Origin of the sequence: Schwartzia succinivorans DSM 10502, from assembly GCF_900129225.1 — a bacterium.
Taxonomy (GTDB): domain Bacteria; phylum Bacillota; class Negativicutes; order Selenomonadales; family Selenomonadaceae; genus Schwartzia; species Schwartzia succinivorans.
Genome location: NZ_FQUG01000003.1, coordinates 115,343 through 343,781 on the forward strand (window position 1 = coordinate 115,343; position 228,439 = coordinate 343,781).

Consider the following 228,439-nt stretch of genomic DNA (forward strand, 5'->3'; position numbering starts at 1 on the left):
CTTTGATTTTTTCAGCTTCGGGCCGGGAAGCTTGTGGAGAAGCTCCTGCAGAAATCCGAAGGGACATGCCCAGCCGCAAATAACGCGTCCAAGCAGGAGTCCGAACAGCAGCATTGTCCCCAGCACATACGCAGGGAATTTCGGTACCGCGCCTGAAAAAAAGCTCTGAAGCGAACCGAGGGGACACGCAGCTGCTGCCGCAGGGCATGAATAGCAGTTGAGCCCCGGAACACATATATTTTTAGTCCATTCTCTTGATATACGTCCGCCGGTAAGATTTGAAAGATACGGATTATACAGCAGAGTAGAAAAAAACTGTGCTATGGTTCTTTTAGCCAATTCCGATACACTCCAAACATATTCGTGCCGCTTTGCCGAATACCAGACGCGGTTCGTTGAAATAAATGCCTGCGGAAAGCAGTGCAGCAGCCGCAAGCCAGAGATACTTTTTCATATCAATCACCTGATTAGCATATTTACTGCCGGCGCGTACTTCACTGAATTCGAAATCTTCGCCTTTTTTGAAAAATTCTTTTCTACATAATAGCATAATGTCTTTTACAGAGCAATTGTTTAACGGTTGTGTATTTTGAAGAATAGGAGCGGTAAGGTATGACTGAATGGTAGTTATTGACTCTCTTGAGAAGCGTGTGATGCCTTATACATAGTGGGGTATAGACTGTTTACGATATGATTTAATTCTTGACGTTGTGACTAGGATAAGCTATGATAATGATAGTATTTTGCATCACGCAGGGTATTAAAAGAAATTTAACAGGAGGAGTTAAAATGTTTTCTAAGAGCGATTTTTGGATTGGTTTGGCAGTAGGCGCAGTTGTCGGAGTTTTCGGTTATCGTTTCATGCAGGAGCGTGAGCAGCAGATGATGGCTCTTTCGGAGGGTGCATCTGCAGGACAGATTCCTTTGGCAGAGCTCGAGCGTCAGAAGGAAGAGCTTGAGGACCTGATTGCAGCACAGAAAGCTCAGGAGAAATAATAGTCAGCAGAAAGGAGACTGCCTTTGTAGAAAAGACAGTTTCCTTTATTTGTTTTTGGAGAGATTTTTATGAAACAGATTTCGCTGGGAATCCCCATGCTTGGTGCTGTTGCGGGAACGCTTCTGTCACTTGCGCTTCCTTCAAAGCGTGGGCATATTATCTGCGGAGCAGTTTGGACAGGGCTTTCTGTGCTTCATGCATGGCAGTACCGTAAAAAACTGGAGCAGGATATTAAGAGAAACGGTGGTTTTTTTGACATGACGCTTTTTCCGCAATCAAAATTGGATTTTTTTGTCCGTGCGGTAGATGTTGCTTCGTATATTCCGGGCCGTACACGTCTTTATACACGTGCGCTCGTCGGGAATGAAGCACTTGCAAAGCAGGTGAAGGATGAGCTTTCAGGTGCTGCGGGTATGAAGAGTGTTTTGGTTAATACGACTACGGGCTCTATTCTTCTGGAATATGATCCTGAGGTTTTGAGGACGAACCCGGATTTGGCACGAATGGAAAATTATATCAAGACACATGTAAAGAAAAGATAGTTTAAAAGGATTTTACGGAAAGGAAGATAAAGTATGTCCTACATGTCCGGAATGATGCTGGGATTGGCTTTCGGCAAGAAGGTCAGAAGCCTTTTGAAGGGCTGTCCTGCAAAGACTGAAGCGGCAGCATTTACACTGGCGCGTGCTATCCCGGGAAGACGCCGCTATTATGCAAAGCGGCTTATCGGGAATGAGGAGCTGGCAAAGCTTTTGGAGACTTCGCTTGTAAAGCTCGATTATGTTGATGAGGTTAAGGCAAGCCATATAACAGGAAGCCTTTTGATTGTATATCATGGTAATGAGTCGAAATTGGATGCAGTTGTATCGTATCTTGCGACACGTGTTTTTGGAATGTCTGCAAAGGAGCCGCAGATTGGTGCGGCCGACAACGCTCTCTCTCATGAGGGTTCAGCGGAAACGCTTGCTTCCTTCGGACAGAGTGTAAGGGGAACCTTTAACGCGTTCAACCGCCATATCAAAATGCTGACGGGAGGATGGTTTGATTTGCCGTCACTTCTCTCGCTGCTGTTTACTATAAGAGGTTTGCAGAAAATACTTGTTTTGAAGCAGCTCCCACCCGGACCACAGCTTATCTGGTGGGCATTCTCACTTCTGAGAGGATGGCGGATTGCATGAATTACCGTCTTGTGAGTGTTCCACTGGCATCAGAGCTTTCGCATGAGGCAAGGCTTCTCGCGGGAGCACGCCTGAGGGCTGCCAGAGGCGTTGTATCGGCAGCTGCGGACGGAAAAACACTCCGTGTATGGTACAGGGGCACGAGACTTTCTGACGCGGCTATGCGTCAGATTCAGCGCATCAGAGAAAAAACCGAGGAGCGCGTTTCTGAGCCCAAGATGGAGGATTACCGCAGAGATGCTCTGATTTCCCTGGGCGTTTTTGCTGCGATGAAGCTTTTGGAAAAAAATGCGCCCGGAGCTTATGTGGGACTTCGCTTTTTAAGAAGTATTCTCGTCCTCGGTATGGCGAGAGGATTGTTCAAGAGCGGATACGGCGGACTTATCAGAGACCGCCGTCCAAACGCTGATACACTGACCGCAACGGCTGTCGCGGCATCGGTGCTTTCGGGACGTCCTGAATCAAGTCTTTCCCTTCTTACACTGTCAAATGTCGCAGAGATGCTTACGAGCTATGCCGCAGAGCGTGCACGCCGTCAGATTTCGGGCCTTCTGAATCTCAATCAGCGCTTTGTGTGGCTGGTGGACGGCGGCGTAGAAAGAAAGGTTCCTGTGGAGTCACTGAAGGCAGGGGATATGATTGCCGCTCATGCAGGTGAGATGATATGTATTGACGGACGAGTATTGGAAGGCTCGGCTGCTGTCAACCAGTCTTCAATTACTGGCGAATCCAATCCTGCCATGAAGCAGGAAAAATCACGGGTATACGCAGGAAGCGTCGTGGAAGCGGGAGAGCTTACGATTCTTGTCGAAAAGGTCGGAAAGGATACGTCTCTTGCGCATATTGTTCACCTCGTAGAAGAAGCGCAGGCACAGCGCGCGCCTGTACAGAACTTTGCTGACCAGATGGCTAACCTTTTGGTGCCTGTATCTTTGCTGGGGGCTGTTGTTGTATACGGGGCAACCCGTGACTGGCAGCGTGTATTGAATCTTCTCTTTATTGATTTCTCCTGCGGCCTGAAGCTTTCTACGGCTACGGCGATTTCTGCCGCTATTGCAGCCGCAGCGAAAAAGGGAATCCTGGTAAAGGGCGGAAACTATATAGAGGCTTTGGCGGAGGCAGACACGCTTGTTCTTGATAAGACAGGCACTCTGACTGTTGGTGTACCGCAGATTTCCTTCATCAGAACTGTTGAAGGTGTAAGCGAAAAAGAAACTGTACTTCTTGCGGCATCTGCCGAGATGCATTCTGTACATCCGCTTGCGGTTGCAATTCAGAAATACGTCCGCGAAAAGGCGTGGGAGGTTCCTCAGCATAAAAGCTCCGAAACCATTGTCGCACGCGGCATGAAGGCCTCCGTTCCTGATTTTGACGGCTTCAAGGGTGGCTCTGTGCTTGTTGGCAGCCGGAAATTCATGGAGGAATCAAAGGTCAAAAAGCTTGATGACATAACGATAGAAGACAAATCACCGAATCGCATTTATGTGGCACGGGACAAAAAGCTTCTGGGTGTCATCGGAATAAATGACCCGATTCGTCCCAAGATGAAAAAGACGCTTAATCAGATGCGCCGTCACGGTATTGATGAAATCGTGATGCTCACAGGTGACTCCAAGGAGGTCGCCGCACAGGTAGCACAGGAGATGGACATAGACTCCTTCTATGCAGAGGTTCTTCCCGAGGATAAGGCAAACTACGTTCAGAAGCTGAAGGAACGCGGATGTATCATGATGGTCGGTGACGGCATAAATGACGCGCCTGCGCTTGCCTTTGCCAATGTCGGAGTGAGCCTTGGCGGACAGCAGACGGATATTGCGGCCGAGTCAGGCGCAGTAACAATCCGCTCCGAGGACCCGGAGGGCCTTATGACAGCCCTTTCCATCGGACGCCGCACCATGAGCCTGATTCGTCAGAACTTCACGGCGACAATCACGGTAAACTCTGCCGCGATGCTTTTGGGAGCTCTTGGAAAAATCAATCCGCTTTGGGCGGCGATTATTCATAACACGGCTACCCTGGCTGTTGTCCTGAACAGCGCGCGTATTTTAGGAAGCGGAAAAAAGAAATTACTTCCTCACATAGGATTGTTTTAAATGCTTTTATAAGCCCTCTGCCTGATTAGAGAAGCGGGGGCTTATTTTTATTGTCAAATATGATATTGACCATTTGACTTTTTTGCAAAGTGTAACTATAATAGATACATACCAACAGAGATGAGGCGCCGCGGGTGCCTCTTTCTTTGTGAATCGAAATTACTTTGAAAGGGAGCAAGAACCAAATGGCAAAGGAACAACACGAATTTCAGGCGGAGACGAAACAGCTGCTGGACCTTATGGTTCATTCCATTTATACGAATCATGAGATTTTCCTGCGCGAGCTCATTTCGAATGCTTCTGATGCAATCGACAAGGTGCATTTTGAAGCTCTGACGAACCGTGACCTTCTGGAGGGGGACGAGTCGTATGAAATTTTCCTCGTGCCTGATAAAGAAAGCCATACACTGACGATTTCCGATAACGGTATCGGAATGAATCTTGAAGAAGTTATTGAAAATATCGGTACGATTGCAAAGTCCGGTACTAAGGCATTTCTCGAGAAGCTGAAGGAAGCAAAGGAATCCGATGCATCCGTCAGCGACAAGGATATGATTGGTCAGTTCGGTGTAGGCTTCTATTCTGCATTCATGGTAGCTGACAGAGTAGTAATCACAACACGCAAGGCTGGAGAGAAGCAGGCTGTACGCTGGGAATCCGACGGCAGCGGTTCCTTCACGACAGAGGAATGTGAGAAGGAGAAGCGCGGTACGTCTATCACGCTCTTCCTCGGAAAGGATTTCTACGGCGACTCCACTGAGGAAAACTACGAAGACCAGTACACGCTTGAACGCCTTGTGAAGAAATATTCGGATTATGTACGCTACCCGATTAAGATGAACTGGGAGTCGGAGGAAATGCCGCGCGACAAGGACGGCAAAATCATTCCTGATTCCAAGCCTGAGAAAAAGGTTGAAATCCGTACCCTTAATTCAATGCAGCCGCTTTGGACAAAGGGCAAGAGTGACATCACACAGGACGAATACAACGAATTTTACAAGAATCAGTTCCATGACTGGGAGAATCCTATGGAGATTTTCCATGTGAATGCAGAGGGTGCTGTTGAGTTTACGGCGCTCATGTTCATTCCTGAGAATGCTCCGTTCAACCTTTATCATGCTGATTTTGAGCCGGGACTGCAGCTTTATTCCCGCCACGTATTTATCATGGATAAATGCAAGGACCTCCTGCCGGACTACCTGCGCTTTGTAAAAGGTCTTGTAGATTCTCCGGACCTTTCTCTTAATATCTCCCGTGAGCTTCTGCAGCAGAGCCGCGAACTCAAGGTCATCGGCAAAAATCTTGAGAAGACAATTCTCAAGACACTGGCAAAGCAGCTTGAGAAGGAACGCGAGAAATACGAGAAATTCTGGGCACAGTTCGGTAAATCCCTGAAGATTGGTGTCTATGGCAGCATTTACAGCGGCGGAGATACAAAGGATAAGCTGAAGGATCTCCTTCTTTTCGAGACATCAAAGGAAGGTAAGCTGACCTCTCTCAAAGAATACAAGGAGCGCATGCCTGAGAGCCAGAAAAAGATTTTCTACGCAACAGGCAAGGACAAGGCAATCATCGACGAGCTTCCGCAGATGGAGCTTTTGCGTGAAAAAGGTCTTGAGGTGCTGTATCTTACTGACCCTGTGGATGAGTTCTGCATTGAAGCGCTGCACGAGTATGATGGAAAAGAATTCCAGTCCATCAGCCGCGGTGAGCTTGACCTCGGTGATGCCGAGTCCGAGCAGGAGAAGAAGGAAACAGAGAACATTGCCAAGGAAAACGGCGACCTCATGAAGGATATAAAGGAAGCGCTCGGAGATAAGGTCGGTGAGGTAAAGGTTTCAAGCCGTCTGAAATCCAGTGCTGTCTGCCTCGTAGCATCAGCAGAAGGCCCGTCCCTTTCCATGGAGCAGACCTTCTCTGACATGGACAATCCTATGTTCAAGGCAAAACGTATTCTTGAAATCAATCCGAAGCATGACCTTTTCGGACGTCTGCAGCAGCTTCATGACGCAGGAAAGGACAGTCAGGAATTCAAGGATTACTGCGATATGCTTTATACGCAGGCACTTCTTATCGAAGGCATTATGCCTGATGACCCTGTTGCCTTTGCAAATAAGGTTGCAAAGCTCATGGCCAAGTAAATACCATACGTTGAAGAAAACTCTGCTCAGGTGGCAGAGTTTTCTTGCAATTATAAAGGATTTATGCTATTCTAAGCCACGGGTATTGATAACATCCGTTGACGGAGTTATACAAAAACGCCTGCTCACAATAAAACGACTGCTTGGATCATGTGACCGAGACAGGGTATAGTATTAAGCATATTACTGCGCCTTTCGGTCCGATACGGGAGGCGCTTTTCTTGTGGGAAAAATCTGGAGGGATTCCTGTGAAAAAATTTTGCAAGCTCATGGTAGACAACATGGCGGTTCTGGTGCTTTTGATTGCTGTTCTTGCTATCGCTTATCCGCCTTCACTTACGTGGGTAGGACCGTGGGTATCAATCATGCTGGGCATTGTTATGTTCGGCATGGGTATGACGCTTAAATTTGATGATTTCCGTATGCTGGCAAAGCGGCCGTGGGAGATATTTCTTGGCGCGCTGGCGCAGTTTACGATTATGCCGGCAGCAGCATACCTGCTGGTCAAGGTGTTTAATCTTCCGCCTGAGCTCGCTATCGGAGTTGTTCTGGTCGGAACATGTCCCGGCGGTACGGCATCGAACGTTATTGCTTACCTCGCAAAGGGTGACGTTGCTCTTTCAGTCGCTATGACGATGACGACTACATTGCTGGCGCCTATTGTCACACCGACGATTACATGGCTTTTGGCCGGAGCGTGGGTAGACATTTCCCTTACTAAAATGATGATTTCCATCGCGCAGATGGTTTTGGCTCCGGTTATTCTCGGACTTTTGATGAATGAATTCTGCGGCGGCTTCGTAAAGAAGGTCACGCCTGTACTTCCTCTTGTTTCAGTTGTAACTATCGTGCTTCTCGTCGGAGGCGTTGTTGCTCTTTCAGCCTCCAAGCTTTTGACACATGGGCTCCTCATTGCAGGCGTTGTTGTGTGCCATAATGCTCTCGGACTTATATGCGGATACGCATTCGGAAAGCTGTTCCGCCTCACAGAGCCTAAGGTGCGCTCCCTTTCCATTGAGGTAGGCATGCAGAACTCAGGCCTTGCGGCATCTCTTGCGCTGATGTATTTCAGTCCTGCAGCAGCTATACCGGGAGCGATTTTCAGTGTATGGCATAATATATCGGGTTCCATAGTGGCAAATTATTATAACCGCAAGGATGCAGCCAACGAAGAGGTTGTGCCGGCCAAGACGGTATGATTGAAAAATACAGGTAAAAATACAAAAGGAGTCATTTCAATGAAGGTATTGCGTACAGTCAAAGAAATTCAGGAATATACGAAGGAAGTTAAGGCACAGGGAAAGACAATCGGTCTTGTTCCGACAATGGGATGCCTGCATGAAGGACATCTTACACTCATGCGTGCGGCGAGAGAGGCATGTGATATTGTTATTGCTTCGGTATTTGTAAATCCGACGCAGTTCGGACCGAACGAGGATTTTGATGCGTATCCGCGCCAGTTCGATGAGGACTGCAAAAAGCTCGAGACAGTTCCTGTCGATGCAGTATTTCATCCTGAGCCTGAGGAAATGTATCCTGAGGGCTTCTGCACCTACGTCAATGTTGAGGGTGAATTCACGCACAGACTCTGTGGCGCGCAGCGTCCGATTCATTTCCGCGGCGTAGCTACTGTTGTAACAAAGCTCATGAATCTCGCCCGTGCTGACAAGGCATTCTTCGGTCAGAAGGACGCGCAGCAGGTAGTGGTTGTCAAACGCTTTGTTGAAGACCTCAATATACCTGTTGAAATCACGATGGTTCCGATTGTTCGCGAACCCAGTGGTCTTGCAAGAAGCTCAAGAAACCGTTACCTCTCGGATAAAGAAAAGGAAGCAGCTCTTATATTGAGCAAGAGCCTCAAGGAAGGGCAGAAGGCCTTTGAGAGCGGAGAGAAGAACGCAAGAAAGATTGAAGAAATCGTCACAGCTAAGATTAAGACAGAGCCGATGGCATCCATTGACTATGTGAAGGTTTATTCCTTCCCTGCACTTGAGCCTATTGATACAGTGGATGACGAAGCACTGCTTGCTATTGCGGTCCGCATCGGAAAAACCCGCCTCATTGATAACGTCATTCTTAAATAATTTTTATTCTATACAGTTTGGAGGAACCAACGGATGTTTTTGAATCTGTTCAAATCGAAAATTCACCGCGCAACAGTCACGGAAGCAAATCTTGAGTACATGGGAAGCATCACGATTGATGAGGCACTCATGGAAAAGGCACATATCCTGCCGAATGAGCGCGTGCAGGTAGTGGACAACAACAACGGTTCACGCCTTGAGACTTATGTTATCCCGGGACCGAAGGATTCCGGTGTTATCTGCCTGAACGGTGCTGCAGCCCGTCTTGTGCAGCCGGGAGATACCGTCATCATCATGGCATACGCATGGATGGATGAAAAGGAAGCCGAGAGCTACAAACCGACGGTCGTTATGGTTGACAGCAAAAACAAGGCTGTCGAGGTACGCCGTGTTGAGCATGCGGGCGAAGTCGGCTGAGTAAGGCCTTATGAAAATTTTAAGCGGTACGCAGAAAAATGCGCGCCGCTTTTTTTATTACAGTAGATAAAAACTTGTCTAAAAATTATTCGTGGCTATACTCTTTCAACTATAAAAAGAGTATCATATATATGTATTGAAAATTTGTACAGCAGAGGCGCTGTACATTTTTGGGGGAATGCTTAGTGCAAAAACTGCGGATACTTTTCGCTGCGGCATGCTTTATGTTCATTGCGGCAACCGCATCGGCTGCAATGGTTACGACAACAGGGCAGGGCGGCTCGGAGCGTGACGCGCTGCATGATGCCATGCGAAACGCGATAGAGCAGCAGGTAGGCGTGCTTGTTGACAGTAAAACCTACGTGCAGAATTATAAGGTCATACACGATCAGATTTTTACCCACTCTGAGGGTTACATAAAAAGCTACAGCATTGTAAACAAGCAGTATGTAAACGCAATATATTCGGTCACGATACAGGCGGATGTAGCAAGCGACATACTGAATACGGACCTCATGAATAAGCTGCAGAAGCAGCAGGTGGTCAGGGCGAATATGCAGGACCCGCGTGTGGGTGTTATTGTCATGGAAAATGACGGTACGGAGAATTCAGCTCTTGAGAGCAAATTGATGAAAGGTCTTGCCAATAACGGATTTTCGCGGATAGTAGACATGCGGCAGATTGATGCCTCGGTCAAAAATCGTATATCCGATGCTGTATTCGAGGATGATATGGACCTTGCACAGATGCTGAAATCCCAGTTCAACGCGGATTATCTGGTGATGGGATATATAGACAAGACCTCTGACGCGGTCTCTGTTCCAGGGGATATTCCCTTTGTGAATTCACTTCAAAATGTCGTTGTAACGATTTCAATTCGTATGCTGAACACGAATACTGGAGAAGTTGTTTATGCCGATTCCTTTGAAGGACAGGCCTTTGATTTCGGAGCGAAGGCAGAACAGGAGGCCATGAAGAAGGCTTCGAAAAATATCGTCAAGGAGCTCTCACGCTCCGCGCTTAAAAAAGCGGCAAATCCTGAGCAGCATATTACTTTGATTGTTACAAACGGAGCTCTTGGAACGATGTCTGAGGCATATAACCGAATAAGCAGCATTTCAGGAGTGAATGGAGTATACGTCAGAAGCACGCAGTCCGGAAATATACAGATGGACGTGGATTATTACGGGACGGCCTATGATTTGGCGCAGGCTCTTGAAAGAAGCGGAATAGGAATAAGCGAAATGAATTCGGAGTACATCCGGATTTGAGTCCAAATAAGGGAGGAATATTTCATGAAAAAAATAGCGGCATTACTCATTATGTGCTGTATGCTGGTGTTCGGCAGTGTGGCGTCTGCGGCATCGGGAGCGAATTTTGATGCGAACCGTGTAGAGGCCGACGGCTACGGTGTAGAACCTGATAATGCAGGAAGCGCGGTGCAGGCACGGCTTATGGCCCGCAGAGCGGCAATCGCGGATGCCCAGAGAAATCTCGCGGAGCAGATTGCGGGGGTGCAGGTAAATGCGGAGACAACAGTCCGTGACATGCAGCTGGCAAGCGATGTAGTGACAACCAGAGTCTCGGCAGTTTTGAAGGGAGCTAAGGTTATCGAGGAATCCTACGAGGACGGTGCCTATCATGTTGTACTGGCACTGCCTGTATTTGGAGCAAGGAACTCCCTGGCCTCTGTAGTTCTTCCGTCGAACCCTGTAAAAACAGAATTTCCCAAGGCACTTACGCCTGAGCCTGAGGAGAATCCATACGCGCCCGAATATACACCGGAGACAACCATTGAGCCGACAACTCACCGCGTCAGCGGAACATATACAGGTATTATCGTCGACTGCACAGGGCTGGGGCTTCGCACCGCAATGTCTCCTGTAATAAAAACCACATCGGGGGAAGCAATCTACGGCTACAAAAATCTCGATTCGAAAAAGGTAATCAAAAACGGAATGGCAGGCTATGCGAAGAATATCAACGGAAATGTTTCCCGTGCAGGCTCAAATCCTCTGATTGTCCGTGCAGTAGGAGTTGACCGTTACTTCAACCCTGTTCTCTCCGTTGCCGATGCTAAGATGGTGCTTGAGGAGAATGAACTTACACACTTCCTTGACAACACGGCAGTCGTGTTTATTCACTAAAAGAAAACAAAAAATATACAAGATGTAGACGGTTTCATAGAAAAAAAGTTTGCTTTTTCAAAAGGTGCGTGCTACAATATTACGGTAACAAACTGGTTAGGCGACAGACGTCTGCCGGTTCGGACCGGCGGATTTGATTCGCTAGATTCGTGAGTAAATGTTAAGGGGGGTGAATTATTTGCCAAATATCAAAGCATCCATTCTGAGTGTTAAAACCGATGCGAAACGCCATGCGAAGAACGTCGCTGAGAAGACGCGCGTAAAGAAGGCTTCCCGTCAGGTGGTTGACGCAGTCGCTGCTGGTAATGCGGACGAGGCGAAATCCCTCCTTCAGACGGCTTGCAAGACAATCGACCAGGCAGCTGCTAACCATGTATTCCATAAGAATACTGCAGCCCGCAAGAAGTCGGCGCTTGCTCAGAAAGTCAACGCTATTGCGAAGTAATCGCATAGGACGAGATATCAGGTCCGTACAGAAATGTACGGACTTTTTTCTTTGTGTACTGCGTTGACAATGAAGAAGCAATTTGCTAGACTAGGAAAAGCGATGAAAAAGAGGAGTACGCGCACCTTAGCGAGACTGTGGCGGTGAAAGTCAGTCAAAAGCGCGGAAAGGCACTTTGGAGCTTAGGTTTATAAAGATGAAGGCGGGCCTTTTGGCCAAGCAGGGTGGAACCGCGAGATTATATCCCGTCCCTGTAACAATTTTTGTTACAGGGACGGGATTTTTGTTATCCTGTGCCTGTACTGTGAGGAGGAAATATTTCATGAAATTTCAGGAGATTATCCTGACCCTGCAGCAGTTCTGGTCAGAACAGGGCTGTATTCTGGGTGAGCCCTACGACGTCGAAAAGGGCGCCGGCACAATGAATCCGATGACTTTCCTGCGCGTTCTCGGTCCTGAGCCGTGGCACATCGCGTATGTTGAGCCGAGCCGCCGTCCGGCAGACGGACGCTACGGTGAGAATCCGAACCGTCTGTATCAGCATCATCAGTTCCAGGTCATTATGAAGCCGTCCCCGGACAATATTCAGGAGCTTTACCTTGCAAGCCTTGAACGCCTCGGTATTGATCCGAAAAAGCATGACATCCGTTTCGTTGAGGATAACTGGGAGTCACCGACACTTGGCGCATGGGGCCTTGGCTGGGAGGTCTGGCTCGATGGTATGGAAATCACGCAGTTCACGTATTTCCAGCAGGTAGGAAGTCAGGATGTAAAGCCGGTTGCTTCGGAGATTACGTACGGTCTTGAGCGTCTTGCCATGTATATTCAGGGCGTAGAGAATGTTTATGATATTCAGTGGACCGACGACTACACCTACGGTGATGTTTTCCACCAGAATGAATACGAGCAGTCCAGCTATTCCTTTGATCTCTCCGATGAGGCACTTCTTTTTGACCTCTTTGAGAAATATGAGAAAGAAGCGGTTCGTGTAATTGAGCTTGGCTATGTTCATCCGGCATACGATTATGTACTGAAATGCTCCCATACATTCAATCTTTTGGATGCACGCGGCGCAATCAGTGTTTCGGAGCGTACGGCATTCATCGGACGCGTCCGCCGTCTTGCCCGTCTTTGCGCTCAGTGCTACTTAAAGCAGCGTGAGGACCTCGGATATCCAATGCTTAATAAAGGAGGCCGTAAGAATGCCTAAGGATTTATTGCTCGAAATCGGAACGGAAGAAGTCCCGGCACATGCTATGCCAGGCATTCTTCAGGAAATTAAAGTTAATACAGAAAAGGCGCTGAAGGAGCTCCGCCTTGAATATAAGGAAATACGCACACTTGGTACACCGCGCCGTATGACTCTCTATGTCGAAGGACTTTCCGAGCGTCAGCCGGACATTTCCAGTGAGCGCCGCGGTCCGTCTGTTCAGGTCGCTTTTGATGCGGACGGCAACCCGACGAAGGCATGTGAGGGTTTTGCACGCGGACAGAAGCTTGAAGCGAAGGACCTTGTTACAAAGGACGGCTATGTTTACGCAATGGTTCATGAGAAGGGACAGGAAACAGCAAAGCTTATGGAGAAAATGCTTCCTGAGCTTATCTGCGGACTTGGCTTCCCAAACAACATGCGCTGGCGTGACCTCGAATTCAAATTCATCCGTCCGCTCCGCTGGATTGTTGCTCTTTATGATGACGCAGTGATTTCTTTTGAGGTTGCTGAGGTAAAGTCAGGAAGAAGCTCCCGCGGCCATCGTTTCCTCGGAGACGAAAGCTTCGAGATTGCGCGTGCTTCCGAATATGAGGCAGCCTGCGAGAAGCAGTTTATTATCGTAGACCCGGAGCGCCGTCAGGCAATGATAAAGGAACAGATTGAAAAGGTTGCGATAGAGAACGGCGGTAAGGTTGAGATTTCCGCTGACCTTCTCGAAGAGGTCAACTATCTTGTAGAATATCCGACAGCTCTCTGCGGCCATTTCGAAGAAAAATATCTTGAGCTTCCGCCGGAGGCAGTTATTACACCGATGCGTGACCATCAGCGCTATTTCCCTGTCAAGGACAAGGATGGGAAGCTCATGCCGCTCTTTATCACAGTCCGCAACGGTGGCAGCGAGTATCTGGAAATCGTGCAGCACGGAAATGAGCGAGTTCTTCGCGCGCGTCTTGCTGATGCACAGTTCTTCTTTGATGAAGACCGCAAGAAATCTCTGGAGCAGCACCTCGAGAAAACAAAGACGGTTGTGTTCCAGGAAGGTCTTGGAACAATTTTTGATAAATCAGGCCGCCTTGTTGAGCTTGCTGAGCTTATCTCTGATAAGATTGGTGCTTCCGCAGATGACAAGAAAAAAGCTATGCGTGCAGCAAAGCTCGCAAAGGCAGACCTTGTCACAGGTATGGTTACCGAGTTCACGGAGCTTCAGGGTACGATGGGACGTTCCTATGCGCTTCTCGACGGAGAGGACGAAGAGGTCGCACAGGCAATCGACGAGCACTATATGCCGCGCTTTGCAGGTGACGCGGAGCCGAAGACAGTCGCAGGCCGTATTGTAAGCCTTGCAGATAAGATTGATAATATTGTCGCCACCTTCAGCCGCGGACTGATTCCGACAGGTTCACAGGATCCGTTTGCGCTCCGCCGTCAGGCTCTCGGACTTGTCCGCATGCTGATTGATGAGAAAATCAGCGTCAAGCTTTCTGACATAGTTGAGAAATCAATGGATCAGTTCAAGCTTGAGGGTGACGCACGTCAGAAAATGCAGCAGGATGTTGCGGATTTCATTCGCCTCCGTCTTAAAAATGTGTTTGAAGAAGAAAATATTCCTTATGATGTTGCCGATGCGGTTCTTTCGGATACAGATGATGTATATGCTGTATTCTGCCGTGCGCAGGCCGTATCAAAGGAGCTTTCGTCGCAGGATCTCACAACAGTTATTCAGGCATTTGTTCGCGCCGGGAACATTGCGAAAAAGGCTGACAGCACAAAGATTGATGAAGCATTCTTTGAAAATGATGCTGAGACGGCACTTTATCAGGCGTTTACCTCTGCTGAGGGTTCCGTCGAGAGTCTTATCGAAGGACAGGATTATGTCGGAGCAATTGATGCCCTTAAGGATCTGGCTCAGCCCATTGACAGCTTCTTTGATGCTGTAATGGTCATGGCGGAGGATGAAAAGGTCCGGAACAACCGTCTCGGACTTTTGAAATCAATCAATGACCTTATCTGTAAGGTTGCAGATTTCAGTAAGATTGTTTTGAAGAAGTAAAAATCTTTAAGCATGAAGAAAGGCGGCGCCCACAGGCACCGCCTTTTGTATGTTTTGGTTTATTCTTCAACCGTAAATTCTCCGGTCATTACATTATATGTAAGGTGATTGAATTTTTCTGTTTCACCGTCCATTGTCCGCTTTACATTTCCGCTGAAATCCGCAAGCTTTGTATCCCAGTTGAAGGAAGCATTGTCGGATTTTATGACGAGGTTCGAACGCTCGTAGGTCGTGCCGCCGGTGATATCGGCGTTATGCGCGTTGCCGTTGACGTAGAGCTTCTCGCCCTTGAATACTATGTCGTCCTGCATCAGGGTTATCCGTCCGTCGGCCCATACCTCCATAGTGGTCATCGTACCCTTTGCGTGGTCTGCGGTTATGACGCGGTCGCTGGTTGCAACGCGGACGTTACCGGTAAGCTCGTAAGTCATTGTGAGGGGATCGAACTTTGTCTTGTCTGCGGATATATCCGGCATAGCTGCACTGGCTGCAGCTGTCAGCGAAAAGAGCATGCAGGCAAGCAGCAAAAAAATACGAATGGGTTTCATGAAATTTCCTTCTTTCAAATGTATTATGTTTTTTGTATTCTTTCCACCCGTAAGGGAAGGAAATTGTTTGTAAATGTAGAATACTAATCAAATAGGAAAATAAGCTGAAAACGGAAGGAGCGGTTTTGATGAGCGGCATAAGGGAACGTACAGAAGAACTGGAATATGAAATCCTTGCGCCTGAGGCGGCGAAAAGCCGTGAGGCTGAAAGAAAAAGGCCTGATGACCTTTGCCCGTTCAGGACGTCGTATCAAAGAGACCGTGACCGTATTCTGCATTCGAAATCCTTCAGACGCCTCAAGCATAAGACACAGGTCTACATAATGTCGGGCGACCATTATCGGACACGCATGACTCACAGTCTTGAGGTAGCTCAGATTTCGCGGACGATTGCAAGGGGACTTCGTTTGAACGAAGACCTTGTTGAAGCAATAGGTCTTGGTCATGATGTGGGGCACACTCCCTTCGGCCATTCAGGTGAAGCTGTTATGGATGAGCTTACGGGGCATTTCGCTCATAACGAGCAGAGCCTTCGTGTTGTGGAATATCTGGAACGCGGCGGTGAGGGATTGAATCTTACCTTCGCCGTTAAGGACGGTATTGTCAATCATACAGGAAAAACACGGCCCAGCACACTTGAAGGACGCATCGTTCATATAGCAGACCGTATCGCATATCTGTGCCACGATTACGACGACAGTCTGCGGGCAGGGCTGCTGCATCCCGGTGATTTGCCCCAAAAGGTTACAGATGTGCTTGGAGAATCACATTCAAGGATGATTACAGGCTTCGTTTCGGATCTCATCATCAACTCGGCTGATTTGAAAGATATTGCCCTTTCAGATAAGATGCAGGATGTAATGACAACCTTCCGGCAGTTTATGTTTGAGAATATATACCATTCAGAGGCGTTGAAGAATGAGCGTGAGCAGGCAGGCTTCGTGCTGTGTCAGCTTTATAAGTATTTTTTTGAGCATTTTGAAAAGCTTCCCAAGGAATTTGTAGAGCGCGAGGAGCGCTGGGGAAAGACGCAGGTAGTTGTTGACTACGTAGCAGGCTTGACGGACAGCTACGCGGTACAGCTTTTCCAGGAAATTTTTGTTCCGCCTGTTGGATTTGTATCAAGATGAAACGCTGAAAACGAATTTTTTTCAAAAAATCTTTCGAACAAAAGAGGAATTTTCAATTTTATCTTGAATATATGATAAAGTGAACCGCTGAAAAGAATTAAAAATTTTTAAGCGTTCATCTTATTGAAGAAGTTCTTTTTGGGGAGTCCAGGGGTGAATCGACGATAATGAAAAATGCAGCGATGGATGAGTTTGTGGAACGGGTAAGAGCCGAGTCCGACATCCTAAGCGTAGTGGCGTCCTATGTACCTCTGAAGCGTAAAGGAAATCGATATTGGGGATGCTGTCCTTTCCATCAGGAAAAGACCCCGTCATTTTCGGTTGTTCCGAGCGAAGGATTCTTTTATTGCTTTGGCTGTCATGCAGGAGGGAACGTCTTCAAATTTATTTCGCTCATAGAGAATGTGAGCTATTTTGACGCCATAAAAATGCAGGCGGAGAAATTGAATATCCCGCTTCCACAGCGGGAGCGTTCTGAGAAAGAAGAGGCCCGCGACCGTAAGATTGCAGATTTGCATAAAGTGCTGACGATGGCCCGTGATTTTTTTCACAGCTGTCTGACACGTACTCCGTACGGAGAACCGGGAATGTCTTATTTTGCAGGGCGCGGCATTGGTCAGGAGACTATCGAAGCATTTCAGCTTGGCTTTGCGCCGAATTCCTACGAAAAGCTTCGGGATGCTTTTATGAAGCGCGGAGTCAGCGAGGAGCTCTTGAAGGAAAGCGGACTCGTAACGGCGCGGCAGGAAGGAACAGGTGTCTACGACAGATTCCGTAACCGCGTGATGATTCCGATTGCTGACGAGCGCGGCCGTGTAGTGGGCTTCGGCGGTCGTGTGATGGATGATTCCACCCCCAAATATCTTAATTCTCCTGAAACAATGATTTTTAACAAACGCAGGCTTTTGTTTGGTCTTGACCGTGCAAAGCAGGAGATTCGCCGTATGAAATACGCGATTCTCGTTGAAGGCTATATGGATGCCATATCTCTTTACAACGCAGGGATTCAGAATGTTGCTGCATCCCTTGGCACGGCGTTTACCATAGAGCAGTGCAGATTGCTTCTGCGCTTTGCACCAGAGATTTATTTCTGTTACGACAGTGATGAGGCCGGACAAAAGGCAACGATGCGTGCCCTTGGCATTGTGCGTGAAACAGGGGCTCATGTTAAGGTACTCGTTGTACCGGATGGCAAGGATCCGGATGAATTTGTACGAAAACACGGAAAGGATGCGTTTCTGAAGCTTACTGAGACGGCACTGCCGCTCACTGAGTATCAGACGAGGTACATTCTTTCCCATCATGATGTTCGTACGATGGACGGAAAAGCGGCTGCGCTGCAGGCGATGCTGCCGGTGCTTTATGAAGCGGCGAATGTCGTGGAGCAGAACGAGTATATTGGAAGACTGACGAGAACTCTCGGCATTGACGAGGGGATTATACGGCAGGAGCTTGCGAATTACCGCGGGCGCCCGGATGAGTCCCTGCAGCCGAGACGTGCACCGGTCAGACAGGCCGTGCGTCAGGTTGACAACGCAGTGCGGCGTGCAGGCCGCATAGTAATCCGGCAGATTTGGAATGACCCGGATTCTATTCTTTATCTTAAATCCGCTGTACCGCTGGAAAAAATTCCTTTCACTGTTCATGGGGAGATTCTTCGGTATTTCGACGATAAAATTACACGCGGGGAAGCGTTTTCGGATACGGCAGCAATGAGTGAGCTTTCCGGCGATGCAGCGGACGAACTTTCACGGGCACTCGTGGAAAATCTTGATGGGCAGGACCTCATGCAGTTGTTTGAGGACTGTGTCAGGGTATTGAGAAAAACAGTACTACAGCTGCGTTTTGAGGAGCTCCGTTTAAAGGCGGATGCCCTTGAGCGTGCGAATGATTCGTCATTTCTTGAAGTTCTTCGGGAAAGCGAGTCAATAAGAAAAGAAATGGATGGTTTGTGAATTGAGTAAGAAATCTGTAACTGATACTAATGAAGAGGGGGGGCGTGAGAGCGTGACGGCAAAGAAAGAAAAAGCTGCGGAAGCACCGGAAAAAGAGACTAAAGTAAAAAAGGCCACAAAAAAGACGACGGCAAAGAAAGCTCAGGCAGAACCGGAAGCAACAAAACCAGCGAAAGCGGATAATGAAATAAAGGCAGAAAAAACGGCTGCAAAGGCCGCAAAGACAGATAGTGCGGCAAAAACGAAAAAGACCGGGAAGGCTGCTGAGAAGAAAACAGCAAAAAAAGCTGCGGTAAAGAAAGATGATAAGCCGGAAATACAGGAAACGGCAGAAGATATAAAAGCAGAGCAGCCACCTCAGAAGAAAGCTGCCGGAAAGAAAAAAGCAGCGAAGAAGCCTGCCAAAGAGGAAGAAGCGGCAGCACCTTCTGTTGAAGATATCGTTAAGGAGCTCTGCGAGCTTGGAAAGAAAAACGGTAATATGCTCACCTATGGTGAGATTGCTGATGCATTCCAAAAGCAGAATTTTTCTGTTGATGATATTGAGGATTTGTATGAAACCTTCGGCAAGAACGGCATAGATGTCGTAGAGGAAACATCGGATTCCGATGATGATGATGATAAGTCTGAGGAAGAGATTGACCTCAGTATTCCCGAGGGTATCAGCATCGATGACCCGGTGCGCATGTACCTCAAGGAAATCGGCCGTGTTCCTCTTTTGACAGCTGATGAAGAGGTTGAGCTTGCAAAGCGTATGGAGGCCGGCGATGAAGAAGCCCAGAAGCGTCTTGCCGAAGCGAACCTGCGTCTTGTTGTAAGTATCGCCAAAAGATATGTCGGACGCGGAATGCTCTTCCTTGACCTGATTCAGGAGGGCAATCTCGGTCTTATAAAGGCTGTTGAAAAGTTCGATTATAATAAGGGCTATAAATTCAGTACCTATGCAACATGGTGGATTCGTCAGGCAATCACCCGTGCAATCGCGGATCAGGCCCGCACAATCCGTATCCCTGTGCATATGGTCGAGACAATCAACAAGCTGATTCGTATCTCCCGTCAGCTGCTGCAGCAGCTGGGACGCGATCCGTCTCCTGATGAAATCGCAAAGGAAATGGAAATCAGCGTTGACCGTGTACGCGAGATAATGAAAATTGCACAGGAGCCAGTTTCTCTCGAAACACCAATCGGTGAGGAGGAGGATTCGCACCTCGGCGACTTCATAGAAGACCAGGATGCGCCTGCGCCGGCTGATGCCGCGTCCTTCACGCTTTTGAAGGAACAGCTTGAGGATGTTCTTGACACACTGACGCCGCGTGAAGAGCGCGTGCTGCGTCTCAGGTTCGGTATTGATGACGGCCGCTCCCGTACGCTGGAAGAGGTTGGACAGAACTTTGGCGTTACGCGTGAGCGTATCCGTCAGATTGAGGCGAAGGCACTCAGAAAGCTTCGTCACCCGACCCGCAGTCACAAGCTGCGCGATTTCCTCGATTGATAATAAAATTGCCGCTATCCTTTTTGGGACAGCGGCTTTTTTGTTGTATACTAAATTTATTATCGTCTTATGTTCAGCCTGTATCATGAGCATCTATGTTTATCTTTTTATGGTGTACATTTCGTTGACTAAATCATAGGGAAACGGTATAATTATCCGTAATCTTTGCAAAAAAACTAAAGGTGTGTGAAACTCATGTCCATTGCAAAAGAAAATGAAATTCAGAATATCGTATCCGAAATTCTTGAGGATTACAAAAAGGACCGACCTATTGATAAGGCAGAGGCATCGACACAGCTGGATGAAAAGGCCATCGTAGATGTAATACAAAAGCTTCTTCGAATTTTATATCCAGGCTACTATCGACGTAAATCCTACAGTCCTCATGATGATTACCGCAATCTTTCGTATTTCATTGAGGTTATCGTGTTTAATCTCAGTCAGCAGGTGTCCAGTGTTCTTTCACGTATGCCTGAGTTTGCGGAAGTAGACGAGCCTGTTATACAGAGGGAAGCACAGAGGCTTGTATTTGAGTTCCTTCATCGTATTCCAAAGCTTCGCGATTATGTAAATTCAGACCTTGAGGCGGCATTTGACGGAGACCCGGCAGCAAAGAGCATGGAAGAAATCGTTCTGGCTTATCCGGGACTTCTTGCGATTACAATTTATCGGATAGCACATGAGCTGTATACACTCCGTATCCCACTGATTCCGCGCATGATGACTGAATACGCTCACAGCCGTACAGGAGTTGACATTCATCCCGGCGCGGACATTGGAAGATACTTCTTTATCGACCATGCGACGGGTGTTGTCGTTGGCGAGACTTCGGTTATCGGTGACCATGTGAAGCTCTATCAGGGTGTAACTATAGGCGCGCTTTCCACACGCGGAGGACAGAAGCTGAAGGGGAAGAAACGTCATCCGACCATTGAGGACAACGTAACAATCTATTCAGGAGCTTCAATTCTCGGAGGAGAGACCGTCATAGGGCATGACTCGGTAATCGGAGGCAACTCCTTTATTACTCAGTCCATTAAGCCGGGAACACGTGTAAGCGTAAAAAATCTCGAGCTGCAGCTGGATGAGAGCCTCCACGAGACCGTGCAGAGTAAAGACCTTTCACCGGAAGGCTGGATTTATACAATCTGATATGATACAAATGAAGTCTGCGGACGTGAGCCGCAGACTTTTTTCATGTTTTGAAATATGTTAAAATACATATTAAATCGTACGGATATCATCCGCAACAGGAAAGTACGAAGGGAGTATTATTATGAGTGAAGAAAACTGCAGCCATGACTGCTCAAGCTGCGGCGTAGAGTGCGGTTCACGCACGTCGCCGCAGAGTCTTTTGGTAAAGCCCAACGAACTGTCAAAGGTTAAGCATGTCGTTGCCGTAATGAGCGGCAAGGGCGGTGTCGGTAAATCCTCCGTTACATCGCTTGCGGCTTGCCTTATGAGCCGTGCAGGCTATCATGTGGGCATCCTTGATGCTGATGTAACGGGACCGTCTATACCTAAAATGTTCGGTGTAAAGGGCGAGCTGCGCGGAACGGAAAGCGGAGCATATCCCCTGCCGAGCGATGGAGGAATCGACCTTGTATCCATTAACCTTATGCTGCCAAACGAGGATGACCCCGTTGTATGGCGCGGACCTGTGATTTCAGGTGTTATCAAACAATTCTGGTCAGAGATTATCTGGCAGGACATTGACTATCTGTTTGTAGATATGCCGCCGGGAACAGGCGATGTTCCTTTGACAGTGTTTCAGTCGCTTCCTGTAGATGGAATCCTAGTCGTCACATCTCCGCAGGATCTCGTATCCATGATTGTGAAGAAGGCCGTCAATATGGCAGCCATGATGAATGTTCCTATCCTCGGACTCATTGAAAACATGTCCTTCTTCCGCTGCCCTGACTGCGGCAAGGAGCATCATCTTTTTGGAGAAAGTCATCTGCCGTCGATTGCAGCGCAGTATGACCTGCCTGTCATCGGACATGTGCCACTCGATCCAGTCCTTGCTGATGCCTGCGACCACGGAAAGATTGAGACATACGATGCTCACTATCTCGACAGCCTGCAGGAAATTCTCGAAAAGCTGCCGGAAAAGTAACTTAATATCAAAGCCCGCCTTATGGCGGGTTTTTCTATATAGAGGTGATTAAACGTGAAAATACTTGTGGATGCGGATGCGTGCCCTGTCGTTCGGCAGATAGAGGCAGTTGCCGAACGTCACAGTGTACCTGTGATTCTCCTTTGCGATACCAATCACATCATGACCTCGGATTACAGTGAGGTGCGTACGATTGAAGCAGGAGCGGATTCCGTGGATATTGCGTTGATAAATATTCTTGCCGCAGGGGATATTGTCGTAACTCAGGATTACGGTGTAGCAGCAATGGCACTTGGAAAGAAAGCCTATGCGGTGCACCAGAATGGGTGGGAATATACAGATGAAAATATCGACAGGCTTCTTATGGAGCGGCATATTGCGAAAAAAGCACGCAGGGCATCGAAAAAGAATCATCTAAGCGGCCCGAGGAAAAGAACTGGTGAGGACAATGAGAATTTTGTCACCCGCTTTGAAGCTTTGGTTTTAAGGCTGATTGGAAAAGATTGATTTTAAATTTTGTATTAAGAAACAACTATAAAATAAATTTCGTTTTATGCTATAATTTAACATAGTATAAACAATTTTCTTGGTCTGCACGAAATAAACGGTTTCCTAATAAATCGTGAAGGAGTGAACCTGTATGAAGCAGCGTACAGGAGGAATAGCAGCACTTTTCCTGATAGTTTTTTTCGGCGTTTTGTTTTACTGCGGGGCAAATGCATATATGCAGGGGGATAATTCGTCAGATAATAAAGCATCGGCAGCACGGGTTGTTCATGTGGGTATTCTGCAGCAGCGTGGGTATTCAATCCTTCAGGAGTATGGGGGAGCAGTCGGTTTTGATGCTGAATACATGTATAAAATCGCCCAGTACGCAGGCTTTCAGATTGAATTTCACCCGTACAAGGATTTTCGCGCGCTTCTATCCGCTCTGGAGCAGGGAGAAGTACAGGTGGCGCTTGGTATTTCCCAGACTGATGAAAGAAGGGAAAAGTTCCTTTTTACCGATAACTGGATGAACAGAGGCATGATGAGCATCCGTGTACGCGTTGACGATAAGCGCTATGACTACGGAAACGTGCAGAAGATTGACGGGATGCGTATCGGTGCAATCCGTGGCTCAGTCATGCTTACCAAAGCAGAGAGATGGGCGGAAAACAATGAAATATCTCCGCAGTTTGTTCTGTATGAAAATGTCGGAGATTTGGAAGAAGCACTCATACACGAAGATGTAGACGGAGTTGTGGTAGGCGGCATGATGCTTTCCGACCACTACAGGGCTATTCTTCGTGTTTCAACCGACCTATATTACCCCATACTGAATAAAAATGAGAAGAAGCTGCGGCTTGAGATTGATAATGCCATGAACCGTATCCTGAGAGAGGAGCCGCTTTATCCTGAAAAGCTTAAGCTTAAGTATCTCAGTGATGATCAGAACAGGGTTTTCTTTACAGCGGAGGAAGAAAACTATCTGCAGGAGCATCCTGTTCTGCGCGTTGCAATCGCAGATCTTTATCCACCGTTTTACGAAGAAAAGAATGGAGTAAGCAAAGGCATTGTGCCTGATTTTTACCGTATCGTGGCTTCACGCATAGGTGTGCAGGTTGAATTTATAAAATATAAAAACCGTTATGCCGCATTGGATGCCATGCACAGAGGTGAAGCGGATGTTCTCGGACTTTCAACTGAAGATATCATAGCAGCCTCACAGGTTGGACTCGTTCAGACAAAACCATATTTTTCATTCCCGGTATTTCAGATCCGCCGTCCGCGGACGGCGGAAATCAACAGAGTTGCTGTTATGAATTTCATGCCGATGCACATTCGAAGCGCAATAAATGGACGTTTTCCGAATATCCATTTCATTGAATATCCTGATATCAGGGCGTGCTTTGAGGCGCTGGAAAGCGGCGAGGTGGACTCGCTTTTCTGCAACATGGTGCAGATGAATTCCTTCATGAGCAGGTTCAGACCTGTCGAATATTTAGTTGAAGGAGTTGAGCATATCTCCGTCGACTGCTCGGGAGAAGTAATTCAGGAAAATGCAGTCCTCGGCTCAATACTGAGCAAGGCATCAATGACTGCGGCAAATGAGATTGAGGGTATCATCGACAGCAATGTATATATGAAACCTACGCTGAGAGGTCTTCTGCAGTCTCTGCCGATTCAGTGGGTGGTTGCGTTCTTTGCATTGCTGCTTGTCATTATCGGTCTGAGCGTATGGGAGCATTATTCAGCTGAAAAACAAAGGGTACTTGCAAACCTTGCGAAAAAGCAGGCAGCCCTTGATGCCGCAGAGCAGGCGCGCAGAGCTGAAAGCAGCTTCCTCTCATCCATGAGCCATGATATAAGAACTCCCTTGAATGGAATCCTGGGCTACACGCATCTTGCAAAAAAATCCGAAAGCATAGGCGAGATACGTCATTTCCTTGACCGTATAGACGGCTCGGGACACCTGATGCTGGATATTGTCAATGATATCCTTGACCTTTCGAAAATCGAAAGCGGCAAGATGGTGCTCAGCTCAGAGTGGTTTGACATAAGGGAGCTTTTTGAGGCAATAGAATCGTCTATATCAATGAATGCAGAGGGAAAGGATATAGATTTTTCAGCAGTATGCGATGTTCCGGAAAGACTGTATATTCAGTCAGACCGGCTGCGTATCCAGCAGATTGCTATGAATCTCTTGAGCAACGCAATAAAATACACTCCTGCAAGCGGACATGTAAGATGGGAGATGTCGGTTAAAAAAGAAGGAGAGCAGTGGATGCTCACTGAGATATTCAAGGACGACGGTATCGGTATGAGCGAAGAGTTCCAGAAAAAAATGTTTGATGTCTTCACTCAGGAAAACCGTACGGAAATGAAGGGCGTACAGGGGACGGGCCTCGGCCTTTCCATCGTCAGCAGATTCGTTGAGCTTTTGGGCGGTACGATTGACGTAAAGAGCCGCCTGCACGCAGGAACTACATTTACAGTGCGGATTCCTGTTCAGGCAGAATATCATGAGGTCGAGGAAGTACAGGAAGGCAGTGAAGGTACTGTTTCAAAGGATTTCCTGAAAGGAATGCCTATTCTTCTCTGCGAGGATAACGAGGTGAACGCGGAGCTTGCACGATTCCTTCTGTCTGATTACGGCGCTGACACCATAGACTGGGCAAAGAACGGCGCGGAAGGCGTCGAGATGTTTAAGAACAGTGAGGAGAACAAATACAAGCTTGTCCTAATGGATTTAAGAATGCCGGAGATGAACGGTTTTGACGCGGCAGAAAACATTCGGGCACTTAACCGCGAAGACGCGTCGAAGGCGGTAATCATTGCAATGTCTGCTGATGCTTATGAATCTGACGTAAAGCACTGCATTGAGGTAGGGATGAACGCGCACATAAGCAAGCCAATCAATCCAAGCGAGCTTATAAAAGTTATTGCGAAATTTTTGTGATGCAAAAAGATGAGGAACACCGAAAGGCATTCCTCATCTTTTATTTTGCTGACGGAAGCTTTTTGACGACAGCATCCATGAATGGCTTTGTGAATTTGAAAACAAAAGCATCCTTGCCGGGTGATTCTTTTATATCCTCAAAGACAATACATTGTGACAAGAATCCGAATTCGTTGTTGCGCGCATACGCCATATCACGGAGGTCTTCAAAATCCGTGCCCATAGACGGCGTATATCCGAGCAGGGAAAGCTCATCATAGGAAAGTACAATTTCGCCGTTTTCAGGTACAGTTTTTCTCAGACGTTCAAGAGCCGTACTAAATATTTTTTTCATGATATCATCGTAAGACAAGGTATTATTTTCCTGCATGAAGTACCTCCGGAGCTGTTTGAATTTTGTTTTAATAGTATCATGCAGGGCTGTTATGGGCAATGCAGAAAAATTTCAAATCATTTTCATTTGATGAATATACCTGCGACGGGTGGAAACAGAGCGTTTGTTGTGGTATAATATCACAGGTTATTTACTTTTAATGAAAGTTATTGTTAAAGGAGCGGTTCTTGCATGTCAGGACATTCTAAATGGGCAAATATCAAACGTAAAAAGGGCGCAAACGACGCAATCCGTGGAAAGATTACGACGAAAATCGGCCGTGAGATTACGATTGCAGTTCGTATGGGCGGTCCGGATCCGGTCGGCAACATGCGTCTGAAGCTGGCTTTGTCCAAAGCAAAGGCAAACAATATTCCTAAGGACAACATTCAGCGTGCCATCAAAAAAGGTCAGGGCGCTGCTGACGGAGCAAATTACGAAGAGTTCACATACGAGGGCTATGGTCCGGGCGGTGTCGCAATGCTTTTGGATATCATGACGGATAACCGCAACCGTGCGGCTGCTGATGTGCGCCATCTTTTCTCCAAGCATGGCGGAAACCTCGGTGAGACAGGCTGCGTTTCGTGGATGTTCAAGCAGAAGGCTGTTTTCGTAGTCGAGAAGGAAAAATTCGAGGACGAGGATGCTCTGATGGATATCGTTCTTGAGGCAGGCGCGGAAGATATGAAGGCAGAGGATGATGTATTTGAAATCACTGCCGAGCCGGGAGATTTCAATGCTGTCGAGGCTGCACTTGCTGAAAAGGGTATTGAGACTGCATCCGCTGAAATCACGATGGTACCTGATACGACAGTTCATCTCGAGGGTAAGGACGCGCAGAAGATGCTCGACCTCATTGACGCATTTGAGGAGTCCGATGATGTTCAGAACGTCTATGCAAACTATGAGATTGATGAGGATTCCCTCGAAGGCTGAGTAAAGCAAAACGCACCCGGAGAAATCCGGGTGTTTTCTTTTATAATGCAGACATAGGAAGTTTTGCCTTTGGCAAAACTTGAATTAATGCGTTATAACTCGGCGTGCGCCTCGTTGAAATGCCACAGAGGAAAGTTTGTCATGGACAAACTTTGATTAAAGGCATTATAACTCGGCGTGCGCCTCGTTGAAATGCCACAGAGGAAAGTTTGTCATGGACAAACTTTGATTAAAGGCATTATAACTCGGCATGCGCCTCGTTGAAACGCAGACATAGGAAGTTTTGCCTTTGGCAAAACTTGAATTAATGCGTTATAATAAACAGAGTATTTGTTCTAAAAGGAGCGGTTGAAAGAAATATGCTGGTACTTGGAATCGACCCCGGTACGGCTATCTGCGGCTACGGATTTGTTGAAGCAGCCCAGGGAAGCCGTCTGATTCCGCATGAATATGGAGCTATATTGACGAGCCCTAAAGCACGCATGCAGGACAGACTCATGAAGCTTTATGATGAGCTTGATGAGCTTATCAAAAAATATAAGCCTGATGCAATGGGTGTTGAACAGCTGTTTTTCAACCGAAATGTTACGACGGCGATACCTGTCGGGCAGGCGCGTGGAATTGTGCTTTTGGCTGCGGCGAAAAATAACATTGAGCTTGTTGAGCGCACGCCGCTGCAGATTAAGCAGTCAGTTACAGGCTACGGAAAGGCGACGAAGGAGCAGGTTATTTACATGGTGACGAAGCTTTTGCATCTTCCCGAGCCGCCGAAGCCTGATGATACGGCAGATGCGCTGGCGGCGGCTATATGCACGCTGCATTGCTTGGACAGTATTCGATGGAGGAACGGTTGATATATGATAGGATTTCTTCGTGGCAGAGTCGCGCATCTTTTGGCGGACTGCTGTCTTTTGGATGTAGGTGGCGTAGGCTACCGCGTGTATATCGCGTCGGCAACGCGGAGCCGTCTTCACATGGGGGAGGAAGCGACGCTTTTCACGCATCTTTCCGTGCGTGAGGATGCTTTGACTCTTTATGGTTTTTACAGCCAGGAAGAGTATGATATTTTTCAGCAGCTTATTTCCGTTTCGGGTATAGGCCCTAAGGTAGCTCTTGGTATTTTGTCTGCAATATCCGTGGATAAGCTTTGCGCGGCAATCCACGGGCAGCAGCTTACAGTTTTGACAAAGCTTCCGGGTATAGGGAAAAAATCTGCCCAGCGTCTGATTCTGGAGCTGAAGGATAAAATAGCCGCAGGCTCAGGAGACATCGCTGCAGATGATGTTTCGGATATGCCTGTTGTCGGGGATGATACAATATCCGAAGCAACTGCGGCATTGATTTCACTCGGATACTCACAGGCCGAGATTGACCCTGTTATGCGGCGCGCGGGAGAAGGAATGGATGCGGCGGCACTCATCCGTTTTGCTCTGAGTGAGTTTGGAAAGAGAAAATAATACGAAGGGAGGGAACTGAGTGGAGCTGACAAAGGAAGAGGAAGGACGCATTGTCTCCATGGAGGCACAGTCTGCGGATGACTGGCAGTACAGCCTGCGCCCAAGAAAGCTCAATGAATATATCGGGCAGGACAAGGTCAAGGAAAATCTGTCTGTATTTATACAGGCTGCGCTTAAACGCGGTGAGGCGCTGGATCATGTGCTTTTGTACGGGCCTCCGGGCCTTGGAAAGACGACTCTTGCTGCAATTATCGCGAACGAGCTTGGTGTGAATTTCCGTGTTACCAGCGGACCTGCTATCGAGCGTTCGGGGGATTTGGCGGCGCTTTTGACGAATCTCGGTGAGCGTGACGTGCTTTTTATTGACGAGATACACCGTCTTTCCCACAGCGTAGAAGAGGTGCTTTACTCCGCTATGGAGGATTTCGCTCTGGATATCGTTATCGGAAAAGGTCCGAGTGCCCGTTCTATCCGTTTGGATATAGCCCCATTTACTCTTGTCGGGGCAACGACGAGGGCAGGGGCCTTGGCGGCTCCTCTCAGGGACCGTTTCGGAGTAATAGAGCGGCTTGAATACTATAAGCCCGATGCACTGGTCGAAATCATAAAGCGTGCGTCGGAGATTCTGCAGATACCAATAGACGACCACGGAGCGGAGGAGATTGCAAGGCGCTCCCGTGGAACGCCGCGTATAGCAAACCGCCTATTGAAGCGCGTGCGCGATTTTGCGCAGGTAGACGGACGGGGAACGATTACTGCTGATACCGCAGACAAGGCCTTAAGCCGTCTTGAGGTTGACAAAGCAGGGCTTGACCGTACTGACCGTCGTATGCTGGATACTATGATTCAGAAATTCGGAGGCGGCCCTGTCGGACTTGATACTATTGCAGCAGCTATCAGCGAAGAGCCTGATACAATCACGGACGTATATGAGCCATTTCTGCTGCAGATGGGTTTTCTGATGAAGACTCCGAGAGGACGCGTCGTGACACGGGCAGGCTATGAGCACATGCATGTGCCGTATCCGGAATGAGGTAGAAGCGGAATGAAATTACTTATGCACATGTGCTGCGGCCCATGCTCATGCTACCCTGTAAAACGGCTGCGTGAGGAAGGCATTGAGCCTGTCGGGTTCTTTTTTAATCCTAATATCCATCCATATATGGAATGGAAAATGAGGCTTGATACGGCGAAGGAATTTGCGGAAAAGGTAAAAATGGAAATACATACGGACGAGGAATACCGAATCCGTGATTTTCTGCGCAGAGCTCTGCCCCTTGAACCGGAAACTACGGAGGAGGCTGTCCGTATCGCAGCAGAGGGCGGAGAAAAGGCCCGCTGCCGTATGTGTTACAGCTGGCGTCTTGGAGAGGCTGCGCGCTATGCGGCAGAAAATGGATATGAGGCTTTTACATCAACACTTTTTTACAGCATTTACCAGATGCACGACCTTATGAAGGAGACCGCGGAGCATTTTGCAAAGCAGTATGGTGTGGAATTTTTCTATGAGGATTTCCGTCCGGGTTGGCAGGAAGGTATAGATATATGCAATTCGCTGGGACTATACCGTCAGCCCTACTGCGGTTGTATATTCAGTGAGGAAGAGCGCTACAGCAAGGCAATCAGGAAGGCGCACAAAAAGCTGATGAAGGCACGGAAGGCAGCGCGGCTGCAAATGGAAAAGGAGGAAAGGCATGAAACAGAAAACTTTTAAGATACTTGCGGTGTGTCTTGCACTTGCATTGTGGATGCTGCCGACCATGGTGATGGCGGCGCCGCAGAAATCGGATAAAATGTCCAAAGCACCTGCAAAGGAAACTGTATCAAGGACCACACCTTCAAAGGCCAACACTGATAAAACAAATACAGCCAAAACGAATACTGCCAAGGCAGATACTTCGAAGAAAGCCGTCCCTGCAGCAAAAAAAGAAGAGCCGATGCTTCGTGTCGGTCTGGCAGAGGAGCAGAATTCGGCTGTATTCTCCGCAGACAATGATTACGTAGTCCGCGACGGAGCAACCGGCAAGGGCCTTGAGAAAAAAACACATAAGGATAAGCTTACGATTACGGTAAAAAATCATCAGTTTGTGTTGAACGGCAAGGCTGTGTCAGCAAAGAAAATCAAACTGAAGCCTGTAGACAGCAAGGAAAAAATTGTTTTTTCATACAACGATACTAAGTACCGGGGAGAATTTGAGCTTGTCCTGAAAAACGGAAGCTTTACGGTAATAAATATAGTAAAGCTTGATGATTATATCGGCGGAGTACTTAATGAGGAAATGGGTGAGGGCTGGCCGTCTGAGGCTATGAAGGCGCAGGCAGTTGCGGCACGCACATTTGCCCTTTATACAGTGGGCGAGGAAAAGCACGAAGAGGACGGATATGATGTATGCGCCACGACACACTGTCAGGTATACGGCGGCGTTGAGTCAGAGTCAAGAGATGCGCTTGCGGCGGTATCCGCGACGCGAGGCGAAGTGATGACCTACGGCGGAAAGCCAATCTATGCGGCTTTTCACGCATCATCAGGCGGACGTACGGCAGGAAGTGACGAGACAAATGAAGTGCTGCCGTATCTGAAATCACGTCTTGACCGGGAGGACTCAGTAAACCCGAACCAGGAATGGCAGATCGCTGTACCTGTTACAACACTTGTACAGAAGCTCCGCAGTGAGGGCTATAACATCGGGACACTTAAAAGAATCGAGATTTCACCCCTTGATATACAAAGCCCGAAGCCATCAAAGGACAGATATACCTCATGCCGCGTGAAAACAGTACGCTTTGTAGGAAGCGTAAAGACAGTTGAGGTTCCGGGAACAAAGCTCCGCTGGATATTCGGACTTCACAGCACGCTTTTTGATATACGCTACGGCAGCGGAAAATCCATCAAACCAAACAAGGACGGAAAAATCGAGATAAAAAACCGTTCAGGTGAGACAATTACCTTTGACGGCGCCGGCTGGGGGCACGGACTCGGACTTTCCCAGTGGGGTGCGAGGGGAATGGCTGCAAAGCACGGCTACCGTGATATTCTCGCACGGTACTATACAGATGTTAAGATTGAAAAATTATTTTGATTGAAGGAATAAAGAAACATGTTATTATCTGATTTTGATTATGACCTTCCGGAGGAACGTATCGCGCAGACTCCGGTAGAACCAAGAAATTCTTCGCGTCTTATGGTTCTTGACCCGGTGGAAAAGACCATAGAGCATCAGCATTTCTACGACCTGAAAAAATACCTTGAACCCGGTGATACGCTCATATTCAACGATACACGAGTAATGCCTGCAAGGCTTATCGGGCACCGTGAGCCTACAGGCGGACGTGTGGAGGTATTCCTGCTTCGCCGTATCAGCGGAGACACGTGGGAGACACTTGTTCAGCCGGGTAAAAAAGCAAGACCGGGGACAACGGTAAAGTTCAGTGATGAGCTTTCATGCGAGGTTATGGACAATACGGACTTTGGCGGACGTATTGTAAAATTCTCATATGAGGGGATTTTCGAAGAAGTGCTTGACCGTCTCGGAGAGACACCGCTTCCGCCGTATATCCATGAGAAGCTGCAGGACAAGGAACGCTATCAGACCGTATACAACCGTGAGGAAGGCTCTGCAGCTGCGCCTACGGCAGGACTTCACTTCACAAAGGAGCAGATGGAGGATCTGAAGGAATACGGAGTCAACCTTGGATTCCTTACGCTGCATGTGGGACTCGGTACATTCCGTCCCGTAAAAACGGATACCATCGAGGAGCATCAGATGCACCGTGAGTATTACTCCATATCCGACGAAACGGCAGACCTTGTGATGCGCACGAAGGCAGCAGGACACAGAGTCATAGCGGTAGGGACGACATCCATCCGCACATTGGAATCCGCGGCAACAGCTAAGGGACAGATTGCGGGGAAATCAGATTCCACGGATATATTCATCTATCCCGGCTATGATTTCAAAATCGTTGATGCGATTATCACGAATTTCCATTTGCCGAAATCTACGCTCATCATGCTCATAAGCGCATTCGCAGGCCGTGAGTTTGTTCTGGACGCGTACAAAACAGCCGTTGATGAAAAATATCGATTCTTTTCCTTTGGCGACGCTATGTTCATAAAGCGTCCGCCGAAGAAATGATTTTTTGCTCAAAGGGGAGGGGCTTTTGTGAGACACAGCACAGGATTATGTGTACTATTCGTAGTTGTCGGCGCGATACTCGGAGGACTTCTGGGAAACCTTTTATCCAACGTGGACGCGCTCTCGGGTTTTATGCCCTATCTGACGGAAAGCTATCCGGTCTTTGATATGGCACCTGTCACGGTGAATCTTTACGTAATCAAGCTGACAGTAGGACTTGCCTTTATGCCAAACTTCATGAGTATTCTTGGCATTGTTTTGGCACTGTTCCTGTTCAGACGCTACTGAGGAGGATATAAATGATATATCTGGCTTCGGGTTCACCTCGCAGAAAAGAGCTTTTGACACAAATCGGATGCCGGTTTGAGATTGTAAAAAGCAACGCGGAGGAGCTGAAGGATTCGATTCTTTCACCTGATGTGCTTGTCATGGAAAATGCCTGCCGCAAAGCTGAGGAAGCCGCATCACGACTGGAAAAGGATGCTGCAGTGCTTGGCGCGGACACCGTAGTTGCGCTTGACGGAAAAATCTTTGGGAAGCCAAAGGACGAAAAAGACGCAGCGCGTATGCTGAGTGAGCTTTCGGGCCGCTCCCACGAGGTATATACCGGCATTGCAATCGTTGCAAACGGAAAAACATTTCGCGCGGTAGAAAAGACACTCGTTGAATTCCGCACAATCTCTGATGAAGAAATAAAAAAATATATCAAAACAGGAGAGCCGATGGACAAAGCCGGAGCTTACGCGGTGCAGGGGATTGCAGCGAAGTTCATACCACGCATCGAAGGCTCGTTCTCGAATGTAGTCGGGCTTCCAATAGCTGCCGTTGACTCACTTGCACGAAAGGCAGGAGTCGAGCTTTATGGAAATATTGATGCGTGACCTTCCTGAGGATGAACGTCCACGGGAAAAGCTTTTGAGCTGCGGAGCAAAAAACGTCAGTGACGCAGAGCTCTTGGCAATACTTCTCCGTACAGGGACAAAGCAGCGCTCAGTTATCCGCGTAGCAGAAGAAGTGCTTTCAAAATACAAGGATAAAGGACTTCATGCGATTTCGCACATGACACCAAGAGACATCTCCACGGTTCCGGGAGTCGGACCTGCGAAAGCAGCCACAGTAATCGCGGCGGTGGAGCTGGGGAAAAGAATCGCATCAAGAGCCGCGCTGCAGGTAGAATCAATACGCGGCCCCGAGGACGCTGCGAACTACGCCATGCCTCTCCTTAGAGATGAAGTGCAGGAGCATTTTGCAGTAATCCTTCTTGATACGAAAAACCATATCCTTATGATGCCGATTGTTACCAAAGGAACACTTTCCTCATCTGTGGCGCATCCAAGGGAAGTATTTCATCAGGCAATCGAGCATTCGGCAGCCAGCATAATCCTTGTGCACAACCATCCAAGCGGAGACCCGACACCCAGCCGTGAAGACATTCAGGTAACGAAGCGCATGACTGAGGTAGGGAAAATCATGGACATACCTGTGCTGGACCACATCATCATCGGTGATGACAGATTTACCTCAATGAAAGAAAAAGGACTCATGAACTGATACAATTTAGACGACAGCGTAACATTCGTTACATCCTGTCGTCTTTTTATGTGTTAAGATGAAAAAGGAAAAAGAAAAGGGGGATTATTCTATGAATAAATGGAAAATAGTCGTATCGTCAGTCACCGGCAACACGAAAAAAATAGCAGATGCAATGGCTGAGGCAGTAGGAACCAAGGCAATAGACTTAAAGGACGCATCACCGGAGACTGATGGAGCAGATATAGTTGCGGTAGGCTTTTGGCTTTGGCGCGGCGGCCCGGACCCGAAGACAGCAGAGTTTCTTTCAAGGCTGCACGATACAAATGTAGTACTTTTTGCAACGCATGCGGCGGACGCGAAAAGCGAGCATGCAGTAACTGCACTTGCAAGAGCAGCATACAACGTGGGACCGAACTGCAATATCATAGCAACCTTCAGCTGTCAGGGACAGGTATCTGAAGCAGTGCTGGCACGCAGAGCAAAGCTCCCCAAGGACGACCCTCATACGAAATCCACAGGCTGGATTACATCAAAGGGACATCCGAACAAAGAAGATATAGCAAACGCCGCAGAATTTGCAAAAAAGGCAGACCATAAGCTTGAGCTTTTGAAGAAATTTATGGAGAAAAATAAATCCTGATTTTATATCTGAATACATATTCCGTGTGATTATCCGAACGGCTGGGTGTTAACTAAGTTTTAATACCCAGCCGTTCGACTATTTTCCTATAGATTTTTGAAAAGGATAAAATTCTGGCAGGATAAAAGTTACAAAGAAATAGGGACTGACGAAATATTTTTTCTCAAATAGACCGTAGTAGAATATTGAATGTAATTTTGTAAACTGCGTGAGGCAATTCATGGTCTGTAAATAAGTACAGAGTCGATATACATGTAACCAGGAAGAAGTGATTGTTTAATGAAATGGCAATTGTATTCAATGACGAAACAATAGATGTCTTTAGTAGTGAAAATATTGGACTTGGTGCCAGCGTTTTGCCGGCAGATGGAATGATTGGTGTCGGACATTTAGAAGATAGTGAAGGAAATATAGTAAAAGATTCTAAAACAATAAATAAGGAAATGACAGGAATAAGTATTGGAGGGGCGGCATCAGTACTTCGAGGCGTTTCAGAGGCAGTTACACCATCTGGTTACAAATTTGTTATTAAATTTATGCAATCTAATGCATCGGTTGGTATATCATGGGGGATTACTAGAAGAGTAGGTAAGTTGAAGGAGTTATAAAATGGCGAAAATAATACAGTTATGTAAAATGATGATTTCAAGTGCAAAAGAATATTTCTTGAATAGGAAATTTCAGCTAAGTGTTTTATTTATGGTATTGCCAGTTTGGATTTTATATACCACATATTATACATACTATGATGAGACTACTAAAAATGCTGTTATTAAAGAAACAGAGCATATTGTTAATTATGTTGGGAATGGTATAACTTTTGAGTATAAAAATAGTGATAAAATAATTGTCTTTAGGTCCGAAATATATATTAATATGACGGATGTTGATAGCGTTGATAGGTATCGTAAATTTCTGGCGGAAAACGGGTATAAAAAAGTAAGTGATGTCGTTTGGGTAAAAAATAAATATACAATTGTTGAGGAATATACTAAGGAATTCATAATAGTTAATGTAGAATATGTAAAAGATAAAATTCAGTGAATTCCATGAACTTTCAAAGAATGTGAAGGCAGTAGGAAACGGAACCCTGAACGCAAAAGAAAACATAAACATAACAGCGGCAGAGCAGGGCAACGTAACCAGCACAGAAAACAACACATCAAGCAGCTTCGCAGGAATGAGCATAGGACTCGGCACGGGAACAATAGGAGTAAACGTATCCGGAAGCGCAGGAGTGGAGACAATTGATAATGAAAGAAAAAAATGGGTTGAAAAGTTGGCATTTTTATTTGTTGGGTTTTTTTATGGGGTGGGCGATGTTTGCAAAGAGAATTGTTGCAGCACATCCCGATTTTATTGAAGAATATGGGTGGATTGCATATCAACCGTTTACGGTTTATGTTATTATTTGTGCCTATGCGATAGGGAATTTATCTGACTTAACAAAGAAGGCGGTAGAACAAAAATACGATAAGTTAGATGGATTCTTATTGTGCGTTTTTTTGTGGTAAAAGTGATAGGTATTTCTGTTAGTGTGGCAATATTTTATATGTATGTGCTAGGAGGTAAGCCTAATTTGTTGATTTGTCTATAAGATGCAGAAATTTATATTTTGGTGACAACACAAATAACAATTTATGGGGTGGATGAATATGTAAAAATATTGGGTAGTATATGGTTCAAAGCAAACTCTGATTATAACGCCTTCGTTCCAGTTTTGCCGTAGGCAAAACTTCCTCTATCAGCGTTTCAACGAGGCGTGAGATATGCTCACCGCCAGTTATTTGTCCCAACCCCCACTTACAGAAGTGGGGGACATCCTTTGCCGAGTTATAAGCGCGCTTTTAGCTGTTGGGATGATTTTGTGTGTGATTGCGATTGCTTGTCTGGCAGTAGGAATACCGGTTGTTGATTTTGTAATTCCAATGGGAGAACTGTTTTTTATTCCGGCAGTATATTTTATAGCGTTATCGGAAGCATATTTTATGACCAAACTGCTCCAATACGAGGAAGCAGAAAACCAAATTTATTGATTTGCTTCCAGGCAGTTAAACTGTGAAAATAAGAAAAAAGTTGCATGTTTATCAAACTTATGGGATATTTACACTGGTTTCGTTTATATTACAATGGTAAAGTGATGTAAATTTGTAAATGTTCATTATGTTTGAACACGAAAAATGAATGCTTCGTGCACGAGGGGGAGAAAAATGGGGAATTTGAAAAAGAAGATTGTGAGCTGCATGCTGGCGGTTATGTGTTTCGTGCCGTGGTTAAATGTAAGCACTTGTGAAAGCGCGGAGGTTTTGAACTGGAAAGTTGGAGATGAGAGTGTAAAAGTACCGGCAGAGGTACTGGTGTTGTTGTTAAATGCGGCGCAGGCTCAAGCTGATAATGACCATTTGACGGAACTTGACTATGTGGAAGAAGGTGTCGAACGATTTCCAAATGAGGCAATTTTTTATTATATGCGTGCGGGGTTGTATCCGTTGCCCGGAATAGATAAAAAAGAAAAAGTAATGGAAAATCTTGATAAAGCAATAGAACTTAACCCGGATTTTATAAGAGCCTATTATTATCGTGGAGAGAGGTATATCTATACAAAAGAATATGATAAGGCGTTGGCTGATTTCAACAAAGCTATAGAATTAAAGCCTGATTCTGTTTATTCATATTATATGCGAGCCTGTGTGTACCATAAAATGAAAGAGTATGATAGTGCCATAACTGATTATAGTAAAGTGATTGAACTTGCCCCTGATAGGTCTGATTTTGAACGTTTTGAACGTGCGAGATTATATTTTACACAGGGAAAATATGATGATGCTATTCGGGATTGCAATGTACTGATTCAAAATAACAAAGAAACGCGTGGTTCAAGAGAAGAAAATAATTCTGATGTGAAAGGGGTCAGGATGCTTATCGGACCCTATGGATTATATTATTCAACGGATGATTACGATGAGGAGCATAAAGATTATAACAGAAGGTTCTTGGACTCGCGTTCATCATTATCAAAGGTATATATACTGCGCGGCAAGAATTACTATGCACAAGGAAAATATCGGGAAGCTTTGGCGGATGGAAAGGAAGTCATAGCGCAGAAACCCAAATCAAAGGCTGCTAAAGAGCTGATAGAGAAAGCTGAAGCAGCTTTGAAAAGTAAATAATCGTACATTTAACACCGGAGGGGCAGAAGATTGTTTCCTCCGGTTTTTTCATTTTATGATACTATTATAGGTAAAGGAAATGAGATGGGAGGTGTTCTTGTGGGAAGTGCGGAGCTTTTTGAAAGGGACGGTCAAAGCCGATGGAGAAAGGCTTTTTTCCTTTCGGCTTTGCTTCACGCAGGAGCATTTGCCGTATTTTACTATTTTGCTCCTGTTATGCAGCCTCAAGAGAGTCAGCCCCTGATGGTGGAGCTGGAAGGGCTGCCGCAGGAGGGATTTCCTGAAAGCGGAGGAAATGGTATAGGTTCAGGCGGTACAGGGATTGCTTATGGTGATGGTGCCTTATATGGCGGAGACGGGCAGGTTTATTCTGCGGAGACTGCAGAGGCTGGTGAAGGTGATGACATTTTGACTGAAGCAGCTGCTGCGGTGCCTGTGGAAAATAGCAGCGGTGCAGTTTCGGGTACTGCGGGAAGCAAAGAAGCGGCTGAGAAGGAGATAGCAAGGAAGGAGGAAGCTGGCGGCGGAAGCTTTGATCCTTATTCGATATTGATAAACTCCGGAAGCGGCGGGCCATCTCTTGGCAGGAGTGCAAAGCTTCTTCATGCGGAGTATCCTGCGGCAGGAACGGCGACCTATAAAGGCCGTGTGAATATCTCCGCCTGTATAGGGACGGACGGGAAAATACGTTATGCGGAAGTCGTCCATTCGTCGGGAAGTAAACTCGTGGATGCGATTGCAATGAGCTGCGCGAAAAAATGGATTTACAGTCCCGCAACGGACAAAAACGGAACGCCTATAGAGTGCAATGCGCTCATAAGCATTCCGTTCCGTGAAAAGAAGGAAAAATAAAAGCAGTGCATATCGCGAATGTGCGGTATACACTGCTTTTATTATGTCGTTATTTAACTTTGCTTGCTTCGTAATCCTTAAGCGCGTCAAGTGCCTCGCCTGCAAGAGGGTACAGCATGAAGATGTTGAATATGGTCATGAGGCCGACGCCGACGTCTCCAAGGTCCCACACGAAGGTGTAGGCTGCAAGGCCGCCGATGAAGAGCATGGCGAGGGCAATGATTTTATATACTGTCTGCCATGTCCAGGAATCTCCGAAGATGTACGCGACGTTTGAACGCGCATAAAACAGGATTCCGATGAATGTGGAGAAGCAGAACAGAAAGAGAATCATGGCAATGAATATAGTGCCAAATTCGCCGAGATGGTAGTTTACTGCAGACTGTAAAAGCTCCATACCGACTTTGCCGTCTGTGACGCTGCGCGGTGCGAGGAGAAGTATGAAGGCGGTGCAGCTGCAGATTACGATGGTGTCGATGAAAACACCAAGGGACTGAACAAGCCCCATCTGCGCGGGATGCTGTACACGTACTGTTGCGGCTGCGCATGGAGCTGAGCCGCTTCCTGCTTCGTTGGAGAAAAGTCCGCGTTTTACACCTGTCATGAGAACGGCGCCGAAGCCGCCTGCTGCTGCCTGCTGAAAACCGAATGCTTCAGAGAAGATACGTGACAGTACATCAGGAATTGCGGTGATGTTTATGAGTATAAGTGCAACGGTGATTCCAAAATAACATGTAGCCATGAAGGGGACGATGATATCAAGAACAGGCACAGTCAGATTTTTCCGAAGAACAATGATGGCCGAAAAAAGCACCAGTACGATTGTGGTATAGAGAGGCGGAATACCGAAAGCGTTCTGAAAGGAAGATGTTACTGAGTTGCTTATGACCTGACTGATGCCGCACCAGCAGATAAGACCTGACAGGGCGAACAGAAACGCAACAACTGAGTAGCGTATCGGGTGTCCTTTTTTCTTTTCAAAGTAATCGTGGATATAGTAGGCCGGGCCTCCGCGATAACCTCCGTACAGAGGATCCTTTGTCTGGTGGAGCTGGGCGAGGGTTGCTTCTACGAAGGCGGTGGAGGAACCCAGGAGTGCGGATATCCACATCCAGAACACTGCTCCTGCGCCGCCTGCAGAAACTGCGGCTACAACACCTACAAGATTTCCCATTCCGACACGCGTGGCGGTGGAAATCATAAGGGACTGAAAGGATGATAATCCGTCACGGTGATGTGTCTGTTTGAGAACGGTATCTACTTCGTCACGGAAAAGGCGTATTGGAAGGACACGCGTCCTTATGGTGAAGTAGATTCCTGTCGGTATCAGAAGCATTACGAGAAGTGAAATACCGAGTGTTCCGCCTCCGGGAAGCGGAAGCGTAATCAGGTCGCCCCACAGAAACGCGCAGGCGGCTTCAATAAGATTTATGATGCCTTGTATCATTTAACATGTCTCCTTGAGGAAAAATAAGGAGTGTCCGTCTTAGACAGACACTCCTTATATTTTACGGGGAAAGATTTATTTTGTAAACATTCGGCAGTATTATTTATTGCTTTCGCGGCGGAATGCATCAACCTGCTTGAGTGCAGAGCCGTCAGCAACGAGCTTTTCTGCAAGCTCTACGCCTGCTTTTACGGAGTCAGCCTTGCCACCGACGTAGAGAGCCATTCCTGCGTTCATCATGACGATATCGTATTTCGGGCTTTTTTTGCCGTTCAGGATATCGAGGGTATCCTTTGCGTTTTCCTCAGGTGTTCCGCCGACGATATCATCCTTTGTTGCTCGGGTGAAGCCGAAATCCTCCGGCTGGATTACATAGTTTTTGTATTCTGCGGAGTCATCGCCGTTTGGAGCGTGGAACTCGCAGACTGTTGTCGGAGCGCTGACGGAGATTTCGTCCAGCTTATCCTGCCCGTAGATGACTACGCCGTGTTTGACGCCGAGTCCGACGAGAACCTTTGCAAGCGGCTGAACAAGGTATTCGTCGTAAACACCGAGTACCATGCGTGTCGGGTGCGCCGGGTTCGTGATAGGACCGAGGATGTTGAAAACTGTGCGGATACCAAGCTCTTTGCGGATAGGTCCGACGTATTTCATGGAAGCATGGTATTTCTGTGCAAACATGAAGCAGAGACCGATGTCATTAAGCTCGCGGACGCAGGTTTCGGGCGGCTGGTCAAGATTTACTCCGAGAGCTTCAAGGCAGTCAGCTGCGCCGCTCTTTGATGATGCGGCACGGTTGCCATGCTTTGCGACCTTTACTCCGCCTGCAGAAATTATGAAAGCAGCAGTAGTGGAGATGTTGATACTGCCTGCATGGTCACCGCCTGTACCGACTATCTCAAGTACGTCCATGTCATGAACAACCTGCTTTGCATGGTCGCGCATTGCGGCAGCGGAGCCTGCAATTTCAGGGATTGTTTCTGCTTTTGTGCTTTTCGTGGAAAGTGCCGCGAGGTATGCGGCGTTCTGTACTGCGGTTGTCTGACCGTCCATAATCTCTGTCATAACGGTGTAGGCTTCATCGTATGTCAAATCCTCTTTACATACGATTTTCTTGATTGCCTCGGCTATCATTGATACCACTCCTTGAAAAATTGGATTATTTGACTGAACTGTAACATTAAAAGCTTACCACAGAAACATTTGTGTTTTATTAAATGACAAAAAATTGACAAAATTTTTTTTTGATGGTAACTTTGTAGATGTTGCAGGGGAGCCGCGAAGGCGGCTGAGAAGGAATACCTGACTCTTTGAACCTGATCAAGTTTAAGCTTGCGTAGGGAGCAACAGAGGATGGGAGTATGCCGGCTGCAGAGCCGGTTTTTTTGTTTGGAGGAATCATTATGGGGAAAGAAGAACTGCAAAAAGCTGTACGTGAGGCTGTACAGAGAGTGAGGGAGAAAAATCCGATGGCGCCGTCCATCACGAACACAGTAACCATCAACCTTGTGGCTAATGCGCAGCTTGCTGTGGGAGGTTCGGCGGCTATGGTGTACATGCCTGACGAGGGCGAGGCGATGGCACAGCTGGGCGGTGCCATGTATATAAACATGGGAACTCAGATGCCTATCTATGCAGAGACTCTCATACGTACGGCGCGGGCGCTTCGGGAGGAAGGAAAGACATGGGTGGTTGACCCCGTGGGAATAGGGGTTGGCGGACTTCGGATGAGCGTTTTGAAATCCTTTAAGGAGTTCAAGCCAGGTGTTGTACGCGGAAACGCATCTGAGATAATTGCGCTTGCAAATCTCTGGGGACTTGAGAGCGGTGTCAAAAATGACGGTGTGCGCGGCGTGGATGCTACGGACAGTGTGGATGAGGCCGGGGCTGCTGCTGTTTCTGTTGCACGCTTTACCGGTGGCGCTGTGGCAGTATCAGGAGTACGCGACCTTGTGACGGACGGTAAGGTTGTTGTGCGCTGTGATGGCGGTTCGAAATTTCTTCCTATGATTACAGGTGCAGGCTGCTCACTTGGTGGTGTTGTGGCGGTTTATGCCTGCTGTGCTTCACCCTTTATTGCGGCATTGACGGGCACGCTCGTATATAATCTTGCAGGAGAACGGGCTGAGAAAAAATCCGAAGGACCGGGGAGCTTTCAGGTGCATTTCCTTGATGAGCTTTACAAGGCATCTGCTGAGGAAATTTCGGTACAGTCATTTTCCATTGAGGAGGAATAAATCATGAATACTTTGGTTGCGGTGGCTATTGCTCCGTGCGGAACAGGAGAAGAGCTTTCGGCGGAGGTTGCGGAGGTCATACGTGTTATACGTGCATCGGGGCTGCCTAACAGAACAAATTCCATGTTCACTGAAATAGAAGGTGAGTGGGATGAGGTCATGCGTGTCGTAAAGGATGCGACGATGGTGCTGGCAGAAAAAGGAATACGCACGGAGGTTGTGCTGAAGGCAGATATACGGCCGGGCTACACGGATATGATGCACGGGAAAACGAAAAAGGTAGAGGATATTCTGGCAAAGGGGACGGAAAAATGAGCATAAGGGAAAATCTGGATATATCCTCATATCTTGTAGTAGGGCCTGAGAATACGCTTGGACGTCCTGTGAAGTCTATAGTTAGTGCAGCGGTTGATGCGGGCTTTACCTGTGTGCAGATACGCTCAAAAACAGCATCGGCGCGTGAGATGATAGAGCTTACAGGGGAAGCTGCAGATGTGATTGCAAAAGCAGGGAAATCTGAAACTGTTGCTCTTCTTGTGGACGACAGACTTGATGTGGTGCTTGCAGCGCGAAAGCTTGGGATAAAGGTGGACGGCGTGCATGTTGGACAGTCGGATATACCTCCTGAAATATGCCGCGAGTATCTGGGAGAGGATGCAATAGTCGGACTATCCGCACGGTCAAATGAGCTTTTGGAATACGTTGCCAATGCGGATGTTTCTCCAATTGATTATTTCGGTGCCGGGCCGCTTCATGATACCGAAACAAAAAAGGACCTCACTCGAGGTGAGGATGGAAATATTATTCTCCGCACCTTTGACGAGCTTAAAAAGCTTGCAAAAATTTCTCCTGTGCCCGTGGTTGTGGGCGGCGGAGTCAAAGCCAATGACCTGCCGGCATTGAAGGATACCGGAGTTGGCGGATTTTTTGTTGTGTCTGCGGTTGCAGGGGCAGAGAATCCAAGGGCTGCGGCTGAGGAGCTTAGAAGCCTTTGGGTGAAATAAATAGGACAGGGAAAAGCCCATGCCGTTGACGGCATGGGCTTTTTTGCATAGTCTGAGGCTTATTGTTTTACAGCTTTTGCGATTTTCTGTGCTGCGGCTGTCAGCTCGGCTTCCGTGTGAGTCGCCATAATGGCGGCGCGAAGGCGGGCTGTGCCCTTGGCGACTGTCGGGTAGCGTATGGCGGTGAGAAAAATGCCGTCATCGTATAGTGCCTGAGCAGCCTTCAGTGCGGCTCCCTCATCCCCAATGATGATAGGGACAATCGCGGAGCTGCTTTCGGTTGTGATACCGTTTTCTGCCAGAGCTTTTATAAAGACCTTGGTGTTTCTTTGGAGTTGAGCGACACGCTCGGGCTCATCCTCAATGATATGAAGCGCTTCATCTGCGGCAACAAGGGCGGCAGGGCCAAGGCTTGTAGAAAAAATGAAGCTTCTTGCGGTGTTTCTTAGATACTCAATCAGCAGATTATCTCCGCACACGAAGCCGCCTTCACTGGCAAGGGATTTGCTCATCGTTCCCATAAGAATGTCAGGGTGCGCGTTGCTGCCGTAATACTCCACAATACCATGTCCCGTTTTGCCTATGACACCTGTGGCGTGGGCTTCATCGACCATGGAAAGCAAATTGTATTTTTTTGAAAGACTGATAATCTCCGGAAGGTTTGCAACATCACCGTCCATGCTGAACACGGCATCGCTTACAATCACTCCAAAGGGGGCAGAGACTGCTTTCAGCTTTTCCTCCAAATCCTTCATGTCGTTGTGCTTATACACTACAGTACGTGCATGACCAAGACGGCATCCGTCGATTATGCTGGCATGATTCAGTTCGTCGCTGAATATAACAGCTCCTGATTTTCCCAGTGCCGAAAGAATTCCCACATTTGCCATATATCCCGTATTGAAAAGAATAGCTGCCTCAGTACCTTTAAAAGCCGCCAGGTCGCGCTCAAGCTTTTCATGGAGAGGGAGAGTTCCTGTAGTAAGCCTGGAACCTCCGCTTCCAACTCCGTATTCTCTTACGGCTTCAATGGCAGCCTCTTTGACACGCGGTTCATCAGAGAGACCGAGATAGCTGTTTGATGCCAAAAGCAGCAGCTGTTTTCCTTCGGAACGGACGTGAGCTGTTTGGGCGGTGTCAATCACGCGGGTGGTACGGTACAGATTGGCGGCTTTTCGCTGTGAGATATCCTTTCGTATTGCTTCCCACGGGTCGGAGACTTTTGGGGAGCAGGGAGATAAAGGCGCATTCTTTACTAGAACCTTCTGCTTTTCAAGGTATTTTATTGTTTCCTTTGCATCTTCACTGCTTCCACGGAAAAGAAAGATTCTTCCTCCATCCGGGCAGCCCTTTTCCTTGAGCTTTGTAATCCGGACATATCCTATAGCTTCAGCGGCAACATAGCCTGTCACGTAATCAGGATCGTCGGACATGCATATCTCTGCTATGATGTGCGGCGCGGAAATAACCTTGCTGGCAAGTACGATGGCCTCCTGAAAATGATTTTTATCATTGCAGACAGAACGTTCGGGGCTGTGCTCCGCGTCCATATACGTCGCACGTATTCCGCGCTCAGTGTCAGGCTCCATGCGTTCAAGGGTATCTGCATTCAGGAGCATGGCACCGCGCATGTCGTATGTCTCTGAGAATCTTGAAAGAATTTCACGTCCGTTTTTGATACCGAGCTTATCCAGAAGCTCCAGTATTACTGCGCGTCCTTCTTCGGCAGTTTTGACATCACGGGTTGTAAAAGGGAGTGCCTCTACATACGAAAGCTCACCTGGGCGGATTTCTTCGATTTTCAAATTGATAAAATCAGCAGAGCCCTTTGAATGGCAAAGAGCGCGTTCTATAAGAGCCGAGGCATTATCGTGGATTTCCTTTTGGGCCAAAATTTTTTCTGCACCGGAAACATGGACAGGTTTTCCGTTCTCATTACGGCTGGCACGCATTTTCATACTGTATAAGGTCAATTAACTCATCTCCAATTTTTCTTAATTTTAGCATTGGACAGCAATTTGTCAACCTGTGTTTTAAATATGGTTAACAAACGCGACATTGTTTCATCATGCTGTAAACAAAATTTGATTGCTCTCTTATTGTAGTGAATGTCCTGCTTTGATATTATTTAGTCAGATGAATAAAGAGGAGGATTATACTATGTCATTTAAGTTTGCACATAATAATTTCAATGTAGTGGATTTGGAAAAGAGCATGAAGTTTTATGAGGAGGCGCTGGGCTTTAAAGAAGCACACCGTCTGGAGGGGCCGGGGTTTACACTGGTCTATCTTTCTGACGGAGGAAAGACACCGCATGAGCTGGAGCTTACATGGCTTCATGACCGTAAAGAGCCGTATAACCTCGGAGAAAACGAATTTCATCTCGCGGTTTACGCAGATGATTTCGAAGCAGCTCATAAAAAGCATAAAGAGATGGGCTGTATCTGTTATGAAAATGAGGCAATGGGCATATATTTTATAAGCGACCCGGATAATTACTGGATTGAAATTCTTCCAGAAAAGAAATAAATCAACATCATAAATGCAAGGGAAATTCAAAAGGCAGCTCAGGCTGCCTTTTTTGTGTATTATTTGGCAAAAAATGATAAAATTATGTTGAAGATTAAAATGGCAGGAGGCGGAAAAATGGACAGAAGAACTGCAATAAAGGTTATAGGAGGCAGCGTCCTGGGTATTGCAGGATTGGGAGCACTTGCCACAAGAGAGGATATAATCCGTTGGCTGGATGCAGATAAGGCAGCTATGGAGTCGGGTGAGACGAAGGCAGGCAAGGTTTCTACGCGTTTTTATAAGCCTCTTGAACGCGAGCTGTCTGTTCTTGGATTTGGCTGTATGCGCTTTCCTATGAAAAACGGTGAAATAGACTACGAGCTTACGGATAAGATGGTGGACTATGCGTATCGGCATGGCGTTAACTATTATGATACGGCGTATTTCTATCATGGAGGGAAATCTGAGGAAACAATCGGGCGGATTCTGAAAAAATATCCCCGTGAGAGTTTTTGTCTCACAGACAAGATGCCGACATCAATGATTGATGATCCGGATGATATTCCTGAAATTTTTGAAGAACAGCTTAGACGCTGCGGTGTGGAGTATTTTGACAATTATCTTCTGCACTCGCTTTCAAGCATGGAAAAATTTGAGCGGATTTATCTCGCGGGAGGCGGTCTTGATTTTCTTCGGGAGCAGAAGGAAAACGGGCGTATCCGTTCTCTTGGCTTTTCCTTCCATGGCGACGTGCCGTTTTTCAATTATCTGATGGATAATTTTACATGGGACTGCACCATGATACAGCTTAATTATCTTGACTGGAACGAAGCGAATGAGAGCCCGAACGGCAGCCGTCAGGCGGGAAGCCTCTATCGTAAGGCGGAGGAAAAGAATGTACCGTGCTTTATCATGGAGCCTGTAAAGGGCGGAAATCTCGCGGAGCTTCCCAAGAATGCTATGGATATACTAAAAAGGCGTGAGCCGAAAAAGAGTGCCGCGTCATGGGCGCTTCGTTACGTTGGAACAAAGCCTCTCGTCGTAACAATGCTTTCGGGCATGTCGACAATTGAGCAGGTGGTGGATAACGTAAGCACAACTACGGAGTTCAAACCACTGGATGACGCTGATATGCGCGTGCTGAATCTTTCCATGGGGAAAAATGATAATACCGGAATGATACCATGCACATATTGCAGATACTGCGACCCGTGTCCGTACGGAGTTGATATAGCAGGCGTAATAAAGACGTATAATCTGTGGGCAGAACGGCTTGGGCTCACTGAGGGCGGACACGGCGGAATAAAGGAAAAGAAGGAATTCCTCATAAGATATAAAAATGCGGTAGAAAAATCGGCAAGGGCGGACCACTGCACCAGGTGTTTGAAATGTATGCCGCGCTGCCCGCAAAGCATTAACATTCCTACTGAGATTAGAAAAGTTGATGAATTTGTGCAAAAGCTGGAAAAGGATATACATAAAAAAGCAGAGGGGGCATCCGTATGAAACGTCTCGTGTGGTTCCGCATTTTGCTTGCATGGGCGGCTGTCACATGGGTGACGTTTGCGTTCTTGGGACTGTCGCGGACTTTCCCTGCAAAGCAGCAGCTGATTCCTGCACTTTTGATGGGCAATCTTCTGGCGGTTGGAATCATTTTGATAGGCACGATTCTTTTTGGAAGATTTTACTGCTCTGTTATCTGTCCTTTGGGAATATTTCAGGACGGTGTGAGTTTTATATCGGAAAAAATCCGAAGGAAGAAGAACAGCTTCCGATATAGAAAGGAATTACGCGTATTGCGTTATGCAGTGCTCGTGCTATTTGCCGGAGGACTGTTCAGCGGTATAGGTGTCATCCCGATACTCCTTGACCCGTATGGAAACTACGGGCGCATGGTGTCGAATCTCCTTGCGCCTGTGTGGAGGCAGTCGGTAAACTTTACGGCTGATATAGTATCCGATTCCTGGCTGATTGAAAAATATGACATTCTTCCACAGACGGAAGCGGCGATGATTTTTGCATCGGTGTACCTTTTGTGCATCCTTGCGGCAGCATGGTTTGGCGGACGTATATACTGCAATACCATTTGTCCTGTCGGTACTATTCTTGGCACACTCAGCCGCTTTTCACTCCTTCATCCATATATTCGTGAGGATGCCTGTGTTAAATGCGGAAAATGCGAAAAAAACTGCCGTTCATCATGTATTGATATAAAGACAGGCAGCATAGACACAAGCCGATGCGTTGACTGTATGAACTGTATTGCGGTTTGCCCGACAGGGGCAATGACCTTTGGACGTCAGCAAAAAGAAAAGGTATCTGCGGAAGCAGCGGAGACAAGAAAAACGGCACAGCCGTTGAGCAGACGTGAGTTTCTGGGAACGGGAGCAGCAGCCATAGGGGCGGCGGCTGCAGTAATTACTGCGAAAACACGCACGGTGGAATCTGCAGCAGCCGGAGCAAAAAAGATTGTAATGCCGCCAGGGGCCGATACCAGAGAAAAACTCATGAATTTATGCACTGCATGTGGACTTTGTATAGACCGCTGCAAGGGAGGAGTTCTTCGTCCTGCAAATCTTGAATACGGAATCGGGGGGATTTTCCTGCCGAAGATGGATTTCAAAAGCGGCTTCTGCGACTATAACTGCAGTCAGTGCGGAAAGGTATGTCCTACAGGCGCCATTACAAAGCTGCCATTTAAGAAAAAACGCTCGACTGTCATAGGAAAAGCAGTTTATCATCATTTTAACTGCCTCATCATGAAAGAGAATATTATCTGCGGCAACTGCGCGCTTCATTGTCCGACAAAGGCAGTCACCATGACGGAGGATTTTCATGGGAAGAAGCTTCCTAAGGTAAATAAAGACCTATGCATAGGCTGCGGTGCCTGCGAGTATCATTGTCCCGCGGAACCGAAGGCAATAGAAGTCAACGGATTAAGCAAACAGGATAAACTGAAGGAAAAAGAAAAACCGAAAAAATAATCTTCCTTGAAAATGAAAACGGACGGGGTGATATAGAATGATTTTGTTTGTAAGTGCCTGTGTGCGCAGTGAGTCCAGAACAAAAACGCTTGCTGATGCGCTGATTAAGAAGCTCGCGGATGAATGCGAGGAGCTTAAACTGGAAGATGTCAGCTTTCCGAAGACAGACGAAGCTTTTCTGAGCAAAAGAGACAGCCTGATAGAAGCACGGAATTTTGATGATGAAGCATTTGCACCGGCAAGGCAGTTTGCGGAGGCAAAAACAATAGTCATAGCAGCACCGTATTGGGATTTGTCTTTCCCTGCAATGCTCAAGCAGTATATCGAGCATATAAATGTTTTAGGAGTTACCTTTGAGTACACACCCGAGGGAATACCGAAGGGGCTGTGCAAAGCGGATAAGCTTTATTACGTCACCACAGCCGGAGGAAACTACGTCCCCGATGATTTCGGCTTTGGATATATAAAAGCTCTGGCACAGAATTTCTACGGCATCAAAGATGTCAAGCTCATTAAAGCATCAGGGCTTGATATATATGGAGCCAATACCAAAGCAATAATGAAAGAGGCTGTTGAAGGCATTACTTTGTAAAAATCACACTTTTTTATATAATTACGTGCCAAAATCACATAATTGTATAAAAATGATTTTTTTGAGCGTACTGTAAAAATAAAATAGTTGACGTCATAACATGTGTATGGTAATATACTTGAGTGAGTTTATTGAAGTTAGAAGCCACCCGGTCTTCTACACCTGCCGATGAGCGCATCGTTCGGGTTCGATATTGGGATTTATTAGGGTGGCTTCGTGCCACTCTTTTTTGTTTTGTGTTGTTGATTAATGTATTCGGAGGTGTGTTCCAATTAGTAAAGAAAGTTTGAGAATCAATGAGGAAATCCACGTTAGAGAAGTTCGCGTGACGGGAGCAGATAATGAACAGCTCGGCATCATGCCTACTAAAGATGCTTTGCACATGGCGATGGAGCAGCATTTGGATCTCGTGGAGGTTGCTCCGAAGGCTAAGCCTCCGGTATGCCGCATCATGGATTTCGGCAAGTACAGATATGAACAACAGAAACGGGAAAAAGAAGCCAAGAAGAAGCAGAAGGTCATCACGATCAAGGAAGTTAAGCTTCGTCCCAATATCGAGCAGCATGATTTTGAAGTCAAGTTAAAGAATGCTCTGCGCTTTGTTCAGGAGGGCAATAAGGTCAAGGTAACGATTATGTTCCGCGGCCGTGAGATGTCCCATCAGGAACTTGGCCGTGAGCTCCTGCACCGTGTTGCTGAGCAGCTGAAGGATTTGGTTGCAATCGAGCGCGATGCAAAACTTGAAGGTAAAAATATGATTATGATTTTAGCGCCGAAGGCTCCTGCAAAGGCCCCGAAGGCAAAGGCTAAAGAACCAAGAGGAGGAGAACAGTAATGCCAAAGATGAAGACACGCAGAGCTGCTGCAAAACGTTTTACTGTCACCGGTTCCGGTGAGTTCAAACGCAACAAGGCGTTCAAGCGCCATATCCTGGAGAAGAAGTCTCCGAAGCGTAAACGCAATATGCGCAAGGCAGCTCTTATCACAGCAGCTGATCATGAGCGCGTAAAACGTATGCTTCCGTATGCATAATCTGAATTTGTAGTTTTAGGAGGAAATAGACATGCCAAGAGTTAAAACAGGCGTGACGGCACATAGACGCCATAAAAAGATTCTTAAATTAGCAAAAGGCTACAGAGGCGCTCGCAGCAAGCAGTTCAAAAAAGCTAACGAGCTCGTCATGAAGGCTCTGTACTACGCTCGTCGTGACCGTCGTGCGAAGAAGGGTAACTTCCGTCGTCTATGGATTGCTCGTATCAATGCTGCTGCACGTCTTAACGATATCACGTACAGCCGCCTTATCTGCGGTCTTACAAAGGCCGGCGTTGAGGTCAACCGTAAGATGCTTGCAGACCTCGCTGTCAGCGATGCAGCTGCTTTCGCAAAGCTCGCTGCTGTTGCAAAAGAAAATCTGTAATATTGATTTTGGAAAGCTCCCTTGATGAGGGAGCTTTTTTGTGTGCAAATTAAAATTTTGGCAGTAAACGGTATGCGTGAATATATGCTTTTTGAGCATATATTCCGATGAAAAATAGGTATTAGACAATCTTGCATAATTTATTTTATACTTTGGACAAGGTCAAAAGATGGCTTTGTCCATTTTTGTTGTGAGGTGATTGAAATAGTAATGGATGGATTGTCTGCGCTTCTGGAGAAAGCAGGTTTTTCTGAAGCCGATGTCAGGCACTATTTGGAGTTGTCAAGGAACTCCGGGACTGAGGCGGCGCGGATGAGGATGCTTCACGGGCAGCGTGGACGGATTATTGACGAGCTGCACAGACGGCAGCAGGTATTGGATCAGGTTGATTATTTGATATGGCAGACTGAAAAGGAAAACGGTAATGTAAAGAAAGGAAGGAAAAGAATATGAAAAACTGGACAAAGAAAATGAAGATGGCAATGATGGCAGGTGCTTTTGCGGTAGGGCTTACGACCTTCGGAGCTTCTGCTGATGCGGCAGCAGCTGCGGAGGGATATCCTGCGGTAGAGGAAGTACGTGCTGAGCTTGGAAAAGAAGCAGGAACGATTTTTGAAATCGGTAATCCGAATGTCAACTATGATAAGTATTTCACCGGAAAGACTTTCCTGGCGCCCCTTGCAAACGACAAGATTGGTGTTGCAAATGTGACGTTCACGAAGGGAACAATCAATCATTGGCACATCCATCATGGTACATGCCAGATTCTCGTTGGTGAGTCCGGCCGCGGCTATTACCAGATTTGGGGCGAGGAGCCGAAAGAAATTCTTCCGGGAACGGTTGTGACGATTCCGGAGGGAACGAAGCATTGGCATGGTGCAGGCCCGAACAATATGATGCAGCATCTTTCCATCATGATGAACGGCGAGGGTGTTTCTACGGAGTGGCTGGAGCCTGTAAGTGACACAGAGCTGGCGAAACTGAAATAAGGTGATTTGATGAATCGGCGGGAGTTTTTGAAGATAAGCGGTATGGGTGCGCTGACGCTCTTTTTGAGCGGCTGCGGCCTGGCTGCTGCAACTGTGGAAAAGAAAGCTGTGGTGCCTGAAAAGGGCAGTATATCAGGAGGAAAGCAAATGAAGATTGTGGTAGTTACATCAAGTCCGCATCCGAAAAACGAGTCCACATCTATTTATCTCGCAGAACGGTTCATGGATGGCGCCAAGAGTGCGGGCCATGATGTGTTTGTCTTTGATGCAGCAAATGAGGAAACGCATCCTTGCCGGGGCTGTGATAAATGTGGTATGGATGGCCCGTGCGTTTTCAAGGATGCAATTGAGACGAAGCTGATGCCGAAGATGCTGGAAGCGGATATGCTGGTGCTTACTACTCCGCTTTATTATTACGGTATGTCGGCACAGCTCAAAACTGTGGTAGATCGTTTTTATTCGCGTACAGGAAAGCTGACAGGGAAGAAGTCAATGCTTATTGCTACGGCATATAACAGCGCGGACTGGACTTTTGAAGCACTGGCGGCTCATTATAATACGTTGTTGCGTTATATGAACTGGACAGATGCAGGACAGGTACTGGGAGTCGGCTGCGGTTCGCGTTCTTTGGTTGAGAGCTCTGAGTTTGGTGCAATGGCACAAAAGATTGGCGCAAATTTGTAAGGGAGTGCATGGTCGTGGATTTAAAGGAGCTTAAGGAAAAAAGTGTGTTTCCAATAGGTGGAGAAAATACGCAGTATGCACAGTTTTTTGACGGTACAAGCTATTTGAATATGCTTTCCCTGGAGCAGGTCGTTGTCGGCAATGTGTCCTTTGAGCCGGGATGCCGTAATCATTGGCATATTCACCATGCCAAAAAAGGTGGAGGGCAGATGCTTCTTGTTACAGCAGGACGCGGCTGGTATCAGGAATGGGGAAAGCCTGCACAGGCGCTGAAGGCCGGAGATATTGTACATATTCCGGCAGAGGTTAAGCATTGGCATGGCGCGGCAAAGGACTCCGCTTTCCAGCATCTGGCAATAGAGGTACCCGGAGAAGGTACATCGAATGAATGGTGTGAACCGGTTGACGCAGCCGCGTATGAGGCATTGATATGAAACGACGTGATTTTTTAAGGTTAACAGGAGCTGCGGCAGCAGCGGCATTATTTGGCCGGGTTTCGTCTGTGTCGGCAGCAAATACAGATTTTGTTAAGGGAAGACGGGTGGATTTTCACTCTCATGCTATTCTGCCTCCTTATTCTGAGGGGCTTAAGCGTCTTGGAATAGACGCAGCAGCGGAAGAGGGCTTTTTTGTGACTGCAGAGCATGATGCACCAAATATAATCCATACAATGGAAATTTATAGAGATGCAGATGCATATAAGAAATACGTTGAGTCCTCTGAGTATAAGGCTTTTCTGCCTAAGCTCTCGTCGATTTTTATTTCTGCACATGAAGTAGAAAATCGTCCGGCACATATTGTTTTGAGTACAAAAGGTTTTCAATGAGATATAGTAGGGAACGGTATATGAACGCGAAAAAATGGATTGCCGGGGCACTGGCAGCGGGTATGCTTTTGACAACAAATTTGATGATTACGGAGGCAGCGGAAATGACGGAAAAGAAGGAAGCAGTCAAGGTAGTGCAGACGGCGGGCCGCGATAAGCTTGGAGATTTTGCACCTGATTTTGCAAGGTACAACGACGATATTCTTTTTGGCGAGGTTTGGTCAAAAAATGATGTGCTTTCACTGCATGACAGGAGCATTGTGACTGTATCCGCTCTTGTGGCTTCAGGTGTTATTGACAGTTCGCTTAAATATCATATTGAATCAGCAAAGAAAAACGGTGTAACGAAGGATGAGATGGCTGAGATAATAACGCAGCTTGGTTTTTATGCCGGATGGCCGAAAGCATGGGCTGCCTTCAATATGGCAAAGGAAGTATATGCGGCTCCTTGATGAAGGTACTGCTGAATCGGTAAGGTTGGCTTTTCTGTCTGTATTTTATAAAATAAGTTATATGAACCGGGGGGAAGGTTTCCTTTTTGGATTGGTTGTGAAATTTTTCCAATCCTTTTCTTTGAAAAACTGCTCGATTTCATCGGCCTTTTGGTCTGCTGATTTCTGGAACAAACGCAGTGCCTCAAGATAATCAGCAGCGGAGCCGCAGTATTTGAGACCTGTTTTTGTATCAAGTACATGTCCTGACTCGCTGGAAGAAAGCAGCCATTCAGGCAGTGAGTCCCCGCTTTCAAAGTTAAATGTGCATGCGCCTGTAAGACTTACTTTTTCGTGTGGCAGGTATTTAACAAGCATTTCCTCAAGGTCATGACCTGTTACGGGCTTTGTGAGATAGTCGTTAAAGCCTCTGTCGAGATACCACTCTCTCGCGCCTGAAACTGCGTTGGCGGTAAGACATATCACAGGGGTTTGCCTGTTTTTACCGTCTTACTGTGCACGTATGGCTGCCAGCGTTTCAACACCGTCCATGCCGGGCATTCTGTGGTCGAGGAAAATTACGTCGTAGACGTTCTTATTGGTCAGAGCCAGTGCTTCCTGACCGCTTTCGGCTTCATCCAGGTTTACCTGTGTCGCTTTCAAAAGTCCTTTTATTACTGTGAGGTTCCTGTTTAATGCGTATTTCGTCACCGTACAGCAATGTGGGAAGCTCCGACGATGCTTCGACTGAAAGAGTGAGCCCTTTTTTCTCAGCTCTGAGTCGTATCATATTGGTAAGGTCGTTTAATACAGAGCTCAATGCGTATTCAACGGGGATTATTTCCAGTTTTCCTGCCTCGATTTTTGAGAAATCAAGTATGTCATTGACGAGACTTAAAAGACTTGTGCCGGCTGTGCGTATGTTTTCTGCGTATTCCCTGATAGCAGGATTGTCGGTTTCGCGCAGAATCATTTCGTCCATGCCCATGATGGCATTTATCGGAGTGCGGATTTCATGGGACATGTTTGACAGGAAGTTGGATTTTGCGGCGTTTGCCGTCTGAGCTTTGATGGTTTCTTCTTCAAGCTCCATGGTTGCAGTGTCGACGAATGCGGCAAGGCGGTCTGCCAAAGGCACGAAATGAGCCTGCCCGACTGAGGCCTTCAAAGGACAGTCGGTGGGTTCTGCTATTTTTGCTGTGCCTTCACGCATGCCGACAGCAATAAGTGTGCTGTTCATTACGCCGCCATAGCCGTTAAAATGATAAAGCTCTCCGTTACCGCCGAAGACTGCTGTATGGCTAAAACGTTCATACATAGCTATTTCGTAGCGTGCATGCTCCTTTAGGAAAAGTGTACGGTTGGCACAGGGAATCAGATGGACAAACTCAGGCCCGAACAGTCGCATGTCTTCACTGGCAAGCCATGTATTATAAAGGATATTGGAGGAATTGCCGTAGGTCAGTTTGAAGCTGTCTCCCTTCTTGATATGACCAGTAAAGTAAAGACGGTTATTGCTGTCGTGCATTGGCGAAATCTTCGGAATCAGACGGTCACCGCGCTTTAGAACCAGTGGGAATTCGCAGATATTAAAAAGAAAATATTCGTCAGGAAGTACCTGCAGGTACTTGTGGTAGATTTCAGTTGCAGGCATATCATTGATTGTTGAGACGATAAACTCGTCCTCGGTATCGTTTACTGTCAGCTCCCGGCCGAGAGTTTTCCAGCCGAAAACCGCATCCGCTCTGACGTGCAGGTCGTCTCCGGAATAGAGGACAAGAACCAGCCCGATTTCCTGTACAGTTTGATTCATTATGAAAAGGTTGCCGATTCCTACAGCCATTTCCTTAAAGAAATTACGGCAGGATTTGTCATCGTACCTTTCGAAATCAGTAGTCTGCATCTCTGAACCGAAAAATGGAATATTCTCATTGCCCTTGGAGGCTTCTTCAAGAAAATCCTCTATTTCAACTGAGCTGCCGCCATGATAGACTTCAATTCCTTTTATGTCACTGCGGGAGGAAAGCTCAGCAGAAAGCTGTTTTCCAAGTGCCCTTAAATCTTCATTTGCACCGTATTCACGCACTTCGACTTGTGCGTTTTCAAAAAAGCATGTGTCAATCTGTATGGATTTTTCTTTTCCTTTTTTTGCCGCGCAGCTCCACTGCAGAAAGGCCGACTATATTTGCGTCCGGAAGGGCAGCATGCATTTTTTCGAGAATATCTTCTGCTTCACTGCGTGTCAGCATATTTGTTTTTACATGCAGAAGAACGCTTGATGCTGTGGAATATTCATCAGAGGTTTTAATTTTTGCAAGAATATCTTTGAATTCGTTTTCATTTTTTGTTGAGTATGCAGCCTGTTTCACGATACCGCCTCACGTTAATATAAGCTGATTTTTACTATAATTATAACGCTATTTGGGATTAAGGCGTTATAATATAATATAAAAAATTAAATGGCAGGATAGAAACTTATGGAAAAAATCGAAAGTATGTCAAATGCCAAAATAAAACATGCGGCATCACTTCATTTGAAAAAGAACAGGGAAAAAACAGGGGAATTTGTTGCTGAGGGAATCCGTCTTGCGGAGATGGCGGCTCAGTCTGCTTGGAGCTGTGTGTTTGCTTTTGTTACGGAAGAGGCAGCTTCGAAGGATAGAGTGAAGAAGATTTTGGAAACTCTCGAAGGAAAGGGCAGCCCTGTGTACGTGGTGTCTGATAAGCTCTACAGGAAGGCGGCAGCGACAGAGGAACCGCAGGGGCTGCTTTTGGTTATGCGTAGGGAAAAGGCAGAACTTGATAGCGTCAATTGCGGAAAATCATTTTTGGTTGTTCTTGACGGAGTACAGGACCCGGGGAACGCAGGAACGATTCTACGGACGGCGGATGCAGTTGGAGCTGATGCTGTCGTTGCGCTGCAGGGAAGCGTTGATCTTTTCTCGGATAAAACCGTCCGTTCTGCAATGGGCTCGCATTTTCATCTTCCTGTTATCGACGGAATCAAGCGGGAGGATTTTCTGAAGTATGCGGAAGAAAATAAGATACGCTGTTTTGTAACAGCTCTTGATGAAAAAGCTCAGCCGCATTTTAATGCAGACTATAAGGGAGCCTGTGCGATTGTTTTCGGAAATGAGGGAAACGGTGCATCAAAGGAGCTTCTGGATTCTGCGGAGCACGTTTATATACCCATGCGTGGGCAGGCTGAGTCGTTAAATGTCGCATCAGCGGCGGCTGTTGTGCTTTATGAAGCATTTCGCCAGAGGTATCAGAGTGAGGCCTCGTCCCATACAAAATAAAGGCCAAGACTTCCTTCGGAAAAACTCAGACGGCAGCCGTCTGAATCATCGGCAAGCCGATTGCTGACTGTGAGAGTGCGGTCTTGTGATATGGAAGTGTTATCAAGAGGCCAGCGGACTCCTGAAAATGAAACGCCGCGTACCATAGGTGAGAGAGGGAGCAGCGAAACTGCCTTCGGTCTTTTTAGGCAGTGTGCTTCTACGGAGGAAGAGCCGTTAAGAAGGATAAGACATTCTTTTTCATCGGCTAGACAGCCTGACAGACCTGAGCTTAAAAGAGAATACATGGTGGTGAAGGCATGGTCGAAGCGGCCGCCGAAGCCGCCTGTCAGAATGATAAAAGCTGATGGATTGTCCGCTTTTATTTTTTTCAGGGCAAGGTCTGTGTCAGTGTAATCCTTTTCAGAAGGGAAGCGTTCGACAGGAATACAGATGGAAAGGGCTTTTTTCCATGCTTCGGGGGAAGCACTGTCTCCGTCGCCAATCAGCTGCTCAGGTACGAGTCCGGCCGCAAAAAAGCTTTCGAGCCCACGGTCTATTGCCCAGAGAGTACGATGCTCAGCGGCACGGCGAAGCCATGTTTTTTCAGGTGGGCGGCCTCCTGCGGCAAGAAGAAATTCTTTTCCTTCAGGCGCGGATAATGAAAATTGTATCTGCGGCAGCGATACTGAATTTTTATTTGCTTCGTTTTCCATGTTATCTGCTTCCTTCATAGTGTTTTCTTCATTGTACAATCATAGGTCATGAAACGCAAAGAGGAATGTTTTGCCTATAGCAAAACTTGAACAATTGCATTATAATAAACACAATATATGAAAATGCAGGTAAATTCATAAATTTAAAGGGGGCAGTTTTTATGCTGACGTACACGTATTACGGTCATTCCTGTGTTTTGCTTGATGACGGAAAATATAAAGTACTTACGGATCCGTTTCTCACGGGTAATCCGAAGGCGGCAATAAAGGCTGAGGACGTCGAATGTGACTATATTCTTGTGTCTCATGCGCATGCTGATCATCTTGGGGATGCACCGGAAATTGCGGCACGTACCGGAGCAACTATAGTCGCGATTCCTGAGGTAATCGGAGTATGTCAGGAGAAGGCCGGGAATATAAAGGCTCATGGAATGAATCTTGGCGGCTCCGTTAAGCTCCCTTTTGGCAAGGTTCGCATGACTCTTGCTTTGCACAGCTCCGGGGTTGCAGGCGGTACAGCTTGCGGCTTTGTTATTCAGATTGGCGGTCAGACTGTTTATTTCGCCGGGGATACTGCTCTGTTCGGTGATATGAAGCTCATCGGACGTAAGGATTCAATAGATTACGCGCTTCTTCCGATTGGCGATAATTATACGATGGGAATGGAGGATTCTGCCAAGGCCGCGCAGTGGCTTAATGCAGTTAATGTCATTCCTATTCATTACAATACATGGCCGGTCATAGAACAGGATGCCGTACAGTATAAGCTCATGACTGAGGAGACGACGCGCGCGACTGTTCATATCGTTGAGCCGGGGCAGTCAATAGAGCTTAAATGACTGAATTCAAAAGGGAAAGGCTGATTGCTGTTCTCGGTCCTACGGCGTCGGGTAAGACGGCTCTTTCAGTTGCGCTCGCCAAAAGACTTGGGACGGAGATTATTTCAGGTGATTCCATGCTGGTCTATCGGGGCTTTGATATCGGCAGTGCAAAGCCGGATGAGGCAGAACGATGCGGCATAAGGCATTGGCTTTTGGATATTCTGCCGCCTGATGCAGAGTTCAATGTGACAGATTTTCAGACGGAAGCATCAAAAATAATTACCGGGCTTAATGAGAAGGGGCTTATCCCTGTGCTCGCGGGAGGAACCGGGCTGTATGCCAAGGCGCTTCTTGAGGGCTATGATTTCAATTCATTTTCAGGTGATGATGAGTACAGGGTGTCGTTGGAAAGACTGGCTGAGGAGCATGGAAAGGAATACGTTCATGCAATGCTTGAAAAGGTAGATCCTGAAACTGCGGCACGTCTTCATGTAAATGATTTCCGCCGTGTGGTACGTGCTCTTGAGGTCTGGCATTTGGGCAGGGAAAAGATTTCTCAAAAGAAAGAGGAAGGACGTCTTCTTTATGATGCTTTTGTGATTGGGCTTCGTTGGGAGCGTGCTGTTCTTTATGAGAGGATAAACCGCCGTGTTGACCTTATGATGGAGCAGGGCCTTGTAAATGAGGTCAGGCAGCTCATGGCTGCGGGAGTTTCGAGAACGTCACAGGCAATGAAGGGAATCGGTTATAAGGAGACTGCGGCGTATCTTGACGGAGAATGCAGTCTTGATGAAGCGGTATATGAAATAAAAAAGGCGACTCGTCATTTTGCAAAGCGTCAGCTGACGTGGTATCGTAAAATGCCGTATATTCATTGGTTTGAAGCGGACAGAAAGACTACTGAGGAGCTTTTGCAGGAAATTTTACCGAAAATAGAGGAATTTTTCGCGGAAAAGCGAATAATATTAAATATGAATTCTTTATGAGGGGCGATTAAATATGGCGGCGAAGATATTGAATCTTCAGGACAGCTTCCTGAATCAGGTACGTAAAGAGGATGTAGGAGTCAGCATTCATCTGGTGAATGGATTCCAGCTCAAGGGAACTGTACGCGGTTTTGATAATTTTACGGTAATTCTTGAGTCCATGGGTAAGCAGCAGCTGGTATATAAGCATGCGATTTCTACGATTACACCGGCAAGAGCGCTCGAAAGCGGATTTGAGTTCGCGAAGAAGGACGGAGCAAAGGAAAATTAATTTGAGATGTTCGGGAGCTGCGGAGCCCTTTCCGGCTTGCAGCTCCTTTTGTATGGAGGGAAACAGATGAAAAGAGGATTTGAGGTAGTAAGCTCTTACGCGGATAAGGGAATACATATCCCGGCGCGAAAGACTGCTTCAAGTGCCGGCTACGATATAGAAGCAGCAGAGGATACAGTGCTTGCACCGCATGAGGTAACTCTCGTTCCGACGGGTATTAAGGCGTACATGCAGCCTGATGAATATCTTGGAATCCATGTTCGTTCAGGCTTTTCAATAAAGAAGAAAATTTCCTGCATTAATGATGAGGGCATTATTGATGCGGATTATTATAATAATGACGATAACGAAGGGCATATCATGATTGCGCTTTACAATCACGGCGATGAGCCTGTGCCTGTTGAAAAAGGTATGCGCGTGGCACAGGGAATTTTTTATTCCTATCTGACTGTTGATGGCGATGAGGCAGGCCGTGGAGCTAAGCGGCGCGGCGGTATGGGTTCGACGGGGGCGCTCTGATGGCTGTTTATTTGGACTATGCGGCTACAACGCCTACTGATTCAAAGGTTTTGACGGCGATGCAGCCTTTTTTTACGGAATGCTTTGGGAATCCTTCCAGTGTATATTCCTTCGGACGGCAGACAAAGCAGGCAGTATTAAAGGCTCGTGGCGAAATTGCCGAGCTTTTGGGGGCATCGTCTGAGGAAATATTTTTCACCAGCGGAGGAAGTGAGAGCGACAACTGGGCGCTCTTGGGAATAGCTGCTGCAAACGCGGAAAAGGGACATCATGTTATTACTAGTGAGATAGAACATCATGCGGTTCTTCATACAGTGGATTATATGAGGTCGCAGGGGTTTGATGTGACTGTTCTGCCGGTTGACAGGTACGGTTTTGTTTCAGCAGATTCGCTAAGAAATGCTCTTCGTGATGATACGGTTCTTGTTAGTATCATGATGGCAAATAATGAAGTCGGAACGATACAGCCTGTCGCGGAGCTTTCTGAAATTGCACACGCGCGGGGAGTGCTTTTTCATACAGATGCGGTGCAGGCTGCGGGACATATTCCTATAGATGTGCATGCTCTTGGTGTCGACGCATTGTCTTTGTCAGGACATAAGCTGTATGGTCCGAAGGGAATCGGTGCGCTTTATGTACGAAAGGGAGTAGACATTAAACCGCTTGTTTACGGCGGAGGACAGGAGCGCGGGCTTCGGGGAGGAACAGAAAATGTTCCGGGTATCGTGGGGCTTGGCGCGGCATCAGTGATGGCACTTCATGAAATGGATGACGAGAACAGACGGCTTGCTTCTTTGCGTGATGAGTTTATTTCCTGCGCGGCAGAAGCCATCGAAGGCTGTCATTTGAACGGCGCATCAGGAGAAGGACGTCTTCCGGGAAATATCAATCTGCGGTTTGACGGAATATCCTCGGAGTCTCTTTTGATTCGTCTCGATATCGCAGGCTTTGCTGTGTCGGCAGGAAGCGCCTGCAGCGCAGGAGCAGTTGAACCCAGCCATGTACTCACAGCTATGGGATTATCCGAGGCCGAGGCAAAAAGCTCGGTGCGTATTACAATCGGACGGTATACAACGAAAAAAGAGCTTCATGATTTTTTTGAGGAATTGAAGAAATCTGTCAGGGAAATCCGATTGGCATCGAAGCCCGAAAATACATGAAAAATACATGTGAATATTTGTTTTTATATGATTCATCATGTATAATTAAAAAGGTGTATTGTGCTGAAAGGTAAGTAATCAGTTCTGTTTCGTTTCAGAGGGTTATTTCTGCGGCATGAATGCATATTCTTGATGAATTCTTTATGGTTGATATATATGCAGTGAAAAAAAGACAGGAGGACGCTTAAGAAATGGTTGGAAGTACTCTGCGGGCCGCACGCGAAAAACGCGGGCTTACAGTTAAAGATATTGAAAATGAAACAAGCATTCGTGCGACATATATAGATGCGATTGAAAAAGGCGATTATGATTCTCTCCCGGGAGAGGTATATGTAAAGGGCTTTATCCGCAACTATGCGGATTTTCTTGGGCTTAACGCGGACAATCTTGTTCAGGAATTTCGTGAAGAGCTTCACGGGATTGAGGCTGCAGCTCCTGTAAAAGAGGTTAAGAATGAACAGCCTCATTCTATGTTCGATACGGGTTCAGATTTCAAGGAGCGAGTTGAAAAGTCACATCGTGGACAGAATATATTGATTACCGTAGCTGTCATTATTTTGGCATTCGTTGGAAGTATATATTACTTCTTCGGTGAAGACCCTGCTGCGAAGCCGACGCAGAAGCCTGCTGCAACACAGCAGGCAAAACAGGATAAAAAGACAACTCAGACTCAGAAGCCTGCATCGTCTAACACGCAGTCTAATCCTGCACAGTCTAATGGTACAAAGAATGATAACAAGCAGGCGGTTCCTGCGCCTTCGGGAGTTGCGGCTCCCGGTACTACTGTCCCGAATGCGAACGGGACAGTTCAGGTTTCTATGAGATTTACTGACCGCTGCTGGACGTTGGTGGAAGCTGACGGAAAAGTGCTCTTTGAAGGAACGGCAGAGCCGAACAAGACACTTAACTGGAGCGGAAAAGACAAGGTGAATGTTACTCTTGGAAATGCCGGAGTGGCTGAGGTTACCTTCAACGGCAGGCCAATAGGAAAGCTTGGCAATGTCGGTGAGGTTGTTGAGCGCAGCTTCACTAAGGATAAAATGACAGAGATTAAATAAGCCGTACGGGATTTGTGCGGAGAATGAGGAAGAGATATGAATCCTTTTTTGCCGATGACAAGGCAGGATATGGAGAACCGCGGATGGGATGAGCTTGATTTTATTTTTGTATCAGGCGATGCATACGTTGACCATCCAAGCTTTGGCCCGGCGATTATCTGCCGGCTTTTGGAAAAACACGGATACAAGGTTGGAATTATTGCACAGCCGGACTGGCGGGGCGAGGAGGATTTCCGTCGCCTTGGCCGGCCTCGGCTGGCTTTTTTGGTATCAAGCGGTAATATGGATTCGCTGCTCAATAAGTTTACCGCAGCGAAAAAGACACGTCACGAGGATGCGTATTCACCGGGGGGAAAATCGGGCTGCCGTCCCGAACGCGCTGTTATCGTATATACGAACAAGCTGCGTGAGATATGGCCGGGCGTTCCTGTTATCATTGGAGGTATTGAGGCGAGCCTCAGGCGGTTTGCACACTATGATTATTGGACAAACCGTGTAAGAAGATCTGTACTGATGGACAGCCAGGCAGATCTTCTGGTCTACGGTATGGGTGAAAAGCAGATTCTTGAGATTGCATCTGACCTTCATCAGGGGGTTGCTGTAGAAAATATACAGGATGTTGCAGGGACGTGTTACCGTGTTCCGGATTTTGATTATGTATATGACTACGTGAAGCTGCCTGATTTTGAAACGGTTGCTGTTGACAAAAAAGCTTTTGCCGATGCTTTCGCGGATATTTATCTTGAGCAGGATGCTATCAGGGGGAAAAAGCTTGTGCAGCGGAACGGTGAGGCATGTGTCGTCCAGAATCCTCCTGCAATGCCATTGACGGAAGAGGAAATGGATGAAATATATGACCTTCCCTATCAAAGAACGTATCATCCAATGTACGAAAAGGCAGGCGGAGTTCCTGCTATCAAGGAAGTTAAATTCAGTCTTGTAAGTCAGCGCGGATGCTTTGGAGGCTGCAATTTCTGTGCGATTGTTTCGCATCAGGGACGTATAATTCAAAGAAGAAGTCATGCGTCAATCCTCCGCGAGGCCAAGCTTCTTACGGAGCTTCCGGATTTTAAGGGATATATTCATGATGTGGGCGGACCGACGGCTAATTTCAGACGGCCGAGCTGTGATGAACAGCTTCAGAGGGGAACATGCCGAGGCAAGGAATGTCTTTCGCCTACACCGTGTAAAAATATTGTTGCCGACCACAGCGATTATCTGAGCCTTTTACGGGAGCTTAGAAAGCTTCCTAAGGTCAAAAAGGTATTCATACGTTCAGGTATCAGGTTTGACTATCTTATGCTTGTAAAGGATTCTTTTCTTGAGGAGCTTTGCAAATATCATATCAGCGGTCAGCTTAAAATCGCGCCTGAGCATATTTCAGACCGTGTTACACGGCTGATGGGAAAATCAAACAAAGAGGTGTACAGAAAATTCGTTCAGCGGTTCAAAGCCATGAATGAACGGCTGGGAAAGAAGCAGTATCTTGTTCCTTATTTCATGTCCAGCCATCCGGGTGCAAGGCTTGAGGATGCTATTGAGCTTGCGGAATTTATACGTGATCTCGGATATCGTCCTGAGCAGGTGCAGGATTTCATTCCGACACCGGGGACACTTTCTACGGCGATGTACTATTCAGGGATTCATCCGCTGACTGGGGAGGCTGTATATACTGCAAAAAATCCTCAAGAAAAACGTATGCAGCGTGCGCTTATGCAGTACTGGATACCGGGAAACCGGCCGCTTGTCAGGGAGGCTCTGCGGCTGGCTCACCGTACGGATTTGATTGGTTTTGATAAAAAATGTCTTGTTCATCCCGAGAAAACGGCTGGGCAGGAAAAAAATAAGCCGCGAAAGCGGAGATAAAGAAGGATGAGGGTGTAATTATGCGTTGTCCATTTTGCAAAGAAGAAGACAGTCGTGTTATTGATTCCAGATCGGCAGACGACGGAAATTCTATCCGCCGCCGCAGGGAGTGTTCGAAGTGCGGCCGCCGCTTTACCACCTACGAGGTTGTTGAGAAAACACCTTTGATGGTTATTAAACATGACGGACGCCGAGTTCAGTTTGACAGAGACAAGCTTTTGAAGGGACTCATACGTTCCTGCGATAAGAGGGATATTCCTACAGACAGGATTGTAGCTCTTGCGGATGAAATCGAGCGCGAGCTGCGCAACACAATGGAGCGTGAAATAACAACGAAATCCATTGGTGAGCTTGTAATGGAAAAGCTCAAGAATTTTGATGAGGTAGCATATATACGTTTTGCATCGGTTTATCGTAAATTTGCGGATATAAGCATGTTTAAGGAGGAGCTGGAGGAGCTTCTTCGTGAAAAAAGAGAAAAGTAATATTCACAGGAGGTAAATGGTTTGTCTTGGAAGCTTGCGGCAAAGCTTAAAGCTCAGTTGGAAAAAGAGAAGGGCTGTTATATTTTCCCTGCGGGGCAGCGTGAACGAATGGCGCTGGTGTATCCCAATTCGTATTTTGTCGGGATGTCAAATCTTGGAATTCATATTATATATGATTTGATGAATCGAAGAAACGATACGGCCTGTGAACGTTTTTTCCTGCCGGAGAAAAAGGAGCTTGATGAGTACAGGAGAACAAATACTCCGCTTATGAGTCTTGAAACACAGACGCCGTTGGCGGAATTTTCACTGATTGCTTTTGCTGTTTCCTTCGAGATGGATTATTTTAACCTGATGGATATTCTTTCTGTCGGGCGTGTACCGCTTTTGGCTTCGGAGCGAGGGGATTCTTCTCCGCTGGTCATTGCGGGAGGCCCCTGTGCAACCTTCAACCCTGAGCCGTTATCAGATTTTGTTGATGCGTTTATTATAGGGGAAGGCGAAGAAATAATGCAGCATTTTATGGATGCCTACTATGCTGCAAAAGCGGACGGAGCAGGGAAAAAGGAGCTTCTCAAAAGGCTTGCGGAGGTTGACGGGGTATATGTCCCCTCGCTTTACGAGCATAATTTTTCAGAGGATGGGACTCTCGTTTCGATTACTCCGCTTGAAGACGCGCCGGAAAAGGTTCACCGTCAGTGGGTGAAAAATCTTGATGAGTATCCGGCGCATACTGTCGTTGTAACGGATGATACGGAATTTAATCTGTACCTGGTGGAGACTGCACGCGGCTGTGGGAGACACTGCCGCTTCTGCATGGCAGGATATTGCTTCCGCCGCCCGAGAAACCGTTCACTTGAGGTTCTGCAGGAGGAATTCAGGGACGGGGAAAAATACGGAAAGCGTTTCGGACTCATGGGAGCTGCTATATCCGATTATCCTGAGATAGATGCTTTGTGTGAGGGTATAATAAGTACAGGAAATACTATGTCTGTAGCCTCCTTCCGTGCTGATTCGGTGACGGCTGTTTTGGTGGATTCTCTCGTAAAGAGTGGTATGCGTACATTGACTCTTGCACCGGAAGCAGGAAGTCCGCGCATGCGCAGTGTCATAAATAAGGGGATAACAGAGGAGCATCTTTTTCATACGCTTGACCTTGGTCTTGATGCAGGAATCCGCCATTACAGGCTCTATATAATGATTGGTCTGCCTATGGAGACTGCAGAGGATATTGACGCCATAGCTGACCTCACTTTAAGGATGAAGGATTACTTGGAGCAGAAGGATAAAAAAACTACGCTGACATTAAGCGTTAATCCTTTCATTCCTAAGCCTTTTACACCATTCCAGTGGTCTCCTATGGCTGACAAGAAAACAATAGAGGCAGCATTGAAGCGCCTGCGGCAGGGAATTGCCGGGCATAAAGGAATAGATATGATTTCTGAGCCGCCGAAGTCGGCTCTGGTGCAGGGGGTATTGGCACGGGGAGACCGTCGTATTGCAAAGGTTCTTTACAAAGCGCATGAGGCAGGCGGGGCTAAAGCTTTTTTGCGCGCAATGAAGGAATGCGGGCTTGATGCGGATTTTTATCTGCATCGTACACGCAGCCGTGAGGAATGTTTGCCGTGGAGCAGTCTCGATATGGGACTCAAAGAGGAATATCTTTGGAGTGAGTGGGAACGCGCAAAAGCGCTGAAGGATACTGTGCCGTGCTTTGACGGTTGTCAGCGATGCGGTGTCTGCGGCAGAACGGAGGAATAGATATTGTCGTTTTATCTTTCGAAAAGCGCTGATTCCATATGGACGGGACAGTTTACAAAGCTTAAAAAGCCTGGACTTATACATGCTGTATCGACGCGCTTCGGGGGCGTCAGCAAAGCTCCGTATGATTCTCTTAACCTTGCGCTTCATGTTGGTGATGAGGCTGCGGATGTAATAGAGAACCGTAAGCTGTTTTGCAGGGCTGTGGGAGTTTCTTTTTCAGGGCTTACAACACCTGAGCAGGTTCATGGAGATAAAATTTTCCGCGTGACAGAGAAGGACGCAGGCAGAGGAAGCCTTTCCTATGATGATTCAATCAAGGGTACAGATGCTCTTATGACAAATGTCAGGGGGATTTCACTCATGCTCTGTTATGCCGACTGCACGCCGCTGCTTTTCTTTGACCCGGTCAACATGGTTATCGCTGCCGCACATGGAGGCTGGAAGGGGACTTACCTTGGTATAGCCGGGAAAACTCTCAGGGCAATGCAGGAGTCATATGGTTCGAGACCTGAAAATGTTATCGCGGCAATCGGACCTGCAATCGGACCTTCCTGCTATGAAGTCGGAGAAGAGGTTGCGGAAAAATTCCGCACGGCGTATCCGGATGACGCGAGTGAAATACTGGTTAAAGATGGTGAGAAAATTCACCTGGATTTATGGGCTGCGAACCGTCTGCAGCTTCTGTATGCAGGCATTCGTGAAGAAAATATAGACAGCGCTGAGACCTGCACGCAGCACAATGCAGAGGTGTTTTATTCATACAGGGCAGCAGGTGGAACAACGGGCCGTATAGCGGCACTGATTTCTTTGGAATGATTTTTCAAACTTATAATATACAGGGGGCTTTCAAATGATTGCTGAGCATTTGGAAACGGTGAAGAAGAATATCGAAGAAAGTATGGCAAAGCGCACGGGTATCTTTAAGGATGATCCTGTACAGCTTGTTGCGGTTACCAAAAATCATGATGTGGAAGCGATGCGCGAGGCTATTGATGCCGGAGTCACCGTTGTTGGGGAAAACCGTGTTCAGGAAGCAGTAGAAAAGCATGAAAAGCTGGACCGTGATGTTACATGGCACCTCATAGGCCACCTGCAGACCAACAAGGTAAAGCAGGCAGTCAAAAATTTTGACCTTATCCATTCGGTTGACAGTGAGCATTTGCTGGATGCAGTGGATACGGCTGCAGGAAAGATTCATAAGGTGCAGAATATCCTGATTCAGGTCAATCTGGCAAAGGAAGAAAGCAAATTTGGTATTTATAAGGAGGATTTGCCGTTCCTGCTTCAAAAGGCTGACCAGATGAAGCATGTGCATCTCATGGGACTGATGTGCATTGCCCCCAATTATGAAAATGTTGAGGAATGCCGCCCGCTGTTTCGGGAGATGCGCGGGATATTTGATAAGCTTCAGATGTTTCCGCTTATGAATTCTGAGATGAAGTGGCTTTCCATGGGAATGACTCACGACTATCAGATAGCCATTGAAGAGGGTTCTAATCTTGTTCGGATAGGAACAGCGATTTTCGGACCAAGGCAGTATTGATGGATGCAAAAACAAGTATTTGTTTTGGAAAATTTCAGATATATAAGTTATAATAATAGGATAGTCATGAAAGTAAAAAATTAAGAGCAAAAATAAAGAATACGTGAGCAGAGGAGGAATTAACATGGGGATAAAATTCATTGATAAAATGTGTGGAAAGATTGGACTCGTAGACCCGGAGAATGAAGAGCTCAGGGAAATTGAGCGTGCTGAGGAGGAAGTCGAGGAGAAGGTATACGACGCACCGAAAAAACAGCAGTCTTCACATCCGGACAATGTTGTAAATATTCAGGAGGCTGCTGCAGGTATCGGCCGCACGACGAGAATGAAGGTCATAGTTATTGAGCCGCGTTCCTTTGATGACGTGCAGCAGGTAGCAAACGCACTGAAGGAAAAGCGTCCTGTTCTCATCAACTTCGAAAAGACCGATGCCGATGAAGCAAAGCGCATAATTGATTTTATCAGTGGAACTACCTATGCTATTTCCGGTGATATAAAGAAAGTAGGAAAAAATGTTTTCCTCTGTGCACCGAGCAACGTGAATGTTGATTATTCTCAGGACCGCAGTAATCCTATGGACATGTCCTGGATGAAGAAGTAACTCCATATATCAATCAAACAGGGGGAAATTTCTATGGAGAAGGTACAGTCTATCGGATTTATCGGTGGCGGAATGATGGCTGGCGCGATTTTGGACGGCATGGTGAACCGTATAAAGAAAAATCCCACGGAGATTTTTGTTTCGGAGCGTCGTCAGGAGCGCTGTGATGAACTGCATGACATGTACGGAGTTTCTGCGTCAACTTCTGCTGATTCATTTATCGGAAATGTTGATGCGGTTCTGCTGGCTGTAAAGCCGCAGGCTTTGGATGCCGCGCTTGATGAAATCGCGTCTAAGGTGAAGTCTGACGCGAGGATTATTTCTATCGTGGCCGGTGTACCGTTGGCGCGTCTTGAGAAAGCTTTCCCGGGACATCCTATAGTCAGGGTTATGCCTAATACGCCTCTTTCGGTTGGAGAGGGCATGTCCGCTTATACATTTAATGATGCGGCAGAGGCTGTAAAGGATACGACTGCTGAGGAAATTTTTTCTTCCTGCGGAAAAGCAGTCAAGGTTGCAGAGTCTTTGATGGATGCTGTTACAGGTCTTTCCGGCAGCGGTCCTGCGTATGCTTTTTTGATGATTGATGCATTGTCAGACGGCGGTGTTATGGCAGGGCTTCCACGTGATTATGCACGAATCATGGCGGCACAGACTCTTTTGGGTGCCGCAAAAATGGTACTTGAGACAGGAAAGCATCCTGATGCTTTGCGGGATGCGGTCACTTCTCCTGCAGGAACGACTATTGCAGGTGTACGTGTTATGGAGCAGCAGGGGGTACGCGGGGCTCTTATTGATGCGGTTATGGCTGCAACCCGCCGTTCTGAAGAGCTGGGGAAATTAAAATGACAACAGCACGTGAACGGATTTTACGTTATTATAAGGGGACAGAAGGAGAAGCTGTTTCAGTCCAGCTTGTTGACCTTGCGGAGCAGGCAATGCGCACACAGAAGTTTCGTCTGACTCCTTTTCTGGATCCCTACGGAGTTGAAATTGCCGAGACTGTAGCCGCCAGCTATGACGGTCTTACTGTGCAGTATGATGGCGGCTATCAGGGGGCAGAGCGGCAGAGGGCAATGTTTACTCACGATGCCTTTGGCGGCAGGCCTTCCTTTGATATAGCGGTAATAAAAGCAGAATGGAAAAGTGATTTTTGCTATCTTACACATCGTGATGTGCTTGGCGCATTGATGGGGCTGGGGATCGAGCGCGATACACTGGGAGATATTCTTGTAGCTTCCGGAACGGCGAGGATTTTGACGACGAAGCAGATGGCGGACTATCTTTTGTCTAATCTTACGCAAATTGGGGCTGCAGCGGTTCACTGTGAGGCTGATGAGCTTTCGGCCATAGCGCCGAGAGAGGAACGCACTAAGGAAATAACTGCGACGGTGGCATCGCTTAGAGTAGATTCCATTGCGGCTGCAGGCTTCGGTATGTCACGCAGCCGTGCCGCGGCAGACATAGAGGCTGATAAACTGAAGCTCAACTGGCAGTCTGTGAAAAATGCCTCGGTGACTGTGGGGGAAGGTGATATCCTTTCGCTGCGCGGCCGTGGACGTGTTGAGGTCGTCGAAGTACGCGGTAAAACAAAAAAAGGCCGTGTGGGTATATCGCTGAAGCGCTATATTTGAGGAGGTATGATGCATGATTACACCGTCCGATATTCATAATCAGGAATTCAAAAAGGAATTTCGCGGTTATGATGTAGAAGAGGTTGATGATTTTCTTGATCGGATTGTGAATGATTACGAAACACTGTTTCGTGAAAATCAGCAGATGAAGGATGAGCTCGAGCTTAATGCAAAGAGGATTGAGCAGTATCAGGAGCTGGAAAAGAATCTTCAGGATACGCTTCTTGTGGCGAAGAAAACCTCGGAAGAGATAATAGAGAACGCGAAGCAGCGGGCTGATGAGATACGTGATAATGCTGCAAAGGAATGCGAGAATATGAAGCTTCAGGCACAGATGGAGCTTTCTGAGCAGCAGATTTCGGTGCGTGAGAATGTGCGCCGCGAGGAAGAAAAATACGATGCTGTATTGCAGCGTCAAAGGCAGTTCCTTATAAAGATAAAGTCCCTTCTCCGTACCGAGCTTGAGCTTCTTGAGGAAGACGGTGTAAGGGAGGCCGTAGGCTCTCTTGATGAGATTTCTGAGGAAATAAAGGAAGAGCTGGATAAGGACAGCGGAGTAAAACCGCTGCCTTGGCAGCATCATTATCATATGAAAAATACAAATCCCGACGGACCGGTGGAGCGTGACGCCAGAGTGCTCGCTGAGCAGCGGCGTGAGCAGCAAAGCCATGAGGACGGTAATAAATAAGAGGGGCACGAAACAACGTGTTTTGGCTGATTGTAGCATTACTGATTATTCTTGATCAGGCAGTTAAATTTTTTGTCATGGCATCTATGGAGCTGGGACATTCAGTTCCTGTCCTGCCTGGCATTTTTCATATCACATACATACAAAATCCCGGGGCTGCCTTCGGTATACTTGCCGAGCAGCGTTGGATATTTATAATTGCCGGAGTTTTGATTATAGGAGCCGGTGTGTTCTTTTTTAAGCGGCTGGAAAAGGAAAGTGCGTGGATTTACTACGGGTCGTCTCTTCTTCTTGGCGGTGCGGCTTCCAATTTGATTGACCGTATCTGGCTTGGAAAGGTCATTGATTTTTTTGATTTTAGAGTCTGGCCGGTATTTAACACGGCTGATATCGCCATCTGCGTCGGAGTCGGAGCTATTCTGTACGCTATGCTTATGGATGAATGGAAGGAGGCACATCAGGCCTGATGGAGCGTTTTGAATATACTGCGGAAACGACAGGTACACGGCTGGATGTTTTCCTTTCCGAAAAGCAGCCCGAGCTTTCACGCTCTCATATACAAAAGGTTATCGAGAGCGGCGGCGCGCTGGTAAACGGAAAAGCAGAAAAAAGCAGAACGAAGCTGAAGGAAGGGGACACTGTTTCCTTTACTCTGCCGGATCCCGTATCGGTAGATGTGCTGCCGGAGGATATTCCTCTGGATATTTTATACGAGGATCATGATGTTATTGTTGTAAACAAAGCACGCGGTATGGTTGTTCATCCTGCAGCGGGAGTTTACAACGGTACCCTGGTTAATGCGCTTTTGCATCATTGTGAGGATCTTTCCGGGATTAACGGTGCGGTTCGTCCGGGAATTGTCCATCGTCTTGATAAGGATACGTCCGGTGTCATGATAGCGGCGAAAAATGATGCGGCGCATGTAGATTTGGCGGAGCAGATACGCGTAAAAAGTGCTCACAGGGTATACTTGGCAGTTGTCTGCGGAAATATTGCAGAAGAGAGCGGAACGATTCATGGTGCTATTGGCAGAAGCCAAAAGGACCGCCAAAAGATGGCAGTCGTGCTGCACAACGGAAAGGATGCTACTACCAAGTTTAAGGTACTTGAACGATATGGGGACTATACTCTCGTAGAGTGTCGGCTTCTTACAGGCCGTACACATCAGATTCGCGTGCACATGGCATTCATAGGTCATCCCGTCCTCGGAGATCCTAAATACGGACCGAAAAAATGTCCGTTTGCAATAGAAGGGCAGGCACTTCACTCGAAGTCGCTTACCTTTGAACATCCGGTATCAAAAAAGGAAATGACCTTTGAGGCTCCTGTACCTGAGGATATGCAGCGTATTATTGATTCGCTGAGAAAGCGGCAGGGGATAAAGTGAGACTTATTCAGGGCTTTATAGGTGCTATCCCCCACCTTAGAGGCGGGAGCCTTAGCACCTATTGGCATCGGATAAAAAATAACTGATAGGAGTGGAAGAGCATGACGGAACTTATCGACAAGACAGTGCTGATGGATGGGGATGCCATCCGCCGTGCACTCACACGTATTTCCCATGAGATTGTTGAGAAAAACAAGGGGATAGATGAGCTGATGCTGGTGGGCATTCGCACGCGTGGTGTGCCTATAGCTGAGCGTGTTGCTGATGAAATAGAAAAGATTGAAGGCAAACGACCGCAGGTCGGAGTGCTGGATATTACTCTCTACCGTGATGATCTTTCGTCTATGGCCTATCAGCCGCTTGTGAGACCGACACAGATGCCGACGGATATAAGCGGAAAGACAATTGTTTTGACTGATGATGTGCTTTATACGGGACGTACAATACGCGCAGCCCTTGACGCGTTGATTGATATGGGACGTCCGCATATCATACAGCTTGCGGTGCTGATTGACCGCGGTCATCGCGAGCTTCCGATACGCGCAGATTACGTCGGTAAAAATGTACCAACGTCAGCTCATGAGACTGTCAGCGTTGCACTGCAGGAGCTTGACGGTGAAGATAAGGTCATGCTGAAGGAAATTAAACAGTAAAAAGAAATAAGAAAAGCTCACGTCTTCGAAATGCTTCGGGGCGTGAGCTTTTTTTACTGCTGCTGTGAAAGAATACTTCGCAGTGCTTTATCGTCGGGTGTACGGTAGAGTGTTTTCTGATTTGTAAAAATAACAAAGCCGGGCTTTGCTCCTGATGGCTTTTTTACATAACGGCAAAGCGTATAATCGACAGGTATATTGGATGAGCCTGCTGCCTGACTGAAATGCGCGGCAAGGTCTGCTGCCAGAAGCAGAGCCTCATCTGAAGGTGCTGCTCCCTCGGTGCGCAGTATGACATGAGAGCCGGGGATGTCCTTTGTGTGAAGCCATACATCATCACGGTCAGCGGTCTTGAAGGTCAGACGATCGTTTTGATAGTTGTTTTTCCCAACAAGTATTTCAGTCCCGTCAGATGCGGTGAAGATGAAGGGCTTCGATGGCTTGAGAGAAGCCTTTTTCTTCTTTGTGCTTTTAAGATATCCCTGAGCCGTTAGTTCGGCCTTTATGTCCTCAAGCTCTGACAGAGTTGAAGATACGGCAAGGGAAGCTTCAACACTTTCAAGGTAACGTATGGATTCACCGCACGATACTATTTGTTCGTCGAGAAGCGAACGTGCGCGTTTGAGCTTGTTGTATCTGTGGTAGTACGCCTGAATATTTTCAGCGACGGTGAGACGCTGATCCATTTCGATTTTAATCACTGCACCTTCTGTGGAATATATATCGGGAAGGGACAGCTCTGAATCCGCGCGGTCCTTCAGCTGATACTGGTAAGTCATGAGGTTGTCTGCCTTGATGCGGTATTCCTCTGCATTGTCAGCTTCCTCGACATCCTTGTGCAGCTTTACCAGCTTGTTTTTCGCCCGCGTAAGCTCGGTGTGCACCAGTTTTTTGAGAGGCTCCTTATCCTGTGGGACAAAGCTTCCTAAAATTGAAGTGGCCTTGGCGAGCATTGCATCTATTGAAGGAAAAAAATCAATATCTTCTTCCGGAAGATAATGGAGCGTAAATGTGGACATTGCCTTGATTTTATTTTTTTCTCCACGAACAAGACATGGCATTGAATCAGAATCAGAAAGCGCGTCCACTGTTTCTTTGATTGCATTTTCCAGCGATTTATAGTCTGCTTCATCCAAAGAAGAAAGCGGTGCGTTTGGTGAAAGTCCGGCTGAGAAGGCCGTTTCTTTTGCTGTAACCGGACCAAAGCCGAGACATGCAGCACAAAGTGCCTGGCTTAGCTTCATATCCGTAAATCCTCTCAGCTTTTCAATGATTTTTTGAGGCGGAGCGAGAGTTACGTCATATTTATCCTGTGTTGGAGGTATCTCGTACGGTTCGCCAGGAAGAACCTCACGGATACGGCTGCTGTTGGCGCCAACCTTCCGAAGCGCATCTATTATGATGCCGTCCTGTACGAGAATAAGATTGCTGTATTTTCCCATCAGTTCGCATATCAGTGTCTTCGTTACTATTCGCCCGCCGGCACCTATTACATCAATGTCGATAGATATTATGCGGTCGAGACCGTGCTGGCGTATCTGGGCGATACGGCCTGTTTCAATCTGCTTCCTGAGAACCATGCAGAAGGTAGGGGGCTCTGCAGGGCTTTCAAGCGGTGCATCCAGACGGTAAAGAATCGGGTTCTGCGGCTGTATTGATATGTAAAGCAGCTGATTTTCACCGGGCTGGCGCACGGAAAAGGTGAGTGTCTGTCTGTTGGGCTGAGTAATCTTATCTATCCTTCCGCCTGTGAGAGACTTGTTCAGTTCAATAACAAGGCGGCGCATTGAAAATCCGTCTAGACTCATTAAAAAACCTCATTTCATAGGTATTTCTTCTAGTATATCACAGGGGAGAAAATGTGAAAAAAATCTTGCCGAGTGAGACTTATTGGTATATACTTTTTTGAGGTAAACCGCAAGGTTAGATTCAAGGAAGGATGGTGAGAAATATGGACGGCGATCACCCTGATTTATGTATGTGTAATATGAATTCGAATCGTAGGGAACGCTGCCGTTTTCTCAGCCTTTTAACTGAGATGTGGGAGCGCTTTTGAGGTTGCCTCTTTAGCGCTTTTTTTAAGCCCGTTCCCTGCAGGGAAGGGGTTTTTTCTATGCTTAGAATACTGAAATCCCATGAGAGCGGACGGCTTGTTGAGCTGGATTTGAATACGCTCGAAAAGGGAGCATGGATCAATATTATAGATCCTACACCGTACGAACTGAAAATCGTCGGTGAACTTACGAACGTTGAGCCGGACTTCCTGCGTTCTGCATTGGATGATGAGGAGCGCTCGCATACAGATGTTGAGGACGATGCTATCATGGTCCTGACGAATGTACCTGTCATGCGCTCCTACGAAAGCTATGATACGCTGCCGCTGGCACTTATACTGACGAAGGAATATATCATCACGGTCTGCTTGGAGGAAACGCCGGTTCTTTCAGAATTTAATGAAAGAAGCTCGCGGTTCTTCCGCACCTTCAAAAAGACACGTTTTCTGTTCCAGATTTTGTATAAATCTGCTACCTTTTATCTGAGATATCTCAGGCAGATCAGCAAGCTCTCAGATGAGGTTGAGCATATGCTCCGCGATTCAATGAGAAACAGGGATATTCTTCGCCTGCTTGAGCTGCAGAAGGGCCTGACATATTTTAATGCGGCGCTCCGTTCTGACGGTGCTGTGCTTGATAAGCTGCTGCGTCTCCGCACAAATCCGCAGACACAGCCGATTCTCAAGATGTACGAGGAAGACGAGGATCTGTTGGAGGATGTTATTATAGAGAATAAGCAGGCGCGGGAAATGGTTGAAATGTACAGCAAAATTCTTGCGCGGCTCGCAGATACTTTCTCCTCAATTATTTCAAACAATCAGAACCTGGTTATGAAATTCCTCGCAGCTATGACGATTATTCTTGCCATACCGACGGTTATCTCAAGCTTTTTCGGGATGAATGTTCCTGTACCACTGGCAACAAGCGCGGACGCTTTTCTCGTCATCGCGGGACTTTCTGTTTCTATTGCAGGATTCATGGCATTTGTGCTTTGGCGGCATAATATGTTTTGATGAAAGGAATATTTCTATGGGAGTTATGCTTGAGTCCGAACTAAAATCCGGAAAAATTTTTGGAGATTTTGAAAATAATGAATATGTTTACATGCCTGCCAGTGAGTTCGGTGTAGATGAACCATTGTGCGTCTATGAAACACTGGAGGGGCGTGAGGACGTCACGCTCGAAGAAGCGCTGCGCCTTGTGAGAGTAAGGAGTTTGCGTCCTGTGAAACACCCAAGGCTGGGGAAGACGAGCTGCTAAACCGTGTATCGGGTACATACTTTGCAAAGTGTAAAGCATATACCTGATACACGGTTTTTTACTTGAAAAATTAGTGCTTGACAATGATTTTGTCCCGTGCTATTCTTGCAATGTAATCGGGATATGGACATCCCGTAAGACTCTGAAAAGTGAACATAGTTTGAATCAGGTGTCAGCGACTTAATAGAAAAGTTGGTAGAAGCCAACGCGGTCCCGCCACTGTAACAGAGAGTTCTTCGGCATAAGCCACTGGATATTCCGGGAAGGCGCCGAAGGATGATGACCTGGAGCCAGGAGAACTGCCTGATTGACAATCACCGGTTGACCTACGAGCGATGGGAAGGGGATTTGACAGACAGCGTCTGTTCTATTGGCGTACTCTGTAATCACGACTCTTTTCCGTTCGAGGGAAAGAGTCTTTTATGTTGGCGGAAAGTTTTCCGTGAGTTCAGCTTTATGGAAAGCATTGCTCATACATTCCATTCAACTCTTTACACGCCGATTGCGGCGGGCCTCCGAGGTGGACTCTCGCGGGGCCGATTTTTTTTGTCCAAAACAGGACGCAAAAATGCTTGAAATTTTGTATGTATCGGTTTTTAAGTTTGCAAAGACAAGAAGCGCAGTTTCTGTTAAAATATTAAAAGATGAAAGAGAGGAGATATAAAAATGCAGAATAACGGAACAGGATTGGCTGCAGATTTGCAGATAACGGCTGAGACGCCTATTACGGATGATCCGAACATTTCTATCGAAAAACGCACTCCGCTGGAGGTCCGTCTTCAGGAGACCCGCCCTGAGCTTATAGGCGCGTTGAAGACGCTTAAGGAAAAAATAGGTGAGGAAAGCTTTAATAAATTCGTTGAGCCTCTCAACAATGTTACCCGAAGCGGTGGTATGCTTCTTCTGGTTGCAGAGGATTTGCGGCAGAAGTCTCTTTTGGAGCGTGATTATATTCCGCAGATAAAAGAGGCCTTTGAGGTGCAGGTCGTCCGTATTGTTGTCTGATTTTGGAAGACGAAGGTAGGAGATGCTTGCATTGCAGGGCAATTGTCATGCGAAATATATAATGCATCCTGAGGTCAGAAACGTGACAATGGCGCTTCGCCATGCCACGCAAATAGGAGTCCTGTGCTATGATACACCGGAGCTGCAGGGGCTTCCCGATAAGGATGCTATTCTTGTTATGAGCTTTGGTACGACTGTGACTGACGCACGCCGTACAACTATAGAAAAAACTGTAGAGGACATACAGCAGAATCATCCTGATGTTAAGGTTGTGCTGGCATTTACCTCAAACATTGTTATTGAACGTATTGCCGAGAGGGAAGGAAAACGTTATCCGCTGCCTGAGGAGGCGCTGCATGCGTTGAAGGCAGAAGGATATACGCGTGTTGCTATGACGACGCTTGACCTCTTTCCGGGGATTGAATACACCTATGATACGAGTGTGTTCCATCTCTACAAGGCCGAGTTCAAGCGTGCAACCATGGGAACACCGCTCATTTACTGGATGGGACAGCATGGGCGCCGTGATGATGCCATGGATTTTGTGAAGGCGGTAGAAACACAGTTCCCGGAGCGTGAGCCCCACGGAGGCGTGCTTCTTATGGCACACGGTTCTCCGCATCCTTCAAATGCGTTTTACGATACGATTCAGAGCCGATTGATGCAGCTTGGCTTCAGGAATGTTTATGTCTACACGGTGGAGGGCCGTCCTAATCTTTCGGACGTTGTGCCGTATCTGAAACGGGCAGGCGTTCAGAAGATTACTCTGATGCCGCTCATGATGGTCGCCGGAACCCATGTCAAAAAGGATATGATGGCCGATAACCCTAAAAGCCATAAGGTTCAGCTCGAAGCGGCAGGCTTTGAGGTTAATCCGTATCTGAAGGGACTCGGTGAAAATGAAGCCGTGCGCAGGATGTATGTCGAGCGCGCGGATGAAGCTTATGAATATCTGAAGGACAGCGGAAAAAAGTAAAGAGGAGCCTCTGTGAATACAGGGGCTTTTCTTGTTCTACAGAAAAACGGCAGGAGGCTGCGGTATATGAAGAAAATCGCGTTTTACGGAAAAGGCGGAATAGGGAAATCGACGACAGCATCGAATGTTTCTGCGGCATTCAGTGAAATGGGTAAATGTACGGCGCAGATTGGCTGTGATCCGAAAAATGATTCCACACGTCTTCTTCTTGGACATATCTGCAGACAGACAGTTCTTGACCTCGAACGTGAACGCCGCGGAGGTGAAATCGCGGTGGAGGAAATTGTACACAAGGGCTGGAATGATATACTCTGCATTGAGGCCGGCGGGCCTGAGCCGGGAGTTGGCTGCGCGGGACGCGGAATCATCGTGGCACTGCAGCGGCTTAAGGCTCTTAAGGCATTGGAAAATGTTGATGTTGCTTTGTATGATGTTCTTGGAGATGTGGTATGCGGCGGATTCGCACTGCCGATACGTGAAGGTTATGCCGAGGAAATATATATCGTTTCATCGGGCGAGCTGATGTCTCTTTACGCGGCTAATAATATCGCGAAGGGAATACGGAAATTTGCTGTCCGGGGTTCTGTAAAGCTCGGGGGAATAATAGGAAACAGCCGAAATGTGCCTCTTGAAAAGGAGCTTTTGGAGGAATTTGCCGAAAAGCTTGGTACTAAGCTTATTGCCTTTATACCCCGCGACAACGTGGTGCACGATGCGGAAATTCATCGTCAGACAGTGCTTGCCTTTGCGCCTGACAGCAGTCAGGCTGAGATTTATCGGAAGCTTGCTGCGGATATAGATAAAAATGAAAAGCTTATAATACCAACGCCGATGGAGTTTGAGGAGCTTGAAGGGCTGGTGGAGAAATATGGCAATTGAAACAAAGCGTGTGCTGAAATGCCGCAGGGTCGCATCCAGCAGCTGCACTATGACAGGAGTATGGCGTGCTCTCTGCTATGTGGATGGCGCGGTGGTTATATATCACAGTCCGAGAGCCTGCGCGCATATTGCAAGGCGTATGGATACCAGCTCCTTCTGCCGTCTCATAAAGGATGCGCCTGAGGAAACGAGGCTTAGAAGTATACCTCTTCTGTCCAGCGATTTGACTGATGAGGAAGCGGTGTTTGGCGGGGAGGAACGTTTGCGCCGTGCTGTGCGGTATGCCTATGAAAAATATAATCCAAAGGCGGTATTCATAGCCAACTCCTGTGTATCGGGCGTAATCGGGGATGATACGGATGCGGTGGCGGAGGAAATGACGGAGAAGCTTGGCATACCTGTCATTGATACGGCTCATCATGGATTTTTGGACGGAGAATATTTTGACGGTTATCTTGATGCTGCACGCATTCTGGTGCAGCGCTTTATGAAGCCGCAGGAAAAAATACCGGGGACAGTGCTGCTCTTTGGAGACTGCGGCGGCCTTTTTGGAGAATACACACGGGAAATGCGGCGGTTGCTGAATTACTTCGGGCTTAAGATAAGCGGGCAATTTCCATCATATATGTCACTTTCGGAGCTTGAAAAAGCACCTTCGGCAGCACTGACTGTCGTAATAGGCCGTTCTGAGTCAGATAAACGTCAGCAGCATTTCGCGGCTGTCGGTGAGGAATTTTCCGATAAGTTCGGCATACCGTGTTTTTCGGAGCTTTATCCTGTGGGCTATGCAAAGACAATGGAGTGGATTGAAGGGTTCGGAAAATTTCTGGGTATGGAGGAGGCTGCTGAGACTGCCGCAAAAGAGGAAGAACAGAGGTTTATGGCGTATATTGACGAGGCTGCGAAGACTCTCAGAGGGAAAAAGGTTGTTTACTGCGCAGGACGTGCGGCTGAATTTTTCCAACCTCAGACAACACTGTTTCTTATAGAAAAGCTTGGTATGAAGCTTCTGGGCATTGAGCTTTTTGATTCACAGGACAAAGAAGGGCTGCTTAAGAAAGAAGAAAAGCTCAGAGCCCTCACGGACGCACCAATTCTTTCAGGTGATGTATTTGAAAAGGCTGTGATGGAATCGGATGTTGTCCTCACTACACATGAGCTGGTGAATACTAATGTGCGGCAGGTATTTCTGCCATGTGTAGCAGGGGCAGGATGGACAGGCGAGAAGGAAGTCATGGATGCGATGGTGCGCGTTATGCACCGGGCACTCTCAAGAGGAGGGCTTATATATGCCTGATATGGAAAATTTCAGTGAGTTCTGCGGTATGCAGGATGAATGCGCCCTTGCCGGAGCGGCTGCTTTTTTCGCCGGTATCCCTGATGCCGCTGTCGTTATCAACGGTCCGTTGTGGTGCTATTATTATGCCATGCGTCATATAGAAATGAACGAACCGCTTATCTCCAAGAGAATGCTCTGCACACAGCTGGATAACGAAGCAATTGTATTTGGAAGTGAGGAGTACCTCAGGGATACGCTTGCTCCGTATGCGGAAAAGCCTCCCTCTGTTCTCTGTATCGCAAATAACTGCTCTGCAAGTCTTATCGGTGATGATGTGCTTGGTATTGCAAGGGAGCTTGGAATATCCTGCCCTATTACTGCGCCCGAAAGCGGAGGACTTATAGGCGGATTCGCGGAGGGATGGCAGAAGGCATCACTCTCGTTGCTTGATGAAGTGAATTTCGAAGCGAAAGAAAAAATACAATCCGCAGTAAATCTTATGGGAGTGACAGGCGGGTATTATAACGGTCTTGAGGATGCAGATGAGCTGAAAAGGCTTCTGACACTGGCAGGATATCAGGTGCAGGCTTGTCCGGGAGCAGGCATGGCATTTGCGGATTTTTCAAAGCTTTCACGTGCGTCGCTTAATATTGTTGTACACCGTGAGCTGGGAATGCCGCTTGCGAGGAAGCTTCATGAAATGTTCGGTACACCGTATATAGCACCGCTTCCTCCTTATGGCATAAGCGGTACACGTCAGTGGATGGACGCTGTAAATGATGCTCTTGAAGCTCCTGCAAAATCTGACTTTGAATCTGTATGCGCAAAAACGGAGCAGCGTATTTTTCTTCGAATCGGTGAACTGAAAGGCATTTGGGACGAGCTTTGGTATGATGAGGCAATAGTTTCGGGCACTGAAACATCTGCAGCTGCGTTCGCACAGGCACTGCGCGGAGAGTGGGCGGATATAGGACGGCTTACGCTTATTCATCCTGCAGGCAAAAAGCCTGAAAATTACAGCGCAGCCGATGATATCCTCGACGCAGGGAAAGACATTGATGAAATCAAAAAGCGTTTTTCCGACATGAAGCAGGGAATTGTAGCTGCATCAAGCAACGAAACAACACAACTTACAAATTTTACCGACGGGAAAATCGAAGTTTTTCCTATAGCATACCCGGTTTTTGACAGCATGAAGCTGTCTGATGCGCCTTTTATGGGACTTCGCGGTGCAGCGTATGTACAGGAGGTTCTTTGGAATGCGAAGATACATGAAATTGCAAGAAATGTCGCTTCTGAAAAATAAGAAACTTATTCCTTGACGAACTGCGATGAAACTGATAGGATGGGCATGTAAAAGAAAATATTTCTTTGCAGGACTGACGGATAAGTGGAATTGACCACATGTACTGCAAAGTGAATCAGCCGACCGTCTGGGCAGAGAACTTGTGCCCGGACGGTTTTTGTTCGTACACGGTTCTCTTCAGTGTTTGTTATTTGAAAGGGTGGTTGTTGTGCGAAATCGTTGGTTGATTGCTTTGGCAGCGGTGGGAATCCATGTTTCCATCGGAAGTGTATACGCGTGGAGTGTGTTGACACGTCCGATTATGGAAGCTATGGGATTTTCACTTTCTGAAACTACATGGACATTTTCAATTGCAATTTTATTCCTCGGATTGTCTGCAGGATTCCTCGGCAGCTATGTCGAACGGTATGGCCCCAAAAAAAGTGGGCTTATTTCAATGCTTTTTTTCGGACTGGGCATGTTTGGAACGGCATTTGCTTTGTCTGAAAGAAGTCTTCCGTTGTTATATCTTTTTTATGGTGTTATCGGTGGAATCGGACTTGGAGTGGGATATATTACGCCTGTATCGACTCTGGTGAAATATTTTCCGAATAACCGGGGGTTTGCAACAGGCCTTGCGATTATGGGCTTTGGCTTTGCCGCGCTCATTGCAGGTCCTCTGATGAGATATCTTACAGAGAGCTTCGGTCTCGTATGGAATTTCCTGATTCTCGGTGCGGTTTATATGGTGCTTATCGGCGCATCAGCGCTTTATCTGAAACCGCCGGCCTCTAAAGACTCTTCAGGTGCTGTTGTATATATACAAAAAGGGAAGACCGCCCATGAGGCCGTCAGAACATGGCAGTTCGGCGCGCTCTGGTGGATTTTCTTTGTGAATATTACTTGCGGAATAGGTCTTCTTGCAGTTGCATCTCCGATGGCACAGCAGGTGGTTGGAATGGATGCTGTGCAGGCGGCATCAATGGTGGGGGTTATAGGCATACTTAATGGCGGTGGACGCATAATGTGGTCAACGCTTTCTGACTACATGGGCAGAGGCGTAACATATATGCTTTTCTTTGCAATTCAGATTTGTGCCTTCTGGCTTTTGGGCAATACCACTGATGCAGTACTGTTTCAGGTGCTTGTGCTTCTGATTATAAGCTGCTATGGAGGAGGCTTTTCATGCATGCCTGCGTATCTCTCGGATATTTTTGGCACCCGTGAACTCAGCGCTATACACGGGCGCGTACTCACAGCATGGGGGATTGCAGGTGTTGTGGGCCCGACAATTGTATCGTGGTTTTGGGAGCGTACTCAGGGATATACGGCGACATTGGAATTTTTTGCTATATGCTTTATCGGTAACCTCATCATTGCGGCAGTACTTAATGTCTACGGTAGGGAGCATGTTGAGACGCTTGATTCATTGAGTACGGAGAGATGAATCACATTCATTTTATCAAACCAAAGCTGAGCCAAGCTACAAAGGGAAAACAAAGAAGCAAGATTCAAAAAATGAGATAAAAACTGAATTATATTGAAATAAATTCATTTATATACTATAAGAGGTATTGACTATATAGTAGGTATATAGTTTAACATACATAACTGGACCATAATTTAACAATTCTATATCAAAAAGGAGTGTTAGTTTTATGAAAAAAGGTTTTAAAAAGTATGTCGCAGCAGCTGCTGCAGTCGCATCGCTGTTTTCTTTTCAGCTGACAAGTGAGGCCGCTTACCAGCTGAGCAGCGAGGTAAAGGATGCTACGCCGGCTCTCCTGCAGGCAGCACAGATTGGTGTTCTCACGAACGAGAACCCTGAGCTTCAGGAGCTTGAGAACAAGGATGCAATCGTTGTTATGAGCTTCGGAACGACATACAAGGAAACACGTGCAAAGACGATCGACGCTACGGTAAAAGAGATTCAGGCAGCTCATCCTAACACAAAGGTTGTTGTTGCTTTCACATCCCATATCATCATCGACCGCATTCAGGCAAAAGAGGGCATCAAATATCCGACACCGGAGGAAGCTCTCGACCAGCTGAAGGAGGAAGGCTACTCCCGTGTAGCACTGACATCTCTCCAGCTCTTCCCGGGAATGGAGTATGCTTATCAGACGGCTGTATTCAACCTCTATAAGAACAACTTCAAAAAGATGACAATGGGTACACCTATCATGTACTGGATGGGACAGGAAGAACAGCGTGATGATATTGCTGAGTTTGTTCAGGCTATTAAGACGCAGTTCCCGAAACAGGGCAAGCAGGATGCAATCCTTCTCCTTGCACACGGCACACCGCATCCGTCCAATGCTTACTACTCTGTAATCCAGAACCGCATCAATCAGGCTGGTCTGAAGAATGTATATCTCTACACGGTTGAAGGCTGGCCTTCCCTCGACGATATCATTCCGCAGCTCAAGGCAGCTGGCATCAAGCATGTTACGCTCATGCCGACGATGATGGTTGCAGGCGACCATGCTACGAATGATATGGCAGGCGACGAGCCGGATTCCCATAAATCCATCCTTCAGGCTCAGGGCTTCAAGGTTGACGCTTACATCCACGGTCTTGGCGAGAACGAAGCTGTCCGCAAGATGTTCGTAGAGCGTGCAAATGAATCCTGGGATCACCTTCAGGGAAAAATTGCTGAATAATTGATTTAACTACAGACCACCCGACACGGCAGAGGCCGCGGCGGGTGGTTTTCTTTTGTTTTTCCTTTCATAAAAAATGAATTGCTAGCTAATTTGCTTATTTTTACATTATAATTCATTTTTTCATTGACCATATAGTTCCTATATGGTTTACAGTCTATTTTGTTATCGTATGAAAGGAGATATGATAGAAAAATGAAAATCTTATCAGAGCTGAAGGAAAGGGCGGCAATGCGCCGTCTCACGGGAGCTGTATTGGCTACAGCGGTTTTTGGATGCGCAATGGGGAGCGTATACGCGGCTGAAGAAACTAAAGCAGCGGCTGAAGAAAAGGCAGCTGCGGCAGCAGAAGAACCGATTGATGAGTACACGCTTTCCGAGACAGTGGTTACGGCGGAGAGGATTCCGACGGAACGCATGAATACGCCGGCAAATATCAGCGTCATCACATCAAAGGATATAGAAGCTAATCACTATGTTGATGTTGTTGAAGCACTGTCTCAAGTTAATGGCGTAGTTGCCAGCCATCAGGGAGGTTTTGATGGAGTTGCTATTAACGGTGATGAGCGTGTTGTCGTTATGGTTGATGGACGCCGTCTTAATAACGATCAAATTCTTCCTTCTGGCAAAGGCCGCGTAGACCTTAAAATGATTCCAACGCTGAAGAATATTGACCGCATTGAGGTAGTAAAGGGCGGTTCTTCCGCGCTTTACGGCAGCGATGCTGTCGGCGGTGTAATTAATATCATCACAAAACGCGGCAGCAAAAAACCTCAGACTACTCTTGACGTAAACATGGGCTCCTGGGGAACATACAATTATGAGATTGCTACACAAGGCTCCGACAATGATTTCAGCTGGTTTGTATCCGGCAGCCTTCAGAAGCAAAATCATTTACGCTATAAGTTGGATGGCGAATCTCACAATACACCTCACAGTGACAAGGATAATAATAGTTTTGTAGTACGTCTTGACCAGAACCTTGACGAAGCAAGCTCGGTTCGATTCAATTTTGAACATAAGACAGTACATGAGGGAATGTACTTTAATGAACTCAATCCTAGCGAGTGGCTTCCGCAAAAAGACGAACCGTTAGTTGAGATCTTTAATAACGTTGCTCTCTCATACAACTTTAAAGAAAATAAAAAAACACCTGGTTATTTAAGGGTGTTTAACAATTATAAAGGAACGTATTTTCAGGGTTCGTATGATACACGACTCTTTGGTGCTGATTATCAGAATGGCTGGGAGTTAGGTGAGCATACTGTTGTAGCCGGTGCAGAATGGCATGAGAGCCGTTCTACTAATAAAGCGTCAGGATATGAAGACGAAAAACTCAGGGATATATCGGGTTATGTGCAGGATACATGGAAATTAGGCGATAAATGGTCACTCGTTCCTGGGGTTCGTGTAAATAACCATAATCGTTACGGGACACACTGGTCTCCGAAGATTGCGGTTAATTATCGCGCTGATAAAAAGACTCAGTTGTATGCATCTTGGGGTCGTGTGTTCCAGGCACCTAGTGCAGATGACTTGTTTTATACGAATGCGGGCAAGCGAAGTAATGTGGACTTGAGACCAGAAACAGGGTATACAGAAACCATAGGCATTAACCACTGTTTTGATGATGCTACGAGCGTAAGCTTCAGCGTGTTCCAGAGTCAGCTTCATGATGCTATTACTTGGGCACCTGTTGGTGGCGTTTGGTGGCCCAGCAACGTCAATAAAGAAAAACGCCGCGGACTTGATTTTACAGTAAAACGTCGTATCAGTCCAATTTGGGACATTGACCTTGGGTATTCATACACGAGCATACGTCAGACAGATGCTACAGGTGATTTGGCATATTATGGTAAAAATCTCAAACCGAATGGCTATCATGTCGCACTGAAATATCATCAGGGTGCATGGAAAGCTGGTCTTTACACGAACTATAACACAGGAATTGATACAAGTTTGGCGCTCGCACGTCATGCGGCACTGGTTGACCTTAACGTAAGTTATGATGTTAATGCTGCCACCACGATTTATTTCAAGGCGTTAAATCTTTTCAATCAGGAATATTCGGCATATCCAGGAGGCAAAGGCAGTTACTATCCAGGCAATTGCCGATTCTTCCAGCTGGGTGTAACATATACGTTCTAAGGGCAAGATAAAAGAACGCAAGGATGTTGTATAAAAATGATGAAATGTGTGTTAACCGCAGAGAAGCTGTCCGTGGGGTATTCTACGGACAGTCCCGTTCTGCGGGATATTTGCTTTAATGTGAATAAAGGTGAACTGGTAGGTCTCATAGGCCCCAACGGTGCGGGGAAGTCCACTCTGCTAAAGAGTCTCCGTGGTATTTTAAAGCCTCTTGAGGGTGAAATTTATATTGCTGACCATATGGCATCAGCTTTGACAGACCATGAATTTGCCTGCCTGACAGCATATCTGCAGCAGGATGTGCATATCGCTTTTGACTACAGTGTTCGGGAAATCGTGAACACCGGGCGTTATCCGCATTTGCAGTGGTGGGAAAAGGAAGGCATAGAGGACAACAAAATTGTTGACGCATGTATGGAGTTTACCCGTGTAGCTGACCTTGCGGATAAGTCCGTTTTGGAGATATCGGGAGGACAGCGGCAGCGTGTTATGCTGGCAAAGGTGCTTGCGCAGCAGACACCGATTCTCTTTTTGGATGAACCTTCCACGGGACTTGATATTTTCTATCAGGAGGAGATGTTCCGCTTTTGTCAGGAGCTCTGCCGTGCAGGGAAAACTGTCCTTATGGTGGTTCACGAGCTGAGTCTTGCAGCGAGATTTTGCAGCAGATTGATGCTCATTGGAAATCATAAGGTCATGAAGGATGGAAAGCCTGAGGATGTTCTCACAGAGGAATATCTTACAGAGGCTTATGGTGTGCCTGTTCGTGTGGTGGAAAATCCGAGGACAGGGCATGTGGAGGTCTATACAGAACCTAACGAGAAAAATCCGGAACGAAAGGCTCTTTTGCATGTAATCCAATCCGGTGAAACGGAGGATGTCCATGGTAAAGAATAAATTGTCGTTTCGAGTCTATATGATTATACTGGTTTTTATTTTGGCAGGAGTAAGTATACTGTCTATGGCATGGGGGCAGATTGATATTCCCCTCAAGACTGCTGCGGCGTTTCTGTTTAAGTCGATGGGGATTCCAGTCTTAACAGATGTGCCTGTATCACCTGAGCAGCAGGCGGTGCTTCTTCATATTCGTCTGCCACGTACCATAGTCGGTCTTTTGGTTGGGGCCGGACTTGCGGCATCGGGCACTGTAATGCAGGGGCTTTTCGCTAATCCTCTGGCAGATCCGGGCATAGTCGGCGTGTCCAGCGGTGCTTCACTGGGAGCGGTTATAGCTATAGCCACAGGCTTCAGCGAGATGAGCATGTTTGCGACTCCGCTCTTTGCGCTCTGCGGCGCGGCATGTGCGGTTATTCTGACCGTGGGACTTGCAATGCGCCACGGAAAGGTTCCAATGATGATGCTTCTTTTATCAGGCGTCGTGGTCGGAATGCTTTTGGCGGCGGCAACAGCAGGTATTTTGACAGTGGTAAACGAGCATAAGCTTCAGCAGTATCTTTTCTGGACAATCGGTGGTCTTGATTACAGGCGCTGGGAGCATGTTCTTATGGGAATTGGCCCGATTTTGGGCGGTATAGCTGTCATGCTTCTCATGGCGCGTCATCTGAATGTTCTTGTACTTGGTGATATTGAGGCAAAGGCTGTTGGTCTTCCCGTAGTAAAATACCGGCTTGGCTTTTTGGCACTTGCAGCCATGACGACGTCAGTAGGCGTCTGCATCAGCGGAAACATCGGCTTTGTTGGTCTTGTTGTCCCTCACATGATGCGTATGCTGATAGGTCCGGACCACAGGTATCTTCTTCCTGCCAGTGTGCTTGCCGGAGCGAGCTTTCTAGTGCTGTGCGACTCCATCGGACGTGTTATCGCATCGCCAAGTGAGGTGCGCGTGGGCATTATGACTGCTCTCATCGGAACTCCGTATTTTCTCTATCTGTTGAGAAAAACATATACGACGACACGGTAAGGCTACAGAGAAGGAGAAGAAAGCCATGTTCAAAGCAGGACTTCGATGTCATAGAAGCGTGCTTCCAATGATTCTTCTGCTTGGTCTTTTCTGCATGTTTTTGACGGGTTGCGGAAAGGAAAAAGAGGAGAAGAGCGCAGGTGAAGCCTCAGGCTATGACATCGTTGATTATCAGGGAACTACGGTACACATCCCGGCGAAGCCGAAACGGATTATGTCCTTTATGACAGGCACTGACGAAATCCTTTTGGGGCTTGTAGAGCCCGAGCGAATGGTTGCAATCAACAAGGAGTTTGCGGATCCGAGCCGTTCCAATGTGTATGAGCTCTCTCAGAGGATACCGCATGTGATTGAAAGAAATCCTCCTGTAGAGCGTATCATATCGCTGCAGCCGGACCTGATTATCGTTCATGCGTGGATATCTCAGGAGAAGATTGAAACGCTCAGGGAGTTTCATATTCCCGTCGTTGTTGTGAAATCGCCAAAGAGTCTCGCGGAAATTCATTCTACTATCCGCCTTATCGCGGCGGCAATCGGAGAGCCTGAACGGGGAGAAAAGCTTATTTCAAAGATGGGTGATGAGCTTTCCAAACTCAAGGAGAAGATTGATGCGGTTCCTGCAGAAAAACGGGGAAAGCGTATCGCGTTTATTTCGGTCATGGCAGGCTACGGCGGACGGGGAAGTATTTTTGATGATTATTGCAAATTCGCTGACGCGAAAAATGCGAAGGCTCTCGCCGGTATCAAGGAAGGTCAGGTAATGGCGAAGGAACAGCTTCTGGAAATGAATCCGGATATACTCATGTTTCCAAGCTATCATGAGCCAAATTCCCCTGAGGAGCGGTATGGCGCGGAATACAGGAGCGATCCCTCGCTGCAGACGCTGACTGCCATACGGGAAAACCGTGATCTTGAGCCTTGGGCGCATTACGTATATAATATTTCACAGAATTTTGTTTTTGGAGTTCAGGAAATGGCGTATGTGCTTTACGGTGACGAGTTTGCGCAGCCGACCACACGCCACCTGAGTGTTGCGGAAGAATAAATTTTAATCGGAGGTTTTTTTATGGAATTGGTTTCAAATGCAGTGCTTTACTTTCACAAGGGCGGGTTTGTAATGTATCTCCTGCTCGTTTGTTCGTTGTTTGTGGTTTCGATTGCAATCGAGCGCAGTATGTTTTTTTCAAAGATGGACGCAGGAAGAAAATTTGCACAGAGCTTTTATGATTTCATGACGCAGCAGAAATATGCAGAAGCAGCAGAAGCAGCAAAAAATGCCAATGGGATTCTCCCTGAGCTTTTGTACGGAGCAATGAAGCTGGCAGGAAAGAATGAAAGTGCTGTATCGTCATATATGGAGGTACAGTCAGGTATTGCTCTGTCACAGTTCAGACGCCGTCTTTACTACCTGAATGTCATAGTTACGATGGCTCCGCTTCTCGGACTTCTTGGAACAATCAGCGGTATGATTTCGTCCTTCAGTGTGTTTGATATTGATGGAGGAAAGGCAACCGCAATTACCGGGGGCGTCAGTGAGGCTCTTATCGCTACGGCCTTCGGCCTTTGTGTGGCAATCCTTGCGCTGACGGTACATTCATATTTCACTCAGCGCATTGAAAATATTGTCACGGATATGGAGCAGAGCTTCTCGCTTGTAGAAGGTGAGAAGGAAAATATCGCAAAAGCCGGGGTGGGAGCATGAGGCTCAGAGACCGACGCAGCTTTGATAAGCCGGAAGTAATGATTATACCTATGATTGATATCATGTTTTTTCTGCTCGTCTTTTTTATGATAAGCACTCTTTACATGGTCAATCTTAAAACGGTTGATATTCAGATGCCTAAGGCGCAGACTGCAGAAATGAAAACAAGTGTTACGTATCTTGTAACAATGAAGAAGGATGGTTCCTTATGGCTGGAGGATAAGCCAATAAAGGAAGCAGTACTAATTAAGCGTTCGGAAGAACAGACTAAGCATAATCCAAAATTTTCCGTGGTTGTTCGGGCGGATGAAGGAGCTGAATATGGGCGTGTAATTACGCTTTTGGACAAGCTGAAGGCTGCAGGTGTTACACGCTTTGGTCTGGCCGCTGATTCCGGGGGGCAGGCAAAATGAATGATGCATCAAAGAATGAAGCACAGGCATGGATAGGGTCTGTGCTGCTTCACGTTCTGTTCTTTCTGCTGCTGGCATTTGGTGGATTCTTTGCGATTCACAGGGATGATATTCAAAAGCCGATAGATGTCGTGCTGTATGATGCGGATGCAGGTACAGGCCCGGGCGGCGGAGGAGGTGGGGGAGGCGGTTCCCCTGCACCGAAAGAAAAGGCAGCTGCCCCTGCACCTGCACCTGAGGAAGCAATGGCGGTTTCAAGTGATTCTATACCTGAGCCGACTCAGGAGGAAAAGACTCCTGAACCAACGCCTGCGACGGAAAACCATCAGACCGATGTGAATTCTGCTGCAGCAGACAGTACGAATGCCAACGTTTCCGAGGATGGAACAGGTACCGGTGGAAGCGGTACAGGCTCAGGCGGCGGAAACGGAAGCGGTATCGGTGAGGGAACAGGAAGCGGTACAGGGCCGGGCTCAGGCTCCGGCACAGGCGGAGGTAACGGAAGCGGTGTCGGCACAGGAAACGGAAGCGGCACAGGCGACGGAAATGCAATGCGTCCGAAAAATCCTCCGGTTCTGCTGGCTGCATCAGAGCCTGTATATCCCGAGCGTCTTCGCAGAGAAGGCGCAGAGGGTAGTGTTTATCTGCGGCTTATCGTAGGTGCTGACGGTTCGGTTGAGGAAGCATCTGTTTCAGAGTCATCCGGCTATGATGAAATGGATGCGGCTGCGGTCAGTGCGGCGTACGAATACCGCTTTGAGCCTGCTGAGAACGCATACGGTGATCCTGTACGCTGTGCCATAAGCACGGCGGTTCATTTCCGTTTGAACTGGTAAGCTTTGTCAATTTGAGAAAGTGTGCGGCATATGTTGGAGCTTTTTAATTTTGCAAATGCCCCTGAGGAAATAAACCGTCTTTTTGGAGGAAAAAAAGAAAATCTCGTTTCCTTCATTGAGGGGAATAATCTTGACGGAATGGAACTGATGGCGTGTGAGCCGCTTCAGGAGGATTTTCTTGAGCGGAGATATGTCAAAGGCAGTCATCTGATTTTCTGGCCTACTTGGTTTGGCTTTTGGCGGCAGGATGAGGAACGTCTGAGGCGGGATATTGGTAATGATGAAGCTGTACGTTACATGTACGGCACAGAAAACGTCAGGGAATGGCTTGGTTTTTGGCGTGATAACATACGCCGCTCCGTAGAGGCAGGAGCAGAGTATCTTGTTTTCCATATTGCTGAATCAGAGCCGTCAGCACTTTCATCAAGGCAGTTTACGGTTACGGATGAAGAGATAGTTGGTGCTTCAGTGGAGCTGGTAAATTCCCTTTGCAATGAAATCCCTGAGGACTGTCTGCTGCTTTTTGAAAATCTCTGGTGGCCCGGGCTTACTCTTCTGAAGCCAAGGCTCATGGAGAAGCTTTTGGAGTCGGTTCGTCATAAAAACTGCGGCTTTATGATGGATACGGGACATCTTATGAATACAAACCTTGAGCTGCGCAATGAGGCGGAGTCTGTTGACTATGTTCTTGATATATACCGCAGACTTGGCGAACTTCAAAAATATGTCCGTGGAATTCACCTGCATCAGTCGCAGTCAGGGGAATACGTTAAGGCCATGATGTCAAAGCATATTGGTAAAGGACCGGGTGAAATTTTTGAGTATATCCGGAACGTGGACAGACATCTGCCATTTCGCACGACAGATGTGAAAAGGATATTGGAAGAGGTTCAGCCTGAATATCTTGTACATGAATTTTTGCCGAAGTCCACAGAGGACTGGAATATGAAGCTGGCAGTACAGCGTCATGCGCTTGGACTTGTATAGCTTGGGAGAGGATAGTTTTGCAGTACAAAAAAATATGTCTGCTGCTTTGTCTTTTAATCACCGTTTTATGTCTTGCAGGCTGCGGAGCGGAGAAACATAAGGAACAGAGCGGTGGAATTGAAGTAAAGGATTATCAGGGGACAACGGTAAAAATACCAAAGAAGCCCGAACGTATTCTGACGCTTTCAATCTACTCAGATGAAATGGTTTTGGGAATGGTGCCCTCGTCGAAGCTCGTTGCAATCAGTAAATTCCTTGATGACCCGAAGGAATCGGTTGTTGTTGAGAAGGCAAAGCGTGTTCCGGAAAAGGTCATGGACCCTTCTGTGGAACAGATTATGGGGTGGAAGCCTGATATCATTATCGCGAATACATGGACAAATATGGAAAAGGTCACGGCACTACGTGAACTTGGTTTTCCTGTTGTAGTAATCGGTCCCGGAAATTCCTATGCGGACATTCAGGGGGATGTTCGTCTTATTGCGCAGAGTATTTCGGAGGAAGAAAAAGGACAGCAGATTATTGCGAAGATGGATGAGATACGCGACGATATCGTGAAAAAGGTGGAAAAGATTCCACCTGAAAAACGGAAGTCCGTGACTCTTCTGTCTGTCATGCGGCAGTATGGCGGGGCAGGGAGTGCCTTTGATGATATGTGCCGCCTTACAGGTGTGCGCAATGCCATAGCTGAGGTTGGCGTGAAGAACGGACAGGTTCTTACAAAGGAGCTTCTGGTCAAATCAAACCCTGATTATATTCTTCTTCCAAGCTATGATGACAAGGGAACCTTTGACATTGATGCTTTCATCGCGTCTTATCTTGAGGATCCTTCTCTTGCATCTATGCGTGCAATTCAGAACCGTGCGCTGATATTCCCTCGGGAAAGCTATATCTATAATTCCTCACAGGACTTTGTCTTCGGCATGCAGGAGCTGGCCTATGTAGTCTATGGTGAGGAATTCGCGCAGGAACCGAACCGCCACATATCATTCTCAGGTGAAAAGTAAATATTCAGAGGAAGCGAAGCTGACGGCGTCCGATTTCGGGCGTCGTTTTTCTTTTCTGTATCGGAAATTTTACAAAATTTAAAATGATTATCAAAATCATTCTCAAGTCCTATTGTATGAATTGTATTCAGGTAATATTCTTTTTATTGTGTAATTCAGAATACAACAGGAGGGAAATTCAGGGAATGAAGAAAAAATTTGTGAGGGCAGCTGTTCTGGGGGCAGCTCTGACTGTAAGCGCAAGCGCGTATGCAGCGGAAGCTGAAACAGCTGAGAGTCTGGACGAATACACCATTGATGAGACAATTGTTACGGCAACGCGCAGTGAAAAAAGGGATGTGGATATCCCGGCAGCGACGGATGTCATAACTGCGGAGGATATTAAAGCAAAGGGTGCAAAAAATGCAGCGGAGGCACTTTATTACACTAACGGTTTTATCGCCAAATCCCATGGACCTGTAGGTGCGTCCTTCGGTACAATGACAAACGAAGCATCGCTGCGCGGAAACAAGTCAGGGACGCTCATTCTTGTGAACGGAAATCCAGTTTCGTGGCGCGGTAAATATGACCTTTCGGATATTCCTGCTGATACCATTGAGCGGATCGAGATAGTAAAGGGCGGAGGTTCTGTTCTCTACGGAAGCAGTGCTCTGGCAGGCGTTATCAATATAATAACTAAGACTGCGGCTTCCAATCAGGTATCTGTGGGCTTTGGTAATTACGGGCAGCAGAAATATCATCTGAACGTAGGAGATGACAAATATTCTATTACCTACGACCTCAATAAATGGGACGAGCAGAAGGGAGTAACACTTACACCAAGCAGCTCGGGAAGCATACCGTACCGTGCGGATGTAAAAAATATCAGAAATGAAAATATCGGTATCAATATTTCCCCTGACGAGCATTGGAAATTCATCTACGGACACTATAAGTCATATACCGACTACGATTACTACGCGACAGATGCCAAAGGTCAGACAAAAGCCGGAGACCTTTATCGTGACAGAAAGCTGCGTTCTGACCGTGATATGGCACAGATAAGCTATAAGAATGCCGGATGGGACGCCAGCATGTATTTTAACACAATGACCTTGGAGACAACGTATACGACTTATTTCAATACCAAGAACGGCAAGAAGACAAATTCGCCGTACGATTCCAGGGAAAAGAATATATCCTACGGCATTGATGCGCAGAAAACATGGAATGTCGGCGATAAGACAACATTTATCGCCGGGATTGACTGGATGCATGAGATTTTTCATTCACTGCCTACGACACCGCAGTCAAAGGAAGTACAGGATGACTCAAGAAATATATGGGGACTCTTCGGACAGTGGGAGCAGAAGTTTGATAAAAAGAATTCACTCATCCTCGGTGCCCGTGAGACATGGACAACAAACACCACAAAGAGCAACGGAATGAAAAATTACAGTAATTTCAGCGCATCTGCTCAGTATCTTTACAAGCTGGATGATAAAAACAGTCTGTATGCCAGCGCAAATCAGTCCTTCCGTATGCCGACCTTCCGTGAGGCAGATAACGCTGAGGAAGCGACAAATCTGAAGCCTCAGCGCGGTGTCAACTATGAGCTGGGCTGGAAAAAGCAGGCAGGAAATCATCTGTGGAAAGCGGCGCTTTTCCATACGAAGGTAAAGGATAAAATTGCAACTGAAATGATAACCTTCGTAACAAGCAATGAGGACTTCAAAAACACAGGTTTTGAGCTCTCCTGTGAGGTTAACGCCAAGAATGGTATGAACTATAACTATGGTATTACGTGGCAGAACCCTGTGACAAGAAACACGAAATACGGTCCTGATTGGGTTCGTGATTACGGAAAATTCCAGCTTGTAGGAGGAATCGGATATCACAAGGGCAAATGGCGTACAGCTCTAAATGCATCATATCTTGCTGACCGCAGTGGTTCGACCAGCGGAAAGGCAATCCGGTTGAAACCGTATTTGTTGACATCCTTTACGCTTGCCTATGCTCCAAACAAGTACAGCGAGCTTGAGCTTTCGGTCAACAACCTTTTGAATCGTAAGGATATCACTACGCATAGTGCAAGCAGCTTTTATTATTGTGCAGGCCGCAGCTTCATGCTGACCTACACTCAAAAATGGTAATTCCCCTTTCACATATAAAAAAACGGCGTCCGATTTTTCGGGCGCCGTTTTGACTGTGCTGCATTTGTTATTCAAGAGAACGCACGGGCAGGGAAAATTCAGTGATGTAGCGTGTCTCGTTTGAGGTTTGCCAGTAGTCCTTGATGGACTGGACGATAACATCACCGGATACCTCGAGATGGTTCCTTGAGAGGTATTCATTGAGCTTGCCGTACAGTTCTTTGTAATTTTTAGTATATGTGCCTGAGAAGAAGATTCGGACATAGAGACCGGCAGGAATCTGAATCGTCGGAAATTCCTCCTTCGGTGAAGTAACCTTGACGAAATAACGCCAAGTCCTGTGCTGATTTTCTCCAAAGAAGTCGCTTTGACGTATAATCCATCCGGGTGGCGTGTTTCTGAAATCATCCTTGCCGAAGATGGACAAAACATGGTCAGAGAAAAGCTGCATACGGGCAGCAGAGTCTGCATCAGGAGGAACCGGGTCGCTGGCATATATTTCGCGAGTCGGAAGCCATGTAGTCTGGAAGACTCCGAGAGGAAGTCCGACCTGCTGCTTTAACTGGCTGAGCAGATATTCCATGGCGGTCTGCTTTTCACGTATGGCTTCAATCAGACGGTCATCCTCGGCCTTCTGACGTTCAAGCAGCCTTGTCAGTGCGGCAGGACTGCGGTTTTCAAGAAATGCGCGGATTTCCTTTATGGGCACATCCAGCTTGCGAAGATTCAAAATGATTTCAAGCTCATGGAATTGGTCAACGGAGTAGTAACGATATCCATTCTTTTCAATGAAGGAAGGAATTAAAAGTCCTGCGTTAGAGTAATAAATAAGTGTTTGCTTAGGAATGTGATAGAGATTTGCCAGCTCACCGATTGTAAAACAGGCTTGCTTTTTCTTTTGTTCCAAGGGGGACACCTCCGAGGGATTTTTTACAATATTAATTATACGTCAAAAAAATAGAAAATCCTTCCTTAATATTGTAAAATGTGCGAAAATAAATAGAATAATGTAGAGAAGGGCAGGATATACGTTGTTCAAATCTATTTTGCATCATTCAGCGGCATCAGGTGATGACTGCAGTAAGGTTTGTTGTACAAAAATAGAAAATTTTGGAGTCGGCTTTGGAGAAACAAAGCTTTTTTCGGGAGTCAATCTTCATGTTCACTGTGGACAGCTTACTGCTGTCATAGGGCCTAACGGCGCAGGGAAATCTACGCTGCTTAAAGCAATTCTCGGCGAAGTCCCCCATGAAGGAAAGCTCAATTATATAGACGCAAAGGGAAAGCATACGGGACACCCTGTTATCGGGTATGTGCCTCAGTATCTGCGCTTTGATGTGAGCGCGCCTGCAAGCGTCATGGATATTTTTATGGCATGTTTATCAGGGCTTCCTGTTTGGCTGTGTTCATCTCAAAAGCTTCGTGCCCGTGTAAAGGAGGATCTTGCAAGGGTAAAGGCAGAGCATCTTATAGACAGAAGGCTGGGCGCGCTTTCGGGAGGCGAGCTTCAGCGTGTGCTTTTGGCGCTGGCCCTTGATCCAATGCCTGACCTGCTTCTTTTGGATGAACCGGTATCAGGTGTTGACCATAATGGATTGGTGTTGTTTTATCAGATTCTGGCGGAGCTTCGTGAAAAAGAAGATATAGCAATCATACTCATTTCCCACGACCTTCATCTTATGGCAAAGCATGCAGATCAGGTTGTGCTGATGGACCACGGAGTTGTCACCTGCGGAACTCCGAAGGAAGTGTTTGGCAATCCGAGAACACAGGAAATTTTTGGATTGATTACAGAGCTTCCCGATGAGGAGGCTGTGTGATGGAAAATATATACATGCTGCTGGAGATGCTTTTGCCCTTTGAATGGGTTGAGCATACCTTCATGAAAAATGCTTTCCTGGCGGTTCTGCTTGTAACACCGCTTTTTGGAATACTTTCAACAATGGTAGTATCAAACAGAATGGCGTTTTTCTCTGATTCGCTTGGTCACGGCGCGTTTACCGGTATAGCCCTTGGAGCTATTCTCGGTATGGGTTCTCCACTGGCATCACTCATAATTTTTTCACTTGTCTTTGCTTTACTGATTACGTACATAAAAAATAACAGCAGGACGTCAGCGGATACAGTAATAGGTGTATTTTCATCCACGGCGGTTGCCGTAGGACTTATGCTGATGTCACGTGGGGGAGGCTTTAATAAGTTTTCTTCCTACCTGATAGGAGACATTCTTAGTATTACGCCGGAAGATTTGGCGGCGCTGCTTCTGGTTTTTATTGTTGTTGTTACAGCATGGGCCTTTTTGTTTAATCGACTTCTTGTGCTTTCAATAAATGCATCCTTCGCGGGAAGCCGCGGAATACACGTTTTTCTGACGGAAAGCCTGTTTGCCGCGCTGCTGGCTGTTGTTGTCGCAGTGAGTATCCAGTGGGTCGGGCTTTTGATTATCAATTCTCTTTTGGTGCTTCCTGCGGCCGCCGCAAGGAATGCGGCATCCGGTGTCAAGGAATATCATTTGCTTTCCGTAGGGACAGCAATGATTTCGGGAGTGACGGGACTTATTTCAGCCTATTATTTCAACATGGCAGCCGGCGCGGCGATAGTTGCGGCAGCGGCAGTGATTTTTTTTGCGACATGGATGCTGAGAGGGAAATTTTTGAATAAGACTTGATAGGAAAGGAAGATTCCTTATGAAAATAGAGTATGTAGATAAAGGCTCCTGCTCCCTGTGCGGGGGAGGAACAGAGCTTGTTGAGATTGAGTGGGGGAAATCTGATATTGAGCCCATGCTGATGTGCGCGGCTTGCCGTGACGAGCTGATGAAGCAAATGCAGGCGGCAGAAAAAGAAGCGCCTCAGTGCTCAGAGGATGGATATCCGCCTCTTACAGCGGCTATTGCTGCAGAAGCTGCAGGCATGACTGAGGAGGAATTTGATGAAAAATATTTGACGGATACCATTGACCGCGTTGTATTTGAATTTGTACGGGGCTATGGAAGGCTTGAGCTTGACGGACAGGCAATGACAATGATGGTTCTCATGCTTGAGGATGTATCCGAGGAAGAGATTTCAAAGCATCTGAGCAGACTTGTTGAGCGCGGTATAATATATAAGGTTCAGGGGAAAAAGGATTGGTACGGTGCTGACTATCCGTTCTCTGACGATATTTAAAAGATTAGAAAATTAATATTTACCTAACTGAAATAACAAGAAAAATTAAGCAATTTTACGTATCATAAAGATGAAAATGAAGAAAGATTAAAAATAATCGTCAAATATTAGAAAAATAAGTATGGTTTGATATATTTGACATAAAACCGAGGGAATGTTTCGTGGATATTAAAATGAAACTTCTCGTGTTTGCGGTTGATTTGATTTGCCCTTTGATATTGGGGTATGCGTGCAGGTATCAAAAGAAGCTTGGGGATAATTTTTTTAATAAAATGATATTGAATAATATCCTCGTCGTTTGTCCTGTTGTCTCATTCCTGAGTTTTTGGGTTATGCCGATTACACGGGAATTTCTGTGGCTGCCTGTTATGAGTATAGCGCTTGGTTTTGTACCGGGAGCTATGGCATACTGGCTTGCAGGCCGCAAATATAAAGATTATCGGGAGCAGGGCGCATACGTTATGGCGGCAAGCCTTGGAAATCTCGGAACGATTGGCGGAATATGCGTGTTCCTGATATACGGGGAACGCGGCTACGCCTATCAGCAGATTGCGACACTTTTCCAGTATGTGCTGATGTTTATGTTCTGCTATCCGCTTGCCAGGAGATATGAGACAAAGGCAGAAGGGAAAAGCGGCCAGAAGGTATCGGTTATTTCTATGCTGTTTTCTAAAAAGCAGCTGGCTGTAGTCGGTATACTCCTCGGCGGAGTACTTCAATGTGCAGGTGTTCCGAGGCCTGAGGTATTCAGCGGCGTAACACAGATTTTTATTCATTTTGGAGCATGGACAGGACTTATTCCTGTCGGATACTCAATTGAAATTTCAAAAATAAAAAAATATTGGACATCACTTTTTGATTTGTCCTTTATAAAATTTGCTGCGGCTCCTGCCGTAATTTACGGATTTTCGCATCTTGTGATAAAAAGTCCGGACATGCTGGGCTCGCTGCTTATATTATCTGCCACTCCGACGGCTGTAAATGCTGTCGTGACGGCAAGACTCTACAAGCTTTCACTTGATTTGTCGGTTGCGGCTTTTATCGTGACTACAATTATATTTTTAACAATGGTTTATCCGTTTTTGTTTTTTGTTTTGGCAGGGTGATTCCCTGACACTCATGAGAGGAATGAGACCTATGAAGAAAACAGGACGTTTTAGAAAGGCGGCGGCTCTTGCGGCGGTTATGCTGCTTTGCGGAGCAGCAACGGCCAGTGCTGCGGATTTGACGATTCAGGAAGCAGTGGATATGGCACTGGAGCAGAATATTTCGCTCAAAATCAAGGAAAAGGGAGAAGACACGGCAAAGGCAAATTTGAAATCCGCAAGAGGAACTAACAGCTTCTCGGTTTCAGCCGGTGCAAGTCTTACAGATACAAAGACAAATGATGTTGAAACGATTAGAAACGGTTCGACATCTTTAAGTGTTTCCTTACCGCTTTATTCCGGCGGGAAAAATCAGGCCAACATCAAAAGTGCCGAAATAGGTATGGATGTGGCCCGGCTGCAGACATTGCGCGAGCGCGAGGATCTTCGGCTCAAGGTTATAAAAGCATATTATGATGTGCTGGAATCAAAGCGTGTGGTGGAGATTGATCAGGAATCAGTTGACCGCTACAAAGCACATCTTACTAATATGGAGCAGCTTTATTCTGCAGGAAGCAAGGCGCGTCTTGATGTTCTCCGTTCTTCGGTTGAGCTGACGAATGCACGGCAGACACTTATAAAAGCAAAGAACACATACGAGGTAAATGTGGTTACGCTGAAAAATCTTCTCCGCATGGACCAGAGCGAGCCTTTGAATTTGACTGAGGATTTCAGATTCACGCCGTTTTTTCCGAAAATGGATGCGTGTGTAAGCTATGCGTTTGCGAACAGAAAGGACCTGATTGTTGATACATACAAGCTGAAGCAGCAGGAGCTTGCGGTGACAGTGGCACAGGCAGGCTATCTCCCGACTCTTACGCTTAATGCCGGTGTCAGTGGGGACCATCGCTTTACGCAGGGACATGGCAACGATCATTCCCGTACTATCGGTCTCAGGGCCAGCTGGAATATATTTGACAGCGGTTTGACTGAGGCGGCTGTAGATAAAGCAAAGACGAATTATGAGATAGCTGAGCTTCAGGTGAAGAAGGACAAGGAGGATATTGACCTCAACGTCCGTCAGCAGTATTACAATATGCGTGAGGCACAGCGCCGTCTTATCGCCACGCAGTCTGCAGTAAAGGAAGCAGAAGAGGATTACTACATCACTAACGAAAAATACCGCGCAGGTCAGGGTATTATGCTGGATATTCTCGACGCGCAGGTGGCGCTCTCTACGGCACAGCTCAATTACATCAGTGCCGAGTATGATTATGCACGCTATAAGGCCGCAGTTGAAAACGCGGTCGGTCTTGATATAGGCCAGTCGCCTAATGTTATTGACCCGAATGCCGCGGCAGAGGCAAAGAAACGCTTCGGAGACAGACCGGTTCCGACTGATGCTCCTGTATCCCGGGATTATCTCCATGCGCGCTCGGTTGTAGATGATGACCGTGTTCCGGAAGAAATAGAGGCAGCTGCGGCTGCAGCCAAAGCGGCCAATATACACGAAAGGGAGGCGAGATAATGGAAATCAACGGGAAAGTGAAGGCAGGAATAGTCGCGCTTGTTATAGCGGCCGGCGCTTTTGGCGGTTGGCAGTATTATCAGTCATCTCAGAAAGCAGGCAAAGCGGCTCAGGTTCAGACGGTAGATGTAAAGCGGCATGATTTGAAGTCGACCGTATCAGCAACAGGAACACTGAGACCTGTTAATTCGGTAGAGGTCAGCTCCAAAATTACCGCACGAATAAAAACTGTGCTTGTCAAGGAAAATGACAAAGTAAAAGCAGGGCAGACAGTTGCTACCCTTGACGGCAAGGATTATGAAGCTAAGCGCGAGCAGGCACAGTATAAGGTCGTAAATGCGAAGGCGAAATATGACCGTATAGCACATCTTTATAATATTGGTGCAAGCACCCAGGAGGACTATGAGGATGCGGTGTATCAGTATGATACGGCGCTCAGTAATCTGGAGGTTACCGAGTCCGACCTTGCAGAAACGGTTATCACATCGCCTATGGACGGTGTTGTAGTTGGTGAGCCTCTGACCCCTGGTACAATGGCAGTTCAGGGTAATTCCAATCCAACTGTAATTATGCGTATAGCAGACCTTTCTACTAAGCAGATAAAGGCGAAAATTGATGAAACAGATATCGGTAGTGTGCGTATCGGGCAGACAGCAACATTCACGGTAGATGCTTATCCGAATAAGACATTTAACGCACGTGTATCACTGATTTCACAGACAGATGTGACCAGCAGCTGGGAAACCTCGTCCTCATCCTCAAGCTCATCGTCAGTCAGTGTAATTTATTATTATGTAACCCTTGACGTTGATGATCCTGATAACCTTCTTCTGCCCGGTATGACGGCACAGGTGGAGGTAATTACATCGGATAAACCGCAGACACTTGCAATTCCTATTTCCGCGCTCAAGACAAATACCGGCGGAAGCTATGTGCTCGTGATGCAGCCGGATGGCTCAACGAAAGAGCAGTATATCGAAACAGGTGTCTACAGCGACGAGTATGTGGAAGTGCTTTCCGGACTTAACGAAGGCGATGTTATCGTTAACAGCTACAAGGCGAAAAAGAGCAGCAGCTCCGGAAATTCAAGCGGAAACCGCAGCAGCGCCCGTCGCGGCGGGCCACCACCATTCTAAGGAGGTGAGCGCGATGGAAAAACCTATGATTGAGCTCGCCGGCATAAAGAAAATATACTATGTAGGAGGGCAGGAGGTAGCGGCTCTTGCAGGTATTGACCTCAACATAAAGCAGGGTGAATTCGCTGCGCTCATGGGGCCGTCAGGTTCAGGTAAGTCAACTCTTATGAATATCTTAGGGTGTCTCGACAGACCTACATGCGGTTCATACAAGCTTGATGGGCAGGAGGTTGCGAATCTGACGGATGACGAGCTTGCCGTAGTGCGAAACAAGCGGATAGGCTTTGTCTTTCAGAACTTTAACCTGCTGTCGCGCATATCAGCAGCAGATAATGTGGCACTGCCTTTGATATACGCGGGGGTAGGCAAGAATGAGCGGAAGGAACGGGCAAGAAAGGTTCTTGATGCTGTAGGCCTTGGCGACCGTGCAGACCATCAGCCAAATGAGCTTTCAGGCGGTCAGCGTCAGCGCGTAGCGATAGCCAGGGCACTTGTGAATGACCCGCATATCATTATGGCAGATGAGCCGACAGGAAACCTTGACACGAAATCGACCAAGGAAATAATGGAGATTTTCGAGGGGCTTCATAGAGAAGGCCGTACTATTATACTTGTCACGCATGAACCGGAAATCGCGGCATGTGCCAGCCGACAGCTGCTGGTGCGTGACGGACTGATTACACAGGATGCAGGCAAGGGCGTTAAAATGGATGTCGTATAAAGGAGGAGTGGCCGCATGGGAATGTTTATGGAAAGCGTTGAAATCGCGCTTCATGCCCTGTTTGCTAATAAGCTGCGTTCCATCCTCACAATGCTGGGTATAATTATCGGTGTAGGAGCCGTAATAGCCATGATTGCAGTCGGCATGGGCGTCAGTCAGAAGGTAACAAGCTCGATTGCAAGCCTCGGCAGCAATATGCTTATTGTACGTCCGGGCGCGGCAACGACAGGCGGTGTAAGAGGCTCGGCAGGCTCGCGAAAAACACTGAAATATGAGGATGCGCAGGCAATCAAAAAGAAAATAAAGGACGCACAGTATGTTTCACCGGTGGTAAGCAGCTCCTTTCAGATTGTCAACGGTAATCAGAACTGGAATACACAGGTGCAGGGTGTAACGCCCGAATACCTGCAGATTCGAGACCTCAGTGTATCAAACGGTTCATTCATTACAGAAAATGACCTGGCTACAAGAAATCGTGTTGCTGTCATAGGAACGACGGTTTCCGAGAACCTTTTCGGAGAAGAAAATCCTGTCGGACATGTTATCCGGGTAAAGAATCAGCCGTATCGCGTTATAGGCGTGCTTGAGAGCAAGGGCCAGTCCTCTACAGGACAGGACCAGGATGATACGGTCATCGTACCGCTGACGACAGCTATGGATCGTCTTTTGGGTATTACCTACGTAAATATGATAAACGTGCAGGTGGTAAGTCAGGAAAAGATGGATGAGGTGCAGTCGAACATCGAGACACTTCTGAGACAGCGTCATCATCTGGTGGGTGACAAGGAAAACGACTTTCAGGTGCAGAACCTTACGAGCCTTATGGCGACACTCAACGAGACAACTACTATGCTGACACTTTTCCTTGGAAGCATAGCGGCAATCTCGCTTATCGTCGGAGGAATCGGTATCATGAATATCATGATGGTTTCGGTTACTGAGCGTACACGTGAAATCGGAATAAGAAAAGCACTTGGAGCTACCTTCAAGAACATAATGACGCAGTTCCTGATAGAATCTGTTGTAATTGGTGTAATAGGCGGACTTATAGGAGTTGCCTTTGGTATCGGTGTGGCACTGGCTATATCGAAATTCGGAGGATTCCAGACGGTTATTACGATAGGACCTATTCTTATGTCCTTCAGCTTTTCGGTGGGAATCGGACTTTTCTTCGGGATATATCCTGCAAGAAAAGCAGCACTTCTTGACCCGATTGAAGCACTTCGTTATGAATAAGAAAAAAGGGCACGCAGCCGTTGATGGCCGTGTGCCCTTGCTTTTTGTGCAATAAATTATTTCTTCGTGAACGTAACCTTTCCGTCCTCAAGTGACGCAATGCTTGCGAGGGCTTCGAGGTGATAGCCTGCTTCGATGAGGCGGCTGTGTCCCTTCTGAAATGCCTTTTCGATGGCGATTCCTATTCCTGCGACTGTGGAGCCTGCTTTTTCTACAATGCGTGCCATGCCGAGGGCAGCTTCACCGTTGGCGAGAAAATCATCAATTATGAGAACCTTTTCCCCTGCGGGCAGGAATTTTTTCAGCACAGTAATATGTGCGGTCTCCTGTTTAGTAAAGGAATAAACATCCTCAACATACGCAGGCTCTGACATGAGTACAGACGCTTTTTTTCGTGCGAAAACAAACGGGACATTCAGCACGAGTGCTGTCGTGAGGGCCATGGAGATACCTGAAGCTTCAATCGTAAGGATGCGCTGGATGCCTTTATCTGCAAAAAGCCGTGCAAATTCTTTGCCCATTTCCATCATGAGCTTCGCATCTACCTGATGGTTCAGAAAGGAATCCACCTTAAGGACACCGCCCGGCAGGACAAGTCCTTCTTCCTTGATACGATTTTCCAATAACTCCATGATATGACCTCCTGAGTAAAAAGTGTATTAAAATAAGTATACGATTCTCTAAATAAAATGCAATAGTAATTATGAAAAGACAAAAATTTTTTGCGTTCGAAAAAAATTGGCTGTATACTAATTTTATTCACATATTTTGACGGGAGGAAATTTTCATGCAGTCATCAAAAGTCCATCCGGTTGATAAAAAGCTTCCGTTTTGGCAGCTGCTCATCTACGGATTCCAGCATGTGCTGGCTATGTATTCCGGAGCAGTAGCAGTTCCGCTGGTGCTTGCCGGCGCAATTCATCTTGATGTAGAACATCTGATTTACCTCATCAATGCAGACCTTTTTACCTGCGGTATCGCAACCCTGGTACAGACACTGAGTATGGGACCGTACATCGGGTCGAAGCTGCCGATTGTGCAAGGATGCACCTTCACTGCTGTCACTCCGATGATTTTAATTGCAAACTCTGCAGGCGGAGGGGCCGAGGGCTTGCGTGTAGTGTACGGCTCTGTAATCGTGGCAGGACTTATATGCTTTATAACAGCAAATTATTTCAGCAAGCTCCTTCGTTTTTTTCCACCTGTGGTTACAGGAGCCGTTATCACGATAATCGGTCTTACTCTTATGCCGGTGGCAGTTGGCTGGATTGCAGGTGTGAATCCTGCTGCTCCTGATTATGCTGCGCCGATGAACATTATGATTGCTCTTCTTGTGCTGGTGCTGATACTCTTTCTTTATCGTGTCAGCAGTGGATTTATCGGACACATTGCGGTCCTTCTGGGGCTTATTTTCGGTACCGTCGTCGCGGCTTTGCTCGGATATGTGGATTTTTCGGCAGTCGGTCAGGCGGCTTCGCTGGGAATTACAACACCATTCGCTTTCGGAATGCCTGTATTTGAGCCGGTATCCTGTATAGCAATGACTCTCGTCATGCTTGTTACTATGGCTGAAACAACAGGTGATGTAATTGCTGTCGGAAAAATAGTAAACAAGCCGACTGACGAGGAAATTCTCTGCAAGGCACTTCGTGCGGACGGATTCTCTACGGCTCTTGGCGGTATCCTTAATGCGTTTCCTTATACTGCTTTTGCGCAGAACATAGGTCTTGTAAGCATTACAGGCGTTCGAAGCCGCTATGTTGTAGCCATGGGCGGCGTGATACTCATGATACTCGGTCTTTTGCCGAAGCTCGCGGCAGTTGTTGCCTGCATACCGAACATGGTGCTGGGCGGCGCGGGCCTTGCAATGTTCGGAATGGTTGCGGCCAGCGGAATACAGGCATTGTCCAAGGTGAATTTTGTAGGCAACTGTAACATGATGGTCATTGCAGTCAGCGTTGCGGTGGCATTGATTCCTATAGGCGCTCCGACATTTTATTCCAAATTTCCCACAGGAGTCCAGCTTATCTGCACCAGCGGCATTACGATAGGAAGTATAACGGCAATATTGCTTAATCTTATTTTGAACAAGGGTACTGATTAAAAACAAAACACAGCTGCTCCTTGAAGGGCGGCTGTGTTTCTTTGTATACAAACAGCGGAGTCTGAGCAATTTCATTGCATTTCACTATACTTTCGTCTAAAATCAGATATGTGCGCTTTAGAATACGAAACAGGAGAGATGAGTATGTTTGAAATGCCGGATCTCGCGACAGCTGTTTTTCTGGCTGTAATGGGATTTGTAGCCTCATTTATTGATTCGGTGGTTGGCGGAGGAGGGCTTATATCAACTCCTGCACTTTTGTGGACAGGCTTACCGCCTATTACAACCCTTGCAACCAATAAGGTGGCTGCGACTATGGGCTCGCTTACGAGCTTTGTGCAGTTTGTGCGTTCAGGGAAGATGGATACGGAGCTGATAAAGAAGCTGTTCCCGATATCCTTTATAGGCTCAGTGCTTGGCGTTTTTGCCGTGCGCATGGTGCCGGCGGATTTTTTGAAGCCCCTCGTTATCGTGATGCTCATAGGTGTCGCGCTGTACAGCATTTTCAAAAAGGATTGGGGTAAGGTATCGACATATCACGGCATGACAAACAGAATGTTCGTGCTGAGCTGCGTTACTGCTTTTGTGTTCGGCTTTTATGACGGTTTTTTTGGTCCCGGTACGGGTTCGTTTCTCCTTTTTGCTTTTCTTATGATAGGCTTTGATTTCATAGGAGCGGCGGCGAACGGCAGAGCACTGAACTTTGCAAGCAACATTGCGGCATTCATCACCTTTACAGCGCTGGGACTGGCAAATTATGGATATGCAATCCCTATGGGAATAGCCATGATTGCAGGAGCTGTCTGCGGTACAAAGATGGCACTGACGAAGGGCGCGGCCTATGTGCGCCCGCTGTTTATCGGAGTGACATCAATATTGATTGGAAAACAGCTTTGGGATTTGTTTTTCAAGTGAGGGAAAATATCATGCAAAACACTTACAGGAAATATGTATGGAAAGATGGGAAGACGCTCGAATACGGAAAACGGACACTTGTAATGGGGATTTTGAATGTTACTCCTGATTCCTTTTCTGACGGAGGACTTTGGAATTCACCGGAGAAGGCACTTAGGCATGCGCTTCAGATGGTGGAGGATGGAGCTGATATAATTGATGTAGGTGCTGAATCCTCAAGGCCAGGTTTTGTCACTATGCCTGCAGAGGAGGAAATGGAGCGCCTGCGGCCTTACCTTGAGCTTTTAATGAAAGAGCTTCCTGTTCCTGTTTCGGTAGATACATTTAAATCAAAGACCGCGGATATGGCCGCGGAGCTTGGTGTTCATATACTGAATGATATTTGGGGGCTGCAGTATGCAGAAGAGGAACGCGGAGCAATGGCGCACGTTGCTTCAAAGCATGAACTGCCTGTTATTGTAATGCACAATCAGAGTTCAAAGGAATACGATAAGGATGTTATTGCTTCAATGCAGGATTTTTTCCGGGAGTCGATAAAAATCGCACAGGAAGCCGGTATGGAAAAAGAAAATATAATTCTTGACCCCGGTATCGGATTCGGAAAAACTCCCGAGGCAAATCTTACCGTACAGAGAAGGCTTGAAGAGCTGATAAGTCTTGACGGAGCGCTTTATCCTATGCTTCTTGCTGCAAGCCGAAAAAGTTTTATCGGTGCTGCGCTGGGGCTTCCTGTTGAGGAACGCATGGAAGCAACGGGCGCGGCGTGTGTGCTGGGGATTGTCAAGGGTGCCGGTATGGTACGAGTGCATGATGTCAAACCCATTGCACGCATGTGCAGGATGACTGATGCAATTCTTGGGGCAGAATGAAAAGGAGGTACCAAAATGGACCGTATAAAAATAGAAGGAATGGAATTTCGCGGACGTCACGGCTGCAAAGCGGCTGAGCGTGAGCTTGGACAGCCTTTTATCGTCGATGTTTCCATGTATTTTGATGTTTCTCCGGCAGGAAAAAGTGACGATATTAACAAGACTGTTAACTATGCGAAGGTCTTTGAGGCTGTAGAAGCAATAGTAGAGGGTGAACCTGTAGCGCTTATAGAAGCACTTGCCGAGCATATTTCAGAAGCTCTTTTTGAGCGGTTTGCGTTGATTCAGAAGCTTCGCATCGTTGTCCACAAGCCATCGGCACCTATACCGGGAAAATTCGCGGACGTGAGTGTTTCCATAACGCGTGAACGGGGGAAAAAATGAACAATCGGGGAGAACTGATAGTTCCTGTCGACCGTGCAACGGTAGCATATCTTGGCCTGGGAGCGAATCTGGGAGATAGGGAAAGCACCCTTTGGAAAGCCATAGAAATGATAGGCGGAGAGAAAGGAATAAGTATTTCAGCTGTGTCACCGATATACGAGACCGAACCGTGGGGGAATGAGAATCAGCCGAAATTTTTGAATCTCGTCGTGCAGATTGAAACCATGCTTGAACCTGATGAACTTCTTGACAGATGCCTGAATATAGAAAATGCTCTTGGACGTGTGCGCCGCGAGCATTGGGGTGCACGAACGATTGATATTGATATTCTTTCCATGGTTGGAATTGAATCCGACGGAGAAAAGCTTGTTTTACCACATCCATACCTTACTGAACGGGCCTTTATTCTCATGCCTCTTTTTGATGTTGCACCTGATCTCATGATAAGGCGCAGGCCTGTTTGGCAGTGGCTGAAAGAGGTTGAGGGAAAAGAGGGTGTAATAAGAATTTAATATTTTGTTTTCTGGGTATCTTGACTATATACTTAGTATATGGTTTACTCTTAAAACCTATAGAGCTATCCCTTATACAATGGGAAGTATATGTCAGATAGGTGTGATTATATGCCGCATAATCAAAATTTCTATACGGCGGGTGAGCTTGCAAAGATGTTTAATCTTTCCAAGCAGACCTTGCTTTATTATGACCGCATTGGCCTTTTGCAGCCCGAATTCGTATCAGAAAACGGATACAGAAATTATTCGCTTCATCAGTATCTGACTCTTGAGGTCATTACGAATCTTAGAAAGCTTGATATATCAATATCTACTATACAGAAATACCTGGCAAACCGCAGCCCGGAAATGATGCGTAAGCTGCTTGAAAAGAAGGATAAAAAGTGCCAGGAGACAATTGAACAGAATGAGAATATCCGAAAGGATATCCGTGTAATGTTCAAGCAGCTGGATGCACTGGAAGAGACATGTCTTAATCAGATTACGCTGACATATCGCCATTCAAAAAATCTTTACATCAGCAAGATAAATTCAAAGTCCGGACATATGGGGACAATCTACATATTGGCAAGCCATAACATGAAGGTGTTTTCCGAGCATCACTTCAAGGAGCGGAGTGTGGGCTGGATTGTGGACGGAGAATCCTTCCTTAATGGAACGAGTGCCGGTGCAAAGGCGTACTTTTCGACAGTCTCCATGAATTACTATGATGAAAAGGAAAATTACTTTGAAACGGCAGCAGGCTTTTATGTATCCTTGCGTTTCAAGGGTACATTCCATAAGAATAAAAGGAAGCTGTCAAAAAAGATTTCCTTGTTCCTTAAAAGGAATAATCTGAGACCAATCAGTGACCTCTATGTTCAGCCGCTTTTGAATTATTGGATGTGTACATCACAGGATGAATATATAAATCAGATATCGATTCAGGTTGAGCAGATGGAAGAACCTGCTGAAGAAAACGATAAATAAAAAATCCGTGCAGAGCAAGAAAATCTCTGCACGGATTATTTTTTTCTTACTTCTTGTGCTGCCCAAGATAATAATTAACGAACTGCTGTGCAACACGTCCGCTGCGTCCTGAGTGCTCCAGCTCCCAGCGGTGACCTGCCTGCTTCAGCTCCTCCGGTGTGAGGATGATACCCTTTTCGCGGAGAGCATGGTCGATAATTGCCAGATATTCATTCTGATCAGGCAGACGGTACATGATAATCAGCCCGAAGCGGTCGGAGAGGGAGATGGTCTCGTTCATGTTGTCGGATTTGTAAATTTCATCCTGACCTGACTCACGGTCGTGCCAGCTCTCTTTTATGAGGTGGCGGCGGTTGGAGGTGGCATAGATTAAAACATTTTCAGGACAGGACTCGACGCCGCCTTCGATAGCTGACTTGAGATATTTGTACTCAGGATCGTTGCTTTCAAAGGAAAGGTCATCGAGATAGATGATAAAGCGCTTGGAAGCAATTCGGCGAAGTGTCTGTAAAAGACGTGGAAGCTCACCAAGCTGGGATTTCTGCAGCTGGATGAGCCGCAGTCCCTGCATGAAGTATTCATTTGCCAGAGCCTTTACCGACGAGGATTTGCCTGTGCCGCGTGCGCCGACAAGCAGCACATTGTTTGCCGGCCGCCCCGAAAGAAATGCCAGAGTGTTTGCTATCAGGTCATGCTTCTGGGAAGCATATCCGATAAGATTTTCCATGCGGACAGGCTCGAAATGCTCTATGCCGACGAGGCCAAGCTCCTTGTCCCAGCGGAAAGCCCGGAACTGAGCAATTTTTCCGTTTCCGAAGCTGTGATAATACTCAATCAGCTTTTCTGCGAGAGATTCAGGTGTCCAGTCAACCGACAGCGCAGATGCAACAAAAGCACCGCCTTCTGTCATTTTTGCTTCTGTCGGAGTGTAGTCGTCAAGTATCGTGGTATTGAACCATTTGCTTGGAAGATTGCGCAGAAGAGGCTCCAGTACCTCAATATCATGAATGAATGCAAGCTTCAAATTTTTTCCGAGAGTACCGTTGGTTTTCTCGATGGTTTCCGCAGCGATATTTTCATCGTGCATCAGGCGGAAAAGAATATATGACTGCAGAATATTGCCGGAGAGTCCGTGTGTCTCGGCTTCACGAAGCAAAAGAGAGAGGCACTCATACTGCATGGCATCGTCGGAAGGCTCTTCAAGCCACTGAGCCAGACTTTTTATGGCTGTATCATTTAAAACAGGACGGCATACAAGCAATTGATACAAATGAGGGGCATTCACGGTATATTCCTTCTTTCTGAACGAGTAAAAAACTGTTTATTACATTTTACTAGAAATCAGATAAAAGTAAACAAAAATAAAAAACCGCTCACCAAGAGGTAAGCGGTTTTGCTTTCAAAATGGTCGGGATGACAGGGTTCGAACCTGCGGCCTCATCGTCCCGAACGATGCGCGCTACCAAACTGCGCCACATCCCGACAACATCAACTATTATAGACGTGCTCGGCTAAAATGTCAATACTAATTTTCGTATTTTTTTATCTGTGACGATGAGCAAGAAGGCGGATGACCTTAGCTCCCGTGTTGTGAATACGGCGGAGCGGAGCGACACGCGTCTTTACCTTTGGTTTAAGGTCAGTAGTGGACGTGAAGTCACCGCGTCTCAGGTAGGTTGTGCGGAATTTCTCAGGATGGAAAAGGCTGCGGACATTCTGCAGAAGCTTTTCAGGTGCTGCACCTTCGACGCAGAGGAAAAGGTCAGCTGCAACATAAGAAATGTTTGAATACATGTGCAGAGAAAAATGTCCCTCGTGAAGGATAATCAAAATAGCTGTGTGAGTTTCATCAAGAGCCTGAATTTTTGCGGAAAGAATATGAAATCCCGCATGCTCCAAAAGAGCGGGAAGGGACGTGCGGAGAGTGACACCGTCCTCCAAAGTCTCAGGCTTGCATCCGTACATATCAACTGCCAAATGTCGTGCTACAATTTTATCCATAAACGTCTCCTTACTATGAATGAGTTCATTAAATCATATTATTCTATTATAATGGTTGAAACAAAGGTTTGTAAAGAGAAACTTTGATTTCAGTTTACTATCGGGTTGACAATGTCTATTTCGATTTTCTTTCTACAGCCTTGACTGCTGATGAGCTGCGTCGTTTCCATTCAAGATACAGCCATATAAGCGTTGACACGCTGAAGGCTACGACACTGGTCATCTGTGCGGATTTGAAAATCCCCATAACAAGCTGCGTGTAGTCGCCGCGGAAATATTCCAAAAAGAAGCGTGCGGCAGAATACAGCATGACATACATGGTGAAAACCTGCCCCTTGCCGTGGCTGGCAGTGCGGTAGATTAAAAGAAGCGCGAATATAACCATATCAAGCTGTCCTTCCCACACCTCGGCAGGCCAAAGCGGTTGAGCGCCATAGGTGTGAAAGGCGAGAGTGGTTTCAGGATATATGATTCCGAAATTTGAGCCGGTGGGGGCACCGAAAGCATCACCGTTTAGAAGATTGGCACACCTTCCAAGAGCTTGACCGAGTATGATGGCAGGGCATATTATGTCGGCAAACTCCCATGTGTCGATGTTGTGCCGTTTGGTATAGATGATACCGACGACTGCACCGAGGACGATACCGCCTTGTATCGCCATTCCGCCTTGCCATACGTTCAGAATCTCCGTTATATGGTCTCTGTAATACGCCCAGTCAAAAAAGAAAACATCCCAAAGGCGCGAGCCGAGGATGCCGGCAAGTCCGCAGTATATACCCATGTCGGATATATGCTCGTGCCATCGTCCGTCCTGCTTTGCAAGGAAATAAGCAACTCCTGTCGCAAGTATGATGGAAAGACTCAAAACAAGTCCGTAGGCGCGTATCGGAAAATCACCTATATAAAAAAGATATTGATGCAACGTAAATTCCTCCCGGGAAAATTTTTCTACGTGTAATATTATACGCAGGATGTTACGTATTGTTCAAATTTTTCGTGACATAAACGAGAAAAATTTTAACAAAAACAAGGCAGGTTTACAAATTTATAGTGACAGAAGTCTTTGTGTGTGATACAATATACCGCGTACATAAAAATGCGATGAACGGGACAGTAGATACAGTCGAAAGTCAAGCGAGCCGGCGTTGGTGGGAGGCCGGTACAGGAAGCCGTATCGAACATCACCCGGGAGCAGCCGGCTGAAAGGAATCGAGTAAGCTGTGCCGGGTTTTCCCGTTACAGGAGCTGCGTATGTTGGTACGCTTGAAATAGGTGGTTTATAAATGACAGCAAAACGCTCTCATCCTGTTTTGGATGCGGGCGTTTTTTGATTTGGAGGGAAACGTATGCTGTACGAAAAAGTTGACACCAATCTGAATTTCGTTGAGCGTGAAAAAAACGTTCTCGATTTCTGGAAAAAACAGGACATTGCACAGAAGGCAATCGACCAGCGCGAGGGCTGCGACACATTTACCTTCTATGACGGCCCGCCGACGGCAAACGGCAAACCGCATATTGGACACGTTCTTACACGTGTTATAAAGGATATGCTGCCGCGCTATCAGTCCATGAAGGGCAAGAAGGTTCTCCGTAAGGCAGGCTGGGATACACACGGTCTTCCTGTTGAGCTTGAGGTCGAAAAGGCTCTCGGCATCAACGGCAAGGAGCAGATTGAAAAATACGGCATTGAGCCGTTCATCAAAAAATGCCGTGAGTCCGTTTGGAAGTACAAGGGCATGTGGGAAGAATTTTCCGACGTTGTAGGCTTCTGGGCTGACATGGAGCATCCGTACATCACCTACGAAAATGACTTCATTGAATCCGAGTGGTGGGCGCTCAAGGAAATCTGGAACAAGGGACTCCTTTACAAAGGACATAAGGTTGTTCCGTACTGCCCACGCTGCGGTACGCCGCTTTCCTCTCACGAGGTTGCCCAGGGCTACAAGGACGTAAAAGAGCGTTCCGCAATGGTCAAATTCAAGGTCAAGGACGAAGACGCATACTTCCTTGCATGGACGACGACACCGTGGACGCTGCCGTCTAACCTTGCACTCTGCGTAAATGCAGATGTTGACTATGTAAAGCTCCGTGTTGACGGCACTGTTTACTACCTGGCGGAAGCGCTGGTCGATACAGTATTCGACGGAGTAGAGGGTGAGCGCGAGGTACTGGCACGCATGAAGGGTAAAGAACTGGAGTATCGCGAGTACGAGCCGCTTTATCCGTATGCTGTCGGCAAAATCAATAAAAAAGCATTCTTCGTAATGTGCGATGATTACGTCACAACAACCGACGGTACAGGTATCGTTCATACGGCACCGGCATTCGGTGAAGACGATGCCCGTGTCTGCAACAAGTACGATGTTGCTTTCGTACAGTTCGTAGACAGCCAGGGCAAAATGACTGAGGATACGGATTGGCCGGGAGTATTCGTAAAGGACGCAGACCCGCTCATCATTAAGGATCTCAAAATTTCCGGCAAGCTCTTCAAGGCACCTGTATTCGAGCACAGCTATCCGCACTGCTGGCGCTGTGATACACCGCTCATCTACTACGCACGTGAGTCCTGGTTTATCCGCATGACGGCTGTCCGCGACGAGCTTATTGCCAACAACAATACAGTAAACTGGATTCCTCCGACAATCGGAAAGGGCCGCTTCGGAGACTGGCTGGAACACGTACAGGACTGGGGTATCAGCCGCAACCGTTACTGGGGCACACCGCTGAACGTATGGGAATGCTCCTGCGGCCATCAGCACGCCATTGGCTCCATCGAAGAGCTTAAATCCCTGTCGGACAACTGCCCGGACGAAATCGAGCTGCATCGTCCGTACATTGATGCCGTAACCATCAAATGCGAAAAATGTGGCGGAGAAATGCACCGTGTACCTGAGGTTATCGACTGCTGGTTTGACTCCGGCTCCATGCCTTTCGCGCAGTGGCATTATCCGTTCGAGAACAAGGACATCTTCGAGCGCCGCTATCCTGCCGACTTCATCTCCGAGGCTGTTGACCAGACGCGCGGCTGGTTCTACTCGCTGATTGCAATTTCGACACTTCTTTTCCATCAGTCTCCGTACAAGAACGTCATCGTTCTCGGACACGTACAGGATAAGGACGGACGCAAAATGTCCAAATCCAAGGGCAATGCTGTTGACCCGATGGAAGCCCTTGGCAAGCATGGAGCAGACGCAATCCGCTGGTACTTCTATGAAAACAGCGCTCCGTGGCTGCCGAACCGTTTCCATGACGGCGCGGTGCAGGAAGGTCAGCGCAAATTCATGGGTACGCTTTGGAATACCTACGCGTTCTTTGTGCTCTATGCGAACATCGACAACTTCGATGCAACGAAATATACATTGGAATATGACAAGCTTGCTGTCATGGACAAGTGGATTCTCTCACGCCTTAACACCATGGTTAAGGAAGTAGACGGAGACCTTGCGTCCTATAAAGTTACAGAAGCTGCAAAGGCTCTGCAGGAGTTTGTTGATGAGCTCAGTAACTGGTATGTCCGCCGCAGTCGTGAGCGCTTCTGGGCGAAGGGCATGGAGCAGGATAAGATCAACGCGTACATGACTCTTTATACGGCGCTGGTTACAACGGTACAGGCTGCTGCTCCGATGGTTCCGTTCATTTCCGAGAGCATCTACAGAAACCTCGTATGCAGCATTGATAAAAATGCGCCGGAGAGCGTACATCTCTGCGATTATCCGACTGCAAACGAAGCATTCATCGATACAGAGCTTGAAGCGAATATGGACCTCGTACTGCAGATTGTTGTCCTCGGACGCGCTGCACGCAACGCATCCAACATCAAGAACCGTCAGCCTGTAGCAAACCTCTATGTCAAAGCAGACAAAGAGCTTTCTGAGTTCTTCAAGGAAATCGTCGAAAGCGAGCTCAATGCGAAGGCTGTTACCTTCAAGGATGATATGGAAGCATATCTTACCTACAGCTTCAAACCTCAGTTCAAGGTTCTCGGACCGAAGGTCGGCAAGCAGATTGGCGAAATCAAGGCTGCTCTTGCTTCTGTCAACGGACATACTGCGAAGGAAGAGCTGGATAAAACAGGCAAGCTTCATCTTTCCCTCAAGAGCGGAGAGGTTGACCTCCTTCCGGAGGATGTGGAAGTCACCATGGCGCAGACAGAAGGATTCGCATGCCAGCGCTACGGCGGCGTAACGGTCGCACTGGAAACTACGCTTACGGAAGAGCTTCTTGAAGAAGGCTTCGTCCGCGAGATTATCAGCAAGGTGCAGACAATGCGCAAAGAAAACGGCTTCGAAGTCACCGACCATATCACTGTATATATGGAAGGCAACGAAAAGCTTGAAAGCATCGTCAAAAAGAACGAAGACTTCCTCAGGAAAATCGCGCTTGCCGATACGGTCGTCTATGGTTCGACTGACGGATTCAAAAAGGAATGGAATATCAACGGCGAGAACGTAACTATCGCTGTGAAGTAAAAAAGAATATGCACGGCGTAGGCTGAATAAAAATGCTGCATGAGGAACCTCGTGCAGCATTTTTTTGCTATTCAATAAAAATTTTTTCAAAAACGCTTAAGAAAACAAAAATTTTTTTCGATAGATTCACTGAAAAGATGTTAAATATGCATTCAGAGGAATGAATGCATGTAATACAGCTAGTGATCAAGGAGGAAGCAATCATGGCTATGGTAATCAAGAACAACAAGGATTCACTCAATACGGTGAATACCCTCAATAAGAATAATAAAGCCAAAGCAAAGAGCATGGAGAAGCTGTCGTCCGGTATGCGTATCAACAGCGCTGCGGATGATGCATCGGGACTTTCCATTTCTGAGCGTATGCGCACACAGATTCGCTCCCTTGAACAGGATAACGCAAACACTCAGAACGGCAACAGCATGATGAAGGTTGCCGAGGGTGCTGTGGCAAGTACAGTTGATATCCTCAAAACATTAAAAGAAAAGCTCATTAACGCAGCGAACGATACAAATACAGATGCAGACCGTGCAACAATCCAGCGCGAGTTCGACCAGATGGTTGACCAGATTGATGATAATGCGAACGTTGAGTTCAATGGCAAGAAGCTGTTGGATGGTTCCCATAACAGTCAGGTCATTGAACCGGGAACGAAAACTTGCTTGACAAATACGAGCTTTAGCGAAGATACGAAGAAACTTACAAAGTTGACTGATCTGAAAGATTTTAATGGAACGAGTCTTGGAATTCATGATACTGATACGATTGTTGTATCGTATGTGAAACAAGGTGAAACAAAGGTATTGAGTTTTACAGCAAAGGGACTTCGCTTTGGTGATATTTTTGCGAAGGCTCCGGCTAAAGATGATGTTGTATTCGGTAGTGCTACATCTGCGATCGGATCGGATGCTTATGGTAATACTGTGTATACGGCTGATGATCGCAATGCTATTACATATAGAGCTAAGGATCCAGGTATAGAGGGTCAGATTTCTGGGCTTACGATTTGCGTAATGGATAATACCGGAAAGCTTAACAAAAATGCAAACGCGATTCTTGATAATTTTACGGAAACGATTCGTGCAGAGAATCCTTCGCCGGATAATTCTATCGTTCTTCAGATAGGCACAAAAGCGAATCAGGCAATTAAGATTGGCCTTTCTGATATGCGCAGCACGGCCCTCGGACTTACGGCTACAGATGGTTCGAAACTAAATATTTCAACACAGGCTAATGCAAATGCAGCAATCAATGTAGTTGAGACAGCACTGCAAAAGGTGCTCGACATGCAGACACAGATTGGTTCTGTAGAGATGCGTCTCGGATTTACGTCCTCTAATATCATCACTTCGAAGGAAAACACTCAATCCTCTGAATCTGTTATCCGTGACACGGATATGGCGGCAGAGATGGCGGAATATACTAGGAATAACGTCCTTGAACAGGCATCCCAGTCCATGCTGGCACAGGCAAATCAGAACAGCAGCGCAGTACTCAGTTTGCTCCAGTAAAATTTCAAATAAAAACCTCTCCTTCCTTTGGAGAGGTTTTTTTATACAAAAAGTCACTGGGAAATGTGTCGTGATTTTTTTCGTTTTATAAGTGTTTTATAGGAAGAAACTCCCTTGTTGACTTGAAATACCTGTAATATAATAACATTAGATAAGTATACCTATTTATAGAATATGTCATTTACATAAATTTCAAGGATGAATTATGAACGAACGGAGTGACCCCAAATGAACCGCAAAATGAAGCAAGAGAAGCTTGCAAAACAAATCAGCCTTGCATTAATGGCCGGTATGGTAACATACACACCGGTCGCTTTTGGTATGCCTGTACAGGATGGAACTGCAGCGGGAGTTCATGTTAATACACCTGATACTGTAACGATGAACATCACAGGTGACAATCAAAACAATGTCATCAACTGGATTGATTTTTCTATAGGAAAAACCGAGACTGTCAATTTTGATAATAACAACTACGCCAATATTGTCACCGGTTCAGCAACATCATTTATTGATGGTCACATGAACGGCGGAGGAGACATCTACCTCATTAACCCGAACGGGGTCATTTTCGGGAAAGATGCGCAGGTAAATGTAGGTAATCTCTATGTTTCTACGCAGGGTAAGGTTGACACTAGTAAATTTAATGATCAGGAAGCTAATCCAGTATTAAGTGTCAGTGGCACACCTGCCTGTGATGTTGTTAATCTCGGAACAATCAAAGCGGATACTGTCGAAGTCGTCGGCAATAATATCCGCTTCTTGAATGCTGCTCAGCTTCAGGTTAAGGATCCTGAATCCACAACACCGCTTACAGGCAGTAATGTTAAAGTGACAGCAAATGGATATATTCATGTCGGTCATGAGGGTTCGGTAACTGTTTCCGGATATGATGCAAACAAAACAATAACAGAGTATCAGCTTGTTCATAATCTGTCTCAATTACATGCTATGAGTGGCTCTAACAACTACATGTTGGCGGACGATATAAATAAAGAGGCTACGACACCTACTGAGTTTGAGTCGGTAGAAAGTTTTAGCGGTAAATTTGACGGAATGTTTTATACTGTTAATAATTTAAAAATTACTTCGGGAACAAATGGTCAGGGATTATTTGCATCTACTTCAGGTGCGACCATTGAAAACGTTGGATTAGTTAATGTAAATGTAACGGGCTCTGAGAATGATGAGGAACATGGTGCAGGTGGAATTGTTGGCACGGCGCAGTCAACAACTCTGCGGAATGTATACACAACTGGTGGAACGGTTACAGGAGATAATCCTTTCGTTGGTGGGCTTGTTGGCACCGTAACTGGTGCAGTAACGATTGATACTGCATATAACGATAACAAAGTAATAAATGGTGCAGGAATTTTGGGCTATGTAGATACAGATACTTGGGATTTAACAATCAAAGACACTTATAATACCGGAACAATTCAGGGCGATACACAGTATGGCTTCATTGCGTTTAATAATGGTGATGAAGCAGGACATAAAGCACATTTCTCTAACATCTATAATACGGCAGGGACGCAATTCACAGCGACACCTTTACCAGGGATGGAGAATAAATATGATGTAACAGCATTGTCTGATACTTCTAATCCAGTAAGCCAAAAAAGGTATTATTCTAGTTGGGATATTAGTGATGTCGGCGGTGTAACAATTGACCCAGATACAGGTAACGTCACAAAAACAAAATGGCGCATTTATGCAGGGCAGAGTCTGCCTATGCTTACTGCGTTCTTTAAGGGCACAGTACAGGCAAGCTATGATTTTTCCATGGGTGACGTATCGGGTAGCAACCTCGATAAGAAAGCATTTGCTGATTATAGCACGAATAAATACTACACAGAGAACACGGTTGTATCCGGCTCAAAGTATGTGGCGAGAACTACGGGCCCTCAGTACGACGGTAATGTTGTAACGACATATAATGCAAATGCTGTCACGCTTAGCGATATTAAAATGCTGGGTGATGATAAGTTAACAACAGATGACTATACGGTTCACCCCAAAGACCAGACTGCAACCAGAAGCACGAAGTCGAGCGTTGCAACATTCTCTGATTCATATTCACTCTTTTCTTCGGGGCAGCTTGGCTATGACATTGCGGGAAGTAATTTTACGATTGAAAAACGTAAGGTAACGGTTGATGGAAGTGCAAGCGTAAATCCTGAAAAAACATATGATGGTACAGGATACACGGACGATGTAACCTTTACGGCCAGTGGCATTTCCGGGATTGCCGGAAAAGACAGTGGCCTGTTAAAGCTGTCCGGAGACGGCACAGGGTATTTCTTTGCCTCGGCTGCTGACAGAACAGAGTTTTTGGCATTGCCTGAGGCACAGCGTAAAACGACCGGTGAGACCTACACAGTGAAAGCTGTCGGGGAAAACTATTTTGTTTATCTTGATTTGTCTGATATTTCACTGGATAAAAAGGATGGGTTGTCTCCTGAGGATCAGGCAAAGGCAGCAGCAGCACTAAATAACTATGATACCTATATTGATTTGCCGGAAGAGGCGAAGATGAGTCAAAATGGTATTATTACCCCGCGTTCTTTGTATTTAAAGACAAAGAGTGGAGAGACTGCGCTTGATAAGGTCTATGATGGAACAACCGATGTAAATGCGACGTATAATACGTCCAATAAAAATATTATAATCGACACATCAAAGGGTGATTCGGTTCTTAGCGGTGATGAAATTAGTATCGTTGGTACTGATGATGTTGTTTTCTTTACGGACAAAAATGCAGGTGACGCGAAGAAGGTTGCATATACCGGAATTAGAATTTCCGGTGATGACGATACAGTCAAGAATTATCAAATCGTTGATGAGGACGGCAATGTCGTTTATCGTACATTTAACGGAACGATTATGCCTGCTGTCGGAGTTGAGGACGGAGCTACGGTCAATGTGACGGCTAAAATTACGCCGAAGACCATTGATATGAATTCCGCAGTCAATGCAGTGACTAAGGAATATGATGGCAATTCAACATATGAGGGTACTATAAGTATTAATACTTCGTCAGGAGAAATCATTACTGGTGACAGCATTGCCTTCACAATCGTAGGCAACAAAGGCACGTTTATGAAGGCGGACGGAACGACGGAGACGGTTCATGCAGGCGGTAATGATGCGGCGGCGAAGGTATCATATACTCTCAAAGTCACGGGCGATGATGCTCCTAACTACAAAATCGGTACAACTACACTCGAGGACAATAAGACAGTTCCGGGTGTAGTTAGTGTGGGCACAATTACGAAGAAAACGCTTCAGGTAACTTATGACGCAGGTACTCCCGCAACGCTTCTTGAGCGTACCTATAATGGCGAATCTACGGTAGCTGATGGTACAACGATTACTGCGGACAATGTTAAAAATCGTATCACGGTAACAGGCTGGGTAGACGGCGATGCGAGCAAGACGGAAAATACAGTCGTTAATACTGCTGATTATGTGAATTCGGGTGTCGCAGATGCTCATGTTGCGATGTCTGGCGGAAGTGTAACAACGAAGGATGTTCTTTATAAACTGAATAATCTTGATGACTACACTTATTCCGGAACTGGAGTTGTTAGCGGTACGGATTATACGACGCTTACGGTGGCAAATGCCGGAAAAGTTACGCAGAAGGCTTTGACTGTTAATTTTGGCGAGCAGACGAAGCAATATGATGGAACAATCGCTGTCACACAGCCTATCACGGGGACACTTGACGGATTTGTGAACGAATCCGACCGAGATACTATTACGCTGGATGTGACGGGTGCTTCCGGTACATACAACAATGGCTCTGATGTCGCCGGATATGCTGACGGAACCGATAAGGTCACCTATACAGGTGTGACGCTTACCGGCACAAACAATGATTATTCACTGCCTGTGGACATGAAGGGCAACGGTACTATAACGGCAAGAGTTCTTCACAATGATTCCAATGATTTCGGAGTTGACTGGGATGCCTTGAATCCGATCATCAAGACGTATGATGGCAATGATAAGGTTAAAGGCGCAACAGGATATGAGTCCGAGGTCTATGGTACGAATGCCGTAACAAGTACAAACTTCATAGACAAGCTTTATGCGGCAGGAGTATCCGGTGACGGTCCGATTGCCTTCAAGGTTGCGTCTGCTGTTTACGATACAAAGCATGCCGGCGAGGGAAAACCGGTCACATACAATCTTACGATTGACAAGAGTCAGTTTAGTTCCAATTCGAACTACGATGTCAACGGAATAACCGGGGATACAATCAGCATAACAAAGGAAACAACAGGAAAGATTACGCCGAAGGAAATTACGGCGTCTATTTCGAATACCCACACGACGAAGACATACGATGGTGACGCTAAGGTTAAGAATGGAGATACTGAAGTAACCGGCAATAACCTTGTGACTCTGGATGGTTTGATTTCCGAAGATGCAAATAATTCCACGGCGGCATATCACTATGTGGGTACAGGGGTTAATACAGAGACTAAGAATGCAACGCAGAATAGTGTAAACGGTGCAAATAAGATTGTTTATACCATTGCTATTAACGATGGCAACAAGGGGGATAACTATGTTGTCAAAGACTCTGCTGGCAATACAGTAACACAGCTCACCGGTGACGGTGTAATCAATAAAGCCGGCTTGTCGCTGGCGTTTGCTGCGCCCACAAAAGACTACGATACGACCACGACAGCAACTGTCGCAGTTACTCCGACAGGACTGAAAGGGTCTGACACGTTCACTGCTGCTTCGGTCACAGGTACTTACGGAAAAGGTACGACTGCAAACTGGGAAGCTGACGCAAATGCCGGTACGGATAAGCTTGTCAAATATACAGGTATCGACACGGCATTGGGTGACAACTATGGAAACTATAACGTTACTTATGGTACGGAAACTGTTGTCAACGGTGTGGCTTATAGCGCAGGTACAATCAATAAGCTGAATTTGACTAGTGGCATGATAACGTCAAACATTGACTCTGTGACCAAGACTTATGATGGCACGGCGAATGTTAATCACTTTGATGGAAGTACAACCAAGACTGCTTCGGATTATTTCGGTCTTACTGTAAAAATCAATGGTACAGATTATATATGGAAAAACAGTGCAGATAAGACGTATTTCAAGACTGTTACGGGAGCATATCAGGACAGTACGCCGGGCGCAGGTGACGCAAAGAACGCAGGCGGGGATAAGTCTGTCACGTATGCTGTTGAGCTTGCTGACGATTTGGCTGCAAATATCAACTTGGATTCTGCAGCTCTCAGCGATAAGCTCACAAGCACGAACAATACGATTACGAAGCGTCAGGTCGGTACTGTTACGGCTGCGCCTGCGACAGGTACTTCCATTGATAAGGTCTATGACGGAAACGATAGCGTTGACGCGTCTACGGTTTCACTTACCTATGACCATAATGCGAATATCAATACTTCGACAACAGGAATTCTTGCGGATGATTATGCGGCAGGAGTTACTGTTTCGACGACCGGCTCGAAGTATACAACATCGGACGCAAACTGGGATCCGACTCAAGCAAGTACGCATGACGGCTCCAATAAGGTACAGATTTCGCTGGCGCTTAATGATACGTCAGGAAACTACGCACTTGCGAACACGCCTGCCGTGATAGACGGCAATATTCAGAAGAAAGCATTGACTGTGTCTGTCAAGGATAGTGCTGACTTTGACAAGACATATGATGCTACAGCTAATCTCAAAAATGCTGCAACGAGCTATCTTGATTTGAATACGGCAGGACAGATGGTCGGAACGGATACTGCAACGCTCACAGGCGCATCGGGCAGCTATGATTCTGCGAATGCAGGAAATAGAACGGTTACATTCAATGACTTTGCTATTGATAATAACAACTACTATGTATCGACCACTTCTCTCCAGGGCAGCGGCACGATTGCACAGAAGGTCATTGATGCAGGAAAGGTCAAGGCTGATGGCGGCGCACTGTCGAAGGTATATGACGGCTCTACAGATGCGACTGCAGCAATTGTTGGAAAGACGCTGACTTCGGAAGGATTTATTACAGGAGACGATGTAAGCCTTACTGCGACCGGTGCAGAGTATAGTGCTGCAACGGTAGCGGGTGCGACTACGGTAACATATTCAGGAGTTTCGCTTGGAGGAGCGTCTGCTGCGAACTATAAGATTGACAGTACGACACTTACAGGTGACGGAACGATTACTCCGAAGACGGTTCACGCTGCGGCAACCGGTTCTGTTACAGGCAAGACCTATGACGGGCAGGAGCTCTCGCTTGCTGACCTGAATATCCAGCTCAATCAGGATGATATTGTCACCAAGACAGGCGCATCAACGAAGGACGATGTTACACTCACAGGGACAATTTCTGCCACAAAGGGCGGTAGTGCGGTCACGAAGATTAAAGACGCGGGGGACTATGTCCTTTCCTATGATGGTTTTGAACTGGACGGTACAGATAAATCGAACTATAACCTTGTGATGAATACGTCAACTCTTCCGCAGAATATTACTATTGCGAAGAGAATGCTGACGGCAGATATTGCAAATGGGGCATACCGTGAATATGAAGCCGGGAACAATAATACGAATAATGTAAATGTCAAACTTTCCGGATTTGTTGCTGATTCCGATTACAGCGTTACAGCAGATGATAAGGTAACGACGATTGTTGGAACATACGGTAAATGGGATGCAACGAACGGTTTCACTGGGGATAATAATGTCAGCCGTTCGACGACAACTACAAATTATGTGCCTGTTGAAGGAAAGAACTATGGTTATAAAGCAATCAATTACGATGGATTTGCTAATGCTGTTGTCAATGCTCTTGGCACTGCTTCTGCGGCTGCCGCGGAGAACTATTATGTCGGAAATGTGACAGGAAATAATGGTGCTGCGGCCTCAACAATGACAAAGGATACGACAGGCCTTGTTCAGACGGCATACTTCAAAGAAGCCGCGAAGATGGGATACCTTACTCCGATTTCGATTACAGCTGCAAGCATAAAGGAAAAATGGTCGGATGTTGAGAAGGTCTATGACGGAACAACCTCGGTCAACAATCCGCTTGAGAAGTTTACGCTCTATTATGACGCGAATGGTAACAATCAGCAGGATGCAAATGAAGGTAGCATCGCGTATAAAATCGCTGAGGGCGGAAGCACGGTCTACAACAGCGCGGATGTGGCAACGGCGAATACGGTCACCTATCGCGGTGTTAAGGTCGATGAAAACACGGCGTTGACGGATAATCCGAACTATGAGATGGCTTCGGATATCTTCGATAAATACAATGGTGCTATTGATGATACACATGCGATAGTCACGGACGGCACAACTAAAGTCGCAATCAACAAGCGCGGTTTGATTGTACAGCCGACGACAAATGCGCCGTCGAAGGTATATGATGGTACTGACACTGTTATTAATCCGTCGAATTACGTTGAACTCGTTACAACGAAGAGCGGAGATACTGGCGTTATCGACGGTGATAATGTCCTTCTTAATACGTCTGGTATCACAGGAAAGTATGATACTGCGGACGGCGGAGAGAATAAAGAGGTAACTTATTCAGGACTTGCTCTTACAGGAACTAAAGCAGGAAACTATAAAGTTATCAAAGCTGACGGTAATGAGACAACAACGGTTACAGACACAGGCAAGATTACTCCGCGTGAAATTGAGGTTGCTATAAAGAACCGTGATGTGCAGAAGGTCTATGACAGCACATCCAATGTTCTGAAAGATAATGATAATGTTACGGTTAATCAGGCATTTCAGTATTCAACTGATGCGGCTGATACTGACGGAAAAAATCTTGTAACTGCAACTGTAACAGGCGGTCAGATTACCTATGATACAGCGAATAATAAGATTATCTATACTCCGACTGCCGGCACGGGAGTTGTCGAGGTACAGCTTGAAAAGGCTACATTCACCAAGGATGGTACGGCAACTGCAAACGCAGGAACAGGTCTTGGCATTGACTACGTACTCTCCTATGACCCGAAGAACATCGTTCTTGTTCATACGACGGCAGACGGCGATAAAATCAGCTTGACACCTGCAGAGAATTCCAGGATGTCTGCAACGCTTCGTGGTGATAATATCGGTACCATCACGCAGCGCGAGATTAAGCTGACTAATATCTACGCTGAGAAGATTTATGACGGTACTGACGCGGTTAAAGGTCTCAACGGAGATAGTATTACCGTACATGATATGCATAAGAATGTAGACTTTGCTCAAGGCAAGCTTCTTGGCGATGATACTGTCAATGGTCTTGGCATTAATGTGACAGGCGGTACATACGATGACCCGAATGCGGCAGATGATGAGACGCAGGATAAGAAGAACCATACGGTTTCAGGCGTTACATTCACCATTAACAATGGTAACTATAAACTGGCGGATAATCAGCCGACTGATGGAACGGGCGTAATCACCCGCAAGACGATTACTGCCAATCCGACTGCTGTGAAGACAGCGCCGGGCGAGACTCCGACCTTCAGCGGCAGCTTCAGCGGCTTTGTCGGTGACGACGGAGCACAGGCTGCCCAGGACTTCGAGTGGAAATCCGATTCTTATCCTGCAATGATAAATGAAAAGGGTTCCTATGAGGTCTATGCGTGGTACAGAGATAAAGACTGCACAAGCGGAAATTACGGAAAGAACTATACGTTCTCGACTCCTGCGAATACCGCTTGGACGGTAGGATATACCGATCCGCTTGATCCGAGTAATCCGGACAGTCCGTTCAATCCTGACAATCCGATGTATCCGAGCAAACCTGATTCTCCGCTGAATCCGAATTCGGGTGTCGGGCAGGCAATCGCGCAGGCTTCGAAGTTCAAGCCGGATGACAAGTCTTACAACCGTGCTTCTCATGACGATAATATCGAGCATTTCGGACAGCAGTCCGCTATCTCGATTCAGTATGAGGATGCGGGTGTCAATGTCGGTGATGAGGAAGCTGTTGTCGGAAAGCGTTCGCTTATCGGCATAGAGTCTGCAGGAAATGTAGTAAATCTCGGTGATGCTGAGATGCGTGCAGGCAATATCGGTATTGAGAACAATGGTACAAATCTTGGTTCTGCGGCTGAACAGGCTGCTATAGAAGCAGGACTTCCTGCAACGGAATCCTATGAGGCTGTACCGGCTGTTGCAACGGCGGAGCAGGAGGATGCGGTTGTAGAGTCGCCGTTCCTGTCGCGTCTGCGTCAGGGACAGAGCGCGGCTTCTGATGAGTCCGAAGGAGAGGTTTCTACGGGTATCAGCATTATTACGGCTGAACCGGAGGATGAGGACGAGGAAGAAAAGAAGAACCGTGCGGCGCTTATGGCACGTTCTGACCGCGAAACACACATCGGTATTGAAACTATCGGAGGCGGAGTCAATATGGCCGCTGCCGTAAGATGATTAAGTAGGGGAGAGAAGAGAATTGAAGATGAAATTCTACAAGTCGGCTGCAAGAATCATGACGATGACTCTGCTGGCCGGAGCCTTTGCTTCAACAACGTGGGCGGCGCCTTCGCTGTCACAGCCGGGTGAGGATATCAACGAACAGCTGCCTAAGGCTGCGGCTGAGGTTGAGAATAATGTCGGTTCTCCTAATACGAGTGTTCCTGATGTGAAGTTCACTCTCAAGAATATTAAGCTTGATGCGGCGGAGCTTCGTGTTGACCAGGCAGAACTTGCAAAAATTCTGCAGGGCTGTATCAATCGCGAAATGACGCTCGCGGAGTTTAATCAGGAAATCGACAAGGTGACGGCTTACTGCCGCCAGCATGGTTATCCTGCTTCCGCGGCGTATCTTCCGCCGCAGGACAGCAAGGACGGAAGTGTTGTTATCAAGGTTATTCCGGGACGGTATGGAAAGGTTAACATTGATAACCGCAGCCGTCTGAAGCAGGATATAGTCGAGGGGTTTATCAAAAACCTGAAATCCGGTGATATTATACGCGTGGATAAGCTGGAGACCGCGCTTTATGGTATCAGTGACCTCAGCGGTACTAAGGCTGTTGCGGTTCTTAGTCCGGGTATGGATTTCGGTACAAGCGATCTTACGGTGCGTGTTGAGGACGGTAAGACCTCGAACACGGTTCTGTATGCCGAGAACTATGGAAGCAGGTCTTCGGGACGCTATCGCTACGGTGTACAGGAGAGCCTGTATAACGTGGGCGGACGGGGAGATAAACTGAACCTTGGCGGTTTGATTTCCAACAGCCACATGAGAAACTTCTATGTGAATTATGAGGCACTTGTAGGACGCGGCGGCACAACGCTGGGACTCGGCGTAAGCCGTATGGATTACAAGATTGGCGGTGCTTTTTCAAATCTTGCTCCGAAAGGTAAGGCGGATACTATCAGCCTGTTCGGCAAGGCTCCGATTTATCATCTTGTTGACCGCAAGCTGGCATTTACGTATGGATTTGATTACAGAAATTTGAAGGATGAGTATCGTAATTTCTCAACGCTGAACCGCAAGAAGCATTCGACGAGTGTTCATGCAGGTGTGGAAGGCTTCCAGAGGTTTGATGGTTCGGTGGTGAATTTCAATGCGCAGGTCACAACGGGCCGCATGAATCTCGATTCTGATACGCCGGGCGGTAAGCAGCTTGATGATATGGCGAAAACTGACGGACATTTCACGAAGTTTAATGCTTCTGTGACGGGCGTGCAGGCGCTTGGGCATAAGACTGACATCATGCTGAAGCTTTCGGGACAGAAGGCAAGTCGTGCTCTCGACAGCTCAGAGCAGTTCTATCTCGGCGGCGCGAATGGTGTACGCGCGTATCCGCAGGGCGAGGGCTCGGGCGATGACGGTTTCCAGGGGACGGCGGAGCTTCGTTACTATACGGATGTTCCGGGACTCGTACTGAGTACGTATTTTGATATGGGACATACACACCTCCGCAGAGAGGATGTGAACTATAATCTTAAGGGCTGGGGTATCGGTATCAGCTATACGAAGCCGAATGACTGGTTCGCAAGGTTTGATTATGCGCGCCGTATCGGTGGAGATGACCATATGAGCAATGACGCGCACAGCAAAGGTCGTATGTGGTTCATTCTTGGTAAGATTTGGTAAGAGTGAGAAAAAACAGGTCGGAAGGAAAATTCCTTCCGACCTGTTTTTTTGAAAAAGTAAACCGCAGGGAGCGCTCCCTGCGGTGTTGTATTTGGTGGAGATGAGGAGAATCGAACTCCTGTCCGAAAGCGTCGTATCAAGGGTTTCTCCGAGCGAAGCTCATGTACAGTTTAAGGATTCAGGCGCCCGTGAGCAGGCTCGAAAATCCCGATCTCGATAAAAGTGTCCCGAGAAGCCTCCGAGAATTGGCTCTCAGTAATTCCGCGTTTGGCCTCTGTCCCATCCGCGCGGAATCAGATAAGCAGAGGTTAGCATTAAGCTGCTAAAGCGTAATCTTCGTTTGCTTTTATATTTAATATAAAAGTTTCACCTTACTGACGGGATGATGACCCCCCGGCTCGCTGCCCATGCTCCGACTGCCCCCGTCGAGACCATTACATCCCCGATAATGGCAATCAGCATCAGCTGTGGAAAATAATTATAGCACAGCATTTATTAAATTTCAACTGTTAAGAAAAAATCATTGACAGTAAAAAGCCTAAATAATAAAATGGATTGGATAGTTCTTTTTAGGAAGTCGTTTATTTATATATATTTAGGAGGAAGTAGTTTTAGAATGAGTACAACAGAAAATTTGAGAAACATTGCTATCATCGCCCATGTCGATCATGGTAAGACAACACTGGTCGATGCGATGCTGAAGCAGAGCCATGTATTCCGTGCCAACGAGCAGGTTGCAGAGCGCGTTATGGACTCTGGTGATATTGAGCGTGAACGCGGTATCACGATTTTGTCCAAGAATACGGCTGTAATGTATAAAGATATCAAAATCAATATCGTCGATACTCCGGGCCATGCTGATTTCGGCGGCGAGGTTGAGCGTGTTCTGAACATGGTCGACGGTGTTCTTCTTCTGGTTGATGCCTTTGAGGGTCCGATGCCGCAGACGAAATACGTTCTTCGCAAGGCTCTTGAGCAGAAGCTGAAGCCTATTGTTGTTATCAATAAGATTGACCGTCCTGACCAGCGCGTTGATGATGTTTATGATGAAATTCTTGAGCTTTTCATGGATCTCGGCGCTGATGATGACCAGCTGGATTTCCCGGTCATCTATGCAACGGCACGTGACGGTATTGCAAAGCTTTCCATGGATGATGAGGGTACGAACCTTGAGCCGCTCATGGAAATGATTGTAAAGGAGATTCCTGCACCACACGGTGATGCTGACGGCCCGCTGCAGATGATGGTTACGACACTTGAGGCTGATGACTATGTAGGCAAGGTTGCTGTCGGACGTGTTATGCGCGGTACGGCAAAACCGAATCAGAGTGTTGCTCTGCTGGGCGGCGATAATGAGACAAAGGCACGTATCGGCAAGGTATTTGTGTACGAAGGTCTGAAGCGTGTTGAGGCTCAGAGCGCAGGTCTTGGTGAGATTGTCGCTCTTACAGGTCTTGGGGATGTTCATATCGGACAGACAGTTTCCGATGCTGAAAATCCTGAGGCTCTTCCGACAATCAATATCGACGAGCCGACGCTTTCCATGATGTTCGGAGTAAATACAAGCCCGTTTGCAGGCCGTGAAGGTCAGTTCGTAACATCGCGCCATCTCCGCGACCGTCTTTTCAAAGAGGTGGAGACGAATGTTGCGCTCCGCGTTGAGGAGACGGATTCTGCTGATACCTTCAAGGTTTCTGGCCGTGGCGAGCTGCATCTTTCCATTCTGATTGAGCAGATGCGCCGTGAAGGTTATGAAATGCAGGTTGGTAAGCCTGAGGTTATCTACAAGACAATCAACGGTCAGAAATGCGAGCCGATGGAGAACCTGACTATTGAGGTTCCGCAGGAATACATGGGTACTGTCATGGAGCGTCTCGGACGCCGCAAGGCTGAGCTTTTGAACATGACAGAGGGCAACGGCTACATGCGTCTTGAGTTCATCATTCCGGCACGCGGACTTATCGGTTTCCGTTCCGAGCTTCTGACCAGTACCAAGGGTAACGGTATCATGAGCCACGTGTTCCACGGCTATGCACCGTACAAGGGTGATATGGAAGGCCGTGAGCATGGTTCTCTCGTTGCTTTCGAAGAGGGCGAGACGACGGGTTACGGTATCTTTACGCTGCAGGACCGCGGTACGATGTTCATTTCTCCGAACCAGATGGTATACGAGGGTATGATTGTCGGTGAGAACTCCCGTGAGCTGGATATCGACATCAATCCGTGCAAAAAGAAGAACGTCTCCAATATGCGTACTTCTTCCTCGGATGAAGCTATCCGCCTTGTTCCGCCTCGTATCCTGAGTCTTGAGCAGGCTCTTGAGTACATCAACGAGGAAGAGCTTGTTGAGGTTACTCCGCAGAGTGTTCGTCTCCGTAAGGCAGTTCTTGATCATTCTGCTCGCGGCCGTGCACGTAAAAATGCAACGAAGGCTGCAAAAGCCTGACCAAATTACTCAGTAATTGAGTATAAATTAGATTAAATTTATTCGTAACATAGGGCTTACGATTCAAAATTCTGCAAATTAGGGGAAAATTATTTTTCTCCGTTTGCAGGATTTTTTTATTTGGTGTAGAATACAGATAGTACACAAAAATTACGGGGGAGTTTGCGCGCTTTTCTGGTCGTAGAGGATGCGTGTGGTATCCGTGCTAAAGCGCAGTGGAGGCGATATAGATGGGATCGATAAAGGAAATGCTTGAAAAAGCAAAGAATGTTCTTATGCCTGTGGAGGAAGAAGAGGAATTCATCTCCGAGAAGGCTGAGGTCGAGGAAGAAGTGGTACAGGAAACACGCCGCGTTGCTAACGGGGCGCCGGTGTTTGCGTCGGCAGTTGCAGAGAGGCCGCGTTTTAAGGCACGTGCGGCAAAGGCTTCGGAGCTTTCTGTGGACATCTATGTCCCTTCGAATTTCGACCAGGTTACAGGTATAGCTGATGATCTGCTGGCAAAGAAGGCGGCAATTGTCAATTTTGAGCGTGTGGATTTGGCAGAGCAGCGCCGTATCTGCGATTTTGTAAACGGTGTATGCTACGTTTTGGATGGCGAGGCACGCCGTATTTCAGACGGTATGATGCTTTATGTGCCTGTCGGTGTTGATGTGGCTACTGCTAAGGCTCGTCCGGTAAAAAAATAAGCGAACTTTGGAAAGCGGTCTTAACCGACCGCTTTTTTGTTGTGTTCGTTTACAGGAGGAAGTTTTATGGAAAGCAACAAAGAAATAATTGACAGGGTATTGGATGAATTTATGCCGTTGACAAAGATTCCGCGTCCATCCGGACATGAGAAGGCTGTCAGCGATTATCTGAAAGGTGTTTTTGAGGGTATAGGCTGCAGTGTTGTGCAGGATGCGGTGAACAATATCATTGCGGACCTTCCGGCAACGAAGGGCTTCGAAAACGCGCCGCTTACGATTCTTCAGAGCCATATGGATATGGTCTGTGTCGCGGAAAAGGGCAGGGAGTACAATCCTTTAACAGATGAGATTAAGACAATCCGCACGGAGGAATATCTGACGGCTGACGGTACGAGCCTTGGCTCTGACGACGGCAGCGGTATTTCGGAGATTATTTATATTTTCAAAACCCTTGAGAAGCATGGGCCGCTCCGTGCCATTATTACGGTTGACGAAGAGGTTGGCATGCTTGGGACGGAGAAGCTGGATGCCAAGTATGTGCAGGACGCTTCTTTTTATATCAACTGTGATTCCGAAGAGGATGACCTTCTGACAATCGGCAGCGCAGGAAGTCTTGATGTTGAATTTCACCGTGAAATTCATTGGGGAAAAACTCCTGAAGGGAAGGCCTGGAAGGTTTCTGTCAAGGGGCTTCTCGGCGGTCATTCCGGTGAGCGCATAGGTGACGGACGCGGCAACGCCCTCAGGGTTTTAGGACAGCTTATGCTTGAGCTTGGCGAGGCAGGAATTTCATTTGCTGTTTCTTCTATGGAAGGCGGTCAGGCAAGAAATGCTATTGCTGATTCGGCTTCATTTACTTTTGTTTCTTCCGCTGATGAGAAGGAAATCCTTAAGGTTTTGGATAACAGAAAGAAACGTTTCCTTGAAGCGTATGGAGCTGTAGACCCCGGTATGCATATCGAGCTTTCGGCGGATGATAAGCCTGAGCATGTCATGAGTGATGAGGATGTGCGGGCTTTGGCTGAGCTTCTGGTTACTCTGCATACGGGTATATTTGCAATGTCGTCCGCGCTTCCGGGACTTGTTGAGACCTCGGCCAATATCGGTATGCTCCGCATGACGGACAAGGAGGTATGGTTCTCATACTATCCGCGCTCCAGTGTGGATTATAAGCTGGATTCCTTCAGCAAAAAGGCGATTATGCTTGGTGAAAGGTTCGGCTGTCCCGCAAAGGTAGGGACTCCGTCTCCTGCATGGCATGAGCGAACGGACAGCAAGCTGGCAAAAATCATTACAGAGGTTTTTGAGGAGCAGCACGGAGCTCCGATGCGTGTGGCAAGCATCCATGCAGGTCTTGAATGCAGTTGGATGGTGAAACGCAATCCAAAGCTTGATGTTGTTTCTGTAGGTGTAACTACGTACGATATACACAGCCCGAAGGAAAGACTTCTTCTTTCGACTGTAGCATCACAGGTAAAGATGATAAAGGAAACGCTGCGCCGTATCGCAGATATGTAAAAATAAGGATAAAAAAACGCTGACCGCGAGGTCAGCGTTTTTGTGTTTGTAATCAGATATCCCAGTGAAGGGAATCAGGGTTCGGAGTTGCGTGGTCGATGGTATTAAGAATCCATGACGCGTTTTCATGCTGCTGGTTGAATGCCTGATTCAGTCCGGCAAGGTAGCTTTCGGGAACATCCATGTATTTGAGTGCCATGTGCATGTAGTCTTTTGCCACAAGAGGTACACCGCGCTCAGCCGCAAGCTGTGCCTTGAAGCGGTAACCGTAGTACAGGTAGCTGTTATGCTTTATGGGAATGTCCTCGTATGCGGCTATGCGTTCATCAACCTCTTCCTCAGCGCTCTGAATGCTGCCCTGGGCATGGAGAGTACTCCAGCGGTCTGCCCAGAGCTCGCCGCGAAGAATATACTTGTAAAGGAAGTCTGTGGACTCGGCAAGCTCAATGGCGAGATTGATATGACGAAGCGCGTCATCGTATTTTTTGTCCTCGCGCTCCAGGGTGCTGAGCTTCTGCAGGGCGTAAACCTTTTCCTCGACATCCTGAGAGTTTTCTTCGTCAACCTCGGCCTCTACTACGGAGCGGAGAAGCTCAATTGCTTCATCACGGTGCTCTGATTTAGGCATTGCAAGGAAATGCGCAAGACGCGCGCGCGCATGCCAGTTATCCATGCCGCCCGTAAAAAGAGTTTCCGGCGGCGGTGGAGTCTGTCGGTCTATTACATGATGGACGAGTTTATGAAATTCTTCCTGTGTCATAAATACATCTCCTTTTTTATTTTTTAGGATATATTCCTATTGTCAGCATATTTATAATCGGAATATTGTTTCCGATTCTTCTCATTATTACGGCTGCTGTTACAGCAGTTACTGCAATCAAAATATAAAAGACGATAGCTGCAGGCGCGGTCATGATTATTCCGCAGCGTTCAAACAGCATGCTCAGATATGTGATTGCAATGGGGTGAGCGAGATAGGCAAAGTAAGAATGACGCCCCAAAAGAGAGAGGAGCGGATTCAGCTTATCCGGATATCTCTGATAGGTGAAAATCGTAAAGAAGAAAAGCGATGCCGCAATCGTGTAGAAAATACCTGCAGGACAGAGCTGGTGAGCAGTGTTTATGCCCTCAATCGCAGTATAGTGCTTTGCGGAAAGAAGGTAGTAATAGTATCCCAGCAGAGCTGCGAGGGAGATCCAAAAGAACAGGACAATCTCCGTGCGCCTTTTTTCCATAAAGCGAAGAAAGGCTTTGTAGTTTATTGCAAGCCATCCGCCAAGCAGGAAGATGAAGAAATAATGCATCACCCAGTAATTAAGACGGTTTACCATGAACGACTTTAACAGCCAGTTTTCAATGCCGTAAGGATTGAAGATGAAGCTGGACCAGTAATCAAATGCAATCTGCGCAATCAGCAGCAGTGAAAGATTCAGCGGAGTTATGCGCCTGAGAATGGCAATCCAGAGAGGCATCAGAAGATAGAACCACAGAAGAATTACCATGAAGTAAAGCTGGTAGCTGCACAGACCGAAGAATAAATAATACGCCGCCGTAAATGGCCGCAGAAGAGATGTGTCATGATATAAAAATGTATAGTGCAGAATGTAAAAAAGCGACCATACTAGATAAGGAACAAGAACAGTCTTGAATCTGCGCTTCATAAAGTCTACGTATGAGAAGGGCTCCTTCAGGTCCAAATGATAAAAAAGGCCGAAGGCAGAAATGAAAAAGAAAATCGGTACGGAAAAGCGTGTCGCGACCTCAAACAGGGCAACAAGATGCGGATTCGGTGTCGGGTTTGAGAGATACTGAGAGCCGACATGTATTCCTATTACGCCCAGCATTGAGATGCCGCGGATATATTCAATAGCGTCAAGACGCGGTCTATTCATGAGCGGCGCCACCTCAGTCTGCTATTATGAAGTCTACATGTACATCTGCCGAGAGGGTAATTGTTCCTGCTTCGATAGGTGTTGACATGCTCATGTCCGCAGCTGCGTTTGCCATGAATGATTTGCGTGCACGGGAATTAAAATCATAGGAATTTTCCGATATGTTCTGAACGCCGACGATTTTTTTGCCAAGTGCCTGTGCGATAATGTCTGCCTTTTCACGGGCGTCCTTTACCGCGGCAGTGAGCGCGGCACGGCGGAGTGCCTTTGTATCGCTGACGGAAAAATCAAGGGAACTGACATTGTTTGCCCCTGCTGCAAGGGCGGAGTCAATGACCTGACCGACAAGGTCAATATTTTTTATATGAACAGATATCTTGTTTGAGACAGTATACCCCGTAATTTCATTGGTACGGCCGTTGGAGCGGTCGTAGTCAGGATGGAAGCTGTAGTCCTCCGTGCGGATATCACGGTCCTCAATTCCGAGTGCAGAGAGGGTCCTGCGGATAGCAGATGCTGTCAGCGCATTCTGCTGCTGTGCTTCCTCTGCTGCTGCCGCGTGTGTGACAACACCGAGAGTGAGGTCTGCACGGTCGGGCACACCTTCAACGCGGCCTGTACCGCTTACAGATATGACAGGAACCTTCTGCTCAGCTGCAAATGCCGTGCCGGAAAAGAGAACACCGAATACGAGCAGCAGCGTGAAAAGAAAGCGTAAAGAACGAACCATATAATATCACTCCTTAGATGACATAAAAAACGCTTAATGCTATGGAATATCATAGCGAATTGGGTTTCTTTTGTAAAGGAGAGGAGACTTCGGGGCGGTTTTCCTTGACAAGGAGAAGAGGCAGATAGTATAATAGCTTCTGTTAGTTACGTTGTAGGTGCGCCGGAGTGGCGGAATTGGCAGACGCAGCAGACTCAAAATCTGCCGTTGGCAACAACGTGCCGGTTCAAGTCCGGCCTTCGGCACCAGAAAAAACAAAGGCTTCCGAGAGATTCGGAGGCCTTTTTCTTTTGCATTACATCGATATGTGGATTGATTTTTTCAGCGGTTTCAAAAGAACAAGCGCTGCGGCAGTATTTACGACGCTTTTTGCCAAAAGCCCATAGGCGGAGGCAATTCCTGCGGCAGCACTGTCGTAAAGTACTGCGCCGAAAGCTGCATAACCAAAGGTCATCCAGAGTGAGGCTGCGGTAAAGGCTGCGGCTGTTTTTGTAAATCCTGTGGACTCCTTATCCGGTCTCGCGATAATATACACTATATAAGCCATTATCAATTTGATGATTATTGTAGGCGCTGCCCAGATGTAAAAGCCGCCGATGATGTCCGCCATTGTCGAGCCTATGCAGGCGGCTAAAAGAGCGGGGCGTTTAGGGATGAGCATAACAATTAGAAAAATTGCGGCATCGCCCATGTGAGCGTAGCCGAGCGGTATGGGAATCTTCGGAACAAATGTGGCAAGAAACACAACGGTACTCATGGCAGCACAGAGACAAAGCTCTTTTGTGGTGAATCTCGCTCCGGCTGTGGGTTGATAGGATGTTCCCGGTTGAATAACTGACATGATTATACACTTCCTTCATATTTTCTGTTTTCGATTGTACAGACTATGTGGACATATAAAAATATCCAGTTTGTAAAAAATTATTATGCCAGATGTATTGCGAAAAATATATCATTTAAATTGTACAAAACTTTCCTAATTATGTTTACATTTGTGTATATACATGTTATACTTGAACGAGTAAATAGATTATCGGTTTCGAAAGAGTGAGCGCCAGCTCACTCTTTCGCATTGTATGAGAAAGATTTTGAGGAGGAATGTCTGTGGCAGGTTATGTGGAAAAGACCGTAGAAAAGCTCGCGGAGGAGCTTTTGGCGGATACGGGGCTTGAACTCGTGGATGTCGAATATGTGAAGGAAAAGGATTGGTATCTTCGTGTTTATATAGATAAGCCGGAGGGAATTGATATCGAGGACTGTCAGGCACTTTCAGAGAAGCTTGAAAAAGAGCTCGACGAAAAAAATGTGGTTCCGGACAGCTATATACTCGAGGTTTCGTCACCGGGTCTTGACCGCGTGCTGAAAAAAGAGAAGGATTTTGTCCGCGAGGCGGGAAAGATAGTTGATGTTTCACTTTATGAACCGCTTGACGGCAGTAAGCAGATTACAGGTAAATTGATTGGCTGCGAGGATAATGCTCTGAAGCTGGAGGAACTTGAGCCGATTGATATGAAGAAAATCGCGCAGGTGCGTTTACATATTGATATTTAAATCATTAGGAGGAGCAGATTTTGATTAAACGGAGCAGGGGAAAGGCAAAGAAAGAACAGGCTCTCAATTACGGTGCGGATTTTATGGATGCGTTCCGCGAGCTGGCACAGGAGAAAGGAATTGCGCCGGAGGTGCTGTTTGAGGCTATTGAGGCAGCGCTGATTACGGCGTACCGCCGCAATTTCGGCGGCGCAGCGCAGAATGTACGCGTGTCTCTTGACCGCACGACAGGAGAGTATCATGTGTATGCGATTAAGACAGTCGTCGAAGAGGTAGAAAATCCGATAACGGATATTTCTCTTAGTGATGCTCAGGCAATCAAGCCGGATTACGAGGTCGGAGATGTATTTGAGCTTGAGGTAACACCCGCCAATTTTGGACGTGTTGCTGCACAGACGGCAAAGCAGGTTGTTGTACAGCGTATACGTGAAGCAGAGCGCGGAAATATTTTTGATGAATATTCCGAGCGTGAAAGCGATATCATCACGGGTACGGTTGAACGTGTAGAAAACCGCAATGTATATATTGATCTCGGGAAGACAGAAGCTGTTCTTACACCGACAGAACAGATTGAGGGTGAGACCTACGAGTACGGAGACCGTATCAAGGCATACATTCTGGAAGTACGCCGTACCTCCAAGGGACCTCAGATTGCAGTATCACGCACTCATCCGGGACTTCTGAAGCGTCTGTTTGAGCGTGAGGTTCCTGAGATTCAGGATGGAATTGTAGAGATTAAATCCGTTGCGCGTGAGCCGGGTATGCGTTCCAAGATTGCGGTGTACTCCCGTGATGAGGATGTTGATCCGGTAGGTGCATGTGTAGGTCATAAGGGCCTTCGCGTACAGGCTGTTGTTGATGAAATCAGAAACGAAAAGGTTGATATTGTAAAATGGAACGCTGATTCCGCAAGGTATATTGCCAATGCCCTTAGTCCGGCAAAGGTTGTTTCCGTCGCGGTAAACGAAGCAGAGAAGATTTCCCGCGTCGTAGTTCCTGACTATCAGCTGTCGCTTGCCATCGGCAAGGAAGGTCAGAACGCGCGTCTTGCTGCAAAGCTGACGGGCTGGAAGATAGATATTAAGAGTGAATCCCAGGCCGCTGACGAGGAAATTGACGAATCAATGGATCTTGTTGAGGTCACAGGTGAGGAGTCTTTCTCTGCGGAGGGGGATGCCGAATGACGGCAGTCAAAAAAATTCCTCAGCGTCTTTGCATAGGGTGTCAGACGGTACACCCCAAGAAAGAGCTGATTCGCATAGTCCGCAGCCCTGAAGGAGATTTTTCCGTTGACCGTACAGGAAAAAAATCCGGACGCGGAGCCTATGTATGCGATAAAATCGAATGCTTTGATGCGGCAGTAAAGGCACATCGTTTTCAGAAGTCATTTCAGGGAGAAATCGGCGCAGATGTGTTGAAGGTACTCCGTGAGCAGTTTGAACAGGGTAAGAAAGATGAAGGATGAAAAAATCGTCAATCTTCTGAGCATGGCACAGCGTGCGGGCCGCGTAGCTTCCGGCGATACGGCTGCACGGGAGGCGTTTTCGGGACACAAGGCAAAATGTGTTATTTTGGCCCGTGACGCAGCAGAGGATACGAAAAAGCTTTATCGTAACATGGCTGAAAAAGCAGGTATTCCTGTGTATGAGGCAATGGATAAGGAGTCGCTGGGAAATGCCATCGGAAAGGCACAGCGTGCAGCGGCAGTCCTTTTGGATAGAGGTTTCAGTGACGCGTTGAAGAAACGTTTGGAGAGCAATCAATGATATATACGGAGGTGGCTCTATGTCGAAATACAGAGTTTATGAGTTGGCAAAGGAATTTCATACAGAAAGCAAGGTAGTTTTGAATTTATTGGAAAAGAATGGACATAAAGTAGCAAATCACATGAGCAGTGTCGGAGAAGAAGAAAAGACACTTCTTAAAAACCTTCTCAGCAAGAAGGAGGAGAAGCCGCAGGCTCCAAAGGCTGCACAGCCGCAGAAAAATGCACAGCAGCAGAAGCCGCAGGGCGGCAAGTCTGAGCATCAGGCAAAGCAGAATGCTCAGAATGCGCAGCAGCATACGCATGGCAATGCAAACCAGCAGCACACAGACCGGAATCGTCAGCAGCATGCAAACCGTGCGGGTGGAAACGGCGGAAACACGCATGCACAGCAGAACCGTGGAAATGGCTTCGGTCATAACGCACAGGGTCAGAATGAACGCCGTCATCAGAATAATAATGGCGGCTCGCGTCCGAATGCAGGCCAGGGCGGGCAGAACCGTCCTGCAGCAGGCGGTAACGGAAACCGCCGTACGAACAACATGAACAACGGAAATTATAACAACAACGGAAACGGCGGCAATCAGGGCGGCCGTCACAACCATGATAACGGAAACCGCAATAACTTCCGCGATAAGGGCGGAAACCGTTTCGATAACGAGCGCAGCAATTTTGGCGGAAACCGTGACCGCGGCAGCAAGAAAAACCGCAAGAACCGCGGCCGCGAGCAGCAGCAGGCACCAAAGGCAGAGATTGCACGTCCTACGCACATTAAAATTGGCGAATCCATTATAGTAAAGGATTTGGCAAGTAAAATGAGCTGCACGGCGGCAGAGGTCGTCAAGAAGCTCTTTATGATGGGCGTTATGGCTACAATCAATCAGGAGATTGATTATGATACGGCTGAGCTGGTTGCAAGCGAATTCGGAGTAACAACCGAGGCACTGCCGCCTGAAACGGATCCGACAGAGATTCCTGAAATTGAGGATGATCCGAAGACACTTGTACTCCGTCCTCCTGTCGTTACGGTTATGGGCCACGTTGACCATGGTAAGACATCGCTTCTTGATGTTATCCGCAAGAGCTCGGTTTCTGCTCATGAGGCCGGTGGTATCACGCAGCGTATCGGTGCTTATCAGGTAAACTGCAAGGGCAAGAAAATCGTATTCCTTGATACTCCGGGTCATGAGGCTTTCACAGCTATGCGTGCCCGCGGTGCTCAGGTTACGGATATTGCTATCCTTGTTGTCGCGGCAGATGACGGTGTCATGCCGCAGACCATCGAGGCTATTCACCATGCTCAGGCAGCGAAGGTTCCTATCATCGTTGCTATCAACAAAATTGATAAACCGGGCGCTAATCCGGACCATGTAAAGCAGGAGCTCATGGAATACGGTCTGGTGCCTGAGGAGTACGGCGGAGACACAATCATGGTTCCTGTATCCGCAAAGCAGAAAATGGGGATCGACGACCTTCTGGAAATGGTTCTGCTTGTCGCTGAGGTTCAGGAGCTCAAGGCAAATCCGAACCGTGAGGCCCGCGGTGTAATCATCGAGGCACAGCTTGATAAGGGCCGCGGTGCTGTCGCAACTGTCCTTGTACAGTCCGGTACGCTCCGTATCGGTGATTCCATTATCGCAGGTACGGCGTTCGGCCGAGTCCGCGCTATGATCAATGACCGCGGTGAGGAAGTCAAGAAGGCAGGCCCGTCCATGCCGGTTGAGGTGCTCGGCCTTTCGGATGTTCCGGCTGCCGGTGACCAGCTTGCTGTTCTGGAAGAGAAACTGGCACGTTCCATTGCTGAGAAACGTATCGAGAAACAGCGTACAGAGCTTATTAAGTCCAAGAAGGTATCCCTTGATGACCTCTTCCAGCAGATTCAGGAAGGAAGCATCAAGGACCTGAATATCGTTATCAAGGCCGATGTTCAGGGTTCCGTCGAGGCTCTTAACAGCTCGCTTCTGCAGCTTAATAAAAATGATGAGGTTCGTGTAGCAATCGTTCACTCAGGCGTTGGTGCCGTTAATGAATCCGATGTTATGCTGGCTTCCGCTGCAAACGCTATCATAATTGCCTTCAACGTTCGTCCGGATGCAAACGCACGCAAGGTTGCAGATACTGAAAAGGTTGATATCCGCACGTATCAGGTCATTTATGACGCACTGAACGATGTCAAGGCAGCTATGTCCGGCATGCTTGCGCCGAAATATAAAGAAGTTATTACAGGTAAGGTCGAGATTCGTCAGGTCATGAAATTCTCGAAGGTACTTGTTGCAGGCTCCTATGTTCTGGAGGGCAAGGTTCAGAATACATCCAAAATCCGTATTCTGCGCGACAATGTAGTTGTGCATGACGGTGAGATTGATTCCCTGCGCCGCTTCAAGGATGACGTTAAGGAAGTTGCGGCAGGCTACGAGTGCGGTCTTACCATAAAGGATTTCCGTGATTACAAAGAGGGAGATATTCTTGAGGTTTACACGATGGAAGAAATTGCTACCTCTATCACGGAGTTAAATGAAAAGGCTGAACACAGCCAGGAGAACTAAAGAAATATGGGACAATTAAGAATGGAAAAAGTCCAGGAGCTCATGAAGCAGGAGATAAGCAAAATTCTCCTGCAGGACGTTAAGGATCCGCGTATCGGGTTCGTGACGGTCACTGATGTGCACTGTTCACCGGATTTGCGGAACGCACGTGTATTTGTGAGCCTTATGGGCAGTGAGGAGCAGATGAAGGACTGCTGGAAGGGACTGAAAAGCTGCTCCGGATATATCCGTCGTGAGCTTGGAAGCCGTGTGCGCCTGCGTTATACGCCGGAGCTCACCTTCGCGCTGGATACATCACTTGCCTATAGCGCACATATTCAGGAGCTTTTACTTAAAATAGAAAAAGAAGAAGGACATGACGATGGGGAAGAAAATCGGGCTTAAAGAGACCGCTGACTGTCTGAAAAATGCTGATTCAGTCATAATAACGTCACATGTAAGTCCTGATGGTGATGCCATCGGTTCTACACTTGCTCTCTGTGCTTACATGCGCGGAATTGGCAAAAAGGCGGATGTCGTAATTGACGATGAGCTGCCGAGAAGCATGTCATTTCTTCCGGGCTATGATGATATTTTGAGACCTGAGGATTACAAGGGCAGTGCCGGAATGCTTGTCATTGTTGATACGGATTCAAGCCGTATCGGGGGCGTGGCTGAGATTTCCAATGGCCTTCCAATACTCAATATTGACCATCACATCTCAAATAATGGGCTTGCGGACTATATCTTTATTGAAAAAAGTGCTGCGGCCGCGGAGATGGTCTATGAGATTTTGACAGAGCTTAAGGCAGAACTGACACCGGAAATAGCATTTCCTCTTTATACAGGGCTTGCTACGGATACAGGCTTTTTTAAGTTTTCAAATACACGGTCCTCAACAATGAGGGCTGCTGCGGCTCTGATAGATGCTGGCGCCATGCCGCATGTTGTTTCGGAAGCGTTGGAGGCAAAACCTGTGGAAATGGTCCGAGGTCAGATGGAGGCTCTTCAGACTATGGAGCTGACTGCCGGCGGACGCGTCGCAGGTCTTTTTCTTGACAGGGAGCTTATGGAGCGCCTGGAGTCTACAGAGGGCTTTATAGACATGGTGCGTGTAATTGAAGGCGTAGATGTTGCTGTCCTCATTAAGTGTGTGGACGAGAATGTCTGCCGCGTCAGTATGCGCTCCAAAGGTCTTGATGTCAGCAAGGTCGCGGGAGAATTTGACGGCGGCGGTCATATAAGGGCGGCAGGCTGCACTCTTAAAATGCCGCTCGCCGATGCAAAAAAAGCAGTTCTTGATGCGATTGAGAGGGCACTTGAGGCATGAAAGACGGATTCATCAATTTTTTGAAGCCGCCAGGCATGACATCCCATGATGCTGTGGGCTATGTCCGCAGAATTATGAAAGTGAAACGTGTCGGCCATGCGGGGACACTGGACCCGGGAGCTGCAGGGGTTCTTCCTGTTGCGGTGGGAAGGGCTGCACGGCTTATAGAATACCTTGACGAGGTGTCAAAGTCGTACCGTGCCGAGCTGCTTTTTGGTATTGAAACAGACAGCGGCGATGACCTTGGAGAGGTTGTTGAACGCTCTGATGCACCGATGCCTGATGATGAAGCTATACAGAAGGCTGTTCTTTCACAGACAGGAACGATAGACCAGATTCCGCCTGTGTATTCGGCAGTAAAGATTAACGGGCGGCGGGCGTGTGATTTGGCTCGCCGCCATCTTTCTGTAGAGATTCCGTCACGTCAGGTTACAATTTATCGTCTTGATGTACTGGCAAAGCGTGACAGAGGGCTTCTTTTGGATATTGACTGTTCAAAGGGGACGTATATACGCTCTATATGCAGAGATATCGGAAGGGCAGCAGGGATTCCTGCTGCTATGGCATTTCTTCTGCGTACGCGCGTTGGAGCTTTTCAATTGAAGGATGCAGTGACACCTGAGGAGCTTGAAAAACTCGGCGAGGCGGCAGTCAGGGCTCCGGAAGCCTATCTGCAGCACCTTGAACGGTATGATGTGCCAGTGCACCGTATAGCGGCTATGCAAAATGGGCTGCCAAATCATGATAAGTCAGTGAAATTTTCGGATATGCAGCGTCTCAGACTGTACGGGGAAAATAATTTTCTCGGAATCGGTAAATATCACGCGGAGGACGAATCCGTCTATCCTGATAAAATATACCGCGCTTGAAAGGAACAGAAAGCATGGAAGTCATTTCGGACTGGAAGAAGCTATCGGAAAAATGGAAGCACGGGGCGTGTGCCCTCGGAACCTTTGATGGAATCCACCGCGGACATCAGACCGTAATCAGCAGGGCTGTGGAATACGCGAAGGAGCATGGAGTGCCGTCAGTGGTGTTCACCTTCTCGAATCATCCCCGTTCTGTTGTTTCGCCCGATAAGGCTCCGCTTTTTATCGAGGATGCGGAGGTACGCCGTATGCACATGAAGCGCATGGGTGTTGATATGCTGTTTGAACCTCTGTTTACAGAAGAAACAGCAGCAATGGAATATAAAGATTTCCTGAAGCTGCTCAAGGAAACTCTAGCACCTTCCTTTGTGGCTGTTGGACCGAATTATACCTTCGGACGAATGGGGGCAGGCAGTGCTGATACACTTAAGGCAGAGGGCGAAAATTTCGGTTTTACTGCTGAAATCTGCAGTCCTGTGTTTGAAAATGATGAAATGATATCCAGTACAGGCATACGCCGGTTTATTCGTCTTGGTAAGCTTGACGAAGCAAACAAATGGCTGGGGCATCCTGTTACAGCCTACGGCGAGGTCATGCATGGAGATGCCAGAGGCCGTCTTTTGGGTTTTCCGACAGCTAATCTTGAGCTGTCTGATAAAGCGGTCTCTCTTCCAAAGGGCGTATATGCGGTTCGGGTGACGATTGATGGAGAGGTTTATGGCGGAGCAGCCAATATCGGCTCAAATCCTACCTTCGGAATCATGGAGCCGCGGCTTGAGGTGCATGTACTGGACTTTTCAGGGAATCTGTATGGCAAGAAAATTCTCGTGGAATTTTTGAAGCTGCTGCGACGGGAAGAAAAATTTCCTTCGATACAGGCTCTGATAGCACAAATGGAAAAGGACAAGGCAAAGGCGGAAGAAATATTTCGTTTACAAGCAGATAGCCTTGTGCTATAATTTTATAGGTTTTAATACGTCCGCAGCGAAGACAGCGAGGCACTCCGACGCTGCCTTGGATGCCGGATGAAGTAAATGCATTTAGGAGGAAGAAAATGTTAACACAGGAAGCAAAATCGGAAATCATCGCAAAGTATGCAGTTCATGAGGGCGACACGGGTTCCCCGGAAGTCCAGATTGCTGTTCTTACAGCTCGCATTGCATACCTGACGGAACATCTTAAGGAGCACAAAAAGGATCATCATTCCCGCCGTGGTCTTCTGAAGATGGTCGGTCATCGCCGTCGTCTGCTCAGCTACCTTTACAAGAAGGATATTGAGCGTTATCGTTCCATCATTGCAAAATTGAATCTCCGTAAGTAATTCCAAAAAGCGAGGCTTTTGCCTCGCTTTTTTCATGAAAAATTTATTTTACTAGAGGATTTTTAGTTTTGGGTGTAGAATACCTGAATAATTAAAGCCGTATTCCCTTGATTTGACGGGGAATACGGCTTTTTTATTTTTATTTTTGACCAACGTTTGACCAACATTTTACATTTTAGACTCGAGCAGACGTGCTATGCCGGGGTCATCGTCGTGGTACATATGCGAGTAAGTGGACAGGGTAATCTGGGAGTTTTTGTGCCCGAGGCGGTGCGATATGGCCGTGATGGGGACTCCAAGTTTTATGAGGAACGATGCATGGGAATGACGGAGGCCATGGACCTTGATATACGTGAGTCCTGCTTTTTCGGACCACTGTCGCATGCACACGCGAAGCCTGACGCGCGAGACTCCGAAGAAGCCGGTTTTAGGGATGGTGTTCCAGTTTTTCGCGAAATCTTTTATCCGCTGCATGATGCTGTGGGGCATGGTAATCTCCCTGTACGAGGATTTAGTCTTCAGGGGGACAGCTTCCCCGCTATCGTCTGCGGCCTGCTTCACTATGATAATATCACGGTCAAAGTCGAAGCTGTCTTTTCCAAGGCCGCAGAACTCCGCTATGCGAAGCCCCGAATAAAAGAGAACATCAAAGCAGAGCTTGAAAAGCTCATAGTTTTTATTGCCTTTTCCTGCCTCTATAAAGCGGTCGTAATCATCTTTCTCCCAAAAATCTAAACGCTTATTGACCTTGCCGATAGGCTTCAGTCCCGTCATAGGGCTCTTCGGGAGGTAATCCAGTTTTACTGCGTAGTTCAAGAGAATTATGAGCTGGGAGTTTATGTTTCGCAGGCGGTTTTCACTTAATGGTTTGCCGCCGCGCAAGGATAACTGCTTCATGAGCCAGTCCTGCCAGCGTACAATGACAGGTCGGGTGAGCTTCGAGAGGGGGATATCTCCTAATTTTGGAACTACATAGAGGCGCAGAATACTGTCTTTCTGCAAATATGATGAAGGCCGAAGCCGTGTTTTCATACTCTCAAGGAAAAGGGAGGCAAGGTGCGATACCGTCATATCAGGCGTAGCTTTCCTTGCGTCTTTGTAATCGCGTTCGTACTTCAGAGCGTCTTTTTTAGTTTTGAAACCGCGCTTAGTCGTCGATGACGATTTGCCGGTCCAGTCTTTATATCGAAATTTAGCGTACCAGGTGCGCTTTTCTTTGTCGTAATATGCTGACATAGACCATCATTCCTTTAATCATAATAGTCATAATCATCTTCATTTTTTCTGGATAATATCTTTTTCATTTTTCCCTTTTTTCTCTGGTACAGAGCACATAGGATGTCATAAACCATCTCAGGCTTCGAGCCTCCATAATCGCAACCGAATTTGTCCAGGACATCATCCATGGTGTAATGGTCCATTTCATACCATGCACATACAATATCCTGCACATCAACATAATTGGCTGGAAGGTCTCCGCATTTTGCGTGCAGAACACTGCGCTGGTAATTGGAAAAGTAAACCACGTTACCTTTTATATATGGTTCGATGGTAGGCCAGTATTCCTCGAATGTAGGAGCATTCTGTACGTCCTTCTCGGATATGTGGTTATAGTATGTGAATGTCCATGATTTTGTCTTAGGTTTGATAAGCTGCTCTTCCGAGAATATTACATTGCCATTGTCCACAACATGAACAGAAACCTTGCATACGCTTTTATGGCTTTTGTTTGCAGTCTCGAATGCGATTACAGTAACCAGAAAAGGTACTGGCGGATAATCTGTATGCGTGCGGAATATATCAAAGAATCCCATAACAAAACCTCCATCCTTCTGCGATTTATTGCTTAGTGTCTTTAGGCAAGGACTGTATAAGTGATGCTACAGTCTCCTTATCCTTGTCTGATAGTGAACGGTAAGATTCTATCAGGGCCTTTTCCTTTTGGCCCTCGACGATTATCGGCATATTCTTTCTTGTTTCGGGATCGGCGGTACTAGAAAGATAATTAAGGTATCCAGCCAGGCTTCCGAGGGGTGTACTAGATGGATGTCCTTTGGATTCGATGAAAATTGGATTTCCGGATGCTACACATACGGCTTCTGCAGCCATATTTCCTTTATTATCCTTATTATCCTTGTCATCATTAAACGGCAATTGAACCCATCCCATCAGTTCGCCAGGAGATACACCAAGTTCTTTAGCAAACTGCATAATCTTAGACTGTGGAATATCAGCCTTTCCCTTTTCAATCTTATTTATAGAAGCACGGGATTTATATCCCATCTTCTTTGCTAATTGTTCCTGAGACATTTTGAGCTCTTCCCGGCGCTTTTTTATATTTTCATATAACGTCATGATATTCACTTCCCTCCTATATCGATTATATCAATCTGTAAATGATACGGCAACAAAATTTGTATTTTGATAAAAATACTTGTTGACATTCATTCAACGGAGTAGTATTCTATGCATGTAGAAAAAACTGCTACATGGGGAGGTGAGTGTATGACAAACACGGTAGAGCTTGAAATCGCTATTATCCGCGCAGGACTGAGGAAAAAGCAGGTCGCGGAGGCATTAGGCATCACGAAGGAAGGGCTTCGGTTAAAGATGAATAATAAGACCGAGTTTACTGCAAGTGAAATCGCGACGCTCTACAAGCTGTTGAATCTCAATTTCGAGAGCCAGCAGAAAATTTTTTTTACCCAGAGTGTAGAATGAGCTTCTACGAATTAAGAAGGAGGACGTAAAATGAAATTCACTATCGCAGAATGGATCTTGATCCAGGCTGTTATCTGTGAGGAACTCGTTCGTACATCGGCGGTCATCGATGAAATGGAAGCAAAGGGCATCCCGCAGGGGAAAACATGGCCTGATGGTTCAAAGACGGAAGATTTTGAATACAGCATGATGAAGCATCGGCGGAACGTCCTCAATAACATCTTGACGAAGCTCAATAACGAGGAGATTTAAAGGAGGCGAAGGAACATGAACGCCAAGACTGATGACGTTTTTGTCAGAAGCGCTGAATTGCAAGAAATGTTAGGCGTGAAAAGGACGAAGGCGTTCTTAATCATCAAGCAGCTCAACAAGGAGCTTGCTGATAAAGGATACATCACTATACGCGGCCGCGTACCGCGCAAGTATTTCTACGAGAGGCTGGGTATCGTGGGGGCGAAAGCATGATGTACTGGATTAAAGAAGTTTTAGGGTGTGTGGTCGTGGCGGCGGCCTTTGCGTCGCTGGCGTTTTAAAGGAGGAAGCAGAATGATGTACTTATGGAATTCCCTCACGGAATGGGGGCAGGCGGTCGTATCGTCAATGATTCTCTTAATACTCGCCGCGCTCTGTTTAGGGTGGATGTGAAATGAGGTTTAAGGAATTCTTATCCGGCCTGGCGCTGGGGTTCGGCGGAGGATTTTTCATCGGCTTTATTACTGCCGTGTATGCGGCGGTGACGCTCTTCGGAACGGCGGCGATGCCGGGATGAACTACGGATATGTCAGGGTATCAACCACAGAACAAAATATCGACCGACAGATTCGCGCAATGAACGAGAAGGGCATTGAGCATATCTTTGTGGATAAGTTTACCGGGATATCCTTCGACCGTCCGAATTATGAGAAGCTGAGACGGCGAATGAAAAGCGGTGACGTGCTTTTTGTTAAAAGTCTTGACCGATTCGGGCGTAAATATACAGCCGTTCTCGAAGAATGGCGCTATCTCGCCAAGAAGGGCGTAGCGGTCGTGGTAATGGATATGCCAATTCTTGATACCCGTAATAAGGACGGGAATCTCATGGGCAAATTTATTGCTGACCTTGTCCTTTCAGTACTCTCGTTTGTAGCAGAAAGTGAGTATAGGAATATCCACGAGAGACAGCGGCAGGGCATCGAGGCCGCTAAAGCTCGGGGCGTAAGGTTCGGCAGGGCAAAGAAACCGATTCCTGAAACCTTCTGGGATGCTGCCGAAGGTGTCCGAAAAGGAAAGCTCACCTTCGTAAAGGGCGCAAAAAGTGCTGAAATGTCTCGAACGACCTTCTGGAATGCGTATCAGAAGTACATCAAAGGGGAAGTGAAGCCGGGTAAAGAGTCGCTTCCGATATGTCCATATTTGAGGCGGGTCCCGAATGCCAATGATTGCCTGGACTGCTTCAGGCCGAATTGCAGTTTCGAGGATGAGAAGAATGACTTTGAGGTCAGGGAGCCATACCGTCCGAAATACAACCCGGAGGTAGCATCCTCAAAAGCCAGGGAGCGAAGGGAGCGCAGAATTGCGGCGGGGCTATGCCCATTATGTGGAGTAAATCCCCCGGAGGAAGGGAAAAAGGCTTGCCGTGAATGCCTGGATAAAAGAAAAGAATACCATCGTTACAAGGTTATGCAGAAAATACGAAGGGAGGTGAGCAAGGATGACGACTAAGTTTGATATCGGCATGGCAAGGCTTCTGATGATGGCCTGCGATGCGGACGCCAGGAGCGACACATGCAGCGCTGCGGCCGTCTATGCGGATACGGTTCTGCTGTCTGATGCGGCAGGCGTTTACTCTGAATGCATCAACAAGTATGACGAGCTTTTCGGGGAATAGAAAAGGCCGCCTGTTGCAGCAGACGACCAGAAAGCTAATTAAAGCTACTTACATTATAACACAGGAGGTAAATCATGGAATACGATGGCGTTATTTTACAGGACTATGGCAGCGGGTTGGAATTCAACCTCACAGAAGTCCATGAGATAGTTGGAACAATCACGATGAACGGCAAGGATTATCTGCTGGTTCGCCGTGAGGCAAAAACGGAGGAGGTTAAAGAGGATGAAACTGTATGAAATCAATGCAGCCATCGCGGGCTGTGTAGACATGGAAACCGGAGAAATCATCGACGAGCAGGCACTTAATACGCTCGCCATGGCTAAGAAGGACAAGGTCAGGAACATTACCTGCTGGATTAAGAATCTTCTGGCGGAGGCCAAGGCACTCAAGGAGGAGAAGGACGTTTTCGCGGCACGTCAGAAATCTGCGGAAGCAAAGGCCGAGAGTCTCAAGAGATACCTTGCCGAGCAGTGCGCGGGAGAGTCGTACAAGGAGCCTGAGTTCTCCATCAGCTGGAGGACGTCAAAGCAGGTCATTGTCGATGACATCAATGGCGTACCCGATGAATTTCTCGTCCAGAAGGACCCGCAGCCTGACAAAGCGGCGCTCAAAAAGGCTATCGAGGCGGGCGCGGTATTCGAAGGCGTACAGCTCATCGAGAAGCAGAACATACAGATTAAATAAGGAGGTTAATATGGGACTGCCGGTAATTATTTATGGCAAGAGCGGCAGCGGAAAATCCAGATCACTGAAGTTTTTCGCGCCGGATGAAATCCTCTACATCAATGTAGAGTCGAAGGCCCTGCCGTTCCGCCAGCAATTCAGATTCGTAGCAAAAACCGACAATGTAACACAGATTCAGGGACAGCTTGCCAAGATGTCCGATGCGAAGGTCAGGACTGCAGTCATTGATGATGCAGGGTACATCATGACACATCTCTTTATGAGGAATCATCGCTTCATGAAGGGCGGAGCGCAGTTTGACATGTACAACGAAATAGCGGACAGCATGTACAATCTCGTGAAGTTCGTCAAGGAGGAGCTTCCTGATGACAACATCGTGTACATCGTCATGCATGAGGATACCTCGGATATGGGAATGACGGTTCTCAAAACTCTGGGGAAGCTTCTCGACCAGAAGGTCTGCCTGGAAGGAATGGTGACTATCGTCATCCGCTGCATGAGCAAAGACGGGGAGCATTTTTTCCGAACGGTAACAGACGGGAACGATATTACGAAGGCTCCTGAGGAGCTGTTTGAGGATGAGCAGATTGACAACAATCTCAAATTTGTGGATGACAAAATCCGCGAATTTTATGGGATTAAGAATAATAAGGGGGACAAGTAAATGTTAAATGTCGATTTTTCAAATGTCAGTGAGAGTGTAGATTACAAGCGTCCGGGTGCCGGCGTGTACTGCTGCAGGATTGTTGATGTGGAACACAATCAGGACAAACAGTACATTAAGGCATACCTCGATATCTGCTACGGCGAATTCAAGGATACGGGAAAATCCGTAAAGGACCGTACAGGTCAGGACTGGGGATACATTAACACGTACTTCTCCTATAAACCGACTGCACTCGGTATGCTGAAGCACTCGCTGCATGTGGTGGCGGATTCCTCGAAAATCGAGCCGAAAACTCTGGAGAAGGAGTTCAACGAGACCGAGGGAAAATGTCTCATCGGAAAATACGTCGGTATTGTTATCGGCGAACAGGAATACAAGGCCAAGGATGGCAGCATTAAAAAGACTCTGGCGCTGCCGAAGCTGGTACTGGCTGCCGATGCAAAAGACCATCCGGAGAAGTTCGAAGTACCTGCGCTGCAGAAGCTGGCCGAAGATGAAAAACCTCATGATGTAACCACTGGCGGTATCAACGGTACAACTGTCTCGGAAGACGAGCTTCCGTTCTGATTGCCTATGTTAAGGATAGATTGGGACAGAATCCCTGACGTAGACGGAGAGCCGTTGACGCTGATGGATATACTGCCCAAGCTGTCCAACGTGAAACAGCTGGAAGGCGGCGAGTATCAGGCCGCCTGTCCCTGCTGTGAGCGTTCGGATCGTGACGGGCATCATTTATATCTGACAGAAAAAAACGGATATCTCGAAATGAACTGCCAGCGCTGCAAGCAGACTCAGAGGGTAATCATGGATGCTATTCAGGCCAACGAGCCGCCAATAGTAATGACTTCGGCACCCAGGCGGAAAAAGGAAAGCTATGAAGTCATAGAAAACATTGAATATGTGTACCGGAATCCTGATGGGACTGTAGCGTTCTGGAAGTACCGGAAGAAATTCTCGGATGGGCATAAGAAATTCTCATTCAAGGGACCATCGGGGTTCTTCAAAAAGCCTGAAGGTTCCATATGGATATATGGACTGGATAAAATGCAGCAGGCTGACCGCGGGCAGACACTGTACATCGTCGAAGGCGAAAAATGCGCCGATGTGATGACGCAGCATGGATTCCTGGCGATATCAACCTGCACGGGTTCGAAGCCGCACATCAGCTTCACGGATGAGGAGAAGGTTCTCCTGAGTGAGTTCAAAAATAAGGTCATTATCCCTGATAACGATGCTCCCGGCATGGAGTATGTGAAGGCCTGGGAGAATGTAAAGGTTCTCCGTCTGCCCGACATATGGCCTGAATGTCCTCCGAAGGGAGATGTAGCAGACTACTTCGATGTAGGGCTGCCGAAATCCGCCATCGTGAATTATAGGTTTGTGGATATCGACCTGCCGATTTACGTCGGGCAGAAATACAAGGTAGATTTCTCGGGCGTATGGGCAAGGAAAAAGGCCGAAGATGAAAACTACACTGTACAGACTGCACCGCATGCCATTGTTCCATACCGCAGATTTAAGGACGTATGGACCGGCGATGAGAAGTATGAAATAGCATATTTCCGCGACGGCCAGTGGCGGTTCGTGACTGTTCCTGCTGCGGAGCTGTTCAACGGGAAAATGCTGCAGAAATACGCTATCGCGGGACTGATGATATCAGGAACAAACGCGAAGTACATCGCGGATTACCTCATTGATTACGTGAGTAAGAACAAGCTGGAAGCGAATCCGACATCCAGCAGGATTGGATGGCACGATGACGAGTTCATTCCATACACGGGCAGGACGAAGCTTGACTGTGGTTCTGAAGCTATCATGAGGGCGGTAATTCCCCTCGGGACGTTCAACGGATGGCTCTCAGGGGTGCAGGACGTATGGAAAACACGTCCTGAGGTATGCGCCTTCATGGCGGTAGGTATGGCCTCGGTGTTAATCGGACGGGAGCAGGCAGACACATTCGTCTGTGAGTTATTCGGAACGACGGAGCTGGGCAAGACGAAGGCACTGGAAATCGTTGCATCGATGTTCGGGCTGCCAACGACTAACGGGCTGATGTTCATCATGGATTCTACGGATAATTTCGCATTCGAGACACTGAACACGCTGAATAATATTCCGCTGTGTCTGGATGAGAACGAAGCCAAGAGGAACAGCTTCGAGTCCCAGAAGATGCGTTCGCCGGAGAATTCCTGGCTGTACAAAATCACTGCAGGCAAAGGCCGCCAGCGCATGATATCAGGTCACGAAACAGAACGGCCTACGAGGTGGAACACGACAGTGCTCGTAACGGGAGAATCATCGATGACGAACGAGTATACTGCCGAAGGCGCTCTGAATCGAATCATCGGGGTAAATATATCCAGGCCGCTGACGAAGGACTTCCAGAAGCTGACTCATGCCATAAAGCACAATTACGGCCATGCCGTGAGGAAGTTTGCAGAGGAAGTAATAAGCCTCGGAAACATCGAGTCAGCACTCGAGAAAGCCTATAACGAAGTCAGCAGCACAAACGAGCATATAACGGGCAAGATGAAAAACAACGCCTCCTATGTATGGCTGGCATACCAGCTCATGGAAAAATTCATGGGTGAAGGTGCTCTCACGCTGCCTGTTCTGTGTTCCTACCTCAAGACGAAGCAGGACGTTGACTCGACCGAAACAGTGTATCAGACGATTACTGACTGGCTGGGAGCCAAGGACTCCAACCTCAGAATCGGTTCTGATTATGTACTGGCTTCGGATGAACGGTCTATGGACCATTACGAAAACACCGGCGAGATTATCGGTGTGAAGCACAACGGGTATATCACGGTAAATAAGCTGAAGCTCGACCAGCTTCTCCAGTCGAATTTCGGAAAACCGTTCAAGGATTTCGCAGCCAAGCTCGCGGATGCCGGGTATATTATTCCGGGCGAGAGCAACGGCAAGCGTTTTTATGCAGACAATGCTAGTTGGAAGGGAGTCAGATTCAAGGGTGTTAAAATCGTAATTTGACAAAAATCCTCGAAATTTCTCAAATTGCTCCTACTTTCCTACTTTCATTTTACAAAGTAGGAATAAAAGTAGGAACGCCAAAATCCTTAGTATATCAAGGAATATGTATATTATTTATTATTTATTCCTACTTTCCTACTAAAAACAATACTCTTACATGTAAAAAGGCAAATAAATATATATAAGGGGGTATCTTTTATGGTAGGAATGGTAGGAACGTGGAGGTGAAATTATGGACCTGAGGCCATATCAACAGACGCTGGTTTCAACTACGAAGACTAAATTCAGGAACGGGGAGCATTCCGTTCTGGTGGTTCTCGGGTGCGGTGGCGGTAAGTCTGTTATAGCAGCCAAGATTGCGAAGCAGACCACGGATAAAAATCATGATGTTATATTCATCGTTCATCGGCGGGAGCTGTGCGAGCAGATTCGAAGGACCTTCAATCTGTGCGGAGTGAATCCTGAACGGTGCCGGATTGAGATGGTTCAGACGTTATGCAGGAGAAGCTTCCCGAAGCCGAAGCTCCTGATCATCGACGAGGCGCATCATGTGATGGCGGATTCCTATCAGAAGGTACTGGATAAATGCAAGGGTTCGTACGTTATCGGGTTCACTGCAACGCCTGAGAGACTCGACGGAAAATCCCTGAAGGATGTTTTCGGGACTGAAATCAAAGGGCCTACGGTTCAATGGCTGATTGACCATAAATTCCTCAGCGACTACACGGCATATAATGCTCCGCTGCTGTCGACGGAGGGAATGCACATCCGCCACGGCGACTACGTGAAGGATGATATCGATGCTGCCATGAGTACGAAGCTCTTCGGGGACGCGGTCAATAACTGGAAGCGGATAGCGAACGGCAGGAAAACCATTGTTTACTGCCATTCGGTGGAAGCTTCGAAACAGATTGCCGAGGCCTACAGAGCGCAAGGCATATCCGCCGCACATCTTGACGGGACGACTCCGAAAAAGGAACGGGAGTCTATCGTTCAGGCATTCCGGGACGGAACTATTGAAGTTCTTTCAAATGTTGACCTGTTCGGGGAAGGATTCGATGTTCCTGACTGCGAATGTGTGCAGCTTCTCAGGCCGACAGCTTCCAGAACGGTATTCGTGCAGCAGTCGATGAGGTCGATGCGGTATCAGGAAGGCAAGCATGCAATCATTCTCGACCATACTGAGAACATCGCAAAATTCGGCACGCCGAAAAACCTTGCTCCTGTGGTTGAGAGGAAAAAGCAGCAGAAAAAGAAAAATGACCTGCCGGTCAAATACTGTCCGAAGTGCCTGGCGGTCATAGAGTCAGGTCAGACTGTCTGCCCTTACTGCGGGTATGAGCTTCCGCGGGACGAGCGAAAAAGTCCTGAGCTGGTTGAATGCAGCCTGAAGGAAGTCGAGGAACGGAGCGTCATGATTCCGCAGACGTTTGCGGATATCGTGAATATCCAGAAAAGGGCCGGATATAAATTCGCATGGTGCATATACAAGGCCCGGGAATGGAAAATACAGATACCGAGCAAGTACAGATTCTACGCAAGGAGGATACTGGGATATTGAGCGAAACGAAGATGATGCATGAGTGCATGATTGCGTTATCAGCGAGAGGGTATAAAGTGTTCAGAACGAACGTGGGCAAGGTTCGGATGCATGACGGCAGATGGTTCGACACGGGTCTTCCGAAAGGACATTCTGACCTGTACGGGTTCGGGCATGACGGGAAAATCTTCTATATTGAGACGAAGGTAAAACCGAACAGGCCTACAGATGAGCAGATATTATTCCTTCATGCAATGATTCAGTCAGGAGCGTATGGCGGAATTGCTTATTCGGTGGATGACGCGGTCGGCATCGCGGAGGGGAGACCGGAATATGCCAAAAGCATTGAACAAAGTTATCAGCGATTATGTGAGCGGAAGAGACCCGAACGGAAATAGCACTGCATGGCTGACTCTGCTCGGTTTGTGCGAGGATACCGAGCTGAGGATTTATCTGTTTTTCTCCAGAGCGTGCGGAGCAGAGCTTGCCCCGGATAAAAAGTACGGAATAAAGCTCGTTCCCTTCGGAGATAAAACATTATGGGAATGGCTGCGGAAAAACGTATTCATTCCCAAAGGGGATTACCTCTGCAGTCTCCTGAAAAGGACTGCGGAAATCGAGGAGGTTTTAAGAACATGAACACATATCTCGGCAGAAGCGAGAAGGAATTATTCACGAGGCTTGATGCCCTTCTGGGTACGGCTATGGAAATCAAAGAGAAATATGAAAAAACGAAGGGGCCGGACAAGGAATTTATGAAAGCACTCAGGATGGGAATTACATGGCTTGACAAGGCCCTCATCCGAAGGATGCTGATGCTTGAGCCGGACGCGCGGGAGGACCTGAAGCGCAACGCAGCGCACATGAAGCTCCTGCTGGTGCCTAACGACAAGGCAAAATTCGAATTTGACCAGATGAGGAAAATGAACAGTGTGCTGCATGTGAAGGTTGACGACTTCGAGGACTGGTACGAGGGCGTTATCCCGAATACATGCGGACGGTGCAGAATAAAGGATTATGCGAAATGCAAGCAGAGAAGGTTCCTGAGGGAGTACGGGATTTATCCCGTGAACCTCAATGCAAAGGGAACATGCGAATACAACTATCTGGATGCAGGCATCGACCTGGATAAGATGGTGCAGGAAGCATACGACAAGAAGCTTAGTAAAGAGGAGCTGGCGGAAGTCCTCCAGCAGAAATTCAATGAGGTGAACTGATGTTTGAAACGGAGAATATATCAATCGGCGGAGTCAGAGTGTATGGCCTGAACGAATCAATGGCTGCATCAGGATATCCCATGAAAACAAGCGGGATGTCTGTTGATGGTGAATGTGACATGGAGCGTGCGGAAAGCAGGGCTTCGAAGCTGGCCGCCACGGCCATCGGGACGGGACACGATAACTTCCTGAACGGGATAGTAGTACAGTTTGACCTTACGGCGCCGGTGCAGATGTGGCCCGAAATACAGAGATACCATTTCATAGATTTTGTTTCCAGCGGAAGCAAAATGCACGGCCTCGTAAAAGACGAGCTGACAGATGAGTCATTCGATCCGAGAGTATTCGAGTCTGTAAAACAGAAGGTCAGGGATCTGCAGAAGGAATATGCAGCGGACCCGTCGGAGGAACTTTTCCTGGAGCTTCTCATGAACTGCCCGCTCGGATACAAACTGACAGCCAGGATGACAACAAACTTCCGCCAGCTGAAAACAATCTATATGCAGCGGAAAAATCATCGGCTGCCGCACTGGAAGGATTTTTGCAGATGGATTGAATCACTGGATTTTCTGGGGGAGGTTCTGAAAAATGAAGTTCAGACTGTATGAGGATGAGGAAGGGAAGCTGTACCAGGTGATGAAGTATCCTGTTGAGAAGCAGGGCGGCGGTACGCGGTACAGCTATAAAGCGATGTATTCACAGAACAACGGGCAAGGGTGGCACTCCTGCCGCCATCGCTCCCTTTCCTGGGCTGATACTGCAGAAAAGGCAGAACGTGACCTGGAAGCGTTCGCAAAGGAAAAGCATCTTATGGAGGTCGGGAAAAATGATAACGTTCCGGGATGACATTATCCATGGGCTTCGGGTTGCCATAGCGCACTTCGACGAAATGAACGCGAGGGCATCCGCCAAGCTGGGATATCCGATATATGAACCTGTGCTGGCAGCGCTCATGGAAGCGCTTGACCGTGTTCAGGAATATGACAGGATTCTTGGCTGCATACCGAAACCATGCATGGCCTTCATTAACTCCGGCGCGGATGAGCAGTACAAAAAAATCAATTCGGAGCTGACAGAGGCCATGGACGCGTGCTTTGTCGAAAAGGACAGCGAGCATGAATTCGAGGAGCTGTGCGATGTGATTATTGCCTGTGTTACTAGAATGAGTCAGATGAAAAAGACTCAGCAGGAAATTCAGGATAAGATGTGGCTCGTTAACCAGAAAAACGGGCGTCGGGGGTATTTGTGATGAAGGATATCGTGAAGGATATTGAACGCATACAGAAGTGGGCGTGTGATAAGGCAAATAATTCCTGCGAAAAATGTTCTTATTCAGTCTATGGCGGGCGGTATCTCGGTACTGAAGTGTATTCTTGTGCTATTGGTATTACTGCGGACGCGGTGAAGGACAGAGCGAAAGAGATGCAGGACAATGACACTTGAAGAAGCGATTAAGCACTGCGAAGCTGTGGCAAATGCAAAGTGCGATTCGTGCGGTGCAGAACACAGGCAACTTGCTAAATGGTTAGAGGAATTGCGGTTATACAGAGAAGTATATAAAAAGTTGAAAACAGTATCGGACGAGATGGAACGGATAAACGAACCTGAGCCATACAAATGTCCTGATTGCATTGAATTTCCTTGCGGAAGAAAAGAATGTGATAAAAATCATGAAGCTAAAGCGTGTAAATACTTTGAGTTATGGTGAGGAAAGTGAGGGCTGACAAATGAATGCAAAACACTTAATGACCCGAAAGCAAGCTGAGTATTGCTTAGAAATGATGCGGCGTATCAATGAGAATATAAAGGTTCGGACAGCGCGCATGAATGATGATTCTTATGAGTATATAGGGGCACATGATGAAACTTCAGGAACCAGCATCAAAAGTCAGATAACGATTTTGAGGCATGAGCTTATGAAGCTGTCAAAGATGCAGTGAAAGAAGGGACTGACAATGACAGTTAAAGAAGTGATAGCGCACGCTAAAGCCATACGAAAATACTGCGACACCTATAGATGGTGTAAGATGTGTCCTTTCTATGGGCGGATGATTGGGTGCAGATTCCTGTTTAATACTCCTGACGATTGGACATTTAGCGGAATAAGGGAAAAGAACAGGAGGGCTGACGATGGCAAAGTGGACTGAGATTGTCCCGACAGGAGAAATCAAATTCACGATAGAGTTTGAGGATGGCAGCAAATTAGAACATGTTCTGGAACACAAGCTTCTTTCCCCAAAAGAGATAGACAGAGAAGCATTGGAATGGTTCAAGATGGTTTGCGGAGTGAAGGAATTTTACTGGGCTTATGTAGAGGGTGGCGATGCCGATGACTAAGCATAAAACTGTTGCAGAACTGGAATCTGCACTCAACTCTGTTATCATGCAGCTTAATATGGGCATGATTCGGCCGAGGCATGGGAAAAGGCTGATTCAGATGTACCGAAAACAGCTTGAGCGGAAAAGGGAGATGAAATCATGATTGAATGTGACGAATGTATCTGTCATGACTGCCCGAAACGAACGGAGGCGTTCCCGACGGGTGTATGCGGCAGATGTGATATGTGTGAAAAACAAAGGAAGCGCGTAAAGAACGATTCATCATTTTGCGTATGGAAGGGAGAGAAGCTCAATGGTTAGTCCGACGGGAAAGGTTGTTCATAATACTCCGATTCTTAAAAGAGGAGATGAAGCTCCTGCGGTATCGGCTCCATGTCATGTACGAACGGCTAAAACGTGGGAGCTTATCAAGGCTCATTCGGAGACGGGGCTCACGGTACAGCAGATTGCCGAGAAGATGGGCATCAGCGAATTGACGGTCGCGCATGCCGCAAAGAATCATAAGTTTAAAATTCGGGATGAAAATGGGGAAGTACGAGGAGAAACTCTTGTATCCAGGCTTCGGGCGAAGGAAAGGATAACCGGTAAGGTTGAGCTTGAAGAGAAGGAAACTTCATATCAGCCGCCAAAACCTGAGCCGCTGCCGGAACCTGAGCTGAAACCGCAGCCATTGCCAAAGGTTGCCAGTGATTCGGTGAATCATCCAGCACATTATATGCTTCCGGGCGGTGGCGAAACGATAGACGTCATTGAGGACGTGTGCGGAGAGGGAGTAGATGAATACTACCGCGGGAACATAATCAAGTATATCTGCAGATATAAAGAAAAGGGCGGCGCGGAGTCGCTGAAGAAAGCACGCTGGTATCTCAACAGGCTTATCAGTCTGCAGGAGACGAAGGAAGAGATGGAGGCGGAGGAAAATGGACATTCTGAAAATACAGACTGAAATGCTGAAGGAAGAGGTTAAGGGGAATCTTCGGATGATGTGGCACCGTGATGACGATGGGTATCTCTGGATAGTCTGGGACGGAATATTCCTGTTCCGCGTTTCTGAGGAGGAATTTTATCTGAGACTCAGCCCGAAGCGGAATGACTCGAAGGTTGCCAGAATGGTTTTCGACTATGCAGAAAAAGCAACCAACAGACTGCAGGTATCGGACGATATCCGAATCGTTCCGCCAACATACACGGGCAAGGCGCAGAAGATTCTCGGGGACGATGGCAGCTTCGTTTATGTCAGCTGCGGGTATCTCAAGATGGTTACAAAGAACGAGACCGGGAAAATCACCTTCTGGAACAAACCTGACGACAGCGCATCGTCGGTTGTGGTCAAAAGGGACGGCAAGCTGATTGCCGCCATTGCCCCGGTGCGGATTAAGGAGCAGAAAGTATGAAGGACGCGGCAAAGGTAATGCTTAACAAAGCGAAGGATATAAAAGCATGGTGCCAGAACGTGGAATGTGATTCCTGCGTATTTATGCGAAGTAATGGAGCCTGCAGGCTGAATGAAGCTTCGCCTGCCGGCTGGGAGGTAGAAGATGGGATTGAAGAGACAGATTGAACGCCTGCGAAAGTGGGCGTGTATTAAAGACTGTGAAATATGTCCGTGGTGCTATGAAGCTGAATACGGCGAGAGGTTTTGCCCGTTTGATGGTGTAATAAAAGCGGCAGAAGAAAGGGCGAAAGCGAGGGATTGAGGAATGACAAAACTTGACCAATTCCGTGCATTGTTAAACGAATTGTCTGAGAGTGAGTGCAAATACAAGGGCGATAGCAAAGCCTGTGAAGGATGCATATTCAATTATGCTAAGGATGATTTATGTATGAATGCCTTGATTGACAAGAACATTCAGAACATGGCGAAAGCGGGGAAGAGTAATGACAGAAATTAGGCCGTGTTACGCTTTTACGAATAATACGCTGCAGCAGCAGTTTGAGAAAATCCTCGAAGAGATTGAAGAACTGCGCATCGCTATTAAAGAGTATGAAGCCGACCCCGGTAATATTGAGAAATTCGGGCGTATGGTGGAAGAGGCTGTTGATGTCCAGTATGCCATTGAAACATTCCTGAAAATCGCAGGTCTTGATGGCGAAGGTCGGGACGCGGTAAGGGCGATGGTGTATGTAAAAGACAAGATACGCGGATACTTCGATAAGAGGGCGGAGTGATGGATTATATCTTTGTAGGTGTAATTGCCGTAGCAGGGCTTATGTTCCTGCTGACGGTGTTTTACACAAAAGGATATGAGGATGGGTACAGGGCCGGGGAGTTCTGGCAGGATTTTTATGATCACTGGGAGGTGTAGCTGTGACAGAATCGGAAGTCAGGAGCATTTTAAGGCGGGCGTTCAATTCAAAGCAGGCTGTTAAGACTTTGGAGTACAAGATAAAAGAGCTGGAGTCACTCAGGGAGCGTGTCACGCCTTCATATTCCAGTGTGCCGGGCGGCGGTTCGGGAAACAAAATCGAGGATACTACGGAGAAAATCTGCGAGATGCAGCAGAGACTCCGTACAAAGACGGAAAATTTTCTGAAGGATGTTGAACGCGCGGAGGCACTTATTACATTCGCAGAAAGGGAAAATCCCGGATACGGTGTTATCCTGAATCAGCGGTACATTATCGGCTTCAGCTGGTGGGATATCGCGGGTATCAATAATTACTCCAGAGCACAGGTTTTCAGGATTCATGATAGGGCAGTTACGTATATCGCAAACAATGCAAAACATGAGACTAAATGAGACTCCAAAATGTGTTATTGTAGTAGTGTGAAGTTTTCATGATATGGGAAACCTCCTTTTGCGGAAGGGCTCGATGACGGCAGCGTCGGGCCCTTTTGTTATGCATAAATTCAAGCGGGAGTGTGGTGAGGATGTAATGAAGCTGACAGAGAGGCAGAAAAGGTTTGTTGATTTCTATATCGAGACAGGCAACGCCAGCGAGGCGGCAAGGCTTGCCGGATACAGCCCTAAAGTAGCAAACAGAATAGGAACCGAAAACTTGTCTAAACTTGTCATACAGCAGGCAATCAACGCCCGCATGAAGCAGATTGAGTCGAAGCGCATCGCTAAGATGGATGAAGTGCTGCAGTTTTATACATCCGCCATGCGCGGGGAGCTGACGGACGAGCAGGTTGTTGTCGAGGGAGTAGGCGAAGGCTGCAGCGAGGCCCGGACTATTGAGGTGCGCATAAGCAGCAAGGACCGTATCAAGGCCGCCGAAAATCTCATGAAGCGGTATCCGATGGAGCTGGATACCGAGGAGCAGAAGGCGCGGATCAGGAAGCTGACGGCGGATGTCCAGAACGCTCTTGACGAACACGCGGAGGATGATGTGCGTATCATAGATGATTTGAGGGATGATGACGATGACAACGACGAAGCTTAGTGACGTTGTAGCGCGTCAATTCATCAGCGTTCACAGGGACGTCCAGGAACATAATCACACATATTACTGGCTGAAGGGCGGCCGCGGTTCCACGAAATCCTCTTTTATCAGCATTGAAATACCGTTCCTGATGCTTAAAAATCCGATGTGTCATGCGGTGGTGCTGCGTAAGGTTGGAAATACCGTAAAGAACAGTGTTTTCCCTCAGCTTCAGTGGGGTATCGACAGCTTAGGGCTGTCGGGAAAATTCAAATCAAAGACATCGCCGCATGAAATCAGGTACAAAAAGACAGGTCAGAAAATACTGTTCCTTGGCTGCGATGACCCGCAAAAGATTAAATCAATCAAGCTCCCTTTCGGATATGTGGGGATTGTCTGGTATGAAGAGCTCGACCAGTTCAGCGGTATGGAAGAAATACGAAACCTCAACCAGTCACTTTTGCGCGGCGGTTCGAAGTTCTGGGTATTCGGCTCCTTCAATCCGCCAAAATCCCAGAATAACTGGGTAAACGAGGAACAGATTGTATACGACCCCGCGCGGCTTGTACATCATTCGACATATCTGAATGTTCCTCGTGATTGGCTGGGGCCGCAATTCTTTGACGATGCCGAAAAGCTGAAGACAAAAAATTACATGTCGTATGAGCATGAATATCTCGGCAAGGTCACCGGCACCGGCGGCGCGGTATTCGACAACGTAGAGGATATGGAGATGAGCAGGAAGCTTGTCGAATCCTTCGACCATGTCTACTACGGCCTTGACTTCGGTTTTTCCATTGACCCTCTTGCTTTTGTGGCCATGCACTATGACGCAAAGCACGAGGTTTTATATATTTTCGACGAAATCTACCAGCAGAAGCTTTTGAACAAGACAGCAGCAGGGATGATTCTCCCGAAGGTTTCCACGGCTCCCGTATTTGCGGATGCAGCGGAACCGAAATCCATTGCCGATATGAAGACCTACGGGCTGCATATCTATCCGGCAAGGAAGGGAAGGGACAGCGTGGAGCATGGTATCAAGTGGCTGCAGGATAGAGCAAAGATTTACATTGACAAACGGCGCTGTCCGAACGTGTACCGCGAATTTGTCGGGTACGAGTACGAGAGGAACCGCCAAGGGCAGTTTATTTCCGCTTATCCTGACAGGGACAATCACGCAATCGATGCGGTGCGCTACGGCCTGTCAAATGTCATGCGTTCGAGCGGTGTCCGGGTACTTAAGTGAGGTGATTTTATGGAATTGGATGCAGCGAAAAAACTGATTAACAAATATACGCAGGGACATGCGGATTTTATTGCTCACGCGATGATGGCAGAGCGGTATTACGCGGTCAAAAACGATATCATGTTCAGGCCGCCAAAGCATCAGACACTCCCGGACGGGACTGTTTCTGACGGAACGCCTCTCAGGAAGGCTGATAATAAAATTCCGTTCAGCTTCTACAAGCTTCTCGTTGACCAGAAGGCGAGCTACATGTTCACAGCTCCGCCGCTTTTCGATGTCGGCAACGACGAGGATAACAAGATTATCGCGGAGGGCCTCGGCGATGCCTACGCACGTAACATGAAAAACCTGTGCGTGAATGCATCGAATGCGGGTGTTGCGTGGCTGCATTACTGGTCTGATGAATCAGGCTTCAGGTATGCGGTTGTACCCAGCACGCAGATTATTCCTGTATGGAGCCATAAGCTGGACAGGGAGCTTCTGGCGGTGCTTCGTGTTTACCGTGAATTTGACGATGCCGGTGACGAATGGGATGTGTATGAATACTGGACGGACAGAGAATGCAGCGCATTCAGGAAACGCGCTGCCGATGATGTCATGACGGGGCTCTGTACGTGCCCGATGTTCACTGACTTCTATGTCGCAGGCGCGGCAGCGGATGAAAATATCCTGATTCATGATTATGGCCGTGTACCGTTCATACCGTTCTTCAACAATGGCGGCCACAGCAGTGACCTTGACGCGGTGAAGCACCTGATTGACGTATACGACAAGACATTCTCAGGCTTTGTTGATGACCTTGAGGATATTCAGGAAGTTATTCTCGTGCTCACGAACTACGGCGGGCAGGACCTTAAATCCCTCATGGATGACCTGAAATATTACAAGGCAATCAGTCTTGATTCGGCAGGCGACGGGGACAGGTCGGGGCTCTCGACACTGTCTATCGAGATACCTGTTGAAGCACGCGACAAGCTTCTCGAGATTACCCGCAAGGCAATCTTTGACATGGGGCAGGGTGTTGACCCGCAGCAGCAGGGACTTACTCATACATCAGGTGAGGCGATGAAGTTTCTGTATGCGCTTCTGGAGCTTAAGGTAGGACTTATGGAAACAGAGTTCAAGCTTTCGCTTAATCAGCTTGTGAGGGCCATTATGCAGCACGCAGGCCGCACAGTTAAGAACATAACGCAGACATGGACACGCACCAGCATCCGGAATGATTCGGAGCTTGCCGAGATGTGCGCGAAGTCTGTGGGCATTATCTCAAACAAGACGATTCTTAAGAATCATCCATTTGTTGAGAATGCCGAGGAAGAGCAGAAGCAGATTGAAAAGGAGGATGCCGCCAGAGCTGATGACGGGTATCCGGGCTTAGGCGAAGGAGGTGGAGAAGATGTTTGAGCTGCTTTGTGAATACGCCCGCACTTTCGGGCAGGATTTCCCGATTTCTGCGGTGATGGATAATTCCAATGAGAACGGCGTAGTTCAGATTGTGCAGAAGGCACTTGCTGAAAATAAGCCGTTTGAGGTACCGAAAAAGGAAACTGCCAAGGTTAAGGAAAACGGGAAAAATAAAAAATAACAACGTCCTTATGGTGGCAGGTTACCACCGTAAAAACCGGATAGGAGAGATTTATTATGACCATTGCTGAATTGCTTAAAAATATCGGTGTCGCAGAGGATAAGATGGCGGATGCGGAAAAGGCCGTGAAGTCATTCCTCGACGGTGAGTTTGTTCCAAAGAGCAGATTCAACGAAGTGAACGAGTCGAAAAAGTCGCTGACTGACCAGCTGGCAGAACGCGATAAGCAGCTGACCTCTCTCAAGAAATCAGCAGGCGATAATGAAGGGCTTAAAAAGCAGATTGAAGAGCTGCAGACAGCCAATAAAGAACAGAAGGCCGCTTTCGAGGAGCAGGCCAAGGCGCTGAAAATCGACACGGCGATTAAGCTTGCTATCGCTGACAGTGCACAGGATGCCGATATTGTGGCAGGCCTTATTGATAAGGCAAAAGTCATCTTGGGCGAAGATGGAAAAGTCGCCGGACTTACCGAACAGGTGGAGGCCCTCAAAAAGGATAAGGCATTCCTTTTCAAGGGCGCACCGGGAGGTAGTCCTCATTACAACCCCAACGGCGGGGGCAATCCGCCGGTAACGAATCCGTTCAAGAAGGAAACCTTCAACCTGACGGAGCAGGGAAAAATGCTTAAGGAAAATCCCGAACAGGCACGCGCTATGGCCGCCGAAGCGGGAGTAACAATTTGAAAGGATGATTAATAATGGCAACTACACTTCAGGATATTATCGTTCCTGAGCTCTTCACGCCGTACACGGTACAGAAGACAATGGAGCTTTCCGCTCTCTTTACAAGCGGAATCGTCGCTCACTCTCCGGAGTTTGACCGACTTGCAAGCGAAGCGGCACCGCTTCACAATATGCCGTTCTTTGAGGATCTGGCAGGTGACTCTGAAAACGTCATCGAGGGCAATGACCTCACGGCCGCAAAGATTACCAGCAAGGCAGATGTTTCCACGACAATCCGCCGTGCTAAGGCATGGGCTGCAACAGACCTTTCTGCTGCACTGGCAGGAAAAGACCCGATGGCCGCTATCGGTTCTCTCGTAGCGGGCTTCTGGGCACGTGATATGCAGAAGGAGCTTATCAATACGCTTAATGGTGTATTCGGCAGCTACACTGCAGAAGGCGAAACGGTTACGCCGCTGGCTGACCATATTCTCGATATTTCCGGCGGCACAGGTGCAGCAGCTAATATTTCTGCATCTGCTTTTATTGATGCCTGCCAGCTCCTTGGTGATGCACAGGGCCAGCTCACTGCAGTTGCTATGCATTCTGCAACCAAGGCTTACCTCAAGAAGCAGAACCTCATCCAGACGGAACGCGATTCCACGGATGTTGAATTTGAGGTGTACCAGGGCCGCCGCGTTATCGTTGATGACGGATGCCCGGTAGCAAATGGCGTATACACGACATACCTCTTTGGGCAGGGCGCTGTCGCATACGGCAATGGCTCTCCGGTCGGTTTTGTTCCGACGGAAATTGACCGTGACAAGCGCAAGGGTTCCGGTATTGATTACCTCATCAACCGCAAGACCTTCATCCTGCATCCGCGCGGAGTCAAGTTCACGAACACTGTACGTGCGAACACGGAGACGGTTTCCCGTGCTGAGCTTGCGAACGCAAAGAACTGGGAGCGCGTATATGAGCCGAAGGCAATCCGCATGGTTTGCTTCAAGCACAAACTGGGTTAATTAAGTAAGGAGGAGCGCCGTGAAAAGCTCGGAATATTGGCAGCGCCGGTTTGATGAGCTGGAAGCGGCGCTTTTAAGAAAAGGTGAAAGGTATAACGCATCGGAGGTTGAACGCCAGTTCAAGATGGCCATGGCTGCTATCGAAAAGGAAATCTCGTATTGGTATCAGCGTTTAGGCTCCAATAACGGGGTATCCGCTGCGGAAGCAAGAAGGCTTTTGTCAGCAGATGAACTCAGGGAGTTTCACTGGACAGTTGAGGAATATATCAAGTACGGACGTACGGCAGGCTTTACCGACAAGTGGATGAAGCAGCTGGAAAATGCATCCGCCAAGGCACATATTTCGAGACTGGATGCCATTAAGCTTCAGATTCAGCAGCAGATAGAGGTCTTGTACGGCAATCAGGTTGACGGGCTTGACCGTCTGATGCGTGATATCTACACAGAGGGTTATAACAGGAGCGCCTATACCATTGATAAGGGTATGGGCGTTCATTATAATCTGGCTTCGACTGATTCAGGTCGAATTGATACGATTATCAATCAGCCCTGGGCTGGTGACGGAAAGATTTTTTCAGACCGGCTGTGGCGTGATAAGGATAAGCTGGTAAACACACTGCAGCAGGAAATGACACAGGCAGTAACACGCGGCGATAAGCTGGGTGATGCCGTTAAGAAAATAGCTTCCAGGATGAACGTGGCGAAATCTTCTGCCGCGCGTCTTGTAATGACCGAAAGCGCCTTCATAAGCGGCCGCTCACAAAGGGACTGCTTCAAGGGACTGGGTGTCAATAAATATGAATATGTAGCCACGCTTGACCGAAAGACTTCTGAGATTTGTCAGGAGATGGACGGCAAGGTTTTTGACATAGATGATTACAAGCCGGGAACGAACGCTCCGCCGATGCACTGTTGGTGCAGGTCGTGTATAGCTCCGTACTTCGATGATGAAGAAATAAGTGAACGCGCTGCACGTGATCCGAAGACAGGAAAAACGGTTCGTGTGCCGGGTGAAATGAAGTATGATTCATGGTATAATAAATACGTAGAGCCGACTACGAGGCCAACCGGAAAAGGCAACTGGGAAATCGGTTCCGATGGAAATATAGTTGTTACCGAGGTTGTCTCATCATCGTATGGTAAAGCCCCCGCCAGGGGGATTCCGAATGCTGTTGTTCAGCACAATCGAAAAAACGGGCAACATGATTTCGATTTATACGATGGCAATGGCTTTATGACATTGCAGGTTCATTGTGGAAATCATGGCAATCCTAAGCACCATGAGTATGGAATTTGTGGTGAACATGCTGCGGATTGGATATGGATTCTTGAGAATGGGAAATGGACGGGGCATCCTGGTATAGATAGAGAATTAACGGATGAGGAAAGAAGGTGGTTTGATGCTGAAATCAAAAGGGCAGTTAAGCATTCAAGAGCTAAGAAGTGAGATGGAGGAGTGGACGCTTTACGAGAATTTGTTCACGTATAACGGAAAAGAGTACGGATTGACGCATGAGGCCGCCGATGGAAGATATCATTTTTGTCCTATTGAGGGTGACGATCCCGGCCAATATTTTCCCGATTTCGATTCTGTTGTAAACGCTCCGTTGATAGAGGGCAAATCAATCGTAGAGCTTATTGATGAACTCGACTGGGATAGCTGGTAACTGATGAAGTTTACACAGAATTTAATGATGAGCCAGTATCATGATTCGAAACTGGCGAAGTACTTAAGGTAGGTGTAGCCATGACAACCATGAGAAAAGCCCGGATAGCTTATGATGGCTCAGCTATTGTTGATGGGAGCATGGATGTGCGAGAGTTAGCTCCCGCCCTGATTGCTTTTTCTGAGTTCATTGAAAGCGCTAATAAGGTTCTTGGCGGAGAAAGCAAAATTAAAGTAATGCTCAACCAAGACAGTATAAAGAAGGGTTCGTTTGATATTACATTCTTGCTGGATGTAGGTATATTGGAACAAGCGAAGCTGTTTATGGATATGTCAAAGAACACCGGGCTTGATGATTTAATGACAATTCTGGGGTACGGCTCATTTTTGGGCGGGGGTGTGTTTAGCCTTATAAAAGGGGTTAAAGGGCGCCACATAAAAGATATTCAGCAATCTGGTGATAAAGCTTCGATAATATTGGACAACAACGAGGCGATAAAAACAGATGGTAAAACTTTAAAAGTCTTTTTGGATGCTGAATGTCGTTTGAAGATTGAACATATTATAAAGCCGATAACTACAACGGGAATTGACCGTTTTGAGATTCGGGACCCTTCAGGTGAACATAACAAAGCTCCTATTGAAAGTGTTACGTCGGAAGAGGCATATCTTTATAAGTCTCCCGGAGCTGAAGAAATGAAGGACGAACAGCTGTCTAAACCTATTCAGCAGGAAATGTTTGTAAAGATTAATTCTGTGAATTTTACAGATGGAAAGTGGCGTTTTTCTGATAATACCAATCCTGCTTTTTGGGCGAAAATGGCCGATGAGGAGTTTATGTCCAAAGTGAATCATGGCGAGATTTCTTTTACATCGGGGGACATGATTAAAATACGATATAGACTTATTCAAAGTATAAAAAAAGGACAGCTTTCCTCAGAGTATATTGTGGATAAGGTTTTGGATTTTATAGCAGCGCCACGAAATATAAAACTTGATTTCGACTATAATCCGAATGACTCACAATAATGACTATCAAGAACAACAAACCGTCTGAGCAATCAGGCGGTTTTCTTATGCCCATTTACAGGAGGTGATGTTATGGTATTAGAGGTAAGTATTTTGAAGGAGCTTCTCGGCATGGATTCGGAAGACACAGGGAAGGATACGCTGCTGCAGTTCGTGCTGGATAATGTGCAGGAAGTCATTTTGAATTACTGTCATATTGATGAACTGCCTGATGGGCTTTCCAATACGGCCTACCGCATGGCCATGGACTTGTACCGCAATGAGGGTATCGGCAGCGCGGAAGGAAAGACCGGAGAGGTTACGTCAATCAAGGAAGGCGATACGGAGATTTCTTTCGGCTCCAGTAAATATTCTGCGGGCTTTGCGGAATCCGTGCTCAAGAATTATGCTATGCAGCTGAACAGATACAGAAGGGTGGTATCGTCATGCAGATAGATGTTGTCAGGGCGCGGGCGCGTGCAGAAATAGAACGCCTTTACGATGGACGATGCACTATTTACAGGTACGTTCAGGGCAAGGCCGCCGGCGGCGAGAATATCAAAACGCGGGAGGAGCTTTACTCCGATGTTTCCTGCAGGCTTTCCTATGACAGCGCACCTGCCGCATCCGATTCTGATACTGTTGATACGCTTGCACAGGATATCACGCTTTTCCTTCCGCCTGAGGCTGATGTGCCTGCAGGCTGCTATATTGTAGTATCGCAGGCAGGAAAAACGCAGACATACCAGAACAGCGGGCATCCCAAAGTGTATTTTACGCATCAGGAAATCAAACTCGATGTAGTAAAGGACCGTGTTTGATATGGCAGAGATTGATATTTCACAGCTTGAAGCGTTCAAGGACAGTCTTTCGAAAAGAGCTGACTGGAATGATTTTGTTGAGGCAAATGCCAGGGAGCTTGCCGCGCGGTTCCTGCGTAAGGTTATCAAACGGACTCCCGTTGGTGATGGTACTTTTGAGTATGAACCGGGAAACAAGGAGCTGCAGCGGCTCACGAACGGAGGTACACTCCGAAGGGGTTGGACAGTCAAGACGGAGGAAGAAGCTGCCGGAGGGCGGGCACCGAGTGCAATTGCTCACGCTGCAACGCTCAAGATATCAAAACGGGGCAGAAACTACGCGGTAACGCTGGTTAATCCATGCCACTATGCTTCGTATGTGGAATACGGGCACAGGCAGACTCCGGGAAGGTTTGTTCCTGCCATCGGGAAACGGCTCAAAAAGAGCTGGGTCCGTGGCCAGTTCATGATGACCAAGAGTGCGAAGGAGCTGAACAAGGAAGCGCCCAAAGTGATTCAAAGAAGGCTGGATGCGTATTTGCGGGAGGTGCTGAATGGAAAATGATGTAGTAAACGGGATTATTTCAAAGCTGCGTGATGTTTTCGGCGAAGAAACAGTCATATATCTTGATGAGGTCAAGCAGGAGCTTTCGGAGCCCTGCTTTTTTGTTAGGACGTTGGAAGTGTCACAGGAGCTTACAATCCGTAACAGATACCGCCGAGTCTACAACATGGACATTGAGTATCATCCCTCTGACCATGAGACGGTAATGAGGGAAATTCAGCAGGTCGCGGATACGCTTCTGATGCAGCTTGAGTATATCCACGTTGGAGAGAATTTAACACGCGGTACAAATATCCGCTATGAGGTGCAGGACAAGGTTCTGCATTTTTTTGTTGATTATGATTTCTTTGTTTTCAAGGTCCTTGACAGGACTGAGAATATGGAAGACCTGATTCAGACACAAGAAGTAAAGGAGTGACAGGAATGGCAAAGAAGGATGAAGCAGTACAGACTGCACCTGAGGTGAAATTTACCCGGGAGGCTTTGGCTGCGTCGAAAAAGTACCGTCCTTGGTGTGATGTGCTTATGATCATGCTTGAGGATGGGAAAGAGTACACAATGGCAGAAGCAGATGCAGCTGTCGAGAAGTTCAAAACTATGCCGGTTAAAGAGCCGGTTGTGGCAAAGGCGTAAAGGAGTGATTATTAATGGCACTTGGTGGAGGAACATGGTTGTTCCAAAATAAGAAGCTTCCCGGTACGTATATCAATTTCGTATCGAGGGTGCGTGCTACGGCAGAGATTGCAGACCGTGGCTATGGTACGATGGCACTTGAGCTTGACTGGGGTCCGGTCGGTGAGGTGTTCACTGTAACAGCAGAGGATTTTCAGGAAAACTGCATGAAGTGGTTCGGTTACGATTACACGGCACCGGAGTTAAAACCGCTGCGTGATTTGTTCCTGAACCTCAAAACAGGTTATTTCTGGCGGCTTGACAACGGCTCCGTGAAAGCGGCCTGCACGATTGCACGGGCGAAATATACCGGCATCCGCGGCAATGATATCAAGGTAGCGGTTACGGCAAACGTAGATGATGATACGAAGTTTGATATCACGACATACATGCTTGTGGACGGCGTTAATACGAAGGTCGATGAGCAGAAGAACGTAACGGGCTGGGACGATGTTGAGGATAACGATTATGTTGACTGGATTCGTACAGAAGACCTTGCACTCACCGCAGGAATTAATCTCACGGGCGGTACGAACGGCGAGGCTATTGTAGGCCTCCAGTATCAGGAATACATTGACGCTATCGAACCATATTACTTCAACACGATGGGATATGCCGGTTCCGATGCGACAATCCAGCAGCTTTTGATTCAGTTCACGAAGCGTATGCGCGATGCTTCCGGCGCAAAGTTCCAGCTTGTTATTTACGGCAGGGAAGGCGTTGATTACGAGGGCGTTATCAGCGTCAAGAACCAGGTCAAGGACGCAGGTGCGCTTCCGGGTTCTGCTGTTTACTGGCTGACTGGTGCAGAGGCGTCCTGCCCTGTGAATGCTTCCTGTACGAATAAAACCTATGACGGTGAGTACACCATCAATACTAAGTACAGCCAGACGGAGCTTGAGCAGGCCATTACTACAGGCATGCTGATTTTCCACAATGTGGCAGATGCAGTAAGCGGCGATGTGGTCGGCAAGACGAATATCCTTACGGATATCAATACTTTCACGAGCCATACGAAGCATAAGAATGAGGACTTCTCCCTCAATCAGGTAATTCGCGTTCTTGATCAGATTGCTATTGATGTAGCGCATCTCTTTAACACGATTTACCTGGGCAAAGAGCAGAACGATGAAGACGGGCGCACGGCTCTCTGGGGTGATATTGTAGCGCTCCACAAAGAGTATCAGCGCGTACGTGCTATTCAGAACTTTAATCCTGAGGATGTGCCGATTCCGACACAGGGCGATGCCAAGACAACGGTTATGCTGAATTATGCTGTACAGCCTACATGCTGTATGGAGAAGCTCTACGCTACAATCGAGGTAGCGTAAGGGGAAAGAATAACAGGGGCGGGAGTATTCCTGCCCTATTGTATTTTGAAAGGAGAATAAAACTATGGCTATTGATGCAATTCGCACGATGCAGGCTAAGGATGTTATTGCAGCCAAGATGGCATCCGCCTATATCACGGTTGACGGCGAACGTTATCTGCTGTTTCAGGCAAAGAACCTGAAGGCGACTCTTGAGAAGGAAAAGAAGGAAGTCGCGATTCTCGGTAAGATGAGTAAAGGCCATAAGGCAGTAGCGGTGAACGGTACAGGGTCCATGACAATCTATAAGAACACGGCAATCTTCGACAAGATGCTTTTGAAGCTCAAGAGCACGGGCGAAGATACGTATTTTGATATGCAGATTACGAACAATGACCCGACGTCTGAGGCAGGCCGCCAGACTACTATCCTGAAGGACTGTAATATCGACAGCGGCATTGTGGCAAACTTTGATGCTGATGGTGAATGGCTGGAGCAGGATATTGATTTCACATTTGAGGATATTGAGCAGCCTGAGCAGTTTGCTGTTCTTGACGGTATGCGTAACTAAGAAGGAGAGGGAATCCCATGGAAGAAAATTTGAAGGCATTTCTTGCGGAGAATGTTATTAAGGCGGATGAGATTGAATATGTGGCTTCCAGTCGTTTTGTAGGTGCTGACAAGAAGCCTATACCGTGGAAGATTGCGCCGATTACGAGCGATGAAAACGAAGCTATCGTAGCACGCTGCAAGCATAAAACCATGGTGCCGGGAACGCGCGAGGTGAAGATAACAGTTGATTCTGAGGAATATGCTGCAGAGCTTATTGTTGCATGTGTAAAGTTCCCGAATCTCAACACGGAACAGCTTCAGACTTCGTATGGTGCAATCGGTGCAGCGGCGCTGGTTAAGAAGATGCTTACTCCGGGAGAGTATCAGGATTTGTTCAATGCCGTTCTTGAAGCGAATAACTTTGAGGTTGGCATGGATGAGAAGGTAACGAAAGCAAAAAACTGATTGAAGGGGGCGACCTGCACGCGAATGTCGCGTACTATGCGCTCCTGAAACTTCATATTTTACCGCATGAGCTTTTCGAGCTGCCTGAGAATGAACGCGCGTTCATATATGCAGCTATCTCACTTAAGGTAAAGGCCGACAAGGCGGCAGCCGAAAAGGCCAAGCGGAAAAAGCGTTAAATGACAGCCCCGAAAGGGGCTTTTCTTTTGAAAATTTTTAGGAAGGAGGGCGTTTAATGGCAACGATACAGCAGACAATCGCATTGATTGATGGTGTTACTCCGGTGTTGAACAAGATTACTAACTCCGCATCCAAGGTAATTGATAAATTCAAAACTACTGCAAAAGCGGCTACAGTGATGGAGCAGGCCGCAGCGGCAGGGGCACGCGGTGTTGAAGCGGCTGTGAATCGTGTCAGAAGCTCTTTTGGCAATCTGGGTTCAGAGCTTCGCGGTATCGGCGGCAGCATAAAAACCGCTTTAAGCGGAACGCTCGGACAGTTTACCGTGGGTAATCTTTTAGCCAGTGGAATTGAGCGGGCGGTCAGTGCGGCGGCACAGCTTCCAGGAAGGCTCTTGGCGGCAAGTGATGCCTACGCGGGCATTCAGGCGCGCCTTCGTCTTGTTGCAGGCGGAGCTGAACAGGCTGCGGAGCTGAACCAGAGAATATATGAATCGGCGCAGCGGTCTCGGGGTAGTTATGACCAGATGGCTGATTCTGTTTCGAAAATTGCTATGACAGCGAAAGCGGCTTTTCCTGATCCGAAGGATGTCGTTCCGTTCATGGAAGGTATCCAGAAGCTCTTTGTCATTGGAGGTACCGATGCAGAACAGCAGCGTAATGCTCTTCTGCAGTTAACTCAGGCATTAGGCTCGGGACGGCTGCAGGGCGATGAGTTCCGCTCGATTGCTGAGGCGGCTCCGCTCATTGAAAAGATGGTTGCCCAGTATATGGAAATTGACTCCGGCAAACTTAAAGAGATGTCAAGTCAAGGATTAATCACCGCTGATGTCTTAAAAAATGCTATCCTCTCTAACTTGGGAGATATATCCGAGCAATTTCAATCGATGGGGTATACATGGGAACAGCGCATGACCATAGTAGCCAATGCAGGCCAATGGGCAATGCAGACCGTACACAAGCAGCTGAATGTACTGGCAAACAGTAAAGCCGGGGAAACGATAATGAACGGTCTTATTCAGGCCATAAATATTGCGGTATACGCCATTGAGGGGCTTATCAATAACCTCATATGGATAGGCAATGTCATTGCGGATAACTGGACGTATATTCAGCCGTTCTTTGCGGGCTTTGTTGTGGCGGTTGGTGTTCTGGCTGTAGCTGCGGTATGGGAGCTTATCGGAGCGGTTGCGGCTCTTGAGATTGTGGCAAGCCCGATACTGGTTGTAGTCGGTGCGGTTATGGCAGGTGTCGCGGCTTTCTACTTTGCGGTGGATGTCGTTAACCAGTTCATGGGGACAAGCATTTCTGCAACGGGAGTTATTTTCGGCGCGTTTGCATGGCTTTTCACAGGTATCATGAACGGGATTAAGTTCGTAGCGAACATCATCATTGCCTGGGCTAATCTTCTGGGAAGTGTATTCGTAGACCCGCTCGGAGCTGCGTATAACTTCTTTGTTGATATCTGGACTGCAATTGTGGGGTTTGTCGGTGAAGCAATAAACAGCATCATCGATATGATTATGAAAATCCCGGGCATTGATAAGGTCATTGGCGGACGGCCTACGGTGGAGTTCAAAACGCTTGAACGAAAGGAAATTGCAGGCGCGGCATGGCATATCGATTCTTTTGAATACGGCAGCAGGACATACAACGCTGAGCAGGCATATCAGAAGGGAGCAGGTGACTGGGCGCCGGAGTTTAATATTCCTGATGGAGCTGCGGGTACCGGTGGCAGCGGAATAGAGAAAGCACTCGATGGTATCGGCGGTGACGCAGGAGATACGGCAGACAACACAGGCCGTATGGCTGAAGCTATGGAGATTACTGATGAGGAGCTGAAATATCTCCGTGATTTTGCGGAGCAGGAGGCAATCAACAAGTACACCACGGCTGAAGTCAAGATTGATATGGGCGGTATCAGCAACAATATTTCCAGCGACGTCGACGTAGACGGCATGATGACGTACATCAATGACAGCCTTATTTCGGCTATGCAGGCAGGTGCGGAGGAGGTGCATCCATGAGTTATTACTTCTTTATTGACGATACGATGCTTCCGGTTCCACCCGCGAAGATGACTATAAAAATCAAGGGCAAGAATAAGACCATCAACCTTATTAACGAGGGCGAGGTCAATATAATCAAAACGCCGGGACTCACGGAGATAGCTTTCGATGCCAGACTGCCGAACAGGAACTATCCTTTTGCAAATTATGATTCGTCGCTCACAGATGCGCTTACCAGTAACTTCTTGGGCAGCAGCTTCAGCTTCAAGAAGGCAAGCTATTTTATTGACAGGTTTGAGTCAGCCAAGAAGGCGCAGTACCCGATGAGGCTTATTATCAGCCGCATGTCGGGCGCGTTTTCCATGCTGTTCGATACGAATATGCTTGTTACGCTTGAGAATTACAGCATAAATGAGGATGCTGACGAGGGTTTTGATGTGACGTGCCCGCTCGTGTTCAAGCAGTATCGTCCTTACGGTACGAAGGAATGCGAGGTTACAACAGATGAAGACGGAAAACAGCATTTGACTGTAAAGGAAACACGCCCCGCGATAGGGCATGAGATTCCGACAGCAATGCGGATACGTAATGAGCAGTCAGTATGGGAAGCTGTTAAGGGTGTATCAAATGGCTCTCTTGACTGGAGGGCGGTTATGTCCGCAAACGGCATATCGAATCCATGCGAGAAGCTGAAGCCCGGGATGGTGATGCATCTTGGCTGAGTTCATGTCTAACAGTTCGGCGGCTGCGGGTGCCGCGGTTCAGCAGAACCAGAAACAGCTGCAGCTTGTTATCCACAATAAGGAAACAGACAAATATTACTGGCCCGCCGTTGAGGATGGTGTACGCTGGGAAACAAATTGGAAAGGCGCTCCCGGGAAACTTGCGTTCAAGGTTTTGAAGGATGAAATGCTTGATTTCCATGAGGGAGATACTGTTCAGGCAAACTATGGCGGAACGAATTTCTTTTACGGCTTTGTATTCGGTAAGCAGCATGACAAAGACGGTTCGATATCGGTAACGGCTTATGATCAGATACGCTATCTGAAAAACAAGGATATTTACATCTTCCTGAATAAGACAGCCGGTGAAGCAATTCAGTGCATTGCTGATGATTTTCAGCTTCAGACGGGAGAGCTTATGGATACGGGATATGTTATCCCAAAATATCGCGGCGCGAACAAAACGCTCCTGGATATTATTCAGACTCTCCTTGACATGACCACGGAGAACACCGGACGGCTGTACTGCTTCTATGATGATTTTGGAAAGCTCATGCTGAAAGACCTTGAGGAACTGAAGCTTGACCTTCTTATTGATTGCGAGACGGCGGAGAATTTCTCCTATGAATCCACAATCGACAAGGACACATATAATCAGGTGAAGCTTTATTACGACAACACAGACACAGGGAAGCGGGATGTATGGATGTCCAAGGACAGTGCCAATATAAAGCGCTGGGGCGTTCTGCAGCTGACGGAATCCGTCAATCCGAAAAAGGCGATTAACTTCGGTCAGATGGCTGATACAAAGCTGAAGCTCCACAACAGGGTAAAACGCACCCTGCGTATCAGAAACGCTTTCGGAGACCTTCGTGTAAGAGGCGGCTCGATGCTGTACGTAAATCTTAAGCTGGACGATATGACAATCACGAAACAGCTTATCGTGGAGTCGGTGAGACATACGCTTACGAACGGTCTGCATACAATGGAGCTGACGCTCAAAGGGGATGTGATTACGGGATGAGTACGGCAAACCTTTTACAAACGATTCAGCAGCTTTCAAAGCAAACGATGGAAGCCGGGGATCCTTCTGACTGGTGTCTCGGTGTTGTGGAAACGGAAAGCCCGTTATCAATCCGTATTGAACAGAAGGATGTTATTACGGAGGAGTTCTTGGAGCTTACCGACGCGGTCCGTGATTACAACGTGGATATCACAGTTAATCACACGACAGAGAACCGTTCAGGCGGCGGAGGATATGCCGAGTTCGCGAGTCATAATCATGACTATGTAGGGCGCAAGCGTATCACGGTACATAATGCGCTGCATGTGGGTGAAACGGTTATTCTGCTCCGTCAGCATGGCGGTCAGGGATTTGTAGTTCTCTCGCGTAACCATGACCATACAAACATTTCAGGACAATGGGGGTGATTCTATGGCGCTGCTTCCGGACACCAGTCTGACAGATGCAGGGATAACGTACGAAATGGCAGAAATGCAGCCGAATAAGACCTATAAGATGCTGGTCGGGGATGAGCATGTACAGGGTTCGATTTCGGATAAGCTGTCAGCAGTACAGCAGGCCGCGTATAAAATCCTGAATACGGAACGCTATAAGCACGTCATATACAGCTGGAACTATGGCGTTGAACTGCAGGATTTGTTCGGGAAACCTATCCCGTACGTTTTATCGGAGCTTCCGCGCCGCATCCGAGAGGGACTGATGCAGGATGACCGTATCGAGGATGTAACGGATTTTGACATCTCCTATGAGCGGGATAACTCCAAGGGCCGACGGGGAGATGTGGTCGCGAAATTCAAAATCAAGTCGGTCTATGGAGAAATTGAGATGCAGAAAGGGGTGAACGTGTAATGTATGAAAGCCAGACACAGGAAGTTATATTAAAGCGCATGCTGGATAATGTTCCAAGCGACATAGACAAGAGAGAAGGCAGTGTTATCTACGATGCATCTGCGCCGACTTCAATCGAAGTCATGCTGCTATACGCAATGTGTGATTACTTCCTGAAGAACACATTCGGCGACACTGCAGACAGAGAATATCTTATAGAGCGTGCCAAGGAAAGAGGCTTATCTCCTAAGAAAGCGACATATGCTGTTGTTAAGGGAGCATTTACTCCGGAGACACTTAATATTCCTATAGGCTCGAGATTTTCATATGATGCGGTGAATTATGAGGTAACTGAAAAGCTGGAAAACGGCAGCTATCTTTTGAAGTGCGAGACAGCGGGTACTGTAGGTAATTTGCCGGAAGGACGTCTCGTGCCGATTGATTATATCGAAGGACTCCAGACGGCAACGCTTACTGAGGTAACAGTTCCCGGAGAAGACGAGGAAGACACAGAGGTTTTCCGAGCGAGGTACCTGGCAAGTTTTGACAGTCAGGCATACGGCGGCAATATCGCGGACTACAAAGAAAAGGTCAACGCTATTGATGGAGTCGGCGGCGTGAAGGTCTATCCAATATGGAACGGCGGGGGTACGGTCAAGGTCGTATTCATGACCTCCGAGTATGCGCCGCCAGCTGCCGAGTTTATTGAACGTGTGCAGACACTTATTGACCCTGAGACTAACCACGGGGAGGGCGTAGGTATTGCACCTATCGGACATGTAGTCACTGTTGCGGGGGCATCCAATTCGGCAATCAATATCGGACTGCATTTGTCGTTTGCCTCAGGAAGTTTTGAGGATTATCGGGAAGCTATTGAGGCTGTTCTTGATGAATATTTCCTTGAACTCAACAGAAACTGGCAGGAAACACAGACCGCGACAACTGATCAGGTATCCAACACAGGGCTGGTAGTGAGAGTATCGCAGATTGAGACTAGAATCCTCGGTATCAGCGGGATTACGGATGTGGAACATACTACATTGAACGGAATCGAAGAGAACCTCACTCTGGGCGTTGATGAACTGGCCGTGAGAGGAGAGGTGACAAATGGCTCTTGAAATAGAATCCCGTGAGCCACGCATTGAGCGTTATATCCCCGATGTTTTGGCAAACGCAAAAGAGTTTATGACTCTCGGTGCTATTGTAGACCCGGAACTAAAGCTCACATGGCAGGCTCTTATTAAGCAGATGCTGAACACCTTTGTTTACGACCTGGATAAGGACGGCGCATCCAGATGGGAGGATATGCTGCGGCTTTATCCGGGCGCAGGTGATTCACTCAACGTCCGAAAGCAAAGAATATTGGCAAGGATTAACGCGACATTGCCATATACATTCAGAAGCTTCCAGAATATGCTGAACGCTCTGTATGGAGATGAGAAAGTAGTCGAACTGCTTAATGCAGATGAGTATGAACTGTGGCTGGATTTAGCAGCGGAAGTAACATTTAAAAACGCTGAAATACGAAGGCTGGCACGGGTAATTATTCCTGCTAATCTGGATATCAAAATCAGCAATACAAAATCTGTAAATGTGAAACAGTACACAGGCTGCGTATTGTCAGTAACACACAACACAACCATTGAAGCCGAGAAAGAGCCTCATCTTACCGGGGATTATCCGATTGCAGAATATCCTGCCGGAATCATTTACACATGTAAACATATAACGATAGGAGGACAATAAAATGAGCAGTTATCCTAACACCTTGATAACAAACGCAGGGCTTGACTTGATTGCGGAAGCAAATGCACAAGGCGAAGCGCTGATTTTTACAAAAGTAAAGCTGGGCGACGGTTCCTTGCCGGAGGGCCAGAGCATTCAGACCATGACAGCTCTGATTTCGCCAAAACTGGAATCAGAGCTGACCTCCGGCAGCGTAAAGAACGGACAGGCAAAGCTTCGATTCTCTGTTGAAAACAGCGGTCTTGACGAAGGGTTCTTTGCTCGTGAGGTCGGTGTTTTTGCAAAGGTCGGCGAGGAAGGAACAGAAACGCTGTACGCTTACACCAACGGCGGGAACTATGTTGATTATATTCCAAATAAGGATGTTCCGATTGATGCGCAGATTATGGATGTATATATCGTGACCGGCAATGCCGCCACGGTGCAGATTCAGGTTGACAGCGCTGCATATGCCACGGTGCTTGACCTGGAGGAACATAATACCGGAAGCGACTCCCATGCTGACTTACTGCACCTCCGCAAACCGTCTACAGTATATGCCGTAGGTGATATTGCATACTCTCCGCAGCTGCCGTCATGGGCAAGGCTTGAGTGTGTAAAGGCGGGGACAACGGATGGCGGAGATTTGCCGATAACGTCCGTGTCCGCGGGGGGGGTACTCTTATCTGATGGTAGTGTACTGTGGATAATTGACGATGTGCGGGACTGTACGCCCGTTGGTGCGGTGAGAGGTTCACTTTATCTCGCAGCGGGCTACATAATTTCGGACGGTTCTACGGTAGACCGTGCAGATTATCCAAGACTTGTTCGCCTTGCGGACATTAACAACTTGTGGACGAATGACCCGACAAATAACGAAGGCTTGTTTGGCGTAGGTGACGGTTCTACTACGATGGTTCTGCCGAACTGGGTGGACAAATTTGAACAGTATGCAAATACTGCGGGTGCAAGTGTGGAGGCTGGACTGCCGAATATCAAGGGCGCAGCACAATACAACTTTTCCCAGATGGGACGCGGTACAGTTGATACGGACGGAGCTATCAGCGTTTATGACAATCCGAACAATAGAGCCGCGCAAACGGGTTCTGGTTCAGGCTACGCAACAATAGACTTTGATGCGTCCCGCTACAATTCAATCTATTCAGATTCCGTCACTACCGTACAACCTCCCGCAAACAAACTATTACCAATTTTACGATACTAAATCCCTGCTCCTTTCGGGCAGGGTGAAAGGAGCAAAACATGATACAAGCAGGACAATATATAACGGATGGAACGTGCGTATGGATAGTAGATGATATCCGAGATGGAGACAGAGTTGGCGACGTGGTATTTCATTCTGTATTACTTCCTGGTCATATACTTGCAGATGGTGCAGCATTAGCTGATGTAAGCACCGACTATCCTCGGTTATTGAGCTGGGCTAGAGCCAATAACATGATAACCTTGGATTCAACGGATATGGGTAAGTATTACTACGATAGCGAAGCAGATACATTGAGAGTGCCGAAAGCTGATGATGGAAGGTTTATCGAAGGTAGTACAACGGCAGGAACTGCTAAGAACGCAGGATTGCCGAATATCAAGGGGGATTTAGGTAGGCTGGCACAGGGGACAAATGGGGCCTTACCAAATGGAGCTTTTTACACAAACGGTGTAACACCTGTAGGATTTTATAGTGGAAATGATGTACGTGGTTGGACAATGAGTTATTTTGATGCTTCTCGTTCCAATTCAATCTACTCTGATTCAGTAACTACGGTACAGCCGAAAGCGTTAACATCAATCGCACAGATTAAATATTAAGGAGTGAGATTATGGACAAGACAGAAACATTACAAGCGTGGAATTATGACGGAACACCGCGCACACTGACATGGATGAACCGTTCTCCTATTAGCGGGAAATGGCAGATACCCGCAGGCGTGACGACAACGAAACCACCGAAAGCCAAGGCTGGCTATACGCTGACCTTTGATGGCGGGAAATGGACACAGACAAAAGAGGAAACCAAAGAAGAACCGAAACCAGCAGAGCCGACAGCAGAGGAACTAAAAGCGCAGGAACTGGCACAGTTAGACGCAGAATACGAAAGCGCAAAAAAGACTCTTGCCGGATACTACATTGACGCGCTCATTCACGGCGATACAGACCTGATGGAAGAACTCAAAGCAGAAATGCTTTCTCTTGATGAAGAGTACGCAGCCGAACGTGAAGGACTGGAGGGATAATCATGGCAATTAAAATCAAGAAACGGTGCATTTATTGCAGACAGGTACTCCGTGAGAACGGCACATGCCAAAACCCAAATTGTGTGCGGTACACACCGCCGAAGGATGAAACCGAAAAGAACGACAAGGAACAGCAGGCATAATATTGGCGAGCCGCCTATCCGCAAAGGATGGCGGCTTTTCTATTGGGCAGGAGGTAGAAATGGAAACAAGTACAATTCTTACCATTTTAAGCATCATCGGTGGTCTCATCGTAGCAATTAAGGGCGCCTTCGCTTTATTCCAGTTTATAGTCCAAAACATAATTACCCCATTAACATTAAATATCTCAGCATTGCAAGACACGACACGGGAACTCAAGTCACTGCTTGAACGTGTGCGCGGGGATATGCAGTCTCTGGATAAGCGCCTGACTATCGTCGAGCAGTCAGTTAAGTCAGCTCACAAAAGACTGGACCATATCTTCAGCATATGCGATCAGACACATACGACTCCAAGGAGTGACGAGGAATGAAGTCAGTTAAGGGCGTGGTTGTCAATCTGGCCAAGTGGTCGAAAGCGCATGCGTCGGAGCTTATCACGCTGATAGGGCTCCTGATATGTTGCTTCGTGCTTTTCGTGCTTATGTCCTGGGGTGTTGGCTATTACAGCAACGGTCTCTACGGAACGCGCTTCGACCTCGGCTCTGTATGGCAAGGCCTCGGGGCATGCGCTACTGCCATAGGCAGCCTGTTGACACTCGCCGGGGTCAACCTCGGCAAACAGTACATAGACAGTAAATTCAACTCCCCGATGGGGGAGAAGCCTAGAAGGGAAGGTGCAGAGAATGACAAGAGATGAACTCGCAAAGGAGATAGCGAAGGGCCTCATTGAGACGGGAGTCGAAGGGCCCTTCGATGCCGTGTCGTGCAGCACTGCCGGCGACTATCCCTCGATAGGCTGCAGCCAATGGGAGGGCGGCCGCGCCGACACTCTGCTGTCATATATCGACGGCGGGGATAAATTCATCGGAAGGACATACAGTGATATTGAAGTATCAGGAGAGCTTCCCGAGCTTGCGGAGCTTCTCGACTCAGAACAAGGACACGAAGCGCAGATAATAGTTCTTGCCAGTGATGCTATGACCTACGTTGACGCGGTGATGGATGCGGGCCTGACAGATGAGCGCTGCATTATCTACGCAGGTATATGGTGCTCTACATCGCATTACGTCGTGGCAAGGTTTATTTCGCGCCGGGCTGAACGCGGAGAAGACGTCAATAATCTTTGGACACTGGCGGAGCTCTTCGGAGCCGAGTATGCTATCGCAGCGGACTGCGAAGAGTATTCCGAAGGCTACGAAAATCGCGCCTGGAGAACATACGAGCATGTCAGTGAGCTTGATTTGTCCGAGTATGGTGTTCCTGAATATGAGGGGGCGTGATTATGTATGAAAAGAAGCATATCCTTATTGCTTGCATTGTTCTTGCTGTTGTCGCCGTCGGCTGGTATGTGTTCGGAACGTACAGAGACGGTACCGAGAGAGCTCTTGACGAAAGTATTGAACGAATGGGAACAGAGCAACAACGAGCTGCAGAGTCTGTTGGAAGAGCAGAAAGCGGACTTGAACGAAGCCTCGACGGAATTGGAGAACTTGAAGAGTACACTCGAAAAGCAGAGGGAAACGCTCGCAGCATTGAGGAAAGAATTGACAGAATGCAGAAGCGAGCTGACGATGGCACAAAACTCATTGAACGCAGCCAACGCCGAATTGAACACTATCGTAGCTGGTGTGAAGGACATTGAGAGTAAGAAACGACTCGCCGAACGCCAGCGGAACTTCTGGCAGGTCATTGCGGCGGCCCTGGGCATTTTTGCGGCAGTTAAATAAGACTCATTTTATTTATTTTTTGAGTTTATGAAAGTTACCAGCAAGTTAATTCGAACGATTTAAAATAAGCGAAAACCGCGGAATATCAAGGCTTTAGGGGTTCGCTAGATTCAATCGTTTGAATTAACTCGAACGATTAAAAACAAGTTATGAGTTTAACTCATAAAACTCAAACGGAGGTTGATTCCGTGAATAATCTGAAGAAGGAAGAGGCCCGCTGCCGAAAAAGTATCAAGACAAACTGGCGGGGCTTCGTGAAGCTCCGCCATCTCATTGACCTTTATTCTTTCGCTCCTACTCAGGAATGGGAACCTGTCACGCCTCAGGGGAATGAGGTATTCCATGCGGTGCGCTATGGACGGCCCGATTTAGTGATGTGGTGGAATCCTGAGTATAAGCAGATTGAAATGAACAGCATGGGCAGATGCCTCTGGTTCCTGTTCTGCCACTGCAACGACCTTCCATTTTAAGAAAGGACTGATGTATATGATACGATGGCTTATATTATTCCCGTTCGCCTTAATTATTACAGTGCTCGCGTACCCGCTCAATCCGTTCATCGCTCCCTTTGCGGATGACGATGGAGAGCTGCACGGATTTTTGGCCAACTTCCAGACTTGGGATAACTCGCTGAATCCCAGTGATATCACGGATATTTTTCCAGACTGGCTTTCAGATTTTTGGCCGAAGCACTACACAGAAGTTGTTATTCCGCTTCCAGAATATAATCAGAGCCGCTGGGTGACTCCATGCTTCGACCGGGATTTCGGTTTTGTCGACTCCCTGCGCCGGTATGCCTGCCGCGTCCTGTGGCTGACCAGAAACAGCGCCTACGGTTTCATGTTCCATAAGCCGTTCGGTGTGATGTCTCCATCTGCAGACCTGGTCGAGGAAGGTCACTGGACGTATGACCTTCGGAATGGAAAGTGGTTCGGCGTGTTCGCGTATAAAAACTCCGACAAGGTATTCTCCGTCGGCAGGCTGACCGTGTACTGGAATGTTTATGTCGGTTGGAAGCTTGCGACGGATAAAGACCGGCAGAGCATGTATGCGATGCGGCCGCTGTCGTTTAAATTTGAATGGAATTGACCAACGCTTTGACCAACATTTTCAAAAAACCTCCTAAAAAAGCGGGTTTTTTCGCGGATAGGAATGCTGTTTTTCGGCGAAAAGTGTACTGTTTAGCATTTGACGAAACTTAAATATAGACGTAGAATATCTAAGAGTTAAGATTTATACATAAAAGGAAATAGCATAGGAGGAAGACAGAAGATGCAGAGTTTTGAAATGGAAGTGGGCGGACGTTCCTTCGTCATTGAAAACGGAAAAATGGCGAAACAGGCGAACGGTGCCGTGCTCGTACGCTATGGGGATACGGTCGTACTGGTTACGGCAACGGCTTCGAAGGAGCCGCGTGAGGGCGTGGACTTTTTCCCGCTGACGGTTGACTATGAGGAAAAAATGTACGCGGTAGGAAAAATTCCGGGAGGCTTCATCAAAAGAGAAGGCCGTCCGGGCAATTCCGCCATTCTTTGCGCGCGTCTGATTGACCGCCCGATTCGTCCGCTTTTCAATAAGGGCTTCCGCAACGACGTACAGATTGTCGCTACGGTTATGTCCGTTGAGCAGGACAATCCGCCGGAAATCGCGGCTATGATTGGTGCTTCCTGCGCACTCTGTGTTTCGGATATTCCGTTCAACGGACCGATTGCAGGTGTTCGCGTAGGCCGTGTTGACGGTAAGTTTGTTATCAATCCGACGGTTGAGCAGCGCAAGGTTTCGGATTTGAACCTTACCGTTGCAGGCTCACATGATGCTGTCATGATGGTTGAGGCAGGTGCAAATGAGCTTCCTGAGGATGTTGTTCTTGAGGCAATCCTTTTCGGACATAAAGAGATTCAGCGTATTGTTGAGTTCCAGCGTGATATTATGGCTGCCTGCGGAAAAGAAAAGCGCGAAATGAAGCTCTTTGAGATTCCTGAGGCACTTGAAAAGGGAATCCGTGAGTATGCTGCAGAACGTCTTGATAAGGCTGTCCGCAATCCGGACAAGCTCCAGCGCGATGAAGATATTGCTGTTGTTAATGCTGACACAATGGAGCATTTCCTTGTTGAATATCCTGACAATGCGAAGGAAATCGCTCAGGTGCTCCACGATGTTGAAAAAGATATTGTGCGTCACATGATTACGCATGAAAAGATTCGTCCTGATGGACGTGCGCTTGATGAAGTACGTCCGGTAAGCTGTGAAGTAGGAATCCTGCCGCGGGCACACGGTTCCGGATTGTTCACACGCGGTCAGACACAGATTCTTACAGTCACGACACTTGGCTCTCTCAGTGACGAGCAGGTGCTTGACGGACTTGGAACAGAGAAATCGAAACGCTATATTCACCAGTATAATTTCCCCGGATACAGTGTCGGAGAGGCACGTCCAATCCGCAGCCCGGGACGCCGCGAAATCGGACACGGTGCGCTTGCTGAGCGCGCTCTTGTGCCGGTTATTCCGAGCGAAGAGGAGTTCCCGTACACTCTGAGACTTGTTTCCGAGGTCCTTGAGTCCAACGGCTCCAGCTCAATGGGAAGCGTCTGCGGAAGCACTCTGTCCCTGATGCATGCCGGTGTTCCTATCAAGCGTCCTGTTGCAGGCGTAGCAATGGGACTCGTCAAGGAAGGGGACGAGTACACAATCCTCACGGATATCCAGGGCATGGAGGATGCTCTTGGAGATATGGACTTCAAGGTAGCAGGTACGGAAGTCGGTGTCACGGCTATTCAGATGGATATCAAGATAGCAGGTATCACCCGTGAAATTCTTTCCTCAGCGCTTGCACAGGCAAAACGCGGCCGTGAGTTCATCATGGGCAAGATGATGGAATGCATCTCCGAGCCGGCGGCTGACCTTTCACCGTATGCACCGCGTGTCACGACGATGCATATCAAGACAGATAAGATTCGCACTGTCATTGGGCCGGGCGGCAAGATGATTAAGAAGATTGTCGATGAGACAGGAACTCAGATTGATATCGAAGAGGATGGAACGATTCGTATTTCAGCAACGGATCAGGATGCAGCTAAGAAGGCAGTTGCCATCATCGAGGATCTTGTACGTGAGGTCGAGGTCGGTGCTGTTTACAAGGGCAGAGTTACCCGCACGATGACATTTGGCGCTTTTGTTGAAGTTCTTCCGGGCAAGGAAGGTCTTTGCCACATTTCTCAGCTTGCAAAGGAACGTGTCGAAAAAGTAGAGGACGTTGTAAACGTTGGCGATGAGCTTGAGGTCAAGGTAACTGAGATTGACCGTCAGGGACGGGTCAATCTTTCACACAAGGTTCTTCTCTAATACGAAGGGAGCTTTTCAATATGGCCGCAAAAGAAAAGAAAGAAACTGCTAAGAAAGAGAATGTTGAAATTACTGAAAAAGAAGCTGAAGAAATTGCAATGAAGTCAGGCGAAGGCGTTGAAAAAAATGCCAAGGCCATAAAATTTCAGGAATTTCTTGTTGATAACAATATCAACGTTTTCAGCATTGAATCATTGGATGATGAGTATAAGACAGTTATTTTCCGGTCCAGAATTGAAACAAAGGGACAGATTCTGCCGATGGCAATTCTCATTGACACCAGCGTATTCACAATCATTCGTACGCAGGTGGTAACTGGAATTGCAGGAGATAAGCAGGAAAAAATCCGTTCCTACCTCAATGAGTTGAACACTAAATATAAAATCTTCAAATATTATCTGCGCCCGGACGGCATTGTTTATCTTGATGTCTGTCTGCCATTCGTGGATGAAACCTTTGACAGCAAGATGATTCAGCTGATGCTGAGCGTCCTTGTCCAGCATCTGGATGCTGTTTACAGCGAGTTTATGGCTCAGGTTTGGGGAAATTGATAAATTAAAGAAGCTTGAAAAGGCTGCTGACAAAATTGTCAGCGGTCTTTTTTTATGTAATCAATTGTCAGAAAAAGTGGTAAAATACTATTGAGTTCAATAAGGAGATTTTAATGATGTCAATGGAAATCTTTTCTTTACTGCTGCTGCTTGCTGCTATTGCTCTCGGTTTTTTACGGCGCATGAATACCGGACTTTTGTCGATTGCTTTTGCGCTTGTGCTCGGACATGCCGCAGGCATTCCTGACAAGGCTGTGATAGCCGGCTTTAATTCATCTCTTTTTTTGATTTTGCTTGGTGTTACCTATCTTTTTAGTATTGCCCAGTTAAACGGTTCACTGGCGCTTTTGGCGGAAAAGGTTGTTGCGCTGACAGGACGGCGCACGGCTTTGGTTCCTGTAGTAATTTATTTTTTTTCAACGGTGCTTTCGGCTCTTGGACCGGGAACTGTACCTACAATTGCAATAATGATGGTCTTTTCCATGACACTGGCTGCCGAGATGAAGATTTCTCCGGTCATGCTCGCGGCGCTTGTGGTGCTTGGCTCATCCGGAGGTGGAATATCCCCTCTGGCAGCTACCGGGATTATCGCAAAAAATCTGTGCGAGCAGATTGGAATTTTGGATGTTGAGAAAATATTTTTGTTAAACGGTGTGCTTTCGATGACTGTGTATGCAGCGGTGGTTTATATCGTACTGGGAGGATGGAAGCTGCGCTCAGAACACACAATAAGTCTCTCGGAGCTTCCTGCCTTTAACCGAAATCAGAAAATAACGCTGGCAGGCATATCCGTAATGGTTGTGCTGGTTATGTTTTTTCATTTTAATGTCGGTCTGACCAGCTTTTTTGTTGCTGCGGTACTATCATTTTTAAGGGTTGCGGATGAAGCCGAGGCGTTGAAGAAGGTTCCCTGGGGGACACTGCTTCTCATTGGTGGAGTCAGCGTACTGATGAATCTTATCATAAAGCTCGGCGGTATTGAGCTTTTGGCTGAGACGCTTGCATCTATAATGACTCCGTCAACATCCACGGCAATAATGGGTATTACAGCCGGATGCATGTCATGGTGCAGCTCAAGTTCAGGTGTTGTAATGCCGACATTGATTCCGGCAATTCCTGATCTTTTTGCGAAGCTTGGTGGATTTAATGAAATAGAGATGGCGACAGCTGTTTCCATGATTTCTCATTGTGCAGGCATCAGTCCGCTTTCAACCGGAGGTGGTCTTGCGCTGGCAGCATATTCTGCCTCGGCAAAGGTATTCGGTAATGACCTTCAAAAGCTGTTTGTGCAGTTGTTTGCGGTGTCCGCATGCGGAGTATTTTTCTTGTCATTTTTGGCATGGCTTGGGTTATTCCGCTGGCTGCTCTGATAGGACGGACGAACAGGTCTGTTGCAAATTGCGTATTGATTCGTTGATGAATTTTCTGACGAGCAGATAATAGAATTTAGATTTTAATACGTGAGGAGGAAGGAAAATGAATCTGAAAAGAAAATGCGCAGCTGCGCTGATGGCAGGTCTGATGGTATGCGGAACCGCTTATGCGGAAACTGCTGACAGAGAAACGATTCAGCAGGTGGCACTGCTTCAGTCGCTGGCTCAGGGATATTTCGGCGGCACTGTTACCGTTGGACAGCTTCGTGAGCTGGGTGACACCGGTATCGGCACATTCAAAGGGCTTAATGGGGAAATGATTGTGCTGGACGGAGTGGTATATCAGGCGCTGGGAAGCGGTGAGGTTGTCGTCGCCGATGATAAGGAAACAGTACCTTTTTCAAATGTAACCTTCTTTGATAAGGATATAACTCTGCCGCTGACAGGTATTAAGGACAAAACAGCGCTGGAGGCACAGCTGAACCGTGTAGTCAAAGAAAACGGTGAGAACAGCTTTTACATGATAAAGCTGCACACCACATTCCCAAGCATCCTGTTCCGCAGTGAATACGGAAGCAGTGAACCGTATCCTACGCTGGTGGGCGCACTGAAGGAAAAGCAGACTGAATTTACCCATAAGGATATTACAGGAACTATTGTAGGTCTTTACTGCCCGAATTATATGGGCGGTCTTAACTCGACGGGATGGCATTTCCATTTTATTTCAGATGATAAAAAGCACGGAGGTCATGTACTTGAGCTTTCTTTCCAAAACGGTGAGGTGCTCATGGACAAGACTGATGCTTTTTCTATGCTGCTGCCTGATGACAAGCATTTTCAGAGCTTTAATCTGGCAAAGGACATGAAGGAAGATATACGTCAGGCTGAACAGGATAAGCAGCCATTGGCGAATAAAAAATAATCGAAAGAGGGAAAATTAATGAAAAGCTTAGGGAAATTCATGTTGATTGGTGTCTTGGGAATATTGATGCTGGCTTTAGCCGGATGCGGTGGTGATAAAAAAGCCGATGATGCGAAGCCGGACATGTCAAAGCCTGTTATTGTGGGTGTGAATCCGGGACCTCATGCAGTCATCATGGAGAACGTGAAGAAGATTGCCGAGAAAAAGGGACTGAAAATTGAAATCAAAGAGTTCAGCGATTTTGTTACTCCTAATGCCGCATTGGCTGACGGGGAAATCTGGGCAAACTGCTATCAGCATGAACCGTTCCTTAAGGCTACGATGGAGAAGGAGCCGAAATACAAACTGGCAAAGGCCTTCAATACGGCACTGTTCCCAATCAATATTTACTCCAGGAAGCTTAAGCCGGGAGATACGATTCCTGATGGCGCAAAGATTGGAATTCCAAACGATCCTACAAACGGCGGACGAAGCCTGCTTCTGCTTGCGGCAAACAACCTGATTAAAGTGAAAAATCCGAAGGATATCACTACTACGGTTCAGGATATTACCGAGAATCCACACAATTATCAAATCGTAGAGATGGAAGCGGCGGCTATACCGCGCAGTCTGGATGATTTGACCTGTGCAGCCATTAATACGACGTATGCTCTGAATGCCGGCCTGAATCCCGCAACGGATCCTATCCTCAAGGAAACAAATGATTCTCTGTATGTGAATATTGTAGCTGTCCGTGAAAAGGATTTGAATGATCCTCGGCTGAAGGTGTTCCAGGAAGCATATCAATCCAAGGAAAATGCTGAATTTATAAAAAAGAATTTCCCGGGTTCTGTATATCTGGGCTGGAATGAATAAAATCCGATAAGCTTCACTGCCCCCTGTGAAAACAGGGGGCAGTGAAGTATAGAAATTGAAAGGACAGGATAACATAGTGGATATAAGGAAAAAAATCGATGTGTTTTGGCCGTATCTGCATGCAAATCCCGAGCCTGCTTTCCGTGAAATAAAGACATCTGCTTACGCAGCAGAGGTTTTACGCAAGGCAGGTTATGAGGTACAGGAAAATGTAGGAGGAACTACCGGCGTCGTAGGCATATTGGACAGCGGACGTCCGGGGCCCGTGGCAGCAGTTCGCAGCGACATGGACTGTCTGCTGTTTAAGCAGGATGACGGTACGGAAAAAGCTGTACACGCCTGTGGTCACGACGGGCATATGACAACCGTACTCGCAGTGGCGGAATGGCTCGGAGAGGAAGGTATTCCCTGCGGTAAGGTGAAAATCCTGTTCCAGCCTGCAGAGGAAATCGGAAAAGGTGCTCTTGCCATGATAGATTCAGGGGCAGTTGATGATGTTGATTATTTGTTTGGTCTTCACGTTATGCCGGAGGATATGGCACGCACAGGGGAAATTATCCCTCAAATCAGCTGGACTGCCTGTACCTTGATTGAAGCGGAGATTCGGGGCAGAGCGGCACACGGTTCACAGCCGCATAAGGGGGTAAATGCGATTGACGCCGGTGCGGCTGTAGTAAATGCGGTAAACGCGCTGCATTCAAATCCTCTTTTGGGCGGTAATGTAAAAACTACCCGTTTTCAGGGTGGAAGCGGTTCATTAAATGCAATCTGTGACAAGGTAAATTTGGGTTTTGACCTTCGCAGCACGTCCAATGAAGAAATGCTTATGCTCCGGCAGAAGGTTCATGACATTATTGTAAATACAGCCAGTGTGTACGGAGCTGAAGCGGACAGCCGTATTGTGGGAACCTGCCCTGCTGCTGAGGCCGACACGGAGCTGCTTCCTTTGGTACAGGAGGCAATTACTGATGTTCTTGGGCAGAAGGCATTGCTTCCGGTCAAGGCAATTACAGTCGGAGAGGATTTTAATTTTTACAAACAGGAGCGCCCGCGGTTAAAAACTGTTGACATGGGTGTGGGCTGCAATCTGACTCCCTGTCTTCATGATCCTGAAATGACTTATGACCGCTATGCGCTTGAGGGAGCAGTGAAGGTTTTTCACGAGCTGGTGATGCGTGTGTTAAAAGAATCAAATGCGTAAAGAGCGGAAAGATAATTGCGTTGGAAATAAGTGGCAAAACATGAACGAAGGCGTTATAATTATCTCGTGCGAAAATCTTTTTGGGGAATGGAATTATCTTTCGCACATCTGAAGGGGGCAGCAGGATGACGAAGAAATGCACGTTAGCTGAACTGGAACCGGGAATGATTTTGGACAGGACTGTGTTCACTGATAACGGTACGACGCTGATGGATGCCGGTACTGTTCTGACAGAGCACCACATCCGTATACTTGAGTCACGTTTTAGGGATGGATTCCTTTCCTTCTTCGTGCACGGTACTGCTGTGGATGATGAGCTTCAGGCTGCTCTTCAGGGAAATTTGAAGATTGAGCCGGACCATGGAATAATTGATCCGACATATGAAGGTCTCTATAACGAGGTCATGGAGCAGATGCGGCTCCTGTTTGAACAGGGAAGACAGACAGGTATTCTTGATTTGGAAATCATTGGTACTTTTTTGGCAGATAAAAAGCTGGACGACCTTTGCGACGGAGCCCGTGCTGTCGCGCAGATTCATACGATGAAGCGGGAGGGCGATCCTATTCTGCATCATTGCCTGCATGTTGCTGTGCTGGCAGGACTCATGGGGAGATGGCTCCGCTGGCCCAGGGCTGCACGTGAACGCCTTTTGCTTGCAGGTCTCCTTCACGATGTTGGAAAAATCAGGGTGCCGAGAGAGATTTTGTACAAGAAGGGTGCTTTGAACGGGCAGGAAAAGGCCGAAATGGAAAAGCATCCCAAATTTGGTTATGAAATGCTGATAAACAGCGGTCTTAAAAATGAGACGGATATTTTAAGCGGTGTGCTGCAGCATCATGAATTTTTGGACGGATCCGGATATCCTGACAAACTCAAGAGTGATAAGATATATACCTATGGCCGTATCCTGGCTATTCTTGATGCCTATGATACCATGGCAACGGAATATGGAAGTCATCAGCGTTCGCCCTTCGAGATTTTTGATGTCATTTCTTCGGAGCTTATGGCCGGCAGAATGGATGCCGAATACGGTGTCCTGTTTATAAAAAATGTATGCCATGCGCTGGTGGGCACTTGGGTTCGTCTGACAGACGGACAGCGGGCTAAGATTGTTTATATTGACCAAAGCAGAACAAGCGCTCTTCCAATCGTTGAGACCGAGCACGGCGATTTTTGGGATATCGCGACGAAAAAGGATGTAAAAATTTTGGAGATTCTGAGCGGCGATGCTTTGGCGTGATTAGTGAATATTTTTACTGTCTCTATGAAAATAGGGACAGTTTTTTGTTGCAAAATTTTAACTGTATGTTTATCTCTTTGGGCTGCAGTATACCGTTTCCTTTGAAAAAAATAAAAAGAATTGCATGACATGGACAAATTTTGAACAAAGGCGTTATAACTCGGCAAAAGATGCCATCCTTTTCCGTAAGCGGATGTTAAGACAACTAACAGGCAGTGAGCACATAACTCCTGCCTCGTTGAAACGCTGACAGAGGGAGTTTTGCCCTTGGCAAAACCGGAATAAAGGCGTTATAATCTTACTTAAGAAGTTTCGTAAGAAAGGAAAAATCATGTCAAAAGTTCCAAAATTAAATACTATTCAGTTTGGCAAGGCCGTTCCGTTCAGGGTCGAGGCTCCTTTTGAGCCTATGGGAGACCAGCCGAAAGCAATCGAGGACCTGGCTCAGGGAATCCAAAACGGAATGGATTCACAGGTGCTGCTCGGTGCGACAGGCACAGGAAAAACCTTTACAATTGCCAAGCTCATAGAGAAAGTACAGAAGCCTACACTAGTCATTGCCCATAATAAAACGCTCGCGGCACAGCTGGCGAGCGAGTTCAAAGCCTTCTTTCCCAACAATTACGTCGGATATTTTGTAAGCTATTATGATTATTACCAGCCGGAGGCATACATCCCATCTACTGATACATATATCGAAAAGGACGCGTCAATTAATGATGAGATTGATGAGCTGCGTCATTCAGCAACCTGTTCGCTTTTTGAGCGAAGAGACGTTATTGTCGTGGCCAGCGTGTCATGTATTTACGGCCTCGGTTCACCGGAAAGCTATCATGAGATGGTGCTTTCCCTGCACAAGGGACAGACAATAGAACGTGAAGCCATACTGCATAAGCTGGTTGCTATCCAGTATGAGAGAAATGATATCGGTTTTGACCGCGGAAAGTTTCGCGTGCGCGGTGATGTTATAGAAGTTTTCCCGGCAGGTTACAATAACCGCGCGGTAAGAATAGAACTGTTCGGTGATGAGATTGACCGTATTGTGGAATACGATGTGACTTCCGGAGAGGTTTACGGAGAGCGCACTCATTCCATGATTTTCCCTGCATCCCATTATGTAACGTCAAGGGAGGATATGGAGATTGCGATGCAGACGATTCGTGAGGAGCTTGATGAGCAGCTGGAATTTCTGACTGCAAAGGGCAAGCTTCTTGAGGCACAGCGTCTTAAGCAAAGAACGAATTATGACCTTGAAATGATGCAGGAAATGGGCTACTGCTCAGGCATTGAAAATTATTCAAGGCATCTTACGCACAGAAAAGCGGGGGATGCACCGTATACGCTTTTGGATTATTTTCCTGAGGACTTTCTGATTGTTATGGACGAGTCGCATGTAACCATGCCGCAGCTTCGTGCAATGTACGCGGGAGACCGCTCGCGTAAGGAGTCTTTGGTGGATAACGGCTTCCGTCTGCCTTCGGCATTTGATAACAGGCCGCTGACGTTTCAGGAGTTTGAACAGCGTATAAATCAAATAGTGTACATTTCTGCGACGCCTGCGGCTTATGAGATGGAGCGTGCACAGCAGGTTGTACAGCAGATTATTAGACCGACAGGGCTTCTTGACCCGGTAGTCGAGGTGCGTCCGCTGGAGGGACAGATTGATGACCTCCTTGGAGAGATTCAGAAGCGCACTGCTGTTCATGAGCGTGTTCTTATCACTACGCTTACGAAAAAGATGGCAGAGAATCTGACGGATTATTTGAAGGAGGCAGGGGTGAAGGTAAGATATCTTCATTCTGATATCGCTACCATTGAGCGTGCAAAGCTCATACGTGATTTGCGTGCCGGAGTTTTTGATGTACTTGTGGGTATAAATCTTCTGAGAGAGGGCCTTGATATGCCGGAGGTTTCTCTTGTTGCGATTCTGGATGCTGACAAGGAGGGCTTCCTGCGTTCGGATACGTCTCTGATACAGATTATAGGCCGCGCAGCCCGAAACGAACACGGCAGGGTTATTTTGTACGCCGATGTGGAGACGGATTCAATGAAGCGTGCGATGGACGAAACACTTCGCCGCCGTACCGTTCAGGAAGAGTTCAACAGGGAGCATAATATTACGCCGAAAACAGTAGTAAAGCCTGTAAAGGATCTGATTGAAACTACCCTTGTGGCTGAGGATGCTGCTGAGTACAGTACAGGCGAGAAGAAGAAAAAACATAAGATGACGAAGAAGGAAAAGCAGGAGCTGTTAAAGACGCTGACACGTCAGATGAAAGAGGCATCACGGGCCTTGGAGTTTGAAAAGGCGGCAGAGCTTCGCGATATGATATACGAGTTGGAAGGAAAATAAAGTAATGGACGAAATGATTCGTATCCGGGGAGCCCGGGAACACAATCTGAAAAATATAAATGTTGAGATACCAAGAAATAAGATGGTGGTTATTACGGGGCTGTCGGGCTCCGGAAAATCATCGCTTGCCTTTGACACAATATATGCTGAGGGGCAGAGACGCTATGTGGAGTCGCTGTCCTCTTACGCACGGCAGTTTTTGGGGCAGATGGATAAGCCTGATGTGGATTACATAGAGGGGCTTTCACCGGCTATAGCCATAGACCAGAAGACAACGAGCCGTAATCCACGTTCTACTGTGGGTACGGTAACGGAGATATATGATTATCTGCGTCTTCTTTTTGCCCGTGCGGGAAGACCTCACTGCCCTAAATGCGGCAAGCCTATTACACAGCAGACCGTTGACCAGATGGTTGACCGGATTACAGCGCTCCCTGAGCGTACCAAGCTTCTTGTAATGGCACAGATTATACGCGGTAAAAAAGGTCAGCACAAACAGGTGCTGGAGCACATCAGAAGAGAAGGCTACGTGCGTGTCCGTATTGATGGAACTACATACGACGTAAATGACGAAATAGAGCTGGATAAAAATAAAAAGCATACCATTGAGGTTGTAATAGACCGTCTTGTTGTACGTCCTGATATGGAGCAGCGTCTGGCAGATTCCCTTGAAACCGCGCTTAAGCTTGGACAGGGGGTAGTATACATTCAGGTGGTTGATGGAGAGACCTTGATGTTCAGCCAGAATTTTGCCTGCGTAGACTGCGGCATCAGCCTTCCTGAAATTGCGCCGCGTATGTTTTCCTTTAACAGTCCCTTCGGCGCGTGTCCTGAGTGCAGCGGAATAGGGAGCTATATGGAGTTCAACCGTGAGCTGGTCATTCCGGATGAGACGCTGACCTTTGCTGAGGGGGTTATTGCGCCTATTTCCAAAAATCTCAATTCCTATGCTATGTGTCAGATTGACGCGGTACTGAAAAAATACGGGTATACCGTTGACACCAGATGGTGCGATGTGGATAAAAAAACGCAGAAAATACTTTTGTACGGCTCCGGAGATGAGAGCTTTGATTTCTGGTATGAAAACATGTTCGGAGAATACAAGGAGCATCATGCGGTGTTCGAGGGAATCATGCCTATGCTTGACCGCCGTTATCGGGAGTCTGATTCTGATGAAATGCGTGAATCATACGAGAACTATATGACTATTAATGACTGTCCGTCGTGCCATGGAGCAAGACTTAAGCCGGAGGCGTTGGCAGTTACCGTCGGAGGCAAAAACATACAGGAAGTTACATGCATGAGTGTAAACGAATGCGATGCTTTCTTCAGGTCGGTTGAGCTTTCAGAAAAAGAGCAGAAGATTGCTGCTCAGATTCTGAAGGAAATCCATGCGCGCCTTGGGTTTTTGATTCACGTCGGACTGGATTATCTTACTCTCGCACGTGCAGCAGGTACGCTTTCAGGAGGAGAGGCGCAGCGCATACGCCTTGCGACTCAGATTGGTTCGGGACTTGTGGGAGTCCTATATATCTTGGATGAGCCGAGTATCGGACTTCATCAGAGAGATAATGACAAGCTTTTGGCAGCACTTAAGCATCTTCGTGATTTGGGCAATACGCTCATAGTTGTTGAGCATGACGAGGATACGATGTATGCCGCGGATGAGATTATTGATATAGGGCCGGGCGCAGGAGAGCACGGCGGTAAAATAGTTGCGCAGGGAACAGCGGAGGAGATTAAGAAGATTCCTGAGTCTGTCACAGGACAGTATCTGAGCCGTAAAAAATTCATACCTGTTCCATCTGAGCGTCATGCAGGAAACGGAAATTTCCTTGAGGTTGTTGACGCGTCGGAAAATAATCTTAAGCATCTCAATGTGCGTTTCCCCCTGGGTACGCTTACTCTTGTTACGGGAGTTTCCGGCTCGGGGAAAAGTACGCTCATAAATGAGGTGCTGTACAAGGGTATAGCGGCACGTCTTTACCATGCCAAAGGGCAGCCGGGACGTCATAAAAAGATACTTGGACTGGAGAACATAGATAAAATCATAAATGTAGACCAGTCGCCTATCGGACGCACGCCGCGATCAAATCCCGCGACATATACCGGTGTTTTTGATACCATCCGCCAGCTTTTCAGCGTGACAAACGAGGCGAAGGTACGCGGGTATAAGGCTGGAAGATTCAGCTTTAACGTAAAGGGCGGACGCTGTGAAGCATGCAAGGGCGACGGTATCATCAAAATTGAAATGCATTTCCTGCCGGATGTGTATGTACCATGTGAGGTCTGCAAGGGCGCAAGGTATAACAGGGAAACACTGGAGGTCAAGTACAAGGGTAAAACTATATCTGATGTGCTTAACATGACAATCGACGAGGCTGTGGAATTTTTTGAAAATGTTCCTAAAATTGCCCGCCGACTGAAGGTCATTCAGGATGTTGGGCTGGGGTATATCCGGCTTGGTCAGCCTGCAACAACGCTTTCAGGAGGAGAGGCGCAGCGCGTCAAGCTGGCAACAGAGCTTTCGCGCCGCTCCACGGGAAAAACCTTGTACATACTGGATGAGCCCACTACAGGTCTTCACACCGCGGATATAGCAAAGCTTTTGGCAATACTTCAAAGACTTGTTGAGGGCGGAGATACCGTTATCGTTATTGAACATAATCTCGATGTCATTAAAACAGCGGATTATATTATAGACCTTGGCCCTGAGGGTGGAGAAAAGGGCGGTACGATTGTGGCGGCAGGAACCCCTGAAGAAATCGTAAAGGTAAAGAAATCCTATACAGGGAAATATCTGAAGCCCGTACTTGCAGAGAAGATAAGCAGGAAGGCAGCTAAATGACAGAAATCGTAGAAGAAAAACTGAAACTGCTTCCGGATTCTCCGGGCGTCTATATCATGAAAAATGAAGCCGGCAAGGTTATTTATGTTGGCAAAGCAGTAGTGCTGAAGAACCGTGTAAGACAGTACTTTCAGAGTAATAAGGGGCATTCGCCGAAGGTTCGCGTAATGGTTTCGAAAATCGCTGATTTTGAAACTATTTTGACCGGCTCCGAGATGGAAGCCCTGATTCTTGAATGCAATCTGATAAAAAAATATCGGCCGAGGTATAACATAAGCCTGAAGGATGACAAAACGTATCCGTATGTAAAGGTGACGCTGGCGGAAAAATACCCGCGTGTGATGATTACACGGAGAATCATGAAGGACGGGGCACGGTATTTCGGACCGTATACACAGGTGGGCGCAGTCCATGAGAGTCTTAAGCTTCTGCGGAGACTGTTTCCGATGCGTACATGCAAGCACATGGACGTTGACCGCCCATGCCTGGAATATCATATCAAACGCTGTGTCGCACCCTGCACGGGAAAGGTAAACCCCGAGGAATACAAGAAAATGGTTGACGCGGTCTGTCTCTTTTTGGAAGGACGTACGGAAATTGTTGAAAAGCGTCTTGAGGAGCAGATGATGGACGCTGCAGAAAATCTGAGATTTGAAGAGGCTGCAAGGCTTAGAGATCAGCTTCACGCAGTACAGAAGGTAGCAGAAAAGCAGCGTATTGTGACGGGCTCGGGAGACCAGGATGCCATAGGTATGTCACGCTCCGAGATTGGAGTATGCGTGCAGATATTCTTCATAAGAAGCGGAAAAATGATAGGGAGAGAGCATTTTCTTCTTTCGGGAAGCGAGGAAGAAAGTAATTCTGATGTTCTCAGCGCATTTTTGAAGCAGTATTATCATCGCGCCGCATTTATTCCTCATGAGATTCTTCTTCCTATGGAGGTTTCGGAGCAGCAGGTTATAGGCGAGTGGCTGACGGAGAAAAAAGGCTCAAAGGTATATGTGGAGGTTCCGCAGCGCGGCACGAAGCATGATATCGTGATGATGGCGGAAAACAACGCTGCGAAATATCTTTCAGACGAGGCTGCACGAATAAAAACCTCAAATGAGCAGACGGAGGGCGCAGTCAGGGAGCTCGGAGAATATCTTGGTATGAAACAGCTGCCATGGCGTATGGAGTGCTTTGATATTTCGCATATCCAGGGCTCTGAGACAGTTGCTTCGATGGTTGTATTTGAAGGCGGTATTCCGAATAAGTCAGCCTATCGGAGATTTAAGATAAAAAGCGCTGAGGGAAAGCCGGATGATTTTCTTTCAATGCGTGAGGTAACTACAAGGCGGTATGGTAAGAAAGATGTGGAGGATATGCCTGACCTCATTATTATTGACGGCGGCAAGGGGCAGCTCAGCTCTGCATTGGAGATTATCCGGGGAGCGGGACATACTGCTGTTCCGGTGATTGGTCTGGCGAAGCAGTTCGAGTGGATTTTCGTCGAGGGGAAATCCGAGCCTGTTATTCTGCCCCGAAACAGTCAGGCACTTTTTCTTATGCAGCGTATACGTGACGAGGCACACAGATTTGCCATAACGTATCATCGCAGCCTCAGGGGAAAAAGGAATCTGATTTCAGTGCTGGATCATATAACTGGCATTGGTGAGAAGCGAAGACAGGCGCTGCGGAAAAAATTCGGAACAATTCAAAATATGCGCGACGCATCCGTCGAGGAGCTGGCTGCTGTGCCGGGCATGACCAGGCCTGCCGCGAGGGCTGTATATAATTTCTTTCAGGCGCATGAGGAATTTGTGAAAAAGGACATTGAAACTTCCGGGGAGGAAACATGATGGATTATAGAACGCTGAAACTGGCCGAGCTGAAAAACATTGCAAAGGAAAAAGGTATTCACGGAGTTTCGACGCTTAGAAAGGAAGAACTGATTCAGAGGCTGGAGAAGGCTGATACGGAAAATACACAGCGCGCAGCCCGCAGACCCAACAGTCGTTTGAGCGGTACTGAACAGAGAAATCCCCGTACCTACGCACAGACACGGAATACCAGGCTGCATACAGGACACAGGACGGCTGAAAGAAGCGCTTTTCATGCCAAAAGAGAAATCCCCGAAAGACGCTATGAAGGCAAATCTGAGCAGGTCTATAGAAAACCCGCAGCGGAGGCAGAAAATCCGGCTGCAGTTGAACGGGGCGGATATCAGGAAAGCCGAAACGAAAATATGCATCAGGTCGAGGGCTTTCTTGAAGTTATGAGCGAGGGCTTTGGTTTTATCCGAAGCAACGGCTATATGCCGGGAGAGAACGACACATATGTCACTCCGCCGCTGATTCGGAGATTCAAAATGAGGACCGGCGATTATGTTATCGGTATACGCCGGGAAAAGAGCCTCACTGAAAAAACAGCCGCTTTGCAGATTTTGGTGTCTGTAAACGGTATGAAGCCAAATGAGCTTTATTACAGGCCTACCTTCGAAAGATTTACTCCGATTTTCCCGGACGAACGCTATCAGCTGGAGACCTCCGAGCCTTCCGCCGCAATGCGGATAATGAATCTGATTACTCCTGTGGGCAAGGGCCAGAGAGGACTTATTGTTGCGCCGCCAAAGGCAGGAAAAACGACACTTTTGAAGTCTCTGGCAAAAGCGGTGCTGGCAAATCATCCCGATATTCATCTTATGATTCTTCTGATAGATGAACGTCCGGAAGAGGTTACGGATATCCGCGAATCCATAGTGGGAAATAACGTGGAGGTGATGGCATCAACCTTTGATGAGCTGCCTGAGCATCACAAGCATATTTCCGAAATCGCGATTGAACGGGCAAAACGTCTTGTGGAGCAGAAAAAGGATGTTGTAATTCTGCTGGACAGTATAACGCGTCTGACGCGTGCCTACAATCTGACAGGGATTCCGTCAGGAAGAACTCTCTCGGGAGGTCTTGATCCTGCCGCACTGCACATGCCAAAGCGTTTCTTCGGTGCCGCGAGAAATACAAGAGAAGCGGGCAGCCTTACGATAATTGCAACAGCGCTTATCGAGACAGGCTCCAAGCTTGACGACGTTGTATATGAAGAGTTCAAGGGAACCGGTAATATGGAGCTTACTCTTTCCCGCCGGCTGCAGGAGAGACGTATTTTCCCGGCTATTGATATATCAAAATCGGGAACGCGCAGGGAAGACCTGCTTCTGTCAGAGGAGGAGCAGCAGACGGCTGCAAGGATTCATCAGAATTACGCCGCAGAAAAGGATATGGAGCAGCTCATATCAATTTGTCAGAAGGCAAAGACACAGGAAGAATTCCAAAAAATTATTGCCGAGTGAGAGGCAGCAAAAAGTAATTTGATGAAAATCCTGAATCCAATTATACGGACTCAGGATTTTTTGATTTTTAAAAACTGTACTCTCTGCCTTGTTGCATTTGATGTTTCGCGTTATAACTCGGTAAAGGATGCCCCGCTTCTGTAAGTGGGGGGAAGATAAATAAAAGGCGGTGAATACATATCTCCCGCCTCGCGCGACGCGAAGCTAGTGCCATTGGCAAAACGCTGACAGAGGAAGTTTTGCCCTTGGCAAAACTTGAACAAAAGCGTTATAATTATTAAGAATGCGCGGAAACATGTGTAAAGAGCATTTTATATACTTATAGGGGGAATTTCATTCATGAGTGATGCGAAAAAAGTTTATGTCATAGGACATAGGAATCCGGATACGGATTCTATCTGCTCGGCTATCGCCTATGCAGAGCTGAAGCGTACAGAGGGAGTTAATGCCGTTGCGGCGCGTGCAGGACAGATAAATGAGGAGTCCAAGTATGCGCTGGAGTATTTTGGGGTTGACCTGCCTGTACTGGTGGCTGATCTTTATCCGCGTGTCAAGGATATTATGCTCGACTGCGGCACGACTGTAAAAACGACGGACAGCCTGCGCTATCTCGGACAGGTTATGCACAAGAAAAATGTCCGCTCCGTACCGGTTGTTGATGAAAAAGATGGTCTTAAGGGTATCGTTACTGTCAGCGATATGGCAAAGCGCTATTTTGAAGAGCTTAACATGGAAAATCTTGAGGCTGCAAGTGTAACAATTGCGGATGTCGCCTCTGCTATCGACGCGGAAGTGTTGGCAGGCGAAGCCAATGATACACTGCTCAGCGGAACAGTATCAATTGCCGCAGGTAAGCCGGAAACGGTTGCAGCTCATGCAGGTGCGGGAGATGTCGTCATTGCCGGCGACCGTGTTTCCCAGTCCATGAAAATCTGTCTCCAGAACGGTCCTGCATGCCTTATCCTGACTCATGGGAGCAAGCTCGAGGATGATATGCTTCCGATTGTCAAGGAAAAGAAAATAGTGGTCCTTTCCACAAAGTTTGATACCTTCACGACGGCACGTCTTATTAATCAGGCTGTTCCTGTGGGACATATCATGAATGATAAGGTAATGAGCTTCACTAAGGATGAAATGCTCAGCAATATCAAGGGAGATATTGAGGAAACCAATTATCGCAATTATCCGGTTCTGGAAGGCGGCAAACTGATTGGTCTTATAAGCCGCGACAATCTCATGATACCTGACCCGGAAAAGGTTATTCTTGTTGACCACAACGAGCGTACACAGGCAGTCGAGGGTATCGAAAACGCAAAGATTATTGAAATCATAGACCATCACAGACTGGGTGGACTTAAAACAGGAGATCCGATTTATATACGTGAAGATCCCGTTGGCTGTACGTCAACAATCATCACGGAGATGTATTTGCAGCGCGGCTATGAGATTTCTAAAAAGATTGCAGGTGTACTCATGTCAGCTATTATCTCCGATACAGTTCTGTTCAAATCCCCGACCTGTACGGAGCGCGACAAGGCTGCTGTTAAAAAGCTTGCTGAAATCGCAGGCGTTGACTATGAAAAATACGGCATGGATATGCTCAAGGCAGGCTCTGGACTCGGCAGCATGACACCGGCTGAGGTCGCCAAGAACGATAACAAAGAATTCCAGATTGGCGACTATCGTATGCTGGTCAGCCAGATTTCTGTTATGGATCCGCAGGAGGTACTGGATATCAAAGCAGATATTCTTGACGCAATGCGCGGGCTTTGCGAGAGTAACGGATATGATATGTCGCTTCTCATGGTAACGGATATCCTGAAGGAAAGCACGGAGCTCTTCTATGTGGGCTCTCCGAAGACACTGATTGGCGAGGCATTCAAAAAGGATGCTTCCGGTGACTCTGTTTATCTCCCAGGCGTTATGTCGCGTAAGAAACAGATTATTCCGCCCCTTACGGATGCCGTACAGCGCATTCAGAAATAAGTACGAAAAGGCTGTCCAAAACAGGGCAGCCTTTTACAATAGGAGGACTGTACTTGCTTAATATTTCCGATTTGAATCCCATGCAGCAGAAAGCGGTTAACTGTCTTGAAGGACCTCTGCTTATCATGGCCGGAGCCGGCTCCGGCAAGACAAAGGTACTTACCTATCGTATCGCTAATCTGTTGGAGCATAACGTTCCGCCCTACGCTATTCTTGCGATTACTTTTACCAATAAAGCCGCTCTCGAGATGCGTGAGCGCGTCAACCGTCTTATCGGTGACGAGGCAAAAAATATATGGCTCAGTACCTTTCACTCTTTCTGTGCGCGCTTTCTGCGCTTTGAGATTGAAGCAGGCGGAATCTATAAGAAAAACTTTGTAATCTATGACGCTTCGGATACAAAGGTTGTCATAAAGAAATGCCTTAAAACAATGAATCTTGATGAAAAGCAGTATGCGCCCGCGGCTATTCAGAATGCTATTTCAAATGCGAAGAATCAGCTTATGGGTCCGGATGCTTTTGCACGCGCTGCAGGGAATTTTTACGAAACAAAGGTAGCAGAGGTTTACCGCATGTATGCGGCAGAGCTTCGTAATAACAATGCACTTGATTTCGATGATTTGCTCCTTTTGACAGTTCACATTTTGAAGACCAATGATGAGGTCAGGGAAAAATATCAGCGCAGATTCAGATATATCCTCGTTGACGAGTATCAGGACACAAATCACGCACAGTATGAGCTGACGCGTCTTTTGGCTGCAGGGCACAAAAATCTCTGCGTCGTGGGTGATGCAGACCAGTCTATTTACGGCTGGCGCGGAGCGGATATTACGAACATACTGGATTTCAAGCAGGATTATCCAAACGCGGAAAAAATCATGCTCGAGCAGAATTACCGCTCTACCAAGAAAATACTTGGTGCAGCCAACGCAGTCATTGCGCATAACAGCAACCGTGAGCCGAAAAATCTTTGGACAGAGAACGCGGAAGGAGAAAATATTGTCTCTTACTGCTCGAATGATGAACGCGGTGAAGCTGACTATATTACAAATGAAATTGAAAGGGAAAAGACGCTGTACCATAAGGAATACGGGGATATAGCGGTGCTTTACCGTACAAACGCTCAATCACGTGTGCTTGAGGAAGGCTTCATGCGCGCGGGGATCCCTTACACCATGGTTGGCGGACTGAAATTCTATGACCGCAAGGAAATAAAGGATATTATCGCATATCTTCGCGTAATATTTAATCCATTGGACTCCATCAGCCTTCTCCGAATAATAAACGAGCCGAAACGCGGCCTTGGCGATACAAGTATGTCACGTGTTTCCGCATTTGCGGCGCAGTGCGGTATGAGTGTATTTGATGTCATATCCAGTCCCGATGCCCTGGATTCGGTGGATGGTCTTACAGGCAGAGCAAAAAATGCCCTGAAGGCATTTGCTGCTCAGGTTTTTGACTGGCTTGCGGCAATGGAGGAAGAGGAGCTGCCAAGCCTTGTTGAAAAGGTGCTTGATGAGTCGGGATATATCCGTGAGCTTGAAAAAGACGATAAACCCGAGAATCAGTCACGTATAGAAAACCTCAAGGAATTTATCGGTGTGGCGAAGGATTATGTAAAAAGCGGAGAAATTCCTGACCTCGAGAATTTCCTGAGCCATATTTCGCTTATTTCTGATATTGACGACGCGGATACTTCTGACGACCGTGTAACGCTCATGACACTTCATTCAGCGAAGGGTCTTGAGTTTCCTGTGGTTTTCATGGCAGGAATGGAGGATGGGCTTTTCCCTCATTCACGAACCCTGATGGATGATGAACAGATTGAAGAAGAACGCCGTACCTGTTATGTTGGCATTACTCGCGCGCAGCAGAAGCTTTACCTGACACGGGCGAGGAATCGTATGATTTTCGGAAAGCCTGCAAATTATCAGCCATCACGTTTCCTTGGAGAGATACCTCCGCAGTATCTTGAGGAGAAGAAAGAGGAAGGCGGAGGATGGGGCTTTTCACAGAGAGGACGCGGCTTTTCGCAGTATCAGCCGCGGTTCACCTCTACGCCGCAGGCAGGCGCTGCTCCGACAGGTCATGGAATGTCTGCAAGGGAAGCACTTGCGGGCTTCGGACATCAGCAGGCACCTGTGCAGAGAAATACGGCACCTGCGCCGACAGGCGGAGTTCTCAGGCCTGATATGTCTATCCAATGGAAGGTCGGAGATAAGGTACGTCATTCCAAATGGGGCATTGGAACCATTGTTTCCTTACAGGGAACGGGTGAAGAGGTCTCACTCAAAATTGCATTCCCGGGACAGGGAATTAAAGGCCTTATGCAGAAATACGCGCCGATTACGCGGGCGTGAGGATAATTAAATATTTTGTCTTTGGCAAAACATCTGCATTAGCTGTATAATAGTGTTTGTTTAGATTTTATTAGGATGGTGAAAACATGAAGGTCACAAAAGAAGATATCCAGAATGTTGCCGGACTTTCGAGACTGGCAATACCGGATACAGAGACAGATGTTTATATCGCACAGCTCGGCGGATTCCTGGAATACGTTGAGAATCTTAAGGAAATTGATACAGAGGGAGTAGCACCTACCACATATGCGCTTCCGATGCAGAATGTTTTCCGTGAGGATGTTGTAAAGCCTTCGCTTGACCGCGAAGCTGCCTTAAGCAACGCGCCTATGAAGGAAGACGGGTATTTTAAGGTTCCGCGCGTTTTGGAAGAATAATACATCTGTTGGGGAGGAAATGACTGTGACATTATGGAATAAACCGGCACATGAGCTTCATGACCTGCTGGTTAAAAAAGAAATATCCGCAACTGAACTCACACAGGACGTCCTTGCGAGAATGGATGCGGTTGAAGGAAAAGTAAAAGCATTTTTGACGATAACGAAGGAGCAGGCTCTTGAGCAGGCTAAAGCTGTAGATGAAAAAATAGCTGCAGGAGAAAATATTTCGTTTCTCGCAGGTATTCCGGGTGCAGTGAAGGACAACATCTGCACAAAGGGAGTCCGTACAACCTGTGCTTCCAAAATTCTTGAAAATTTTGTTCCGCCTTATGACGCTTCCGTTGTGACGAAGCTGCAGAAGGAGTTTCCTGTTCTTGTGGGCAAGGCAAACCTTGATGAATTTGCAATGGGCGGTTCTACGGAAAATTCGGGTTTCTATCCGACTCATAACCCGTGGAATACGGAGTGTGTACCTGGCGGAAGCTCAGGCGGCAGCGCTGCGGCTGTTGCTTCGGGAAGCGCAATTTTTGCTCTTGGCTCAGATACAGGCGGTTCTATCCGCCAGCCGGCTTCCTTCTGCGGTGTTGTAGGCATGAAGCCGACATACGGCCGTGTTTCCCGATATGGTCTTGTGGCTTATGCATCCTCTTTGGATCAGATTGGGCCTATCACCCGTGATGTTACCGACTGTGCTAATGTTCTCAACGTTATCGCAGGTCATGACGATATGGATTCTACCTCCAGCTTTGCTGAGGTTCCTGACTACACAAAGTCTCTTGTTCAGGATGTTAAAGGTCTTAAAATCGGCCTTCCGAAGGAATATTTCGTTGACGGAATGGATCAGGATGTAGAAAAGGCTGTCCGCAATGCTATTGAACAGCTCAAATCTCTTGGTGCTGAGATTGTTGAAGTATCTCTGCCCCATACAAAATATGCAATCTCCACGTATTATCTGATTGCGCCTGCAGAGGCAGCTACAAACCTTGAGCGTTATGACGGCATCAGCTACGGCGAGCGTATCGACGGTGCCGATGTAGTTGAACTCATGACGAATACCCGCAGCAAACTCTTCGGTGAAGAGGTAAAACGCCGTATTATGATCGGCAACTATGCTCTTTCCGCAGGCTACTATGACGCATACTATCTGAAAGCGCTGAAGGTGCGCACGCTTATTCAGAAGGATTATACAGACGCGTTTGAAAAGGTTGATGTTATTGCGGCTCCGACTGCACCTACACCTGCGTATAAAATCGGAGAAATGATTTCTGACCCGTTGAAGATGTATCTGCAGGATATTTGCACAGTACCTTTGAATCTGGCAGGTCTGCCGGGTATCTCCGTTCCGTGCGGATACAGTCAGAAGCACATGCCTATCGGACTTCAGCTTATCGGCAAACCTCTGGACGAGGCAACACTTATTCGTACGGCATATACGTATGAACAGAGCCAGTCCTTCCATAAGGAAATGGCAGAACTCGGAGGTGCTGAAGCATGAAATACGAAGCAGTCATCGGACTTGAAATTCACTGCGAATTAAAAACAAAAACAAAGATTTTCTGCGGATGCGAAACGGGCTTCGGCGGCGACCAGAACACGCACGTATGCCCGGTCTGTCTCGGACTTCCGGGTGTTCTCCCAACCATCAACAAACGTGTTGTGGAGTTCGGTATCAAGGCAGGACTTGCAACGAACTGCACAATCAACAAGTTCAGCAAATTCGACCGCAAAAACTACTACTATCCTGACCTTCCGAAAAACTGGCAGACCTCTCAGTATGACCTGCCTATTGCGGAGCATGGCTGGGTAGATATTGATGTCGAGGGCGAAAAGAAACGTGTCCGCCTTACACGTATCCACATGGAGGAGGACGCAGGAAAGCTGGTTCACTCAGGAAACACCATCAAGGATTCCGCGTCTTCAAATGTTGATTACAATCGTACCGGCGTTCCTTTGCTGGAAATCGTATCCGAGCCGGATATGCACACGGCTGAGGAAGCACGTACATACATGGAAAAAATCAAGGCAATCATGGAATACATCGATGTTTCCAACTGCCGCATGGAAGAAGGCAATCTCCGCGCTGATGTCAACGTCTCCATACGTCCCGTCGGCTCAAAGGAGCTCGGAACGCGCACAGAGATGAAGAATATCAACTCCTTCAAATCCCTTGTTGATGCAATCGACTATGAGATTGACCGTCAGACGGAGGTCCTTGAGGACGGCGGTCATATTGTACAGGAAACGCGTACATGGGATCCGAACCGCGGAATCACGCTTTCCATGCGCAGCAAGGAAGACGCTCACGACTACCGCTATATGCCGGAGCCTGATTTGCCGCCGATTGTTACTACGGACGAGCAGATAGAAGCATACCGCAAAGAGCTTCCTGAGCTGCCCGATGCACGCCGCGAACGCCTCGAGAAGGAATACGGTCTTTCGGATTATGATGCAGGGGTTATCACGGCATCCCGTCCGATGGCAGAATACTTCGATGAGGTCGTTGCAGGAGGCGCTGATGCCAAGCTTGCGGCAAACTGGATTATGGGCGAGCTTGCTAAGCATCTGAACGCGGAGAACAAGACTATCGTTGATTCTCCTGTGGAGCCTGCACGTCTTGCAGCGATGATTCAGATGATTACCAAAGGCACTATTTCCTCTAAGATTGCAAAGACTGTCTTCGAGGAAATGTGGACCTCCAAGGATGCCCCGGAAGAAATCGTCAAGGCAAAGGGTCTTGTTCAGATTACTGACACGAAAGCAATCGAAGAGATTGTTGACAAAGTAATCGCTGACAATCCAAAGCCGGTTGAAGATTACAAGGGCGGAAACAAGAAAGCTATCGGCGCGCTTGTCGGACAGGTTATGAAGCAGTCCAAAGGCAAGGCAAATCCGCAGATGGTAAATCAGCTGCTTGCGCAGAAGCTTGGATAAAGACATAAGAAAAGAGAACCGTTCACGCGGTTCTCTTTTTTTATCAGATTTTGAAGTTTTCCTGCGACAATTTTTTTACAGCCTTTTCAAGGAGCTTTGTTACGCAGAATATGTCGTCCATTTCGGCGTGCTCGGCAGCGTTGTGGCTGATACCGTCCTTGCATGGGATGAATAACATTCCGGCAGGAGCGTAGGGCGCCCAGAACATTGTATCGTGGCCTGCGCCGCTTGGCATGCGTTTGTAGGAAACTTCTTCATCCTCACAGATGGAGCTCAAATAATCTACCATAGGGGCAGACAGCGGTACAGGGGTTTCATCAGAGATTACCTTGATTTCGTATTCAATATCACGCTTTTTGCAGACGATGTCGATTCCTTTTTTCAGAGTTTCAACAATCTTGGCCTTCGCGTCTTTGTCTATGCTGCGGATATCAATTCCCATTTCCGCTTCACCGGGTATAACATTCATGACACCCGGAGTAATATTGAGGATACCGACTGTTCCGACTGCGGGCGGATTCTGCTGCTCAGAAGCAAGCTTTTCAACAAGCAGCGTGATTTCCGCTGATGCACACAGAGCATCGGAGCGCATTCCCATTGGCGTTGCTCCGCTGTGGTCGGCCTTTCCGTGGAGGAAGACTCGCAGACGTGTGGGAGCGGCGATGCCTGTGACGACACCAATTTGTGTTTTTTCGTATTCCAGGACCTTTCCCTGCTCGATATGAACCTCAAGAAATGCTTTCAAAGGTTCATTGTACACTGCTTCGGAAATATTATCAGGGGATAAATTTCTGGATTTTAAGACCTCGTAAAGAGATTTTCCGTCCTTTCCCTTGAGGCTGTGAAGGTCATCAGTGGAAAGCTCTCCACGCATAACACGGCTGCCCAGCTCTGCCATTCCGAAGCGGCTGGATTCCTCGCACATAAAGATGACAGCTTCAAGCGGATGCTCGTTTTGGAAATTTTCTTCATCGAGGCTTTTCATTACCTCAATGGAAGCAAGAACACCAAGTACGCCGTCATAGTTGCCGCCAGCTGGAACGCTGTCCCCGTGGGAGCCGAACATAATGGCAGGCAGTGATGGATTTCTGCCCTCGCGGCGTGCAATGACGTTGCCGAATGCATCAATGCGTATAGAAAGTCCCGCGTCCTTCATGAGGCTCATTAGATATTCCCGTCCCTGCCAGTCGCTGTCGGAGAAGGCAAGACGGAAGATGCCGGGCTTTTCATTCGGTGTTGAGATTTTCTCCATCTCAGAAAAATGCTTTGCTAAACGTTCTTTAGAAATCACAGTTGTATCCCTCCCAAAGATTAAACAACTCTATTTTATTTCCACGACGAAAAAATGTAAAGAAAAGTGTTAATAAATCCTCTGCCGTCATGGAAAGATAGATATACAAATGCTATAATATACACAATACATGGAAAGTATGGACGCAGGGAGATCTTCGATGAATGATAAAGGAAATGAAACCGTAACAATTGAAGATATTATTGAGCTGGCACGTAAAACGCAGCCTGAGGCAGATCTTGATGTAATATACAGCGCTTATGAGCTTGCACGTAAAGCCCATGAGGGACAGAAGCGTGCGTCAGGAGAGGAGTATATAATTCATCCTCTGAATGTGGCAAAGATACTCTGTGATATGCATCTTGACGAGGCAACTATAAGTGCTGCTCTTCTGCACGATGTCGTTGAAGATACGACATATACGATAGAGGAAATGCAGGAGCAGTTCGGCGATGAGATTGCCATGCTTATCGACGGCGTTACAAAGTTAGGTAAAATCGAATATAAGTCAAAGGAAGAACAGCAGCTTGAGAATTATCGCAAGCTGTTTTTAGCCATGGCAAAAGATATTCGTGTCATACTCATAAAGCTGGCCGACCGTCTGCATAATATGCGTACGCTGAAATATATGCGTGAGGACAAGCAGAAGCGTATTGCCAGTGAGACTATAGAAATCTACGCGCCTCTTGCAAACCGTCTTGGTATTTCCAGTATCAAGTGGGAGCTTGAGGATCTTTGTCTTCGCTATCTTGAGCCGGAGATATACTACGACCTTGTCGAGAGCGTAAAGCAGAAACGCCGTGAACGTCAGGAATTTATAGATGCTGCAATCGAGCAGCTTACTCAAATGCTGAAGGATGGCGGAATAAAAGCAGAAATACGCGGACGCGCAAAGCATTTCTACAGTATTTACAAAAAAATGAAACGTGACAACAAGGACATAAGCGAGATATATGATTTATCCGCCGTGCGCGTTCTTGTTGATTCGGTGCGTGACTGCTATGCCGTTTTGGGCGTTATTCACGCAATGTGGAAGCCTATGCCGGGACGGTTTAAGGATTATATTGCGATGCCAAAATCCAACGGCTATCAGTCCCTTCATACTACCGTTATGACTCGGGGATATCCGCTTGAGATTCAGATTCGCACATTTAATATGCATCAGGTATCTGAATACGGTGTCGCTGCCCACTGGAAGTATAAAGAAGCAGGCAAGAGCATAGGTGCTGCCGATACATATGACCAAAAGCTGTCATGGCTTCGTCAGATGGTAAGTCTTCAGCAGGAGCTCAGTGATCCGAGGGAATATGTCGAGGCATTGAAGGTTGACGTATTCTCCGACGAGGTTTTTGTATTTACTCCAAAGGGTGATGTTATTGACCTGCCGAAGGGCTCAATCCCACTGGATTTCGCGTATCGTATACATACCGAGGTGGGGCATCACTGTGTCGGTGCAAAGGTCAACGGAAAACTTGTTCCTCTGGAATATAAGCTTAAAAACGGAGATATTGTTTCAATTATTACCAATAAGGCGAATAACGGTCCAAGCCCGGACTGGCTGAATATAGTTGCGTCTTCGGAAACGAGAAACAAGATTCGTTCATGGTTCAAAAAAGCGAAGCGTGAGGAAAATATTGAGCGTGGAATGGGCATGCTTGAAAAGGAAGCAAAACGCCTTGGCTACGAGCCGAAGCAGCTTTTCAAATCAGGTCGTTTGCTTGAGGTTGCCAAGAAGCTGAATATCTCACAGGAAGAGGATCTGCTGGCTGCCGTTGGGTATGGCGGCATCACCATGAACGGCATCATGTCGAAGCTGATAGAGCTGCACAAAAAAGAACTCAAAGAAGCAGCGGGGCCGGATATTTCAAAGCTTCTCAGCGAATTGAAGCCAACCCATGGCAAAATGAAAAAATCAAGCCACGGTATCCTGGTTGAGGGTGAGGCAGGACTTCTGGTGCGCCTTGCCCGCTGCTGCAATCCGATTCCGGGAGATCCTATTGTTGGCTATATTACGCGCGGACGCGGCGTATCTGTACATCGGGCGGACTGTCCGAACGTACTCGGTGATATGGGGGATTTCTCACGCCTTATTGAGGTAGACTGGGATATCGGGCTGGATAAGGTCTATACAGTGCAGATTACAATCGTGGCAAACGACAAGAGCGGCGTGCTGACTACGCTTTTGGCTGTGCCTTCGGAAATGAAGGTAAATATCAGCTCCATCAACGCAAAGCCGAACCGCAGGAACAAGACATCGACTATTATGATGGGACTCGATGTAAAAAATGCACAGCAGATTCAGCAGATTATGACCAAGCTGCGTCGTTTGAAGGATGTTTACAGCGTCACCAGAGCACTTTCAACAAATATGAAGGAGATTAATATTGATGAAAGTTGAATATTTTGTAGTAGGCCCGATTGATGTGAACTGCTATGTTATTTCCGATGATAACGGAATCGGGGCTGTTATTGACCCGGGAGGCAATGCAGAGCGTATTCTGGCGTATATAAAAAAAGAAAATCTGGACATACGTTATGTTCTTAATACTCATGGGCATGGAGACCACATAGGTGCCGATGATGCAGTGCGCGATGGAACAGGGGCGCCTCTTTACATTCATGCGGCCGATGCGGATATGCTTACGGATGCAAGAAAAAATCTTTCCGCGTTCATGGGATATCAGGCTCTTGCACGGCCGGCCGATGTGCTTTTGCACGGAGGTGAGGAAATCACTGTTGGTGATATTAAACTGAAGGTCGTTTGTACTCCGGGCCATTCCGCGGGAGGAGTATGCTTTGTCGGGGATGGATTTGTTTTCAGCGGTGACGCGCTTTTTGCCGATTCCATCGGAAGAACGGATTTCCCGGGAGGCTCACAGTCGGAGCTTGTTAGCTCAATAAAGAGGGAACTAATGGTGCTTCCTGATGAAACAGAGGTATATCCCGGTCACGGCCCCAAAACAACAATCGGATGGGAAAAAGTATATAATCCTTACCTTCAGTGGTAAAAATAACTTTTTTCTATGCTTGAAGGATTTACAATATATGTTATTATATATTACGGAAAACAGATAATTTGAATTTCTGCGTTTGGTAAAGAATGCAGAAAAATACCGAGAAAAGAGCGTGAATAAAATGAGTGCTTTGCTTACAGATCTTCGTGGACGGGGATGCGATATTGACAGTGCAATGACACGTTTTTTAAACAATGAGGAGTTTTATGCTAAGCTGTATAAGAAATTTGTGGCTGATCCTGCGTTTGAAGGGCTTGGGGAAGCTTTGGACACACAGGATGCTGATCTGGCCTTCCGTCATGCACATACACTGAAGGGCCTTACTGCTAATATGGGCCTTACTCCGTTGTATGATCTTGTTGTAAAAATTGTCGAGCCGCTGCGTGAGGGAAACTGCAAGCCTGAGCTCAAGAAGATATATGATGAGCTTATGGAGCAGATGAAGGTATATCGTATTTTGGCAGCTCGCGACGGGGAGTGACACTGTTCATGGGAGAGAACGCGAAAGAGCAGGTGGTTTCTGTGGAAGGGCATCACGAGCATTCGCATAGTCACGGGCACACACATGACCATGTGCATGAGCACGACCATGAGCACGGTCATGTCCATTCCCATGAGCATACAAAGGCTGTACTGAATCGTATGGCACGGCTTATCGGGCACATGCAGTCGATACGCCGCATGGTTGAAGAAGGGCGCGACTGCAGTGAGGTGCTGGTGCAGATTTCAGCAGTAAATGCGGCGCTCAGAAATGTTGGCAAGATTATTTTAAAGGATCACATGGAGCATTGTATCGTCGATGCAGTGCAGCAAAATGACCAGGCGGCAATAGACCGTTTTGAAAAAGCATTGGATCAATTTATGAAATGAAGAGCGAAAGAGAGGCATTTCCGACGTACGGAAATGCCTCTCTTTTTGTCATAATCATATTGTCGGGAAGAGATTTGCTATAGAAACAAATCCGTTCTTTGCCAGCTTGTTCTGGCAGTTCTCGAGAAATGCCGCGAGTCTTGGAACGCGGAGACGCGCCTTGAAACGGAACAGCGTATGGGTGTTTCCTCCGAAAATAGGAACACGGTGCAGCTCATACATATTATCCCCTGTGTGAGTACGTCCCAGGTCTACAGTAAATGCGGCACGATAGCCGTTGTTTTTTACCATGGATTGAATAGAATCCGTTATATATCCGCAGGGATACGCCAAAAAGTTTACAGGACGTCCGAGATGCCATTCAATAGCCAGCTTGGAGTTTTTCAGCTGATTTTCGATTTCTTCCTCTGATTGTAATTCGGTAAGCACGGCATGACTCAGCGTATGACTTCCGAATTCTATGTTGTTTTCCTGCATTTCCTTTATCTGCGGCCATGTAAGATAATTGGGATAACGGCCTACATAATCCGAAATAAGGAATATTATTCCGTGCATGCCGCGTTCCTTAAGTATGGGATAGGCGACAGTATAATTATCCACATATCCGTCATCAAAGGTTATCAGGACAGGTTTTTCAGGGAGAGCAGTGCCTTTTTCAAGCGCGTCAGCCAGCTCGTCTGCTGTAATAGTGTGGTAGCCCTCTTTTTTCAGGTAATCCATCTGAGCCGCGAACTGTGATGAAGAAACGGTGAGCGCATTTTCATCCTTGTCATTAATCTGATGGTAGTTCAAAACAGGGATGCCGCTCGGCTCTGAAAGCAGGGCATAAGCTGTCAGTGCAAGAAAAACAAGTAAAACGGCAATAAATCGATATAAAAATTTCATATTTTGAAAACCTTCTCTAAAACTTCTTTACTATGCAAATACATTCATCAATATACCTCTGTAAAAATGGCATGTCAAGCGCTGCAGGAAGCCTGGTATAGATTTGGTCAAAAAGAAAATTATTATCAGCAGGTTTTTTATGCTATACTATGTAGCAGGTTAGTAAAAAGGAGAAGAAAGATGGATAGAAACGATTTATGTTGGTGCGGAAGCGGAAAGAAATATAAGCATTGTCATCTGAAGTTTGACGCACGTCTGAGTGAAATTAAATATGATTTTTTCAAGGGACAGGTTCGTCCTCCGCATAAAATTATAAATAACGAAAAGGATATAGAAGGGATTCGCAAAAGCGGAGTCATAAATGATGCCGTACTTGACCTTATGGCTGAAATGATTCGCCCCGGTATTGATACGGAGACACTTGACAGGGCTGCCGGAGAATATATCACATCCCATGGCGGCATCCCCGCGTGCCTTAATTATGAAGGATTTCCCAAAAACGTATGTATCTCAATAAATGAAGTGGTATGTCACGGTATTGCTTCTCCGAAGACAATCCTCAAAGAGGGTGACATAGTGAACGTCGACTCGACGACGATTCTCGACGGATATTATGCTGATGCATCGCGTATGTACATGGTAGGAGAGGTTTCTCCCGGCGCAAAACGTCTTGTCGAAGTGGCCCGTGAGTGTATGGAGCTTGGTATCGAAGCTGCCAAGCCCTGGCATTGGCTGGGTGATATCGGAGCTGCGTGCGGCGCGCACGCGCACAAAAACGGATATTCCGTAGTTACAGATTTGGGCGGACACGGCGTGGGAAAGGATTTCCATATGGAGCCGTTTGTTCCTCATATTGGTGAAGTCGGAACCGGAATGCTGCTCGTTCCGGGAATGGTACTGACTGTAGAACCGATGATAAACGAAGGTACTTATAAGGTAACTGTTGACAAAAAAGACGGGTGGACCGTTCGGACGAAAGACCGTAAGCTTTCGGCACAGTGGGAAAAAACCATACTTATTACAGAAACGGGTACGGAGGTATTATCAAGCTGATGAGTAATTTTGAAGAGCTTGGAATCCGCGGCGAGGTTGTGAAGCTTCTTCGTCATGCGGGAATACATGAAGCAACTCCTGTACAGGAGAAGGCTGTTCCTGTTGTCCGTGGAGGAAACGATGCTATCGTACAGGCTCCGACGGGAACAGGAAAGACGCTTGCTTTTTTGCTTCCTTTATTGGAGCGCATGAAATCGGGTGTCGATACGGCCCAGACACTTATAGTTACTCCGACGCGTGAGCTTACCAGGCAAATCGGAAAGGTTGCTCAGACTGTCTGCCCTGCCTATGACATCAGGGCTTTGGCATTGTACGGAGGACAGGACATTGAGAAGGAAAAGGAGCGGCTGGGACGTCATCCGCAGCTGATTATAGGGACGCCGGGGAGGCTTCTTGACCACTTGAGGAGAAAGACGCTTCAGCTTTCGCAGGCAAACAAGGTTGTTCTTGATGAAGCCGATGAAATGATGAAGCTTGGCTTCCTTGAGGATGTTGAGGTGCTTCTGAAAGCTCTCGCCGCAGACCGCCAGCTTCTGCTGTTCTCTGCGACGATTCCGGATCGTGTGCGTGCGCTGGCACATCGTTATATGAATCAGCCCAAGGAAATCAAGGTTGAGGCAGATGCGCCTACGCTTGATGCAATTCATCAGACAATTGTTGATTCCAGTGAGGAAACAAAGCTTGACCAGCTTTGCGAGATAATAAATACTCGTCAGCCGTATCTGATGATGGTCTTCTGCATGACAAAGCAGAAGGTTCATCAGGTGATGATGGCACTTGCCCAGCGCGGCTATCTTGTTGATGAACTGCATGGGGATTTGACACAGGCACAACGGAATTTTGTAATGAAAAAATTCCGCAGTGCAGAGCTGCAGATTCTGGTTACCACTGATATTGCTGCCCGTGGACTTGATATTGAGGGAGTAACGCATGTTGTAAACTACGATATTCCACGCTCCACAGAGGATTATATTCACAGAATCGGACGTACAGGACGTGCAGGCCGCGAAGGAGAGGCGATTACCTTCGTGAATGCCCGTCAGTATGACAAGCTTCGTGCAATAGAGGCAGGCATCAGAAAACATATTGTGAAGCAGCGTTCCGCACGCAGCAGAGAAAAAGCAAAGGCTCGTGAACAGATTGCCGCGAAAATTCGCAGGGAGCGGCAGGAAGAAAAGAAAAAGAACGCAAAACCCCTGAGCAAGTATGCCAACCGAAAAGGTGCCGGTCATAAGGGCAGGGATATGAGAAGCCGCAGGAATCCTGCAGCGAGATACTCAAAGCCCGGGCAGAAGAAAAAAAGATAAGCTTGAGAGAACCTATGCAAAAAGCGTAGGTTCTTTTTCTTATTGTAGAAAGTTTTACATAACCGGCAGGAATTTTTTTTTTGACATAGAATATATACTAAAGTTGAAAGAATATTCTTATGCAAACCACAATATTAGTATGGAGGGGAAATCATGAGTGAAGCGACTAATACGATTGCCATTGTCTGCGGTGGAGGACCTGCCCCCGGTATCAACGGAGTTATTTCTGCTGTGACGATTGAAGCAAGAAAACACGGTTGGGATGTCCTCGGAATGTATGACGGATTTTCACATCTGGCGAAGCGTGAAAAGGACTACATAAGGCTTCAGTACAATGATGTGAGCCGTATCCATTTAACCGGAGGATGTATTCTGCGCATGTCCAGATACAATCCGACGAAGTCAGAGGCAGATTTGGAAGCTGTAGTAGATACGCTGGGCGAGCTTGGGGTAACACATCTTGTTACAATCGGTGGAGATGATACAGCGTATAGCGCCGCAAAGGTGTCCGAGTGTGCGAAGAAGGCAGGATGGACATTAAACGTTGTGCATGTCCCCAAGACCATTGATAACGACCTTCCGCTTCCTGAAGGAGTGCCCACCTTTGGCTTTGAAACGGCACGTGCTTTTGGCACGACTGAGCTTCAGAATCTCATGGAGGATGCAAGAACAACCTCGAACCGATGGTATTTTGCAATAGCTATGGGCCGCACGGCAGGTCATCTGGCTCTTGGAATGGGACGTTCTTCAGGCTCTATACTTACTGTCATTCCGGAAGAATTTACTCAGGAAAAAATACCTCTTCAGCACATTGTTGATATCATTACAGGCTCTATAATGAAGCGCAATCATCTCGGTAAAACCTACGGTGTGGCTGTTGTTGCTGAAGGAGTTATCGAGAAAATAGCCCAGGAAGATTTGGAAAAGATGGGACCGGTAGCGTTGGATGAGCATGGTCACATCCGCTATGCAGAGCTTGACTTTGGGGAAATTTTGAAAAAAGCGGTCCTTGCTGAACTTAAAAAATTCGGCTTGAAGCCAACAGTTGTAGCGAAGGATATCGGCTATGAGCTGCGCTGTGCGGCGCCTATTGCGTATGACATTGATTATACCCGTTCCTTGGGCTATGAGGCGGTCCGTTTCCTGCTGAGAGGAAAATCCGGCGCGATGATTTCAATTCAGGATGAGCTGGCTGTGCCTCTTTATTTTGAGGACATCCGTGATCCGGAAACAGGCCGCACACGCGTCCGCCGCGTTGATGTTGAATCCGTGCATTACCGCATTGCACGCGGCTTTATGATGCGTCTTGAAAAGGATGACCTTGAGGACGCGGAGCTTGCGTCTGCATACGGAATGTCCGTCGAGGAGTTCAAAAAACGTTATCAGTACCTTTTTGAGTAATGTTGGACAAAAAAATAGCTATGTGATATACTTTCACTTGTTTGTAAAGCGCTCGTAGTCCAGTGGATAGGACGTTAGCCTCCGGAGCTGAAAGCGGCGGTTCGACTCCGCCCGAGCGCACCATGAATTTTTGCTGCACATGAGGTTTCCTCGTGTGCAGTTTTTTTATCAATTATCACTTGTTTTGTTGGCATCACGACTTTTGAAAATTGACTTTGATGTTGGAGTTTACTATAATTATTAAGTTAACACAATGCAAAAAGACCAGACTTTTGGGGGTTGATGAGTTTGAAGTATATGACAGGCAATGAGCTGCGCGAAGCGTATCTTAAATTTTTTGCCGAAAAGAAAGGCCATCTCCGAATGGAGAGTTTTTCTCTGATTCCGGAAAATGATCCGACTCTGCTTTTGATTGGTGCAGGAATGGCACCGCTGAAGCCGTTCTTTACGGGAAAAATGAAACCGCCTCGTACGCGTGTTACGACAAGCCAGCGCTGCGTGCGTACCGGTGATATCGAGAACGTCGGACGTACGGCCCGTCATCAGACATATTTTGAAATGCTGGGAAACTTCTCCTTCGGTGATTATTTCAAGAAGGAAGCTATTTCCTGGGCATGGGAATTTTTGACAGAGGTTGTTGAACTTCCGAAGGATAAGCTTTACGCGACAATTTATCCGAAGGATGATGAGGCTGCTGCTATTTGGCGCGAGCAGCCGGGCTTTGATCCGACGCATATAGTTCCGCTTGAGGATAATTTCTGGGAAATCGGACCTGGACCATGCGGTCCGGACTCCGAGATTTATATTGACCTCGGTGAAGAGCGTGGCTGCGGAGAGCCGACATGCGGTGTAGGCTGCGACTGTGACCGTTATCTTGAAATCTGGAATCTTGTTTTCACTCAGTTTGACCGCACTGAGGATGGCAAGTACAATCCTCTGGCACATAAGAATATTGATACGGGCTGCGGACTTGAGCGTATTGCGTCTGTTGTTCAGGGCAAGCCGTCCAATTTTGAGACAGATTTGCTTTTCCCGATTATTGAGTATGCTGCGGCAAAAGCCGGTGTTGAATACGGCAAGGATGCAGAGACGGACGTTTCCCTGAAGGTTATTGCAGACCATGCACGCAGCATGTCCATTATGATTATGGACGGCATTCTTCCGTCCAACGAAGGACGAGGCTATGTTCTCCGTCGTATTCTCCGTCGCGCGGTACGTCACGGAAGACTGCTCGGTATTAAGGATACCTTCCTTACAGGAGCTGTTGACGCTGTTGTCAAGATTTATCAGGATGCATCTGATTTCGGTGCGCTTGTTGCAAAGCAGGATTACATTAAAAAGGTCATTCTTCTTGAGGAGGAACGTTTCCAGGCTACGCTGACTCAGGGCATGGAGCTTCTGAATGAGCACATGGAGGCATTGAAAAAGGAAGGCGGCAAGGTTCTTGGCGGTGCGGACGCATTTAAGCTTTATGATACCTTCGGCTTCCCATGGGAGCTCACTGAAGAAATTCTTCATGAAAACGGACTTGAGCTTGACGAGAAGGGCTTTGAAGCAGAAATGCAGGCACAGAGAGAGCGTGCACGTTCAGCCCGCAAAGCAAACCAGCGCGTTGCTGTTCCGGATCTTCGCGACCGTGTTGATGTAACAAAGCTTCGTCAGGACGAATCAGCTGTTGAGGCAAAGGTTGTCTGCATCTGGAAGGACGGCGTTCTTGTTGATGAGCTTAAGGACGGCGAAGAAGCAGGTATCATCCTTGATGTAACACCTTTCTACGCTGAAGGCGGCGGACAGGTCGGAGATGCAGGTCTTCTGATTTCCGAGCTTGGACGTGTTCAGGTCTCCAATGCCAAAAAGCTGCCGGATGGTACGGTTTACCATGTTTCATACATGGAAGAAGGTATGCTTAAGGTTGGAGATTCCGTAAAGATTGAAATAGATTCGGTACGTAAGCTGGCATCCGCACGCAATCACACGGCAACACATCTGATGCAGGCAGCATTGAAGAAGGTCGTCGGAAATCAGGTCAATCAGGCAGGTTCTTTGGTAACACCAGAACGTCTGCGTTTTGACTTCTCGAACTTCGAGCCGGTTACGGAGCAGCAGCTTGCTGATGTAGAGGAGCTCGTAAATGAGGTCATCCTGAAAGGTCAGGATGTGGAAATATCCCACATGAAGCAGGATGAAGCACGCGAAAAGGGCGCTATGGCACTTTTCAGCGAGAAATACGGCGATATCGTCCGTGTTGTTACAGTCCCGGGCTTCAGCATGGAGCTTTGCGGCGGTTCCCATGTCAAGAATGTCGGTCAGATCGGCATGTTTAAGATTGTCAGCGAGACAGGTGTTGCAGCAGGTGTCCGCCGTATTGAGGCTGTTACAGGCGCTGCTGCTCTGGCGTATGCGAAGAAAAACGAGACAATTGTCCGTGAAGCATCAGAGCTTTTGAAATGCCATGCTGATGATATGACGGCACGTATCACGACACTCGTTGACGAAAACAAGCAGATGTCCCAGAAACTCGATGAGGTTCGAAAGGCACAGGAGAAGGAAGACGCGCAGAAGCTCCTGTCTGACGCAGTAGAAATTGCGGGTGTTAACCTTGTCAAAGGTACTGTCAATGTGGGCGGTATGGATGAGCTTCGTGAAATGGCAGATTTGGCCTGTGACAAGCTGGAGAACGGAGTCGCTGTTCTCGGTGCAGCTATTGATGGCAAGGTAAATCTGGTTGTAAAGGCATCCAAGGAAGCTGTCAAGAAAGGCGTCCATGCCGGCAAGATAATAAAAGAAATGGCAGCTGTTGTCGGCGGCGGCGGTGGCGGTCGTCCGGATATGGCGCAGGCCGGAGGAAAGTTTGCAGAAAAGCTTCCTGAGGCAATAGAAAAAGCAGAAGCTGTTATCAAAGAACAGTTAAAGTGATTTTCGGTTAACATTAAGACGCGCAGATATTCTGCGCGTCTTTTGTGGCAGTTAGGGCATTGAGGGATTATGACAGAAATTGATATAAGCAGTACAGTCAACAGAATTTTAAAATATGGATTGGTTGGAATGATTGCTGCTGCTGTGTTATGCTCCGGTGCTGTATGGTGGTATCAGAGTACTCACAGAGTTCTTAACATAGCAGACGCGGTAGTAAAAGGAAATGCTGTTGGAGCCAGAACAAAGGCTGATGGCGTAATTACCGAGATTCTCGTCAAAGATGGAGAGAACGTAAAATCCGGTCAGCCTTTGGCTAAAATTGAGGTAAAGGTTTCTGAGGAACAGATTCAGCAGCTGGAAAAAACCGTTGAGCTTGCAAAGCAGAATCTTACCCGTGTTCAGCAGGGGACAACCGTATCTCAGCCTGTTGTTATAGAAGGCGGTTCCGGTGGTTCTTCTGCGCAGGCTGCGGCAAGACTTGAGCGGATGGAGGAGCTTTATTCCATCGGTGCGGTCAGCGCGCGGCAGGTTGAAGAAGCACGCGCAGAATATGAGATGTCAGGGGCCTATGCTCCGACTGTTTCATATCAGACTGTTCATCAGCCTGCAAGTGAACAGGCAATACGTCAGGCAGAGCTTACGGTGAGACAGGCTGAGGCCGCGCTGGCAAAGGCACAGCAGGCATCACAGGCTACAGAAATCACAGCGCCGGTCGCAGGCACGGTATATCTTTCTGAATTAAAAGCTGATGATGAAGTAAAGGCCGGACAGGTAATCCTTTCCATCGGAAACTCGGAAAGCTTCTGGATAGAGGCTTATGTCGATCCCGAGAGGGAAGAACTCCTGAGTCTTGGACAATATGTATCTTACACTGTCAGCGGTAAAACCTTTGAAGGTACTATCACCGATATTGAGCAGCCGAAGGGAAAAAAGGAAGTTAAGGCAGGAACGGAAGGCTTCGATCCCAACGATATTCATGCCGGGAAGTTAATAGTTCGTATCGCGCTTCCTGAGAAATGGGATAAAGTATTCCGTCCTCAGGCAAGAGCTGTTGTAAAAGTTAACCTGTGAAAAACGAAGGGCGTCACGCATTTGCGTGACGCCCTTTAGGCTTGTGCCCATCATACAAAATATGACGTTTTCAGTTGTTGAGTTCGCACTTGATTTTTGCGACAGTGCCGCGGATTACTTTGAACTCAATTTTCATACCGCTGTCTGCAGCGTAATAGGTGTATTCCTGTACGCCATCCTCATTCTTCAGCTTGTCGGGGTGTCCGTAGGCTTCAGTGACAGCACTTTCGGAGGAACCGATTGTTATTCCTGCAGGTGTCGCAATATCACTGGAACCGGAGAGCTTTATTTCTTCGATTGTACGACGTGTATAATCGTCTAAATCGATCTTGATGCCGTTCTGAAATAAAGCTTCCTCTCCTTGGTCATGGTACGTCGGCTGTCCGAACGCAGCAATGGCTTCATCTATGTTCATGCCGGGCTTGATTCCGCCAATGGCAATGTCTGTGCTTGGAATTGCTGCAAAACCTGTCGTACCGGCCATCATCAGAAATCCGGTCAAGCATGTTGTCAGCTCTTTAATCAATTTGTCACATCCTCTCTTTTTTGTATAACTCCGTTTTTGGACATGTACATTATAATAATCGAATTATATAATTTTTGCAAGAAAAATTTACCATTTTTTGTAAATTAATAAAATTTTTAATAAAAAACCGGATTGTCATAGGAATATATCCTTGATAATCCGGTGTTTTTTATTCCGATTTGAGTAGTTTTTCTTTGAGCTGTTTGTAACGGCGAGTGTAATAGGGGCCGTTCTGTGCTTCGCGGTGGTCAAAGCCGTATGCGCGGCGGCTGACAGCCAGAACAGGAGGAGCCTGTATTCTCTTTGCAACGGCAATGCCTGAGAACTGGTTCCACCAGCGTTCCAGATCGTCAATGAAAGCCTTATGCGTTGGGAACAGCTTTTTAACAAGTCCGCTTTCACAGCCTATTTCATCTTCCAGAGTGCCTGATACGTACCATTCAAGTATATCCTCAGGGGCTGCTTTCTTCCAGCGTTCAATGAAGGAACGGAAGAGATAGTCGTGATAGGGGTACTGTAGAGGGTCGCCCTGGCCTGCGTCGATGTTTTGCTTTGAAGACAGCTCCGCGCACGGGGGCAGAGTTATAGTTTCATGTGGAATTACTTCACGCCCGTAGACAGTATCATTCATATATTCTGCAAGACTATACACCTGATATTTCCACAGGTCAGCCAGAGCAGCAAGAAAACCGCTTTGGTCGCCGTAGAGTGTGGAGTAGCCCACGGTTGTCTCGGCTTTGTTTGCGTTGCAGGTAAAACCGCCGCCAAATACAGCAGACAGGGCAGCCAAAACACGGGATGAGCGGTCGCGTGCCTGAATGTTTTCTACATTAAAGTCTGACACCGTCCAATGCTCCTGTGTGTTATCATACAGATTTTGAATTGAGATGTTTTCTATCTGTGAAATGGTGTGCTCAACGGATTCCTGTATCGGAAACACCGCGTATCTGCAGGCAAGGTTTTGGGCAAGTCTGTGAGCCAGTCCTTTTGTGGTATCAGAGTTGAATCGGCTTGGAAGATTTACGAGAAGTACGTTTTCCGGGCCAAGAACCTTGCAGTATAGCGCGGAGGCGACTGCAGAGTCTATTCCGCCGGATATGCCGATGACCACTTTTTTCATTCTGATACTGTCCAAAAAATGGCGTATTCCGTAGGTTACAGCATTATAAATTTCCTCAATCTGATTTTCCTTGCGTGTGGTGTCAATGCTTTTGTTTTCTTCGGCTATATCTTCCAATACAACATACGAAAGAGTTTCCTTGAATGCAGGGCAGGCATGGACTGTTGCGCCTGTTTTGCTGTATACCGTGCTTGAGCCGTCAAAGGTGTAGATTGTTTTTCCGTTGTTCTGTATACCTACATTGTTGACATAAACCAAAGGTGCATTTATTTCCTTAGACTGAGCGGAAAAGACTCTGTTTCTTTTGTCATTTTTCCCCAGCGTAAAGGGAGAACAGGAAATATTCACGAAAAAATCCGGATGGAATTTTTCATGCAGTACAGAAAGGGGAGCAAGAGCGTAATCATCGCTCCAGCCATCCTCGCACAAAAGACAGCCGATGCAGTATTCTTTGCCGGAAACATTGATTTTTACCGGTGCGAGAAGCTCCTCTGTATTTATGTTCAGCTCGCGGGCGAGCTTTTCGAGGCTGTAAAAATATCTGGTATCATCGAATTCTCTGTAGTTAGGAAGCAGTGTCTTTATGACAAAGGGATAAGGTGATTTGCCTGAAGGCGGAATCAGCTTTCCGTCCTGTGCCGCAAAAAAGGCATTGTATTTTCGTATGCGGCCGTCGTTGTTTTTCTTATCCTTGTCGATTGCAATATTGCCGAAAAGAACAACAATATCCTTTGAGGCTGCTATAATATCGCGGCCGTAGGCCTCGCAGTCCTCCAGGAATGACGGCTGTTCCCAGGTATCACCAAGTAAATAGCCCGGTATAGCCATCTCAGGGAAAATAATCATATCTGCATGGTTATTTTTTGCATCTTCTATAAATTTGAGCATTTTTTCGGCATTTTTATCGGGCTGTCCCGGGATTATTTCCATTTGAGCGAGTGCAATGTTTAGCAATATAAGACACTTCCTTCATAGTATTCCTTTTAAAGCGCCATATGTTTCGTACAGGTGGAAAAATTTCAATAATTTTACATAAAAATTGGAAATAAACCACCTTATTTGTTATAATGAAACGGCGGATTGTTGAATAAGAGAGAAAACAGTACACATTTTATGAAGTATGTGTTTTCCAAAGGATAATGGTATTGTATCACAATCTGACAGGAGTAGAAATCCCGATGAGAGAGGCGAATGCAATGGAGTACATGAGTACGAGAGGAAAGAGCGAATCAATGGAGTCTGCAGATGCAATCCTGCAGGGTATTGCGGTGGATGGAGGCCTTTTGGTTCCTGTGGAAATTCCGAAGGTTGATTCTGAGTTTATTGACGAATTGAAGGATATGACGTATCAGGAACGCGCAGTAAAAATACTTGGACTGTTCCTGACTGATTATACTGAAGATGAGCTTAAAAAATGTGTTTCGAACGCATACGGAAACGGTAAATTCGATACGGAGGAGGTTGCTCCGGTAAAAGAGGTGGGCGACCGCACCGTTTTGGAGCTTTGGCATGGCCCGACAAGCGCATTCAAGGATATGGCTTTGCAGCTTCTTCCGCAGCTTATGCAGACAGCACTTCAGAAAACAGGCGAAAAAAAGACCATACAGATTCTTGTCGCGACATCAGGCGATACAGGAAAAGCCGCGCTTGCGGGTTTCGCAGACGTACCGCAGACAAAGATACAGGTGTTTTATCCTGAGAACGGCGTCAGTGCAATGCAGAAGCTGCAGATGGTGACGCAGAAGGGCGATAATGTT

244 protein-coding genes, 3 tRNA genes, 1 other RNA gene and 3 riboswitches (2 of these 251 cut by a window edge) are annotated in these 228,439 nt (G+C 47.3%); of the genes, 217 read left to right on the forward strand and 31 right to left on the reverse strand.

What is annotated here, in order from left to right; all coding sequences use genetic code 11:
- Positions 1-339: the 5' end (the start) of a 4Fe-4S binding protein gene (locus BUA83_RS03410; RefSeq protein ID WP_072934801.1), read on the reverse strand. Its footprint begins 507 nt before the window's first position; only the first 339 of its 846 coding nucleotides appear in the window; the start codon lies at positions 337-339; the stop codon falls past the left edge of the window.
- Positions 332-454, reverse strand: coding sequence for a CD1871A family CXXC motif-containing protein (locus BUA83_RS12725; protein WP_200795968.1), 123 nt, complete (start codon positions 452-454; stop codon positions 332-334). Before BUA83_RS12725 ends, BUA83_RS03410 begins: the two co-directional genes overlap by 8 nt.
- 335 nt (positions 455-789) lie before the next feature.
- On the opposite strand from BUA83_RS12725, the gene BUA83_RS03420 reads away from it, so the two are divergent.
- The 13 genes from BUA83_RS03420 to glyS all read left to right on the forward strand — a co-directional run bounded on the left by BUA83_RS03420 (position 790) and on the right by glyS (position 14,765).
- Positions 790-996, forward strand: coding sequence for a Z-ring associated ZapG family protein (locus BUA83_RS03420; protein ID WP_072934803.1), 207 nt, complete (start codon positions 790-792; stop codon positions 994-996).
- Positions 997-1,065: 69 nt separating this feature from the next.
- On the forward strand, positions 1,066-1,539 hold the full coding sequence (locus BUA83_RS12805) for an HMA2 domain-containing protein (RefSeq protein ID WP_234988231.1): 474 nt from the start codon (positions 1,066-1,068) through the stop codon (positions 1,537-1,539).
- Positions 1,540-1,572: 33 nt separating this feature from the next.
- A complete protein-coding gene (locus BUA83_RS03430; protein ID WP_072934804.1) occupies positions 1,573-2,175 on the forward strand; it encodes an HMA2 domain-containing protein in 603 nt (200 codons plus the stop codon).
- Positions 2,172-4,268: a heavy metal translocating P-type ATPase gene (locus BUA83_RS03435; RefSeq protein WP_072934805.1), complete on the forward strand. Its 2,097-nt coding sequence runs from the start codon at positions 2,172-2,174 to the stop codon at positions 4,266-4,268. Before BUA83_RS03430 ends, BUA83_RS03435 begins: the two co-directional genes overlap by 4 nt.
- Positions 4,269-4,453: 185 nt before the next feature.
- The gene (gene htpG, locus BUA83_RS03440; RefSeq protein ID WP_072934806.1) at positions 4,454-6,409 is read left to right on the forward strand and encodes a molecular chaperone HtpG; all 1,956 of its coding nucleotides are present in this window, start codon (positions 4,454-4,456) and stop codon (positions 6,407-6,409) included.
- A 269-nt stretch (positions 6,410-6,678) separates the two neighbouring features.
- A complete protein-coding gene (locus tag BUA83_RS03445) occupies positions 6,679-7,608 on the forward strand; it encodes a bile acid:sodium symporter family protein (RefSeq protein WP_072935065.1) in 930 nt (309 codons plus the stop codon).
- Between the two features lie 39 nt (positions 7,609-7,647).
- Entirely contained in the window at positions 7,648-8,493 is an 846-nt protein-coding gene (gene panC / locus BUA83_RS03450; RefSeq protein WP_072935066.1) for a pantoate--beta-alanine ligase, read from the forward strand.
- A 33-nt stretch (positions 8,494-8,526) separates the two neighbouring features.
- On the forward strand, positions 8,527-8,910 hold the full coding sequence (gene panD / locus BUA83_RS03455; RefSeq protein ID WP_072934807.1) for an aspartate 1-decarboxylase: 384 nt from the start codon (positions 8,527-8,529) through the stop codon (positions 8,908-8,910).
- Between the two features lie 185 nt (positions 8,911-9,095).
- Positions 9,096-10,181 carry a hypothetical protein gene (locus BUA83_RS03460; RefSeq protein WP_072934808.1) on the forward strand — a complete coding sequence of 362 codons (1,086 nt, stop codon included), beginning with the start codon at positions 9,096-9,098 and terminating at the stop codon, positions 10,179-10,181.
- Between the two features lie 24 nt (positions 10,182-10,205).
- Positions 10,206-11,057, forward strand: coding sequence for an LPP20 family lipoprotein (locus tag BUA83_RS03465; RefSeq protein ID WP_072934809.1), 852 nt, complete (start codon positions 10,206-10,208; stop codon positions 11,055-11,057).
- A 178-nt stretch (positions 11,058-11,235) separates the two neighbouring features.
- Positions 11,236-11,502 carry a 30S ribosomal protein S20 gene (gene rpsT / locus BUA83_RS03470; RefSeq protein WP_072934810.1) on the forward strand — a complete coding sequence of 89 codons (267 nt, stop codon included), beginning with the start codon at positions 11,236-11,238 and terminating at the stop codon, positions 11,500-11,502.
- A 322-nt stretch (positions 11,503-11,824) separates the two neighbouring features.
- Complete coding sequence (gene glyQ, locus BUA83_RS03475) at positions 11,825-12,712, forward strand: glycine--tRNA ligase subunit alpha (protein WP_072934811.1); 888 nt, start codon at positions 11,825-11,827, stop codon at positions 12,710-12,712.
- Positions 12,705-14,765 (forward strand): glycine--tRNA ligase subunit beta, encoded by a 2,061-nt coding sequence (glyS, locus tag BUA83_RS03480; RefSeq protein WP_072934812.1) that lies wholly within the window; start codon positions 12,705-12,707, stop codon positions 14,763-14,765. The genes glyQ and glyS overlap by 8 nt, the downstream gene beginning before the upstream one ends.
- Positions 14,766-14,824: 59 nt before the next feature.
- Here glyS and BUA83_RS03485 read toward each other — a convergent pair whose 3' ends face one another.
- Positions 14,825-15,313, reverse strand: a complete 489-nt coding sequence (locus BUA83_RS03485) for a hypothetical protein (RefSeq protein WP_072934813.1) — start codon at positions 15,311-15,313, stop codon at positions 14,825-14,827.
- Between the two features lie 128 nt (positions 15,314-15,441).
- Here BUA83_RS03485 and BUA83_RS03490 point away from each other — a divergent pair, with 128 nt between their 5' ends.
- The 7 genes from BUA83_RS03490 to BUA83_RS03520 all read left to right on the forward strand — a co-directional run bounded on the left by BUA83_RS03490 (position 15,442) and on the right by BUA83_RS03520 (position 25,448).
- Entirely contained in the window at positions 15,442-16,443 is a 1,002-nt protein-coding gene (locus BUA83_RS03490) for a deoxyguanosinetriphosphate triphosphohydrolase (protein WP_072934814.1), read from the forward strand.
- A 167-nt stretch (positions 16,444-16,610) separates the two neighbouring features.
- On the forward strand, positions 16,611-18,398 hold the full coding sequence (gene dnaG, locus BUA83_RS03495; RefSeq protein WP_072934815.1) for a DNA primase: 1,788 nt from the start codon (positions 16,611-16,613) through the stop codon (positions 18,396-18,398).
- Positions 18,399-18,735: 337 nt separating this feature from the next.
- Positions 18,736-19,890 (forward strand): RNA polymerase sigma factor RpoD, encoded by a 1,155-nt coding sequence (rpoD, locus tag BUA83_RS03500; RefSeq protein WP_072935067.1) that lies wholly within the window; start codon positions 18,736-18,738, stop codon positions 19,888-19,890.
- A gap of 195 nt (positions 19,891-20,085) precedes the next feature.
- Positions 20,086-21,042 carry a serine O-acetyltransferase EpsC gene (gene epsC, locus BUA83_RS03505; RefSeq protein ID WP_072934816.1) on the forward strand — a complete coding sequence of 319 codons (957 nt, stop codon included), beginning with the start codon at positions 20,086-20,088 and terminating at the stop codon, positions 21,040-21,042.
- 124 nt (positions 21,043-21,166) lie between these two features.
- Positions 21,167-22,006, forward strand: a complete 840-nt coding sequence (locus BUA83_RS03510) for an Mrp/NBP35 family ATP-binding protein (RefSeq protein ID WP_072934817.1) — start codon at positions 21,167-21,169, stop codon at positions 22,004-22,006.
- A 54-nt stretch (positions 22,007-22,060) separates the two neighbouring features.
- Positions 22,061-22,513, forward strand: a complete 453-nt coding sequence (locus BUA83_RS03515) for a YaiI/YqxD family protein (protein WP_072934818.1) — start codon at positions 22,061-22,063, stop codon at positions 22,511-22,513.
- A 133-nt stretch (positions 22,514-22,646) separates the two neighbouring features.
- Positions 22,647-25,448, forward strand: a complete 2,802-nt coding sequence (locus tag BUA83_RS03520) for a hybrid sensor histidine kinase/response regulator (protein ID WP_072934819.1) — start codon at positions 22,647-22,649, stop codon at positions 25,446-25,448.
- Between the two features lie 40 nt (positions 25,449-25,488).
- On the opposite strand, the gene BUA83_RS03525 is transcribed toward BUA83_RS03520, so the two are convergent.
- On the reverse strand, positions 25,489-25,818 hold the full coding sequence (locus tag BUA83_RS03525) for a hypothetical protein (RefSeq protein ID WP_072934820.1): 330 nt from the start codon (positions 25,816-25,818) through the stop codon (positions 25,489-25,491).
- 195 nt (positions 25,819-26,013) lie between these two features.
- Between BUA83_RS03525 and BUA83_RS03530 the strand changes: the two genes are divergently transcribed.
- The 18 genes from BUA83_RS03530 to BUA83_RS03610 all read left to right on the forward strand — a co-directional run bounded on the left by BUA83_RS03530 (position 26,014) and on the right by BUA83_RS03610 (position 38,545).
- The gene (locus tag BUA83_RS03530) at positions 26,014-26,757 is read left to right on the forward strand and encodes a YebC/PmpR family DNA-binding transcriptional regulator (RefSeq protein ID WP_072934821.1); all 744 of its coding nucleotides are present in this window, start codon (positions 26,014-26,016) and stop codon (positions 26,755-26,757) included.
- Positions 26,758-27,116: 359 nt separating this feature from the next.
- A complete protein-coding gene (ruvC, locus tag BUA83_RS03535) occupies positions 27,117-27,611 on the forward strand; it encodes a crossover junction endodeoxyribonuclease RuvC (protein ID WP_072934822.1) in 495 nt (164 codons plus the stop codon).
- Positions 27,612-27,614: 3 nt separating this feature from the next.
- The gene (ruvA, locus tag BUA83_RS03540) at positions 27,615-28,214 is read left to right on the forward strand and encodes a Holliday junction branch migration protein RuvA (protein ID WP_072934823.1); all 600 of its coding nucleotides are present in this window, start codon (positions 27,615-27,617) and stop codon (positions 28,212-28,214) included.
- A 58-nt stretch (positions 28,215-28,272) separates the two neighbouring features.
- Complete coding sequence (gene ruvB / locus BUA83_RS03545) at positions 28,273-29,247, forward strand: Holliday junction branch migration DNA helicase RuvB (RefSeq protein ID WP_072935068.1); 975 nt, start codon at positions 28,273-28,275, stop codon at positions 29,245-29,247.
- A gap of 12 nt (positions 29,248-29,259) precedes the next feature.
- Positions 29,260-29,928, forward strand: coding sequence for an epoxyqueuosine reductase QueH (locus BUA83_RS03550; RefSeq protein WP_072934824.1), 669 nt, complete (start codon positions 29,260-29,262; stop codon positions 29,926-29,928).
- Positions 29,909-31,294 carry a SpoIID/LytB domain-containing protein gene (locus tag BUA83_RS03555; RefSeq protein ID WP_072934825.1) on the forward strand — a complete coding sequence of 462 codons (1,386 nt, stop codon included), beginning with the start codon at positions 29,909-29,911 and terminating at the stop codon, positions 31,292-31,294. The genes BUA83_RS03550 and BUA83_RS03555 overlap by 20 nt, the downstream gene beginning before the upstream one ends.
- An 18-nt stretch (positions 31,295-31,312) precedes the next feature.
- Entirely contained in the window at positions 31,313-32,350 is a 1,038-nt protein-coding gene (queA, locus tag BUA83_RS03560; RefSeq protein WP_072934826.1) for a tRNA preQ1(34) S-adenosylmethionine ribosyltransferase-isomerase QueA, read from the forward strand.
- Positions 32,351-32,377: 27 nt separating this feature from the next.
- A complete protein-coding gene (locus tag BUA83_RS12540; RefSeq protein WP_072934827.1) occupies positions 32,378-32,638 on the forward strand; it encodes a DUF4321 domain-containing protein in 261 nt (86 codons plus the stop codon).
- Positions 32,639-32,649: 11 nt separating this feature from the next.
- Entirely contained in the window at positions 32,650-33,231 is a 582-nt protein-coding gene (locus tag BUA83_RS03570; protein WP_072934828.1) for a Maf family protein, read from the forward strand.
- Entirely contained in the window at positions 33,212-33,901 is a 690-nt protein-coding gene (gene radC / locus BUA83_RS03575; protein ID WP_072934829.1) for a RadC family protein, read from the forward strand. Before BUA83_RS03570 ends, radC begins: the two co-directional genes overlap by 20 nt.
- Before the next feature lie 91 nt (positions 33,902-33,992).
- The gene (locus BUA83_RS03580; RefSeq protein ID WP_072934830.1) at positions 33,993-34,523 is read left to right on the forward strand and encodes a flavodoxin family protein; all 531 of its coding nucleotides are present in this window, start codon (positions 33,993-33,995) and stop codon (positions 34,521-34,523) included.
- Positions 34,524-34,795: 272 nt separating this feature from the next.
- On the forward strand, positions 34,796-35,131 hold the full coding sequence (locus BUA83_RS03585; protein ID WP_072934831.1) for a hypothetical protein: 336 nt from the start codon (positions 34,796-34,798) through the stop codon (positions 35,129-35,131).
- 1 nt (position 35,132) lies between these two features.
- Positions 35,133-35,567: a hypothetical protein gene (locus BUA83_RS03590; protein WP_072934832.1), complete on the forward strand. Its 435-nt coding sequence runs from the start codon at positions 35,133-35,135 to the stop codon at positions 35,565-35,567.
- A 22-nt stretch (positions 35,568-35,589) separates the two neighbouring features.
- Positions 35,590-35,886 (forward strand): hemagglutinin repeat-containing protein, encoded by a 297-nt coding sequence (locus BUA83_RS12930; protein WP_072934833.1) that lies wholly within the window; start codon positions 35,590-35,592, stop codon positions 35,884-35,886.
- The gene (locus BUA83_RS12730; protein WP_200795984.1) at positions 35,771-36,037 is read left to right on the forward strand and encodes a hypothetical protein; all 267 of its coding nucleotides are present in this window, start codon (positions 35,771-35,773) and stop codon (positions 36,035-36,037) included. The genes BUA83_RS12930 and BUA83_RS12730 overlap by 116 nt, the downstream gene beginning before the upstream one ends.
- A gap of 255 nt (positions 36,038-36,292) precedes the next feature.
- On the forward strand, positions 36,293-36,559 hold the full coding sequence (locus BUA83_RS03600) for a hypothetical protein (protein WP_072934834.1): 267 nt from the start codon (positions 36,293-36,295) through the stop codon (positions 36,557-36,559).
- A 174-nt stretch (positions 36,560-36,733) separates the two neighbouring features.
- Positions 36,734-37,693: a tetratricopeptide repeat protein gene (locus BUA83_RS03605; RefSeq protein WP_072934835.1), complete on the forward strand. Its 960-nt coding sequence runs from the start codon at positions 36,734-36,736 to the stop codon at positions 37,691-37,693.
- Positions 37,694-37,723: 30 nt separating this feature from the next.
- Positions 37,724-38,545, forward strand: a complete 822-nt coding sequence (locus tag BUA83_RS03610; RefSeq protein ID WP_072934836.1) for an energy transducer TonB — start codon at positions 37,724-37,726, stop codon at positions 38,543-38,545.
- A 49-nt stretch (positions 38,546-38,594) separates the two neighbouring features.
- Here BUA83_RS03610 and BUA83_RS03615 read toward each other — a convergent pair whose 3' ends face one another.
- Together BUA83_RS03615 and trpD are read right to left on the reverse strand one after the other, a co-directional pair.
- A complete protein-coding gene (locus tag BUA83_RS03615; RefSeq protein WP_072934837.1) occupies positions 38,595-39,992 on the reverse strand; it encodes an alanine/glycine:cation symporter family protein in 1,398 nt (465 codons plus the stop codon).
- 99 nt (positions 39,993-40,091) lie between these two features.
- Entirely contained in the window at positions 40,092-41,126 is a 1,035-nt protein-coding gene (trpD, locus tag BUA83_RS03620; protein WP_072934838.1) for an anthranilate phosphoribosyltransferase, read from the reverse strand.
- 125 nt (positions 41,127-41,251) lie between these two features.
- Positions 41,252-41,352: riboswitch (TPP riboswitch) on the forward strand.
- A gap of 43 nt (positions 41,353-41,395) precedes the next feature.
- Here trpD and thiM point away from each other — a divergent pair.
- Genes thiM through BUA83_RS03635 form a run of 3 tightly spaced genes read left to right on the forward strand, consistent with a single transcriptional unit; the run spans position 41,396 to position 43,233 of the window.
- Positions 41,396-42,229, forward strand: coding sequence for a hydroxyethylthiazole kinase (gene thiM, locus BUA83_RS03625; protein WP_072935069.1), 834 nt, complete (start codon positions 41,396-41,398; stop codon positions 42,227-42,229).
- Positions 42,230-42,232: 3 nt separating this feature from the next.
- A complete protein-coding gene (locus BUA83_RS03630; protein WP_072934839.1) occupies positions 42,233-42,544 on the forward strand; it encodes a thiamine-binding protein in 312 nt (103 codons plus the stop codon).
- The gene (locus BUA83_RS03635; RefSeq protein ID WP_072934840.1) at positions 42,541-43,233 is read left to right on the forward strand and encodes a thiamine phosphate synthase; all 693 of its coding nucleotides are present in this window, start codon (positions 42,541-42,543) and stop codon (positions 43,231-43,233) included. Before BUA83_RS03630 ends, BUA83_RS03635 begins: the two co-directional genes overlap by 4 nt.
- 59 nt (positions 43,234-43,292) lie before the next feature.
- Here the strand turns inward: BUA83_RS03635 and bioF are convergent, their stop codons facing one another.
- Positions 43,293-45,206, reverse strand: coding sequence for an 8-amino-7-oxononanoate synthase (bioF, locus tag BUA83_RS03640; RefSeq protein ID WP_072934841.1), 1,914 nt, complete (start codon positions 45,204-45,206; stop codon positions 43,293-43,295).
- A gap of 187 nt (positions 45,207-45,393) precedes the next feature.
- Between bioF and BUA83_RS03645 the strand changes: the two genes are divergently transcribed.
- The 13 genes from BUA83_RS03645 (at position 45,394) to BUA83_RS03705 (ending at position 53,688) form a co-directional block, all read left to right on the forward strand.
- The gene (locus BUA83_RS03645) at positions 45,394-45,762 is read left to right on the forward strand and encodes a VOC family protein (RefSeq protein ID WP_072934842.1); all 369 of its coding nucleotides are present in this window, start codon (positions 45,394-45,396) and stop codon (positions 45,760-45,762) included.
- A gap of 117 nt (positions 45,763-45,879) precedes the next feature.
- Positions 45,880-47,250: an aldo/keto reductase gene (locus BUA83_RS03650; RefSeq protein WP_234988233.1), complete on the forward strand. Its 1,371-nt coding sequence runs from the start codon at positions 45,880-45,882 to the stop codon at positions 47,248-47,250.
- The gene (locus BUA83_RS03655) at positions 47,247-48,728 is read left to right on the forward strand and encodes a 4Fe-4S binding protein (protein WP_072934843.1); all 1,482 of its coding nucleotides are present in this window, start codon (positions 47,247-47,249) and stop codon (positions 48,726-48,728) included. Before BUA83_RS03650 ends, BUA83_RS03655 begins: the two co-directional genes overlap by 4 nt.
- A 37-nt stretch (positions 48,729-48,765) precedes the next feature.
- On the forward strand, positions 48,766-49,320 hold the full coding sequence (locus BUA83_RS03660) for an NAD(P)H-dependent oxidoreductase (RefSeq protein WP_072934844.1): 555 nt from the start codon (positions 48,766-48,768) through the stop codon (positions 49,318-49,320).
- Between the two features lie 286 nt (positions 49,321-49,606).
- Complete coding sequence (infC, locus tag BUA83_RS03665) at positions 49,607-50,155, forward strand: translation initiation factor IF-3 (RefSeq protein WP_072934845.1); 549 nt, start codon at positions 49,607-49,609, stop codon at positions 50,153-50,155.
- Entirely contained in the window at positions 50,155-50,352 is a 198-nt protein-coding gene (gene rpmI / locus BUA83_RS03670; protein ID WP_072934846.1) for a 50S ribosomal protein L35, read from the forward strand. The genes infC and rpmI overlap by 1 nt, the downstream gene beginning before the upstream one ends.
- 31 nt (positions 50,353-50,383) lie before the next feature.
- Positions 50,384-50,737, forward strand: coding sequence for a 50S ribosomal protein L20 (rplT, locus tag BUA83_RS03675; RefSeq protein WP_072934847.1), 354 nt, complete (start codon positions 50,384-50,386; stop codon positions 50,735-50,737).
- Between the two features lie 210 nt (positions 50,738-50,947).
- Positions 50,948-51,190 carry a hypothetical protein gene (locus tag BUA83_RS03680; protein WP_072934848.1) on the forward strand — a complete coding sequence of 81 codons (243 nt, stop codon included), beginning with the start codon at positions 50,948-50,950 and terminating at the stop codon, positions 51,188-51,190.
- A complete protein-coding gene (locus BUA83_RS03685; RefSeq protein WP_072934849.1) occupies positions 51,187-51,726 on the forward strand; it encodes a cupin domain-containing protein in 540 nt (179 codons plus the stop codon). Before BUA83_RS03680 ends, BUA83_RS03685 begins: the two co-directional genes overlap by 4 nt.
- A gap of 9 nt (positions 51,727-51,735) precedes the next feature.
- Positions 51,736-52,410, forward strand: coding sequence for a flavodoxin family protein (locus BUA83_RS03690; protein ID WP_094756444.1), 675 nt, complete (start codon positions 51,736-51,738; stop codon positions 52,408-52,410).
- 8 nt (positions 52,411-52,418) lie between these two features.
- Entirely contained in the window at positions 52,419-52,844 is a 426-nt protein-coding gene (locus BUA83_RS03695; RefSeq protein ID WP_407695180.1) for a cupin domain-containing protein, read from the forward strand.
- On the forward strand, positions 52,841-53,236 hold the full coding sequence (locus tag BUA83_RS03700; RefSeq protein WP_072934851.1) for a putative quinol monooxygenase: 396 nt from the start codon (positions 52,841-52,843) through the stop codon (positions 53,234-53,236). Before BUA83_RS03695 ends, BUA83_RS03700 begins: the two co-directional genes overlap by 4 nt.
- A 20-nt stretch (positions 53,237-53,256) precedes the next feature.
- Positions 53,257-53,688: a carboxymuconolactone decarboxylase family protein gene (locus BUA83_RS03705; RefSeq protein WP_072934852.1), complete on the forward strand. Its 432-nt coding sequence runs from the start codon at positions 53,257-53,259 to the stop codon at positions 53,686-53,688.
- Between the two features lie 57 nt (positions 53,689-53,745).
- On the opposite strand, the gene BUA83_RS03710 is transcribed toward BUA83_RS03705, so the two are convergent.
- Genes BUA83_RS03710 through BUA83_RS03725 form a run of 4 tightly spaced genes read right to left on the reverse strand, consistent with a single transcriptional unit; the run spans position 53,746 to position 56,036 of the window.
- On the reverse strand, positions 53,746-54,153 hold the full coding sequence (locus BUA83_RS03710) for a response regulator (RefSeq protein ID WP_072934853.1): 408 nt from the start codon (positions 54,151-54,153) through the stop codon (positions 53,746-53,748).
- Positions 54,154-54,177: 24 nt separating this feature from the next.
- Positions 54,178-54,330: a response regulator gene (locus BUA83_RS12590; protein ID WP_159430463.1), complete on the reverse strand. Its 153-nt coding sequence runs from the start codon at positions 54,328-54,330 to the stop codon at positions 54,178-54,180.
- Positions 54,302-55,753 (reverse strand): histidine kinase dimerization/phospho-acceptor domain-containing protein, encoded by a 1,452-nt coding sequence (locus tag BUA83_RS03720; RefSeq protein WP_072934855.1) that lies wholly within the window; start codon positions 55,751-55,753, stop codon positions 54,302-54,304. The genes BUA83_RS12590 and BUA83_RS03720 overlap by 29 nt, the downstream gene beginning before the upstream one ends.
- Positions 55,754-55,784: 31 nt before the next feature.
- Positions 55,785-56,036 carry a hypothetical protein gene (locus BUA83_RS03725; RefSeq protein WP_072934856.1) on the reverse strand — a complete coding sequence of 84 codons (252 nt, stop codon included), beginning with the start codon at positions 56,034-56,036 and terminating at the stop codon, positions 55,785-55,787.
- Positions 56,037-56,144: 108 nt separating this feature from the next.
- On the opposite strand from BUA83_RS03725, the gene BUA83_RS03730 reads away from it, so the two are divergent.
- Positions 56,145-56,966, forward strand: a complete 822-nt coding sequence (locus BUA83_RS03730; protein WP_072934857.1) for a TrmH family RNA methyltransferase — start codon at positions 56,145-56,147, stop codon at positions 56,964-56,966.
- On the opposite strand, the gene BUA83_RS03735 is transcribed toward BUA83_RS03730, so the two are convergent.
- Positions 56,936-57,679, reverse strand: a complete 744-nt coding sequence (locus BUA83_RS03735) for a thiamine diphosphokinase (RefSeq protein ID WP_094756446.1) — start codon at positions 57,677-57,679, stop codon at positions 56,936-56,938. The genes BUA83_RS03730 and BUA83_RS03735 overlap by 31 nt on opposite strands.
- A gap of 143 nt (positions 57,680-57,822) precedes the next feature.
- Between BUA83_RS03735 and BUA83_RS03740 the strand changes: the two genes are divergently transcribed.
- From BUA83_RS03740 to pyrR, 18 genes are all read left to right on the forward strand, one after another.
- The gene (locus BUA83_RS03740) at positions 57,823-58,500 is read left to right on the forward strand and encodes a metal-dependent hydrolase (protein ID WP_072934859.1); all 678 of its coding nucleotides are present in this window, start codon (positions 57,823-57,825) and stop codon (positions 58,498-58,500) included.
- Positions 58,497-59,468 carry a tRNA (adenosine(37)-N6)-dimethylallyltransferase MiaA gene (gene miaA, locus BUA83_RS03745; protein WP_072934860.1) on the forward strand — a complete coding sequence of 324 codons (972 nt, stop codon included), beginning with the start codon at positions 58,497-58,499 and terminating at the stop codon, positions 59,466-59,468. The genes BUA83_RS03740 and miaA overlap by 4 nt, the downstream gene beginning before the upstream one ends.
- Positions 59,469-59,481: 13 nt before the next feature.
- Positions 59,482-59,739 carry an RNA chaperone Hfq gene (gene hfq, locus BUA83_RS03750; protein WP_072934861.1) on the forward strand — a complete coding sequence of 86 codons (258 nt, stop codon included), beginning with the start codon at positions 59,482-59,484 and terminating at the stop codon, positions 59,737-59,739.
- Positions 59,740-59,805: 66 nt separating this feature from the next.
- A complete protein-coding gene (gene dut, locus BUA83_RS03755; RefSeq protein ID WP_072935072.1) occupies positions 59,806-60,258 on the forward strand; it encodes a dUTP diphosphatase in 453 nt (150 codons plus the stop codon).
- Complete coding sequence (locus BUA83_RS03760) at positions 60,258-61,418, forward strand: cysteine desulfurase family protein (RefSeq protein ID WP_072934862.1); 1,161 nt, start codon at positions 60,258-60,260, stop codon at positions 61,416-61,418. Before dut ends, BUA83_RS03760 begins: the two co-directional genes overlap by 1 nt.
- Before the next feature lie 191 nt (positions 61,419-61,609).
- The gene (locus tag BUA83_RS03765; protein ID WP_072934863.1) at positions 61,610-62,476 is read left to right on the forward strand and encodes a helix-turn-helix domain-containing protein; all 867 of its coding nucleotides are present in this window, start codon (positions 61,610-61,612) and stop codon (positions 62,474-62,476) included.
- Positions 62,477-62,512: 36 nt separating this feature from the next.
- Positions 62,513-64,342: a YgiQ family radical SAM protein gene (locus tag BUA83_RS03770; RefSeq protein WP_072934864.1), complete on the forward strand. Its 1,830-nt coding sequence runs from the start codon at positions 62,513-62,515 to the stop codon at positions 64,340-64,342.
- A gap of 20 nt (positions 64,343-64,362) precedes the next feature.
- Complete coding sequence (gene nrdR / locus BUA83_RS03775) at positions 64,363-64,827, forward strand: transcriptional regulator NrdR (protein WP_072934865.1); 465 nt, start codon at positions 64,363-64,365, stop codon at positions 64,825-64,827.
- A 21-nt stretch (positions 64,828-64,848) separates the two neighbouring features.
- Positions 64,849-66,588 (forward strand): TIGR03960 family B12-binding radical SAM protein, encoded by a 1,740-nt coding sequence (locus BUA83_RS03780; protein WP_072934866.1) that lies wholly within the window; start codon positions 64,849-64,851, stop codon positions 66,586-66,588.
- Positions 66,589-66,591: 3 nt separating this feature from the next.
- The gene (gene pgeF / locus BUA83_RS03785) at positions 66,592-67,407 is read left to right on the forward strand and encodes a peptidoglycan editing factor PgeF (protein WP_072934867.1); all 816 of its coding nucleotides are present in this window, start codon (positions 66,592-66,594) and stop codon (positions 67,405-67,407) included.
- 34 nt (positions 67,408-67,441) lie between these two features.
- Positions 67,442-68,134, forward strand: a complete 693-nt coding sequence (locus tag BUA83_RS03790) for a YggS family pyridoxal phosphate-dependent enzyme (RefSeq protein WP_072934868.1) — start codon at positions 67,442-67,444, stop codon at positions 68,132-68,134.
- 130 nt (positions 68,135-68,264) lie between these two features.
- On the forward strand, positions 68,265-68,735 hold the full coding sequence (locus BUA83_RS03795; RefSeq protein WP_072935073.1) for a cell division protein SepF: 471 nt from the start codon (positions 68,265-68,267) through the stop codon (positions 68,733-68,735).
- A gap of 33 nt (positions 68,736-68,768) precedes the next feature.
- The gene (proC, locus tag BUA83_RS03800) at positions 68,769-69,584 is read left to right on the forward strand and encodes a pyrroline-5-carboxylate reductase (RefSeq protein WP_072934869.1); all 816 of its coding nucleotides are present in this window, start codon (positions 68,769-68,771) and stop codon (positions 69,582-69,584) included.
- Positions 69,581-70,369 carry a YlmH family RNA-binding protein gene (locus tag BUA83_RS03805; protein ID WP_072934870.1) on the forward strand — a complete coding sequence of 263 codons (789 nt, stop codon included), beginning with the start codon at positions 69,581-69,583 and terminating at the stop codon, positions 70,367-70,369. The genes proC and BUA83_RS03805 overlap by 4 nt, the downstream gene beginning before the upstream one ends.
- Positions 70,370-70,382: 13 nt before the next feature.
- A complete protein-coding gene (locus BUA83_RS03810; protein ID WP_072934871.1) occupies positions 70,383-71,057 on the forward strand; it encodes a DivIVA domain-containing protein in 675 nt (224 codons plus the stop codon).
- Between the two features lie 17 nt (positions 71,058-71,074).
- Complete coding sequence (gene lspA, locus BUA83_RS03815; protein ID WP_072934872.1) at positions 71,075-71,524, forward strand: signal peptidase II; 450 nt, start codon at positions 71,075-71,077, stop codon at positions 71,522-71,524.
- The gene (locus tag BUA83_RS03820; RefSeq protein ID WP_072934873.1) at positions 71,524-72,444 is read left to right on the forward strand and encodes an RluA family pseudouridine synthase; all 921 of its coding nucleotides are present in this window, start codon (positions 71,524-71,526) and stop codon (positions 72,442-72,444) included. Before lspA ends, BUA83_RS03820 begins: the two co-directional genes overlap by 1 nt.
- Before the next feature lie 101 nt (positions 72,445-72,545).
- Positions 72,546-73,097 carry a bifunctional pyr operon transcriptional regulator/uracil phosphoribosyltransferase PyrR gene (gene pyrR, locus BUA83_RS03825; RefSeq protein WP_072934874.1) on the forward strand — a complete coding sequence of 184 codons (552 nt, stop codon included), beginning with the start codon at positions 72,546-72,548 and terminating at the stop codon, positions 73,095-73,097.
- 53 nt (positions 73,098-73,150) lie between these two features.
- Here pyrR and BUA83_RS03830 read toward each other — a convergent pair whose 3' ends face one another.
- Positions 73,151-74,905, reverse strand: coding sequence for an Rqc2 family fibronectin-binding protein (locus BUA83_RS03830; protein ID WP_072934875.1), 1,755 nt, complete (start codon positions 74,903-74,905; stop codon positions 73,151-73,153).
- A gap of 305 nt (positions 74,906-75,210) precedes the next feature.
- Here BUA83_RS03830 and BUA83_RS03835 point away from each other — a divergent pair, with 305 nt between their 5' ends.
- From BUA83_RS03835 to BUA83_RS03935, 19 genes are all read left to right on the forward strand, one after another.
- Positions 75,211-76,164 (forward strand): magnesium transporter CorA family protein, encoded by a 954-nt coding sequence (locus tag BUA83_RS03835; RefSeq protein WP_072934876.1) that lies wholly within the window; start codon positions 75,211-75,213, stop codon positions 76,162-76,164.
- 16 nt (positions 76,165-76,180) lie between these two features.
- A complete protein-coding gene (locus BUA83_RS03840; protein WP_072934877.1) occupies positions 76,181-76,411 on the forward strand; it encodes a hypothetical protein in 231 nt (76 codons plus the stop codon).
- Positions 76,412-76,561: 150 nt separating this feature from the next.
- Positions 76,562-76,732, forward strand: a riboswitch (cobalamin riboswitch).
- Between the two features lie 345 nt (positions 76,733-77,077).
- Positions 77,078-77,416 carry a hypothetical protein gene (locus BUA83_RS03845; protein ID WP_072934878.1) on the forward strand — a complete coding sequence of 113 codons (339 nt, stop codon included), beginning with the start codon at positions 77,078-77,080 and terminating at the stop codon, positions 77,414-77,416.
- A 22-nt stretch (positions 77,417-77,438) separates the two neighbouring features.
- Positions 77,439-78,392 carry a sirohydrochlorin cobaltochelatase gene (locus BUA83_RS03850; protein WP_072934879.1) on the forward strand — a complete coding sequence of 318 codons (954 nt, stop codon included), beginning with the start codon at positions 77,439-77,441 and terminating at the stop codon, positions 78,390-78,392.
- Positions 78,393-78,458: 66 nt separating this feature from the next.
- Positions 78,459-79,271, forward strand: a complete 813-nt coding sequence (locus BUA83_RS03855; RefSeq protein ID WP_072934880.1) for a nucleotide-binding protein — start codon at positions 78,459-78,461, stop codon at positions 79,269-79,271.
- Complete coding sequence (locus BUA83_RS03860; protein ID WP_072934881.1) at positions 79,261-80,568, forward strand: nitrogenase component 1; 1,308 nt, start codon at positions 79,261-79,263, stop codon at positions 80,566-80,568. The genes BUA83_RS03855 and BUA83_RS03860 overlap by 11 nt, the downstream gene beginning before the upstream one ends.
- The gene (locus tag BUA83_RS03865; RefSeq protein WP_072934882.1) at positions 80,561-81,856 is read left to right on the forward strand and encodes a nitrogenase component 1; all 1,296 of its coding nucleotides are present in this window, start codon (positions 80,561-80,563) and stop codon (positions 81,854-81,856) included. The genes BUA83_RS03860 and BUA83_RS03865 overlap by 8 nt, the downstream gene beginning before the upstream one ends.
- A gap of 59 nt (positions 81,857-81,915) precedes the next feature.
- Positions 81,916-81,996, forward strand: a riboswitch (ZMP/ZTP riboswitch).
- A gap of 68 nt (positions 81,997-82,064) precedes the next feature.
- Positions 82,065-83,282 (forward strand): L-lactate MFS transporter, encoded by a 1,218-nt coding sequence (locus BUA83_RS03870; RefSeq protein WP_072934883.1) that lies wholly within the window; start codon positions 82,065-82,067, stop codon positions 83,280-83,282.
- Between the two features lie 211 nt (positions 83,283-83,493).
- Positions 83,494-84,498: a sirohydrochlorin cobaltochelatase gene (locus BUA83_RS03875; RefSeq protein WP_072934884.1), complete on the forward strand. Its 1,005-nt coding sequence runs from the start codon at positions 83,494-83,496 to the stop codon at positions 84,496-84,498.
- A 195-nt stretch (positions 84,499-84,693) separates the two neighbouring features.
- Entirely contained in the window at positions 84,694-86,646 is a 1,953-nt protein-coding gene (locus BUA83_RS03880; protein WP_072934885.1) for a TonB-dependent receptor plug domain-containing protein, read from the forward strand.
- 39 nt (positions 86,647-86,685) lie between these two features.
- Positions 86,686-87,543, forward strand: a complete 858-nt coding sequence (locus BUA83_RS03885; RefSeq protein WP_072935074.1) for an ABC transporter ATP-binding protein — start codon at positions 86,686-86,688, stop codon at positions 87,541-87,543.
- A complete protein-coding gene (locus BUA83_RS03890) occupies positions 87,530-88,567 on the forward strand; it encodes a FecCD family ABC transporter permease (protein WP_072934886.1) in 1,038 nt (345 codons plus the stop codon). The genes BUA83_RS03885 and BUA83_RS03890 overlap by 14 nt, the downstream gene beginning before the upstream one ends.
- 25 nt (positions 88,568-88,592) lie before the next feature.
- Positions 88,593-89,612 (forward strand): ABC transporter substrate-binding protein, encoded by a 1,020-nt coding sequence (locus BUA83_RS03895; RefSeq protein WP_234988237.1) that lies wholly within the window; start codon positions 88,593-88,595, stop codon positions 89,610-89,612.
- Between the two features lie 21 nt (positions 89,613-89,633).
- Positions 89,634-90,269 carry a MotA/TolQ/ExbB proton channel family protein gene (locus BUA83_RS03900; RefSeq protein WP_072934887.1) on the forward strand — a complete coding sequence of 212 codons (636 nt, stop codon included), beginning with the start codon at positions 89,634-89,636 and terminating at the stop codon, positions 90,267-90,269.
- Entirely contained in the window at positions 90,266-90,682 is a 417-nt protein-coding gene (locus tag BUA83_RS03905; protein WP_072934888.1) for an ExbD/TolR family protein, read from the forward strand. The genes BUA83_RS03900 and BUA83_RS03905 overlap by 4 nt, the downstream gene beginning before the upstream one ends.
- Positions 90,679-91,518: an energy transducer TonB gene (locus tag BUA83_RS12545; RefSeq protein ID WP_144340496.1), complete on the forward strand. Its 840-nt coding sequence runs from the start codon at positions 90,679-90,681 to the stop codon at positions 91,516-91,518. The genes BUA83_RS03905 and BUA83_RS12545 overlap by 4 nt, the downstream gene beginning before the upstream one ends.
- Before the next feature lie 30 nt (positions 91,519-91,548).
- Positions 91,549-92,505, forward strand: coding sequence for a TIM barrel protein (locus BUA83_RS03925; protein WP_072934892.1), 957 nt, complete (start codon positions 91,549-91,551; stop codon positions 92,503-92,505).
- Positions 92,506-92,522: 17 nt separating this feature from the next.
- Entirely contained in the window at positions 92,523-93,512 is a 990-nt protein-coding gene (locus BUA83_RS03930) for an ABC transporter substrate-binding protein (protein ID WP_094756449.1), read from the forward strand.
- Positions 93,513-93,697: 185 nt separating this feature from the next.
- Positions 93,698-95,644 (forward strand): TonB-dependent receptor plug domain-containing protein, encoded by a 1,947-nt coding sequence (locus tag BUA83_RS03935; protein ID WP_072934894.1) that lies wholly within the window; start codon positions 93,698-93,700, stop codon positions 95,642-95,644.
- 67 nt (positions 95,645-95,711) lie between these two features.
- Here BUA83_RS03935 and BUA83_RS03940 read toward each other — a convergent pair whose 3' ends face one another.
- Positions 95,712-96,551: a MerR family transcriptional regulator gene (locus tag BUA83_RS03940; RefSeq protein WP_072934895.1), complete on the reverse strand. Its 840-nt coding sequence runs from the start codon at positions 96,549-96,551 to the stop codon at positions 95,712-95,714.
- 124 nt (positions 96,552-96,675) lie between these two features.
- Between BUA83_RS03940 and BUA83_RS03945 the strand changes: the two genes are divergently transcribed.
- The 8 genes from BUA83_RS03945 to BUA83_RS03980 all read left to right on the forward strand — a co-directional run bounded on the left by BUA83_RS03945 (position 96,676) and on the right by BUA83_RS03980 (position 104,517).
- On the forward strand, positions 96,676-97,464 hold the full coding sequence (locus tag BUA83_RS03945; protein ID WP_072934896.1) for a metal ABC transporter ATP-binding protein: 789 nt from the start codon (positions 96,676-96,678) through the stop codon (positions 97,462-97,464).
- The gene (locus BUA83_RS03950) at positions 97,464-98,312 is read left to right on the forward strand and encodes a metal ABC transporter permease (protein ID WP_072934897.1); all 849 of its coding nucleotides are present in this window, start codon (positions 97,464-97,466) and stop codon (positions 98,310-98,312) included. Before BUA83_RS03945 ends, BUA83_RS03950 begins: the two co-directional genes overlap by 1 nt.
- Positions 98,313-98,331: 19 nt before the next feature.
- Positions 98,332-98,811: a hypothetical protein gene (locus tag BUA83_RS03955; protein WP_072934898.1), complete on the forward strand. Its 480-nt coding sequence runs from the start codon at positions 98,332-98,334 to the stop codon at positions 98,809-98,811.
- A 161-nt stretch (positions 98,812-98,972) separates the two neighbouring features.
- Positions 98,973-99,917, forward strand: coding sequence for an AEC family transporter (locus tag BUA83_RS03960; protein WP_072934899.1), 945 nt, complete (start codon positions 98,973-98,975; stop codon positions 99,915-99,917).
- A gap of 31 nt (positions 99,918-99,948) precedes the next feature.
- The gene (locus BUA83_RS03965; RefSeq protein ID WP_072934900.1) at positions 99,949-101,424 is read left to right on the forward strand and encodes a TolC family protein; all 1,476 of its coding nucleotides are present in this window, start codon (positions 99,949-99,951) and stop codon (positions 101,422-101,424) included.
- Positions 101,424-102,560, forward strand: coding sequence for an efflux RND transporter periplasmic adaptor subunit (locus BUA83_RS03970; RefSeq protein WP_072934901.1), 1,137 nt, complete (start codon positions 101,424-101,426; stop codon positions 102,558-102,560). Before BUA83_RS03965 ends, BUA83_RS03970 begins: the two co-directional genes overlap by 1 nt.
- 13 nt (positions 102,561-102,573) lie before the next feature.
- Positions 102,574-103,281: an ABC transporter ATP-binding protein gene (locus BUA83_RS03975; protein WP_072934902.1), complete on the forward strand. Its 708-nt coding sequence runs from the start codon at positions 102,574-102,576 to the stop codon at positions 103,279-103,281.
- A 21-nt stretch (positions 103,282-103,302) separates the two neighbouring features.
- Positions 103,303-104,517, forward strand: a complete 1,215-nt coding sequence (locus BUA83_RS03980; protein ID WP_072935076.1) for an ABC transporter permease — start codon at positions 103,303-103,305, stop codon at positions 104,515-104,517.
- Positions 104,518-104,573: 56 nt separating this feature from the next.
- Here the strand turns inward: BUA83_RS03980 and BUA83_RS03985 are convergent, their stop codons facing one another.
- Positions 104,574-105,149 carry a xanthine phosphoribosyltransferase gene (locus tag BUA83_RS03985; protein ID WP_072934903.1) on the reverse strand — a complete coding sequence of 192 codons (576 nt, stop codon included), beginning with the start codon at positions 105,147-105,149 and terminating at the stop codon, positions 104,574-104,576.
- A gap of 155 nt (positions 105,150-105,304) precedes the next feature.
- Here BUA83_RS03985 and BUA83_RS03990 point away from each other — a divergent pair, with 155 nt between their 5' ends.
- From BUA83_RS03990 to BUA83_RS04015, 6 genes are all read left to right on the forward strand, one after another.
- The gene (locus tag BUA83_RS03990) at positions 105,305-106,621 is read left to right on the forward strand and encodes a nucleobase:cation symporter-2 family protein (protein WP_072934904.1); all 1,317 of its coding nucleotides are present in this window, start codon (positions 105,305-105,307) and stop codon (positions 106,619-106,621) included.
- A 144-nt stretch (positions 106,622-106,765) separates the two neighbouring features.
- Positions 106,766-107,536 (forward strand): TSUP family transporter, encoded by a 771-nt coding sequence (locus tag BUA83_RS03995; protein ID WP_407695181.1) that lies wholly within the window; start codon positions 106,766-106,768, stop codon positions 107,534-107,536.
- 11 nt (positions 107,537-107,547) lie between these two features.
- On the forward strand, positions 107,548-108,405 hold the full coding sequence (gene folP / locus BUA83_RS04000; protein WP_072934905.1) for a dihydropteroate synthase: 858 nt from the start codon (positions 107,548-107,550) through the stop codon (positions 108,403-108,405).
- A gap of 15 nt (positions 108,406-108,420) precedes the next feature.
- Positions 108,421-108,789 carry a dihydroneopterin aldolase gene (gene folB / locus BUA83_RS04005; protein WP_072934906.1) on the forward strand — a complete coding sequence of 123 codons (369 nt, stop codon included), beginning with the start codon at positions 108,421-108,423 and terminating at the stop codon, positions 108,787-108,789.
- The gene (gene folK, locus BUA83_RS04010; RefSeq protein ID WP_072934907.1) at positions 108,786-109,301 is read left to right on the forward strand and encodes a 2-amino-4-hydroxy-6-hydroxymethyldihydropteridine diphosphokinase; all 516 of its coding nucleotides are present in this window, start codon (positions 108,786-108,788) and stop codon (positions 109,299-109,301) included. Before folB ends, folK begins: the two co-directional genes overlap by 4 nt.
- Positions 109,302-109,391: 90 nt before the next feature.
- The gene (locus BUA83_RS04015; RefSeq protein ID WP_094756452.1) at positions 109,392-110,273 is read left to right on the forward strand and encodes a MerR family transcriptional regulator; all 882 of its coding nucleotides are present in this window, start codon (positions 109,392-109,394) and stop codon (positions 110,271-110,273) included.
- A 46-nt stretch (positions 110,274-110,319) separates the two neighbouring features.
- On the opposite strand, the gene BUA83_RS04020 is transcribed toward BUA83_RS04015, so the two are convergent.
- The 4 genes from BUA83_RS04020 to lgt all read right to left on the reverse strand — a co-directional run bounded on the left by BUA83_RS04020 (position 110,320) and on the right by lgt (position 113,196).
- Positions 110,320-111,558, reverse strand: a complete 1,239-nt coding sequence (locus BUA83_RS04020; protein ID WP_072934909.1) for an ATP-binding protein — start codon at positions 111,556-111,558, stop codon at positions 110,320-110,322.
- A gap of 120 nt (positions 111,559-111,678) precedes the next feature.
- Positions 111,679-111,755 (reverse strand) — tRNA-Pro (locus BUA83_RS04025).
- A 60-nt stretch (positions 111,756-111,815) separates the two neighbouring features.
- Positions 111,816-112,274, reverse strand: coding sequence for an S-adenosylmethionine decarboxylase family protein (locus BUA83_RS04030; protein WP_072934910.1), 459 nt, complete (start codon positions 112,272-112,274; stop codon positions 111,816-111,818).
- 115 nt (positions 112,275-112,389) lie between these two features.
- Complete coding sequence (lgt, locus tag BUA83_RS04035; protein ID WP_072934911.1) at positions 112,390-113,196, reverse strand: prolipoprotein diacylglyceryl transferase; 807 nt, start codon at positions 113,194-113,196, stop codon at positions 112,390-112,392.
- 128 nt (positions 113,197-113,324) lie between these two features.
- On the opposite strand from lgt, the gene BUA83_RS12595 reads away from it, so the two are divergent.
- The 5 genes from BUA83_RS12595 to BUA83_RS04055 all read left to right on the forward strand — a co-directional run bounded on the left by BUA83_RS12595 (position 113,325) and on the right by BUA83_RS04055 (position 129,358).
- Complete coding sequence (locus tag BUA83_RS12595) at positions 113,325-113,477, forward strand: hypothetical protein (RefSeq protein ID WP_159430464.1); 153 nt, start codon at positions 113,325-113,327, stop codon at positions 113,475-113,477.
- Between the two features lie 146 nt (positions 113,478-113,623).
- The gene (gene ileS / locus BUA83_RS04040; protein WP_200795981.1) at positions 113,624-116,743 is read left to right on the forward strand and encodes an isoleucine--tRNA ligase; all 3,120 of its coding nucleotides are present in this window, start codon (positions 113,624-113,626) and stop codon (positions 116,741-116,743) included.
- 203 nt (positions 116,744-116,946) lie between these two features.
- A complete protein-coding gene (locus BUA83_RS04045; RefSeq protein WP_072934913.1) occupies positions 116,947-118,254 on the forward strand; it encodes a flagellin N-terminal helical domain-containing protein in 1,308 nt (435 codons plus the stop codon).
- A 228-nt stretch (positions 118,255-118,482) separates the two neighbouring features.
- Entirely contained in the window at positions 118,483-127,686 is a 9,204-nt protein-coding gene (locus BUA83_RS04050; protein ID WP_072934914.1) for a YDG domain-containing protein, read from the forward strand.
- A gap of 28 nt (positions 127,687-127,714) precedes the next feature.
- Positions 127,715-129,358 carry a ShlB/FhaC/HecB family hemolysin secretion/activation protein gene (locus BUA83_RS04055; RefSeq protein ID WP_072935078.1) on the forward strand — a complete coding sequence of 548 codons (1,644 nt, stop codon included), beginning with the start codon at positions 127,715-127,717 and terminating at the stop codon, positions 129,356-129,358.
- 92 nt (positions 129,359-129,450) lie between these two features.
- Here BUA83_RS04055 and ssrA read toward each other — a convergent pair.
- Positions 129,451-129,802: a transfer-messenger RNA gene (gene ssrA, locus BUA83_RS04060) on the reverse strand.
- Between the two features lie 172 nt (positions 129,803-129,974).
- Between ssrA and typA the strand changes: the two genes are divergently transcribed.
- From typA to pepD, 3 genes are all read left to right on the forward strand, one after another.
- Positions 129,975-131,804: a translational GTPase TypA gene (gene typA, locus BUA83_RS04065; protein ID WP_072934915.1), complete on the forward strand. Its 1,830-nt coding sequence runs from the start codon at positions 129,975-129,977 to the stop codon at positions 131,802-131,804.
- Positions 131,805-132,034: 230 nt separating this feature from the next.
- A complete protein-coding gene (locus BUA83_RS04070) occupies positions 132,035-132,493 on the forward strand; it encodes a cell division protein SepF (RefSeq protein ID WP_072934916.1) in 459 nt (152 codons plus the stop codon).
- Between the two features lie 66 nt (positions 132,494-132,559).
- Positions 132,560-134,011, forward strand: a complete 1,452-nt coding sequence (gene pepD / locus BUA83_RS04075) for a beta-Ala-His dipeptidase (RefSeq protein ID WP_072934917.1) — start codon at positions 132,560-132,562, stop codon at positions 134,009-134,011.
- A 52-nt stretch (positions 134,012-134,063) separates the two neighbouring features.
- Here pepD and BUA83_RS04080 read toward each other — a convergent pair whose 3' ends face one another.
- From BUA83_RS04080 to BUA83_RS04090, 3 genes are read right to left on the reverse strand one after another with little or no spacing between them, the layout of a single operon-like run.
- Positions 134,064-134,771 carry a hypothetical protein gene (locus BUA83_RS04080; RefSeq protein ID WP_072934918.1) on the reverse strand — a complete coding sequence of 236 codons (708 nt, stop codon included), beginning with the start codon at positions 134,769-134,771 and terminating at the stop codon, positions 134,064-134,066.
- A gap of 16 nt (positions 134,772-134,787) precedes the next feature.
- On the reverse strand, positions 134,788-135,903 hold the full coding sequence (locus BUA83_RS04085) for an acyltransferase (RefSeq protein ID WP_072934919.1): 1,116 nt from the start codon (positions 135,901-135,903) through the stop codon (positions 134,788-134,790).
- Between the two features lie 13 nt (positions 135,904-135,916).
- A complete protein-coding gene (locus BUA83_RS04090; protein WP_072934920.1) occupies positions 135,917-136,633 on the reverse strand; it encodes an SIMPL domain-containing protein in 717 nt (238 codons plus the stop codon).
- 161 nt (positions 136,634-136,794) lie between these two features.
- Between BUA83_RS04090 and BUA83_RS04095 the strand changes: the two genes are divergently transcribed.
- A tRNA-Leu gene (locus tag BUA83_RS04095) sits at positions 136,795-136,881 on the forward strand.
- Between the two features lie 47 nt (positions 136,882-136,928).
- Here BUA83_RS04095 and BUA83_RS04100 read toward each other — a convergent pair.
- Entirely contained in the window at positions 136,929-137,474 is a 546-nt protein-coding gene (locus BUA83_RS04100) for an ECF transporter S component (RefSeq protein WP_072934921.1), read from the reverse strand.
- 263 nt (positions 137,475-137,737) lie between these two features.
- Between BUA83_RS04100 and BUA83_RS04105 the strand changes: the two genes are divergently transcribed.
- From BUA83_RS04105 to rpsO, 10 genes are all read left to right on the forward strand, one after another.
- Positions 137,738-138,184, forward strand: coding sequence for a ribosome maturation factor RimP (locus BUA83_RS04105; protein ID WP_072934922.1), 447 nt, complete (start codon positions 137,738-137,740; stop codon positions 138,182-138,184).
- A gap of 83 nt (positions 138,185-138,267) precedes the next feature.
- Positions 138,268-139,368 (forward strand): transcription termination factor NusA, encoded by a 1,101-nt coding sequence (nusA, locus tag BUA83_RS04110; protein ID WP_072935079.1) that lies wholly within the window; start codon positions 138,268-138,270, stop codon positions 139,366-139,368.
- Positions 139,365-139,649, forward strand: coding sequence for an RNase P modulator RnpM (rnpM, locus tag BUA83_RS04115; protein WP_072934923.1), 285 nt, complete (start codon positions 139,365-139,367; stop codon positions 139,647-139,649). The genes nusA and rnpM overlap by 4 nt, the downstream gene beginning before the upstream one ends.
- Positions 139,639-139,950: a L7Ae/L30e/S12e/Gadd45 family ribosomal protein gene (locus BUA83_RS04120; protein ID WP_072934924.1), complete on the forward strand. Its 312-nt coding sequence runs from the start codon at positions 139,639-139,641 to the stop codon at positions 139,948-139,950. The genes rnpM and BUA83_RS04120 overlap by 11 nt, the downstream gene beginning before the upstream one ends.
- Before the next feature lie 19 nt (positions 139,951-139,969).
- A complete protein-coding gene (gene infB / locus BUA83_RS04125) occupies positions 139,970-142,495 on the forward strand; it encodes a translation initiation factor IF-2 (RefSeq protein WP_072934925.1) in 2,526 nt (841 codons plus the stop codon).
- Positions 142,496-142,501: 6 nt separating this feature from the next.
- On the forward strand, positions 142,502-142,879 hold the full coding sequence (gene rbfA / locus BUA83_RS04130; RefSeq protein ID WP_072934926.1) for a 30S ribosome-binding factor RbfA: 378 nt from the start codon (positions 142,502-142,504) through the stop codon (positions 142,877-142,879).
- Positions 142,857-143,804, forward strand: coding sequence for a DHH family phosphoesterase (locus BUA83_RS04135; protein ID WP_072934927.1), 948 nt, complete (start codon positions 142,857-142,859; stop codon positions 143,802-143,804). Before rbfA ends, BUA83_RS04135 begins: the two co-directional genes overlap by 23 nt.
- A complete protein-coding gene (gene truB / locus BUA83_RS04140; protein ID WP_072934928.1) occupies positions 143,801-144,673 on the forward strand; it encodes a tRNA pseudouridine(55) synthase TruB in 873 nt (290 codons plus the stop codon). Before BUA83_RS04135 ends, truB begins: the two co-directional genes overlap by 4 nt.
- Positions 144,674-144,687: 14 nt before the next feature.
- On the forward strand, positions 144,688-145,632 hold the full coding sequence (locus BUA83_RS04145; protein WP_072935080.1) for a bifunctional riboflavin kinase/FAD synthetase: 945 nt from the start codon (positions 144,688-144,690) through the stop codon (positions 145,630-145,632).
- Positions 145,633-145,727: 95 nt separating this feature from the next.
- On the forward strand, positions 145,728-145,994 hold the full coding sequence (gene rpsO, locus BUA83_RS04150) for a 30S ribosomal protein S15 (protein WP_072934929.1): 267 nt from the start codon (positions 145,728-145,730) through the stop codon (positions 145,992-145,994).
- Positions 145,995-146,162: 168 nt separating this feature from the next.
- Here the strand turns inward: rpsO and BUA83_RS04155 are convergent, their stop codons facing one another.
- Genes BUA83_RS04155 through BUA83_RS04165 form a run of 3 tightly spaced genes read right to left on the reverse strand, consistent with a single transcriptional unit; the run spans position 146,163 to position 148,349 of the window.
- Positions 146,163-147,230 (reverse strand): site-specific integrase, encoded by a 1,068-nt coding sequence (locus BUA83_RS04155; RefSeq protein ID WP_072934930.1) that lies wholly within the window; start codon positions 147,228-147,230, stop codon positions 146,163-146,165.
- A 14-nt stretch (positions 147,231-147,244) separates the two neighbouring features.
- On the reverse strand, positions 147,245-147,808 hold the full coding sequence (locus BUA83_RS04160; RefSeq protein WP_072934931.1) for a 3'-5' exonuclease family protein: 564 nt from the start codon (positions 147,806-147,808) through the stop codon (positions 147,245-147,247).
- 25 nt (positions 147,809-147,833) lie between these two features.
- Positions 147,834-148,349 carry a helix-turn-helix domain-containing protein gene (locus BUA83_RS04165; protein WP_072934932.1) on the reverse strand — a complete coding sequence of 172 codons (516 nt, stop codon included), beginning with the start codon at positions 148,347-148,349 and terminating at the stop codon, positions 147,834-147,836.
- Between the two features lie 150 nt (positions 148,350-148,499).
- Between BUA83_RS04165 and BUA83_RS04170 the strand changes: the two genes are divergently transcribed.
- The 81 genes from BUA83_RS04170 (at position 148,500) to gatB (ending at position 211,228) form a co-directional block, all read left to right on the forward strand.
- The gene (locus BUA83_RS04170; RefSeq protein WP_072934933.1) at positions 148,500-148,715 is read left to right on the forward strand and encodes a helix-turn-helix domain-containing protein; all 216 of its coding nucleotides are present in this window, start codon (positions 148,500-148,502) and stop codon (positions 148,713-148,715) included.
- Between the two features lie 30 nt (positions 148,716-148,745).
- On the forward strand, positions 148,746-148,967 hold the full coding sequence (locus BUA83_RS04175; RefSeq protein ID WP_072934934.1) for a hypothetical protein: 222 nt from the start codon (positions 148,746-148,748) through the stop codon (positions 148,965-148,967).
- A 15-nt stretch (positions 148,968-148,982) separates the two neighbouring features.
- The gene (locus tag BUA83_RS04180; protein WP_072934935.1) at positions 148,983-149,180 is read left to right on the forward strand and encodes a hypothetical protein; all 198 of its coding nucleotides are present in this window, start codon (positions 148,983-148,985) and stop codon (positions 149,178-149,180) included.
- A 181-nt stretch (positions 149,181-149,361) separates the two neighbouring features.
- Positions 149,362-149,484, forward strand: coding sequence for a hypothetical protein (locus BUA83_RS12890; protein ID WP_268793925.1), 123 nt, complete (start codon positions 149,362-149,364; stop codon positions 149,482-149,484).
- Positions 149,481-150,416, forward strand: coding sequence for a recombinase family protein (locus BUA83_RS04185; protein ID WP_072934936.1), 936 nt, complete (start codon positions 149,481-149,483; stop codon positions 150,414-150,416). The genes BUA83_RS12890 and BUA83_RS04185 overlap by 4 nt, the downstream gene beginning before the upstream one ends.
- A complete protein-coding gene (locus tag BUA83_RS12600) occupies positions 150,406-150,582 on the forward strand; it encodes a hypothetical protein (RefSeq protein ID WP_159430465.1) in 177 nt (58 codons plus the stop codon). Before BUA83_RS04185 ends, BUA83_RS12600 begins: the two co-directional genes overlap by 11 nt.
- Positions 150,583-150,656: 74 nt before the next feature.
- Entirely contained in the window at positions 150,657-150,821 is a 165-nt protein-coding gene (locus BUA83_RS12605; RefSeq protein WP_159430466.1) for a hypothetical protein, read from the forward strand.
- Complete coding sequence (locus tag BUA83_RS04190; RefSeq protein WP_072934937.1) at positions 150,808-151,269, forward strand: siphovirus Gp157 family protein; 462 nt, start codon at positions 150,808-150,810, stop codon at positions 151,267-151,269. Before BUA83_RS12605 ends, BUA83_RS04190 begins: the two co-directional genes overlap by 14 nt.
- Before the next feature lie 10 nt (positions 151,270-151,279).
- A complete protein-coding gene (locus BUA83_RS04195; protein WP_072934938.1) occupies positions 151,280-151,933 on the forward strand; it encodes a DEAD/DEAH box helicase family protein in 654 nt (217 codons plus the stop codon).
- The gene (locus BUA83_RS04200; protein ID WP_072934939.1) at positions 151,934-152,503 is read left to right on the forward strand and encodes a hypothetical protein; all 570 of its coding nucleotides are present in this window, start codon (positions 151,934-151,936) and stop codon (positions 152,501-152,503) included.
- A 6-nt stretch (positions 152,504-152,509) separates the two neighbouring features.
- Positions 152,510-154,930 (forward strand): DUF927 domain-containing protein, encoded by a 2,421-nt coding sequence (locus BUA83_RS04205; protein WP_094756455.1) that lies wholly within the window; start codon positions 152,510-152,512, stop codon positions 154,928-154,930.
- A gap of 232 nt (positions 154,931-155,162) precedes the next feature.
- Complete coding sequence (locus BUA83_RS04210; protein ID WP_072934941.1) at positions 155,163-156,491, forward strand: DEAD/DEAH box helicase; 1,329 nt, start codon at positions 155,163-155,165, stop codon at positions 156,489-156,491.
- Positions 156,488-156,868 (forward strand): VRR-NUC domain-containing protein, encoded by a 381-nt coding sequence (locus BUA83_RS04215; protein ID WP_072934942.1) that lies wholly within the window; start codon positions 156,488-156,490, stop codon positions 156,866-156,868. The genes BUA83_RS04210 and BUA83_RS04215 overlap by 4 nt, the downstream gene beginning before the upstream one ends.
- On the forward strand, positions 156,804-157,109 hold the full coding sequence (locus tag BUA83_RS04220) for a hypothetical protein (RefSeq protein ID WP_159430468.1): 306 nt from the start codon (positions 156,804-156,806) through the stop codon (positions 157,107-157,109). Before BUA83_RS04215 ends, BUA83_RS04220 begins: the two co-directional genes overlap by 65 nt.
- Positions 157,106-157,687, forward strand: a complete 582-nt coding sequence (locus tag BUA83_RS04225) for a DUF5651 domain-containing protein (protein ID WP_072934944.1) — start codon at positions 157,106-157,108, stop codon at positions 157,685-157,687. Before BUA83_RS04220 ends, BUA83_RS04225 begins: the two co-directional genes overlap by 4 nt.
- Positions 157,687-158,295, forward strand: a complete 609-nt coding sequence (locus BUA83_RS04230) for a hypothetical protein (protein WP_094756456.1) — start codon at positions 157,687-157,689, stop codon at positions 158,293-158,295. The genes BUA83_RS04225 and BUA83_RS04230 overlap by 1 nt, the downstream gene beginning before the upstream one ends.
- Positions 158,276-158,533, forward strand: coding sequence for a hypothetical protein (locus tag BUA83_RS04235; RefSeq protein ID WP_072934945.1), 258 nt, complete (start codon positions 158,276-158,278; stop codon positions 158,531-158,533). The genes BUA83_RS04230 and BUA83_RS04235 overlap by 20 nt, the downstream gene beginning before the upstream one ends.
- Positions 158,514-158,936, forward strand: a complete 423-nt coding sequence (locus BUA83_RS04240; RefSeq protein WP_072934946.1) for a hypothetical protein — start codon at positions 158,514-158,516, stop codon at positions 158,934-158,936. Before BUA83_RS04235 ends, BUA83_RS04240 begins: the two co-directional genes overlap by 20 nt.
- Complete coding sequence (locus BUA83_RS04245) at positions 158,936-159,130, forward strand: hypothetical protein (RefSeq protein ID WP_072934947.1); 195 nt, start codon at positions 158,936-158,938, stop codon at positions 159,128-159,130. The genes BUA83_RS04240 and BUA83_RS04245 overlap by 1 nt, the downstream gene beginning before the upstream one ends.
- Positions 159,120-159,395, forward strand: coding sequence for a hypothetical protein (locus BUA83_RS04250; RefSeq protein ID WP_072934948.1), 276 nt, complete (start codon positions 159,120-159,122; stop codon positions 159,393-159,395). Before BUA83_RS04245 ends, BUA83_RS04250 begins: the two co-directional genes overlap by 11 nt.
- A gap of 19 nt (positions 159,396-159,414) precedes the next feature.
- The gene (locus BUA83_RS04255; protein WP_072934949.1) at positions 159,415-159,627 is read left to right on the forward strand and encodes a hypothetical protein; all 213 of its coding nucleotides are present in this window, start codon (positions 159,415-159,417) and stop codon (positions 159,625-159,627) included.
- A 190-nt stretch (positions 159,628-159,817) separates the two neighbouring features.
- Entirely contained in the window at positions 159,818-160,024 is a 207-nt protein-coding gene (locus BUA83_RS04265; protein WP_072934951.1) for a hypothetical protein, read from the forward strand.
- Positions 160,017-160,169 (forward strand): hypothetical protein, encoded by a 153-nt coding sequence (locus BUA83_RS12610; protein WP_159430469.1) that lies wholly within the window; start codon positions 160,017-160,019, stop codon positions 160,167-160,169. Before BUA83_RS04265 ends, BUA83_RS12610 begins: the two co-directional genes overlap by 8 nt.
- Complete coding sequence (locus tag BUA83_RS12615; RefSeq protein ID WP_159430470.1) at positions 160,166-160,327, forward strand: hypothetical protein; 162 nt, start codon at positions 160,166-160,168, stop codon at positions 160,325-160,327. Before BUA83_RS12610 ends, BUA83_RS12615 begins: the two co-directional genes overlap by 4 nt.
- On the forward strand, positions 160,320-160,973 hold the full coding sequence (locus BUA83_RS12465) for a DUF3310 domain-containing protein (protein WP_200795971.1): 654 nt from the start codon (positions 160,320-160,322) through the stop codon (positions 160,971-160,973). Before BUA83_RS12615 ends, BUA83_RS12465 begins: the two co-directional genes overlap by 8 nt.
- Positions 160,948-161,421 carry a hypothetical protein gene (locus tag BUA83_RS04275; RefSeq protein WP_072934952.1) on the forward strand — a complete coding sequence of 158 codons (474 nt, stop codon included), beginning with the start codon at positions 160,948-160,950 and terminating at the stop codon, positions 161,419-161,421. The genes BUA83_RS12465 and BUA83_RS04275 overlap by 26 nt, the downstream gene beginning before the upstream one ends.
- Positions 161,418-161,588 (forward strand): hypothetical protein, encoded by a 171-nt coding sequence (locus BUA83_RS12620; RefSeq protein ID WP_159430471.1) that lies wholly within the window; start codon positions 161,418-161,420, stop codon positions 161,586-161,588. The genes BUA83_RS04275 and BUA83_RS12620 overlap by 4 nt, the downstream gene beginning before the upstream one ends.
- Entirely contained in the window at positions 161,566-161,724 is a 159-nt protein-coding gene (locus BUA83_RS12625) for a hypothetical protein (protein ID WP_159430472.1), read from the forward strand. Before BUA83_RS12620 ends, BUA83_RS12625 begins: the two co-directional genes overlap by 23 nt.
- Positions 161,725-161,905: 181 nt before the next feature.
- On the forward strand, positions 161,906-162,196 hold the full coding sequence (locus BUA83_RS04285; protein ID WP_072934954.1) for a hypothetical protein: 291 nt from the start codon (positions 161,906-161,908) through the stop codon (positions 162,194-162,196).
- Positions 162,196-162,333: a hypothetical protein gene (locus BUA83_RS12630; RefSeq protein WP_159430473.1), complete on the forward strand. Its 138-nt coding sequence runs from the start codon at positions 162,196-162,198 to the stop codon at positions 162,331-162,333. The genes BUA83_RS04285 and BUA83_RS12630 overlap by 1 nt, the downstream gene beginning before the upstream one ends.
- Positions 162,334-162,335: 2 nt before the next feature.
- Positions 162,336-162,767 carry a hypothetical protein gene (locus tag BUA83_RS04290; protein ID WP_072934955.1) on the forward strand — a complete coding sequence of 144 codons (432 nt, stop codon included), beginning with the start codon at positions 162,336-162,338 and terminating at the stop codon, positions 162,765-162,767.
- A gap of 73 nt (positions 162,768-162,840) precedes the next feature.
- Entirely contained in the window at positions 162,841-163,413 is a 573-nt protein-coding gene (locus BUA83_RS04295; protein WP_234988239.1) for a terminase small subunit, read from the forward strand.
- On the forward strand, positions 163,385-164,638 hold the full coding sequence (locus BUA83_RS04300) for a PBSX family phage terminase large subunit (protein WP_234988241.1): 1,254 nt from the start codon (positions 163,385-163,387) through the stop codon (positions 164,636-164,638). The genes BUA83_RS04295 and BUA83_RS04300 overlap by 29 nt, the downstream gene beginning before the upstream one ends.
- Positions 164,639-164,647: 9 nt before the next feature.
- Positions 164,648-166,042 carry a phage portal protein gene (locus tag BUA83_RS04305; RefSeq protein ID WP_072934956.1) on the forward strand — a complete coding sequence of 465 codons (1,395 nt, stop codon included), beginning with the start codon at positions 164,648-164,650 and terminating at the stop codon, positions 166,040-166,042.
- Positions 166,035-166,223 (forward strand): hypothetical protein, encoded by a 189-nt coding sequence (locus tag BUA83_RS04310; protein ID WP_072934957.1) that lies wholly within the window; start codon positions 166,035-166,037, stop codon positions 166,221-166,223. The genes BUA83_RS04305 and BUA83_RS04310 overlap by 8 nt, the downstream gene beginning before the upstream one ends.
- A gap of 56 nt (positions 166,224-166,279) precedes the next feature.
- Entirely contained in the window at positions 166,280-166,906 is a 627-nt protein-coding gene (locus tag BUA83_RS04315) for a phage scaffolding protein (protein ID WP_072934958.1), read from the forward strand.
- 14 nt (positions 166,907-166,920) lie between these two features.
- A complete protein-coding gene (locus BUA83_RS04320) occupies positions 166,921-167,910 on the forward strand; it encodes a major capsid protein (RefSeq protein WP_072934959.1) in 990 nt (329 codons plus the stop codon).
- Positions 167,911-167,929: 19 nt separating this feature from the next.
- The gene (locus BUA83_RS04325; RefSeq protein WP_072934960.1) at positions 167,930-169,357 is read left to right on the forward strand and encodes a minor capsid protein; all 1,428 of its coding nucleotides are present in this window, start codon (positions 167,930-167,932) and stop codon (positions 169,355-169,357) included.
- Positions 169,311-169,577: a hypothetical protein gene (locus BUA83_RS04330; RefSeq protein WP_159430474.1), complete on the forward strand. Its 267-nt coding sequence runs from the start codon at positions 169,311-169,313 to the stop codon at positions 169,575-169,577. The genes BUA83_RS04325 and BUA83_RS04330 overlap by 47 nt, the downstream gene beginning before the upstream one ends.
- 80 nt (positions 169,578-169,657) lie before the next feature.
- Positions 169,658-170,605, forward strand: a complete 948-nt coding sequence (locus BUA83_RS04335; protein ID WP_072934962.1) for an LAPAL motif-containing putative phage structural protein — start codon at positions 169,658-169,660, stop codon at positions 170,603-170,605.
- Between the two features lie 72 nt (positions 170,606-170,677).
- Positions 170,678-171,040: a head-tail connector protein gene (locus BUA83_RS04340; RefSeq protein WP_072934963.1), complete on the forward strand. Its 363-nt coding sequence runs from the start codon at positions 170,678-170,680 to the stop codon at positions 171,038-171,040.
- Positions 171,031-171,405 carry a hypothetical protein gene (locus BUA83_RS04345; protein WP_094756458.1) on the forward strand — a complete coding sequence of 125 codons (375 nt, stop codon included), beginning with the start codon at positions 171,031-171,033 and terminating at the stop codon, positions 171,403-171,405. Before BUA83_RS04340 ends, BUA83_RS04345 begins: the two co-directional genes overlap by 10 nt.
- Position 171,406: 1 nt before the next feature.
- Positions 171,407-171,949 (forward strand): HK97 gp10 family phage protein, encoded by a 543-nt coding sequence (locus BUA83_RS04350; protein WP_072934965.1) that lies wholly within the window; start codon positions 171,407-171,409, stop codon positions 171,947-171,949.
- A complete protein-coding gene (locus BUA83_RS04355) occupies positions 171,939-172,367 on the forward strand; it encodes a phage tail terminator family protein (RefSeq protein WP_072934966.1) in 429 nt (142 codons plus the stop codon). Before BUA83_RS04350 ends, BUA83_RS04355 begins: the two co-directional genes overlap by 11 nt.
- A gap of 5 nt (positions 172,368-172,372) precedes the next feature.
- Positions 172,373-172,582, forward strand: a complete 210-nt coding sequence (locus BUA83_RS04360; RefSeq protein WP_072934967.1) for a hypothetical protein — start codon at positions 172,373-172,375, stop codon at positions 172,580-172,582.
- 14 nt (positions 172,583-172,596) lie between these two features.
- Positions 172,597-173,952 carry a phage tail sheath subtilisin-like domain-containing protein gene (locus tag BUA83_RS04365; RefSeq protein WP_072934968.1) on the forward strand — a complete coding sequence of 452 codons (1,356 nt, stop codon included), beginning with the start codon at positions 172,597-172,599 and terminating at the stop codon, positions 173,950-173,952.
- A 64-nt stretch (positions 173,953-174,016) separates the two neighbouring features.
- Positions 174,017-174,502 (forward strand): phage tail tube protein, encoded by a 486-nt coding sequence (locus tag BUA83_RS04370; protein ID WP_072934969.1) that lies wholly within the window; start codon positions 174,017-174,019, stop codon positions 174,500-174,502.
- Positions 174,503-174,519: 17 nt separating this feature from the next.
- Complete coding sequence (locus BUA83_RS04375) at positions 174,520-174,948, forward strand: phage tail assembly chaperone (protein WP_072934970.1); 429 nt, start codon at positions 174,520-174,522, stop codon at positions 174,946-174,948.
- A 235-nt stretch (positions 174,949-175,183) separates the two neighbouring features.
- Positions 175,184-177,154: a tape measure protein gene (locus BUA83_RS04380; protein ID WP_072934971.1), complete on the forward strand. Its 1,971-nt coding sequence runs from the start codon at positions 175,184-175,186 to the stop codon at positions 177,152-177,154.
- A complete protein-coding gene (locus BUA83_RS04385; protein ID WP_072934972.1) occupies positions 177,151-177,858 on the forward strand; it encodes a hypothetical protein in 708 nt (235 codons plus the stop codon). Before BUA83_RS04380 ends, BUA83_RS04385 begins: the two co-directional genes overlap by 4 nt.
- Complete coding sequence (locus tag BUA83_RS04390; protein WP_234988243.1) at positions 177,851-178,882, forward strand: XkdQ/YqbQ family protein; 1,032 nt, start codon at positions 177,851-177,853, stop codon at positions 178,880-178,882. Before BUA83_RS04385 ends, BUA83_RS04390 begins: the two co-directional genes overlap by 8 nt.
- On the forward strand, positions 178,879-179,289 hold the full coding sequence (locus tag BUA83_RS04395; RefSeq protein ID WP_072934973.1) for a DUF2577 domain-containing protein: 411 nt from the start codon (positions 178,879-178,881) through the stop codon (positions 179,287-179,289). The genes BUA83_RS04390 and BUA83_RS04395 overlap by 4 nt, the downstream gene beginning before the upstream one ends.
- A 4-nt stretch (positions 179,290-179,293) precedes the next feature.
- Complete coding sequence (locus tag BUA83_RS04400) at positions 179,294-179,731, forward strand: DUF2634 domain-containing protein (protein ID WP_072934974.1); 438 nt, start codon at positions 179,294-179,296, stop codon at positions 179,729-179,731.
- Positions 179,731-180,828: a baseplate J/gp47 family protein gene (locus tag BUA83_RS04405; RefSeq protein ID WP_072934975.1), complete on the forward strand. Its 1,098-nt coding sequence runs from the start codon at positions 179,731-179,733 to the stop codon at positions 180,826-180,828. The genes BUA83_RS04400 and BUA83_RS04405 overlap by 1 nt, the downstream gene beginning before the upstream one ends.
- Positions 180,818-181,456 carry a putative phage tail protein gene (locus tag BUA83_RS04410; RefSeq protein WP_072934976.1) on the forward strand — a complete coding sequence of 213 codons (639 nt, stop codon included), beginning with the start codon at positions 180,818-180,820 and terminating at the stop codon, positions 181,454-181,456. The genes BUA83_RS04405 and BUA83_RS04410 overlap by 11 nt, the downstream gene beginning before the upstream one ends.
- A 1-nt stretch (position 181,457) precedes the next feature.
- Positions 181,458-182,660: a phage tail-collar fiber domain-containing protein gene (locus BUA83_RS04415; protein ID WP_072934977.1), complete on the forward strand. Its 1,203-nt coding sequence runs from the start codon at positions 181,458-181,460 to the stop codon at positions 182,658-182,660.
- 38 nt (positions 182,661-182,698) lie between these two features.
- Positions 182,699-183,262 (forward strand): hypothetical protein, encoded by a 564-nt coding sequence (locus BUA83_RS04420; RefSeq protein WP_072934978.1) that lies wholly within the window; start codon positions 182,699-182,701, stop codon positions 183,260-183,262.
- Between the two features lie 11 nt (positions 183,263-183,273).
- The gene (locus tag BUA83_RS04425) at positions 183,274-183,687 is read left to right on the forward strand and encodes a hypothetical protein (RefSeq protein WP_072934979.1); all 414 of its coding nucleotides are present in this window, start codon (positions 183,274-183,276) and stop codon (positions 183,685-183,687) included.
- A gap of 2 nt (positions 183,688-183,689) precedes the next feature.
- A complete protein-coding gene (locus tag BUA83_RS12635) occupies positions 183,690-183,830 on the forward strand; it encodes a hypothetical protein (RefSeq protein ID WP_159430475.1) in 141 nt (46 codons plus the stop codon).
- Positions 183,831-183,832: 2 nt separating this feature from the next.
- Positions 183,833-184,201 (forward strand): hypothetical protein, encoded by a 369-nt coding sequence (locus BUA83_RS04430; RefSeq protein ID WP_072934980.1) that lies wholly within the window; start codon positions 183,833-183,835, stop codon positions 184,199-184,201.
- A complete protein-coding gene (locus tag BUA83_RS04435; protein WP_072934981.1) occupies positions 184,198-184,527 on the forward strand; it encodes a hypothetical protein in 330 nt (109 codons plus the stop codon). The genes BUA83_RS04430 and BUA83_RS04435 overlap by 4 nt, the downstream gene beginning before the upstream one ends.
- Positions 184,514-185,110 (forward strand): hypothetical protein, encoded by a 597-nt coding sequence (locus BUA83_RS04440; protein WP_072934982.1) that lies wholly within the window; start codon positions 184,514-184,516, stop codon positions 185,108-185,110. Before BUA83_RS04435 ends, BUA83_RS04440 begins: the two co-directional genes overlap by 14 nt.
- A gap of 6 nt (positions 185,111-185,116) precedes the next feature.
- The gene (locus tag BUA83_RS04445) at positions 185,117-185,557 is read left to right on the forward strand and encodes a hypothetical protein (RefSeq protein ID WP_072934983.1); all 441 of its coding nucleotides are present in this window, start codon (positions 185,117-185,119) and stop codon (positions 185,555-185,557) included.
- 188 nt (positions 185,558-185,745) lie between these two features.
- The gene (locus BUA83_RS04450) at positions 185,746-186,027 is read left to right on the forward strand and encodes a hypothetical protein (RefSeq protein WP_072934984.1); all 282 of its coding nucleotides are present in this window, start codon (positions 185,746-185,748) and stop codon (positions 186,025-186,027) included.
- Positions 186,028-186,043: 16 nt separating this feature from the next.
- Positions 186,044-186,646 carry a DUF7338 family protein gene (locus BUA83_RS04455; protein ID WP_144340502.1) on the forward strand — a complete coding sequence of 201 codons (603 nt, stop codon included), beginning with the start codon at positions 186,044-186,046 and terminating at the stop codon, positions 186,644-186,646.
- 183 nt (positions 186,647-186,829) lie between these two features.
- Positions 186,830-188,899, forward strand: coding sequence for a polyribonucleotide nucleotidyltransferase (locus BUA83_RS04460; protein ID WP_072934986.1), 2,070 nt, complete (start codon positions 186,830-186,832; stop codon positions 188,897-188,899).
- A gap of 20 nt (positions 188,900-188,919) precedes the next feature.
- A complete protein-coding gene (locus tag BUA83_RS04465; RefSeq protein WP_072934987.1) occupies positions 188,920-189,450 on the forward strand; it encodes a YbjN domain-containing protein in 531 nt (176 codons plus the stop codon).
- Between the two features lie 116 nt (positions 189,451-189,566).
- Entirely contained in the window at positions 189,567-190,820 is a 1,254-nt protein-coding gene (locus BUA83_RS04470) for an SLC13 family permease (RefSeq protein WP_200795972.1), read from the forward strand.
- Positions 190,821-190,926: 106 nt separating this feature from the next.
- Positions 190,927-191,745: an acetolactate decarboxylase gene (gene budA / locus BUA83_RS04475; RefSeq protein WP_094756459.1), complete on the forward strand. Its 819-nt coding sequence runs from the start codon at positions 190,927-190,929 to the stop codon at positions 191,743-191,745.
- An 18-nt stretch (positions 191,746-191,763) separates the two neighbouring features.
- Positions 191,764-192,600, forward strand: a complete 837-nt coding sequence (locus tag BUA83_RS04480) for a MetQ/NlpA family ABC transporter substrate-binding protein (RefSeq protein ID WP_072934989.1) — start codon at positions 191,764-191,766, stop codon at positions 192,598-192,600.
- A 55-nt stretch (positions 192,601-192,655) separates the two neighbouring features.
- On the forward strand, positions 192,656-193,801 hold the full coding sequence (locus tag BUA83_RS04485; protein WP_234988245.1) for an amidohydrolase: 1,146 nt from the start codon (positions 192,656-192,658) through the stop codon (positions 193,799-193,801).
- 125 nt (positions 193,802-193,926) lie between these two features.
- The gene (locus BUA83_RS04490) at positions 193,927-195,042 is read left to right on the forward strand and encodes an HD-GYP domain-containing protein (RefSeq protein ID WP_072934990.1); all 1,116 of its coding nucleotides are present in this window, start codon (positions 193,927-193,929) and stop codon (positions 195,040-195,042) included.
- Between the two features lie 331 nt (positions 195,043-195,373).
- On the forward strand, positions 195,374-197,395 hold the full coding sequence (gene uvrB, locus BUA83_RS04495; RefSeq protein ID WP_072934991.1) for an excinuclease ABC subunit UvrB: 2,022 nt from the start codon (positions 195,374-195,376) through the stop codon (positions 197,393-197,395).
- A gap of 4 nt (positions 197,396-197,399) precedes the next feature.
- Positions 197,400-200,243: an excinuclease ABC subunit UvrA gene (gene uvrA, locus BUA83_RS04500; protein WP_072934992.1), complete on the forward strand. Its 2,844-nt coding sequence runs from the start codon at positions 197,400-197,402 to the stop codon at positions 200,241-200,243.
- Positions 200,240-202,084 (forward strand): excinuclease ABC subunit UvrC, encoded by a 1,845-nt coding sequence (uvrC, locus tag BUA83_RS04505; protein WP_072934993.1) that lies wholly within the window; start codon positions 200,240-200,242, stop codon positions 202,082-202,084. Before uvrA ends, uvrC begins: the two co-directional genes overlap by 4 nt.
- Complete coding sequence (gene rho / locus BUA83_RS04510) at positions 202,084-203,571, forward strand: transcription termination factor Rho (protein ID WP_234988247.1); 1,488 nt, start codon at positions 202,084-202,086, stop codon at positions 203,569-203,571. Before uvrC ends, rho begins: the two co-directional genes overlap by 1 nt.
- Before the next feature lie 339 nt (positions 203,572-203,910).
- Entirely contained in the window at positions 203,911-205,557 is a 1,647-nt protein-coding gene (locus tag BUA83_RS04515; protein WP_072934995.1) for a putative manganese-dependent inorganic diphosphatase, read from the forward strand.
- Positions 205,558-205,610: 53 nt separating this feature from the next.
- Positions 205,611-207,917, forward strand: a complete 2,307-nt coding sequence (pcrA, locus tag BUA83_RS04520) for a DNA helicase PcrA (protein WP_268793926.1) — start codon at positions 205,611-205,613, stop codon at positions 207,915-207,917.
- 86 nt (positions 207,918-208,003) lie between these two features.
- The gene (gene gatC, locus BUA83_RS04525; RefSeq protein WP_072934996.1) at positions 208,004-208,294 is read left to right on the forward strand and encodes an Asp-tRNA(Asn)/Glu-tRNA(Gln) amidotransferase subunit GatC; all 291 of its coding nucleotides are present in this window, start codon (positions 208,004-208,006) and stop codon (positions 208,292-208,294) included.
- 25 nt (positions 208,295-208,319) lie between these two features.
- A complete protein-coding gene (gene gatA / locus BUA83_RS04530) occupies positions 208,320-209,792 on the forward strand; it encodes an Asp-tRNA(Asn)/Glu-tRNA(Gln) amidotransferase subunit GatA (RefSeq protein WP_072934997.1) in 1,473 nt (490 codons plus the stop codon).
- Complete coding sequence (gene gatB, locus BUA83_RS04535; RefSeq protein ID WP_072934998.1) at positions 209,789-211,228, forward strand: Asp-tRNA(Asn)/Glu-tRNA(Gln) amidotransferase subunit GatB; 1,440 nt, start codon at positions 209,789-209,791, stop codon at positions 211,226-211,228. The genes gatA and gatB overlap by 4 nt, the downstream gene beginning before the upstream one ends.
- 43 nt (positions 211,229-211,271) lie before the next feature.
- Here the strand turns inward: gatB and BUA83_RS04540 are convergent, their stop codons facing one another.
- Positions 211,272-212,519 (reverse strand): Zn-dependent hydrolase, encoded by a 1,248-nt coding sequence (locus BUA83_RS04540; protein WP_072934999.1) that lies wholly within the window; start codon positions 212,517-212,519, stop codon positions 211,272-211,274.
- A 160-nt stretch (positions 212,520-212,679) separates the two neighbouring features.
- On the opposite strand from BUA83_RS04540, the gene BUA83_RS04545 reads away from it, so the two are divergent.
- The 4 genes from BUA83_RS04545 to BUA83_RS04560 all read left to right on the forward strand — a co-directional run bounded on the left by BUA83_RS04545 (position 212,680) and on the right by BUA83_RS04560 (position 216,403).
- Positions 212,680-214,917, forward strand: a complete 2,238-nt coding sequence (locus BUA83_RS04545; protein ID WP_072935000.1) for a RelA/SpoT family protein — start codon at positions 212,680-212,682, stop codon at positions 214,915-214,917.
- Positions 214,907-215,527 carry an MBL fold metallo-hydrolase gene (locus BUA83_RS04550; protein WP_094756460.1) on the forward strand — a complete coding sequence of 207 codons (621 nt, stop codon included), beginning with the start codon at positions 214,907-214,909 and terminating at the stop codon, positions 215,525-215,527. The genes BUA83_RS04545 and BUA83_RS04550 overlap by 11 nt, the downstream gene beginning before the upstream one ends.
- A gap of 127 nt (positions 215,528-215,654) precedes the next feature.
- On the forward strand, positions 215,655-216,014 hold the full coding sequence (locus BUA83_RS04555; RefSeq protein WP_072935089.1) for an Hpt domain-containing protein: 360 nt from the start codon (positions 215,655-215,657) through the stop codon (positions 216,012-216,014).
- 8 nt (positions 216,015-216,022) lie between these two features.
- Positions 216,023-216,403, forward strand: a complete 381-nt coding sequence (locus tag BUA83_RS04560) for a metal-sensing transcriptional repressor (protein ID WP_094756461.1) — start codon at positions 216,023-216,025, stop codon at positions 216,401-216,403.
- Positions 216,404-216,457: 54 nt separating this feature from the next.
- Here BUA83_RS04560 and BUA83_RS04565 read toward each other — a convergent pair whose 3' ends face one another.
- On the reverse strand, positions 216,458-217,288 hold the full coding sequence (locus tag BUA83_RS04565) for a polysaccharide deacetylase family protein (RefSeq protein ID WP_072935002.1): 831 nt from the start codon (positions 217,286-217,288) through the stop codon (positions 216,458-216,460).
- A gap of 180 nt (positions 217,289-217,468) precedes the next feature.
- On the opposite strand from BUA83_RS04565, the gene map reads away from it, so the two are divergent.
- The 6 genes from map (at position 217,469) to BUA83_RS04595 (ending at position 225,036) form a co-directional block, all read left to right on the forward strand.
- Positions 217,469-218,341 (forward strand): type I methionyl aminopeptidase, encoded by an 873-nt coding sequence (gene map, locus BUA83_RS04570; RefSeq protein WP_072935003.1) that lies wholly within the window; start codon positions 217,469-217,471, stop codon positions 218,339-218,341.
- The gene (locus BUA83_RS04575) at positions 218,341-219,648 is read left to right on the forward strand and encodes a DEAD/DEAH box helicase (protein ID WP_072935004.1); all 1,308 of its coding nucleotides are present in this window, start codon (positions 218,341-218,343) and stop codon (positions 219,646-219,648) included. The genes map and BUA83_RS04575 overlap by 1 nt, the downstream gene beginning before the upstream one ends.
- A 153-nt stretch (positions 219,649-219,801) precedes the next feature.
- A complete protein-coding gene (gene pfp / locus BUA83_RS04580) occupies positions 219,802-221,049 on the forward strand; it encodes a diphosphate--fructose-6-phosphate 1-phosphotransferase (protein WP_072935005.1) in 1,248 nt (415 codons plus the stop codon).
- Between the two features lie 48 nt (positions 221,050-221,097).
- Positions 221,098-221,172 (forward strand) — tRNA-Arg (locus BUA83_RS04585).
- Between the two features lie 174 nt (positions 221,173-221,346).
- Positions 221,347-223,965 (forward strand): alanine--tRNA ligase, encoded by a 2,619-nt coding sequence (gene alaS / locus BUA83_RS04590; RefSeq protein WP_200795983.1) that lies wholly within the window; start codon positions 221,347-221,349, stop codon positions 223,963-223,965.
- Positions 223,966-224,034: 69 nt separating this feature from the next.
- Positions 224,035-225,036, forward strand: a complete 1,002-nt coding sequence (locus tag BUA83_RS04595) for an HlyD family secretion protein (protein ID WP_072935007.1) — start codon at positions 224,035-224,037, stop codon at positions 225,034-225,036.
- Positions 225,037-225,106: 70 nt separating this feature from the next.
- On the opposite strand, the gene BUA83_RS04600 is transcribed toward BUA83_RS04595, so the two are convergent.
- Positions 225,107-225,562: a hypothetical protein gene (locus BUA83_RS04600; protein ID WP_072935008.1), complete on the reverse strand. Its 456-nt coding sequence runs from the start codon at positions 225,560-225,562 to the stop codon at positions 225,107-225,109.
- A gap of 169 nt (positions 225,563-225,731) precedes the next feature.
- Positions 225,732-227,636, reverse strand: a complete 1,905-nt coding sequence (gene nadE, locus BUA83_RS04605) for an NAD(+) synthase (RefSeq protein WP_072935009.1) — start codon at positions 227,634-227,636, stop codon at positions 225,732-225,734.
- A gap of 224 nt (positions 227,637-227,860) precedes the next feature.
- On the opposite strand from nadE, the gene thrC reads away from it, so the two are divergent.
- A protein-coding gene (gene thrC, locus BUA83_RS04610; RefSeq protein WP_072935010.1) for a threonine synthase crosses the window boundary here: on the forward strand, positions 227,861-228,439 show its 5' end (the start). It continues 927 nt past the right edge of the window; the window shows 579 of its 1,506 coding nt (coding positions 1-579); the start codon lies at positions 227,861-227,863; the stop codon falls past the right edge of the window.

What these genes read in the sequence shown, in the direction of transcription:
- BUA83_RS03760 (WP_072934862.1), top strand. Translation starts at nt 60,258, where the DNA reads ATGGCTGTTTATTTGGACTATGCGGCTACAACGCCTACTGATTCAAAG.
- BUA83_RS12630 (WP_159430473.1), top strand. Translation starts at nt 162,196, where the DNA reads ATGGATTATATCTTTGTAGGTGTAATTGCCGTAGCAGGGCTTATGTTC.
- htpG (WP_072934806.1), top strand. Translation starts at nt 4,454, where the DNA reads ATGGCAAAGGAACAACACGAATTTCAGGCGGAGACGAAACAGCTGCTG.
- pepD (WP_072934917.1), top strand. Translation starts at nt 132,560, where the DNA reads ATGGAAAGCAACAAAGAAATAATTGACAGGGTATTGGATGAATTTATG.
- BUA83_RS12635 (WP_159430475.1), top strand. Translation starts at nt 183,690, where the DNA reads ATGGCAATTAAAATCAAGAAACGGTGCATTTATTGCAGACAGGTACTC.
- BUA83_RS03975 (WP_072934902.1), top strand. Translation starts at nt 102,574, where the DNA reads ATGGAAAAACCTATGATTGAGCTCGCCGGCATAAAGAAAATATACTAT.
- BUA83_RS03615 (WP_072934837.1), bottom strand. Translation starts at nt 39,992, where the DNA reads ATGATACAAGGCATCATAAATCTTATTGAAGCCGCCTGCGCGTTTCTG.
- BUA83_RS03600 (WP_072934834.1), top strand. Translation starts at nt 36,293, where the DNA reads ATGCTCACCGCCAGTTATTTGTCCCAACCCCCACTTACAGAAGTGGGG.
- BUA83_RS03985 (WP_072934903.1), bottom strand. Translation starts at nt 105,149, where the DNA reads ATGGAGTTATTGGAAAATCGTATCAAGGAAGAAGGACTTGTCCTGCCG.
- BUA83_RS04120 (WP_072934924.1), top strand. Translation starts at nt 139,639, where the DNA reads ATGAAGGATGAAAAAATCGTCAATCTTCTGAGCATGGCACAGCGTGCG.
- BUA83_RS04320 (WP_072934959.1), top strand. Translation starts at nt 166,921, where the DNA reads ATGGCAACTACACTTCAGGATATTATCGTTCCTGAGCTCTTCACGCCG.
- BUA83_RS04220 (WP_159430468.1), top strand. Translation starts at nt 156,804, where the DNA reads ATGCCAAAAGCATTGAACAAAGTTATCAGCGATTATGTGAGCGGAAGA.
- rpmI (WP_072934846.1), top strand. Translation starts at nt 50,155, where the DNA reads ATGCCAAAGATGAAGACACGCAGAGCTGCTGCAAAACGTTTTACTGTC.
- BUA83_RS04545 (WP_072935000.1), top strand. Translation starts at nt 212,680, where the DNA reads ATGAATGATAAAGGAAATGAAACCGTAACAATTGAAGATATTATTGAG.
- BUA83_RS04515 (WP_072934995.1), top strand. Translation starts at nt 203,911, where the DNA reads ATGAGTGATGCGAAAAAAGTTTATGTCATAGGACATAGGAATCCGGAT.
- BUA83_RS04055 (WP_072935078.1), top strand. Translation starts at nt 127,715, where the DNA reads ATGAAATTCTACAAGTCGGCTGCAAGAATCATGACGATGACTCTGCTG.
- BUA83_RS03905 (WP_072934888.1), top strand. Translation starts at nt 90,266, where the DNA reads ATGAGGCTCAGAGACCGACGCAGCTTTGATAAGCCGGAAGTAATGATT.
- BUA83_RS04085 (WP_072934919.1), bottom strand. Translation starts at nt 135,903, where the DNA reads ATGAATAGACCGCGTCTTGACGCTATTGAATATATCCGCGGCATCTCA.
- truB (WP_072934928.1), top strand. Translation starts at nt 143,801, where the DNA reads ATGAAAGACGGATTCATCAATTTTTTGAAGCCGCCAGGCATGACATCC.
- folK (WP_072934907.1), top strand. Translation starts at nt 108,786, where the DNA reads ATGAACAATCGGGGAGAACTGATAGTTCCTGTCGACCGTGCAACGGTA.
- panD (WP_072934807.1), top strand. Translation starts at nt 8,527, where the DNA reads ATGTTTTTGAATCTGTTCAAATCGAAAATTCACCGCGCAACAGTCACG.
- BUA83_RS03740 (WP_072934859.1), top strand. Translation starts at nt 57,823, where the DNA reads ATGCTGACGTACACGTATTACGGTCATTCCTGTGTTTTGCTTGATGAC.
- BUA83_RS04195 (WP_072934938.1), top strand. Translation starts at nt 151,280, where the DNA reads ATGGGACTGCCGGTAATTATTTATGGCAAGAGCGGCAGCGGAAAATCC.
- BUA83_RS04480 (WP_072934989.1), top strand. Translation starts at nt 191,764, where the DNA reads ATGAAAAGCTTAGGGAAATTCATGTTGATTGGTGTCTTGGGAATATTG.
- BUA83_RS04360 (WP_072934967.1), top strand. Translation starts at nt 172,373, where the DNA reads ATGGCAAAGAAGGATGAAGCAGTACAGACTGCACCTGAGGTGAAATTT.
- BUA83_RS12890 (WP_268793925.1), top strand. Translation starts at nt 149,362, where the DNA reads ATGAGGTTTAAGGAATTCTTATCCGGCCTGGCGCTGGGGTTCGGCGGA.
- trpD (WP_072934838.1), bottom strand. Translation starts at nt 41,126, where the DNA reads ATGATAGCCGAGGCAATCAAGAAAATCGTATGTAAAGAGGATTTGACA.
- BUA83_RS03900 (WP_072934887.1), top strand. Translation starts at nt 89,634, where the DNA reads ATGGAATTGGTTTCAAATGCAGTGCTTTACTTTCACAAGGGCGGGTTT.
- BUA83_RS04415 (WP_072934977.1), top strand. Translation starts at nt 181,458, where the DNA reads ATGAGCAGTTATCCTAACACCTTGATAACAAACGCAGGGCTTGACTTG.
- BUA83_RS04250 (WP_072934948.1), top strand. Translation starts at nt 159,120, where the DNA reads ATGACACTTGAAGAAGCGATTAAGCACTGCGAAGCTGTGGCAAATGCA.
- BUA83_RS04185 (WP_072934936.1), top strand. Translation starts at nt 149,481, where the DNA reads ATGAACTACGGATATGTCAGGGTATCAACCACAGAACAAAATATCGAC.
- BUA83_RS03550 (WP_072934824.1), top strand. Translation starts at nt 29,260, where the DNA reads ATGAAATTACTTATGCACATGTGCTGCGGCCCATGCTCATGCTACCCT.
- BUA83_RS04595 (WP_072935007.1), top strand. Translation starts at nt 224,035, where the DNA reads ATGACAGAAATTGATATAAGCAGTACAGTCAACAGAATTTTAAAATAT.
- BUA83_RS03490 (WP_072934814.1), top strand. Translation starts at nt 15,442, where the DNA reads ATGAGCGGCATAAGGGAACGTACAGAAGAACTGGAATATGAAATCCTT.
- BUA83_RS03510 (WP_072934817.1), top strand. Translation starts at nt 21,167, where the DNA reads ATGAGTGAAGAAAACTGCAGCCATGACTGCTCAAGCTGCGGCGTAGAG.
- BUA83_RS04305 (WP_072934956.1), top strand. Translation starts at nt 164,648, where the DNA reads ATGGAATTGGATGCAGCGAAAAAACTGATTAACAAATATACGCAGGGA.
- proC (WP_072934869.1), top strand. Translation starts at nt 68,769, where the DNA reads ATGGAGAAGGTACAGTCTATCGGATTTATCGGTGGCGGAATGATGGCT.
- BUA83_RS03690 (WP_094756444.1), top strand. Translation starts at nt 51,736, where the DNA reads ATGAATCGGCGGGAGTTTTTGAAGATAAGCGGTATGGGTGCGCTGACG.
- thiM (WP_072935069.1), top strand. Translation starts at nt 41,396, where the DNA reads ATGGGGAAAGAAGAACTGCAAAAAGCTGTACGTGAGGCTGTACAGAGA.
- BUA83_RS04350 (WP_072934965.1), top strand. Translation starts at nt 171,407, where the DNA reads ATGGCAGAGATTGATATTTCACAGCTTGAAGCGTTCAAGGACAGTCTT.
- BUA83_RS03965 (WP_072934900.1), top strand. Translation starts at nt 99,949, where the DNA reads ATGAAGAAAACAGGACGTTTTAGAAAGGCGGCGGCTCTTGCGGCGGTT.
- BUA83_RS04315 (WP_072934958.1), top strand. Translation starts at nt 166,280, where the DNA reads ATGACCATTGCTGAATTGCTTAAAAATATCGGTGTCGCAGAGGATAAG.
- BUA83_RS03555 (WP_072934825.1), top strand. Translation starts at nt 29,909, where the DNA reads ATGAAACAGAAAACTTTTAAGATACTTGCGGTGTGTCTTGCACTTGCA.
- BUA83_RS03820 (WP_072934873.1), top strand. Translation starts at nt 71,524, where the DNA reads ATGGAGCGTTTTGAATATACTGCGGAAACGACAGGTACACGGCTGGAT.
- BUA83_RS04165 (WP_072934932.1), bottom strand. Translation starts at nt 148,349, where the DNA reads ATGACGTTATATGAAAATATAAAAAAGCGCCGGGAAGAGCTCAAAATG.
- BUA83_RS12545 (WP_144340496.1), top strand. Translation starts at nt 90,679, where the DNA reads ATGAATGATGCATCAAAGAATGAAGCACAGGCATGGATAGGGTCTGTG.
- BUA83_RS03855 (WP_072934880.1), top strand. Translation starts at nt 78,459, where the DNA reads ATGAAGAAAATCGCGTTTTACGGAAAAGGCGGAATAGGGAAATCGACG.
- ruvC (WP_072934822.1), top strand. Translation starts at nt 27,117, where the DNA reads ATGCTGGTACTTGGAATCGACCCCGGTACGGCTATCTGCGGCTACGGA.
- BUA83_RS03650 (WP_234988233.1), top strand. Translation starts at nt 45,880, where the DNA reads ATGGACAGAAGAACTGCAATAAAGGTTATAGGAGGCAGCGTCCTGGGT.
- pyrR (WP_072934874.1), top strand. Translation starts at nt 72,546, where the DNA reads ATGACGGAACTTATCGACAAGACAGTGCTGATGGATGGGGATGCCATC.
- folP (WP_072934905.1), top strand. Translation starts at nt 107,548, where the DNA reads ATGCAAAACACTTACAGGAAATATGTATGGAAAGATGGGAAGACGCTC.
- BUA83_RS04385 (WP_072934972.1), top strand. Translation starts at nt 177,151, where the DNA reads ATGAGTTATTACTTCTTTATTGACGATACGATGCTTCCGGTTCCACCC.
- BUA83_RS04205 (WP_094756455.1), top strand. Translation starts at nt 152,510, where the DNA reads ATGTTAAGGATAGATTGGGACAGAATCCCTGACGTAGACGGAGAGCCG.
- BUA83_RS03865 (WP_072934882.1), top strand. Translation starts at nt 80,561, where the DNA reads ATGCCTGATATGGAAAATTTCAGTGAGTTCTGCGGTATGCAGGATGAA.
- alaS (WP_200795983.1), top strand. Translation starts at nt 221,347, where the DNA reads ATGACAGGCAATGAGCTGCGCGAAGCGTATCTTAAATTTTTTGCCGAA.
- BUA83_RS03520 (WP_072934819.1), top strand. Translation starts at nt 22,647, where the DNA reads ATGAAGCAGCGTACAGGAGGAATAGCAGCACTTTTCCTGATAGTTTTT.
- rbfA (WP_072934926.1), top strand. Translation starts at nt 142,502, where the DNA reads ATGGGACAATTAAGAATGGAAAAAGTCCAGGAGCTCATGAAGCAGGAG.
- rplT (WP_072934847.1), top strand. Translation starts at nt 50,384, where the DNA reads ATGCCAAGAGTTAAAACAGGCGTGACGGCACATAGACGCCATAAAAAG.
- BUA83_RS04245 (WP_072934947.1), top strand. Translation starts at nt 158,936, where the DNA reads ATGAAGGATATCGTGAAGGATATTGAACGCATACAGAAGTGGGCGTGT.
- uvrA (WP_072934992.1), top strand. Translation starts at nt 197,400, where the DNA reads ATGGACGAAATGATTCGTATCCGGGGAGCCCGGGAACACAATCTGAAA.
- BUA83_RS04175 (WP_072934934.1), top strand. Translation starts at nt 148,746, where the DNA reads ATGAAATTCACTATCGCAGAATGGATCTTGATCCAGGCTGTTATCTGT.
- BUA83_RS04160 (WP_072934931.1), bottom strand. Translation starts at nt 147,808, where the DNA reads ATGGGATTCTTTGATATATTCCGCACGCATACAGATTATCCGCCAGTA.
- BUA83_RS04410 (WP_072934976.1), top strand. Translation starts at nt 180,818, where the DNA reads ATGGCTCTTGAAATAGAATCCCGTGAGCCACGCATTGAGCGTTATATC.
- BUA83_RS03485 (WP_072934813.1), bottom strand. Translation starts at nt 15,313, where the DNA reads ATGAAACCCATTCGTATTTTTTTGCTGCTTGCCTGCATGCTCTTTTCG.
- miaA (WP_072934860.1), top strand. Translation starts at nt 58,497, where the DNA reads ATGACTGAATTCAAAAGGGAAAGGCTGATTGCTGTTCTCGGTCCTACG.
- BUA83_RS03880 (WP_072934885.1), top strand. Translation starts at nt 84,694, where the DNA reads ATGAAAATCTTATCAGAGCTGAAGGAAAGGGCGGCAATGCGCCGTCTC.
- BUA83_RS03695 (WP_407695180.1), top strand. Translation starts at nt 52,419, where the DNA reads ATGGTCGTGGATTTAAAGGAGCTTAAGGAAAAAAGTGTGTTTCCAATA.
- BUA83_RS04180 (WP_072934935.1), top strand. Translation starts at nt 148,983, where the DNA reads ATGAACGCCAAGACTGATGACGTTTTTGTCAGAAGCGCTGAATTGCAA.
- BUA83_RS03735 (WP_094756446.1), bottom strand. Translation starts at nt 57,679, where the DNA reads ATGAAGGAAGCAGATAACATGGAAAACGAAGCAAATAAAAATTCAGTA.
- BUA83_RS04030 (WP_072934910.1), bottom strand. Translation starts at nt 112,274, where the DNA reads ATGGATAAAATTGTAGCACGACATTTGGCAGTTGATATGTACGGATGC.
- BUA83_RS12615 (WP_159430470.1), top strand. Translation starts at nt 160,166, where the DNA reads ATGATTGAATGTGACGAATGTATCTGTCATGACTGCCCGAAACGAACG.
- BUA83_RS03850 (WP_072934879.1), top strand. Translation starts at nt 77,439, where the DNA reads ATGCTTGCATTGCAGGGCAATTGTCATGCGAAATATATAATGCATCCT.
- BUA83_RS04300 (WP_234988241.1), top strand. Translation starts at nt 163,385, where the DNA reads ATGATGACGATGACAACGACGAAGCTTAGTGACGTTGTAGCGCGTCAA.
- budA (WP_094756459.1), top strand. Translation starts at nt 190,927, where the DNA reads ATGAATCTGAAAAGAAAATGCGCAGCTGCGCTGATGGCAGGTCTGATG.
- BUA83_RS04330 (WP_159430474.1), top strand. Translation starts at nt 169,311, where the DNA reads ATGCTGAAATCAAAAGGGCAGTTAAGCATTCAAGAGCTAAGAAGTGAG.
- BUA83_RS12625 (WP_159430472.1), top strand. Translation starts at nt 161,566, where the DNA reads ATGGGATTGAAGAGACAGATTGAACGCCTGCGAAAGTGGGCGTGTATT.
- BUA83_RS12465 (WP_200795971.1), top strand. Translation starts at nt 160,320, where the DNA reads ATGGTTAGTCCGACGGGAAAGGTTGTTCATAATACTCCGATTCTTAAA.
- BUA83_RS03995 (WP_407695181.1), top strand. Translation starts at nt 106,766, where the DNA reads ATGTTTGAAATGCCGGATCTCGCGACAGCTGTTTTTCTGGCTGTAATG.
- BUA83_RS04555 (WP_072935089.1), top strand. Translation starts at nt 215,655, where the DNA reads ATGAGTGCTTTGCTTACAGATCTTCGTGGACGGGGATGCGATATTGAC.
- BUA83_RS03705 (WP_072934852.1), top strand. Translation starts at nt 53,257, where the DNA reads ATGAACGCGAAAAAATGGATTGCCGGGGCACTGGCAGCGGGTATGCTT.
- BUA83_RS12610 (WP_159430469.1), top strand. Translation starts at nt 160,017, where the DNA reads ATGACTAAGCATAAAACTGTTGCAGAACTGGAATCTGCACTCAACTCT.
- BUA83_RS03430 (WP_072934804.1), top strand. Translation starts at nt 1,573, where the DNA reads ATGTCCTACATGTCCGGAATGATGCTGGGATTGGCTTTCGGCAAGAAG.
- BUA83_RS12725 (WP_200795968.1), bottom strand. Translation starts at nt 454, where the DNA reads ATGAAAAAGTATCTCTGGCTTGCGGCTGCTGCACTGCTTTCCGCAGGC.
- BUA83_RS03990 (WP_072934904.1), top strand. Translation starts at nt 105,305, where the DNA reads ATGCAGTCATCAAAAGTCCATCCGGTTGATAAAAAGCTTCCGTTTTGG.
- BUA83_RS03890 (WP_072934886.1), top strand. Translation starts at nt 87,530, where the DNA reads ATGGTAAAGAATAAATTGTCGTTTCGAGTCTATATGATTATACTGGTT.
- glyS (WP_072934812.1), top strand. Translation starts at nt 12,705, where the DNA reads ATGCCTAAGGATTTATTGCTCGAAATCGGAACGGAAGAAGTCCCGGCA.
- BUA83_RS04015 (WP_094756452.1), top strand. Translation starts at nt 109,392, where the DNA reads ATGTCAGATAGGTGTGATTATATGCCGCATAATCAAAATTTCTATACG.
- BUA83_RS03935 (WP_072934894.1), top strand. Translation starts at nt 93,698, where the DNA reads ATGAAGAAAAAATTTGTGAGGGCAGCTGTTCTGGGGGCAGCTCTGACT.
- ruvA (WP_072934823.1), top strand. Translation starts at nt 27,615, where the DNA reads ATGATAGGATTTCTTCGTGGCAGAGTCGCGCATCTTTTGGCGGACTGC.
- BUA83_RS03465 (WP_072934809.1), top strand. Translation starts at nt 10,206, where the DNA reads ATGAAAAAAATAGCGGCATTACTCATTATGTGCTGTATGCTGGTGTTC.
- BUA83_RS04135 (WP_072934927.1), top strand. Translation starts at nt 142,857, where the DNA reads ATGGGGAAGAAAATCGGGCTTAAAGAGACCGCTGACTGTCTGAAAAAT.
- BUA83_RS04345 (WP_094756458.1), top strand. Translation starts at nt 171,031, where the DNA reads ATGCAGATAGATGTTGTCAGGGCGCGGGCGCGTGCAGAAATAGAACGC.
- hfq (WP_072934861.1), top strand. Translation starts at nt 59,482, where the DNA reads ATGGCGGCGAAGATATTGAATCTTCAGGACAGCTTCCTGAATCAGGTA.
- ruvB (WP_072935068.1), top strand. Translation starts at nt 28,273, where the DNA reads ATGGAGGCACAGTCTGCGGATGACTGGCAGTACAGCCTGCGCCCAAGA.
- BUA83_RS03525 (WP_072934820.1), bottom strand. Translation starts at nt 25,818, where the DNA reads ATGCAGGAAAATAATACCTTGTCTTACGATGATATCATGAAAAAAATA.
- BUA83_RS03835 (WP_072934876.1), top strand. Translation starts at nt 75,211, where the DNA reads ATGCTTAGAATACTGAAATCCCATGAGAGCGGACGGCTTGTTGAGCTG.
- BUA83_RS04255 (WP_072934949.1), top strand. Translation starts at nt 159,415, where the DNA reads ATGAATGCAAAACACTTAATGACCCGAAAGCAAGCTGAGTATTGCTTA.
- BUA83_RS04550 (WP_094756460.1), top strand. Translation starts at nt 214,907, where the DNA reads ATGAAAGTTGAATATTTTGTAGTAGGCCCGATTGATGTGAACTGCTAT.
- BUA83_RS03635 (WP_072934840.1), top strand. Translation starts at nt 42,541, where the DNA reads ATGAGCATAAGGGAAAATCTGGATATATCCTCATATCTTGTAGTAGGG.
- BUA83_RS04170 (WP_072934933.1), top strand. Translation starts at nt 148,500, where the DNA reads ATGACAAACACGGTAGAGCTTGAAATCGCTATTATCCGCGCAGGACTG.
- BUA83_RS03845 (WP_072934878.1), top strand. Translation starts at nt 77,078, where the DNA reads ATGCAGAATAACGGAACAGGATTGGCTGCAGATTTGCAGATAACGGCT.
- nrdR (WP_072934865.1), top strand. Translation starts at nt 64,363, where the DNA reads ATGCGTTGTCCATTTTGCAAAGAAGAAGACAGTCGTGTTATTGATTCC.
- BUA83_RS04420 (WP_072934978.1), top strand. Translation starts at nt 182,699, where the DNA reads ATGATACAAGCAGGACAATATATAACGGATGGAACGTGCGTATGGATA.
- BUA83_RS04440 (WP_072934982.1), top strand. Translation starts at nt 184,514, where the DNA reads ATGACAAGAGATGAACTCGCAAAGGAGATAGCGAAGGGCCTCATTGAG.
- BUA83_RS03570 (WP_072934828.1), top strand. Translation starts at nt 32,650, where the DNA reads ATGATATATCTGGCTTCGGGTTCACCTCGCAGAAAAGAGCTTTTGACA.
- BUA83_RS03875 (WP_072934884.1), top strand. Translation starts at nt 83,494, where the DNA reads ATGAAAAAAGGTTTTAAAAAGTATGTCGCAGCAGCTGCTGCAGTCGCA.
- panC (WP_072935066.1), top strand. Translation starts at nt 7,648, where the DNA reads ATGAAGGTATTGCGTACAGTCAAAGAAATTCAGGAATATACGAAGGAA.
- BUA83_RS12605 (WP_159430466.1), top strand. Translation starts at nt 150,657, where the DNA reads ATGGAATACGATGGCGTTATTTTACAGGACTATGGCAGCGGGTTGGAA.
- BUA83_RS12600 (WP_159430465.1), top strand. Translation starts at nt 150,406, where the DNA reads ATGACGACTAAGTTTGATATCGGCATGGCAAGGCTTCTGATGATGGCC.
- BUA83_RS03730 (WP_072934857.1), top strand. Translation starts at nt 56,145, where the DNA reads ATGGAAAAAATCGAAAGTATGTCAAATGCCAAAATAAAACATGCGGCA.
- BUA83_RS03860 (WP_072934881.1), top strand. Translation starts at nt 79,261, where the DNA reads ATGGCAATTGAAACAAAGCGTGTGCTGAAATGCCGCAGGGTCGCATCC.
- BUA83_RS03530 (WP_072934821.1), top strand. Translation starts at nt 26,014, where the DNA reads ATGTCAGGACATTCTAAATGGGCAAATATCAAACGTAAAAAGGGCGCA.
- BUA83_RS04045 (WP_072934913.1), top strand. Translation starts at nt 116,947, where the DNA reads ATGGCTATGGTAATCAAGAACAACAAGGATTCACTCAATACGGTGAAT.
- rho (WP_234988247.1), top strand. Translation starts at nt 202,084, where the DNA reads ATGGATTATAGAACGCTGAAACTGGCCGAGCTGAAAAACATTGCAAAG.
- BUA83_RS04335 (WP_072934962.1), top strand. Translation starts at nt 169,658, where the DNA reads ATGACAACCATGAGAAAAGCCCGGATAGCTTATGATGGCTCAGCTATT.
- BUA83_RS04310 (WP_072934957.1), top strand. Translation starts at nt 166,035, where the DNA reads ATGTTTGAGCTGCTTTGTGAATACGCCCGCACTTTCGGGCAGGATTTC.
- BUA83_RS03655 (WP_072934843.1), top strand. Translation starts at nt 47,247, where the DNA reads ATGAAACGTCTCGTGTGGTTCCGCATTTTGCTTGCATGGGCGGCTGTC.
- BUA83_RS03445 (WP_072935065.1), top strand. Translation starts at nt 6,679, where the DNA reads ATGGTAGACAACATGGCGGTTCTGGTGCTTTTGATTGCTGTTCTTGCT.
- BUA83_RS03790 (WP_072934868.1), top strand. Translation starts at nt 67,442, where the DNA reads ATGATTGCTGAGCATTTGGAAACGGTGAAGAAGAATATCGAAGAAAGT.
- typA (WP_072934915.1), top strand. Translation starts at nt 129,975, where the DNA reads ATGAGTACAACAGAAAATTTGAGAAACATTGCTATCATCGCCCATGTC.
- epsC (WP_072934816.1), top strand. Translation starts at nt 20,086, where the DNA reads ATGTCCATTGCAAAAGAAAATGAAATTCAGAATATCGTATCCGAAATT.
- BUA83_RS04295 (WP_234988239.1), top strand. Translation starts at nt 162,841, where the DNA reads ATGACGGCAGCGTCGGGCCCTTTTGTTATGCATAAATTCAAGCGGGAG.
- BUA83_RS03885 (WP_072935074.1), top strand. Translation starts at nt 86,686, where the DNA reads ATGAAATGTGTGTTAACCGCAGAGAAGCTGTCCGTGGGGTATTCTACG.
- BUA83_RS04275 (WP_072934952.1), top strand. Translation starts at nt 160,948, where the DNA reads ATGGACATTCTGAAAATACAGACTGAAATGCTGAAGGAAGAGGTTAAG.
- BUA83_RS04405 (WP_072934975.1), top strand. Translation starts at nt 179,731, where the DNA reads ATGTATGAAAGCCAGACACAGGAAGTTATATTAAAGCGCATGCTGGAT.
- BUA83_RS04210 (WP_072934941.1), top strand. Translation starts at nt 155,163, where the DNA reads ATGGACCTGAGGCCATATCAACAGACGCTGGTTTCAACTACGAAGACT.
- radC (WP_072934829.1), top strand. Translation starts at nt 33,212, where the DNA reads ATGGAAATATTGATGCGTGACCTTCCTGAGGATGAACGTCCACGGGAA.
- folB (WP_072934906.1), top strand. Translation starts at nt 108,421, where the DNA reads ATGGACCGTATAAAAATAGAAGGAATGGAATTTCGCGGACGTCACGGC.
- BUA83_RS04355 (WP_072934966.1), top strand. Translation starts at nt 171,939, where the DNA reads ATGGAAAATGATGTAGTAAACGGGATTATTTCAAAGCTGCGTGATGTT.
- pfp (WP_072935005.1), top strand. Translation starts at nt 219,802, where the DNA reads ATGAGTGAAGCGACTAATACGATTGCCATTGTCTGCGGTGGAGGACCT.
- BUA83_RS04395 (WP_072934973.1), top strand. Translation starts at nt 178,879, where the DNA reads ATGAGTACGGCAAACCTTTTACAAACGATTCAGCAGCTTTCAAAGCAA.
- BUA83_RS03770 (WP_072934864.1), top strand. Translation starts at nt 62,513, where the DNA reads ATGAATCCTTTTTTGCCGATGACAAGGCAGGATATGGAGAACCGCGGA.
- BUA83_RS04240 (WP_072934946.1), top strand. Translation starts at nt 158,514, where the DNA reads ATGATAACGTTCCGGGATGACATTATCCATGGGCTTCGGGTTGCCATA.
- BUA83_RS04080 (WP_072934918.1), bottom strand. Translation starts at nt 134,771, where the DNA reads ATGACACAGGAAGAATTTCATAAACTCGTCCATCATGTAATAGACCGA.
- BUA83_RS03685 (WP_072934849.1), top strand. Translation starts at nt 51,187, where the DNA reads ATGAAAAACTGGACAAAGAAAATGAAGATGGCAATGATGGCAGGTGCT.
- BUA83_RS04340 (WP_072934963.1), top strand. Translation starts at nt 170,678, where the DNA reads ATGGTATTAGAGGTAAGTATTTTGAAGGAGCTTCTCGGCATGGATTCG.
- BUA83_RS03420 (WP_072934803.1), top strand. Translation starts at nt 790, where the DNA reads ATGTTTTCTAAGAGCGATTTTTGGATTGGTTTGGCAGTAGGCGCAGTT.
- BUA83_RS04400 (WP_072934974.1), top strand. Translation starts at nt 179,294, where the DNA reads ATGGCGCTGCTTCCGGACACCAGTCTGACAGATGCAGGGATAACGTAC.
- BUA83_RS04070 (WP_072934916.1), top strand. Translation starts at nt 132,035, where the DNA reads ATGGGATCGATAAAGGAAATGCTTGAAAAAGCAAAGAATGTTCTTATG.
- BUA83_RS03700 (WP_072934851.1), top strand. Translation starts at nt 52,841, where the DNA reads ATGAAACGACGTGATTTTTTAAGGTTAACAGGAGCTGCGGCAGCAGCG.
- BUA83_RS04155 (WP_072934930.1), bottom strand. Translation starts at nt 147,230, where the DNA reads ATGTCAGCATATTACGACAAAGAAAAGCGCACCTGGTACGCTAAATTT.
- BUA83_RS12620 (WP_159430471.1), top strand. Translation starts at nt 161,418, where the DNA reads ATGAAGGACGCGGCAAAGGTAATGCTTAACAAAGCGAAGGATATAAAA.
- BUA83_RS04370 (WP_072934969.1), top strand. Translation starts at nt 174,017, where the DNA reads ATGGCTATTGATGCAATTCGCACGATGCAGGCTAAGGATGTTATTGCA.
- BUA83_RS04190 (WP_072934937.1), top strand. Translation starts at nt 150,808, where the DNA reads ATGAAACTGTATGAAATCAATGCAGCCATCGCGGGCTGTGTAGACATG.
- BUA83_RS04435 (WP_072934981.1), top strand. Translation starts at nt 184,198, where the DNA reads ATGAAGTCAGTTAAGGGCGTGGTTGTCAATCTGGCCAAGTGGTCGAAA.
- dut (WP_072935072.1), top strand. Translation starts at nt 59,806, where the DNA reads ATGAAAAGAGGATTTGAGGTAGTAAGCTCTTACGCGGATAAGGGAATA.
- BUA83_RS03630 (WP_072934839.1), top strand. Translation starts at nt 42,233, where the DNA reads ATGAATACTTTGGTTGCGGTGGCTATTGCTCCGTGCGGAACAGGAGAA.
- BUA83_RS03660 (WP_072934844.1), top strand. Translation starts at nt 48,766, where the DNA reads ATGATTTTGTTTGTAAGTGCCTGTGTGCGCAGTGAGTCCAGAACAAAA.
- BUA83_RS04090 (WP_072934920.1), bottom strand. Translation starts at nt 136,633, where the DNA reads ATGGTTCGTTCTTTACGCTTTCTTTTCACGCTGCTGCTCGTATTCGGT.
- BUA83_RS03435 (WP_072934805.1), top strand. Translation starts at nt 2,172, where the DNA reads ATGAATTACCGTCTTGTGAGTGTTCCACTGGCATCAGAGCTTTCGCAT.
- rnpM (WP_072934923.1), top strand. Translation starts at nt 139,365, where the DNA reads ATGACGGCAGTCAAAAAAATTCCTCAGCGTCTTTGCATAGGGTGTCAG.
- BUA83_RS04285 (WP_072934954.1), top strand. Translation starts at nt 161,906, where the DNA reads ATGACAGAAATTAGGCCGTGTTACGCTTTTACGAATAATACGCTGCAG.
- BUA83_RS04490 (WP_072934990.1), top strand. Translation starts at nt 193,927, where the DNA reads ATGACGAAGAAATGCACGTTAGCTGAACTGGAACCGGGAATGATTTTG.
- BUA83_RS04200 (WP_072934939.1), top strand. Translation starts at nt 151,934, where the DNA reads ATGTTAAATGTCGATTTTTCAAATGTCAGTGAGAGTGTAGATTACAAG.
- BUA83_RS03925 (WP_072934892.1), top strand. Translation starts at nt 91,549, where the DNA reads ATGTTGGAGCTTTTTAATTTTGCAAATGCCCCTGAGGAAATAAACCGT.
- BUA83_RS03590 (WP_072934832.1), top strand. Translation starts at nt 35,133, where the DNA reads ATGGCGAAAATAATACAGTTATGTAAAATGATGATTTCAAGTGCAAAA.
- gatC (WP_072934996.1), top strand. Translation starts at nt 208,004, where the DNA reads ATGAAGGTCACAAAAGAAGATATCCAGAATGTTGCCGGACTTTCGAGA.
- BUA83_RS04100 (WP_072934921.1), bottom strand. Translation starts at nt 137,474, where the DNA reads ATGTCAGTTATTCAACCGGGAACATCCTATCAACCCACAGCCGGAGCG.
- infB (WP_072934925.1), top strand. Translation starts at nt 139,970, where the DNA reads ATGTCGAAATACAGAGTTTATGAGTTGGCAAAGGAATTTCATACAGAA.
- map (WP_072935003.1), top strand. Translation starts at nt 217,469, where the DNA reads ATGGATAGAAACGATTTATGTTGGTGCGGAAGCGGAAAGAAATATAAG.
- BUA83_RS04230 (WP_094756456.1), top strand. Translation starts at nt 157,687, where the DNA reads ATGTTTGAAACGGAGAATATATCAATCGGCGGAGTCAGAGTGTATGGC.
- BUA83_RS04425 (WP_072934979.1), top strand. Translation starts at nt 183,274, where the DNA reads ATGGACAAGACAGAAACATTACAAGCGTGGAATTATGACGGAACACCG.
- BUA83_RS04265 (WP_072934951.1), top strand. Translation starts at nt 159,818, where the DNA reads ATGGCAAAGTGGACTGAGATTGTCCCGACAGGAGAAATCAAATTCACG.
- BUA83_RS04145 (WP_072935080.1), top strand. Translation starts at nt 144,688, where the DNA reads ATGGAAGTCATTTCGGACTGGAAGAAGCTATCGGAAAAATGGAAGCAC.
- uvrB (WP_072934991.1), top strand. Translation starts at nt 195,374, where the DNA reads ATGTCAAAAGTTCCAAAATTAAATACTATTCAGTTTGGCAAGGCCGTT.
- BUA83_RS03645 (WP_072934842.1), top strand. Translation starts at nt 45,394, where the DNA reads ATGTCATTTAAGTTTGCACATAATAATTTCAATGTAGTGGATTTGGAA.
- glyQ (WP_072934811.1), top strand. Translation starts at nt 11,825, where the DNA reads ATGAAATTTCAGGAGATTATCCTGACCCTGCAGCAGTTCTGGTCAGAA.
- BUA83_RS04375 (WP_072934970.1), top strand. Translation starts at nt 174,520, where the DNA reads ATGGAAGAAAATTTGAAGGCATTTCTTGCGGAGAATGTTATTAAGGCG.
- BUA83_RS04470 (WP_200795972.1), top strand. Translation starts at nt 189,567, where the DNA reads ATGTCAATGGAAATCTTTTCTTTACTGCTGCTGCTTGCTGCTATTGCT.
- BUA83_RS04575 (WP_072935004.1), top strand. Translation starts at nt 218,341, where the DNA reads ATGAGTAATTTTGAAGAGCTTGGAATCCGCGGCGAGGTTGTGAAGCTT.
- BUA83_RS04050 (WP_072934914.1), top strand. Translation starts at nt 118,483, where the DNA reads ATGAACCGCAAAATGAAGCAAGAGAAGCTTGCAAAACAAATCAGCCTT.
- BUA83_RS03805 (WP_072934870.1), top strand. Translation starts at nt 69,581, where the DNA reads ATGACAACAGCACGTGAACGGATTTTACGTTATTATAAGGGGACAGAA.
- BUA83_RS03580 (WP_072934830.1), top strand. Translation starts at nt 33,993, where the DNA reads ATGAATAAATGGAAAATAGTCGTATCGTCAGTCACCGGCAACACGAAA.
- BUA83_RS03765 (WP_072934863.1), top strand. Translation starts at nt 61,610, where the DNA reads ATGGTTGGAAGTACTCTGCGGGCCGCACGCGAAAAACGCGGGCTTACA.
- BUA83_RS04235 (WP_072934945.1), top strand. Translation starts at nt 158,276, where the DNA reads ATGAAGTTCAGACTGTATGAGGATGAGGAAGGGAAGCTGTACCAGGTG.
- BUA83_RS04365 (WP_072934968.1), top strand. Translation starts at nt 172,597, where the DNA reads ATGGCACTTGGTGGAGGAACATGGTTGTTCCAAAATAAGAAGCTTCCC.
- BUA83_RS03950 (WP_072934897.1), top strand. Translation starts at nt 97,464, where the DNA reads ATGGAAAATATATACATGCTGCTGGAGATGCTTTTGCCCTTTGAATGG.
- BUA83_RS03970 (WP_072934901.1), top strand. Translation starts at nt 101,424, where the DNA reads ATGGAAATCAACGGGAAAGTGAAGGCAGGAATAGTCGCGCTTGTTATA.
- dnaG (WP_072934815.1), top strand. Translation starts at nt 16,611, where the DNA reads ATGAAAAATGCAGCGATGGATGAGTTTGTGGAACGGGTAAGAGCCGAG.
- BUA83_RS03980 (WP_072935076.1), top strand. Translation starts at nt 103,303, where the DNA reads ATGTTTATGGAAAGCGTTGAAATCGCGCTTCATGCCCTGTTTGCTAAT.
- BUA83_RS04560 (WP_094756461.1), top strand. Translation starts at nt 216,023, where the DNA reads ATGGGAGAGAACGCGAAAGAGCAGGTGGTTTCTGTGGAAGGGCATCAC.
- BUA83_RS12805 (WP_234988231.1), top strand. Translation starts at nt 1,066, where the DNA reads ATGAAACAGATTTCGCTGGGAATCCCCATGCTTGGTGCTGTTGCGGGA.
- BUA83_RS04455 (WP_144340502.1), top strand. Translation starts at nt 186,044, where the DNA reads ATGATACGATGGCTTATATTATTCCCGTTCGCCTTAATTATTACAGTG.
- BUA83_RS03810 (WP_072934871.1), top strand. Translation starts at nt 70,383, where the DNA reads ATGATTACACCGTCCGATATTCATAATCAGGAATTCAAAAAGGAATTT.
- BUA83_RS04565 (WP_072935002.1), bottom strand. Translation starts at nt 217,288, where the DNA reads ATGAAATTTTTATATCGATTTATTGCCGTTTTACTTGTTTTTCTTGCA.
- gatB (WP_072934998.1), top strand. Translation starts at nt 209,789, where the DNA reads ATGAAATACGAAGCAGTCATCGGACTTGAAATTCACTGCGAATTAAAA.
- BUA83_RS04225 (WP_072934944.1), top strand. Translation starts at nt 157,106, where the DNA reads ATGAACACATATCTCGGCAGAAGCGAGAAGGAATTATTCACGAGGCTT.
- BUA83_RS03605 (WP_072934835.1), top strand. Translation starts at nt 36,734, where the DNA reads ATGGGGAATTTGAAAAAGAAGATTGTGAGCTGCATGCTGGCGGTTATG.
- BUA83_RS03840 (WP_072934877.1), top strand. Translation starts at nt 76,181, where the DNA reads ATGGGAGTTATGCTTGAGTCCGAACTAAAATCCGGAAAAATTTTTGGA.
- BUA83_RS04445 (WP_072934983.1), top strand. Translation starts at nt 185,117, where the DNA reads ATGAAAAGAAGCATATCCTTATTGCTTGCATTGTTCTTGCTGTTGTCG.
- uvrC (WP_072934993.1), top strand. Translation starts at nt 200,240, where the DNA reads ATGACAGAAATCGTAGAAGAAAAACTGAAACTGCTTCCGGATTCTCCG.
- rpsO (WP_072934929.1), top strand. Translation starts at nt 145,728, where the DNA reads ATGTTAACACAGGAAGCAAAATCGGAAATCATCGCAAAGTATGCAGTT.
- BUA83_RS03955 (WP_072934898.1), top strand. Translation starts at nt 98,332, where the DNA reads ATGAAAATAGAGTATGTAGATAAAGGCTCCTGCTCCCTGTGCGGGGGA.
- queA (WP_072934826.1), top strand. Translation starts at nt 31,313, where the DNA reads ATGTTATTATCTGATTTTGATTATGACCTTCCGGAGGAACGTATCGCG.
- BUA83_RS04380 (WP_072934971.1), top strand. Translation starts at nt 175,184, where the DNA reads ATGGCAACGATACAGCAGACAATCGCATTGATTGATGGTGTTACTCCG.
- BUA83_RS03830 (WP_072934875.1), bottom strand. Translation starts at nt 74,905, where the DNA reads ATGAGTCTAGACGGATTTTCAATGCGCCGCCTTGTTATTGAACTGAAC.
- BUA83_RS03680 (WP_072934848.1), top strand. Translation starts at nt 50,948, where the DNA reads ATGGATGGATTGTCTGCGCTTCTGGAGAAAGCAGGTTTTTCTGAAGCC.
- BUA83_RS03895 (WP_234988237.1), top strand. Translation starts at nt 88,593, where the DNA reads ATGTTCAAAGCAGGACTTCGATGTCATAGAAGCGTGCTTCCAATGATT.
- BUA83_RS04465 (WP_072934987.1), top strand. Translation starts at nt 188,920, where the DNA reads ATGGCCGCAAAAGAAAAGAAAGAAACTGCTAAGAAAGAGAATGTTGAA.
- nusA (WP_072935079.1), top strand. Translation starts at nt 138,268, where the DNA reads ATGGATGCGTTCCGCGAGCTGGCACAGGAGAAAGGAATTGCGCCGGAG.
- BUA83_RS04460 (WP_072934986.1), top strand. Translation starts at nt 186,830, where the DNA reads ATGCAGAGTTTTGAAATGGAAGTGGGCGGACGTTCCTTCGTCATTGAA.